This is a genomic window from Mycobacterium angelicum (assembly GCF_002086155.1).
Lineage (GTDB): Bacteria > Actinomycetota > Actinomycetes > Mycobacteriales > Mycobacteriaceae > Mycobacterium > Mycobacterium angelicum.
The window spans coordinates 1-230,686 of record NZ_MVHE01000002.1 but is presented as its reverse complement, the minus strand read 5'-3'; the positions used below and the strand labels follow the sequence as shown (position 1 = coordinate 230,686).

The 230,686-nt window shown below is 66.1% G+C and carries 194 protein-coding genes, 5 pseudogenes and 4 riboswitches (1 of these 203 cut by a window edge); of the genes and pseudogenes, 86 read left to right on the top strand and 113 right to left on the bottom strand.

What is annotated here, in order from left to right:
• The 4 genes in view from BST12_RS02470 to BST12_RS02455 are tightly spaced (at most 43 nt apart) and all read left to right on the top strand, a layout consistent with a single transcriptional unit that may run on beyond the window.
• Positions 1-30 carry the 3' portion of a TfoX/Sxy family protein gene (locus BST12_RS02470; protein WP_083111409.1) on the top strand. It extends 303 nt beyond the left edge of the window, so only the last 30 of its 333 coding nucleotides appear in the window; its start codon lies beyond the left edge, outside the window; the stop codon is at positions 28-30.
• Positions 31-73: 43 nt separating this feature from the next.
• Complete coding sequence (locus BST12_RS02465) at positions 74-709, top strand: HhH-GDP family DNA glycosylase (RefSeq protein WP_083111408.1); 636 nt, start codon at positions 74-76, stop codon at positions 707-709.
• A gap of 6 nt (positions 710-715) precedes the next feature.
• A complete protein-coding gene (locus BST12_RS02460) occupies positions 716-1,441 on the top strand; it encodes a DUF72 domain-containing protein (protein ID WP_083111407.1) in 726 nt (241 codons plus the stop codon).
• Between the two features lie 13 nt (positions 1,442-1,454).
• Positions 1,455-2,687, top strand: a complete 1,233-nt coding sequence (locus BST12_RS02455) for an NAD(P)/FAD-dependent oxidoreductase (RefSeq protein WP_083111406.1) — start codon at positions 1,455-1,457, stop codon at positions 2,685-2,687.
• Between the two features lie 3 nt (positions 2,688-2,690).
• Here BST12_RS02455 and BST12_RS02450 read toward each other — a convergent pair whose 3' ends face one another.
• The 3 genes from BST12_RS02450 to BST12_RS02440 all read right to left on the bottom strand — a co-directional run bounded on the left by BST12_RS02450 (position 2,691) and on the right by BST12_RS02440 (position 8,835).
• Entirely contained in the window at positions 2,691-4,790 is a 2,100-nt protein-coding gene (locus tag BST12_RS02450; protein WP_083111468.1) for an NAD-dependent epimerase/dehydratase family protein, read from the bottom strand.
• A 121-nt stretch (positions 4,791-4,911) separates the two neighbouring features.
• Positions 4,912-6,402 (bottom strand): acetyl-CoA acetyltransferase, encoded by a 1,491-nt coding sequence (locus BST12_RS02445; RefSeq protein ID WP_083111405.1) that lies wholly within the window; start codon positions 6,400-6,402, stop codon positions 4,912-4,914.
• An 18-nt stretch (positions 6,403-6,420) separates the two neighbouring features.
• Positions 6,421-8,835 (bottom strand): CoA transferase, encoded by a 2,415-nt coding sequence (locus BST12_RS02440; protein WP_083111404.1) that lies wholly within the window; start codon positions 8,833-8,835, stop codon positions 6,421-6,423.
• 54 nt (positions 8,836-8,889) lie between these two features.
• Between BST12_RS02440 and BST12_RS34780 the strand changes: the two are divergent.
• Together BST12_RS34780 and BST12_RS34565 are read left to right on the top strand one after the other, a co-directional pair.
• Positions 8,890-9,081: pseudogene (locus BST12_RS34780) on the top strand (VOC family protein); the annotation flags it as partial.
• Positions 9,078-9,296, top strand: coding sequence for a VOC family protein (locus BST12_RS34565; RefSeq protein ID WP_425437384.1), 219 nt, complete (start codon positions 9,078-9,080; stop codon positions 9,294-9,296). The pseudogene BST12_RS34780 and the gene BST12_RS34565, both read left to right, overlap by 4 nt.
• On the opposite strand, the gene BST12_RS02430 is transcribed toward BST12_RS34565, so the two are convergent.
• Positions 9,293-9,799 (bottom strand): GNAT family N-acetyltransferase, encoded by a 507-nt coding sequence (locus tag BST12_RS02430; RefSeq protein WP_083111403.1) that lies wholly within the window; start codon positions 9,797-9,799, stop codon positions 9,293-9,295. The genes BST12_RS34565 and BST12_RS02430 overlap by 4 nt on opposite strands.
• A gap of 59 nt (positions 9,800-9,858) precedes the next feature.
• Between BST12_RS02430 and BST12_RS02425 the strand changes: the two genes are divergently transcribed.
• From BST12_RS02425 to BST12_RS02410, 4 genes are all read left to right on the top strand, one after another.
• Positions 9,859-10,710: an SDR family oxidoreductase gene (locus BST12_RS02425; protein ID WP_083111402.1), complete on the top strand. Its 852-nt coding sequence runs from the start codon at positions 9,859-9,861 to the stop codon at positions 10,708-10,710.
• A gap of 12 nt (positions 10,711-10,722) precedes the next feature.
• Positions 10,723-13,131 (top strand): phosphoketolase family protein, encoded by a 2,409-nt coding sequence (locus BST12_RS02420; RefSeq protein ID WP_083111401.1) that lies wholly within the window; start codon positions 10,723-10,725, stop codon positions 13,129-13,131.
• A gap of 209 nt (positions 13,132-13,340) precedes the next feature.
• The gene (locus BST12_RS02415) at positions 13,341-14,003 is read left to right on the top strand and encodes an MOSC domain-containing protein (RefSeq protein ID WP_083111400.1); all 663 of its coding nucleotides are present in this window, start codon (positions 13,341-13,343) and stop codon (positions 14,001-14,003) included.
• A 59-nt stretch (positions 14,004-14,062) separates the two neighbouring features.
• Complete coding sequence (locus BST12_RS02410; protein ID WP_083111399.1) at positions 14,063-14,824, top strand: CPBP family intramembrane glutamic endopeptidase; 762 nt, start codon at positions 14,063-14,065, stop codon at positions 14,822-14,824.
• A gap of 6 nt (positions 14,825-14,830) precedes the next feature.
• Here BST12_RS02410 and BST12_RS02405 read toward each other — a convergent pair whose 3' ends face one another.
• From BST12_RS02405 to modA, 6 genes are all read right to left on the bottom strand, one after another.
• Complete coding sequence (locus BST12_RS02405; RefSeq protein ID WP_083111467.1) at positions 14,831-15,859, bottom strand: zinc-binding alcohol dehydrogenase family protein; 1,029 nt, start codon at positions 15,857-15,859, stop codon at positions 14,831-14,833.
• A gap of 51 nt (positions 15,860-15,910) precedes the next feature.
• Complete coding sequence (locus tag BST12_RS02400) at positions 15,911-16,210, bottom strand: GlsB/YeaQ/YmgE family stress response membrane protein (RefSeq protein ID WP_083111398.1); 300 nt, start codon at positions 16,208-16,210, stop codon at positions 15,911-15,913.
• A 115-nt stretch (positions 16,211-16,325) separates the two neighbouring features.
• Positions 16,326-17,342, bottom strand: coding sequence for an alanine and proline-rich secreted protein Apa (locus BST12_RS02395; RefSeq protein WP_083111397.1), 1,017 nt, complete (start codon positions 17,340-17,342; stop codon positions 16,326-16,328).
• A 48-nt stretch (positions 17,343-17,390) separates the two neighbouring features.
• Complete coding sequence (locus tag BST12_RS02390) at positions 17,391-18,509, bottom strand: sulfate/molybdate ABC transporter ATP-binding protein (RefSeq protein WP_083111396.1); 1,119 nt, start codon at positions 18,507-18,509, stop codon at positions 17,391-17,393.
• Between the two features lie 7 nt (positions 18,510-18,516).
• Positions 18,517-19,305 carry an ABC transporter permease gene (locus BST12_RS02385; protein WP_083111395.1) on the bottom strand — a complete coding sequence of 263 codons (789 nt, stop codon included), beginning with the start codon at positions 19,303-19,305 and terminating at the stop codon, positions 18,517-18,519.
• Positions 19,306-19,310: 5 nt separating this feature from the next.
• A complete protein-coding gene (gene modA, locus BST12_RS02380) occupies positions 19,311-20,066 on the bottom strand; it encodes a molybdate ABC transporter substrate-binding protein (RefSeq protein WP_083111394.1) in 756 nt (251 codons plus the stop codon).
• A gap of 253 nt (positions 20,067-20,319) precedes the next feature.
• On the opposite strand from modA, the gene BST12_RS02375 reads away from it, so the two are divergent.
• The 3 genes from BST12_RS02375 to BST12_RS02365 all read left to right on the top strand — a co-directional run bounded on the left by BST12_RS02375 (position 20,320) and on the right by BST12_RS02365 (position 23,516).
• Positions 20,320-20,997, top strand: coding sequence for an SDR family oxidoreductase (locus tag BST12_RS02375; protein WP_083111393.1), 678 nt, complete (start codon positions 20,320-20,322; stop codon positions 20,995-20,997).
• 40 nt (positions 20,998-21,037) lie between these two features.
• Positions 21,038-21,961 carry an LLM class F420-dependent oxidoreductase gene (locus BST12_RS02370; RefSeq protein WP_083111392.1) on the top strand — a complete coding sequence of 308 codons (924 nt, stop codon included), beginning with the start codon at positions 21,038-21,040 and terminating at the stop codon, positions 21,959-21,961.
• A 163-nt stretch (positions 21,962-22,124) separates the two neighbouring features.
• On the top strand, positions 22,125-23,516 hold the full coding sequence (locus BST12_RS02365; RefSeq protein WP_083111391.1) for an NAD(P)/FAD-dependent oxidoreductase: 1,392 nt from the start codon (positions 22,125-22,127) through the stop codon (positions 23,514-23,516).
• Here BST12_RS02365 and BST12_RS02360 read toward each other — a convergent pair.
• Genes BST12_RS02360 through BST12_RS02335 form a run of 6 tightly spaced genes read right to left on the bottom strand, consistent with a single transcriptional unit; the run spans position 23,513 to position 27,799 of the window.
• Positions 23,513-24,157, bottom strand: a complete 645-nt coding sequence (locus BST12_RS02360) for an urease accessory protein UreD (RefSeq protein WP_083111390.1) — start codon at positions 24,155-24,157, stop codon at positions 23,513-23,515. The two genes, BST12_RS02365 and BST12_RS02360, sit on opposite strands and share 4 nt — an antisense overlap.
• A complete protein-coding gene (ureG, locus tag BST12_RS02355; RefSeq protein WP_083111389.1) occupies positions 24,157-24,822 on the bottom strand; it encodes an urease accessory protein UreG in 666 nt (221 codons plus the stop codon). The genes BST12_RS02360 and ureG overlap by 1 nt, the downstream gene beginning before the upstream one ends.
• Before the next feature lie 10 nt (positions 24,823-24,832).
• Entirely contained in the window at positions 24,833-25,468 is a 636-nt protein-coding gene (locus BST12_RS02350; RefSeq protein ID WP_083111388.1) for an urease accessory protein UreF, read from the bottom strand.
• Positions 25,468-27,189, bottom strand: a complete 1,722-nt coding sequence (locus BST12_RS02345; protein ID WP_083111387.1) for an urease subunit alpha — start codon at positions 27,187-27,189, stop codon at positions 25,468-25,470. The genes BST12_RS02350 and BST12_RS02345 overlap by 1 nt, the downstream gene beginning before the upstream one ends.
• Positions 27,189-27,500, bottom strand: a complete 312-nt coding sequence (locus tag BST12_RS02340; RefSeq protein ID WP_083111386.1) for an urease subunit beta — start codon at positions 27,498-27,500, stop codon at positions 27,189-27,191. The genes BST12_RS02345 and BST12_RS02340 overlap by 1 nt, the downstream gene beginning before the upstream one ends.
• Positions 27,497-27,799: an urease subunit gamma gene (locus BST12_RS02335; RefSeq protein ID WP_083111466.1), complete on the bottom strand. Its 303-nt coding sequence runs from the start codon at positions 27,797-27,799 to the stop codon at positions 27,497-27,499. The genes BST12_RS02340 and BST12_RS02335 overlap by 4 nt, the downstream gene beginning before the upstream one ends.
• Before the next feature lie 161 nt (positions 27,800-27,960).
• Positions 27,961-28,023: riboswitch (guanidine-III (ykkC-III) riboswitch) on the top strand.
• Positions 28,024-28,138: 115 nt separating this feature from the next.
• Between BST12_RS02335 and BST12_RS02330 the strand changes: the two genes are divergently transcribed.
• From BST12_RS02330 to BST12_RS02315, 4 genes are all read left to right on the top strand, one after another.
• Positions 28,139-29,302, top strand: a complete 1,164-nt coding sequence (locus BST12_RS02330) for an agmatinase family protein (protein WP_083111385.1) — start codon at positions 28,139-28,141, stop codon at positions 29,300-29,302.
• 749 nt (positions 29,303-30,051) lie between these two features.
• The gene (locus BST12_RS34170; protein ID WP_083111384.1) at positions 30,052-31,401 is read left to right on the top strand and encodes a PPE family protein; all 1,350 of its coding nucleotides are present in this window, start codon (positions 30,052-30,054) and stop codon (positions 31,399-31,401) included.
• The gene (locus BST12_RS02320) at positions 31,398-32,768 is read left to right on the top strand and encodes a PPE family protein (RefSeq protein WP_245850014.1); all 1,371 of its coding nucleotides are present in this window, start codon (positions 31,398-31,400) and stop codon (positions 32,766-32,768) included. Before BST12_RS34170 ends, BST12_RS02320 begins: the two co-directional genes overlap by 4 nt.
• An 88-nt stretch (positions 32,769-32,856) precedes the next feature.
• Complete coding sequence (locus tag BST12_RS02315; RefSeq protein WP_245850013.1) at positions 32,857-34,440, top strand: APC family permease; 1,584 nt, start codon at positions 32,857-32,859, stop codon at positions 34,438-34,440.
• A 13-nt stretch (positions 34,441-34,453) separates the two neighbouring features.
• Here the strand turns inward: BST12_RS02315 and BST12_RS02310 are convergent, their stop codons facing one another.
• The gene (locus tag BST12_RS02310; protein WP_083111383.1) at positions 34,454-34,915 is read right to left on the bottom strand and encodes a PaaI family thioesterase; all 462 of its coding nucleotides are present in this window, start codon (positions 34,913-34,915) and stop codon (positions 34,454-34,456) included.
• Positions 34,916-35,180: 265 nt separating this feature from the next.
• Here BST12_RS02310 and BST12_RS02305 point away from each other — a divergent pair, with 265 nt between their 5' ends.
• From BST12_RS02305 to BST12_RS02260, 10 genes are all read left to right on the top strand, one after another.
• Positions 35,181-35,597, top strand: coding sequence for a BlaI/MecI/CopY family transcriptional regulator (locus BST12_RS02305; RefSeq protein WP_083111382.1), 417 nt, complete (start codon positions 35,181-35,183; stop codon positions 35,595-35,597).
• Positions 35,598-35,611: 14 nt separating this feature from the next.
• Positions 35,612-36,562, top strand: coding sequence for a M56 family metallopeptidase (locus BST12_RS02300; RefSeq protein WP_083111381.1), 951 nt, complete (start codon positions 35,612-35,614; stop codon positions 36,560-36,562).
• A 106-nt stretch (positions 36,563-36,668) separates the two neighbouring features.
• Complete coding sequence (gndA, locus tag BST12_RS02295) at positions 36,669-38,135, top strand: NADP-dependent phosphogluconate dehydrogenase (protein ID WP_083111380.1); 1,467 nt, start codon at positions 36,669-36,671, stop codon at positions 38,133-38,135.
• 8 nt (positions 38,136-38,143) lie between these two features.
• Positions 38,144-39,580 (top strand): GuaB1 family IMP dehydrogenase-related protein, encoded by a 1,437-nt coding sequence (locus BST12_RS02290; protein WP_083111379.1) that lies wholly within the window; start codon positions 38,144-38,146, stop codon positions 39,578-39,580.
• A 172-nt stretch (positions 39,581-39,752) separates the two neighbouring features.
• Positions 39,753-41,117, top strand: coding sequence for a hemolysin family protein (locus BST12_RS02285; RefSeq protein ID WP_083111378.1), 1,365 nt, complete (start codon positions 39,753-39,755; stop codon positions 41,115-41,117).
• Positions 41,114-42,175 (top strand): hemolysin family protein, encoded by a 1,062-nt coding sequence (locus tag BST12_RS02280; protein ID WP_083111377.1) that lies wholly within the window; start codon positions 41,114-41,116, stop codon positions 42,173-42,175. Before BST12_RS02285 ends, BST12_RS02280 begins: the two co-directional genes overlap by 4 nt.
• A gap of 221 nt (positions 42,176-42,396) precedes the next feature.
• Positions 42,397-44,580, top strand: coding sequence for a malate synthase G (locus BST12_RS02275; protein ID WP_083111376.1), 2,184 nt, complete (start codon positions 42,397-42,399; stop codon positions 44,578-44,580).
• 59 nt (positions 44,581-44,639) lie between these two features.
• Complete coding sequence (locus BST12_RS02270) at positions 44,640-46,778, top strand: substrate-binding domain-containing protein (RefSeq protein WP_083111375.1); 2,139 nt, start codon at positions 44,640-44,642, stop codon at positions 46,776-46,778.
• Between the two features lie 16 nt (positions 46,779-46,794).
• On the top strand, positions 46,795-48,672 hold the full coding sequence (locus BST12_RS02265; protein WP_083111374.1) for a CocE/NonD family hydrolase: 1,878 nt from the start codon (positions 46,795-46,797) through the stop codon (positions 48,670-48,672).
• Between the two features lie 2 nt (positions 48,673-48,674).
• Positions 48,675-49,535, top strand: coding sequence for a haloalkane dehalogenase (locus BST12_RS02260; RefSeq protein WP_083111373.1), 861 nt, complete (start codon positions 48,675-48,677; stop codon positions 49,533-49,535).
• A 13-nt stretch (positions 49,536-49,548) separates the two neighbouring features.
• Here the strand turns inward: BST12_RS02260 and gcvP are convergent, their stop codons facing one another.
• The 13 genes from gcvP to BST12_RS02195 form a co-directional block, all read right to left on the bottom strand.
• Positions 49,549-52,374, bottom strand: a complete 2,826-nt coding sequence (gene gcvP, locus BST12_RS02255; protein ID WP_083111372.1) for an aminomethyl-transferring glycine dehydrogenase — start codon at positions 52,372-52,374, stop codon at positions 49,549-49,551.
• Between the two features lie 44 nt (positions 52,375-52,418).
• Positions 52,419-52,533: riboswitch (glycine riboswitch) on the bottom strand.
• A 2-nt stretch (positions 52,534-52,535) separates the two neighbouring features.
• Positions 52,536-52,633, bottom strand: a riboswitch (glycine riboswitch).
• Positions 52,634-52,673: 40 nt separating this feature from the next.
• Positions 52,674-53,291, bottom strand: coding sequence for a MerR family transcriptional regulator (locus tag BST12_RS02250; RefSeq protein ID WP_083111371.1), 618 nt, complete (start codon positions 53,289-53,291; stop codon positions 52,674-52,676).
• A 297-nt stretch (positions 53,292-53,588) separates the two neighbouring features.
• Positions 53,589-54,083 (bottom strand): bifunctional nuclease family protein, encoded by a 495-nt coding sequence (locus tag BST12_RS02245; protein WP_083111370.1) that lies wholly within the window; start codon positions 54,081-54,083, stop codon positions 53,589-53,591.
• Positions 54,084-54,180: 97 nt separating this feature from the next.
• On the bottom strand, positions 54,181-54,930 hold the full coding sequence (gene ftsR, locus BST12_RS02240) for a transcriptional regulator FtsR (RefSeq protein WP_083111369.1): 750 nt from the start codon (positions 54,928-54,930) through the stop codon (positions 54,181-54,183).
• Positions 54,927-55,394 carry a glycogen accumulation regulator GarA gene (gene garA / locus BST12_RS02235; RefSeq protein WP_276028748.1) on the bottom strand — a complete coding sequence of 156 codons (468 nt, stop codon included), beginning with the start codon at positions 55,392-55,394 and terminating at the stop codon, positions 54,927-54,929. Before garA ends, ftsR begins: the two co-directional genes overlap by 4 nt.
• Positions 55,395-55,645: 251 nt before the next feature.
• The gene (gcvH, locus tag BST12_RS02230) at positions 55,646-56,050 is read right to left on the bottom strand and encodes a glycine cleavage system protein GcvH (RefSeq protein ID WP_083111367.1); all 405 of its coding nucleotides are present in this window, start codon (positions 56,048-56,050) and stop codon (positions 55,646-55,648) included.
• 37 nt (positions 56,051-56,087) lie between these two features.
• Positions 56,088-57,011: a DUF881 domain-containing protein gene (locus BST12_RS02225; protein ID WP_083111366.1), complete on the bottom strand. Its 924-nt coding sequence runs from the start codon at positions 57,009-57,011 to the stop codon at positions 56,088-56,090.
• Entirely contained in the window at positions 57,008-57,340 is a 333-nt protein-coding gene (locus BST12_RS02220; RefSeq protein ID WP_083111365.1) for a small basic family protein, read from the bottom strand. Before BST12_RS02220 ends, BST12_RS02225 begins: the two co-directional genes overlap by 4 nt.
• Before the next feature lie 25 nt (positions 57,341-57,365).
• A complete protein-coding gene (locus BST12_RS02215) occupies positions 57,366-58,289 on the bottom strand; it encodes a DUF881 domain-containing protein (RefSeq protein WP_083111364.1) in 924 nt (307 codons plus the stop codon).
• Entirely contained in the window at positions 58,282-58,911 is a 630-nt protein-coding gene (locus BST12_RS02210) for a CDP-alcohol phosphatidyltransferase family protein (RefSeq protein WP_083111363.1), read from the bottom strand. Before BST12_RS02210 ends, BST12_RS02215 begins: the two co-directional genes overlap by 8 nt.
• A gap of 53 nt (positions 58,912-58,964) precedes the next feature.
• Complete coding sequence (gene secA2, locus BST12_RS02205; protein ID WP_083111362.1) at positions 58,965-61,301, bottom strand: accessory Sec system translocase SecA2; 2,337 nt, start codon at positions 61,299-61,301, stop codon at positions 58,965-58,967.
• Between the two features lie 57 nt (positions 61,302-61,358).
• Positions 61,359-62,111, bottom strand: a complete 753-nt coding sequence (locus BST12_RS02200; RefSeq protein ID WP_308207325.1) for an ANTAR domain-containing protein — start codon at positions 62,109-62,111, stop codon at positions 61,359-61,361.
• A gap of 62 nt (positions 62,112-62,173) precedes the next feature.
• Positions 62,174-63,829 carry an acetolactate synthase gene (locus tag BST12_RS02195; protein WP_083111360.1) on the bottom strand — a complete coding sequence of 552 codons (1,656 nt, stop codon included), beginning with the start codon at positions 63,827-63,829 and terminating at the stop codon, positions 62,174-62,176.
• Positions 63,830-63,925: 96 nt separating this feature from the next.
• Between BST12_RS02195 and bacA the strand changes: the two genes are divergently transcribed.
• Positions 63,926-65,845 (top strand): vitamin B12 ABC transporter pemease/ATP-binding protein BacA, encoded by a 1,920-nt coding sequence (gene bacA, locus BST12_RS02190; protein ID WP_083111359.1) that lies wholly within the window; start codon positions 63,926-63,928, stop codon positions 65,843-65,845.
• Here the strand turns inward: bacA and BST12_RS02185 are convergent.
• From BST12_RS02185 to BST12_RS02175, 3 genes are all read right to left on the bottom strand, one after another.
• A complete protein-coding gene (locus BST12_RS02185) occupies positions 65,842-67,311 on the bottom strand; it encodes an FAD-binding protein (protein ID WP_083111358.1) in 1,470 nt (489 codons plus the stop codon). The genes bacA and BST12_RS02185 overlap by 4 nt on opposite strands.
• Before the next feature lie 49 nt (positions 67,312-67,360).
• Complete coding sequence (locus BST12_RS02180; protein ID WP_083111357.1) at positions 67,361-67,861, bottom strand: VOC family protein; 501 nt, start codon at positions 67,859-67,861, stop codon at positions 67,361-67,363.
• 93 nt (positions 67,862-67,954) lie between these two features.
• Positions 67,955-68,641 carry a TetR/AcrR family transcriptional regulator gene (locus BST12_RS02175; RefSeq protein ID WP_083111356.1) on the bottom strand — a complete coding sequence of 229 codons (687 nt, stop codon included), beginning with the start codon at positions 68,639-68,641 and terminating at the stop codon, positions 67,955-67,957.
• A 112-nt stretch (positions 68,642-68,753) separates the two neighbouring features.
• Between BST12_RS02175 and BST12_RS02170 the strand changes: the two genes are divergently transcribed.
• Positions 68,754-69,194: a nitroreductase/quinone reductase family protein gene (locus tag BST12_RS02170; RefSeq protein WP_083111355.1), complete on the top strand. Its 441-nt coding sequence runs from the start codon at positions 68,754-68,756 to the stop codon at positions 69,192-69,194.
• A 3-nt stretch (positions 69,195-69,197) separates the two neighbouring features.
• On the opposite strand, the gene BST12_RS02165 is transcribed toward BST12_RS02170, so the two are convergent.
• Entirely contained in the window at positions 69,198-69,869 is a 672-nt protein-coding gene (locus tag BST12_RS02165) for an Rv1815 family serine proteinase (RefSeq protein ID WP_083111463.1), read from the bottom strand.
• Between the two features lie 73 nt (positions 69,870-69,942).
• Positions 69,943-70,890, bottom strand: coding sequence for a sterol desaturase family protein (locus BST12_RS02160; RefSeq protein ID WP_211281190.1), 948 nt, complete (start codon positions 70,888-70,890; stop codon positions 69,943-69,945).
• A 95-nt stretch (positions 70,891-70,985) separates the two neighbouring features.
• Here BST12_RS02160 and BST12_RS02155 point away from each other — a divergent pair, with 95 nt between their 5' ends.
• Positions 70,986-71,882, top strand: coding sequence for an alpha/beta hydrolase fold domain-containing protein (locus tag BST12_RS02155; protein ID WP_170062036.1), 897 nt, complete (start codon positions 70,986-70,988; stop codon positions 71,880-71,882).
• Positions 71,879-73,066, top strand: a complete 1,188-nt coding sequence (locus tag BST12_RS02150) for an NAD(P)/FAD-dependent oxidoreductase (RefSeq protein WP_083111353.1) — start codon at positions 71,879-71,881, stop codon at positions 73,064-73,066. The genes BST12_RS02155 and BST12_RS02150 overlap by 4 nt, the downstream gene beginning before the upstream one ends.
• Positions 73,067-73,073: 7 nt before the next feature.
• Here BST12_RS02150 and BST12_RS02145 read toward each other — a convergent pair whose 3' ends face one another.
• The 19 genes from BST12_RS02145 to BST12_RS02050 form a co-directional block, all read right to left on the bottom strand.
• The gene (locus BST12_RS02145; protein WP_083111352.1) at positions 73,074-73,784 is read right to left on the bottom strand and encodes an MgtC/SapB family protein; all 711 of its coding nucleotides are present in this window, start codon (positions 73,782-73,784) and stop codon (positions 73,074-73,076) included.
• Between the two features lie 116 nt (positions 73,785-73,900).
• On the bottom strand, positions 73,901-74,224 hold the full coding sequence (locus BST12_RS02140) for a DUF732 domain-containing protein (protein WP_083111351.1): 324 nt from the start codon (positions 74,222-74,224) through the stop codon (positions 73,901-73,903).
• 36 nt (positions 74,225-74,260) lie between these two features.
• A complete protein-coding gene (locus tag BST12_RS02135; RefSeq protein ID WP_083111350.1) occupies positions 74,261-75,670 on the bottom strand; it encodes a PPE family protein in 1,410 nt (469 codons plus the stop codon).
• Positions 75,671-75,683: 13 nt separating this feature from the next.
• Entirely contained in the window at positions 75,684-76,958 is a 1,275-nt protein-coding gene (locus BST12_RS02130) for a PPE family protein (protein WP_083111349.1), read from the bottom strand.
• Positions 76,959-77,884: 926 nt separating this feature from the next.
• Positions 77,885-79,075: a PPE family protein gene (locus BST12_RS02125; protein ID WP_083111348.1), complete on the bottom strand. Its 1,191-nt coding sequence runs from the start codon at positions 79,073-79,075 to the stop codon at positions 77,885-77,887.
• Positions 79,076-79,384: 309 nt separating this feature from the next.
• Positions 79,385-79,558: riboswitch (M-box (ykoK) riboswitch) on the bottom strand.
• Positions 79,559-79,717: 159 nt separating this feature from the next.
• Positions 79,718-80,923 (bottom strand): PPE family protein, encoded by a 1,206-nt coding sequence (locus tag BST12_RS02115; protein ID WP_083111347.1) that lies wholly within the window; start codon positions 80,921-80,923, stop codon positions 79,718-79,720.
• Between the two features lie 99 nt (positions 80,924-81,022).
• Positions 81,023-82,294, bottom strand: a complete 1,272-nt coding sequence (locus BST12_RS02110; protein WP_083111346.1) for a PPE family protein — start codon at positions 82,292-82,294, stop codon at positions 81,023-81,025.
• Positions 82,295-83,081: 787 nt separating this feature from the next.
• Positions 83,082-84,914 carry a type VII secretion AAA-ATPase EccA gene (eccA, locus tag BST12_RS02105; RefSeq protein WP_083111345.1) on the bottom strand — a complete coding sequence of 611 codons (1,833 nt, stop codon included), beginning with the start codon at positions 84,912-84,914 and terminating at the stop codon, positions 83,082-83,084.
• Positions 84,911-86,125: a type VII secretion protein EccE gene (gene eccE / locus BST12_RS02100; RefSeq protein ID WP_083111344.1), complete on the bottom strand. Its 1,215-nt coding sequence runs from the start codon at positions 86,123-86,125 to the stop codon at positions 84,911-84,913. Before eccE ends, eccA begins: the two co-directional genes overlap by 4 nt.
• A complete protein-coding gene (locus tag BST12_RS02095; protein ID WP_083111343.1) occupies positions 86,122-87,900 on the bottom strand; it encodes a type VII secretion-associated serine protease mycosin in 1,779 nt (592 codons plus the stop codon). The genes eccE and BST12_RS02095 overlap by 4 nt, the downstream gene beginning before the upstream one ends.
• Positions 87,878-89,389 (bottom strand): type VII secretion integral membrane protein EccD, encoded by a 1,512-nt coding sequence (eccD, locus tag BST12_RS02090; RefSeq protein WP_083111342.1) that lies wholly within the window; start codon positions 89,387-89,389, stop codon positions 87,878-87,880. Before eccD ends, BST12_RS02095 begins: the two co-directional genes overlap by 23 nt.
• 281 nt (positions 89,390-89,670) lie before the next feature.
• Positions 89,671-90,573: an ESX secretion-associated protein EspG gene (locus BST12_RS02085; protein ID WP_083111341.1), complete on the bottom strand. Its 903-nt coding sequence runs from the start codon at positions 90,571-90,573 to the stop codon at positions 89,671-89,673.
• Positions 90,574-90,670: 97 nt separating this feature from the next.
• The gene (locus BST12_RS02080; RefSeq protein WP_083111340.1) at positions 90,671-90,955 is read right to left on the bottom strand and encodes a WXG100 family type VII secretion target; all 285 of its coding nucleotides are present in this window, start codon (positions 90,953-90,955) and stop codon (positions 90,671-90,673) included.
• Positions 90,956-91,005: 50 nt separating this feature from the next.
• Entirely contained in the window at positions 91,006-91,302 is a 297-nt protein-coding gene (locus BST12_RS02075; RefSeq protein WP_083111339.1) for a WXG100 family type VII secretion target, read from the bottom strand.
• A 280-nt stretch (positions 91,303-91,582) separates the two neighbouring features.
• Positions 91,583-91,882 (bottom strand): PE family protein, encoded by a 300-nt coding sequence (locus BST12_RS02070; RefSeq protein ID WP_083111338.1) that lies wholly within the window; start codon positions 91,880-91,882, stop codon positions 91,583-91,585.
• Between the two features lie 301 nt (positions 91,883-92,183).
• Positions 92,184-93,416, bottom strand: a complete 1,233-nt coding sequence (locus BST12_RS02065) for a PPE family protein (RefSeq protein ID WP_083111337.1) — start codon at positions 93,414-93,416, stop codon at positions 92,184-92,186.
• A gap of 12 nt (positions 93,417-93,428) precedes the next feature.
• Positions 93,429-93,728, bottom strand: coding sequence for a PE family protein (locus tag BST12_RS02060; protein ID WP_083111336.1), 300 nt, complete (start codon positions 93,726-93,728; stop codon positions 93,429-93,431).
• A 193-nt stretch (positions 93,729-93,921) separates the two neighbouring features.
• Positions 93,922-95,136, bottom strand: a complete 1,215-nt coding sequence (locus BST12_RS02055) for a PPE family protein (protein WP_139801456.1) — start codon at positions 95,134-95,136, stop codon at positions 93,922-93,924.
• A 563-nt stretch (positions 95,137-95,699) separates the two neighbouring features.
• Positions 95,700-95,894: a ferredoxin gene (locus tag BST12_RS02050; protein ID WP_083111335.1), complete on the bottom strand. Its 195-nt coding sequence runs from the start codon at positions 95,892-95,894 to the stop codon at positions 95,700-95,702.
• A 229-nt stretch (positions 95,895-96,123) separates the two neighbouring features.
• Between BST12_RS02050 and BST12_RS02045 the strand changes: the two genes are divergently transcribed.
• Positions 96,124-97,305 carry a cytochrome P450 gene (locus BST12_RS02045; protein WP_083111334.1) on the top strand — a complete coding sequence of 394 codons (1,182 nt, stop codon included), beginning with the start codon at positions 96,124-96,126 and terminating at the stop codon, positions 97,303-97,305.
• Between the two features lie 42 nt (positions 97,306-97,347).
• Here BST12_RS02045 and eccCa read toward each other — a convergent pair whose 3' ends face one another.
• A complete protein-coding gene (gene eccCa, locus BST12_RS02040; RefSeq protein ID WP_083111333.1) occupies positions 97,348-101,511 on the bottom strand; it encodes a type VII secretion protein EccCa in 4,164 nt (1,387 codons plus the stop codon).
• The gene (gene eccB, locus BST12_RS02035; protein WP_083111332.1) at positions 101,508-103,028 is read right to left on the bottom strand and encodes a type VII secretion protein EccB; all 1,521 of its coding nucleotides are present in this window, start codon (positions 103,026-103,028) and stop codon (positions 101,508-101,510) included. Before eccB ends, eccCa begins: the two co-directional genes overlap by 4 nt.
• Before the next feature lie 313 nt (positions 103,029-103,341).
• Here eccB and malQ point away from each other — a divergent pair, with 313 nt between their 5' ends.
• The 5 genes from malQ (at position 103,342) to BST12_RS02010 (ending at position 109,216) form a co-directional block, all read left to right on the top strand.
• On the top strand, positions 103,342-105,492 hold the full coding sequence (malQ, locus tag BST12_RS02030) for a 4-alpha-glucanotransferase (protein WP_083111460.1): 2,151 nt from the start codon (positions 103,342-103,344) through the stop codon (positions 105,490-105,492).
• 154 nt (positions 105,493-105,646) lie between these two features.
• Positions 105,647-107,383 carry a molybdopterin-dependent oxidoreductase gene (locus tag BST12_RS02025; protein ID WP_083111459.1) on the top strand — a complete coding sequence of 579 codons (1,737 nt, stop codon included), beginning with the start codon at positions 105,647-105,649 and terminating at the stop codon, positions 107,381-107,383.
• A 66-nt stretch (positions 107,384-107,449) separates the two neighbouring features.
• A complete protein-coding gene (locus tag BST12_RS02020; protein WP_083111458.1) occupies positions 107,450-108,325 on the top strand; it encodes an LLM class F420-dependent oxidoreductase in 876 nt (291 codons plus the stop codon).
• Positions 108,325-108,789 carry a nuclear transport factor 2 family protein gene (locus BST12_RS02015; protein WP_083111331.1) on the top strand — a complete coding sequence of 155 codons (465 nt, stop codon included), beginning with the start codon at positions 108,325-108,327 and terminating at the stop codon, positions 108,787-108,789. Before BST12_RS02020 ends, BST12_RS02015 begins: the two co-directional genes overlap by 1 nt.
• Before the next feature lie 130 nt (positions 108,790-108,919).
• Positions 108,920-109,216, top strand: a complete 297-nt coding sequence (locus tag BST12_RS02010; protein ID WP_245850009.1) for a LapA family protein — start codon at positions 108,920-108,922, stop codon at positions 109,214-109,216.
• Positions 109,217-109,240: 24 nt separating this feature from the next.
• Here BST12_RS02010 and BST12_RS02005 read toward each other — a convergent pair whose 3' ends face one another.
• Positions 109,241-109,669: a type II toxin-antitoxin system Rv0910 family toxin gene (locus BST12_RS02005; protein WP_083111330.1), complete on the bottom strand. Its 429-nt coding sequence runs from the start codon at positions 109,667-109,669 to the stop codon at positions 109,241-109,243.
• Between the two features lie 214 nt (positions 109,670-109,883).
• Positions 109,884-110,447, bottom strand: a complete 564-nt coding sequence (locus BST12_RS02000; RefSeq protein WP_083111329.1) for a hypothetical protein — start codon at positions 110,445-110,447, stop codon at positions 109,884-109,886.
• 255 nt (positions 110,448-110,702) lie between these two features.
• On the opposite strand from BST12_RS02000, the gene BST12_RS01995 reads away from it, so the two are divergent.
• The 3 genes and pseudogenes from BST12_RS01995 to BST12_RS01985 all read left to right on the top strand — a co-directional run bounded on the left by BST12_RS01995 (position 110,703) and on the right by BST12_RS01985 (position 113,907).
• Positions 110,703-112,559, top strand: a complete 1,857-nt coding sequence (locus BST12_RS01995; RefSeq protein ID WP_083111328.1) for a DUF4407 domain-containing protein — start codon at positions 110,703-110,705, stop codon at positions 112,557-112,559.
• A gap of 175 nt (positions 112,560-112,734) precedes the next feature.
• Positions 112,735-113,190, top strand: coding sequence for a DUF6941 family protein (locus tag BST12_RS01990; RefSeq protein ID WP_083111327.1), 456 nt, complete (start codon positions 112,735-112,737; stop codon positions 113,188-113,190).
• Between the two features lie 64 nt (positions 113,191-113,254).
• Positions 113,255-113,907 (top strand): annotated as a pseudogene (locus BST12_RS01985) (cysteine hydrolase family protein).
• A gap of 32 nt (positions 113,908-113,939) precedes the next feature.
• Here BST12_RS01985 and BST12_RS01980 read toward each other — a convergent pair.
• The gene (locus tag BST12_RS01980; RefSeq protein WP_083111326.1) at positions 113,940-115,157 is read right to left on the bottom strand and encodes a cytochrome P450; all 1,218 of its coding nucleotides are present in this window, start codon (positions 115,155-115,157) and stop codon (positions 113,940-113,942) included.
• Positions 115,158-115,344: 187 nt separating this feature from the next.
• Between BST12_RS01980 and BST12_RS01975 the strand changes: the two genes are divergently transcribed.
• Positions 115,345-115,899: a TetR/AcrR family transcriptional regulator gene (locus tag BST12_RS01975; RefSeq protein WP_083111325.1), complete on the top strand. Its 555-nt coding sequence runs from the start codon at positions 115,345-115,347 to the stop codon at positions 115,897-115,899.
• Here BST12_RS01975 and BST12_RS01970 read toward each other — a convergent pair whose 3' ends face one another.
• Complete coding sequence (locus BST12_RS01970) at positions 115,900-116,712, bottom strand: DAPG hydrolase family protein (RefSeq protein ID WP_083111324.1); 813 nt, start codon at positions 116,710-116,712, stop codon at positions 115,900-115,902. It abuts the gene before it with no gap.
• Entirely contained in the window at positions 116,712-118,052 is a 1,341-nt protein-coding gene (locus BST12_RS01965) for an FAD-binding oxidoreductase (protein WP_083111323.1), read from the bottom strand. The genes BST12_RS01970 and BST12_RS01965 overlap by 1 nt, the downstream gene beginning before the upstream one ends.
• A 67-nt stretch (positions 118,053-118,119) precedes the next feature.
• Here BST12_RS01965 and BST12_RS01960 point away from each other — a divergent pair, with 67 nt between their 5' ends.
• Positions 118,120-118,866 (top strand): IclR family transcriptional regulator, encoded by a 747-nt coding sequence (locus tag BST12_RS01960; protein ID WP_083111322.1) that lies wholly within the window; start codon positions 118,120-118,122, stop codon positions 118,864-118,866.
• 20 nt (positions 118,867-118,886) lie between these two features.
• Here BST12_RS01960 and BST12_RS01955 read toward each other — a convergent pair whose 3' ends face one another.
• Positions 118,887-119,180: an ANTAR domain-containing protein gene (locus BST12_RS01955; protein ID WP_083111321.1), complete on the bottom strand. Its 294-nt coding sequence runs from the start codon at positions 119,178-119,180 to the stop codon at positions 118,887-118,889.
• Between the two features lie 156 nt (positions 119,181-119,336).
• Between BST12_RS01955 and BST12_RS01950 the strand changes: the two genes are divergently transcribed.
• On the top strand, positions 119,337-119,978 hold the full coding sequence (locus BST12_RS01950; protein ID WP_083111320.1) for a class I SAM-dependent methyltransferase: 642 nt from the start codon (positions 119,337-119,339) through the stop codon (positions 119,976-119,978).
• On the opposite strand, the gene BST12_RS01945 is transcribed toward BST12_RS01950, so the two are convergent.
• From BST12_RS01945 to BST12_RS01920, 6 genes are all read right to left on the bottom strand, one after another.
• On the bottom strand, positions 119,961-121,322 hold the full coding sequence (locus BST12_RS01945; protein ID WP_083111319.1) for a wax ester/triacylglycerol synthase domain-containing protein: 1,362 nt from the start codon (positions 121,320-121,322) through the stop codon (positions 119,961-119,963). The two genes, BST12_RS01950 and BST12_RS01945, sit on opposite strands and share 18 nt — an antisense overlap.
• A gap of 106 nt (positions 121,323-121,428) precedes the next feature.
• Positions 121,429-122,715, bottom strand: a complete 1,287-nt coding sequence (locus BST12_RS01940) for a D-arabinono-1,4-lactone oxidase (protein WP_083111318.1) — start codon at positions 122,713-122,715, stop codon at positions 121,429-121,431.
• Entirely contained in the window at positions 122,712-123,917 is a 1,206-nt protein-coding gene (locus BST12_RS01935; protein ID WP_083111317.1) for a M28 family metallopeptidase, read from the bottom strand. Before BST12_RS01935 ends, BST12_RS01940 begins: the two co-directional genes overlap by 4 nt.
• Before the next feature lie 18 nt (positions 123,918-123,935).
• Positions 123,936-125,135, bottom strand: a complete 1,200-nt coding sequence (locus BST12_RS01930) for an amino acid deaminase/aldolase (protein WP_083111316.1) — start codon at positions 125,133-125,135, stop codon at positions 123,936-123,938.
• 63 nt (positions 125,136-125,198) lie between these two features.
• Positions 125,199-127,109 (bottom strand): PE family protein, encoded by a 1,911-nt coding sequence (locus BST12_RS01925; protein ID WP_083111315.1) that lies wholly within the window; start codon positions 127,107-127,109, stop codon positions 125,199-125,201.
• Positions 127,110-127,336: 227 nt separating this feature from the next.
• Complete coding sequence (locus BST12_RS01920) at positions 127,337-128,563, bottom strand: CaiB/BaiF CoA transferase family protein (RefSeq protein ID WP_083111314.1); 1,227 nt, start codon at positions 128,561-128,563, stop codon at positions 127,337-127,339.
• Positions 128,564-128,745: 182 nt separating this feature from the next.
• Between BST12_RS01920 and BST12_RS01915 the strand changes: the two genes are divergently transcribed.
• Genes BST12_RS01915 through BST12_RS01880 form a run of 8 tightly spaced genes read left to right on the top strand, consistent with a single transcriptional unit; the run spans position 128,746 to position 137,374 of the window.
• Entirely contained in the window at positions 128,746-129,630 is an 885-nt protein-coding gene (locus BST12_RS01915) for a mycofactocin-coupled SDR family oxidoreductase (protein ID WP_083111313.1), read from the top strand.
• Positions 129,631-129,666: 36 nt separating this feature from the next.
• Entirely contained in the window at positions 129,667-130,656 is a 990-nt protein-coding gene (locus BST12_RS01910; RefSeq protein WP_083111312.1) for a thiamine pyrophosphate-dependent dehydrogenase E1 component subunit alpha, read from the top strand.
• Positions 130,657-130,660: 4 nt separating this feature from the next.
• The gene (locus tag BST12_RS01905) at positions 130,661-131,659 is read left to right on the top strand and encodes an alpha-ketoacid dehydrogenase subunit beta (protein WP_083111311.1); all 999 of its coding nucleotides are present in this window, start codon (positions 130,661-130,663) and stop codon (positions 131,657-131,659) included.
• Positions 131,652-131,888 carry a biotin/lipoyl-containing protein gene (locus BST12_RS01900; protein ID WP_083111310.1) on the top strand — a complete coding sequence of 79 codons (237 nt, stop codon included), beginning with the start codon at positions 131,652-131,654 and terminating at the stop codon, positions 131,886-131,888. The genes BST12_RS01905 and BST12_RS01900 overlap by 8 nt, the downstream gene beginning before the upstream one ends.
• Before the next feature lie 14 nt (positions 131,889-131,902).
• Positions 131,903-132,772 carry an enoyl-CoA hydratase-related protein gene (locus BST12_RS01895; protein ID WP_083111309.1) on the top strand — a complete coding sequence of 290 codons (870 nt, stop codon included), beginning with the start codon at positions 131,903-131,905 and terminating at the stop codon, positions 132,770-132,772.
• A 9-nt stretch (positions 132,773-132,781) separates the two neighbouring features.
• A complete protein-coding gene (locus tag BST12_RS01890; RefSeq protein WP_083111308.1) occupies positions 132,782-134,314 on the top strand; it encodes an acyl-CoA synthetase in 1,533 nt (510 codons plus the stop codon).
• Positions 134,315-134,339: 25 nt separating this feature from the next.
• A complete protein-coding gene (locus BST12_RS01885; protein ID WP_083111307.1) occupies positions 134,340-135,689 on the top strand; it encodes an aromatic ring-hydroxylating oxygenase subunit alpha in 1,350 nt (449 codons plus the stop codon).
• On the top strand, positions 135,686-137,374 hold the full coding sequence (locus BST12_RS01880; RefSeq protein WP_083111306.1) for an FAD-binding protein: 1,689 nt from the start codon (positions 135,686-135,688) through the stop codon (positions 137,372-137,374). The genes BST12_RS01885 and BST12_RS01880 overlap by 4 nt, the downstream gene beginning before the upstream one ends.
• A 38-nt stretch (positions 137,375-137,412) precedes the next feature.
• Here the strand turns inward: BST12_RS01880 and BST12_RS01875 are convergent, their stop codons facing one another.
• From BST12_RS01875 to BST12_RS01865, 3 genes are read right to left on the bottom strand one after another with little or no spacing between them, the layout of a single operon-like run.
• Positions 137,413-138,264, bottom strand: a complete 852-nt coding sequence (locus BST12_RS01875; protein ID WP_083111305.1) for an enoyl-CoA hydratase-related protein — start codon at positions 138,262-138,264, stop codon at positions 137,413-137,415.
• Positions 138,265-138,274: 10 nt separating this feature from the next.
• A complete protein-coding gene (locus tag BST12_RS01870) occupies positions 138,275-139,438 on the bottom strand; it encodes an acyl-CoA dehydrogenase family protein (RefSeq protein ID WP_083111304.1) in 1,164 nt (387 codons plus the stop codon).
• A 2-nt stretch (positions 139,439-139,440) separates the two neighbouring features.
• Positions 139,441-140,259, bottom strand: coding sequence for a CoA transferase (locus BST12_RS01865; RefSeq protein WP_083111303.1), 819 nt, complete (start codon positions 140,257-140,259; stop codon positions 139,441-139,443).
• A 115-nt stretch (positions 140,260-140,374) separates the two neighbouring features.
• On the opposite strand from BST12_RS01865, the gene BST12_RS01860 reads away from it, so the two are divergent.
• Positions 140,375-140,965, top strand: coding sequence for a TetR/AcrR family transcriptional regulator (locus BST12_RS01860; RefSeq protein WP_083111456.1), 591 nt, complete (start codon positions 140,375-140,377; stop codon positions 140,963-140,965).
• 4 nt (positions 140,966-140,969) lie between these two features.
• Here BST12_RS01860 and BST12_RS01855 read toward each other — a convergent pair whose 3' ends face one another.
• Positions 140,970-141,515: a class I SAM-dependent methyltransferase gene (locus BST12_RS01855; protein ID WP_083111302.1), complete on the bottom strand. Its 546-nt coding sequence runs from the start codon at positions 141,513-141,515 to the stop codon at positions 140,970-140,972.
• 117 nt (positions 141,516-141,632) lie between these two features.
• Between BST12_RS01855 and BST12_RS01850 the strand changes: the two genes are divergently transcribed.
• Positions 141,633-142,079, top strand: a complete 447-nt coding sequence (locus tag BST12_RS01850) for a hypothetical protein (RefSeq protein WP_083111301.1) — start codon at positions 141,633-141,635, stop codon at positions 142,077-142,079.
• A 5-nt stretch (positions 142,080-142,084) separates the two neighbouring features.
• On the opposite strand, the gene BST12_RS01845 is transcribed toward BST12_RS01850, so the two are convergent.
• The 3 genes from BST12_RS01845 to BST12_RS01835 form a co-directional block, all read right to left on the bottom strand.
• Positions 142,085-142,468 (bottom strand): DUF5073 family protein, encoded by a 384-nt coding sequence (locus BST12_RS01845; protein WP_083111300.1) that lies wholly within the window; start codon positions 142,466-142,468, stop codon positions 142,085-142,087.
• Complete coding sequence (locus BST12_RS01840) at positions 142,468-143,253, bottom strand: heavy metal-binding domain-containing protein (protein WP_083111299.1); 786 nt, start codon at positions 143,251-143,253, stop codon at positions 142,468-142,470. Before BST12_RS01840 ends, BST12_RS01845 begins: the two co-directional genes overlap by 1 nt.
• Positions 143,254-143,338: 85 nt before the next feature.
• Positions 143,339-144,742 carry a WS/DGAT/MGAT family O-acyltransferase gene (locus BST12_RS01835; protein ID WP_083111298.1) on the bottom strand — a complete coding sequence of 468 codons (1,404 nt, stop codon included), beginning with the start codon at positions 144,740-144,742 and terminating at the stop codon, positions 143,339-143,341.
• Between the two features lie 282 nt (positions 144,743-145,024).
• Here BST12_RS01835 and BST12_RS01830 point away from each other — a divergent pair, with 282 nt between their 5' ends.
• The gene (locus BST12_RS01830) at positions 145,025-147,793 is read left to right on the top strand and encodes an ATP-binding protein (RefSeq protein WP_083111297.1); all 2,769 of its coding nucleotides are present in this window, start codon (positions 145,025-145,027) and stop codon (positions 147,791-147,793) included.
• A gap of 6 nt (positions 147,794-147,799) precedes the next feature.
• Here the strand turns inward: BST12_RS01830 and BST12_RS01825 are convergent, their stop codons facing one another.
• Positions 147,800-148,426 carry a cutinase family protein gene (locus tag BST12_RS01825; protein ID WP_083111296.1) on the bottom strand — a complete coding sequence of 209 codons (627 nt, stop codon included), beginning with the start codon at positions 148,424-148,426 and terminating at the stop codon, positions 147,800-147,802.
• Positions 148,427-148,695: 269 nt separating this feature from the next.
• Between BST12_RS01825 and BST12_RS01820 the strand changes: the two genes are divergently transcribed.
• Positions 148,696-149,394 carry an ABC transporter ATP-binding protein gene (locus BST12_RS01820; RefSeq protein WP_083111455.1) on the top strand — a complete coding sequence of 233 codons (699 nt, stop codon included), beginning with the start codon at positions 148,696-148,698 and terminating at the stop codon, positions 149,392-149,394.
• 14 nt (positions 149,395-149,408) lie between these two features.
• Complete coding sequence (locus BST12_RS01815; RefSeq protein WP_139801455.1) at positions 149,409-151,907, top strand: ABC transporter permease; 2,499 nt, start codon at positions 149,409-149,411, stop codon at positions 151,905-151,907.
• A 342-nt stretch (positions 151,908-152,249) separates the two neighbouring features.
• Here the strand turns inward: BST12_RS01815 and BST12_RS33185 are convergent.
• The 4 genes and pseudogenes from BST12_RS33185 to BST12_RS01795 form a co-directional block, all read right to left on the bottom strand.
• Positions 152,250-152,787 (bottom strand): annotated as a pseudogene (locus BST12_RS33185) (PPE family protein); the annotation flags it as partial.
• Between the two features lie 98 nt (positions 152,788-152,885).
• Positions 152,886-153,512 carry a class I SAM-dependent methyltransferase gene (locus tag BST12_RS01805; protein WP_083111293.1) on the bottom strand — a complete coding sequence of 209 codons (627 nt, stop codon included), beginning with the start codon at positions 153,510-153,512 and terminating at the stop codon, positions 152,886-152,888.
• Entirely contained in the window at positions 153,509-154,078 is a 570-nt protein-coding gene (locus BST12_RS01800) for a DUF4389 domain-containing protein (RefSeq protein ID WP_083111454.1), read from the bottom strand. Before BST12_RS01800 ends, BST12_RS01805 begins: the two co-directional genes overlap by 4 nt.
• A gap of 23 nt (positions 154,079-154,101) precedes the next feature.
• Complete coding sequence (locus BST12_RS01795) at positions 154,102-155,319, bottom strand: FAD-dependent oxidoreductase (RefSeq protein WP_083111292.1); 1,218 nt, start codon at positions 155,317-155,319, stop codon at positions 154,102-154,104.
• A gap of 87 nt (positions 155,320-155,406) precedes the next feature.
• Between BST12_RS01795 and BST12_RS01790 the strand changes: the two genes are divergently transcribed.
• Positions 155,407-156,333: an antibiotic biosynthesis monooxygenase gene (locus tag BST12_RS01790; RefSeq protein ID WP_083111291.1), complete on the top strand. Its 927-nt coding sequence runs from the start codon at positions 155,407-155,409 to the stop codon at positions 156,331-156,333.
• 10 nt (positions 156,334-156,343) lie between these two features.
• On the opposite strand, the gene BST12_RS01785 is transcribed toward BST12_RS01790, so the two are convergent.
• The gene (locus BST12_RS01785) at positions 156,344-159,172 is read right to left on the bottom strand and encodes an MMPL/RND family transporter (protein WP_083111290.1); all 2,829 of its coding nucleotides are present in this window, start codon (positions 159,170-159,172) and stop codon (positions 156,344-156,346) included.
• 204 nt (positions 159,173-159,376) lie between these two features.
• On the opposite strand from BST12_RS01785, the gene BST12_RS01780 reads away from it, so the two are divergent.
• Together BST12_RS01780 and BST12_RS01775 are read left to right on the top strand one after the other, a co-directional pair.
• Entirely contained in the window at positions 159,377-160,453 is a 1,077-nt protein-coding gene (locus tag BST12_RS01780) for a hypothetical protein (RefSeq protein ID WP_083111289.1), read from the top strand.
• A 47-nt stretch (positions 160,454-160,500) separates the two neighbouring features.
• Positions 160,501-161,088: a hypothetical protein gene (locus BST12_RS01775; protein WP_211281192.1), complete on the top strand. Its 588-nt coding sequence runs from the start codon at positions 160,501-160,503 to the stop codon at positions 161,086-161,088.
• Between the two features lie 6 nt (positions 161,089-161,094).
• Here the strand turns inward: BST12_RS01775 and BST12_RS01770 are convergent, their stop codons facing one another.
• The gene (locus BST12_RS01770) at positions 161,095-162,198 is read right to left on the bottom strand and encodes a sulfite oxidase (protein WP_083111287.1); all 1,104 of its coding nucleotides are present in this window, start codon (positions 162,196-162,198) and stop codon (positions 161,095-161,097) included.
• 170 nt (positions 162,199-162,368) lie between these two features.
• Here BST12_RS01770 and BST12_RS01765 point away from each other — a divergent pair.
• The 4 genes and pseudogenes from BST12_RS01765 to BST12_RS01750 all read left to right on the top strand — a co-directional run.
• Positions 162,369-163,301: pseudogene (locus tag BST12_RS01765) on the top strand (LysR family transcriptional regulator); the annotation flags it as partial.
• 177 nt (positions 163,302-163,478) lie between these two features.
• Positions 163,479-164,348, top strand: a complete 870-nt coding sequence (locus BST12_RS01760; protein WP_083111285.1) for a DUF4344 domain-containing metallopeptidase — start codon at positions 163,479-163,481, stop codon at positions 164,346-164,348.
• Between the two features lie 78 nt (positions 164,349-164,426).
• Positions 164,427-165,560 carry a glycosyltransferase gene (locus BST12_RS01755; RefSeq protein ID WP_083111284.1) on the top strand — a complete coding sequence of 378 codons (1,134 nt, stop codon included), beginning with the start codon at positions 164,427-164,429 and terminating at the stop codon, positions 165,558-165,560.
• Between the two features lie 121 nt (positions 165,561-165,681).
• Entirely contained in the window at positions 165,682-167,232 is a 1,551-nt protein-coding gene (locus tag BST12_RS01750; RefSeq protein ID WP_083111283.1) for a phospholipase C, read from the top strand.
• Positions 167,233-167,260: 28 nt separating this feature from the next.
• Here the strand turns inward: BST12_RS01750 and BST12_RS01745 are convergent, their stop codons facing one another.
• Positions 167,261-167,506 (bottom strand): hypothetical protein, encoded by a 246-nt coding sequence (locus BST12_RS01745; RefSeq protein WP_083111282.1) that lies wholly within the window; start codon positions 167,504-167,506, stop codon positions 167,261-167,263.
• Positions 167,507-167,614: 108 nt separating this feature from the next.
• Here BST12_RS01745 and BST12_RS01740 point away from each other — a divergent pair, with 108 nt between their 5' ends.
• The gene (locus BST12_RS01740; RefSeq protein ID WP_083111281.1) at positions 167,615-168,433 is read left to right on the top strand and encodes a sugar phosphate isomerase/epimerase family protein; all 819 of its coding nucleotides are present in this window, start codon (positions 167,615-167,617) and stop codon (positions 168,431-168,433) included.
• Positions 168,434-168,436: 3 nt separating this feature from the next.
• Here BST12_RS01740 and BST12_RS01735 read toward each other — a convergent pair whose 3' ends face one another.
• The 7 genes from BST12_RS01735 to BST12_RS01710 all read right to left on the bottom strand — a co-directional run bounded on the left by BST12_RS01735 (position 168,437) and on the right by BST12_RS01710 (position 177,130).
• Complete coding sequence (locus BST12_RS01735) at positions 168,437-169,435, bottom strand: Gfo/Idh/MocA family protein (protein WP_083111280.1); 999 nt, start codon at positions 169,433-169,435, stop codon at positions 168,437-168,439.
• The gene (locus BST12_RS01730) at positions 169,428-170,663 is read right to left on the bottom strand and encodes an FAD-dependent oxidoreductase (protein WP_083111279.1); all 1,236 of its coding nucleotides are present in this window, start codon (positions 170,661-170,663) and stop codon (positions 169,428-169,430) included. The genes BST12_RS01735 and BST12_RS01730 overlap by 8 nt, the downstream gene beginning before the upstream one ends.
• Before the next feature lie 39 nt (positions 170,664-170,702).
• The gene (locus BST12_RS01725; protein WP_083111278.1) at positions 170,703-172,130 is read right to left on the bottom strand and encodes a fatty acid desaturase family protein; all 1,428 of its coding nucleotides are present in this window, start codon (positions 172,128-172,130) and stop codon (positions 170,703-170,705) included.
• Between the two features lie 15 nt (positions 172,131-172,145).
• The gene (locus BST12_RS01720; protein ID WP_083111277.1) at positions 172,146-173,255 is read right to left on the bottom strand and encodes a ferredoxin reductase; all 1,110 of its coding nucleotides are present in this window, start codon (positions 173,253-173,255) and stop codon (positions 172,146-172,148) included.
• 231 nt (positions 173,256-173,486) lie between these two features.
• Positions 173,487-175,424 carry a PPE family protein gene (locus tag BST12_RS01715; protein ID WP_083111276.1) on the bottom strand — a complete coding sequence of 646 codons (1,938 nt, stop codon included), beginning with the start codon at positions 175,422-175,424 and terminating at the stop codon, positions 173,487-173,489.
• A gap of 16 nt (positions 175,425-175,440) precedes the next feature.
• A complete protein-coding gene (locus BST12_RS31850) occupies positions 175,441-175,581 on the bottom strand; it encodes a hypothetical protein (RefSeq protein ID WP_170062034.1) in 141 nt (46 codons plus the stop codon).
• 295 nt (positions 175,582-175,876) lie between these two features.
• Complete coding sequence (locus tag BST12_RS01710) at positions 175,877-177,130, bottom strand: hypothetical protein (RefSeq protein WP_083111453.1); 1,254 nt, start codon at positions 177,128-177,130, stop codon at positions 175,877-175,879.
• Between the two features lie 111 nt (positions 177,131-177,241).
• Between BST12_RS01710 and BST12_RS01705 the strand changes: the two genes are divergently transcribed.
• The gene (locus BST12_RS01705) at positions 177,242-177,883 is read left to right on the top strand and encodes a TetR/AcrR family transcriptional regulator (protein ID WP_083111275.1); all 642 of its coding nucleotides are present in this window, start codon (positions 177,242-177,244) and stop codon (positions 177,881-177,883) included.
• On the top strand, positions 177,880-179,472 hold the full coding sequence (gene fadD1 / locus BST12_RS01700) for a fatty-acid--CoA ligase FadD1 (RefSeq protein ID WP_083111274.1): 1,593 nt from the start codon (positions 177,880-177,882) through the stop codon (positions 179,470-179,472). Before BST12_RS01705 ends, fadD1 begins: the two co-directional genes overlap by 4 nt.
• On the opposite strand, the gene BST12_RS01695 is transcribed toward fadD1, so the two are convergent.
• Positions 179,469-179,879: a Zn-ribbon domain-containing OB-fold protein gene (locus tag BST12_RS01695; protein WP_083111273.1), complete on the bottom strand. Its 411-nt coding sequence runs from the start codon at positions 179,877-179,879 to the stop codon at positions 179,469-179,471. The genes fadD1 and BST12_RS01695 overlap by 4 nt on opposite strands.
• Entirely contained in the window at positions 179,876-181,036 is a 1,161-nt protein-coding gene (locus tag BST12_RS01690) for a thiolase family protein (protein WP_083111272.1), read from the bottom strand. The genes BST12_RS01695 and BST12_RS01690 overlap by 4 nt, the downstream gene beginning before the upstream one ends.
• Before the next feature lie 59 nt (positions 181,037-181,095).
• Between BST12_RS01690 and BST12_RS01685 the strand changes: the two genes are divergently transcribed.
• A complete protein-coding gene (locus BST12_RS01685; RefSeq protein ID WP_083111452.1) occupies positions 181,096-181,965 on the top strand; it encodes an NYN domain-containing protein in 870 nt (289 codons plus the stop codon).
• 12 nt (positions 181,966-181,977) lie between these two features.
• On the opposite strand, the gene dacB is transcribed toward BST12_RS01685, so the two are convergent.
• The 7 genes from dacB to BST12_RS01650 form a co-directional block, all read right to left on the bottom strand.
• Entirely contained in the window at positions 181,978-183,483 is a 1,506-nt protein-coding gene (dacB, locus tag BST12_RS01680; protein WP_170062033.1) for a D-alanyl-D-alanine carboxypeptidase/D-alanyl-D-alanine endopeptidase, read from the bottom strand.
• Between the two features lie 14 nt (positions 183,484-183,497).
• Positions 183,498-184,160: a hypothetical protein gene (locus tag BST12_RS01675; protein WP_083111270.1), complete on the bottom strand. Its 663-nt coding sequence runs from the start codon at positions 184,158-184,160 to the stop codon at positions 183,498-183,500.
• 81 nt (positions 184,161-184,241) lie between these two features.
• On the bottom strand, positions 184,242-185,039 hold the full coding sequence (locus BST12_RS01670) for an SDR family NAD(P)-dependent oxidoreductase (RefSeq protein WP_083111269.1): 798 nt from the start codon (positions 185,037-185,039) through the stop codon (positions 184,242-184,244).
• Between the two features lie 32 nt (positions 185,040-185,071).
• Entirely contained in the window at positions 185,072-185,893 is an 822-nt protein-coding gene (locus tag BST12_RS01665; RefSeq protein WP_083111451.1) for a class I SAM-dependent methyltransferase, read from the bottom strand.
• 89 nt (positions 185,894-185,982) lie between these two features.
• Positions 185,983-186,189, bottom strand: coding sequence for a hypothetical protein (locus BST12_RS01660; RefSeq protein ID WP_083111268.1), 207 nt, complete (start codon positions 186,187-186,189; stop codon positions 185,983-185,985).
• Between the two features lie 26 nt (positions 186,190-186,215).
• Complete coding sequence (locus tag BST12_RS01655; protein WP_083111267.1) at positions 186,216-186,479, bottom strand: hypothetical protein; 264 nt, start codon at positions 186,477-186,479, stop codon at positions 186,216-186,218.
• 80 nt (positions 186,480-186,559) lie between these two features.
• Complete coding sequence (locus tag BST12_RS01650) at positions 186,560-187,975, bottom strand: hypothetical protein (RefSeq protein ID WP_139801449.1); 1,416 nt, start codon at positions 187,973-187,975, stop codon at positions 186,560-186,562.
• 89 nt (positions 187,976-188,064) lie between these two features.
• On the opposite strand from BST12_RS01650, the gene BST12_RS01645 reads away from it, so the two are divergent.
• The 3 genes from BST12_RS01645 to BST12_RS01635 all read left to right on the top strand — a co-directional run bounded on the left by BST12_RS01645 (position 188,065) and on the right by BST12_RS01635 (position 189,746).
• Positions 188,065-188,424, top strand: a complete 360-nt coding sequence (locus BST12_RS01645) for a hypothetical protein (protein WP_139801448.1) — start codon at positions 188,065-188,067, stop codon at positions 188,422-188,424.
• Between the two features lie 87 nt (positions 188,425-188,511).
• Complete coding sequence (locus BST12_RS01640; protein ID WP_083111264.1) at positions 188,512-188,979, top strand: MerR family DNA-binding protein; 468 nt, start codon at positions 188,512-188,514, stop codon at positions 188,977-188,979.
• Complete coding sequence (locus tag BST12_RS01635) at positions 188,964-189,746, top strand: SDR family oxidoreductase (protein WP_083111263.1); 783 nt, start codon at positions 188,964-188,966, stop codon at positions 189,744-189,746. The genes BST12_RS01640 and BST12_RS01635 overlap by 16 nt, the downstream gene beginning before the upstream one ends.
• Here BST12_RS01635 and BST12_RS01630 read toward each other — a convergent pair.
• The 3 genes from BST12_RS01630 to BST12_RS01620 all read right to left on the bottom strand — a co-directional run bounded on the left by BST12_RS01630 (position 189,743) and on the right by BST12_RS01620 (position 193,508).
• Positions 189,743-191,011 carry an amidohydrolase family protein gene (locus tag BST12_RS01630; protein WP_083111262.1) on the bottom strand — a complete coding sequence of 423 codons (1,269 nt, stop codon included), beginning with the start codon at positions 191,009-191,011 and terminating at the stop codon, positions 189,743-189,745. The genes BST12_RS01635 and BST12_RS01630 overlap by 4 nt on opposite strands.
• A 120-nt stretch (positions 191,012-191,131) precedes the next feature.
• Positions 191,132-191,905, bottom strand: coding sequence for a class II aldolase/adducin family protein (locus BST12_RS01625; protein ID WP_083111261.1), 774 nt, complete (start codon positions 191,903-191,905; stop codon positions 191,132-191,134).
• Complete coding sequence (locus BST12_RS01620; protein WP_083111260.1) at positions 191,892-193,508, bottom strand: class I adenylate-forming enzyme family protein; 1,617 nt, start codon at positions 193,506-193,508, stop codon at positions 191,892-191,894. The genes BST12_RS01625 and BST12_RS01620 overlap by 14 nt, the downstream gene beginning before the upstream one ends.
• A 265-nt stretch (positions 193,509-193,773) precedes the next feature.
• Between BST12_RS01620 and BST12_RS01615 the strand changes: the two genes are divergently transcribed.
• The 3 genes from BST12_RS01615 (at position 193,774) to BST12_RS01605 (ending at position 195,669) form a co-directional block, all read left to right on the top strand.
• Positions 193,774-194,040, top strand: coding sequence for a hypothetical protein (locus BST12_RS01615; RefSeq protein ID WP_083111259.1), 267 nt, complete (start codon positions 193,774-193,776; stop codon positions 194,038-194,040).
• Between the two features lie 104 nt (positions 194,041-194,144).
• Entirely contained in the window at positions 194,145-195,083 is a 939-nt protein-coding gene (locus tag BST12_RS01610; protein WP_083111258.1) for a M48 family metallopeptidase, read from the top strand.
• Between the two features lie 91 nt (positions 195,084-195,174).
• Entirely contained in the window at positions 195,175-195,669 is a 495-nt protein-coding gene (locus BST12_RS01605) for a hypothetical protein (protein WP_245850008.1), read from the top strand.
• Between the two features lie 7 nt (positions 195,670-195,676).
• Here BST12_RS01605 and BST12_RS01600 read toward each other — a convergent pair whose 3' ends face one another.
• Together BST12_RS01600 and BST12_RS01595 are read right to left on the bottom strand one after the other, a co-directional pair.
• Entirely contained in the window at positions 195,677-196,588 is a 912-nt protein-coding gene (locus BST12_RS01600; protein WP_083111256.1) for a decaprenyl-phosphate phosphoribosyltransferase, read from the bottom strand.
• Positions 196,589-196,643: 55 nt separating this feature from the next.
• Positions 196,644-199,280: an FHA domain-containing protein gene (locus BST12_RS01595; RefSeq protein ID WP_083111450.1), complete on the bottom strand. Its 2,637-nt coding sequence runs from the start codon at positions 199,278-199,280 to the stop codon at positions 196,644-196,646.
• A 91-nt stretch (positions 199,281-199,371) separates the two neighbouring features.
• Between BST12_RS01595 and BST12_RS01590 the strand changes: the two genes are divergently transcribed.
• The gene (locus tag BST12_RS01590; protein WP_083111255.1) at positions 199,372-200,679 is read left to right on the top strand and encodes a DUF1254 domain-containing protein; all 1,308 of its coding nucleotides are present in this window, start codon (positions 199,372-199,374) and stop codon (positions 200,677-200,679) included.
• Between the two features lie 62 nt (positions 200,680-200,741).
• Complete coding sequence (locus tag BST12_RS01585) at positions 200,742-201,044, top strand: hypothetical protein (RefSeq protein WP_211281187.1); 303 nt, start codon at positions 200,742-200,744, stop codon at positions 201,042-201,044.
• A 30-nt stretch (positions 201,045-201,074) separates the two neighbouring features.
• Here the strand turns inward: BST12_RS01585 and BST12_RS01580 are convergent, their stop codons facing one another.
• Positions 201,075-202,505 carry a serine/threonine-protein kinase gene (locus tag BST12_RS01580; protein WP_083111253.1) on the bottom strand — a complete coding sequence of 477 codons (1,431 nt, stop codon included), beginning with the start codon at positions 202,503-202,505 and terminating at the stop codon, positions 201,075-201,077.
• Between the two features lie 106 nt (positions 202,506-202,611).
• On the opposite strand from BST12_RS01580, the gene BST12_RS01575 reads away from it, so the two are divergent.
• A complete protein-coding gene (locus BST12_RS01575; RefSeq protein WP_083111252.1) occupies positions 202,612-202,830 on the top strand; it encodes a hypothetical protein in 219 nt (72 codons plus the stop codon).
• 7 nt (positions 202,831-202,837) lie between these two features.
• Here the strand turns inward: BST12_RS01575 and BST12_RS01570 are convergent, their stop codons facing one another.
• Together BST12_RS01570 and BST12_RS01565 are read right to left on the bottom strand one after the other, a co-directional pair.
• Positions 202,838-203,851, bottom strand: a complete 1,014-nt coding sequence (locus BST12_RS01570; RefSeq protein ID WP_139801446.1) for an alpha/beta hydrolase — start codon at positions 203,849-203,851, stop codon at positions 202,838-202,840.
• A gap of 209 nt (positions 203,852-204,060) precedes the next feature.
• Entirely contained in the window at positions 204,061-206,283 is a 2,223-nt protein-coding gene (locus BST12_RS01565) for a molybdopterin-dependent oxidoreductase (RefSeq protein ID WP_083111250.1), read from the bottom strand.
• 83 nt (positions 206,284-206,366) lie between these two features.
• Here BST12_RS01565 and BST12_RS01560 point away from each other — a divergent pair, with 83 nt between their 5' ends.
• Positions 206,367-206,639, top strand: coding sequence for a DUF4235 domain-containing protein (locus tag BST12_RS01560; RefSeq protein ID WP_083111249.1), 273 nt, complete (start codon positions 206,367-206,369; stop codon positions 206,637-206,639).
• 28 nt (positions 206,640-206,667) lie between these two features.
• Here BST12_RS01560 and BST12_RS01555 read toward each other — a convergent pair whose 3' ends face one another.
• Complete coding sequence (locus BST12_RS01555; RefSeq protein ID WP_083111248.1) at positions 206,668-211,119, bottom strand: PPE domain-containing protein; 4,452 nt, start codon at positions 211,117-211,119, stop codon at positions 206,668-206,670.
• A gap of 359 nt (positions 211,120-211,478) precedes the next feature.
• Here BST12_RS01555 and BST12_RS01550 point away from each other — a divergent pair.
• Positions 211,479-212,082: pseudogene (locus BST12_RS01550) on the top strand (SDR family NAD(P)-dependent oxidoreductase).
• 40 nt (positions 212,083-212,122) lie between these two features.
• Here the strand turns inward: BST12_RS01550 and BST12_RS01545 are convergent.
• Entirely contained in the window at positions 212,123-212,548 is a 426-nt protein-coding gene (locus BST12_RS01545; protein ID WP_083111247.1) for a PPOX class F420-dependent oxidoreductase, read from the bottom strand.
• Between the two features lie 50 nt (positions 212,549-212,598).
• On the opposite strand from BST12_RS01545, the gene BST12_RS01540 reads away from it, so the two are divergent.
• Positions 212,599-213,453 carry a DMT family transporter gene (locus tag BST12_RS01540; protein WP_245850007.1) on the top strand — a complete coding sequence of 285 codons (855 nt, stop codon included), beginning with the start codon at positions 212,599-212,601 and terminating at the stop codon, positions 213,451-213,453.
• A gap of 8 nt (positions 213,454-213,461) precedes the next feature.
• Here BST12_RS01540 and BST12_RS01535 read toward each other — a convergent pair whose 3' ends face one another.
• Entirely contained in the window at positions 213,462-213,947 is a 486-nt protein-coding gene (locus BST12_RS01535; RefSeq protein WP_083111246.1) for an SRPBCC family protein, read from the bottom strand.
• A 153-nt stretch (positions 213,948-214,100) separates the two neighbouring features.
• On the opposite strand from BST12_RS01535, the gene BST12_RS01530 reads away from it, so the two are divergent.
• The 7 genes from BST12_RS01530 (at position 214,101) to BST12_RS01500 (ending at position 221,189) form a co-directional block, all read left to right on the top strand.
• Complete coding sequence (locus tag BST12_RS01530) at positions 214,101-214,985, top strand: DUF1295 domain-containing protein (RefSeq protein ID WP_083111245.1); 885 nt, start codon at positions 214,101-214,103, stop codon at positions 214,983-214,985.
• 5 nt (positions 214,986-214,990) lie between these two features.
• Complete coding sequence (locus BST12_RS01525; RefSeq protein WP_083111244.1) at positions 214,991-216,127, top strand: FAD-dependent oxidoreductase; 1,137 nt, start codon at positions 214,991-214,993, stop codon at positions 216,125-216,127.
• A gap of 12 nt (positions 216,128-216,139) precedes the next feature.
• A complete protein-coding gene (locus tag BST12_RS01520) occupies positions 216,140-216,589 on the top strand; it encodes a nuclear transport factor 2 family protein (protein WP_083111243.1) in 450 nt (149 codons plus the stop codon).
• Between the two features lie 173 nt (positions 216,590-216,762).
• Positions 216,763-217,395 (top strand): hypothetical protein, encoded by a 633-nt coding sequence (locus BST12_RS01515; RefSeq protein WP_245850005.1) that lies wholly within the window; start codon positions 216,763-216,765, stop codon positions 217,393-217,395.
• A gap of 28 nt (positions 217,396-217,423) precedes the next feature.
• The gene (locus BST12_RS01510; RefSeq protein ID WP_211281186.1) at positions 217,424-218,026 is read left to right on the top strand and encodes a (2Fe-2S)-binding protein; all 603 of its coding nucleotides are present in this window, start codon (positions 217,424-217,426) and stop codon (positions 218,024-218,026) included.
• A 3-nt stretch (positions 218,027-218,029) separates the two neighbouring features.
• Positions 218,030-219,007: an FAD binding domain-containing protein gene (locus tag BST12_RS01505; protein ID WP_083111242.1), complete on the top strand. Its 978-nt coding sequence runs from the start codon at positions 218,030-218,032 to the stop codon at positions 219,005-219,007.
• Positions 219,008-219,014: 7 nt separating this feature from the next.
• Positions 219,015-221,189, top strand: coding sequence for a xanthine dehydrogenase family protein molybdopterin-binding subunit (locus BST12_RS01500; RefSeq protein WP_083111241.1), 2,175 nt, complete (start codon positions 219,015-219,017; stop codon positions 221,187-221,189).
• A 32-nt stretch (positions 221,190-221,221) separates the two neighbouring features.
• Here the strand turns inward: BST12_RS01500 and BST12_RS01495 are convergent, their stop codons facing one another.
• The 3 genes from BST12_RS01495 to BST12_RS01485 form a co-directional block, all read right to left on the bottom strand.
• Complete coding sequence (locus tag BST12_RS01495; protein ID WP_083111446.1) at positions 221,222-223,546, bottom strand: Tex family protein; 2,325 nt, start codon at positions 223,544-223,546, stop codon at positions 221,222-221,224.
• Positions 223,547-223,618: 72 nt separating this feature from the next.
• Positions 223,619-230,131 (bottom strand): type I polyketide synthase, encoded by a 6,513-nt coding sequence (locus BST12_RS01490; protein ID WP_083111445.1) that lies wholly within the window; start codon positions 230,129-230,131, stop codon positions 223,619-223,621.
• Positions 230,132-230,136: 5 nt separating this feature from the next.
• On the bottom strand, positions 230,137-230,686 hold a 550-nt coding region (locus BST12_RS01485), incomplete at its 5' end, for a phosphopantetheine-binding protein (protein ID WP_245850003.1).

Here is a 230,686-nt window from a genome sequence, read left to right as displayed (position 1 = left end):
AAGTACGTCGTCAGCCTGCCCGCCAAATGAGGTCGTCCGGTTTGTGACCGGGCGCTGCGGGTACGCGGCGCTCATGGACAAGCCCGAGCGACAAGTGCGACGACTGCTCGATATCGCCGGTACTACATATGCCGTTGAGGCGGGGATCCGGCTGAAAGACACGCCCATGCCGTTGTTTCAGCTGTTGGCGCTGTGCATGCTGGCCAGCAAACCCATCGACGCCGCGATCGCCACGCGTGCGGCACGAGAGCTGTTCCAGGCGGGGCTGAGCACACCCAAAGCCGTGCTGGAATCCGACCGCCGCACCATGATCGATGCATTTGGCCGCGCTCACTACGTGCGCTACGACGAAAGCTCGGCCACCCGGCTCACTGACATCGCCGCTTCGGTGCGCGACGAGTTCGGCGCAGACCTGCGCGAAGTCGCTCGGCGTAGCGACCGCGATCCGAAGCAGGCCGTTCGAATCCTCAAGCAGTTCAAGGGAATTGGCGACACCGGTGCCGATATATTTCTGCGCGAGGTGCAGGACGTGTGGCCGTGGGTGCGCCCGCATTTCGACGGCCGGGCCACCGCTGCGGCGAAGCAGTTGGGCCTGCCGACCGACCCGGCCAAGCTTTCTGCCCTGGCGCCGCGGACCAATGCTCGCCTGGCCGCCGCGCTGGTGCGTGCGTCGCTGGACGACGACGTGCGCCGGCAGCTGACCGGTTGAGCGACGATGGCAGTTCGGATTGGAACGTCGGGATGGTCCTACAACCACTGGGCCGACGTGCTCTACCCGCCGGGGCTGCCGGCCGCACGCCGGCTACTGCGCTACATCGAGGTGTTCGACACCGTCGAGTTGAACGCCAGCTTCTATCGCTGGCCCCGGGATTCGACGTTCGTCGGTTGGCGCAACCAGTTGCCAGACGGGTTCACCATGTCGGTCAAGGCGCATCGCGGACTCACCCACTATCGAAGGCTGGCATCACCCGAACCGTGGATCGAACGATTCGCACAGTGCTGGCAGCTGTTGGGTGATCGGCACGGGATGTTGCTGGTGCAGCTGCATCCCGAGCAGCAGCGCGATGACGCCCGGTTGGATTCCTTCCTGCGCGGCGTACCGGCTGCCATCCGGGTAGCCGTGGAGCTTCGGCACCCGTCCTGGAACGCCCCTGCGGTATACACGCTGCTGGAAAATCACCGGGCCGCGTACGTCGTGATGAGCGGCGCAGGTCTGGTATGTGTGCCGTGCGCCACCACCGACCAGGTGTATGTGCGCATGCACGGACCCGAGCCGGCGACGATGTACACCGGTTCGTACACGTCTGATGACCTGCGGTGGTGGGCCGAACGCATCACCGGGTGGGACGGCGAAGGCCGCGATGTGTGGGTGTACTTCAACAACGACCTGGGCGGCCACGCTGTGCGTAATGCGTTGTCATTGCGCGAACTTGTGAGGTAAGTAGGGTGGGATTATGAGTAGCTCCACAACATTCGTCATCGTCGGCGGCGGACTTGCCGGGGCCAAAGCCGTAGAAGCGCTGCGGGACAACAACTTCGACGGTCAGGTTGTTCTCGTCGCCGACGAGGAATACCTGCCTTACGAACGCCCGCCGCTGTCCAAGGAATATCTGGCCGGTAAGAAGACCCTGGCCGATTTCACCGTGCGTGACTCCGACTGGTACCGCGTCCACGATGTCGACCTGAGATTGAGCACGCGTGCGACGTCGGTGGATCCCGCGGCGCACACCGTCGGGCTGGCCGACGACAGCACGCTGCGCTACGACAAGCTACTGCTGGCCACCGGGTCGGCCTCGCGCCGCCCGTCGATCCCCGGATCCGACGCGTCAGGTGTCCACTACCTGCGCCACTATGACGACGCGGCGGCACTGAATTCCGTTCTGGCCGAAGGCTCTTCGCTGGCGGTGGTAGGCGCCGGCTGGATCGGCCTGGAGGTGGCCGCCGGTGCCCGTCAGCGGGGCGTGAATGTGACCGTCGTGGAGGCCGCCCCACAACCGCTGCTGGCCGCGCTCGGTGAGCAGGTCGGCGAAATCTTCGCCACTCTGCATCGCGAGCACGGTGTGGACTTGCGGCTGGGGGCCCAGGTCGAGGAGATCTCTACCCAGAGCGGCAAGGCGACCGGGCTGCGGCTAGCCGACGGCTCGCAGATCGGTGCCGATGCGGTGCTGGTGGCCGTCGGCGCCAAGCCGAATGTCGAACTGGCCGAACGCGCCGGCCTGTCGTTGGGCGAAGGCGGTGTACTCGTCGACGCGTCGTTGCGTACCAGCGACCCCGATATCTATGCGGTCGGCGACATCGCTGCCGCGCGGCATCCGCTGTTCGGCACCCGGATCCGTACCGAACACTGGGCCAATGCGCTCAAGCAACCAGCGGTGGCGGTGGCCGGGATGCTGGGCACGCCAGGGGAATACGGCGAACTGCCGTACTTCTTCACCGACCAGTACGACCTCGGGATGGAATATGCCGGGTATGCGCCCAGCTTCGACCGGGTGGTATTCCGCGGTGATGTCGCCAAGCGCGAGTTCGTTGCCTTCTGGCTCGACGGCGATAGCCGGGTGCTGGCCGGGATGAACGTGAACATCTGGGATGTGCTCGACGACGTCAAAGCCCTGATCCGGACGAGGGCATCCGTCGACGCCGAGCGGTTGGCCGATCCGCAGGCGCCGCTTTCGGAATTGATGGATTGACCGCTAGGCGGAGGGATCCCAGGTGTGGTCGATGATGTCGGGCGGGTGCTGCGCCTGCAGGCGCTCCCGCTCGGTGCGGCGGCGCTTGATTCGCAGCCGGGCGTCGGCCGGTACCGTGACGAGTTCATCGCAGGTCAGGTAGTACACATCGTCGACCGCGTCGATCAGGTCTGCCGCAACATGTCGAGACCCCAACTCGCGCAATGTCTTTCGGAGCTCATGAGTGAACCGGATGGTGGTGTCGTGGGCAAGTTCCCGGGAATTTCGGGCGTTGGTCGCCATTCGCTGGGACAACTTTGCCGGCGGCGCCGGCGCCGGCGGTGCGGCGGCGGCTTCGGCGGCCGTGATCAGTAGCAGCGCCGGGTCGTCGCCGAAAGTCGGATTCGCCAGCTCGGCTTCGCCGCGGCCACGGTGTCCGAGCTGAGCGACGGCGGCATCGAGTGCCGCGGCGGCGGCCGGTGACAACGCCCGGATGCTGGCGACATTGCCTTCTCCGCCCAACGTGCACAACAGCGGGTCGGCGCGCAATGCCGCTGCCAGCGCCGCGGTCTGGTCCGCGATGCGACCGCTTTCCATGATCACACCGACTCCGGATACGCCGGCTGCGGCGCGGGTGTGCTCCAGCGTTGCCGCGGTGACGCCGGTGTCGATCACCCACAGCGCCGTCAGGATCCAGCCCTGGTGAATTCGGTCCCGTAGCAGTCGTATTCGTACTTCGAGGCCGGCGTTGGGTAGCGAGGTGAGCTGTTCGGCACCCAGCTGCTCGGCCGTGGCCGCGGCAACGTAATCCTGGGTATCGGAGCGCAGATGGCGCAGCAGCGCCAGCGACCGGGCTGTCACGACGACCTTGGCCACCGATCCGAGCGCCCCGTCCGCCAGGTGCGGTCGACCCAGCGGCAGCAGATCCGTGGTTTGCGGTTGCGCGCCCAGGGAGCGCTGCGTGACAGCCTGCTCGTCCCAGCCGGGCAGTTGGGCCGCCGCGACGATGTTGGCCGACACCCCGACGTAGGGGCGGTGACCGAACACCGCGATGGCTCTGCTGGCCCACTCGTCGGCAACCACGTCGCCAAGGGCAAGCACCTGACCCATGGCCCGGCCGGCCGCACGCAGCCCGCCCAATTGGACGTCCAGTGTGATCGGAGTGAGCGGTCCCGGTAGCGCTTCGGCAAGGCTGGCCGCGCTGAAGACCGGGAACCGCGGATCGATCCGGTCGTCGAATTCACCCTCGAGGCCGTCGGGTGCCGCACTGCTCAGCGGCGCACCGTCGGACGGCGCGAAGCGCGGAACGGCCTCCACTGGAAGCGCCAGCTGGCCTGACCCGGCGATCGCGCCCGCCGGTTCGAGCTTGCGCCCGACCAGGCCCCGGCCGGTGTCGATAATCGCGTCCAACGCCTGCCAGCCGTACTCAAAGCCCCAAACCTCTTGGGCAGCAGTGATATCCAGCTGAGGAATCAGCTTCGTCCAGCCGCGGGCGCCGTGCAGCCGCAGGCGCGGGTCCACCGATCGCAGCAACCGCCACGCGGTGACCACATTTGTAGTGTCCGGGGTGGCCAGATCCACTACTCCGGTGCGGTCGGTGCTCACCGCCAAAACCAGGAAGCGCACCAGGTCATCGAGGTGCAACACGCGCATGGGCTGTGCTGAGACTTTGTTGCGCATCAGCGTGGCCACCGTGCGGCACACCATCCAGTCGAGCTGGCGGCCGACCGGCGGGGCGATGCGCACGATCAATCCGGGCGCCCATCCGGTGGACACCAGCGTCTCGGCCTGCCGGTACAGATCCGGCCGGCCCGCGGCCTGGGATACGAACAGCAGACGGGCGCCGGCCCGGGCGGCGGCGTTGGCCACATGGGCCACGCCGTTGATGCCGGCGCCGCCCGGTGCGTTGCCGTCGAGTGGCGCCAGATGGATCACCGCATCGGCCTCGGCGGCTAACTCGAGCAGCACCGGGTCGCGCAGCGACGCGCAAACAAAATCAACCCCTGCGTCCAGGTTGTCGTGCCTGCGCTGGGCTATCCCGCTGACCGTATGACCGGCCGCGATCAATTGGCGTGTGACCAACCGCCCGACAGTGCCGGTGGCGTCGGTAACCAGGACCTGCAGTTGGCTCACCTCCCCCAACGTCTTCTTACGACAATAGGCACGTAGGTGTTGCTCCGCGACTGTTGACGCTTGAACGTGACCTTAACCGTGATCTTGCCGCAGGGTTTCCCCGCGGCCGTGGTTACGGCAGCACCGCGGTGCCGTCGGCGGCGACGGCAACCTTTGTACCGGCGATGTCGTCGGTGACCGTAGCCGCGGCCGAGGCGGGGTCGGTGATCACCGCCAGCGCGCGGGAACCGTCCGGCGTGCGGACGGCCAGGAACGCCTTCTCGGGCTGGCCGTCCCGATTGAACGGCGTAGTCCACGCTTCGACGGTGCCCATGCCGTCCCAATCGAGAACGCTCTGCGTCGTGGGCTCACGGTCGACCGCCGGTTGGACATCTTCCCAGCGGAATTCGCAGTCTCTGGCCGGTTCGGTGCTGTAGACGCCGAAGCTGTGTTTGGTCAGGTAGCCGCCGTTAGCGGTGATCAGGCCCCGCCGCCCGGGGTTGGCGGCCAGCAGTTCGGCCATGGTGGCGATGGAGTGCGTGACGTAGTTGCTCCACGGCCCGCCGGCGAAGGTCAGCCCGCCGGTGACGGTCAAGGGGCGGTGGGGATCGTCGGTGGCCAGGCCGAGCTCGCCCGCGGCGACCTGGACCGCAGACGGGAAGCACGAGTACAGGTCGACGTAGTCGACGTCGTCGATACCCAGGCCGGCCAATGCCAGCGCGCGAGCACCGCCGATGCGAATGGCCGCGGAGCGATGCAGCTCGGCGCGCTCGGCGATGGCAGGGGTGTCGTGTGCGTCGGTGCCGGCCAGTGGGTACACCCACCGCTCGGCGGGGACCTTCAAACGGGTGGCCTGCTCGACGGAAGTCAGGACCAGCGCGGCACCCTGGTCGACCATGTTGTTGGAGTTCATCAGCTTGGTGTACGGCCAGCTGATCATCCGGTTCTGCGGCCCGGGTTGCCAGATCTCCGCGGCGGTCAGCGGCTTACGGATCCACGCGTTCGGATTGTTGACCGCCACGGCGTTGAAGCGTGCCCACAGCTCACCCACGCGCTTGCCGTGGTCCTCGATCGCCTCGCCGTTGGCGATTCGCAGCGCCTGCTCGAACAGCGGATACACGTAGGCGGGGCGGTCCAGTTTTATCTTGAGTTCGGCGTCACCGGCCATCGGCACGTCGTCACCGGCAACCTCGGGCAGCGGCACGGAATCGTCCTGCTCGGTCCACACCAGCCGGGCGCCCATCTTCTTCAGCCCGGTCCGGGTGCGCCAGGTTTCAGCGCCCGAGATCAGCACCACACCGGCTCGCCCCTGCTGGATGTCCAAGCACGCCTGGTTGACCAGCGACTGTGGGGTGTTGCCGCCGACACTGCTGTAGCTGGCGATGAAACTCTTGACGTTGAGGCGCTGGCCGAGCAGGTATCCGGGGTTTCGGTAGTGCGCCGAGAGCATGTGCACCACGCGGATGGAGTCCACCGCCTCCAGCACCTGCGGCCCAGCGGCTTGCTGAGCTGCGGCGACCATGAGGTCGACCGGTTCGACGGACGCAGTTGCGGGTTTGATCTCGTCGCGATGGTTGACCTGGCCGTAGCCGATCAGCACCGGTGTCCTGGGGTCTACGGGCATGGCTTTAACATAGCGTGCCTATGGATTGGGCCGGGTGCTGCCCGTGGAGGGTGAGCTGAACAGCACGCGGCTGCTGATCAGCCGCTCGATTTGTTCGGCGCTCATCCCCAGCAGCGTGCGGCAGATATCGCGGGTGTCCTGACCGGGCAGCGGCGCCGGACGTACCGGTGCCGGCGGGATATGGCGAAACGGGGCCGGCCTCGTCTCGGCCGGCAGTGCGTGGTCGATGAGCGGATGTGTCATGTCGCGCAACACTTTTCGTGTGGTCAGCTGCGGGTCGGCGAGGATGTCTGGCGGACGGTTCATTGGTCCGGCGGGTACTCCGGGCGCCTGCATAGCCTCGGCGACCTGGACCGGGGTGCGGGTGCGGGTCCACGCCGAGAGCAGCGCAACCAACTCTCCGCGGTTGGCCATCCGCGCTGCACCATTGCTGAAACGCGGGTCGTCGGCCAGCGTGGGGCGATTGAGAACCGTTGTCGCGCAACGCCAGTCGCCGTCGGACCGGATGGAGATGACGCACCATTCGTCATCGCCGGCGCACGGGTAGACGGCGTGCACGCTGGTGTCGTCGCGAACTTCGGCGACCCCGGCCGCCATCGCGGCCTCGGTGACGAACAGGGTGTCCAGCTGATTGACGACGACCTCGGCCTGTGACACGTGCACGTTGGCCCCGGCGCCGGTTCGGTCGCGGTGGATCAGTGCCGCCAGCGCGCCGATAGCGGTGATCCGCCCGACGACGTGGTCGGGAAAGATCGTCGTGGCGTCGTAGAAGGCGTGCCTGGCGTTCTCCGGCGGCGCTTCCTCGGAGGTCCACCGCCGGGTGACGCCGGTGGTGGCGCGGACCAACGGACCGTAGCCCAGTCGGTTGGTCCACGGACCGCGGTGTCCGAACGCGCTGCTGCCCGCCAGTACGATGCGCGGATTGAGGGCATGCAGCGCGTCGTAGGAAAACCCAAGTTTGGCAAGGGTTCCCGGCTTGAAATTGATCAAGACCGCGTCGGCCTCGGCGACCAGCCGGCCGAAGATCTCCTTGCCCCGATCGCTGCGCAGATCCAAACCCAAGCCGAGGTGATTGCGGTGGGTACGGGCGAATGAGTCGCTCATCGCATCGCCGATGCGGGCCTGGCGCAATCCGTCGGGATACTCGGCGCTTTCGATCTTGATGATCTCGGCGCCCATGTCGCCGAACAATCGGCCCACCTCGCCTCCGGCGATGATGATGCCCAGGTCCAGGATTCGCAGCCCGGCAAACGGATAGCCGTCGACCCTGCCCGAGGGTGGGGGCACCGGCGCCGGCCCGGCACGCCACTGCGGGTCGTCATGGCCGGCCGCGGGGGCTGGCGTGCGCAAGCCCGAGTGCCGTCCGTCGACGACGAAATATCCTGTCGGCACGGTGGTGTGCACGCCGGGGGCCAGTTCGGCATCGGTAGTGGCGCCCACCGCCTGGAAGTGCTCGGAAGCCAGAATCCGGGCCGGCGTCAGTACCGCGGCGATCGGGACTCCATGGGCCTGCCCGGCAGCCACCAACTCCTTCATCGTCTGGCCGGCAAACAACGCCTCGACCAGCACACTGATCTGCGGCCATGCGGCCAGCCGGGCGCCGATCAGATCGTAATCGGGGTCCTGGAACTGTTCTGGCTCCCCCAGCCAGCGGCGCAGGCCGCGCCACTGGCGCGGTGCCATCACGCATAACCGGACGTAGCCGTCCCGGCAGGCGTATATGGGGTACGCGTCCTGATTCTGCGGACGTCCACGCCACGGCGTGGTGCTCGTGACGCCGGCCGCGACCTGTCCGTGCGACCCGAACGGTGGATCAAGTGCCATCACCACCGCGTCGAAACGCGAAAAGTCAATGTAATCGCCTGTGCCGCAACGTAATCTGTTGTAGTAGGCGACCAACACGGCCCAGGTGGCCTGGGCGGCCGCGGTTGCCGACGCGATGCCGTCGGGCGGCAGCACCGGGGTGCCGTGGGTGGGACCGGAGCGCGCCAGCGAGCCGGACATCGCGTACAGGACGGCATCGGTGGCTCGCCAAGTGGACCGCGGACCGGTTGTGCCGAAGTCGGTCACCGACAGCACCACGAGGTGGTCATAGCGATCGGCCAGCGCGGCACACGATGTTCCAAATGTCGCGGCTTGTCCCGGAAGTCCGCTGTCGACAACGATATCCGCGGTTTGGGCCAGGCTGAGGAACCGGCGGCGGTCCTCTTCGTCGTGCGGGTCGAGCACCGCGCTGCGCTTGTTGGCGTTGTGCACGGCGAACGAGACGCTGGCGCCGGCCAACGTCGGCGCCGCCGCACGTGTGGCGCTACCCCCGGGAGGTTCCACCTTGAGGACGTCAGCCCCCAGGTCGGCAAGCACGCGGGTTACCGCTGCGGCATCGCCGTCGGCCAAGTCCAGCACGCGCACCGCGTCCAGCAACCTGTCCGTCACCTTGCATACCGTAGGCTGCGACGAGCAGGTTTTGGCAGGCACCCGGGGGTCCTATTGGCAACGCTGCAGAAAATCACGACCTTTTTGATGTTCGAGGGCAAAGCCGAAGCGGCGATGCGGTTTTACACATCGCTGTTCGCCGATTCCGGGATTCAGACGATGACGCGGTATGGCCCGGGTGAGGCAGGGCGGGAGGGGACGGTCCAACACGCCACGTTCGCACTGGCGGGCCAGCAGTTCATGTGCATCGACAGCCCTGCCTCCCACCCTTCACGTTCACACCGTCGATGTCGCTGTACGTGCAGTGCGATTCAGACGATGAGATCGAGCGGCTGTATCGCGCTTTGGCTGAGGGTGGGCAAGTCTTGATGCCATTGAGTGCGTATGACTTCAGTCCCAAATTCGGTTGGGTTAACGACACTTTCGGCGTCTCGTGGCAGTTGACGTTGGCCGAAGGTTAGACAGGCGTAACCCGATAACGCACTTCGGACACCGTGGAACTTCCGTACGTCGCCGTGCGGTGCGTCCCGTCGAACGTCCAGCCGTCGCGTTCGTAGAACCGCCGAGCGCGCACATTTCCCTGCAGCACCCATAGCGACGCGTGCGTGACCACACGGCGCAGCCGGTCGCGCGCCGCTGCCATGAGCAGCCGGCCAACTCCGGTGCGCACATGTTCGGGATCGACGTAAAAGGCAAACAGCTCACCGAAATTCGCCAGGTCCTCGTCTCGGCAAAGGCCGGTGGTCGCCAAACCGCAGATCGCCGATCCGTCGACGGCGACCAGGGTGGAGGGTAGGCCAATCCCAATGCGGCCGAACGTGTATCGGCGCGCCCAGCCTTCGGGCGTGAGGCCGTCGAGGTAGTTCTGATCGATGAGCCCGCGGTAGGCCGACTGCCACGATCGGACCTGCACCCGGGCCACGCCAAGCCCGTCCTGTTCGACGGCCATGCGCACCTGCACCACCCACGCAGTATCCCCGGTCGTTGTTGCGCGGGCTCGAGGTTGGATGGTGTGCTTGCGCAATGGCAGACACGGCATCCATCGGCGTCAAAGTTCGGGGCAAGGTAATCGTCATCACCGGCGGTGCCCGGGGTATCGGATTGGCCACTGCGACCGCACTGCACAACCTGGGCGCCAAGGTGGCCATCGGCGACATCGACGAGGCTAAGGTCAAGGAGTCGGGCGCCGACCTCGGCCTGGATGTGTACGGCAAACTCGATGTCACCGATAAGAATTCGTTTTCCGATTTCCTCGATCAAGTAGAGCGCCAACTCGGACCAATCGACGTCCTGGTCAACAACGCGGGCATCATGCCGGTCGGCCGGATCATCGACGAACCGGACAGCGTCACGCGGCGCATCCTGGACATCAATGTCTACGGCGTGATCCTGGGCAGCAAACTGGCCGTAGCCCGCATGGTCCCCCGCGGCAAGGGCCAGGTCATCAACGTCGCCTCGCTTGCCGGCGAACTCCACCTCGTCGGCCTGGCGACCTACTGTGCGAGCAAACACGCGGTGATCGCGTTCACTGATTCGGCCCGGCTTGAATACCGCGGGGCCGGCGTGAAGTTCTCGATGGTGTTGCCGACGTTCGTCAACACCGAACTGACCTCCGGCACCGTAGGAGCCAAGGGGTTCAAGAACGCCGAACCCACCGACATTGCGGATGCGATCGTCGGGCTGGTGGCTCGTCCCAGGCCGCGGGTGCGGGTGACCAAGGCGGCTGGAGCCATGGTGGTTTCCCAGAAGTTCATGCCCCGCCCGTTTGCCGAGGGCCTGAACCGGATACTCGGCGGCGAACATGTTTTCACCGATGACGTCGATGTCGCCAAGCGCAGTGCGTATGAGGCGCGGGCGCGCGGCGAAGAGGAGTAGGCGCCGTACCTGATGAGCTCAGAAACTACGACATCGACTGTAAATCAAGGCATTTCGAAGATTTTGTCCGACGAGGAGCTGGGCCTTGTCGACGCCTACTGGCGCGCGGCCAACTACCTTTCGGTCGGCCAGATCTACCTACTGGATAATCCGCTGCTGGCCCAGCCGCTGGCGGCCGAACACGTCAAGCCCAGGCTGCTCGGGCACTGGGGCACCACGCCGGGTCTCAACCTCATCTATGTCCACCTCAACCGCATCATTCGGCAGCGCGACGCCAACGTCATCTACGTCACCGGGCCCGGGCACGGCGGCCCCGGGCTGGTCGCCAACGCCTACCTCGAGGGGACCTACAGCGAGGTGTACACCGGCATCGAGGAGAACACCGAAGGGTTGCGCAAGCTGTTCCGGCAGTTTTCCTTCCCGGGCGGCATACCCAGCCACGTCGCCGCTCAGACGCCCGGCTCGATCCATGAGGGCGGCGAACTCGGCTACGCGCTGGTGCATGCCTTCGGCGCCGCGTTCGACAACCCCGATCTTGTGGTGGCCTGCGTCGTCGGCGACGGCGAAGCCGAGACCGGACCCCTGTCCGCCAGCTGGCATTCGAACAAGTTCCTCAACCCGGTGACCGACGGAGCGGTACTGCCGATCCTGCACCTCAACGGCTATAAGATCGCCAACCCGACGGTGCTGGCCCGCATCCCGGACACCGAACTCGAATCGTTGTTGCGCGGTTATGGGTACCGGCCGATCGTCGTGACCGGCGACGAGCCGACCGACGTACACCAACAGTTGGCGGCCGCCCTTGACGACGCGTTCGACGACATTGCGGCAATTCAGCGGGCCGCACGCAGCGGCGAGCAGACGCAGCGGCCGGTGTGGCCGATGATCGTGCTGCGTACGCCCAAGGGCTGGACGGGGCCGAAGGTCGTGGACGGCAATCGCGTGGAAGGTACCTGGCGCTCCCATCAGGTGCCGCTGGCCGCGACACACGAGAACCCGGAGCATCGCGCGCAGCTGGAGACGTGGCTACGCAGTTATCGGCCTGAGGAGTTGTTCGACGAGCAGGGCGCGCTGCGCTCGGATTTGAAGGCGGCCGCGCCGAGAGGTGATCGGCGGATGAGCGCCAATCCGCACGCCAACGGCGGCACGCTGCTGCATGACCTCGACCTTCCAGACTTCCGCGACTACGCGGTTCGGGTCGAACGCCCAGCTGCCGAGACGCACGAGGCCACTCGGGTGCTGGGCACTTTCCTGCGGGATGTGATTGTCCGCAACCCCGACCGCTTCCGGCTGATGGGACCCGACGAGACCGCCTCCAACCGGTTGAGCCCCGTTTTCGAGTCGACGGACAAGGTGTGGCTGTCGCGGACCGAGCCCGATGACGACCACCTGGCCCCGGACGGCCGGGTAATGGAAGTGTTGTCCGAGCATTTGTGCCAGGGCTGGCTGGAGGGGTACCTACTGACCGGGCGCCATGGTCTGTTCAACTGCTACGAGGCCTTCGTCCACATTGTCGACTCAATGCTCAACCAGCACGCGAAATGGCTGGCTACCAGCCGCGACTTGCCCTGGCGGCGGCCGATCGCGTCGTTGACCTACCTGCTGAGCTCCCACGTGTGGCGCCAGGACCACAATGGCGCATCGCATCAGGACCCGGGGTTCATTGATCTGGTTGCCAACAAGCGCGCCGAGATCGTGCGGGTTTACCTGCCGCCGGATGGGAACACACTGTTGTCGGTGGCCGATCACTGCCTGCGCAGCCGCGACTGCATCAACGTCATCGTCGCCGGCAAGCAGCCCGCACTGGCCTATCTCGGGATCGAGGACGCGATCGCGCACTGCACTCGCGGGCTGGGGATTTGGCCCTGGGCGAGCACCGCTACCGGTGAGCCGGACGTGGTGCTCGCATGTGCCGGAGACATCCCCACCCAAGAGACGTTGGCCGCCGCCGACATCCTGCGCCGTGAACTGCCCGATTTGGCCGTCCGGGTGATCAATGTGGTGGACCTGATGCGCCTGCAGCCGCCCTCGGAGCATCCGCATGGCTTGCCGGACAACGAGTTTGACGCTTTGTTCACCCGCGACAAGCCGGTCATCTTCGCCTACCACGGATACCCGTGGCTGATTCACCGGCTCAGCTACCGTCGCACCTGCCATGCGGGGATGCATGTGCGCGGGTTCAAGGAGCGCGGCACCACCACAACGCCGTTCGACATGGTGATGCTCAATGACCTCGACCGGTTCCATCTGGTGATGGACGTGATCGACCGGGTCGAGGGGCTGGCGTCGCGGGCTGCCGTGCTACGTCAGCGGATGGCCGACGCTCGCCTCGAGGCGCGTCGCTATACCCGGGAGTACGGCGAGGACGACCCGAAGATCAGCGGGTGGGCCTGGGAGGCGAACGAGCGGAGCGAGCGTTAGTGAGTGACGGGAGTGAGCCGACCCGTTGGGCCTGGGAGGCGAACGCGCAGAGCGAGCGTTAGTGAGTGACGGGAGTGAGCCGACCCGTTGGGCTTGGGAGGCGAACGAGCGGAGCGAGCGTTAGTGAGTGACGGGAGTGAGCCGACCTGTTGGGCTTGGGAGGCGAACGAGCGGAGCGAGCACCCGTGATTCACCGCTAACCTGTGCGGATGGCGAAAGTCTTGTCGGTCAACTTGGCACGCCCTCGGACAAACCCCGATCCGCGCGCGATGTCGTCGCTGACGGGCATCGACAAGATCGCCGCGACCGGCGCGGTCACGGTGCGCGCGCCCGGCCCGATGCACGGCGGCCTGGGCAGTGGACTCGTCGGCGACACCATCGGCAATCGGCAGTTCCATGGCGGTGACGATCAGGCTGTCTACGCCTATGCGCGAGAAGACCTCGATGGATGGGAAGCCGAATTGCAGCGCCCGCTGTCCAACGGAATGTTCGGCGAAAACCTGACCACCCTCGGCGTCGAGGTGACGCGAGCCCGCATCGGCGAACGCTGGCGCGTCGGTACCGATGGCCTGTTGCTCGAAGTCTCGGCGCCCAGAACACCGTGCCGGACCTTTGTGGAATTCCTGAACGTGCGGCACTGGATCAAAACCTTTACCCAGGCCGGCATACCCGGTGCGTATTTTCGGGTGGTTACACCCGGAAAAGTCAGCGCCGGCGATGCGATCACCGTCGAGCACCGCCCCGATCATGATGTGACGATCGCGCTTGTCTTTCGCGCCAGGATGTCCGAACCCGAGTTGCTTCCGCGGCTGTTGGCGGCCGACGCGCTGTCGGACGAACTCAAGGATTACGCACGCCGCCGGCTCGCATAGCGCACTGGTTGAGCATCGAATTCAGCGGGCCATTCGGTCGGCGCGGGTAAACTTGCCGAGTGCCCGACGCGACCGCTGCCGCTGACACCCCCCTACGGGTATCGCCGCTTTCCGTGCTGGATCGTTTCCGGCTCCACATCGACATTGCCGTGGTTGTCGTCGTGCTGGTAGCGACAAACCTGATTGCGCACTTCACCACGCCGTGGGCGAGCGTTGCGACCGTCCCCGCCGCCGCCGTCGGACTGGTGATCCTGCTCCGATACCGGGGCCTGGGCTGGGCGGAATTAGGTCTGGGCCGGCAACACTGGCGATCCGGAATGGGCTACGCGCTGGCCGCCGTCGCCGTCGTGGTTTCGGTGATCGGGATCGGCGTGCTGCTGCCGATGACCAGGCCGATGTTCCTGAACAATCACTACGCCACAATCTCGGGCGCACTTATCGCGTCGATGATCATCATTCCGCTGCAAACGGTCATTCCCGAGGAATTGGCGTTTCGCGGAGTACTGCACGGTGCGCTGGACCGGGCCTGGGGCTTCCGCGGTGTGGCATTGGCCGGTTCGCTGCTGTTCGGGCTTTGGCATGTGTCCACGTCGTTGGGTTTGACCAGTGGCAACGTCGGCTTCACCCGGCTGTTCGGCGGCGGGTTGCTCGGCATGCTGGCCGGGGTGACGCTAGCCGTGCTGGCCACCGGGGCAGCCGGATTCGTGTTCAGTTGGCTGCGCCGTCGCAGCGGCAGCTTGATTGCGCCGATCGCGCTGCATTGGTCGCTCAACGGCGTCGGTGCCCTGGCCGCGGCTCTCGTCTGGCACCTGTCGACCTGAGGGCGGCTACACCAGCAGCACGGCGGCGCCGGCAATCCGGCCGGCGCTGAGGTCGCTGAGCGCGCGATCGGCATGTCCAAGGGGATATTCCGGCGTGGTGACCTCGATGTGGTGCTGAGCAGCGAAATCCAAGAATGCACGCGCATCGGCACGGGTGTTCGAGGTGACCGAGCGAATCTGGCGTTCTTGGAACAAGTGCCGTTGGTAGTTCAGCGCCGGTATATCGGTCAGGTGGATTCCCGCTACCGCCAAGGTGCCACCCCGGTCGAGTGCTTCCAATGCGGGCAGCACCAAATCACCTACCGGGGCGAACAGGATCGCGGCGTCCAGTGGCACCGGCGGCGGGTCGGCGGCGCCCTGTGCTGACGCGGCGCCCAATTCCAGCGCGAGCTCGCGTGCGCGGTCTCCGCGGGTCATCACGTGCAGCTCGGCGCCCTGGGCCAGGGCGACCTGGGCGGTGATGTGAGCGCTGCCGCCGAAACCGTACAAACCCAGCCGGCCACCCGGCGGCAACTCAGCGCGCAGCAAAGAGCGGTATCCGATGATGCCGGCGCACAACAACGGGGCAAGTTCGCTGTCGCTGTAACCGCTCGGCAGGTGGTGCGCGAACGCCGCGGGGACTGTTGCGAATTCAGCGTATCCACCGTCGGCGTCCCACCCGGTGTAACGCGATTGGCGGCACAGGTTTTCGTCACCACGGACGCAATACGCACACAGCCCGCAGGTATGGCGCAGCCATGCGATGCCTACCCGGTCCCCCGCCTTGAAGTCGTCGCCGGCGTCGGCCCCGACTTCGACCACCTCGCCCACCACCTCGTGACCGGGCGTCACCCGGTCGCGGTGCACGGGGAGGTCGCCCTCGGTGACGTGCAGGTCGGTGCGGCATACCCCGCACGCGCGCACCGCAACCAACAGTTCAGCCGGCTCTGGCGTGGGCACCTTGGTGGTAACCCGTTGCAGCGGGCCACTTTCCATCGGGCCAGGTTGAGCGACCTGCCACGCGGTCATCGTTGTGGTGGTCGACACCGACGCCATCACCCCATCATGCCGCTCGCCCTGCCCCCGGGGGCGCACCGGTCGCCGGGGTCAGGTCCGTCGCACCATACCGACGATCCAGAGCAGGATCACCGACCCGAGCACCGCGGTGAACAACGTGAACCACCAGCCACCTGCCGCGGTGTTCACGAAGAAGCTCAACAAGAAGCCCCCGATCAACGCACCGACGATCCCGATGACGATATTCATCAGGATGCCGGCGCCGCCACCCCTGACGATCTTGCCGGCGATCCAGCCGGCGATGGCGCCGATGATGATGTATCCGATCCAGCCGACGCTGGTCAGTGTGCTCGAGCGGGCTAGGTATTCGGTAGCTGCCAAGACGTCCATGGGGTCTCCTTGCAATCACTGGCAAAGCCCGGGTCACATACTGGGCCGTGACTTCGGTATACCCCGTTTACGTAACGAATTGGGTGCTGATTTCGGCGCGCCTGGGCGCGCGGAATCAGGCGGGTACGGTCCGCTGCGGTGTCGGGGCCGGGCTTGGCGCGACCTCTGCGGCCGGGGCCTGTCCCGGGGCCGGAGCCGGTGCGACGGGCGCGGGGGCCGGGGCCGGAGCACCCGGAGCACCTTCGGGAGCCGGCGCCGGCGGCGGCGTCCAGGGTCGGATCGACTCGGCCAGAATCTTGGCCGCGTTCTTGTCCACCGGGTTGTTCGAGGTCCCCAGCCACACCACGAACCAGCGCTGTGGGGGGCCGGCGTTGGGTGTGGTCGCAGCGGGTGCGCCGACTACGCCCGTCCAGATCTGGCCGTTGGGCTTGGACGGATCGCTGAACTTGACTTCGTAGTACGACGCGCTGCCGGAAATCCCGTTGGCGTTGAGCGGAACGGTTTCCTGGTTGATCCGGGTGCCGGGGTAGGGCATGAAGAATTCACCCATGTCCGAGCCCAGCCGGACCGCCGCCTTGGGGTTGGTGGTTTCGGCGCTGGCGTAGAGCTTTGCGTCCAGGCGGCCCAGCACGATGCGAGTGTCATTGGCAACCGCCGGCGCCTGGCCCGGCATCGGCGGATCGCCGGCCACCTTGCTCAGCAGCGCCGATCCGTAGTCGAGGTGCGACGCGTCCGATTCCACCCAACCGGGCGGTACCACGAAGCTGAATCCGCCGACGACGTTGGTAACCCGGCCGGGTTCGGGTGCGTTCGGGTCAGGCGGGGGCGCGTTCGGGTCGACGGGCGGCGGCGGCGGTACCGCGTTGGGGTCGCCCGGCTGGGCCGCCGGCGTGCTCGGCGGCGGGGTGGCTGCCGTGCTCGGCTGGGGTGCCGGTGCCGGTGCCGCCGTCGTGGTGGCCGGAGCCGGCGCCGGCGCCGCCGTCGTGCTCGGCGGAGGGGGCTCGGGCTCGGGATCTGCGCTGGCGATTGCCGGCAGCGCGATGGTGACGACGCTGGCACTGGTCACCGCGGCGGTCGCCAGTGCGGCCCACAGTCCTTTGCGACGTGTCGAATTCGGGTCCACCTGATGCATGGCGACGAACCTACCGTGTTACCGCCGCGAAGCAAGGATGGCCTGCCCTCATGTCTCGGCTCGAGTCTGCGGCTCTTGGTGTGGCGCCGGGTGCAGCGCCACTTCCTGAGCCTTGACGCTGAACCACACCCGCTCACCCGGCATCAGCCGCAACTCCGCGGCGGCGTCGACGGTGATGCTTGCGGCGGGTCCCGCTGCGCCGCCGGGGGGGTCTTCTCCGCGGACCAGGACGACGGGCCCGCGGGTGTCCAGTTCGGCCACAGTCACCTCGATCGTGTTACGCGGGCTGCCGTGCGGTGCCTCTTGATAAACGGCGACGGCCGACGGTGCGAAAACCGCGACCGCCGCGAGCCCTTGGGTGAGCTCTTCGGCCGCAGCGCCATACCAGTGCTGCCCAGACGACGTGACCAAGGAGCCGTCGGCAGCGATGGTCCCGCTGATCAGGTTGATCCCCGCGATGCGGGCGCCGAACGGACTACGGGGTGCGGTGAGGACATCGCTCACCGGGCCGCTCTCGGCGATCCTGCCGTCCTCGAGCACCACTACCCGATCGGCGAGGGTGAATACGTCCAGCAGGTCATGGGTGATCAGGATGACCGCGCGGCCGGTGCTACTCACGACGCTGCGCAGCACGGCGCGAATGGAGGCGGCCGCGTTGACATCCAGCCCCGTCAGCGGCTCGTCCAGGAGTAATACGTCTGGTTCGGCGGCCAGAGCTCGCGCGATGGCCACGCGCTGGGCCTGGCCGCCCGAGAGTTGGCGCGGCTTGCGGTTGGCGAGATGTTCGGCGTCCACCTCGCGCAGCCAGCGCAGCGCCGTGTCCGTGGCGCGCCCGGACCGAAACATCGCGCGGCGACGGCTGCGCGGCCCGAACGCGACGTTGGCGGCCACGCTCAGGTGCGGAAACAGCAATGGGTTCTGCAGCAGCAGCCCAACGCGGCGTTCGTGCGTCGGCATATGCAGCCCGGTCGCGGTGTCGGTCAGCACCCGCTCCCCCAACCGCACCAGACCTTCGTCGGGGCGGACCAGCCCCGCGATCACGTGCAGTGCAGTGGACTTGCCTGCGCCGTTGGGTCCCAGCACCGCCAGCACCTCGCCGGCCGCCACTGTGAATTCCACGTCCAGCCGTCGTGACTCGACGACGGCACGCACCAGCAACTCGCTCATCGGCCGGCTACCTCGTGCCCGCCAGCCGGCGCGCGCCCAGACCAAGCACCACCAGCGCGGCCACCGCCACCAGTAGCAGCGACAGTGCGATCGCCGCGTCGGGATCGTCCACCCGCTGCACATAGATCTCCAGGGGCAGGGTGCGGGTGACTCCCTGCCGGGAACCGGCAAACGTCAGGGTCGCGCCGAACTCCCCCAGCGAACGGGCGAAGGCCAGCACCGCCCCGGAGGCCATGCCGGGCAGCAGCAGCCGCATCGTGACGCGCCACCAGATCGTGCTCGGGCGAGCTCCCAGTGTTGCGGCAACCAGCTCGTAGTCGGCTCCGGCGGTGCGGGCGGCACCTTCGAGGGAGATCACCAGAAAGGGCAACGAGACGAAGGTCTGCGCCAGCACCACCGCGGTTGTGCTGAAGGCAATGTGCAGACCTGCGGCCTCCAAATATTGGCCGAGCAATCCGAACCGGCCGAACGCGTACAGCAGCGCGATACCGCCCACGACCGGCGGCAGCACCAACGGCAGCAGGATCAACGGCCGCAGCACCCGCACAATCCGCGCCCGGCTGCGTGCCAGCACCAGCGCCATCGGCACACCGAACAGGACACACAGTGCCGTGCTCGCGGATGCGGTTTGCAGGCTGAGCCACAGCGCCGTCCGCGAGTCGCGGCTGGCGATCAATGACCAGAAATGCCGCCAGTCGACCTTGATCGCGATCGCAAGCAGCGGCAGCGCGACGAAAAGCACTCCCGCCGCGGCGGGGAGATACACCCAGCGGGGTACATCGGTCGGCCGGTGCACCGGGCTCAGGGCTTTGCGAAGCCGGACTGGGCCAAAATCTGCTGGCCGGTCTCGCCCGTCACCGTCGCCACAAACCGCTGCGCCAGCGATACGTGGCTCGAATTCTTCAGCGCCCCAATGGGATACACGTTGGCCACACTCGCGGCCTGGGGGAACTTGATTGCCGTCACCTTGTTTCCGGCGCTGAGCGCGTCGGTGACGTAGACCAAACCCGCGTCGGCTTGCCCGGTGGTCACTTTGTTGAGCACATCGGTCACGCTGAGCTCTTCGCTGACCGGTTTGAGGTGTACCCCGGTGGCGTCCTCAATGCGCTCGGTCGCAGACCCGCAGGGCACCGGTTGCTGACAGGTGACCACACTCAGCCCCGGCCGGGTGAGGTCGGCGAACGAGTTGATATTTTTCGGGTTGCCCGGTGCGGCGACAATGACCAGCGTGTTGGACGCGAAGTTCGTCGGGCTTCCGGCCAGCAAACCAGCTTTGGCGACCTTTTCCATTTGCGCGTTATCCGCCGACGCGAAGACGTCAGCGGCGGCGCCCTGAGTCAGCTGCGTCGCCAATTCCGATGAACCGGCGAAATCGAAGGTGACGTCCACACCGGGGTTATCCGTCTTGAACCGGTCACCGATTTGGATGAACACGGATTTGAGCGAGGCAGCCGCGAACACCACCAGCTGATTGTGCTGCGGCGACGTCTGTGTGCTGCAGCTGAGCAGGCTCGCTATCAGGATGCTTGATACCAAACCGGCCAGGAACCGAGGCATTGAACAAACCTAGCGGCGACGTCGTGGGCTGTCGCTCGGGAGGTATGCAGCTGTGGCCAGCGCGACGAAATAGTTACGGAAATCGTCTGCGCTTTGTGTTGGTGCGGCAGTTTCGCCAAATAGCTACTGTCCAGTAACATAGACCGCGATTGACGCCATAACGCGCTGAGATCCCAGGCAACTGCCCTGTGGTATGCGACCATCGAGACGATATTTGCCAGGGTCTGGGTTCAACGTTGAACACGAGGAGGTCATGGCAGTGGAGGTGCTGGTTACCGGCGGCGATACCGATCTGGGTCGCACAGTGGCCGAAGGTTTTCGCGACGACGGTCACAAGGTGACGCTGGTGGGTGCCCGTCGCGGCGACCTGGAGGTCGTCGCCAAGGAACTCGACGTCGACGCGATCGTCTGCGACACCACCGATCCGGCCGGCCTGGCCGAAGTCCGCGGGCTGTTCCCCCACCACCTCGACACCATCGTCAACGTGCCGGCGCCCACCTGGGATGCCGGCGACCCCCGCACCTATTCGCTGTCCGACACCGCCGCTGCATGGCGTAAGTCGCTGGACGCGACGCTGCTTTCGGCGGTGCTCACGGTGCAGTGCGTCGGCGATCATCTGCGGTCCGGTGGCTCGATCATCAGCGTCGTGGCGGAAAACCCGGCTCCGGGCAGCGTCGACGCCGGCATCAAGGCCGCACTGTCCAATTGGATCGCCGGCCAGGCCGAGTTCTACGGCACCCGCGGCATTACCGTCAATGCCGTTGCCTGCGGCCGCAGTGTCCAGGCCGGTTACGAAGGCCTCAGCCGCACGCCGGCACCTGTCGCGGCGGAGATCGCACGGCTGGCGCTGTTCCTCACCACGCCCGCGGCCCGCCACATCACCGGCCAGACGCTGCACGTCAGCCACGGGGCGCTGGCTCAGTTCGCCTGAGCCTCTTTCGTTTTCACGACCGGTCGCTACGGTTGATACCGTGGCAATCAGGCTGGGATTCCAGATCCCAAAGTTTTCTTACGACACCGGCGTGGAGGAGCTTTTCCCGTCAGTCATCGCCCAGGCGCGCGAGGCCGAAGCGGCGGGCTATGACTCGCTGTTCGTGATGGACCACTTCTATCAATTGCCCATGCTGGGTCCGCCAGAAGATCCGATGCTGGAGGCTTATACCGCGCTGGCAGCGCTGGCTACCGCAACCGAGCGGCTGCAGCTGGGCACGCTGGTCACCGGCAACACTTATCGCAACCCGACCCTGCTCGCCAAGATCATCACCACCCTGGACGTGGTGAGCGCGGGCCGGGCGATCCTGGGTATCGGCGCCGGCTGGTACGAGCTCGAACACCGTCAGCTCGGCTTCGAGTTCGGCACCTTCACCGACCGGTTCCGCCGGCTCGGGGAGGCGCTGCAGATCCTCGACCCGATGATCAAGGGCGAGCGTTCGACATTCGACGGCGAGTGGTACAAAACCGAATCCGCGGTGGCCGAGCCGCGTTATCGCGACCGCATTCCAATCCTGATCGGTGGCGGCGGCGAGAAGAAGACCTTCGCGCTGGCCGCCCGCTACGCCGACCATCTGAACATCATCACCTCGTTCGGCGAGCTGCCCCGCAAAGTGAAGGCACTGCAGGCGCGCTGTGACGAGATCGGGCGCGACCCGTCGACGCTGGAGACCAGTCTGATGCTGACGGTGATAATCGACGAGAACATCAAGCCGGATCAGCTTCCCGAGCAGGTGAGCGGCCATTCGGTGGTGGGCAGCCCGGCGCAGATCGCCGACCAGGTCCAGGCCAAAGTGCTCGATGCCGGCGTCGACGGGGTGATCATCAATCTGTCCCCGCACCGCCACACTCCCGGACTCATCACCACCGCAGCCGAGGCGCTCCGTCCCCTGCTCGGCGTCTGATCGGTGTCCCGACGCCAGCGTGGATTCTTAGGTGTGGCTAATTACACATGCTCGCGCCTGGGCTTGTCGGCGCTCGGTTGGATAACCTCAAAAGGAGTCTGTAGCTAACTGCAGCCGCCCGTCTCGCCCATCCCCAAGGAGACCCCGTCAGGAGCAGCGGAACATGAGCCCCCAGACAGAACCCACAGTTGAACCACGCCGTCGGCATCGCGTCGTCATCATCGGATCTGGGTTCGGTGGGCTCAATGCGGCAAAGAAGCTCAAGCGGGCCGACGTCGACATCAAGCTCATCGCCCGTACCACCCATCACCTTTTTCAGCCGCTGCTCTACCAGGTAGCCACCGGAATCATCTCCGAAGGCGAGATCGCCCCGGCCACCCGCGTCATCCTGCGCAAGCAGCGCAACGTTCAGGTGCTGCTGGGCAACGTCACCCACATCGACCTGGCCAAGCAGACGGTCGTTTCGCAATTGCTCGGCCACACCTACGAAACCCCCTACGACAGCCTGATCGTCGCCGCCGGCGCCGGCCAGTCCTACTTCGGCAACGACCATTTCGCCGAGTTTGCGCCGGGCATGAAGTCCATCGACGATGCGCTGGAACTGCGTGGACGCATCCTGAGCGCCTTCGAACAGGCCGAGCGGTCCAGTGATCCGGAACGCCGGGCCAAACTCTTGACGTTCACCGTCGTCGGGGCCGGTCCCACCGGCGTCGAAATGGCCGGGCAGATCGCCGAATTGGCCGAGCACACGCTAAAGGGCGCCTTCCGGCACATCGACTCGACTAAAGCGCGGGTGATCCTGCTCGACGCCGCCCCAGCGGTGTTGCCACCGATGGGCGAAAAGCTGGGCGAGCGCGCGGCTGCCCGGCTGGAAAAGCTGGGTGTGGAGATTCAGCTGGGCGCGATGGTCACCGACGTCGACCGCAACGGGATCACGGTCAGGGACGCCGACGGCACCGAGCGGCGCATCGAATCCGCCTGCAAGGTCTGGTCCGCCGGGGTGCAGGCCAGCCGCCTGGGTCGCGACCTGGCCGAGCAGTCCGACGTCGAACTCGACCGCGCCGGCCGTGTCCAGGTGTTGCCGGATCTGTCCATCCCCGGGCACCCGAACGTCTTCGTGGTCGGCGACATGGCCGCCGTCGAGGGCGTGCCCGGAGTGGCTCAGGGCGCCATCCAGGGCGCCAAGTACGTGGCCGGAACCATCAAGGCCGAACTGGCCGGGGCCGACCCCAGCGAACGAGAGCCGTTCCAGTACTTCGACAAGGGGTCGATGGCGACGGTGTCGCGCTTTTCCGCGGTTGCCAAGATCGGCCCGCTGGAATTCAGCGGCTTCATCGCTTGGCTGATGTGGCTGGTACTGCACCTGGTGTACCTGGTCGGGTTCAAGACGAAGATCAGCACGCTGCTGTCCTGGACCGTGACGTTCCTGAGCACCCGGCGCGGTCAGCTGGCCATTACCGATCAGCAGGCGTTCGCGCGAACCCGGCTGGAACAGTTGGCCGAGCTCGCCGCCGAAGCGCAGGGCGTTACGGTAGGCACCAAGGTGGCCAGTTAACCGGTCAGCCGGTCGGCCTGCCAGGTGCTCAGCGTTCCCCCGTCGGCCAACGTCAGCACCGTCGAACCCGCATCGATGGCTGCGTCGAATGCCGTTGCGGGATAACGTAACTCGTTGATCGTCGCGCGTGGCGCCGATATCGCGTCGTCGGCAAGCGAGCCCGCTCCCAGCTCGACGCGATGGCGCAACATCGGGCGATCGCAACGGTCGGCTCGCAGCGAACCCGACCAGAACCCGTCCCGCTCGTCATACCGGCCGATCTGCACCCGCTCGCGGAACCGGACCTGCCCATTGCCATGCAGCTGCAGAAGCACCCGGGACAGGTGCCGGGCGGTGGCAGCGACGACGGTGGGCTCGAGATCGACATCCAGCGTTCCGCCTACGTCGATCTGCCAGCGGGAGTGCGACGTCAGGGTCTGCGCGCCCGGGAGGGCCACCGTGGCCGCAGCGCTGCGCAGCTTCAGCCGTGCGCCCTCCTCGACGATCACCCGGATGTCGATGGTGTCGCCGCCCAATGGCGTGGCCGCCGCCGACACCAGGTGCACGGTGTCGGGCGCGGTGCGCCGCGCCTGGACTCCGCCACGGCAGTCGATGTGCGGCAGGCGGTTTCGTGAAGCCACCAACAGCACACTGGAATCCATCAGGCGGCCAATTGGGTGCGAACCCAGGCCAGCACCTCGCTGGCGGCAGGGTCCTGCGTCAACGATTGCAGGACCGTCGGGCGGCCGTCGCGCACGGCGGCGGCGTCACGGGCCATGACCTTGAGATCGGCGCCCACCAACGGTGCCAGGTCAGTCTTGTTGACTACCAATAGATCCGAGTACGTCACGCCCGGTCCGCCTTTGCGCGGCACCTTGTCTCCGCCGGCCACATCGACGACGAAGATCTGCACATCCACCAGACCTGAGGAGAAGGTGGCCGTGAGGTTGTCGCCGCCGGACTCGACCAATATCAGGTCCAGCCGATCGTGGGCGGCGATCAAGTCGTCGATCGCATCCAGGTTCGCGGTGATGTCGTCCCGGATCGCGGTATGCGGGCAACCGCCGGTCTGCACCGCCGCGATCCGATCGTCGGGCAGCACCGCATGCTTGCGCAGGAAGTCGGCGTCTTCGGTGGTGTAGATGTCGTTGGTGAGCACCGCCAGCGACAGCTCGTCGCGCAACTCCCGGCACAGCGCGGCGACCAACGCCGTCTTGCCCGAGCCGACGGGACCCCCGACACCGATGCGCAGCGGCTCCCCCGGCTGGCGGACCCGCCTGGGCCGCTCGGTGTGGTCGTGTGTGTGCGGGTGGGAATGCGTTGGCATTTCATACCTTTCAGGAGGCGAACAGGGGCCGTTCGCGTTCGGCGTGCCGCTGTGCCAGCGTGTCGAGCAGCGGGTCGGACAGGTCGGCGAGATCCTTGGCGGCTTCGGCGGCGGTGGATTCGCAGAGTTCGGATAGCCGGAACGTCACGGCGGCCACCTCAGCGGGGTCCAGCGCCAGCAGTCGCTGCGCGGCGGTGGCCGAGCCGGTCATCGTCGTGTACACGATGTGCAGCGCGGTGTGTTCTGGTGCCAGGCCGCTCAGCGTACCGACGCGACCGGCGACGACCGGCAGGTGTGGCCGCCGGCCCAGCACATCCCATTCGGCCTCGGGCCAGATCACTCGCGCCAGGCGCAGCAATCCCCGGCCCTGGCTGCGCGATGCTTGCCGCGCCGCCGGCGCCGGAGTCCGGGCGTCGGTTTCGCGGTCGGCGTCAGCGACGCCGAGATCGCCGCGATGCACCGCGGCGGCGATCGAGGCGGCCACCAGCCCCTGGGTGCGGATGCGCCGTTTCAGGAACGCTTCCAGGCTGGCCAGATTGGTCACCATGCCGCTGCTGACGGCCTCTTCGACGCCACCGGAATGCACATGCGCACCGGTGGGCAGCCGCGAGTCGGCCAGCGCGAGAAGCATTGCAAGAGAGCGCATTAGAACAAGAAATACCGCTGCGCCAGAGGAAGTTCGGCGGCCGGCTGCTGTTCCCAGACCTGCCCGTCGATGCGCACGGTGAAGGTGTCGGGGTCGACTTCGATGCGCGGCAACGCGTCGTTGAGGGGCAGATCGGCCTTGCTGACGGCACGCACGTCATTCACCGGAACCAGCGGCCGGTTGACCGCGAGCCGCTCGGGCAGCCGGTCCTCGATCGCTTGCGGCGCCACGAAATGCATCGAAGTGGCCGCCGCGGTTGCCGGGGCGGCGCCGAACATCGGGCGCGGCAGCACCGGTTGCGGGGTTGGGATGGAAGCGTTCGCGTCGCCCATCGCGGCCCACGCGATTGCTCCACCCTTGACCACGACGTGCGGTCGCACCCCGAAAAACGCCGGCTCCCACACCACCAGGTCGGCCAACTTCCCCACTTCGACCGATCCGACCTGATGGTCCAGACCGTGCGCGATGGCCGGGCAGATCGTGTATTTCGCGATGTAGCGCCGGACCCGGTTGTTGTCGGCGGCTCCGTCGCCTTCCAACGCGCCCCGCCGTGCCTTCATCACGTGCGCCGTCTGCCAGGTGCGCAGCACCACCTCGCCGACACGGCCCATGGCCTGCGAATCGCTGCCGATCATCGAGATTGCGCCCATGTCGTGCAGCAGGTCCTCGGCTGCGATGGTCGAGGGCCGAATCCGGCTCTCGGCGAACGCCAGATCCTCCGGTATCCGGGGGTTGAGGTGATGACACACCATCAACATGTCGAGGTGCTCGTCGAGGGTGTTGACCGTGTGCGGGCGAGTCGGATTGGTCGAGCTGGGCAGCACATTCTGGTGCGCCGCCACGGTGATGATGTCCGGGGCATGGCCGCCGCCGGCGCCCTCGGTGTGGTAGGCGTGAATCGAGCGACCGGCGATCGCGCGCAGGGTGTCCTCGACGAATCCCATCTCGTTGAGGGTGTCGGAGTGCAGCGCCACCTGCACCCCGGCGGCCTCGGCCACGGTGAGGCAACTGTTGATGGCAGCCGGTGTCGAGCCCCAATCCTCGTGCAGTTTGAAACCCGCTGCGCCGCCACGCAATTGCTCCCACAACGCGGCGGCGTTCACGGTGTTGCCCTTGCCGAGCAACGCGAAGTTCACCGGCCAGCTGTCCAGCGACTCCAGCATCCTGGCCAGATGCCACTCGCCAGGGCTGACGGTGGTCGCCTTGGTTCCCTCGGCGGGCCCGGTGCCGCCGCCGAGAATCGTGGTGGTTCCCGCGCCGAGGGCTTCGGTGATGATCTGCGGACAGATCAGATGCACGTGACAGTCGATGGTGCCCGCCGTGACGATGCGGCCGTTGCCGCTGATGATTTCGGTGGACGGTCCGACAACCAGGTCCCGATGCACGCCCGGCATGATGTCGGGGTTGCCGGCCTTCCCGATGCCCACGACGCGCCCATCGCGAATCCCGATGTCGGCCTTGATGATTCCCCAGTAGTCGATGATCACCGCGCCAGTGATAACGGTGTCGGGGGCCCCCTCGGCCCGCGTTGCCCTGCCCTGGCCCATCGATTCGCGCAGCACCTTGCCGCCGCCGAACACCGCCTCGTTGCCGGCCAATCCCGGTCCCCCGCTGCGGTCTTCGGTGACTTCCACCAGCAGGTTGGTATCAGCCAGCCTGATTCGGTCCCCGGTGGTGGGCCCGAACAGTTGCGCGTAACGCTCCCTGGACAGGCCGGCCATCAGGGCGCCACCGGCCCTGGCGGATTGAGGCTCAATCCGTGTACCTCGCGGCGTCCGCCCAGCGGTACCACCGAGACGGTCTGTGCAACGCCCGGCTCGAAGCGAACCGCGGTGGCGGCGGGAATGTCGAGTCGGTAGCCGCGCGCCGCCTCCCGGTCGAACGACAGCGCCGCATTGGCCTGCGGCAGGTGTACGTGACTGCCCACCTGCACCGGACGGTCTCCGGTGTTCACGATGCGCATCTGCAATCGGTGCGTGGCCGCGTTGATTTCGATATCCCCACTGCCGTAGAGGATTTCACCGGGGATCATGGCACCGGATGATGGACGGTGACCAGCTTGGTGCCGTCCGGAAACGTCGCCTCCGCCTGCACCTCGGTGAGCATTTCCGGCACTCCCTCCATCACGTCGTCGCGGCCGAGCACTTGGCAACCGCTGACCATCAGCTCGGCGACGCTGCGTCCGTCGCGCGCGCCTTCCAGGATGTGGTCGGTGATGATCGCGACAGCCTCTGGATAGTTGAGCCGCAGGCCGCGGGCCCGACGCCGGCGGGCCAGCTCGGCGGCATAGGACAGCAGCAATCGCTCCTGTTCGTGCGGCGTCAGGCGCATGGTTTGGGATCCTGCCACGCCCACTGCACTGTCGGCACGCCGGACGGGCCGACGTCACTGCGCAGCATGACGAACGTCCTAAGGATATTCACAGCTGTCTTTAACCTTCCGAGAGGCTGAACCAGGGTTGCAGTCGCGGCGCGACAGGTACGTTGAACGTTGGCGAGCCACGGGGGCCGCCCGGACGAGTTCGCCGTACCCGGCCAGCGACAAGACGGTGAGTGCGGATGCGTGGCGCGCCGGTTCACCCGAAAACGGTTCCTCAAACCTCTACTGCTTCGATCCCGGTCGCCGGGGCATCCTCCGCCGTGAATTGATACTCCACGAGAGGAAGCATCGATGACAAACCCCTTCGCTGGGCAGGCCGACATTCCGAACCGGGAAGGTAGCTGGGCCCAGCAGGCCGAGGCGGAACTGCCAACCCGCCGTCATCGTGAGGAAATCGAGCGTTGCATTTCGCACGGGCTCGAAGCCGCACCCACGATCAATGACCGCACGCTGTCCACCTTTTCCCGTGGTGAGCTGCCACACTTCGCCGGTGAACGCGGCACGTTCCTGAAATGCCCGTTCCTGGAAGACGTGAACGAGGTCGGTGACGCCGAGGTGGCGGTGTTCGGTGCACCACTGGACGCAGGCACCACCTACCGGCCCGGTACCCGATTCGGCCCGATGGGCATCCGCCGCTCGACCAACCTGTTCGGCACCTACTGCTACGAACTTGGAGTCGACCTGCGCGAACAGCTCAACATCGTCGATATCGGCGACGTGGTGACCATCCCCGCGAACATCGAGAAGTCTTTCGACCAGATCAGCCAAGCCATGTCGCACGTGGTCTCGAATGGCGTATTCCCGGTGATCCTGGGCGGTGACCACTCGATCGGGTTCCCCACCATCCGCGGCCTGGCGCCGCACATGGACGGCAATGTGGGCATCATCCACTTCGACCGTCACGTCGACACCCAGGAGACCGATCTCGACGAGCGGATGCACACCACCCCGTGGTTCCACGCGACCAACATCAAGAACGCACCTGCCACCAACCTTGTGCAGATCGGCATCGGTGGCTGGCAAGCCCCCCGTGCGGGGGTGCAAGTCGGCCGCCAACGCGGCAGCACCGTCATCACGGTGGGGGACGTGGAACGGGTCGGGATAGAGAAGGTTGCCGAGATCGCTCTGGAAACGGCGTGGAAAGACGCCAAGGCGGTCTACCTGTCGTTCGACATCGATGTGATCGACGCCGGATTCGTGCCCGGCACCGGCTGGCCCGAGCCCGGTGGACTGTTGCCCCGCGAGGCGCTCAACCTCATCAGGCTGATCTCTGAGCCAGGCTTGAACGGTATCGAGGTGGTGGAATGCTCGCCGCCCTACGACTGGGCAGAGCAGACGGCGCTGATGAGCAGCCGGGTCATCCTGGACAGTCTGGCGGTAATGGTGCGGGCCGGGAAACTCGGGAAAAAACCAGCCTCGCTCAAACGGCATGCATGGGGCCCCTTCAACGACTGATCAATGCATCAGCCCTGGATCAACGGTGAACAGGCGATGAAGTTTTCATTCGGTGGCGTCGACCCGCTCAGCCCGCTCAATCCGCTCAGACGGCAGATGAGCTGGGTCGGCGCCAAAACGCGCGCACCACCGGGTCCTTCGGCGTCGACCAACTCGGATATCACTCGTTTCCGCACTCTATCGAAGAGTGTGGTTTAAGCTTGCTTACTATTGTCCTAGCAAATTAGTCAATGCCGCGGCGGGCCTAGCTCCTGCGGCTCGCCGAAATTGGTTCGGTTGCACTTCGCTGCGGCCGCTGACTGCGTCCCGGCCCGCGTGCCGGGCGAGATCATCTGCCGTCATAGTCGCGTCCCTATCGGGTGAATTGCGCTGTATTACAATATTTCTCAGCTCATCACCAGTCGCCGGACCGCTGCCTTACGGAGGCGCCGGATTGCGACGGTTGTCCCTGGCCGACACTTCGCAACGCCTGCCCAACGATCACCCCGCAGGGGCCGCCCGGCAAGCCCGATAACTCATTGCCAGCAAATTCTCAGCAGTTAACCAGTGCTGTTACAGCCAGACGGTTGATTATCACTACGGTCCGGCGATTAATACGTCGGTTGGGCGATCGGGACGCCCGCAGGGGCCATGATGCGCGCGAAGCGCGATGACGCTCGGGGACAGAGCGCACCGCGTCACGCATCAAACCTGTTGGCGCCGTGGAACGTTCGCGGAGGCGCCGGGCCGCCTGTTAGGGGGCTGCAGCGGTGGATTTTGCGGTATTGCCGCCGGAGATCAACTCCGGCCGGATGTATCTGGGCCCGGGATCGGGGCCCCTGGTGGCGGCGGCTGCTGCCTGGGAGGCGCTGGCGGCGGAGCTCAGCTCCACCGCGAACTCCTATCGCGGGGTGATCGCCGAGCTGACCGGCGGACCGTGGGTGGGTCCGTCGTCGACGTCGATGACGGCGGCAGCGATTCCCTATATGTCGTGGATGGATTCCACCGCGGCGCAGGCCGAACAGACCGCTGGTCAGCTCGGGTCGGCCGCGGCGGCCTACGAAGCGGCGTTTGCGGCGACCGTGCCCCCCAGCGAGATCGAGGTCAATCGGGCACTGCTGGTGGCGTTGGTGGCCACCAACATCTTCGGCCAGAACACGCCGGCCATCACGGCCACCGAGGCACAGTACGCCGAGATGTGGGCCCAGGATGCCGCGGCGATGTACGGCTACGCCGGTGCCTCGGCCGCGGCGACGACGTTGACGCCGTTCACCTCACCCCCGCAGAGCACCAACCAGACCGGAAGCGCCACTCAAGCCGCCGCGGTCAGCCAGGCCGCCGCCCAGGGCGGCACCGCGCAGTCCACGCTGGCCCAGCTGGCCGCGGTGCCCAATCTGCTGCAAGGTCTGGCCTCGGGCGGGTCGTTCGACCCCATTGCCTGGCTGCACAACTTTGCGACCAGCCCGTTGGGCATGGCCATCAACAAATTCGGCTCTGACGCGGGAAACGTGGCCACCGAATTCAGTGGATTCGCCTTCGTGGCGTCGGGCATCACTCCCTTCTTCGTCTCGCTCTACCCACTCGCGCTGCCGCCGTCGGCCGCGGCCGTGGTTTCCGACGTGACGGGCGACGGGCTGGGCTCCGCCCTCGTCGGCTATGGCTCAGACGGCAGCGCCGGAGTCGCCGCCGGTGTCGGTGAGGCGGCGACGGTCGGCAAGTTGTCGGTGCCGCAGTCTTGGGTGTCGTCTCCGGCGATCCGGCTTGCCGCCACGGCTTTGCCGTCCGCCGGTGCCGAGGCACTTCCGCAGACCGAAGCGGGCGGACCGGGCGGCTTTTACGGCATACCGCCGATGGGCAGCCTGATCAACGCGCCGCGAGGCGGCGAAACTCCGGCCCGCTCGCGCCCGCGCAGCAAGGTGCTTCCGCCGTGGGCCGCCGGGACGGAAATCGACGAGCCGACCCAGGGCCGGTCGCCGCAGCCGCAACGGGCCACCCAACATGTGGCCAGCGCGCTGAGCGAACGCGAACGCGATGAGTTGGCGGCGCTGCGCAAGGAGATCGCCGAGCTGGCCACCGAGCGGGACGCGGCAGCCCGATTGATCAAGGAAGCGATGCTGTGAGCCTGGTCCTGGATTTTGCCGCGCTACCACCGGAGATCAACTCCGCCCGGATGTATGTCGGTGCGGGGCCGGAGCCGATGGTCACGGCCGCCGCGGCCTGGGCCGGTTTGGCGGCGGAGCTGAAATCAACGGCGGCCTCGTACTCGGCGGTGGTGGACGAGCTCACCGGCGGACCGTGGTTCGGCCCGTCGTCGATGTCGATGGCCGCGGCGGCGATTCCCTATGTGTCATGGATGACCACCACCGCCGGGCAGGCCGAGCTGACCGCGAACCAGCTGGGCGCGGCGGTGGCTGCCTACGAAGCGGCGTTCGCGGCGACCGTGCCACCCGCCGAGATCGAGGTGAACCGGGCGCTGCTGGCATCCTTGGTGGCCACCAACCTGGTGGGCCAGAACACTCCCGCGATCGCGTCCGCCGAGGCGCAGTACGCCCAGATGTGGGCGCAGGATGCCGCGGCGATGTATTCCTACGCGGGCGCCTCGTCAGCGGCAACCACGCTGCAGGCCTTCACCTCTCCGCCGCACACCACGGATCCGGCCGGGCCGGCCGCGCAAGCTGCTGCCGTTGGCAGTCAAGCCGCCTCGACCGGCACGACGCAGTCGGCCTTGTCCCAACTGGCAGCGGTCCCGAATTTGCTGAACCAATTATCCACGGGCACCTTTCCCGGATCGGATGCGCTGCTTGCTTTCTTCAACAGCTACCCGGTCCAAGCGTTTGAACAAGTCAGCGAGGACACCCTTGGTCTCGGCATTTTGTCTTATGGAGTCAACTTCGCCATTTCCGGTGTCTTGCTGACGGCCGCGCCGGCGATAGCGGTGGCATTCAATCCGCTGGCAGCTGCGCTCAGCGCGCCCGCGGCCGCGGCGGTCTCCGACGTGTCCGGTGACGGTCTGGGGTCCACCTTCGTGGGCAGCCCCGAAGGCGTATCCGCGGGCCTGGGGTCGGCGACGACGGTAGGCAAGCTGTCGGTACCGCCGTCCTGGGGCACCACCGGCACCGCACCGGCCATCCGGCTTGCCGCGACGGCATTACCGACTCCTGGACTGGACGGCTCGCCTCAGGCGGGACCGGCCGGAATGGCCGGTTACTACGGCGGTGCGCCGCCACTGGGTGGTCCGCTGGCAAGTGTGGTCAACGCGCCCCGGGGCGACCAGACGCGCTCCCGCAACGGCTGGCGGCAGCGGGTGATCCCCGCGATCGCCCGCGAGCCCGAGGTTCAGCGGGACGACTGGGTGGACGGCGACGGCGCGGTCAGCGAACGCGATGAGCTCAACCAATTGCGCAAAGCGGCCGCCGATATAGCCCGTCAGCGCGATGTGCTCAAACGCACCGCGGCGACCCTGATTCAGGAGGCGGCCCATAAATAACAGCTCCCGCTGCAAATCGCTCTCCCCTATCGGTGAACGACAAGCAGCGCAACAGCTTTCGGATTTTCGTTGATTGGAGGTTCATTTCGTGGTGTTTGCTGGGTCCAAGAAGAGCTGGGAAAGCAATGTGGCCGTCGACTCGATACCGATCGCGCCGGACATCCTCGATGACCGCCCCCACCCACCGGCGGATTTGAGCAGCGGCATACCCGCCGAGGACGACGATCAGGCTCAGCTCGAGGCGTTGGGATTCCAGTCCGAATTCCGGCGGGACATGAGCCCGTGGGCCAATTTCTCGCTGGGCTTCACCTACCTCTCGCCGGTGGTGGGCATCTACACCGTGTTCGCGTTCGCGCTGGCCGCCGCCGGTCCGCCGATGATCTGGAGCCTGCTGATCGCGGGAGCCGGGCAGATGCTGGTCGCGCTGGTATTCAGCGAAGTGGTGGCGCAATTCCCGGTGGCCGGCGGCGTCTATCCCTGGGCGCGACGACTGTGGGGCCGCAAATGGGCGTGGATGACCGGGTGGGTTTACATGTTCTGTCTGTTGGCGCTCATCGCGGACGCGGCTTTCGGCGCCGGGCCGTACATGGCCGCCATGTTCGGCTTCGCGCCGTCGGTGCCGGCGAAAATCTACTGCGGTCTCGCGGTACTGGCGCTGGCGACCGTCATCAATCTGACCGGTACCAAGATGCTGGGCTACTTCGCCATCTTCGGCTTTACCGCCGAACTCGTCGGCGCCCTGGTCGTGGGCACCTGGTTGCTGCTCACGCAGCGGCATCACGGGCTCGGTGTGCTCTTCCACAGCTTCGGCGCCCAAGGCGAACACAGCTTCCTGTACGCGTTCCTGGCCGCCAGCCTGATCGCGCTTTACCAATTCTTCGGCTTCGAGGCCTGCGGCGACGTCGCCGAGGAAGTCCCCAACCCGGGCAAGCAGATACCCAAAGCCATGCGCCGCACCATCTACATCGGCGGAGCCGCCGCGACCTTCGTCTGCCTGAGCCTGATCCTGTCGGTCGCCGACTTCGGCGCGGTGATCCGCGGCGAGGACACCAATCCCATCTCGACCGTTTTGACCAGAACCTTCGGCGACGTCGGATCCAGAATCGTGCTCGCCATCGTGCTGATTTCGTTCGTGTCGTGTGCCCTGAGCCTGCAAGCCGCCGCCAGCCGGCTCATCTACTCCTACGGCCGTGACGACATGATCGTGGGCTCGCGGCTGCTGGCGAAATTCGACCACAAACGACATGTGCCGCCCTACGCCCTGCTGGCGGCGGTAATCGTGCCGGCGGCTTTGATCATCGGATCGATCGTCTCCACCCACCCGCTGACCAAACTCATCAGCTTCGGCACGGTCGGGGTGTACATCGGCTTCCAGATGGTCGTACTGGCCGCGCTGCGCGCCAGGGTGAAGGGCTGGACACCGTCGGGCAAGTATCGGCTGGGCCGCTGGGGCATGCTCGTCAACATCGGCGCGCTGATCTATGGCGTCGCGGCGATCGTCAACATTTGCTGGCCGCGGACGCCCGAGGCGCCCTGGTATGACAACTACGTCGTCCTACTGATGTCGGGCCTCGTGGTAGGTCTGGGTCTGGTCTACCTGGTCACGACCCGCGCCCACACCAAAAGCGATGCGCCGCACGCTGATGCGATCCCGGCGGCCGATGCGGCTTAGCGCCCTACCGTCCTTATAGGTTCTGTAGCCGCACCTGACCGCGGGCCACCACCCGGTCGTCGTCGTCGGTGATCGTGACCAGCCAGAGTTGCTGGCGCCGACCACGGTGCACCGGTTCGGCCCGGCCGTACACCGTCCCGGAGCTGATGGATCGCAGAAAGTCGGTGTTGTTGTTGACGCCGACCACTTCCCCGCCGCCGTTGGAGGCGAGCCAGGTGAAGGCGGCCACACTGGCCATGCTCTCGATCATCGAGCAGTAGACGCCGCCGTGCACAAGGCCCATCGGCTGCAACAGGTTCGGCTTGACCTCGAGCTGGGCGCGGGCACCGTCGGGGCTGAGTTCGGTGAACTGCAGGCCGAGCTGCGTGTCGAACGGCGCGGTGAAATCCGGCGGGATGGGGGGCGTGAGCGCATCTGCTGAGTCCGGCGCGTCCGGCGTGGAGGCCACGTTCTCGTGTCTACACGATCGATGCATGTACAGAAACGGGCGAGCCCCGTGACGTGTCACGGGGCTCGCCGATCGAGTAGACCGGGGGTCGCTGCAGCCCTCAGGACTCTGCCGCGGTCATTGTTTCGCTCGACCGGATTCAGCATAGGCAAGGCTGCCCTAATTTCGCAAGCGCTGAGCGCGTAGTGTTCGTTCGTGTCGGGCCGCGCGTTTCGTTTCGGCGGCTGGGGATACGACGGTCGGTAGTAAGCCGGAGTACGCTTGTTTCAACCTTGATGGAGATGAACGAACTATGGCCAAGCTGACGCGGCTGGGGGATCTGGAACGCGCCGTGATGGATCACCTGTGGTCTACGGCGGAACCGCAGACCGTTCGCCAGGTCCACGAAGCGTTGTCGGCTCGGCGCGACCTCGCTTACACGACGGTGATGACTGTGTTGCAACGGTTGGCCAAGAAGAATCTGGTCTCCCAGCTTCGCGACGATAGGGCCCACCGCTACGCGCCGGTGCACGGCCGCGACGAGCTCGTTGCCGGGCTCATGGTCGATGCGTTGGACCAGGCCGAGGACTCCGGCAGCCGGCAGGCTGCGCTGGTGCATTTCGTCGAGCGGGTCGGGGCCGATGAGGCGGACGCTCTTCGGCGGGCGCTCGCCGAATTGGAAATCAGCCATCGCGATTCGCCATCTGCTGGCGCTCCAGCGGAGGACTGAGGGAGACTGGCAGCGTGTCCGCGCTGGCCTTCACCTTCCTCGCGGTGCTGCTGGCTGGTCCGACACCGGCCTTGTTGGCACGAGCGACGTGGCCGTTGCGCGCCCCGCGCGCCGCGATGGTGCTCTGGCAAGCCATAGCCCTGGCCGCCGCGCTCTCGGCATTCAGCGCGGGGATCGCGATAGCCAGCCGGCTGCTCATGCCCGGGCCCGACGGGCGCCCCACCGCCAGCATTCTGGGTGCCGAGGGCCGGCTGGGTTGGCCGCTGTGGACGGCATACCTCGCCGTGTTCGCCCTCACCGTGCTGGTCGGAGTGCGACTGGTGGCCGCCGTGGTGCGGGGCGCCATCGCCACCCGTCGGCGACGGGCTCACCACCGCATGGTGGTTGATCTGGTCGACGTCGGATGTGACGGTGCGCTGGCCCAGCCCTGCACGCGGGCTCGCGACCTGCGCGTTTTGGACGTCCCGCAGCCACTTGCCTACTGTCTGCCGGGAGTGCGCAGCCGGGTCGTCGTCAGCGAAGGCGCGCTGAACACGCTCGGCGACGCGGAGGTCGCCGCGATCCTCACCCACGAGCGTGCTCACCTGCGGGCCCGGCACGACCTGGTGCTCGAAGCGTTCACCGCGGTGCATGCGGCATTTCCCCGGGTGGTGCGCAGCGCCAACGCGCTGGGCGCGGTACAGCTGCTCGTCGAGCTGTTGGCCGACGACGCAGCGGTTCGCGCGGCCGGTCGCACTCCCCTGGCCCGCGCATTGGTGGCCTGCGCCTCGGGCCGGGCACCCAGGGGCGCGTTGGCGGCCAGCGGTTCCAGCACGGTGCTGCGGGTGCGACGGCTATCCGGGCGCGGCAACAGCCTGCGGCTGTCGGTGGCTGCGTATCTGGCCGCGGCGGCCGTGCTGGTGGTGCCGACGATCGCGCTGGCCGTACCTTGGCTCACTGAACTGCACCGGCTGATCGCTTTCTAGCGCCTGGCGAAACACCTTGGAGGGCCACAAGTCCGGTGTGCCACAGTGTGTCCGAAGCTTTTGCCGCAGATTCCCGACTTAACAGGCCCAACGGAGAGGCGAAGACATGAGTGCCCCGGCTGCATCGGAATCGACCACCGCCACCGCGCAGATCGGCGTCACCGGCCTGGCCGTGATGGGCTCGAACATCGCCCGCAACTTCGCCCGCCACGGCTACACCGTCGCGCTGCACAACCGGTCCATCGCCAAGACCGATGCGCTTCTCAAAGACCACGGTGACGAGGGCAAGTTCGTCCGGTCGGAGACCATCGCCGAATTTCTCGACGCGCTGGAAAAGCCGCGGCGCGTGCTGATCATGGTCAAAGCCGGAGATCCCACCGACGCCGTCATCAACGACCTCGCCGACGCCATGGAAGAGGGCGACATCATCATCGACGGCGGCAACGCGCTCTACACCGACACCATTCGCCGGGAGAAGGCGATGCGCGAGCGCGGGCTGCACTTCGTCGGCGCCGGGATTTCCGGCGGTGAGGAGGGCGCGCTGAACGGACCGTCGATCATGCCCGGCGGCCCCGCTGCGTCGTACAAGTCGCTGGGTCCGCTGCTCGAGGAGATCTCCGCGCATGTCGACGGGGTGCCGTGCTGCACCCACATCGGACCCGACGGCGCCGGGCATTTCGTCAAGATGGTGCACAACGGCATCGAGTACTCCGACATGCAGCTCATCGGCGAGGCCTACCAGTTGTTGCGCGACGCCCTGGGCAAGACCGCTGACCAGATCGCCGACGTGTTCGAGGAGTGGAACAAGGGCGACCTGGACAGCTTCCTGGTCGAGATCACCGCACAGGTGCTGCGCCAAACCGACGCCAGAACCGGTAAGCCGCTCGTCGACGTCATCCTGGATGAGGCCGAGCAGAAGGGCACCGGCCGCTGGACGGTGAAGTCCGCGCTGGACCTTGGCGTGCCGGTCACCGGGATCGCCGAGGCGGTGTTCGCCCGCGCGCTGTCGGGTTCGGTGGCCCAGCGCAAGGCAACCACCGGGTTGGCTTCCGGTGCGCTGGGTGAAAACCCCAGTGACGCAACTCAATTCGTCGAGGACGTCCGTCAGGCCCTGTACGCGTCGAAGATCATCGCCTACGCCCAGGGCTTCAACCAGATTCAGGCGGGCAGCGCCGAGTACGACTGGAGTATCAAACCGGGCGACTTGGCGACGATCTGGCGCGGCGGGTGCATCATCCGGGCGAAGTTCCTCAACCGGATCAAGGACGCATTCGACGAGGACCCCGATTTGCCGACGCTGATCGTCGCGTCGTACTTCCGCAGCGCGATCGAGGCCGCGATCGACGGCTGGCGTCGCGTGGTGGTGACTGCGACGCAACTGGGTATCCCGATTCCGGGGTTCTCCTCGGCCCTGTCCTACTACGACGCTTTGCGCACCGAGCGGCTGCCCGCCGCGCTCACGCAAGGATTGCGCGATCTGTTCGGCGCGCACACCTACGGGCGCATCGACGACGAGCCGGACAAGCGCTTCCACACGCTGTGGAGCGGCGACCGCAGCGAAGTGCCGATCTAAGGATTGCGATGAGGTTTCTGGATGGGCACCGACCCGGGTACGACCTGACCTACAGCGACGTGTTCATCGTGCCGAACCGTTCGGATGTCGCGTCCCGCTTCGACGTCGACTTGTCCACCGGCGACGGCTCGGGCACCACCATTCCGGTGGTTGTCGCCAACATGACCGCGGTAGCCGGGCGGCGGATGGCCGAAACGATCGCCCGCCGCGGCGGCATCGTCATCCTGCCCCAGGACCTGCCGACTCCGGCCGTGCAGCAGACGGTCGAGTTCGTCAAGAGCCGGGACCTCGTGCTCGATACGCCGGTCACGCTGGCGCCCGACGATTCGGTGTCCGACGCGATGGCCCTGATCCACAAGCGCGCGCACGGGGCCGCCGTGGTGCTCTTCGAGGGACGCCCGATCGGTTTGGTGCGGGAATCGTCGTACGTGGGAGTCGACCGCTTCACCCGAGTCCGCGACATCGCGGTGACCGACTTCGTGACCGCCCCGGTGGGCACCGATCCGCGCAAGATCTTCGATCTGCTCGAGCACACCCCCGTCGACGTCGCGGTGCTGACCACCGCGGACGGAACCCTGGCCGGAGTGCTGACCCGCACCGGTGCCGTCCGCGCCGGCATTTACACCCCGGCCATCGACAGCGCCGGCCAGCTGCGGGTCGGCGCGGCCGTCGGCATCAACGGCGACGTGGGCGCCAAGGCCCGCGGCCTCGTTGAAGCCGGCGTGGACCTTCTGGTTATCGACACCGCACACGGGCACCAGGTCAAGACGCTCGACGCGATCGGTGCGGTCGCGGCCCTGGACCTGGGTGTGCCGCTGGTGGCCGGAAATGTGGTGTCGGCGGAGGGAACTCGGGATCTGCTGGAGGCCGGTGCGAGCATCGTCAAGGTCGGTGTCGGGCCCGGCGCGATGTGCACCACCCGGATGATGACCGGTGTCGGCCGACCGCAATTCTCCGCAGTGCTGGAATGCGCCGCCGCCGCACGAGAACTCGGCGGTCATGTCTGGGCCGACGGCGGCATCCGGCATCCGCGGGACGTGGCGCTGGCGCTGACCGCGGGCGCGTCGAACGTGATGATCGGATCCTGGTTCGCCGGCACCTACGAGTCTCCCGGCGACCTGATGCGCGACCGCGACGATCAGCCGTTCAAGGAGAGCTACGGCATGGCCTCCAAGCGCGCGGTGGTCGCCAGAAGCGGTGCGGACAGCCCCTTCGACCGGGCACGCAAGGCGTTGTTCGAGGAGGGCATCTCGACGTCGAGGATGGGCCTCGACCCCGATCGGGGCGGCGTGGAGGACCTGCTCGACCACATCACCTCTGGCGTTCGCAGCACCTGCACCTATGTCGGCGCCTCGAACCTGGAAGAGCTGCATGAGCGCGCCGTGATCGGTGTGCAGTCGGCGGCCGGCTTCGCCGAGGGGCATCCCCTGCCCACCGGCTGGTGACTCCGTCCCGGCCCGCGGGGCCAGCGGTTGGCTACCATGTGAACTTCAAACCCGCAGCAACGAGCTGCGCGGCCGTGAGGGAAAGGGATGACGTGCCGCAGGCACCCGTCGAGGCCCCCGGCCGGGCGGGCTTCCGGGATGAGCGGCCCGCACCACGACAGCCGGCTCACCGATGAACTCCCTCGTCAGCGTTCTGGCCATTCTCGTGCTCACGGCGGGCACCGCGGTGTTCGTCGCGGCCGAATTCTCGCTGACTGCGCTCGACCGCAGCACGGTTGAGGCCAACGCCCGCAGCGGCTCGGGCCGCGACCGGTTCATCCGCCGCGCCCACCACAGGTTGTCGTTTCATCTCTCCGGTGCCCAGCTGGGTATCTCGATCACGACTCTGGCGACCGGCTATCTGACCGAACCGCTGGTGGCCAACCTGCCGCATCCCTGGTTGGACGCCATGGGGATATCGGACAAGATGGCCGACACCATTACGGCCTTGCTTGCGCTGGTCGTCGTCACGTCGGTGTCGATGGTGTTCGGTGAACTCGTTCCCAAATACCTGGCGGTGGCACGCCCGCTGACGACCGCCCGCGCGGTCGTGCTCCCGCAGTGGTTGTTTTCGGTGCTGTTGACCCCGGCCATCCGGCTGACCAACGGCGCGGCGAACTGGATCGTCCGCCAATTCGGCATCGAGCCGGCCGAGGAACTACGGTCGGCCCGTACGCCGCAGGAACTGGTTTCCCTGGTGCGCAGCTCGGCGCGCAGTGGGTCGCTCGACGACGCCACGGCGTCGCTGATGCACCGCTCACTGCAGTTCGGCACGTTGACTGCCGAGGAACTGATGACACCACGGTCCAAGATCGTGGCGCTGCAGACCGACGACACCATCGCAGACCTGGTTGCCGCCGTCGCCGCGTCCGGGTTCTCCCGGTTCCCCGTGGTCCGGGGCGACCTCGACGAAACCGTCGGCATCGTGCACGTCAAGCAGGTATTCGAAGTCCCGCCCGCGGCTCGTGCGCATACCTTGTTGACCACCGTCGCCACACCCGTAGCGGTGGTGCCCTCGACTCTGGACGGCGACGCGGTGCTGGCGCAGATCCGCGCCAATGCGCTGCACACCGCGATGGTGGTCGACGAGTACGGGGGCACGGCGGGCATGGTGACCGTCGAGGACCTGATCGAGGAAATCGTGGGTGACGTCCGCGACGAACACGACGACGCGACGCCGGACGTGGTGGCCGGCGAAACCGGATGGCGGGTATCGGGTCTGCTGCGCATCGACGAGGTGGCGTCGGCCACCGGCTACCGAGCCCCGGAGGGACCCTACGAGACCATCGGCGGCCTGGTGCTGCGCGAACTCGGCCATATCCCGGTGGCCGGCGAAACCGTCAAGGTGACGGCGTTGGATCACGCCGGCCTGCCGGACGACGCGCTGCACTGGCTGGCCACGGTGGTTCAGATGGACGGCCGCCGGATCGACCTGCTGGAGCTGACCGACCTGACCGGTCAACCCAGACGTGCCGGCATAGAACGGGACACCGAATGAATCCCATCTGGGCAGTGGTGCTGGCGATCCTGCTGATCGCCGTCAACGCGTTCTTCGTCGGAGCGGAATTCGCGCTGATCTCGGCCCGCCGGGACCGCCTGGAAGCGCTGGCCGAGCAAGGCCGCGCCAGCGCGGTCACGGTGATTCGGGCCGGTGAGCAACTCCCGGCGATGCTGGCGGGCGCTCAGCTGGGCGTCACGGTGTCGTCGCTGCTGCTCGGGCGCATCGGCGAACCCGCCGTCGCCGAGCTGCTGCATTCATCGCTGGGATTCACCGGCATCCATCCGGCGTTGCTGCACACGCTGTCGTTCGTCATCGCGCTGGCCATTGTCGTAACGCTGCATGTGCTGCTCGGCGAGATGGTGCCCAAGAACATCGCACTGGCCGGCCCGGAGCGCACCGCGATGCTGCTGGTGCCGCCCTACCTGCTGTATGTGCGCGCCGCGCGCCCCTTCATCGTGCTGTACAACAAGTGCGCCAACGCGATCCTGCGGGGGCTGGGCGTCGAACCCAAAGACGAACTCGACATCACCGTCTCCACCGTGGAGCTCAGCGAGATGATCGCGGAATCGCTGTCCGAAGGTCTGCTGGACCGCGAGGAGCACACCAGGCTCACTCGCGCTTTGCGGGTCCGCACCCGGGTGGTCGGCGATGTCGCGGTGCCGCTGTCCGATATCCGCGCGATCCCGGTGGCCGCGGCGGGCTCCGGTCCCACCGTCGGCGCGGTGGAAGAGGCCCTGGCTCAGACGGGTTATTCCCGGTTTCCGGTGCTCGACCGCAACGGCAAGTACATCGGATATGTGCACATCAAAGACATGCTGACGCTGGCCGACGATCCCAAGACCGTCGTCGATCTGGCTCTGGTGCGTCCGCTGCCGCTGGTGCCGAGATCGCTCGGGCTGCCCGAGGCCATGTCGCATCTGCGCCGCAGCAACAGCCATCTGGCATTGGTGACGGCCGACAGTGCCGAAGGCGGTGCCGTGGTTGCCATGGTTGCGCTGGAGGATCTGGTGGAAGACTTGGTGGGAACCATGCGGGACGGGCCACCGCGCGATTGACCGGCGCGGTGCCCGGCACGGCTGTACGCAACCCGTATGATCTGAGCGCGACCCGCGTTGCCAGGAAGCAATTCGCGGGACCATCAGGAAGCCACGGACCAAGCTGTCAGCGCGGCGTGACCTGCTGTTGCGGTCGGCCGGGATACGCTCGTGCGGCTGCAGGTCGGTAGGCTGACGCAGTAGCCAGTGCAGGGCCGGTGTGGCCATTACGGAGGAGAACCATGACTGATCGCGTGTCGGCGGGCAACTTGCGCGTCGCTCGGGTGCTCTACGATTTCGTGACCAAAGAGGCCCTTCCTGGCACTGACATCGACCCGGACAGCTTCTGGGCGGGCGTCGACAAGGTCGTCACCGACCTGACACCGCAAAACCAGGCCCTGCTGAACACCCGCGACGAACTGCAGGCCCAGATCGACAAATGGCACCGGCACCGGGTCCTCGAGCCGCTCGACATCGACGCATACCGTCAGTTCCTCACCGAGATCGGCTACCTGCAGCCCGAACCGGACGACTTCACCATCACCACCTCCGGGGTCGACGACGAGATCACCACCACGGCCGGCCCGCAGCTCGTGGTGCCCGTTCTCAACGCCCGGTTCGCACTCAACGCCGCCAACGCCCGCTGGGGCTCCCTCTACGACGCCCTGTACGGGACCGATGTCATCCCAGAAGACGACGGCGCGGAAAAGGGCAGCGGCTACAACAAGGTTCGCGGCGACAAGGTCATCGCCTACGCGCGCAAGTTCCTCGACGACAGCGCGCCGCTGGCGTCGGGCTCCTACACCGACGCCACCGGATTCCAGGTGGCCGACGGCCAGCTGGTGGTCACCCTTGCGGAGGGATCCACCGGCTTGGCCGACGCGGGCCAGCTCGCCGGCTACACCGGCGAGGCCGAGTCGCCGGCGTCGGTGTTGCTGGTCAACCACGGTCTGCACATCGAGATCCTGATCGACCCGGAATCACCGATCGGTAAGACCGATGCCGCCGGCGTCAAGGACGTGATCCTGGAATCGGCGATCACCACGATCATGGACTTCGAGGACTCCGTCACCGCCGTCGACGCTTACGACAAGGTGCTCGGCTACCGCAACTGGCTTGGCCTGAACAAGGGCGACCTGTCCGAGGAAGTCCTCAAGGACGGCAAGACGTTCACCCGGGTACTCAACCAGGACCGCACCTACACGAAGCCGGATGGCGGCGAACTCACCCTGCCGGGCCGCAGCCTGCTGTTCGTGCGCAACGTCGGGCACCTGATGACCAACGACGCGATCGTCGATTCAGACGGCAACGAGGTGTTCGAGGGCATCATGGACGCCCTGTTCACCGGCGTGACAGCCATCCACGGAATCAAGACCGGCGAAGCCAACGGGTCCCTGACCAACAGCCGCACCGGGTCCATCTACATCGTCAAGCCCAAGATGCACGGCCCGGCCGAGGTCGCCTTCACCTGCGAGCTGTTCAGCCGCGTCGAAGACGTGCTCGGCCTGCCGCAGGGCACGCTCAAAGTCGGCATCATGGACGAGGAGCGGCGTACGACGGTCAATTTGAAGGCGTGCATCAAGGCCGCCGCGGACCGGGTGGTGTTCATCAACACCGGCTTCCTGGACCGAACCGGTGACGAGATCCACACCTCGATGGAAGCCGGCCCGATGATCCGCAAGGGTGCGATGAAAAACACCACCTGGATCAAGGCCTACGAGGACGCCAACGTCGACACCGGTCTGGCCGCCGGGTTCAAAGGCAAGGCGCAGATCGGCAAGGGCATGTGGGCGATGACCGAGCTGATGGCCGACATGGTCGAGCAGAAGATCGGCCAGCCCAAGGCCGGCGCCACCACCGCCTGGGTGCCCTCGCCGACGGCGGCCACCCTGCACGCTATGCACTACCACCAGGTTGATGTGGGCGCTGTCCAGGAGGAGCTGGCCGGCAAGAAGCGCACCACCATCGAGGAGCTGCTGACGATTCCGCTGGCCAAGGAGCTGGCCTGGGCACCCGAGGAGATCCGCGAAGAGGTCGACAACAACTGTCAGTCCATCCTCGGCTACGTGGTGCGCTGGGTGGAGCAGGGCGTCGGCTGCTCGAAGGTGCCCGACATCCACAACACCGCGCTCATGGAGGACCGCGCCACCCTGCGCATCTCCAGTCAGTTGCTGGCCAACTGGTTGCGTCACGGCGTGATCACCAGCGAGGACGTCCGGGCCAGCCTGGAGCGGATGGCGCCGTTGGTGGACAAGCAGAACGCCGGGGATGCGGCCTACCGTCCGATGGCGCCCAACTTCGACGACAGCATCGCGTTCCTGGCCGCCCAGGAGCTGATTTTGTCCGGCGGCCAGCAGCCCAACGGTTACACCGAGCCGATCCTGCATCGCCGCCGGCGCGAATTCAAGGCTCGCGGCGGTGCGTGATTTCAGTTCGACATGCGCCAACCTGCAGCGGATGTCTAAGAGAGGACGCATAAGCCGGTATGGGTAGGCACAGCAAGCCCGACCCCGAAGATTCAGGCCCCGATTCAGGCCCCGAGCCGTCTGACGCGCACTCGGCCGAACATCAGGACCCGGGCGACGAGATAGCTGACCATCCCGACGGGGGCGATCCGGACGGTTTCGACTATCCCGAAAGCTTCGACGAGCCGTCGGCCGCGGATTTTCCGGGCAGCTTCGCCTACTCGGCGGGCGACGAAGGCCGGTGCCCGGATCACGAGCATTACGCCGACGAGGACCACTACCCCACCGCCGGCGCCTATTCGGCGGCCGCTGACGAGGAATATCCCGACTTCGGCCCGCGCCCGGAAGGTGCGGATCCGGCGGGCCCGGAGCCGCTGGCGGCCACACCACCGCCGCTGTTCCGCGCCGGCCACCGCGGACTTGGCGCGTGGCAAGGCGGGCACCGCAGCACCGGCAAGCGGCGTGGAGTCAGCATCGGCGTGATCGTGGCGCTCGTCGCGGTCGTCGTGGTGGTGGCCGGGGTGATCCTGTGGGGCTTCTTCAGCGACGCACTGTCGCACCGCTCACAGACGGCAGCCGCGCGCTGTGTGGGCGGCAAGGACAACGTCGCGGTCATCGCCGACCCGACCATCGCCGACCAGGTGAAGACTCTTGCCGACGGCTACAACGCCTCCGCCGGGCCGATCGGTGACCGCTGTGTGACGGTCACCGTCAAACCGTCCGGCCCCGACGCCGTCATCGCGGGCTTCATCGGCAAGTGGCCCGCCGAACTGGGTGGTCAACCGGGCCTGTGGGTTCCGGGCAGCTCCATCTCGGCGGCGCGGCTGGCCGGGGCGGCCGGCCAGAAGACCATCAGCGACAGCCGTTCGCTGGTGACGTCACCGGTGCTGGTCGCCATCCGCCCCGAACTCCAGCAGGCCCTGTCCAAGCAGAACTGGGCGGCACTGCCCGGCCTGCAGACCAACCCCAATTCGCTGGCGGCATTGAACCTGCCCAGCTGGGGATCATTGCGGATGGCACTGCCGATTGCCGGCAACGGCGACGCCACCTTCCTGGCCGGTGAGGCGATCGCGGCGGCCTCGGCTCCGTCCGGCGCGCCACCGACCGCCGGCAGTGCCGCGGTGCGCACGTTGATGGGCGGACAACCCAAGCTGACCGACGAGTCACTGGCCGAGGCGATGAACGCCCTGGTCAAGCCCAGCGATCCGGCCGCCGCACCCGTGCACGCGGTGGTCACCACCGAACAGCAGCTGTTCCAGCGCGGCCAATCGATGCCGGACGCCAAGAGCAAGCTGGCATCCTGGTTGCCGCCCGGACCGGTCGCGCTGGCCGACTATCCGACCGTGCTGCTCAGCGGTTCCTGGCTATCGCAGGAACAGACCACAGCTGCCAGCGCTTTCGCCAGATACATGCACAAGCCCGAGCAATTGGCCAAGCTGGCCAAAGCGGGCTTCCGCGTCAACGACGTCAAGCCGCCGAGCAGCCCCGTGACCAGCTTTCCGGCGCTGCCTGCCACGTTGTCCGTCGGTGACGACGCGATGCGCGCCACCCTGGCCGACACCATGTCCACTCCGTCGACCGGTGTCGCCGCGACGATCATGCTCGACCAATCGTTGCCCATGGACGACGGCGGCAAGACCCGGCTGGCCAATGTCGTTGCAGCACTTAACAATCGGATCAAGGCCTTACCGTCAACCGCGGTCATTGGGCTGTGGACGTTCGACGGCCACGAGGGCCGGTCCGAGGTGGCGACCGGGCCGCTGGCCGACCAGGTCAACGGTCAGCCCCGCACCGCGGCGCTGACCGCCGCACTCGACAAGCAGTATTCGTCGGGCGGCGGTGCGGTGTCGTTCACCACGCTGCGCATGATCTACCAGGAGACGCAGGCCAATTACCGTTCTGGTCAAGCGAATTCGATTCTGGTGATCACCGGAGGGCCGCACACCGATCAGAGCCTGGACGGCAACGGGCTGCAGGATTTCATTCGCACCAGCGCAGACCCGGCCAAGCCGGTCGCGGTCAACGTGATCGACTTCGGTGACGACCCGGACCGGGCCACCTGGGAAGCCGTCGCCCGGCTCAGCGGCGGCGGTTACCAGAACCTGCCGACGTCGGCCACCCCGGACCTGGCGACGGCGGTCAACACCTTCTTGAGCTAATCAGCCTGGTTACCCCATGAGCAGACACAGCGGCTCGGATGCGGCCTGGTACACCACCCAGGACACACCGCCCGCTTACCGGGGCATGCGCTACTCATCCTGCTACGTGACGATGCGCGACGGGGTGCGGCTCGCCGTCGACGTCTACCTGCCCGCGGGGCTGACCAGTGGGGTACGGCTGCCCGTGATTCTGCACCAAACCCGCTACTACCGGTCCATGGAGTTGCGCCGGCCGTTGCGAATGTTGCTGCGGGGCATGCCGTTTCAGCACATCGGGGCCGATAAGCAGCGTCGCAGACGGTTCGTGGCCGCCGGCTACGCCTGGATCGACGTAGACGTGCGCGGAGCGGGCGCGTCGTATGGTTCGCGCGCCTGTGAATGGTCGCCCGACGAAATCCGCGACGGTGCCGAAATAGTCGACTGGATCGTGCGCCAGCCGTGGTGCAACGGAAAAGTCGCGGCCCTGGGAAATTCGTACGACGGCACCTCAGCTGAGTTTCTGCTGGTCAACCGCCACCCCGCGGTCCGGGTGATCGCGCCGTGCTTCTCGCTCTTCGACATCTACACCGACATCGCGTTTCCGGGTGGCATTCACGCCGCGTGGTTCACCGAAACCTGGGGGCGCTACAACGACGCACTCGACCGCAACGCCCTCTACGAAATGCTTTGGTGGGCAAGGCTTCCGCTGATAGGCCCGCAACCGGTGCAAGACGACCACGACCGCGCCCTGCGCGACGGGGCCATTGCCGCCCATCGCGCCAATTACGACGTCCATGAGTTCGCGGCGTCGCTGACGTTCCGTGACGACGTCGCGCCGTCGGACCCGTTTCACGGCCCGGCCGACCTCCGTGCCCAGCCGATCGGTACACCCATCGACCCGGTCGGCAGCATCGATCTGATCAGCCCGCACAACTACTGGCATGACGTCGAGGCGTCCGGGGCGGCCATCTACAGCTACAGCGGCTGGTTCGACGGCGGCTACGGACATTCGGCGATCAAACGCTTCCTCACCGTATCCACTCCGGGCAGCCGCTTGGTCCTGGGACCGTGGAACCACACCGCCGGCTGGCGCGTCGATCCGTGGCATGGGCTGAGCAGGCCCGAGTTCGATCACGACCGTGAGCTGTTGCGGTTTGTCGACCAGCACCTCAAGGGCGCCGAGACAGGCATCGACACCGAGCCGCCGGTGCATTACTTCACCATGGGCGAAGACCGCTGGAAGACGGCCGAGACGTGGCCCCCGCCCGCGGACACGCGCAGCTACTACCTCGCCGCCCAGCGGCAGCTCAGCCTGAACCCGCCCGAGTCCGACAGCGACGCAGACGGATACGTGGTGGACCAGACGGCTGGAACCGGCGAACACTCCCGCTGGCATGCCCAGGTGGGCATCGGTGGACATGTGCGTTACCCCGACCGCAAGGTCCAGGACGCCAAGCTGCTCAGCTACACCTCGGCTGCGCTGGACCGTCCGCTTGAGGTGACCGGGCATCCGGTGGTCACGCTGTACGTCACGTCCAGCGCCAGCGACGGCACGTTCTTCGTCTATCTGGAGGATGTCGATCCGCAGGGCCGGGTTAGCTACCTCACCGAGGGTCAGTTGCGCGCCGTCCACCGCCGGCTCAGCGACTCGCCGTCGCCGTACCGCCAGGCCGTCCCCTACCGCACCTTCAAGCGCACCGACGCGCAGCCTCTAGTCGCCGGCGAGATCGCCGAGCTGACTTTCGACCTGCTGCCGACGTCGTATCTCTTCCAGCCGGGCCACCGCATCCGTCTGGCCATTGCCGGCGCAGACGCGAGCCACTTCGCGGTCCTGCCCGGCGGGCCACCCACCGTGCACGTGCACCGCAGCCGGCTGCACGGGTCGCGGGTGGACCTGCCCGTCGTACAGTCCTAGTAATGACCGTCGACTTCACCCCTGATCCCCAGCTGTATCCGTTCCAGTCGCGCTGGTTCGACAGCACGGCCGGGCGTATCCACTACATCGACGAGGGCGCCGGCCCGCCCATCCTGTTCTGGCACGGCAATCCGACCTGGAGCTTCCTGTACCGCGACATCGTCAAGGTGCTGCGCGACCACTTCCGTTGTATCGCACCGGATTACCTCGGATTCGGGCTTTCCGATCGGCCCTCGGGCTTCGGCTACACCATCTCCGAACACGCGCGGGTACTCGGCGAGTTCGTCAACCATCTCGGCCTGGACGGATATCTGACGATGGGGCAGGACTGGGGCGGGCCCATCAGCATGGCCGTCGCCGTCGAGCGCGCCGAACAAGTGCGCGGAATTGTGCTGGGCAACACGTGGTTCTGGCCGACGGACACGCTCACCACGAAAATCTTCAGCAGGGTCATGTCCAGTCCCCCGATGCAACACGCGATCCTGCAACGCAACTTCTTCGTCGAGCGGCTGATTCCCGCCGGCACCGAACGCCGGCCGAGCGACGCCGTGATGGCGCATTACCGGGGTGTGCAGCCCAATCCGGCGGCGCGGGCGGGCGTCGCCCGCATGCCCAAGGAGATATTGGCCGCCCGGCCGTTGCTGGAGCGGCTGGCCCACGAAGTGCCGGCCAAGCTGGGCGCCAAGCCGGCCCTGTTCATCTGGGGCATGAAGGACGTCGCGTTCCGGCCGGGGCCCTCGCTGCCGCGGATGCGGGCCGCCTTTCCCGATCACGTCGTCGTGCAGCTGCCCACGGCCAAGCACTTCATCCAGGAGGACGCACCCGACCGGATCGCCGCGGCAATCGTGGAACGGTTCGGCTAAGAATCAGGCCGATTTACGCGAAAGCCTCCACCGGCGGGCACGAGCACACCAAGTTGCGGTCGCCGTAGGCGCCGTCGATGCGCCGCACCGGCGGCCAGACCTTAGGCCGGAAAGCCTTGCCCAGCGGGTAGGCCGCTTCTTCCCGCGTGTACGGGTGGTCCCAATCGGCGACGAGCAGACACTCTGCGGTGTGCGGCGCCCCGCGCAGCGGATTGTCGTCGGCCGGCCACTGCCCGGCACCGACTCGGTCGATCTCGGCGCGGATGCCGATCATCGCCTCGCAGAAGGCGTCCACCTCGGCCAGGCTCTCGCTTTCGGTGGGCTCCACCATAAGGGTGCCAGCAACCGGGAAGCTCATGGTGGGAGCGTGAAAGCCGTAGTCCGCCAGGCGCTTTGCCACGTCGTCGACGGTGACACCGGTCGCTTTGGTGATACCGCGCAAGTCCAGGATGCACTCGTGGGCCACCATGCCGTTCTCGCCGGTGTACAACACCGGGAAATACTCGTCGAGGCGACGGGCGATGTAGTTGGCCGACGTGATCGCGGTCAGCGACGCCGCACGCAGGCCTCCGCCGCCCATCATCCGGATGTAAGCCCAGGTGATGGGCAGGATCGAGGCCGACCCGTAGGGCGCCGACGACACCGGATGTCCGCCGGGTAATTCCGGGGCGAACCGGTGGCCCGGCAGGAACTGGGCCAGATGGGAGCGCACCGCCACCGGCCCGACGCCGGGGCCGCCGCCGCCGTGCGGAATGCAGAACGTCTTATGCAGGTTCAGGTGGCTGACGTCGCCGCCGAACTTGCCCGGCCGTGCCAGGCCGACCAGCGCGTTGAGGTTGGCGCCGTCGACGTAGACCTGGCCGCCGGCGTCGTGCACAGCCGCGCAGATGTCGGCGATGTCGTGCTCGTAGACGCCGTGCGTGGACGGGTAGGTGATCATCAGCGCCGACAGTCGGTCGGCATGGTCGCTGACCTTGGCGCGCAGATCGTCGAGGTCGACGTCGCCGTTGTCGTGGCAGCCGACCACCACCACCCGCATTCCGGCCAGCGCGGCCGAGGCGGCGTTGGTGCCGTGTGCGCTGGACGGGATGAGGCAGATGTCGCGGTGCGGCTCACCGCGGCTGGCGTGGTAGTCGTGGATCGCCAGCAGGCCGGCGTACTCCCCCTGCGAGCCGGCGTTGGGCTGCAACGAAACCGCGTCGTAGCCGGTGATCTGCACCAGCCAGTTCTCCAGGTCAGCGATGAGTCGGCGCAGCCCGGGAGTGTCTGCAGCCGGGGCGAACGGATGCTGACGCCCGAACTCCGGCCAGGTGATCGACTCCATCTCCGCGGCGGCGTTGAGCTTCATGGTGCACGACCCGAGCGGAATCATGCTGCGGTCCAACGCAATATCCTTGTCCGCCAGCGCCCGTAGGTGCCGCATCATCGACGTCTCGGTGCGATATTGGGTGAACGCCGGGTGCGTCAGGAATTCCGAAGTGCGCGTGGCGATTTCGGTGTTGGCCGGCGTGCCGGCCGCTACCCCGAAGGCGTCCAGGACCCCTGCCACGTGGGCGTCGGTCGTCGCTTCGTCGCAGGCCACCGACACGTGGTCAGCGTCGACGCGCCACACGTTGATGCCGTTGGCTTTCGCGGCGGCCACCACCTCGTCGGCGCGCCCGGGCACCCGGGCCAGCACTGTATCGAAGTAGCTGTCATGCACCAGCGCCTCACCCAGTGCTCCCGCGATCGTTTCGGCGTGCGCATGCACCCGCCGGGCGATGTTGGTCAGACCCTCGGCGCCGTGGTAGCTGGCGTACATGGCGGCCATCACCGCCAAAAGCACCTGCGCGGTACAGATATTGCTGGTCGCCTTGTCGCGGCGGATGTGCTGTTCGCGGGTCTGCAGCGCCAGCCGGTAGGCCGGTGCCCCGTCGGCGTCCAGTGACACCCCGACCAGCCGGCCGGGCAGCTGACGGGCATGCTTGGCGTGCACCGCCAGGTAGCCGGCGTGTGGACCGCCGAATCCCATTGGCACACCGAATCGTTGGGTGGTGCCGAACGCGACGTCGGCGCCGATCTCGCCGGGCGGGGTGATGAGCGTGCACGCCAGCAGGTCGGCGCCGATGGCCACTAGGGCGCCGCGCTCGTGAGCCTGCCGCACCAGCGCGCCCCAGTCGGTGATCCGGCCGCTGGCCCCCGGCAACTGGACGATGACACCGAAGAACTCGCCGTCGGGCAAGCCGTCACGCAAATCGGCGGTGACGATTTCGATCCCCAGCGGCTTGGCCCGAGTGGCCACCACGGCGGCCGTCTGGGCGAACAGGTCGACGTCGACGACCAATCGGTTCGCCGGGCCACGGCTGGCGCGGTGCATCAGCGTCATGGCCTCAGCGGCCGCTGTGCCCTCGTCGAGCATCGACGCATTGGCGATCTCGAGGCCGGTGAGATCCGTGACCATCGTCTGGAAATTCAGCAGGGCTTCCAGCCGGCCCTGGCTGATCTCGGGCTGATACGGAGTGTAGGCGGTGTACCAGGCGGGATTCTCCATGATGTTGCGCAGCAACACCGGCGGAGTGAGCGTGTCGTAGTAGCCCTGCCCGATCATCGACACGGCGACCGTGTTGGCATCGGCCAGCGCCCGCAGCTCGGCCAGTGCCTCGGCCTCGGTGGCGGCGGGAGGCAACCGGTCCAGGCCGGGGGCAACTCCGGTGTCGGTGAGCGCATCGAGGATGCCCGCCGGGACCGCCTTGGCGGCCAGCTCGTCGAGCGTCTCGACACCGATGACGGCGAGCATTGTTGCAATGGCCTGGCTGTCCAGGCCGATGTGCCGGTCGGCGAAGGTGGAATGGTCGGTCACTGGCGGAACTCCTGACACGCATCACAAAGGCAGAGGACTAATGGCCCTCTCCCTCTGTCTTCACCCGCTCGCCAGGCGCCTGAGAGATTCGGCGCCCGGTGGCGCCTTTCCCCATCGGCGGGTGACGCCGGTTAGGCCGTCACCGCTTTCCAGAGGCATCGTTGTCTAGCACGGTCCTGGTGCCTGAGAGGTTGACGGAGAGGTGTTGCTCCTTCGGCGTCCGTAGCTGGCAGCCACAGAACTCTCCCGCGCGAGGGCGATGCCTGCCCAGTCTACTCGGAGCGGCGATTTCCGCGCAGCTAGCCGATCTTGCGGTCGCGGTGCTTGCGGCGGGAGGCCAGCTCGTCTTCCGGAGCGGCGATGGACTCGCCGCCGTCGGCGCGCTCGCCGGGGAAGTCGGCGATGACGCCGGTCAGTTCCCGCATTGCACCCGAGACGGCGATGCCGAACACACCCTGGCCACCCTGCAGCAGGTCGACGACCTCCTCGGCCGAGGTGCATTCGTACACGCTGGTGCCGTCGGAGAACAGAGTGATGTTGGCCAGATCCTGGACACCACGCTGACGCAGATGGTCGACCGCAACCCGGATGTTGTGCAGCGAGATACCGGTGTCCAGCAATCGCTTGACGATCTTGAGCACCAGGATGTCCTTGAACGAATACAGCCGCTGGCTGCCAGACCCCGCCGCGCTGCGGATCGACGGGACGACCAGCGACGTACGCGCCCAGTAGTCCAGCTGACGGTAGGTGATCCCGGCGATCTGGCAGGCGCTGGGCCCGCGGTAGCCGACCAGTTCATCGGGCACCGAATCGTCCGGAAACAGCCCGGGCTGCACAGGTTCGCTCACGCCGTGGGGGCCGTCGGTGGCCGGGCGGTCGGCAAGGTCCAGCTGTTCTTGACGTGGCTGCTCGCTCACGGATGCTTCCTCTCGCCGATCGCGCTCTTGTCACTAGCTGCGTTACTGGCTGCCCCGACAGCCCACGTCTGCTCTGCCCGAGTGGTAGAGAGCTTACGCTGTTGGATTGCTGTCGTGCTCCCGGTTAAACATCAAATCGTCATCAAAGTATGGCTGGCGGCGCGCGTTGTCGGCGATATCCGTTAGGCGTGTCGACATCGCAGTGTGTGAGATGAGACTCATCCGTGACGTTTGCCGGAAAATATTCGCTGAAAGTGCTGCGCTTCGCTCAGCGGCTGCAGTGCTCGGCGTGAGCCTCTAGGTGGCCTTGAAGTCGTCGGGCGACACGCTGTCGAGAAACTCCTTGAACTTCTCCACTTCGTCTTCGCGGACAGCGGTGCTGGGCTCCTCGTCGCTCTCGTCGGGAATCAGCAGACCGGCCTGGGCCAGCACCGCCTCCTCGACGTAAATGGGTACCCCGACCCGCAATGCAATCGCCACCGAGTCCGACGGGCGCGCCGACACCGTGATGTTGCGATCGAAGATCAGGTCGGCGTAAAAGGTGCCTTCCTGCAGATCGACGATCCGGACCTCCTTGAGCGAATGCCCAAGCGCGGCAATGAGATCCCTGATCAGGTCATGAGTCAGCGGGCGCGGCGGCTCGACGCCCTGCTGCTCCAGCGCGATGGCTGCGGCCTCTGACTGGCCGATCCAGATCGGCAGATACCGATCACCGTTGGCTTCGCGCAATAAAAGCACCGGCTGGTTCTGCGGCTGCTCGACGCGAATGCCGACAACACGAACTTCACCCATCTGCGTCTGCCCTCCGCACATGCCGCCGCGACTGTCCCAAACTCAGCGCCACGACGTGGTGCCGTCGAACACCAAGCTGTCGAACGAAGTCTAGTCCTCAGCGGTGCAGAAGGTCGCGAACGGCCGACTTGATCAAAGAAGTGTGCAACGTAATGGCAAGCGCGGCGACCTCGCGAGCCAGATCGTCGGCCCGGTCACGTGCGCCGGCCTTGTCGGCCTTGACCAACGGCCCGGCGATCTGGGCGATCAAATCGGATTGCCGGTCGGCCGCCGAGCGGAACGCACGCAGATGCCGCGGCTCCACACCGTATTCGGACAACGCCCGCGCACATTGCAGGATCACCACGGCGTGCTCATCGAAGAAACCGCCCGGCCCGGTGGTGATCACTCCCGCTTTGAGCAAGGCGGTCAACAGCTCCCCGGGCACTCCCGCACGTTCCAGCAGGTCTTCGCGACTCAGCCGCACCCGCGACGGCGCGACGGCACCGGCGTCGGATGCCGCGGCCGATTCATCGGTGCCGTTGCCCGTCACCGAGACCAATCGCGGTACGCCGTAAGGAGATCCGAAGGGCGGAAGTTCGCCGTCGGGCTGGGCGTCCAGTTGCGCCCTGATCACCTTCAGCGGCAAGTAATGATCTCGCTGCGCGGTAAGGATGAAGCGCAGCCGTGCGCAGTCGTACGCCGTGAATCTGCGGTATCCCGATGCGGCCCGCTGCGGCGTCACCAGCCCCTCGGCCTCCAGAAAACGAATCTTGGAGATTGTGACATCCGGGAAGTCCGGTCGCAGCAGGTCCAAAACCGCCCCGATCGACATCCCGGTGAGCCCGGGGCTATCGGGTGCGCTCACTGGCCTCCGGTGCCCCCGTCGTCGTCACCTTGCTTGGGTCCGGTCAAGAACACCAGGCGGAACTTGCCGATCTGCACCTCGTCGCCGTTGGCCAGCACCGCGGAGTCCACCGGCTCGCGGTTGACGTAGGTGCCATTGAGGCTGCCGACGTCGACGACGTTGAACTCGTTGCCTTCCAACCGGAATTCGGCGTGGCGACGGCTCACAGTGACGTCGTCGAGAAAGATGTCGCTGTCGGGATGACGGCCGGCGGACGTGATGGGTTGGTCGAGCAGGAAGCGAGACCCCGCATTGGGCCCCCGTTTGACGACCAGCAACGCCGAGCCCGCCGGAAGTCCTTCCACTCCCGATACCGCGCTCTCGGCGCCCGCCTGTGCGGGCGCGTCCAGCTCATTGAGGAAGTCGGCGCGGAAGACGGAGGTCGTCTCCACCGTGACTTCATCAGAAGTCTGGTCGTTATCCATGTCCGTCACCCGCTGCTCCTCACTGGCCGCTGTGGCGTTGTCTGACCCGGCCGTTCGGCCGGCTTCCTCTACGATTCACCGCCTGGAGGCGGATTGGTGCTGATGTTCTCGACCGTACCGCCCACCGCTCGGCCACGGCTCGGCAGTGTGCCCTCCACTGCAGGATCGTAAGCCCGATACCCCGGCTTCTTCTAGGTCCATGCCGTGGCCGTCAGCGTCGCCGCGCGACGCTGACGGGACCTTAGCAACCGTCATTCGGTCAGTGTGCCGCGGTAGGCCTCAGCGTCCAGCAGCGCGGCCAGCGCGGATTCCAGGGCGGCCACCTGCGAGCCTTCCACCTGGATTTCCAGCAACCAGCCGCCGCCGTACGGGTCGGAGTTGACCAGTTGCGGATCGCCTTCCAGATCGCCGTTGACCGCCGACACCTTGCCAGAAACCGGGGCGTACAAATCCGAGACCGACTTCGTCGATTCAACTTCGCCAAAGGACTCGCCGGCGCTGACGTCGCTGCCCACCGCGGGCAATTGCACGAAAACCACGTCACCCAGGGCCGATTGCGCGAAGTCGGTGATGCCGACCCGGACGGTGTCCTCCCCGCTGCGGCGAACCCACTCGTGTTCGGCGGTGTAATGCAGGTCGGGCGGGATATCGCTCACTGGTGATCCTGTTCTGGTCGCTGCTGATCGGGGACGTTCACTTGACCGGCTGAGCGTATTGGTGCGGTTTTGGTTGTCGCAAGCTGGTGACATCGACTCGGTCGGCCTGTTGCACCGACATTCGCCCGCCGACGCGCTTGACACTGTCCTCGGCACCACCGGGAATGTTCATTGCGGCCGCAAGTGTCGGCGGATCACCAATCGCCAGAATCGAATACGGCGGCGACAGGGTCTTGGTGTCGATGGTCAGGGCGCCGGGGTTACCCACCACCCAGGTGTCGACCCCGACTCGCACGGACTGCCGGCCGTCGTTGATCTCGATTGCCTCGGCGCCGGCGGCGCGCAACTCGTTGATCACGTCGAGCATCGCTTCGGGCGCCACTCCCGGGCCCGGATCCTCGATCTTGATGGTGACGCCGGGGCCGGTGGCCGCCACCGCGCCGACGAGGATGGACAGCGCGGCCAGGCGGGCCTGGGCGCTTTCGATGGCCGCTTGATCGTTATTACCGGAGGCCTGCAGCGCGTTGAGGGTACTTTGCAGTTCGGTCACTTCGGTGTTCAGCGTGGCCTCGCGTTGCCGCAGCGAATCCAAAAGGACCAACAGATCCGCGGGCCGCGCGGTTTCCAGCGAGTCTCCGGACTCGGTCTGGCGGACCTGGGTGACGATGGCGACGCCCAGCACCAGGCACAGCACGATCGCCAGCATCCCGAACACCAGGCGGGATCGACCGCCGCGCCGCAGCGCCGATAATCCAGTGCGGCGCAGGGCGCCGATCTCGGGACGCGGGCGGTCGCCGGGCAGTTCATGACGGCCGCGCCGTACGGCTTCGTGAGCGCCGGCCTTGGCGTGGCCGTGTTGGCTTGCCGCACCACCAGTTTGGGCCGGTGCCGGTGCCTCGACCGCTTTCGGAGCCGGTTCGGGGGCGGCGTCCGAAGTCGGGTTCGGGGGATCTTGGGTCATGCGCCGAACAACCGGCGGCGCAACGCGGCGGCGTTGCCGAAGATCCGGATGCCCAACACGACGATGATCGCAGTGGACAACTGCGTGCCGACACCCAATTGATCACCGACGTAGACGATCAGGGCGGCCACCAAAACATTGAACACGAACGAGACCACAAAGACCTTCGGGTCAAAAATGCGTTCCAGGTAAGCGCGCAGCCCGCCGAAAACCGCGTCCAGCGCGGCCACCACCGCAATCGGCAGATAGGGCTGGATGACCTCGGGCACGCTGGGGTGGAAAACCAGACCCAGCACGATGCCGATGGCAAGTGCCGCGATACCGATCATGCTCGTCGGATTCCCGTCCGTGTCACTAAGACCCAATCTGTTTGGCGAACTTGACATCCCGGATCGACCCGGCGGGCAGGGTCAGCCCGTCGCCGGCGTTCACGGTCACCCCGACGCCGTAGGAGATCTCCAGCAGCTTAAGGCGGCGCATCCCGGGACTGCCCTCGAAGACGCCTTTCATCGCGCGCGGTGGCCCGATCGCCAGGATGGTGTAGGGGCTGCTGGTGGGGTTGTTGTCGACCAGAATCGCTTCACCGGCCTGCCGGATGGTCACATTCGGCCCGATCCGGGTGCCGTCGACCGAGATGGCCTCGGCGCCGCTGGCCCACAACGAGTTGACCACCAGTTGTAGGTCGCGGTCCAAAATGGTTTGCTGACTGCCTTTGACCCGCTGCTTGGAGACGTCGGAAAGATTCGGTCCGACACCGGGATCGGTGATAGTCAGCGTCAGCCCCGGGCCGATGACCGCTGTGCTGGCCGCCGCCAGGCTGAGGGCGTCCAGACGGGTCAGCAGCCGCTGCCCTTCGGCATCGTCGGCCAGTGCGGCCCGTTGCACCTCGTCGACCTTCGCCGAGAGGCCGCTGCGCTGTTGTGTCAACTTTGCGGCCGCGCCCTGCGTCGAACGCACGCTGGCCGCCAACATCTGCTGGGCGTTACGCACCCCGGGCGCGACGGAGCGGGCCTGGGCAACGGCGGCGGCAAACACCGTGGCGACCAGCGCCGCCGCCAGCGCCTGCCACATCCACCCGAACGCGCGGCTGCGCTGTCGCGGTGGCTGGTCGGCGCGGTCACGTTTGGCGGCGGCCGCCGCGTAACCGGGATCCAGGTGCTCGGAGAGCAGCGCGCGCAGCAGCGACGGGACGGGATAGCGCTTCGGCCGGGTCGCGGCATGCGCGCTATAGCCGGCATTGGGGTCGTAGCCGCCGAGCAGCCGGTCGGCGTCAGCCATGGCCGTCGGTTTTTTGGGTGACCGGTTGGTAGGCCCGGTGTTTGATCTTGGGCATCCGGCGCAGCACCAACAGCATGTGCATTACGTACAGGACGAGTGCCCACAGGTATGCGTACATGCCCCAGATCAAAAGCGCCCAGCCGCATGCCCGCAAGACTCGGCTCCACAAGCTGTCCCACTGTCCGGCCAGCAGTACCGGGAAGCCGCTCATCAGCGCGAAGGTCGCCGCCTTGCCGACATACGTCACCGGCAGCGCCGACACCCCGCGACTCCACAGCAATGGCAGCGTCACGCCGAGCGCCGCGTCGCGGGCCAGCAGCGTGACGATGAACCACCAGGGCACGATTCCGCTCAGTCCCAACACGATGGGAACGGTGATCATGTACAGCCGATCCACGGCCGGATCCAGGAACACACCCAACCGCGACGATTGGTTGAGCAGCCGGGCGATTTTGCCGTCCGCCCAGTCGGAAACGCCGCTGAACACCAGGATCGCTACCGCCCAGCCATGTGCGGGCGCGATCAGCATGACGTAAACGAACACCGGAATCAGCGCCAGGCGGATGAAGCTCAGCATATTGGGCACGGTGAAGACCCGACTGGGTACGGGCACCGGCTCCATGAGGCGTGACATTAGCTGGGAAATGTTGCGGGCGGTGTAACAGATTGCTGTGGCTAGCGGAAGACGCCGGGCAGGCTCAGGGTGGACAGCGTGTCATCCGACAGCGGATTGTCGTTGACCATGTAGGTCCACGTCGACGTCGGACGGGCCAGCTTGGAGAGGTCCAGCCCCTGCTCTTCTTCGAGGACATCTGCCGTTTCGAAGGTCTGCTGAGCCGCCTCGATGGCGTCCGCGGCCAGCGATGCGAACGCGTCGACCGCCATCCGGTGAAACTCGTCGAGTGGGTTCTGCCGGCCCAGTGCGCGCAAATGGATACTTTCCCGGATGTCGGCCAGATACGCCAAATGATCAGCCCAGCCGCGGTCGAGGTGGTACAGCATGATCAGCCGGCAGATTTTTTCCAGCCGTTCTTCGGAGATTTCTTCGGACAGCTCCTCGTACCGCTTGGGCGCCAGTTCGGCGAGTTCTTCGCGCGCGGTTGCCGTGCGCAGCAACGTGTTCCGCCGGTCGACGATGATCGCGCGCTGTTGAGCGATGAGCTGGTTGTAGCGCCAGGTGTTGGCATGCACGTCCAGCAGCCGGCCTTCGGCGACGCGTTGGGCATGGTCGAGCAGGCTGGTGGTCTTGGGGCTGACGATCCGCCCGTCCTCGTCGGTTTCGGTGGGCAGCTTGTTGCTGTCCAGGTTGGCCGCCACCACGTCGTCTTCCCAGCTCGAGAAGAACACCGACGAGCCGGGGTCACCCTGGCGTCCGGCGCGGCCGCGCAGCTGGTTGTCCAGCCGCTCGGTGTGGTGCCGGCCGGTGCCCACGACGTGCAGCCCACCCAGCTCGGCGACGCGGTCGTGATCGGATTCGTCGGACCCGCCCAAACGAATGTCGGTGCCGCGCCCGGCCATTTGAGTGGACACGGTGACCACGCCGTATTTGCCGGCCTCGGCGATCACCTGGGCCTCTTCGGCGTCGTTCTTCGCGTTGAGCACGACCGCGGGCACGTTGCGCCGCAACAGGCGTTCATGCAGTTCCTCGGATTCGGCGACGTCACGGGTGCCGACCAGCACCGGCTGGCCGGTCTCGTGCACGTCGACGATGTGGGCGACGATCGCGTCGTTCTTGGCCGCGGCGGTGATGTACACCCGGTCGGATTCGTCCTCGCGGATGTTGGGGGTGTTGGGCGGTATCGGCGAGACACCGAGCTTGTAAAACTGGCGCAGCTGCTCACCTGCAGCCAGCGCGGTGCCGGTCATGCCGCACACCGTGGTGTAGCGGTTGATCAGCGCCTGCACGGTGATGGTGTCGAGCACTTCGCCGGTCTCGGTGGTCTCGATGCCCTCCTTGGCCTCAACGGCGGCCTGCAGTCCATCGGGCCAGCGCTGCAATTGCGCGATGCGGCCGCGGGAGGCGTTGATCAGGTGTACCGCATCGTCGCGGACGATGTAGTGCACGTCGCGCTGCAGCAGCACGTGCGCGTGCAGCGCGACGTTGACCTCCGTCAGCGTGGTGCCGACGTGCTCCTCGGAGTACAGATCGATACCGCCGAGCGCCTTTTCGACCTTGCGGGCGCCGGCCTCGGTGAGGTGGACGTTGCGGCTGTCGGCGTCGGTGGCCAAGTACTCGTCGGCGTCCTTGTCGCCGACGAGCTCCCCGACCAGCTTGATGATCTCCAGCCGGGGCGTTTCCCGGTGGGTGGTGCCGGCCAGCACCAGCGGCACCAGCGCCTCGTCGACCAGCACCGAGTCGGCCTCGTCGATAAGCGCCACATCCGGGTTGGGCGAGACCAGGTCTTCCACATCGGTGACCAGCTGATCGCGCAGCACGTCGAAGCCGATCTCGTTGACCGAGGCGTAGGTGACGTCGCAGTCGTAGGCGGCCCGGCGCTCCGCGCTGGTGGATTCCCCGGTGATCCAGCCGACCGTCAACCCCATCGCCTCCAGCAGCGGACCCATCCATTCCGCATCCCGCCGGGCCAGGTAGTCGTTGATGGTGACGACGTGCACGTGCCGGCCGGCCAGGGCGTAGCCGGCGGCGGCAATCGCGCCGGCCAGCGTCTTGCCCTCACCGGTGGCCATCTCGATCACGTCGCCGGCAAGCATGCGCAGTGCCCCAAGCAGCTGCACATCAAACGGCCGCAGCCCGGTGGTCCGCTCGGCCGCTTCCCGGGCGATCGCGAGGAATTGCGGGATGTCGGCGGATTCGGCGAGATCTTCGAGTTCCAGCAGCCCAGCCGCCTTACGCAGCTTTTCGTCGCTGAGGTCGGCGGCGTCGGAGTCGAATTCTTCCGACGCGGTGACCGCGGTCATCGAACGGCTGCGGTTCTTTTCGGTACTGGCGCCCAGCAGCCGCCAGAATCGGCTGCTCAGCCGGCCTGGCTGAGCGCGGTTGGTCTTCGGCACAGGTCAACCGTACGCGCGGCGGCTCGGTTGCAGAGCCCCGCCCGCGGCGTTGCGGGTTCAGTTCGACTGCGGCGGACGCTGCGCCTCAACCACTTTGCGCGCGATCTGTTCGACCCGGATGTTCGTGTCCTGCGACAGCTTGACCAGCAAGTCGAATGCGCCGACAGAGTCGATGTTGAATCGCTCCATCAACATGCCCTTGGCCTGACCGATCATGTCCCGGGTATCGATGGCCACCCGAAGTTGCTCGTTCTCGACAACCAGGGCCCGCTCGCGCTGACTGTGCCGGTCATTCTCCACCTCGGTGACCGCCGCCAGCGTGTGCAGCAGCTCGGCGGACGACCAGGACCGCCCGGTTTCCAGGGCACGCGCCAGCACCGAAACCAGGTGTTCGAACCCCGCCACTTCCTTGACGCGGTGAACCACCCCGATCAGCTCGCCATGATCGACCAGCGGTGCGTTGGCGGGGCTCCAAACTTTGGGCAGAAACGTGTCCGGCGAATCCGGATCCCGAATGTCGTAGCGCTGGATCCACATGTTGTGCGGCCGGCCGCTGCGCATCGCTGTCTCCAACGATGCCGCCAGATTGGCGGTCCCGCTGGCCTGCGGATCGCCGGGGTTGTCGGGAAAGGCATCGAACAGAAGCTCTCCGCACAACTCGTCGCGCTCGCGCAGCGCGACACTTACGTAGGCGGTGCTGGCTGCCCGAATCCGCAAGTTGGGATCCAGCAGCAGAAACGGGAGGTCCGACGAGCGCCGGGCCAACACGTCGGCAATTGCATCGAACCGACTATGGGCGTCATCAGACATCATCACCAGGTCCCCAAATACACATCCCCGGCCTGCAAGCAGGTTAGCAACGACTCACACGGTCATGCCAGATTCGACCGGCGCGGATAGGCGATGCTCGGATCGGTGAGCACGTTGACAACGGCCGGCAGGCCGCTGGCGAAGGCACGGTCGAGCGCCGGGCGAAGCTGCGCGGGCGCCGACACCAGCTCGCCGTGCCCGCCCAGCGCCCGCACCACCTCGTCGTAGCGGGTTCCGGGCCGCAGCTCGGCCACCACCGAATAGCCGTACAACGCCTCCATGGGGTGCTTCTCCAAGCCCCAGATCCCGTTGTTGCCGATCACGGATACGACCTGCACGTCGTGCCGGACCAGCGTGTCCCATTCCATGCCGCTGAACCCGAACGCGCCGTCGCCCTGCAGCAGCACCACCTGGCGGTCGGGCCGCGCCAGTTTGGCGGCCAGGGCATAGCCGGGACCCGAGCCGAGGCAGCCGAAGGGGCCACTGTCCAGCCAGCAGCCCGGTTGATAGCTGTCGATCACCCGGCCGGCGTACGACCCGAAGTCTCCCGCGTCGATGACGACGACGGCATCGCGGTCCAGCAGCGAAGCCAACTCGGCGTAGACCCGCATCGGATGCAGCGGGGTCCGGTCGTCGGTGAGTTCTGCCTTCTCGACGGCGCGGGCCTCGGTTTCGGCTGCCCGCAGCTCGCCGATCCAATCCTCATGGTCACCGGACATAGTCAGCGCCGACAGGATCGCGGTGAGGTCGCCGTAGAGGCCGGCCGCGATGGGGCGCGGGTGTGGGCGGTCTGGTGCTGCCCGGTCTGCCACGACGAGTTGGGTGTCCGCCCCGAACACCCCTCCGAAGCCCAGGCGGAAGTCCATCGGCACCCCGACAATGAGCGCAACGTCGGCCTCCCGCAACGCCTTGCCCCGCGCGCGTGAAAAAGCCAACGGGTGGTCGGCGGGCACCACACCCCGGGCCATCCCGTTCATCAGCACCGGGATCCGCAGCTGCTCGGCAAGGCGCATCAACGCCGCTTCCGCATGTCCCCACCAGACGTTGGTTCCGGCCATGATCACCGGCCGTCGCGCCGACGAGAGCAGCCCAGCGGCCCGGTCCAGCGCGTCACCGTCGGGGCTGAGAGCCACCGGTAGATCCGTCAGGGCACCGGGACGCCCGTCGTCATCGGACATGGAAAACACGTGGTCCATCGGGAAATCGACGAAGGCCACGCCAGACGGGGCAGCCACGGCCGCCCGCAGTGCGTCGTCGATGAGCCGACCGGCGTCGTCGGCTGACTGAGCGGTCGCGGCTAAGCGCGCCAACGGCGCCACAAACGGCACATGGTCGATTTCCTGCAGCGAGCCCATGCCCCAGCGCAGCGCCGGCGCCCGACCGCCGAGCACCACCAGCGGCGACTGGTTTTGCTGCGCGGCGGCCATCGCGCTCATCCCGTTGGTGACCCCGGGACCCGCGGTCAGCGCCGCAACGCCGGGCACCCTGGTCACCTTCGACCAACCCTCGGCGGCAAAGGTCGCGGTCTGTTCGTGGCGCGTGTCGATCAGCCGGATGCCCTCATCGCGGCAGCCGTCGTAGATGGAGAACAGGTGACCGCCCGAGAGCGTGAAAATCGTGTCGATACCGCTGGCCTTGAGCCGGCGGGCGATGAGCCGGCCGGCATGAATCGGCTGGGTGACAGCGGCTGAGGCGGCGGGGATGCTCGTATCGCTCATGTCCGGCAAGCCTAGCCACGTCCTTCGGGTAACTTCGCCGAAGGATTTCTGTTGACGCGCCGCTGGCAACACCTCGCCTGTGAGGAGACACCGACCTTGGGCCCCAAACCGTTCAATCCCTCCATCGACTGGTCTAGGGCACTCCTGGATTCGCTGTACTGGGTCGGCAAGGCGTGGGCGATCAGCGCCGTATGTCTGATTGTCGTTCTGGTCCTGCTTCGCTACCTGACGCCGTGGGGCCGGCAGTACTGGCGGATCACCCGCGAGTACTTCGTCGGGCCGAAAAGCATCCGGGTATGGCTCATGCTCGGTGTGCTGTTGCTCTCGGTGGTCCTTGCGGTCCGGCTGAACGTGTTGTTCAGCTATCAGGGCAACGACATGTACACGGCCCTGCAGAAGGCCTTCGAAGGCATTGCGTCGGAGAACGATGCGATCAAACGCTCAGGGGTGCATGGGTTTTGGGTGTCGATCGGTATCTTTTGCATCATGGCCGTCATCCACGTGGCCCGGGTGATGGCCGACATCTACTTAACCCAGCGTTTTATCGTCGCCTGGCGGGTCTGGCTCACCGGACATCTGACCCAGGACTGGCTCGACGGCCGGGCCTACTACCGGGACCTGTTCATCGACGAAACCATCGACAACCCCGACCAGCGCATCCAGCAGGACGTCGACATCTTCACCGCCGGCACCGGCCCCAACCCGAATCAGCCCGCCAACGGGACGGGCAGCACGCTGCTGTTCGGGGCCGTCCAATCGGTTATTTCCGTCATTTCCTTCGCCGGTATTCTGTGGAATCTGTCCGGGCCCCTCACCCTGTTCGGGGTGTCAATTCCGCGCGCCATGTTCTGGACCGTCATCGTTTATGTGCTCGTTGCCACGATCATCTCGTTCATCATCGGGCGTCCGTTGATCTGGCTGAGCTTCCGCAACGAAAAGCTCAATGCCGCTTTCCGGTACGCGTTGGTGCGGTTGCGCGACGCCGCCGAAGCCGTGGGTTTCTACCGCGGCGAGCGGATGGAACGGACCCAATTGCAGCGGCGGTTCACCCCGATCATCGACAACTACCTCCGCTTCGTTAATCGAAGCATCGGATTCAATGGCTGGAACCTGGTGGTCAGCCAGGCCATCGTGCCGCTGCCGTGGGTGATCCAGGCGCCGCGGCTGTTCGCCGGGCAGATCGACTTCGGTGACGTCAGCCAGACGGCGTCGTCGTTCGGCAATATCTCTGACTCGCTGTCGTTCTTCCGCAACAGCTATGACGCGTTCGCGGGATTTCGCGCCGCGATCATCCGGTTGCACGGCCTGGTTGAGGCCAACGAACAGGGCCGGGCGCTGCCGTCGGTGCTGGCGCGCCCGAGCGAGGACGGCGCCGTCGAACTCGGTAGCGTCGAAGTGCGCACCCCAGCCGGTGACCGGTTGATCGACCCGGTCGATCTGCGGCTGGAACCCGGTGAGTCGCTGGTGATTACCGGAAGGTCCGGGGTCGGCAAGACCACGCTGTTGCGCAGCCTGGCCGAATTGTGGCCGTTCGCCAGTGGCACGCTGCGCTGCCCCGGCGGCGACAACGCAACGATGTTCTTGTCGCAGTTGCCCTATGTGCCGTTGGGCAGTCTGCGCGCCGTGGTGTGCTACCCGAATTCCCCGGACGATGTGCCCGACGATTTGGTGCGAGACACGCTGGCAAAGGTCGCGCTGGCGCCGCTGGCAGGCCGGCTGGACGAAGAGCAGGACTGGGCGAAGGTGCTTTCCCCCGGCGAGCAGCAACGCGTGGCCTTCGCTCGCATCATGCTCACCAAGCCCAAAGCCGTCTTCCTCGACGAAAGCACGTCGGCGCTGGATGAAGGGCTGGAATACGCGCTCTACCAGATGCTGCGCAGCGAACTTCCGGACTGCATCGTGGTCAGTGTCAGCCACCGTCTCGCCGTCGAGCTGCTGCACGAGCAACAACTCAAATTGCTCGGCGGCGGGGAATGGCAACTGGGCCCGGTGGAGAAGGAGCCGGCGAAGGTCTAGCGGCCCGCCCTGGCCGCCGCGTGCACTCCGGCGCGGCGGCCGAAGAACGAACCCTCACCCAGCTGGGTGCCGCTGGCATAGCCCTTTCCGTCCTGGGCGATGTTGGAGGCGCATGCCCCGGCCGCGTACAGGCCAGCGACCACCGACCCGTCTTCGCGCAGCACCTCACCGTCCACCGAGGTGGCCAGCCCGCCGACGGTGAATCCCGCGTACATCGCTTTGCCCAGCGACATGTCGAAGGCGCCCCATGGCCCTTTGTCTTGCGCCGCAAGGAATTCCGGTTGCTTGTGAAAGTCCGGATCCTCGCCGCGCGCGGCGTAGGTGTTGTAGCGGTCTAGGGTGGCCGCCAGGTTGCCCTGCGGAATGCCAAGCGCGGCTTCCATTTCGGTGACGGTCTCCCACCCGTCGATCAACGGCACCAGAGGCATTTTCGGGTGCTCGAGGTGGGCCTCGTCGACGATCAAGTAGGCCGCGCTGTCGGGCTGGTCCATGATGAAGCCGGCGGTCCTGGAGTGGTATGAGTCCTCGGCGACGAACCGCTGCCCCAGCTTGTTGACGATGATGCCGGTGAGCAGGATCGAGGGCGGGTACGGCGGCGCGGTGATGAAGATCTGATCCATGTGTTGCGTTGCGCCGCCAGCGGATTCGCCCAGCCGGATGCCGAGCCCGTCATCGTAGGTATTGCCGAGCACGAACGGCTTCTCGGCGAGCTTCGGCGTGTACTTGGCGACCATGTCCGGGTTCATCACAAACCCGCCGGCGGCGATGATCACCGACTTGGCTTTGATCGCACCGGTTTCGGAGAACCGCTTCCACATGACGCCGGTCACGCTGCTCTGCGGGCCCGAGCCCTCGACGATGAGCTCGGTGGCGCCCGTTTCGTAGCGGACCTCCACGCCTAAGCTGGCCGCCCGCTTGACGAGCAGGTCGATCACCATGCTGGCCCCGCCGGTGTCACCTGGGATCGGCACTTTGTGTCCGCGGGGCGCGGGCACCGCCTGCTCGAGGAAGGGCCAAACCTTCTCGTTGCCGGTGTACATCAGCCCTTCGGTGTTGGGCTGGATTACCGCCTTGCCCGGGAAGAAGCTGCGCTCGAACTGAAAACCCAGATCCTCCAGCCAGTTGAAGTGCTCCACACTGCCATAGCAGTACGCGCGGATCTTCTGGTGATCGGGTTGGCGGGACACCGCGACCAGGTACTTGTACATCTCGTCGGGCGAGTCCGGATTATTGGTCGCCTGCTGTACCGCGGTTCCGCCGCCCAGGTAGAAGTGCCCGCCGGCAAGCGAAGTGGTGCCACCGGCCGCGGCGGCGCGTTCGAGCAGCAGCACCCGCGCTCCGGCGGCCGCGGCGGCCACCGCCGCGCAGCCACCACCGATTCCGAAGCCGATGACCACCACGTCGACGTCATCCGACCAGGACGACACCGTGTTCGCGTCCACAGTCGCTGGTACCTGGGTACTCATGGGCGCCACTCCTCTCCCCCGCTACACACTGCATCGTCGTTGGTGCGGCTCACCGCTGCTCCTGTTTGACGTAGTCGTAGAACGCCCTGATTTGTGGCGACAGATGCGCGATCTCGATGAACGGCACCCCGGCCTGCGGCGCGGACACATAGGCGAAATGGATCCCGCCGGGCATCATGCCCTGCTGCACCACCTCGGCGCCATGATGAGTCGTCTCCAGGATCGCGGCGTCGAATAGCTCCTGGGTTTCGGCCTCGATGCAGATGTGGTGCAGGCCCGGCCCGTGATCGCGCAGAAAGTCACTATAGATGTTCTCCCCGCGGACCGGTGAGATCAGCTCCAGCTGCATGTCCGCGAGATAGCTCAGCGAGATGCTGGCGACGAAATCGGCAGGCTTGCCGCGATAGGTGCAGCTGTCCGGCGCGAAATGCACATTGGGGATCCGGACCCACTTTTTGGCGCCTAACAGGCCGGTGAGGGTCGTTTCGGTGGCGTCCAGGTCCGTGGTAACCCATGCGATCTGTGTCGGAGACTGAACGGGAAAGCTCATCGTTTCGCAGAATAGCCCACTTTGCCGCGATCGGCGATGGCCGTCTCCAAATGACCGGATGAACGTGTTCTAATTCCATGCGATGCGCCCCGTTTAGTGCTGTCCCAGCACATCCACCAGCAGCCGCAACTGAGCATCGAATACCGATTCAGGATCGGTCAGCGTATCGGCGCCGTACTGCCCGAACACCTCGAGGCTGACCGCACCAACCACGCCGGCCCATAACAGGACGCATTTGGCGACCACGCGGTCATCACCGGGGAATCCGAACTCATGCCGGATCCGTTCGAAGTCCGACGCCATCGGTCGGGGCGCCGGGCTATTCGTCAACATGATGTCGCCGGTGGCGATCCCGGCGGCGATCGCGTCGAAGAACGCCCCGACCACCCGGGTACCCACTCCGACCGTGCGCTCAGGGGGTGCGTGATACCCGGGCACCGGGCTGCCGTACAGGAGCGCCCACCGCGCCGGGTGGGCGACGGCCCACCGGCGCACCGCCCGAGCAATGGCGATCACGTCGTCGCTCCACAGCTCGGCGAGGGTGGCGTCGCGTGCTCGGTCCACGCTGTCGGCCAGGTCGGTATAGGCGTCGACGAGCAGCAACGTCAGCAGCTCGTCACGGCTGGACACATATCGGTAGACCGCCGACGACACCATGCCCAGCTCGCGGGCGATGGCGCGCAGCGATAAACCGGCAGCACCGTGATCCACCAGGTGGCGCCGGCCGAGTTCGACGATTCTCGCCTCGATCTGTTCCCGCGACTCCTGGCGCTTGCCCACGCGGCCCAGTCTGACACAACCGAGATCACTGCTCTTGTTTTTCCGATAAGACTGTGTCACGGTAACCAAAGAGAGCGGTGCTCTCAATTGCCGTCAATCGAGAGGCTGCGCTATGTCCACGCGATACGAGGAACCGAATAGAGCCGTCCAGGCAGCGAACGCGCTGATCCGCTGGCTCGCCGAACTGGGCATCAGCATCGCCGGCACCCGCGCATTGCGGGTGCGGGGCCGCAAGAGCGGCAAGCAGCGTTCCGTGGTGATCAACCTGCTCACCGTCGACGGCGTCGATTATGTCGTCTCACCGCGCGGCAACACCCAGTGGGCGCGCAATGTCAGGGCGGCCGGTGTGGTGGAGCTGGGACCCAGCTGGCGCAAGGAGCGCGCCGAAATCCGCGAACTCGCCGATGATGCCAAGCCCGAAGTACTCAGGCGCTATCTGCAGCGCTGGTACTGGCAGGTCAAGGACTACGTCGTTGGCTTGACCCCGCAGTCCAGCGATGACGAGCTGCGCGCCGCAGCACCGCAGATCCCGGTGTTCGAGCTCGCAAACTAACCGCTACGCCCTGGGCGGCGTACCGAGGTCCTGCCGGGCCTGCCCCAGGACTGACTGCCAGGACACCGCCGCGGGAAACTGCCCCCAGACGCTGTTGAAGATTCCGACGATCTGCGCGGGGCCCCCGGCCGGCGCCACGTAGATCGGTCCGCCCGAGTCGCCCTTTTGGCTGGCCACCCCATTGGACATGGTGAACCAACCGTTGTTGACGGCATCGACGGTTCCACACGTTTCACCGGTGCTGATACCGAAATGGCAGACCGCTTGGCCGGGTGCGACCATGACGCTTGGATTCGATACCAAAGGACGCCCACCCGGCAGGACGTCGTTCACCGTGACGTTGTCGGCCAGCGCGATCGCCTCGTAGTCGTCGATCGACTCGTCGGTGGCTACCGTCGTGCCGCTGGGTGTGCTGTCGCGAAACGCCGCAAGATGGCCGATGACGTTGTTGTTGACATCGGTAACCGGTCCCGCGCCCCGGCAGTGACCGGCGGTGTAGGCGATGCGCTGACTGCGGTCGATATAGGCCAGCGTGCAGACGCGGTTGTCCTGGTGGATCTCCATGCCGGGAAATACGAGGGTCGGGTCGGCCTTGGCGGTCGCCGGCGAATAGACCGAGGCGAGCGCCGCGAGGGCAACCGATGCGGTCAATACACGCTGTGCCAGGCGCCGCAATGTGGACTCCGATCCGTCGAGGCCGGCCAGTGCCGGACGCACATTGAGTTGTTCGCGTCGGAGGTGCCCGGCGTTACCGCGACGTGACCAAACGAGTCGTCGCGGTCGTCTTTGCGCTGACCCGCGGTTCCCAGCCCGGCGGCCCGAAGACGTAACCCAGCCGGTCCCGCAGCCGCGTTGCGGAACGCCAGTCCCGGACAATCGCCACGTATTCGTGGATCTGCAGCTTCCAGATGTTGAACGTGTCGACCTGCTTGGTCAGGCCGTAATGCGGCCGGAACAGCTCGGCCTGAAAGCTTCCGAACAGCCGGTCCCACACGATGAAGATACCGCCGTAGTTCTTGTCCAGGTACAGCTGATCCATCCCGTGATGCACGCGGTGATGTGAGGGTGTATTGAAGACGAACTCGAACCACCGCGGCATCTTGCCGATCCGCTCGGTGTGCACCCAGAACTGGTAGATCAAGTTCAGCGACCAGCTGAAGAACACCATCCAGGGCGGCAGCCCAAGCAGCGGCAGCGGTGCCCAGAGGAGCACTTCGCCGCTGTTGTTCCACTTCTGGCGCAGCGCGGTGGCGAAGTTGAAATATTCGCTGGAGTGGTGGGCCTGATGCGTCGCCCAGATCAGCCGGACCCGATGAGCCGCCCGGTGATAGACGTAATAGAGCAGATCGACGCCCAGGATCGCGACCACCCAGGTGTACCACTGGCCCGGCGAGAGATGCCACGGCGCCAGATAGGCATACAGAGCGGCATAGCCAAGCAGGGCCAGCGTCTTCCAACCCGCGGTGGTGGCTATCGAAACCAATCCCATCGAGATGCTCGCCATGGAATCGCGGCTGAGGTAGGCACCCGAAGCCGGCCGCCGCCTTCCGGTATCGGCGTTGGTCTCGATACTTTCCAGCTTGCGGGCGGCAAATCCTTCGAGGGCCAGCAGCAACAAGAAGAAGGGGATGGCGAACAGCACCGGGTCCCGCAAGGGCGGCGGCAGCAGTGACCAGAACCCGGGGTAGACATCCACACCAGACAGATTACGACCACGACTGCCCAGGCGGTGACCATCGGTCGCATGGGTTGTCCGGGCAGTACACACTGATGACTGCCATGGACCGCAGAATGCTCAGACTCAACATCAGCCACCGGCTGCTTCGCTCGACCGGCATGCGCAAGCGGCTCTTTCCGGCCGCCAAGCTGGACCGCTGGGCCGCCCATCCGCGGCTGCCCTACACCGGCCGGCCGTCCAAGCGGGTGCTGAAGAAGGTCGAGGTCACCAGGGCCGACGTGGCCGGGCGCCCGGTTTACCAGGTCAAGCCGCTGGTGGGCTCGCCGGCGCCCAATGGCGGGCAGTTGTTGTACCTGCACGGCGGGGCATACGTGCTGGACCTGATGCCGCACTTCCACTGGCCGGCCATCGCAAAGCTGGCCAATCTCACCGGCCGGACGCTGACCGTGCCGATTTACCCCATCGCTCCAGAGCACAGCTACCGCGAGGTGTTTCCCTTTCTACTGCAGGTGTACCGCCGCATGCTGGACGACCACGATCCGAGTTCGATTGCGTTCATGGGCGATTCGGCCGGGGGCGGCATGGCCTTTGCGCTGTGTCACGCGGTGCGCGACGCCGGTCTGCCACAGCCGACTGACGCCGTCCTGCTATCCCCCTGGATGCACGTCGGGCTGCCGGATCCGGACGTCCCGGCCGTCGCCAAGATCGATCCGTTCCTCAACCTCGACGACCTGCGGGCGGCGGGACTGCGCTATGCCGGCGGCGACCCACTCGACACACCCCTGGTCAGTCCGGGCCAGGGGCCACTGGACGGCCTGCCGCGGCTCACGGTGTTCACCGGAACGCACGATGTGCTCAACCCCGACACCCGGGCTTTCCGCAACCGCGCGCTCGCCGAGGGCCTGGACATCGGATGGTACGAGCGGGAAGGAGCTTTGCACGTGTGGATGTACTTGCCCAATCGCAGCGCCATGGAAGCCCTGGTGCAGATCCGCGAGGTGTTGCAGTGACCCAAGTGCTGGTAATCGGATCTGGGTTCGCCGGTCTGTGGGCGGCCCTCGGCGCCGCACGACGGCTCGACGAGCTCGCGGTGCCGGCGGGCAGTGTCGAGATCACCGTTGTGAGCGCAGAACCGTTTCACGACATCCGGGTTCGCAATTACGAGGCTGACCTGAGTGCCTGCCGCATTCCGCTCGCCGACGTGCTCGACCCCGCCGGCGTCGCACATGTCACCGACGAGGTAACCGGGATCGACGCCGACGCCCGGCGCGTCACCTCGGCAAGTGGCCAGACCTACCCCTACGACCGCCTGGTGCTCGCGTCGGGAAGTCGGGTGGCCAGGCCGGACCTGCCGGGCCTGCCGGAGTTCGGTTTCGACGTCGACACCTATGACGGCGCGGTCAAGCTGCAACATCACCTGCAGAAGCTGGCCGACGGTCCCGCGACGCCCGCGGCGGCCACTGTCGTTGTCGTCGGCGCCGGCCTCACCGGCATCGAGACCGCTTGCGAACTGCCGGCCCGGCTGCGCGCCATGGGCATGACCCCTCGGATCGTGCTGGTCGACCACAACCCCTTCGTCGGCTCCGACATGGGGGTATCGGCGCGGCCAGTGATCGAAAAAGCCTTGGCGGACAACGGGGTTGAAGCCAAGACCGGTGTCGGCGTTGCCGCGGTCGGCCCGGACAACGTATCGCTCTCCTCGGGTGAGCAACTCGCCACGGCAACGGTGGTGTGGTGTGCGGGGATGCGGGCCAACTCGCTGACCGAACAACTGCCGGTGGCCCGCGACCGGCTGGGCAGGGTCGCAGTCGATGACTACCTTCGAGTCGTTGGGGTGCCCGCGATGTTCGCCGCGGGCGACGTAGCCGCGGCCCGCATGGACGACGAACACCTGTCGGTGATGTCGTGTCAGCATGGGCGCCCGATGGGCCGTTATGCCGGTTACAACGTCATCAGCGACTTGTTTGGTCAGCCGATGCTGGCACTTCGAATTCCTTGGTACGTAACGGTTCTCGATCTAGGGCCGGCCGGGGCGGTGTACACCGAGGGGTGGGATCGGATGGTCGTGTCACGTGGAGCGCAGGCTAAGGCCACTAAGCAGACGATCAATACCCAGCGGATCTACCCACCCTTGACCAGAAGCCGCGCCGACCTGCTGGCGGCCGCCGCACCGGACCTGCAGGCCCGCCCTTAGCGCAGGATCAATCCGCGGTCGCTTGTTCACCGGCATACCAGTGCACGGCGTAAATGCCTGGCTGTAGCGACAATTCGGCCACCATGCGCTCCAGCTTGGCCGGTGCGTGGCCGCCTATGAGCAGGTGCGCGGCCAGGGTGACCTTGTCGTCGTCATCGGATGGACTCGTGTGAATGCCCCAGAGCGTGATGTCGTTGTTACTGGTGTGCTGGACGATCTGGGCGCGCGCGTACTTTGCGGATTTGCGCCGACCAACCACCTCCACCTGATAAGGCTGCAGGCTTTCGTCCTCTTCGACACTGTTGTCGTGGTCGATCAGGCGGCCCAGCGGGCGCCCCAGCAGATGGATGGCCACGACCGTACCGGTGGCGATCACCGTGAATACCAAATGCCCCGAAGCGGCCAGCACACCCACGGCCGCCGAGCACCACAGGGTAGCGGCCGTATTGAGACCACGGACATTGAAGCCCTCGCGCAGAATCACTCCGCCGCCTAGAAACCCGATCCCGGACACCACATATGACGCGACCCGGGTGGGGCTGCTGTCCTCGGTTGCGGCCGCGTACAAGACGAACAACGTTGCGCCAGTTGCCACCAGAGCATTGGTGCGCAGGCCGGCCATGCGTGCCCGCCATTGCCGCTCGAAGCCGATCAGGGAACCGCAGCCCACTCCAACGCCAAGCCGGAGCGCGAAATCGGCGATGCTGAGGGTCTGCATGACGGCGCACTCCTTTCCAACCCGTCGGCGCGGCGGCAGCTAACCACGTTCAGGTGAACGGCAAGTGGCCCCGAGTCGACGCTAACGACCCGGTGCGAGAGCAAAGACGACTTGGGTCAGGCGTGGCTAAGGTGGTGAGGGCAGTAATATTTCGACGCGAGCAGCGCGAATTGCGACGCGGCTTCCATGTCCAATCCGGGGTTTCGAGTCTTGACGTCGTGGAGTAGCTCCAGCCCCGATTCGCCGTTATCCAGGCATCCACACACCGCTTTCGCCGAGCCAATCGCCGAAGCTGGGTTGCTGTAAGTAATGCCGGCTTGCTGCAGCGCCGCCAGGAACGCCGCGTCGTCGCCGTCGTGGGTGTCGTCCGGATCGGCATACGCGGGTGCGGCAAGACCGATCATGGCCGCGACGCCAAGTAGCGCCAATAGCCGTCTCATAGCTCTAACACTCTCCTATGTCTGGTGGTATGCCCGTCAGCCCAACGAGGCATCCGACGGCAAGACTTTCGGCTTGTCGCCTTTGGTGAGGTGGACCGCGTGAATACCGGGCTTCTTCGACAGTTGCTCGAGCAGACTGTCCAGCCCTTCTTGATCGACGTTGTGATGCTGGACGCTCTCTGGTTTCTCCGAAATCTGTGCGACCAGGCGCTTTAACTGCTCAGGCGAGTGTTTGTCTTTGAGGTCCTTGATCTTTGTGAGGCGCCCTTTCACGCCGACACGCGCGTAGGCGTCGGGAGCTCCAGCGCCAAAGGCGCTGCCGAGCATCCCCGCGGTGGACATCGCACTGAACAGGCTCCCCTCGCTGAGCGCAGCGGCCGGCACCGCGTCTGGCCCAGCGGCCGACAGGGCGGCGGCCACCATCCGGATTCCCGGAGTGGCCGGTGCCCAGCTCGGCGGCACCGTCAACTTGCCGACCAGCGTGCCGCGTCCCAAGTCCGCCGCCACCGGGTTCACCGAGCTGGCCAACCAGCCCCGGCCCCAGTGCGGACCAGCGACTCCAAGTCCGCCACCCAGCGCGTCCTTGGGTAACTCGCCGAGTACCCCGGGCTTGGTGGCGAATTTCAAGAACTGCGATGCCGGGAAGTTGATGATCAGCCCGATGTCGTTGAACTGCGTAGTGAAGCCGAGCGGAACCTTGATGGCCTGATACAAGCTCGTGTACGTCGCCGCGGTGGTGGGGCCGAAGATGGCGTCGATGAGTTGCGGGACGGCGGTGTTGTACGCCGTGGCAAGGTCTGCGCCCCACTGCAGCAGCGTCGAAATCGGATCGGCCGCCCCCAAGAGGGACTGCAAGTCGGTGGCCGCCGCCCCGCCGGCGGCCTGGCCTACCGCGGCTCCCTGGCTGGCCAGACCCGCCGCATTGGTCGTCTGGGGCGGCTCGGTAAAGGCCGAGACCTGGGTGGCGGCCGCCGACGAACTCACGTAGCTGTTCATCGCCGAAGCGTCCTGGGCCCAGAATTCCGCGTACTGGGCCTCGGCGGCCGCGATTGCCGACGTGTTCTGTCCGAAGAGGTTTGTTGCCACGAGCGAGGCAAGTTGGCTGCGATTGGCGGCGATCACCGGCGGCGGCACATGCGCGGCGAACGCGGTCTCGTAGGCGCTTGCTGCCGCGTTGGCCTGCGTGGCCGTCTCTTTGGCCTGCGCGGCGGTCGTGCTCAGCCAGGTCAGGTACGGAGCGACGGCGGCGGTCATGGCTATCCATGACGGGCCGACCCAGGGTCCGCTGGCCAGCGCCGAAATCGCCGACGTGTAGAGGGATACCGTGGACTGCAGCTCGGCGGCCAGCGAGTCCCAGGCCGCCGCGGCGGCCAGCATGGGTTCTGCGCCTGGTCCGGTGTACATCCTGCCCGAGTTGATCTCCGGCGGTAGCGCCGCGTAAAACATGCTTGCCCCTTACCTAGTCCTCGATCGCCGGTATCACGATGATGGTGGCCGCGGCCGGGTCAGCCTCGGCGACGACACCACCCACCGCGTGCGCTGCAGCGCCGCCACTGGAACCAAACGCAGTTGTCCCCAGGGCTCGTCCCGCCAGGCTTGATAGCGCCATCTGGCTGAACACCCCGCCCTCGCCGGCCAGCGAGGCGGCCGGCGCGGCCGTCAACCCAGTGGGAAATATCGAGGCAAGCGCTCGCATCGCGGGAGCTTCGGTGGTCCAGCCCTGCGGCACCGACAAACTGCCCACCAGCGCCGCACGGCCCATGGCACCCGATGCCACGGGGGCGCCACCGGCACCACCGGCAGAGGTTAGGTTCGCTCCCAGCTGCGGGGCGATGGGTGCCAATGCTCCACTGATGGGTTTGGCGGGAGTGAGGAAGGCTTGTAGGCCTTGACCGTTCTGTGCGTAGGCGTATATCTGCCCGAACGACAGGAATGGCCCACCGGGGATGGAGGTCAGTCCCTGAATGGAATACGGCCCGGTGAGGGTGGCCATGATGATGTTCCAATTCGCGATGTCGGTCGCGAGCCAAGGAGGCAGCGGCGGCAAGGTGAGCCCGGGTACTGCTGCCGCCGACGGATTTGTCGCCAGGCCTTGCAGCGCGTTCGGCATCGCCGAGATCAGCTGGGTGAGCTGGGAAGTCACCTCCGAGCCGGTAGAGCTGGCGGCGGCCTGGGCCACCGTTGCCGATTGTGCGGCCGCCGCCGACGGGTTCGTGGTTTGCGGGGGTTCGTTGAACGGCGTCAACGCCGACGCCGTCGCCGACGAGGCCGCGTAGGCGTACATGGCGGCGGCATCCTGGGCCCACATTTCTGCGTAATGGGCTTCGGCGGCCGCGATCGCCGGGGTGTTCTGGCCGAAGATATTGGTGGCGAGCAACGTCATCAACAAGGCGCGGTTGGCCTCGATGACCGGCGGAGGAACCGTCGCGGCGAACGCCGTCTCGTAGGCCGCCGCGGCGATCTTGGCCTGGGTGCCGGCCTGCTCAGCCAGCGCGGCCGTCGCACTGACCCACGACACGTAAGGAGCCGCCGCCGCCGCCATCAGGATCGACGACGGGCCCGTCCACGGCCCGACCGTCAGCCCCTCAATGGCGGAGCTGTATGAGGCGGCGGCAGCGTGCAGTTGCGCCGCTACCTCGTCCCAGGCCGCGGCCGCGGCCAGCATCGGCGCTGAGCCCGCACCCACGTACATCCGACCGGAGTTGATTTCCGGCGGCAACGCCCCGAAGTCCATATGTGTTACCTCCGGTCCCCTATATTGCCGTCATGGTAATCACGGCCTGGTAGTTCTGCACACGAATCAGTCCGGCTCTCATCAGGCTCACCAGACATACAAATGATTCGGGAGTGAGTGAGCCGCTCATTTAACCACGGCGAAGCCGCGTGGCCCCCCATTCGTCGACCGTGTCACGGTTGGATTTTCCTCCCCTGTTTCATGCCCTGCCTCAGGCTCCCCGGCCCGATATAATGACATACTGCGCAAAATTTATTTGCATTGGGTTCCGCTCACGTAAGCGCAACGTAAACAATGCGTTTCACCCACCGTTGGCCGCCGGTGAGGCTCGTTTACAGCTACCGAGGTGCAAAGGCAAAGATGCAGTTGAGAGACACCTACACGCCAACTTCGCAAACGACCCCAAAGGATTCAAGAGCGCGTCGATTGGAGCGCTGACACGCGTTGTCGGCGACCGTGAATTTTGCGCATTTTATTGCCTGAATCGCCAATAATGCTTCCCTGTACGTCGCTGACGCAACGATCAGTATTCAAGGAATGCATCGGCACAGTGCTTTTTCGAATTTATCAGCGGCCGCCATTCTTGCCATGGTTCATGCTATGAATTTCGTATGCGGTCGTAACATCATCGAAGGCCGCCACATCAACAGCTCCAGGCGAGTCGACGGAGGCTGTTGCCGGATGGCATTTGAGACCTAAGTCTCCCTGGATTCGACGCCACTGGTCGCCCGGCCCCGCACTTCCATCGCCTGAACCTGCCCTCCATCCGTGGCGCCCGCTGAACCTCCTACGATCCGCCGCTACCGCCAGCCGTTGTCTTCCGTGCTGCCAACGCTAGGCGAGCGTACGCAACGCGTTAAGCCAGCGTTGTTACACGCGCCTGTCAGCTAGTTGCTCACTTTCTGTAAATTTTCTGGACGTCCGGGCTACCCCGCGGCGGGTGGGCGAGTCACGAAGGTGGGACGGAACCCGTATTGGGGCACCGCACGCCCGAAGGGCTGACCGGACATGTTGCCCATGGGCACCGCAGGCATACCGGCGGCCACGGCCGGCGGTGGGGCGACCATCGGAGTGCCCCCGAGTGCTGCCCCGACGGGACTTGTCGATGGTGCGGCCGCGAGCCAGCTCGGTGGCACCGACAGCTTGCCGATGATGCCGGCGTCGCCCGCAGCGGCCGATACCGCGCCACCCAATCCGCCCGCGGACGCCAGTGGGCCTGCGGCAGCATCGCCAACCCCGGTCGCGGCAGCGGCGACGCCCTCCGCAGCCGCATCCGCGGCACTGTTACCAGCCAGCACGCTGGCCATGAAGGGAGCAAACGCGCTGCCCGGCACGAAGAGCCCAGTCGAAGTTATGGTGTTCCAGACATTCGCGTTGGGCCCCCAGGCGTTCCAAAAGGCCTGCCACCAGGCAGGTCCGGACCCAGTCAGCAGGTCCCAGATGATCTGCCACAAGGTGGTGCCGTTGGATCCCGAAAGTCCTTGTAGTGCACCAGGTATCGCGGCGACCAGTTCCGATAGCGCGCTCTGCTGAGTGCCGGCAGAGGCGACGGCTGCTGCCTGGGCGGCCAGCCCGTTGGGGTTGGTCGTCGGCTGGGGTTCGACGAAAGGGGTCAGCCGGGCGGCCGCGGCCGAGGTGCCGGCGTACGCGTACATGGCGGCGGCGTCCTGCGCCCACATTTCGAAGTAATGCGCCTCGGTCGCGGCGATCGCGGGGGTGTTCTGGCCGAGGATGTTGGTGGCGATCAACGTCCTCAACAACGTGCGGTTTGCTGCGATCACCGCCGGGGGCACCGTCGCGGCGTACGCGGCTTCGTAGGCACCCGCCGCGGCCTCGGCTTGGGCGGCGGACTGCTCGGCCTGGACGGCGGTAGTGCTCATCCACGTCACGTAGGGTGCGACGGCGGCTGCCATCGATGCGGCGGCCGGGCCGTACCATTCCTCGCCGGTCAGCGCGGCCAGCACCGAGTGGTAGGACAACGCGGTGGCGCGCAGTTCGGCGGCCACCCCGTTCCAGGCCGACGCGGCTGCCAGCATTGGTCCGGAGCCCGCGCCGGTGTACATGCGTGCGGAGTTGATTTCGGGCGGCAGAGCCGCAAAGTCCAGTGGGGCGGTCATGGTGGGGTTCTCCTAGCTGGAAGATCCGAAGCCGGCGCCCCGATATTTCAATTTCTGTGTTCTATGGCTAATTTCCGCGCACGCCAATCAGGCGCACTCACGAAACTTGAGTGCGCGGTTGAGGATTTAGCGGTAATGCCGAATCAGATTGCGAAAAATTGGGCCGGGCCGGATCGAAACGAAATGGTCGTCGATCTCGGATACGGACTATCGCCGGGACTCACTTCGCTCTCACCTCCTCAGGGCCGGGGCACACGGGGATGCCGGGCAAGGGCACGCAGGGATGAGGGCCAGCACAAATCGAGCTGAGCGGCACCCCTCTCGACAGAGCTTTGGCACCACACGGCGTATCCCGCTGACTAGCCGGAAGCCACTTGGGCTCAACCCTTAAGCCGGGAAGAGCTGTCCTGACCCTGGGCGTCTTTCGACGTTCGAGGTCAGTGGCCTATGTCCGTGCAGACGCCTCACCTAGCGAGGTGCATGCAGAGGCCATCGTGTCACTCGAGGCGGGAGTAGTCAACTCAACGCGCTCAGCGATTTGCAATGCTCAATTCGCAAGAGCTGAACAATCATTTCGCGTCAGCAAACAATCTAGATTAGCGCCGGCTAGCGGAGAATTGCCCTTACCTGGCTGAAGTTCGGCTATCCGCCGGACGGCGGGCGCGTCATTATCGTCGGCTGGAATCCGTAACGAGGGCCACTACCGAAGCTGCGCGCGTAGACACCAGCGCCCGGCATACCGGGTAGGCCGGGCACGGTTGAGGCCTCCGGGACAGCGGCAGTACCGGTCAAGCCGGCGCTGGTGACCGGGTTGCCGGCATTGGTGGCTGCCTCGACGGCGGCGGTCCAGCTGGGCGGCACCGATAGCCGGCCGACCAGGGCGGCCTGATTGGTGCCGGCCGTGACTCCCCCGACGCCCGGTTGGGTCACCATAGCCCCGGCGTTGAGTGCAGCGGTGGAGCCGGCGCTCGTCGACGAGGCCGCCGGCCCATCGCCGAGAGCCACCGAATTGATGTCGGCGATTGCACCCGTGATGGCCGGCAGGATCGCTCCGGGAGCGGTGTATCCGGCAGACGTGAAGCCATTCACCAGGTTGGAATTGAAGAAGATCCCGTAAGGGTTGCCGTCGTTGCCGTCCAGGAAGTTCAGGATGTCGGCGAGCAGACCCGTCTGGGGTAAGGCGTCGAAAGGCGATGCCGCGGCCGGTGACGAGATTTCTTGCAAGGTCGCCGGCACCGCGGACATGAGTTGGGGCAGCTCGGTTTGGGTGATGCTGCCGGTTGCCTGGGCGACGGCTGCGGTTTGCAGGGATGGTCCGGATGGCTTGGCGGTCTGTGGGGGTTCGGAAAAGGCTTCCAGCGCAACGGCTTCCGCCGCGCTTGCGGCATATCCGTACATCGCTGTCGCATCCTGGGCCCACATTTCTGCGTATTCGGCCTCGGTAGCCGCGATCGCAGGTGTGTTTATGCCCAGAAAATTGGTGGCTACCAGCGCCAGTAGTCGGGCACGGTTGGCGGCGACCACCACCGGCGGCACCGTCATGGCAAACGCGGCCTCGAACGCCGCCGCAGCCGCCGCGGCCTGACTGGCAGTCTGGGCCGCCAGCAGTCCCGTGTCGCTCATCCATGTCACATAGGGGGCGACCGCCGACACCATAGCCGCCGACGCCGGCCCCAGCCAGCCCTCACTGATCAACGCGGAGATCACTGACTCGTATGCCGTTGCGGTCAAATGCATTTCGGCGGCAAGGCCATCCCAGGCCGTCACGGCAGCCAGCATTGGCGCCGAGCCGGGCCCGGAATACATGCGCAGGGAGTTGACTTCAGGCGGGAGCGCCCCGAAATCCATTGCCTGCACCTCCTTTGAATGGCCGAACGCAAGGCGGCAGCGATCGCCGATGCCCGCTAATGCCCTGTGATGCCCTCTGATGCCGTCGTGGCTTGGCCGTCATCCAGCGGCTGGCGGGCGTCCCATGACGGTCGGGCGGAACCCGTATCGCGGGGCATTGCCGAAGCTGTGGCCGTAAATGCCCGCTGCGGGCATACCTGGCACGCCGGGCATACCTGCGGCCGCTTGTGGGACGGCGGCGGTGCTGGTCCAGCCGCCGCCGGGCGCTGCGGCGCCGGCATGGTTGGCCACCGCGGTAGCTTCCGTCCAGCTCTGCGGAACAGACAAACGCCCGACTAACGCCGCCTGATTCGTACCGGCCGTCACCCCACCGCTATTCCACGAAATAGCGCTTGCATCCGATAGCGGAGGCAGGTTGGTGGGGTTAGCCGGAGAGTTTGCCGGTATCCACGACGGGTTACCCTCGCCCGAGCCCATCGGCGGGACGGACGCCCCTTCTTCTGCGCCGAGTGCTACGGCATTGATGTCGGCCATTGCGGCCCAAATGGCTGGGCCGACGATGGCGGGGCTGACGTATCCGGCTGAGACGAACCCGTTCACCAGCGAGGAGTTGAAGAAGATCCCGTAGGGATTCCCGTCGTTGCCGTCCAGGAAATTCAGGAGGTCGGCGAGCAACCCCGCTCCGGGAAAGGCGTCCAGCGGCGACGCCGCAGCGGGGGAAGCGAGTCCTTGCAGGCTCCCCGGCACTTGCGACATGAGCTGCGGCAATTCCGTCTGGGTAAGGTTGCCCACCGCGTTGCCCGCGGCTTGAATGACCGCCTCGGCCTGCTGGAGCTGACCGCTGGGGTCTGTCACCTGTGCTGGTTGGGTGAACGGTGCCAGCGTCGATGCAACGGCAGAACCCGTGGCATAGCCGTACATCGCCGCCGCATCCTGGGCCCACATTTCGCCGTAAGCAGCTTCGGTAGCCGCGATCGCGGGCGTGTTCTGGCCGATCAGATTGGTCGCGACCAACGCCTGTAACTGCGTGCGGTTGGCCGCCACAGCGGCCGGGGGCACTGTCATGGCGAACGCGGATTCGTATGCGCCCGCTGCGGCTGCTGCCTGACGGGCGGTCTGCTCGGCCTGCATGCCGGTGATGGTCATCCACGACAGATACGGGGTAACCGCAGCCACCATCGATTCCGACGCCGGCCCCACCCAGCCATCGCTGGTCAGCACCGAAATCACCGTTTGGTATTGAGCGGCCGTCGAACGCAGCTCCGCGGCAAGCCCATCCCAGGCCGTCACGGCCGCCAGCATCGATGCCGAGCCCGGCCCCGAATACATCCGCAGCGAGTTGACTTCTGGTGGTAATGCTCCGAAATCCATTGCTACACCTTCCTTAACCGGCTACTGCTTCGATGGCCGCGTCGACCACGCAGCGCGAATTGTCTTGCGGCAGGACGACATTGCACGCTGTGCAGTTCACCGGCCGCTGGTTCCAGCGATTCGAGTCGGGTGCCCACAGAAGACATCGGACTCCTCCTTTTGAGACAGTCCGACCCGGATCGGGGTCTCGGCCGCTGCGGCGGTGTCGGGGATTGCCGATGGCACGTGCGCATCTGGCTGCGCAGCGTTTCGGATACTCGGCGCCAGTCGATTTCAGACGGCGGAGAACGCGCCGTGACCGGATCGGGAAGAAACGATCATCAACTCCGTACGACCACTGTCAATAGATCAGTCCCGCCCCACCTCCCGTCAGGATTCGGTCACCCGGGAGTGCCGTTGAGTTGCACATAGTGGGATGGGGTAGTCCAGCAGAATTTGCCAGATACGGCGTCCCGCTCGTCCGAGCTTCGGCACAAACAGCGTATCCGGCTGTCGCGCCGTCCGAAGCGAGTTGGACGCAACCCACAGAATGGCCATGTCGCGCCGCATTCGGGCGGCCTTCGCCATGTGACGTCAATTGCTAATTCCGAGCCTGTTTTCGTGCAGAAACTTCATCTGACGGGCCAGTCAGCGACATCGTGACATCGCTGCGGATGCGGGGTCAAAGCGACTCGCGGCGGTTACGTCGAGTTAATTGCGACGCATCAATGCCGGCCGCGAATGGAGGCCGGAACGCTCGTGGTTTGAGCCGATGCTGGTTAGCTGCTGGCGCCAGGAAGAAGGGCGCTCAGCTTGTTTTCTTCTCCGCCACGGCGGCGCCGAGGCCTTCGGCCAGATCCTCGCGCGTCAACTCTTTGAAGCGGCGCAGTTGCACTTCGCTGAAATCGGTGAGATCGCTGGCCAGCACTTCGTCGAGGATCGCGTCATCGAGCCGGAAACTGCGATGGTCGCGCGCTTTCTCCACCACATTGCGCACGAATCCGGCATTACCGAGGGTATCGATGCCGCGGATCAAATCGCCGTCTTCGGAATAGGTCTCATCCAGATAGAACTTGGTGTAGGACGGCAACAACACCTGGACCGCGTCGTCGGTGATGACGTCCTCGTTTTCCTGGCCCATCAATCGGGTCAGCGCGAGCAACTCGTCCGGGGTATAGCTGAAGAACTCGATTACCGTCGAAAAGCGCCGTCGCAGACCCTGATTCACCTCGAGCATCTTCTCCATTGCCTTGGCATAGCCCGCACCGAAGACCACCAGTTCATCTCGATGGTTCTCCATGTAGAGCAGCAGGGTATTGATGATCGCGTTGCCGTAGGGGTCGCCTTGGGAATAGCCCTTCTCGTGCAGGGTGTGCATCTCATCGAAGAACACTGCGCCGCCGAGTGCGCCCTCGAGCATCTCTTCGGTGTTCTTTTCCGCGTCGGCCATGTAGCGGCCCAACAGCTTGGTGCGGCTGGTCTCCACTACCACTGGTTTGCGAAGTACCGTCAGCCCGCACAGCTGTTTGCTGAATGCACGTGCCACGGACGTCTTACCGGTACCCGGCGGCCCCAGCAGCAACGTATGCCGCGACGTCACCGGTACCGGAAGGCCCATCTTGGCGCGCGCCAGGTTCACCTTCGTGGTGGACTTGATGAGCTTGATCTCCCGCTTGGCCCGTTCCATGCCGAGCATCGCGTTCAGCTCGGCATCGCCCTCGGCGAGGTACTTCGCGGCCATCTCGGCGTGCCGGGCGGCCTCGGTCTGCGCCCGGGTCGGTGCACTCTCCGGATCCCACGGATCGGTGCGCGCCTCAATGGTCTCGGGGTCGGTCAGGACCAGCCGGAAGTTCGGGTTGTCCAGCGCCTCGCGGGCCGGAGTGAACTTCGCGTCGCGTGAATACACGCGACGCAACAGCTCGACCGCTTCCTCTTCGCGGCCGACGTGCCGCAGACACATGCCTTGGGTGTAAAGGGCGATGTTGGCCGCGCCCGGCACACGGTCACCTTCGATGGCTTCCTGCGCCCGCCGGTAGGCCTCCTCGAAGACGCCGAGGGAGGCCAGCGCGGTAGTGGCCATGGCCGCGCCGGCGGCTTTGAGTTCGGGGTGACGCCAGGGCGTGGCCTCGGGAAACTGGGCCAGCACGTCCGGCCAGCGTTTGGTGCGGAAAAACAACACGCCCCGCACGTAGCTCACCAACTCGGTGTCGAAGGGGTGCTTGGGGTCGGTGGCGTCCAGGAGTTCGGCCGCCTCCTTGTAGCGCTTGGCCTCGGCGAGGACGGCAGCGTACGCGCAGGCCAGTGAGTCCACGCTGGTCACCGCTAGGCGCAGGAACAGGCCATCGGATACTTCGGGGCGAAACTGCAGATCCGTGACGCCGAGTCGGCGGGTTTCCCAGCCGAAAGTCCTTACCGCCGCCCAGGCACCGGCGAGCACTTCGATGCTCTGGTCACCGGCCAGCACCCGAGCCAGCCAGGCGTCACACATCATGGGGTCGCGGGTGGTAGCCGTGGTGAACATCTGCGCGGCGACCTGCGGATTGTGGCTGGGTTGCAGCCCGTTTACCGAAATTCCCGACGCCAGCAGACCGGCGACCATGGCATTACGGGCGTCTTCGGCGGCGGACTGCGCGCGGGTCATTGCCCTGCGGACGAGCTTGTTGCGTGCTCCGTCTCTTGGCTGACTATGAGCTCGAGCTCCTCGTGATCCCGCAGCTCACGACTGGGGATGACCAGTTGGGGCCGAGTGGTGGGCGCGGGCAGGCTGGCGCGCACTGCGGCAAGCTGGCGGCCGGTGAGCCGGTTGAGCCCGCTCGAGAGTTCTCGGGGCAGCCGGGCGGCGCTGTGGTAGCGCACCCATGCCGACAGCGCCGGCCGTCCGACCCGCGTGGTCAACCGCACGGTGATCACGCTCGCGCCCACTTCGGGGGCATCAGCCAACCACAGCTGCTCCAGCGTCTCGGATTCGATGTCGGCCGGCGTCACCCAGAAACTGGTCACGAACCCGTTGAAGTGCTTGAGGTGACGCCAACCGGGACGACTCCACGTCGGCTCCAAATCAGCTAAGACCGCGCTGTCGACCTCAGCCAACTCGTCGGCGGTCAACGGGCGCGCGGCGCAACTTTGTCCATCCAGATCCTGAACCAGCCGCTCGGTGGCCGCCACCAACGTCGAGGCCAACGAATCGCGAGCCACCACCGCGGCAACATTGCGCAGCGGATTCATCCGCAGCACCAGCCAGGTACGACGCCGATCGGGTGCGGGGCCATCGCCCACCATTCCCCACTCTTCGGGTCCCCACTCCTCTAGTGAGGCCGAGGCTTTGGCCGCCTCCGCTCCACCACGCACCTGCACCGACACAATGTCGATGCCGTCCAAGTGAATGTCGAACTGGCGCAACCCGTCAGCGACCGCGGCCACCGACACAACGGGCGCCGACGAACTCGACCGATGGCGGTGCCGACCCGTCGGGTCGCCTTGGCCGCCGTCAACGGCGATGACCGTGACCAACCGGCCCCGGTACTCGCGCACGCCCACGGTGTCACGGCCGAACCGGCGCTGATAGTCCAGCGCCGGCGTGCATCCGGCGGCCAGCGCCGTGCCCGGGTCAGCAGACCAATCCCACAGCCATGCCGCCACGCCGGACGTCACCGTGAGTCCGTGGTAGGTGACCACTGACAGCAGTGTCACCAGCACCGCGAAGCCCACACCTACCCACCAGGCCACATGGTTTTGGCCCTGCCACGACTCCGGGCAATGGCTTGCCACCACCAGAATCAGGACGTCGAGCAAGAACACCGCGGTCAGCCGCGGCCACGATAACGACAACCCGAACCTGCGCTGAGCCTTCATCGCTGCTTCCTTGATCGCCGCATCAACGTCGCCGTACCAAACACCGCGCCGCCTATCAGTAGTGCTCCGGTCAGTCCCCCGGCTGCCACCCAGACTGGCACCATATTCCGATCTGCGGGTGGCTTTGGTAGCACCAGTGGCGCCGACAGCTGTTTCGGTGGCTTGGCGGGGCCTTCCGGCACGTCCCAAGTCAGCGCCGCGACCGGGTCGACCACACCGTAACCGACCTGATTGTCGACACCGCGAGCAGGCGGCCTGGCGGTGTGAATCAGCCGATTCATGACCTGGTAAGCCGACAGCTCGGGGAATTTGGCCCGCACCAGCGCCGCCACACCGGACACGATCGCGGCCGAGAAGCTCGTGCCCGCCGGAACCAGCAACGTGTTGTCCGGGCCGTCGACCGCGTTGATCAGACCGTCATCGCGGGGCGAAAGCCCGACGACATCGGTGCCCGGCGCCGCTATCGACACCCACGGTCCGGCGATGCTCATTTGACTCAGTGGCTGCCCATTTGAGTCCACTCCACCGACGGTCAAAACGAAGTCGCTGAACCAGGACGGAGTCACGACGGTGGTGACGGCATTCCAGTCGCGAGGATCGTTGGGCTGCAGCGGATCGAAGATCGGATTCTGCTTGCAGTCCTTCTTGCTGCTGTCGCCGGCAGCGGCGACGATGAGCGCGTTCTTGTCGACGGCCGCGTAATGCACCGCGGCGCCAAGCACCCGCTGGTCGATCACGTTGCGCGCGCTCATACAGGTGACGTCCGAGATGTTGATGATCGAGGCGCCCATGTTGGCCGCATGCACGATCGCGCGCGCCATGGTCTGGACGTTGTCGATCTTTGCTGCCGTCTGCGGATCTTCGTCACCGGTGTAGGCGTCCTTGAGGCCAAAGGCCTGGCTGGACTGCCGGATCGAGATCACGTCGACATCCGGTGCGATCCCCACGAACGCGTCGGGCGCCGGCGCCGCACCCGGAGCGGGCGGTGGAGGTGGTGGCGCGGGCGGCGCAGGAGTAGTCGTGGTCGACGGGGCGAGCGGGTGCGGGTGGTCGACGGGCGCCACCTTCGCGCCGCCGGCGTAGCCGGGGATGGTGACCGTGCCACCGCCGCGGTTGCCGGACGGCGCCTGTCCAGGCCCGGGTGCCGGCCCCGGCGGGGCTCCCTCCTGCGACGACGGCGGCGGAGCCGGGATCACCGTAACGGTTGGACCCGGTACCGGTGACAGCGTCACCGTCTGCGGCGGCGGAGGCTTTTCCGTGGTGGGAATGGTGACCGGCCGGCGCGGTGCAGCCGGCGGCGGTACCGCCCCGTTGGCCGGCGCCGCGGCGATCATCGACGCCACGATGGTGCCGTGGGCGTCGCAGTCCGCCAATCCGTCTCCGCCCGCCATTACGTAGTCACCGCCGGGGATCAGGTGCGGCAACCTGGGGTGTGGCGTCACGCCCGTGTCGATGACGGCGACCTTCACTCCCCCGCCACGCCCGAACTGCCACGCCTCGTTGAGGTTCAGCATTTCCATGTACTTCGGCTGCAACCGAAAGTCGGTGCCCGGCAGCACCCCTACCTCGGTGCAGTAGGAGTTCTGCTTCATCGGCGCCACCGGCCCCGGTGGACCGTCGGGCGGCACTGCGGCGGGATCAATCGTGGGCGGCGATATTGCAGAAGCGGGCGGCAAGCCGGCTAACGCACCGGAGGCAAGCAGCATCGCGGCGACGGTCGCGGTGGTTGCGCGACCACGCCACGATCTGCTGCTACCGGTACCTGATCGCTGCATAGACATTCATCAACCACAATGCCAGCGGGAAGATCGGCATCAGGCAGAGGTATTCGATCCACTCCACAAACTTGCGGAACAGCGGGCTGTAGATGGTATTAGGCACCACCGCGGCCGCCGTCAGACCCGCGGTCGGCAGGAGCACCAGAATCGCAGAGGTGATCGACACCGACAACGGCGAGTGCAATCCCACCGCGTACCGCACGCACACCGCGGCCACGATGATCACCGCAGTAGCGGCAAGGGTGATCGCCTGCCAGCGGTCGACATACGAGCGGCCGCGCAACAGCAGGAAGCCCGCCGTGAACCCGGCCAGGATCAGTGGCAGCCAGCGCTCGTGGGTGTGCGGGTTGGACAACGCCGTCGCGGATATCACGACCATGACGCCGAGTCCGACCAGTAGGCCGCTCAAGAACGACCGAGCGCGTTCCGCCTGCAGCAGCACGTCTCGCACCGACGCCGGACCTTCCAAGGTCGGCAGTCCGCCACCGGACCTCACCACGGTTGTCGGCAGATCGGGCCGGGCCTCGAAAACCCACCGGCTGGTGGCCGACGGGAAGACGGGCAGCCGGATGCCGGCCAGCCGGCGAGAGAGCGCCGGCGCGGCATGGTAGAGGAACACGCAGGCCAGCAGCAGGCTGCTGAACAGGGTCACCGCACTGCTCGCCGCGACCATCCGCCACAGGCTCGCGATCGTCGTCAGCGTGCTGATCGTGATCACGGCGGTGTAGATCGCGAGTCGGCGACCGGTGAAGCGCAGGGCCAGCGTCGCTGCGACCGCCAGGACTCCGAAGCCCAGCACGGCTTGGGGTGAACCCACCGGGCCCGGCGGTGCGGCCGCTGCGGCAATCGTCACCGGCACGATGCCACTCATCAGCATGATGTCGGCAACGCGGCGATCCGCGTCCGTCTTGGCCCGCATCAGGAGCAGCATGGCAACGGTCAGCACCAGCACTCCGACCACCGCGGTGAAGATGGTGGTCAGCCAGGAGTTGTGGTGCCAGCGCCACCAGCCGAGCACTCCGGACGCCAGAACGACGCCGCTCGCCACCATGGTGGCACCGACCTGTACGGCGACCACCGGGTCGATCGCGGCGAATCGCTTGCTGAGGTTGGACGACACCGCGGTGGAGATGTGCTCGATGACTTGCGACCGATGCTCGGTGTCGGTGATGAACCGAATCCACAGCCGGTCGCCGTCGTAGACGTCTTGTTCGGTGAGCGACTGGGTGGCACGCAACGGGGTGCCATCGACCAGGCACAGCGCCCACCTGCCGCGTCCGGCGGCTTCCAGCGGATTCTCACCGAGCTCCCGGAGGCGACTGTTGACCACCTTCAGCAAGGGGTCGGTCATCACCGAAACCGGCGCGTTGGCGTCCAGGAGCACGCCGATCTGCACGCCCTCGCCGGCCATGATGCCGACGACGACGGCCCGGGGCGACGAGACGCCCTCTACCTCTGCCTGTGGTGCATCAGCTACTGCGGTCATCGTCCCGTACCCCCTGACGTGGCGAACGTGTTACCCCGTGATTCAAGCCGCGCGGGGAGCGCTTTCGGTGTACTCACCGAAGCGCCCGAGGGGTGATGCCCCCCCGGCAGCTGCGGCTCGACTGACTCCCAATCCATTTGCCTCGCCTCGCGACTAATAGTTGTGGCTAACGTACATTTTCAGTTTTTGCAGCCGATTCTAGAGCAGTATGCCTCGTCCGCATCCAGCTCGCACTTTATGTTTAAAACTGTTGCTGCACTGCGTTTTTCGTAACAGTGTTGTTAAACTCTGCTGTGCGTTTTCCACTCCCCATAGGGCAGTGTGTCCAAAACCGTCTTAATTCCCACTTGCACCAACTGCGGGGTAGCCGGACAAATTGCTAGCCAGGCTTCGCCGGACCCCGCCGTCCGCGCCTGCTGGTACAGGGCGATGCGCCCGCCCGATCCGTCTTTGAGCGACAGCACCGAGGCGCTGGGGCCCTTGGCGTCGTCGCGGTACTGGCGCGCATAGACGGCGACCTCGGCTGCCGGATCCGACAGCGCCTGCCCCAGCGCGGCCACGGTGGATGCGCTGATGCCCATGCGGCGCAGATCGCCGCCGGAGAACACGTTGAAGCCGGATTCCTGCCATGACTTGGTGGCCTCGAGCATCTCTTCCAGCGGGACGTTGACCGCGTTGATGGCCGCCGGGTCGGCGTGGTGGATCGACTCCAAACCGTCGATCACCAGTGCGGCGATCGAAGCGCTGTCGGCGACCGATACGTCGTCGACGGTGATGTCGTTGCCAACCCGGACCGCCGACACCCAGTGCTGGCCGCGGCGGGCCAGCACCACGCGGAACTCGTTGTCCGGGATGTCGCGCGAGCCCGGCGGCTGGTTCTCGTCCTCGACGACCCCGTAGAGCAATTTGCCGCGCGAGAGCAACGCGACGACCTCCAGGTCCGGCGCCGCGAGCACCTTCATCCGGGCGGCCACCTGCTCATTGACCGAGTCGCCGACGACGATGCCCTGCTCGCGCATGACCGCCATGCCCGGGTGCTCGTTGAGCCAGTCGTTGTTGTCGGTGGATACGTACGGCCGGCACCGCAACTCGGGCGCGACGTGCCGGATATCCAGCAGCGCCTGCAGCATCCAGAAGCCGTCGACGTTGACGGTGATGTCGGTGCGGGTACTTTGTTGATCCATCCCTACCTCAGAGGTCCTCGGTCATTCCAGTGCCAGTTGACTGCAGGACACGGCAGCACACCGGCTGGTGGTGTGCTGCCGCGCCTGAAGTTCGGTTTTAGGCCCAGCTGGAGCCGACGGCGCTGTCTGTTTGCGCCATGTTGCTGCCGGCGGACTGAACCTTTTGCCCGTGAGCGTTGGCCTGCTCGTAGATCACCTGGAAATTGCGACCCAACTGGGTGATGAACTCCTGGCAAGCCACCGAACCGGCGCCACCCCAGAAGTCACCGGCAGCCAGCACATCGCGAACGATGGCCTGGTGCTCGGCCTCCAGGTTTGCGGCCTGCGCGCGGATGAGAGCGCCGTGCGCGTCAACATCCCCGAACTGGTAATTAATGGTCATATCGATGTTCTCCTATCGTGAGAAAGCGTACGCAGCTGAGGCTTTGGTGGCTAGCTGCTGAGGGTCTGCTGTGCAGCCTGCTCTTGCTGCTCGTAGTTGTTGGCGTCGCGGACGAGGCCGTCGCGCACTCCGTGCAGCATGTTCACGATGTTGCGGAAAGCGGTGTTCATCTGGCCCATCGTGTCCAGCGAGGTCGCCTCGGCCAGACCGCTCCAGCCGGCGCCGGAGATGTTCTGCGAGGACGCCCACATGCGGCGAGCCTCGTCCTCGACGGTCTGGGCGTGCATCTCAAAGCGGCCGGCCATGTCGCGCATCGCGTGCGGGTCGGTCATAAAACGCGTGGTCACTTGCTTGTCTCCTTAATTCTGGTACTTGCTGGTTAGATCATCTGTCGCTATTACGACGATGGCCGGGCCGGCCGCGCGCTGGCGCAACTGCCGATCCGAACTACGGATGACCCCCCCTCCCCTATCAACCGGCGGTAACCGGCTTGTGCATCACGGTGTGATGGACGTGCAACCTCGACCCCGGTGTCGGGGTTGACGAAGGATCGACCGGCCGGCGGGCGGTTGCCGCGGAACTCATGTCCGAGCCGATCCGTCCCGAGCCCTGGATCCGTCCGCCCGATCAGCCCGCAGCGGCCGCGTTGGCGGCCTCGGTGGCCTCGTACGAGCCGGAGCTCGTTGCCAGCGTGTTAACGAACATCTCGTGAATCGCCGCGGCCTGAGCGCTGACGGCCTGGTACATCTGAGCGTGTGCGGCGAACTGAGCCGCAGTCAGCGCTGAAACCTCGTCGGCTGCTGCCGGCACTACCCCCGTGGTCGGCGCTGCCGCAGCAGCATTCTGGGCGTTCATCGCCGAGCCGATACCTTGCAGATTTCCGGCCGCCGCAGCCAAGGCTTCCGGCTGTGTGGTCACGAACGACATGCGGTTTTCCTCTCTTGAATAATCCCCAGCTACCGCTCTTTGCATGAGAGTAGATGACTAGGTCGCACCAGGTCGCCTTCGACGCCCCCTGTTCGCATTTGTTCACTGGATGCCACGACGAATTCACCTGCTGTAACGACACAGTAACAGCGTGTGACCTGGTTGGTGGCCCATTGAGCGGGGCTGGTTTCGGGTGTTCCGCGTCATCGGAGCGCCGCCGTGGAAAAAATCTCGCGTCGGAAAATCCATGCCAGAACCACCTCTCGAGGACACTCGTGCACCGCTCGCAGGCCCACGCGGGCTAACCAGCAAACGGTGGACGGGCCATCACGGTGGGCCGGAACCCGTAGCGAGGGCCGGAACCGGCTGCGCCCGCTCCGGCGCCCGCGAGCGGCATGCCGCCGAGCAGGTTTCCCACACCGGCGTCCGGGGCGGCGCTGACCGTGCTCACCGGCAGCGGTGCCGCGTGGCCGATCGACGGCCCCAAGCCGGCGATTGCCGCCGGCACGGACAACTTCCCGATGGAGGCCGCCTGGCCCATGCCCGCCGCGACTCCCCCGACGCCGCCACCGCCGAACAGTCCGCCCAAGCCGGCCAGGCCTTTGGCGGCGGCCGCACCCCCGGCCGACGCGGCGGCCGGTGCCAGTCCTTTGCTGAGGGACAGCAGCGTGTTTGCCATGCCGGTGGAGAAGTACGGCAGACCCTCAATGTTGTAAATAGGGCCGGCAAAGTTCCTGAAGGCGGTGATCAGCCAGGCCGGGTTCACCGTGCTGTTACCGCCGATTCCGGTGAGGATCGAACCCATGACGGAGTTCGGGGCGAAAACCGCTCCGGTCAGCGTCTCGCTCGTCGGCGTAAGCCCCAAAAGGGCTATGTTGCCGGGCGACGTGAGGCCCGCCAGCTGGGCTTGCAACCCGTTGACCAGGCTTAATAGCGACTGCTGCGCCGAGCCGGCCGCATTGCCTACCGCGCTGGTCACCGCTCCGGACTGCACTGCCGCGGCGGCGGGACTAGTGGTCTGCGGTGGTGCGGCGAACGGCGTTATCTTCGTGGCCGTCGTCGACGACGCCGCGTACTGATACATGACTGCGGCGTCCTGGGCCCACATTTCCCCGTATTGCGCCTCGAGGGCCGCGATCGCGTTCGTGTTTTGACCGAAGACGTTGGTGGTCAGTAGTTGTGCCAGCTCCGCACGGTTCAACGCGACCAGCTCGGGTGGCACTATCGCCGCGTACGCGGCCTCGTATGCCGCCGCCGCGTTGGTGGCCTGGGCGGCCGCCTGTTCGGCCTGGCCGGCTGTGGCGCTCATCCACCCCACATACGGCGACACTGCCTCAGCCATCGATGCCGACGCGGGCCCAATCCATTCTTCGCTGCTCAGCCCGGTGATCACCGTGTCGTAGGCCATGGCCGTGGAATTCAGCTCCGCGGCCAACCCGTTCCAGGCGGAGGCAGCGGCTGTCATCGGCCCTGACCCAGGGCCGGCATACATCAGCGCGGAGTTTATCTCCGGCGGTAACGCCCCGAAATCCATTGCCTGACCCCCTTATCTGCTTGCGGCTGCGTTCGCGGCCTCGGTAGCCGCATAGGACCCAGCGCTGACGCCCAAGGTCTTGACGAACATGTCGTGGATGGCCGCGGCCTGGGCGCTGACGGCCTGGTACATCTCGGCATGGACGGCGAACTGTGCCGCCGTCAGAGCCGACACCTCGTCGGCTGCAGCTGGAACAACCCCGGTGGTCGGTGCTGCAGAGGCTGCGTTCTGCGCGCTCAGAGCCGAGCCGATGCCTTGTAGCGTGGCGGCGGCCGCCGACAATGCTTCTGGGTGTGTGGTTACGAACGACATTTGATTTCCCTCCTCAAAAGGCTTTGTGGCTTTTCCCCTTCAAGAAAATTCACGCCACAGTCGCCGGATGTAGTTTTATCGGCATCGAGCTTTTACTTGCCGTTGCCCGCGGCAACGGGCCAGCAGTTGCACCTCCACATGCATCACGTCGCTCCAACCATTGGTCGCGGTTTTCATGTGCCTCCCTGTCGCCTCATCCCGCCGACGGCGGACGGGCCAGAACGTTGTAACGAAACCCGTATTTGTTGACGTATCCCGCGGTGCGCCGACCCGCGCCGGTCAGCGGCAGCCCCCGCAACAAGCCCGAGGTTCCGGCGTTGCTCGCGGCGCTGTTGAAACCGTCGATGCCTCCGGTTCCGGGCGATAGTGGGGTGATGTTGGAGACCGTGGTGGCGGCCCAGGTCGGTGGCACCGACAGCCGGCCGATGGTGGTGGCCTTGCCCAAACTGGCAGCCGGCGCGCCCCAGGAGCCGCCCACCGCGCCCGGTGGCGCCAGCGCTCCGCCCAGCGCAGGGTTGGGCGCTGGGGCGCCGGGCAATAAACCCCCGCCCCACGCGATCAGCGAATTGACCGATCCCAATGCGAAATACGGATAGTTGGTAACCGAATTCCAAATATTGGTCGAATCGCCAAATGCGGTGGCAATCAACCCCGTCGGTCCCAGGAACCAAGATGGCAGCGCTAAGGACGACGGATTAAGCGAAAAACCTAATTGCGTCAATATCGAGTTGACCTCGGCTACCGGCGTAGTGGTCGATATCGACGATCCCAGCGTGCTCAATAGCGAAGCCATTGTGGTGGTGGGAAGGACCGTGGCCGCGGAGTTGGCGGCTGCGGATGCCGCCTCGCCGACGGCGGCGGCCTGCCCGGCGACCCCGTCAGCATCGGCGGTAGCCGGTGGCGGCAGGAACGGACTCAACTCCGAAGCGGCCGCCGAGGACGCCGCGTAGCCGTACATGGCTACGGCGTCTTGAGCCCACATCTCGGCGTACTGGGCTTCGGTGGCCGCGATCGCCGGTGTGTTCTGCCCGAAGAAGTTCGTCGCAATCAGGGTCAGCAACAGCGTGCGGTTGGCGGCCACCACGGCAGGTGGAACCGTCATCACAAACGCCGTCTCATAAGCCGCCGCCGCGGCCCGGGCCTGCATGCCCGCCTGCTCGGCCTGCTCAGTGGCGCCGTTCAGCCACGCCACATAGGGCGTGGCCGCGGCCACCATCGCGGTAGCGGCCGGTCCCACCCACGGTGCGCTGGTGAGCTCGGTAATCACCGCACCGTAACCCGCGGCGGCCGTGCCCAATTCTGCGGCGAGCCCGTCCCAGCCCGCCGCGGCAGCCATCATCGGCCCTGATCCCGGACCGGCATACATCCGCCCCGAGTTGATCTCCGGCGGTAATGCCCCGAAGTCCAACACCACCCCTCCTCAGCCGACCGTGCCCGCGTGAGCGAACCCGGTCGACGCCCTCGTCATGTCCTACTTCTTGACTGCCTGCCTCGATTGCGCGCCGCAGTTGCGTTGTCGCCGACGCTCATCCCCCGCTGGCTCAGCCTGGACGCCCTGGATATCCGCCGGACTACGCGCGAGCGTCCGCAAGCGGATAAGGGGTCATCGACGGTCACCACCACGACTACGTGCGGGTGTACGGTGACCAACGAAATACGCCCTCAGCCTCGAAAAATCCGACATCTTAACATCGTTAGACAACAGTTCTTTCGTTGCAGAACCGTTGCATATCGAACACATTAGATTGCCAAACCGGCGTCGTGACCTTGGCTCGCCAACTATTCATCGCCTGGGAACCAGAGTTCAGCTTCCGTTAAATTACTATTCGATAACCATTCAGTTTCAGCCAGCTGACCTGCGGAATCCGCGCGGCGCTCGGTTGCAATGGGCCGGAAACGGACTCTAGTCAGCTGCACATGAAATTTGAATTCAGCATGCGAAGGGCCCAGAGGCTGCGGGCCGCGCTGTCGTCAGTCGGCTTCGAGAATGAGCGCCATTTCGGGGCAGGCGCCGACGCCGTCGCGCGTTACCTGCTCGTCTTCGGGCCGCACATGGCGTTCCTGAAGGGTCGAATAGCCCGAATCGTCGATGGGGAACAACTCTGGATCGACGGCGTAGCACTGCGCGTGTCCGACGCACCTTGACTGCTCGAGACGAACCTTCACGGGTTTCCTTCCTCGAGTAGGCCTCGACCGGGTGTCGATCGCGTCAGGTATCTGCACGAGATGGACCGCGACAGAGGGTATCCGAGCGGCGACGGCTCCGCCAGGGAGGCGACGAGGCGGCTCCGGTGGTGGCCACGGGTCGCGCATGCGATATTTGCCCTGCCACGTGGTAGGACCGAACTCGCGGTCTCGGCTCCACTGCGGCGAGAACGGAGATCTGAAGAAGCACATGAGCACTGTCGACAGCGGGCAGCCCAACGCGTTCTATTTGCCGCGCCTGGAGTACTCGACGTTGCCGATGACTGCCGACCGAGGTGTCGGGTGGAAGATCCTCCGCGACGCCGGGCCGGTGGTGTTCATGAACGGCTGGTACTACCTGACGCGTCGCGAGGATGTGCTCGCGGCACTGCGGGACACCAAGTCGTTTTCGTCCAGGGAAGCGCTGCAGCCGCCGGACAACCCATTGCCCGTGGTGCCACTGGGATTCGACCCTCCGGAGCACACGCGGTACCGCAAAATCCTGCAGCCCTTCTTCAGCCCGTCGGCCCTGGCCAAGAAACGGCCGGCGCTGCTGGAGCAGACCGTCGCGATGATCGAGGCCATCGCGGTGCGAGGTGAATGCGAGGCGATGGCAGATCTGGCGAATCTGTTTCCGTTTCAGCTGTTTCTGGTCCTCTACGGTTTGCCGCTGGAGGATCGTGACCGATTGATCGGCTGGAAAGACGCTGTCATCGGTATGTCGGACAAGCACTATCCCGCCGAGGCCGACGTCGCTGCTTCGCGGGCACTGTTCGAATACCTGGCGCAAGCGATTGCCGATCGCAAGCAGAATCCGGGCCCCGACGTCTTGTCGCAGGTGCTCATCGGTGCCGATCCGTTGAGCGAGATAGAGGTGTTGGGCCTCAGCCACCTCTTGATCCTGGCGGGGCTGGATACGGTGACCGCTGCGGTGGGTTTCTGCCTGCTCGAACTCGCACGGCGACCCCAGCTTCGGGACCTGCTTCGCGACGATCCCAAGCAGGTCAGGGTCTTTATCGAGGAGATCGTCCGTCTCGAGCCGTCCGCGCCGGTGGCGCCTCGGATCACCACGCGGATCGTCAATGTCGGCGGCATGATGCTGCCCGCGGGCTCGAGGGTGCGGTTGTGCATGGCCGCGATCAACCGGGACGGCTCCGACGAAATATCCACCGATGAACTCGTGATGGATGGAAAGGTGCACCGGCACTGGGGTTTTGGCGGCGGACCGCACCGCTGTCTGGGTTCACACCTGGCGCGGGTTGAACTCACGCTGCTGGTCGGCGAGTGGCTGAAGAGAATCCCAGACTTCGAGCTGGCTCCGGACTACACGCCCGAAATCAAATTTCCCTCAAAGTCTTTCGCGCTAAAAGCGTTGCCGCTGCGCTGGGGCTGAATCGGTCGATCCCGGTCCAGCCCCAGCGAAGACAGCAGTTGTCTACTTGCGCACCTCGGTGGCTGCCACCTGGACGAACACGCCGGTGTCCTCGGCCATCAGCAGGCCACGGCCGCGGGGCAGCGGACCGCCCTTCATCTTGCCTCGGATGAAGCCCTCGTCCGGGTCGGCGTCCATCACCAGCAACGGCGCATTGGCCTGATGCAGGGCCCGCAGCATCGGGTCGCTGCCGGCCGACGACCAGCCACCGAAGGAACGGGTGACGATCACATGCAACCCCAGATCGGCGGCCCGGTTTACGAACGGAACCACCTTGTGTAGCGGCGAATCGAAACCTGGCGGCAGCTGCTGAATGTCGTCGACGATCAGGAAGATCTCCGGGCCGCTCCACCATGACCGGGACAGCAGCTGCTCGGCGGACAGACCGGGCGGCGGCTCACGGCCGGCCAAGGCCGCCGCCAGGTCACCGACCATTTGCACGACGCCGTCGAGGTTGTAGGCGAACTTCTCGACATAGTCCGAACCCAGTGCGGTCAGCAGCTGACGGCGCGGGTCGACCAGCCATACCTGCGCAGAAGGCCGTCCGGCGGGCGGCGGCGGTGCGCTGCTGGCGCCGGGCGCATACAACCGTCCGATCTCGGACATGATGGTGGCCAACGTCGTGGTACGCCCACACTCGCGGCGGCCCGTCACCATCAAGTGCGAGTTCTCGGCGAAGTTGAGATACACCGGCTGCAGATCCAATTCGGATATGGCCCAAGCGATTCCGCCGGCACCAACATTCTGGCGGGTGTCGCGCGCGGCCAGCTCCCGCACCTGCTCCACGCCGAACCGGGCAGGCAGCCTGCGCACCGGGGGTGCCTGGGCGCTGGTGAGCCTGCTGACCGCCGCAACGATGCTGTCGCATTCGAAGACGTTGTCGGCCGTACTGGCCAGCGCCGGACGGGCCACCAACGTGTGCAGGCCGGCCTGCGGGTCGCTGTCCAAGCGCACGTAGTTGACCGCGACCATGCCGCGACCCGGCTTGACCGGTACGTCCTTGGCGAAGCGGGACCGCACCAGCTTGGCGTCTTCCACTGCGGCCAAGCGCAATTCGACCCGGGAACCGAAGCCGCTTCGCACCGGCGGCCGAAGTTCGGATTCGCGATCGGCGGTGACGATCACGTGCACCCCGAACGAGGGGCCCTGGTTGATGATCAGGTTGACCTGCTCGATCAACACCTCGTTTTCCTCGGCAAGCGCCCGGTAATTGTCGATCACCAGGAAGACATCGCCGAAGCCGTCGTTGGGCACCGGTCCGGCCTCCCCGGCGAACTTGCGGCGCCGGAACATATCCATCGACGCGATGCCGCATTCCAGGAAGGTGCGCTTGCGGTCGCGGACCAGGGCCAACAGCTCGGCCACCGTCCGGCGCACACCGTACGGATCCGTCGGACCGGCCACCTCACCCACGTGCGGCAGCTGAGCCAACGTCGTCAATGCGGTGCTGCTGTAAGCCAGGCAGTAGAACTGCACCTGCTCGGGCGTGTGCGTCAGCGCCGCCGAACAGATCAGCGTCTGCAGCGCGGTCGTCTTGCCCGAACCGCCGGCACCCAGAATCAAGACGTTGGCACCGGGACCGGAGGTGTCGACCGTCCATGGCGGCTGGTCGTGCTTGAACGGGCGGTCGATGATCCCGATCGGGAACACCAGATCCCTCGCGGTGCCGTAATCCTTGTGCCACGGGCGGCCGAGGAACCGGTTGACCAACTCGTCGATGGGGACGGGTTTCGTCAACGGAGGCTGCCAGAGCCGGTACGGCTCGAAATTGATCCTGCGCAGCTGATCGATGATCACCGTGCCGACCTTCGGCGTGCGAATTCCGCCTTCTTCTTCCTCGGCTTCGCCGTCGGCGGCGTGCACCTCGCCGTTGGTGTAGGCGGCCACCGGTTCGACCTCCGGGCCGCCAACGCTCACCTCGAGTGGGGTGAAATCGTTGGTGAACAGTTGCGGGCGCACATAGTCGATGTTGTGCACCAGCACCGGCGCTTCCTCGCCGTCGATGCTGCTGAGGCGGAAATAGTCGCGCCACAGGAACTCGGCCTGGAACCTGATGATGTCCTCGAGGCTCTTACGGAAGTATCCCAGACCGGCCTGGGCAGGTAGGTTGACCGCGTTCGGCACGCCGGCCGCCTGCGCCGCACCGGCGGTACGCGCCTTCAGCACCAGGCGGTAACCCATGTTCTCCATGAGCTTTTCGGCTCGGCTCTCAATGGTCTGCGAAGCCATCATCAGGTGGATCCAGTAGGCGCGACCCTGCCGGCCGATCGAGTCGAGGACGTCGACGGCCGTCGGCATGATCCGGAACCACTCGTAGAACTCGTCGATGACCACCACCAGCATCGGCAGCGGCGCCATGTCCTGCCCGCGTGCGCGCATCCTGGCCCGTACCGAGTTGTACTCTTTGGCGTCGTCGACACCGGCGCTGTCGCAGATCGCCTTGCGGCGCGCGATCTCGCCCCACAGCGCGTCCAGGAAACGTTCCATCAGTGCCTGGTCTTCTTCCAGGTCGGTGATGATCCGAGACACGTGCGGTACGCCGGCGAACGGCTTAACGGCCGAACCACCCTTGAGGTCAGCCAGCACGAATTGCAGTTCCTCGGGCGGATGACCGAGCATCAGCGACTCGATAACGGTCCGCACCAGTGTCGACTTACCCGAACCGGTGGTGCCCGACATGACACCGTGCGGGCCGTCGCCGCCCTCGTCGAGCGACTTCATGTCCAAGAACAGCAACTCACCGTTGTCAGACCGGTTGCCGAATGGCGCCCGCAGTCTCGAACGGCCCATGCTGTCAGTGCGGCTCCCCCACAGCGCGTCGAAGTCGATATTCGATGGATCGTCAACGCCGTAGTAGGACAAGATGTCTCGCGCGCCGATGTGGGCAACCCGCTGGCCGATCTCTTCGTAGGCCTCGGCGAGCCGCCATTGGGCCAGCTTTTGAGCGAACTCCTCGGCCTCGGCGATGGTGAGCTGGTCGCTGAGCGCGAAGAACCACGCCTTGTCGTCGATCACCATCCAGGTGTCACGGTCGCGAGGCAGGGCTTCGATCACACCGACCTCGTCGAACTGCAACTTCCGCTCGGGGACCTCCGTCCACATCGAGGAGCCGGTCAAATCGAAGAACGTCACCCCGTCCACACCCTCGGCGCTGATCACGTACTCCCATTGCGGGTCATCGACGTCGGCGATGATCACGTGGTGCGGTGTCGGAGTTTGCGCCGATGAGCTCGCATGCCGGGGCGTGAACGACCCACGGCCGGCGAACAATTCGGCTTGTTCGGCGGCGAACTCGCGCACCGAGCTGTACACCATCCGGGCGTTGCCGGCCGCGTCGTGGCGCCGCGAATCACCGAAGTGTGGCAGCCATTTGACCCAGTCCCACTTGTCCAAATCGGAACTGACCACGATCATCTGGACATGGTCGGGTCCATGGGAGAACGCCAGCTGGCAGATGATCGCGCGCATCAACCCCAGCACCTGCTCGCGTTCGCCGACCAATGCGTACCACGGCTCAACCAGCACTGAAACCATCTTCGGCAGGTTGTAGACGACGCTTTGGTAGCGTCCGAACTCCTGAAGCGCCTTGCCCGTCACCGGCTCCAGCTCGATGTCGGTCGGCATGTTCTGTGGCTCACCCCAGGTCACCTCGGGACGCGTCATGCCAACACCGACGCGGACGACGCCGAAGTTGAGGTCCTTGCCGTCCGGTTTGCGCTCCCACATCCGGGACGAGCCCACGGCCGCGGTCAGCGTGGTGGGCGCCGGGTGAAACCACCGGTAGTTGGCGTCCATACTGTCGGCCGACTCCTGCGCCGTCTCGCGGAGCATGTCCAGCATCAGCATGAACTGGGCGCGCATGGCGTCCAATTTCGGCCGGCTCATCTGCTGCTGGCCGCCCATCCGGCCGCCGAACATCATCATCATCATGCCGCCGACCATGAAGATGGGGAATATCGAACCGACGCCGCCGAACACGTGTGACCCACTGGCAAAGGTCATGGCCACCATGCCGCCCAGCAGGCCGATCACGACGACGCCGATCACGATCATGTACCACGGCTTGCCCTCTGGCGGCGGAATGCTCAGGGGCGTTGGCAGGACGATGTTCTCCGGCTTGATTACCGGAGGCCTTTCGGCTGTCGGTCGCGCAAATCCACGTTTCACTTCGGTACCACCAACTCTGCAGGGGTCATGTCCATGGGCAGGGTGTCGTGCTCGACCAGGGCGTCAGCTCGAGACAGCGTCGGACCTTGAGGCAGCAGTCGCAGCGCCACCCACGGCGCCAAACTCGGCTGCAACGTCAGGCCCAGGGCGTCACGTGCTTCCTTACTGTCTTCCACTCCGAACCGGGCGCCGGCATTGGTGAGCCACCACAACGATTCCACTGTTTGAGCGGCCGGGTTGTTACCGGTGACGGCGACGAAGTTCGCGAAGTTGGGGCCGAAGTACACCTGGTCGGCTTCGCGTCCGGTCATATCGGCTTTCACCAGCGACACAACCCTTTTCATTTCGTGTTGTGAGATCGGAAGGGTTGGTCCGGCGATTACTTGCACCCGGGCCCGGTTCTCACCGGCGGTCCGTTCCCACCACCAGCAGGTCGACGGGTTCTCCCGGATGTCCAGCACGTTCAACGGGTTGTCCGGGTAAGCGGATAGATCCAGCCTGTTGACGACCGGCATCTTCGCCAGCGCCGACGGTTCTATCGTCACCGGCTTGGTGTTGCCGGGCCGCCCCGCGTTCTGCATGATCTGGGCCACCAGCGGCGGCAGCGTCTGCACACCGTCCACCAGCACCAGCGAATACTGTTGCGGCCCACTGATTTGCGGAGTCACCAGTACGGTGCCGACCGGGCCGGGCGCACCCGGGAAGGTCGCCGGTGCACCCACGTTGGGCACCTCGGGCACCAGCAATTCGGGTCCGACCGGCAACGCGTCGTAAAGCGCGTGACTCATCGGCTTGGCCTGGCTGACTTGTTCCGGTGTGAGACCCAGCGGCAACAGCACCGACCGGTCGGTCGCGTCGATCTTCGAGCGGCGTCCTTCCCGGATAACCCAGGTGTTGCCGCCGTAGTTGAGTACGACGGCGTCCGATCCGGTCAGGGTCCGCCGGTGGTTGGTCAGGTCGGGGGTGCCGTCGATGACGGTCACCGTCACTCCGCCGGGGGTCCCGACACCGGTTGAAGTGGCCACGGTGTCACACACCAGCCACGACGACGCGGTTGGACTCTTCGGCGCGAATTCCGATGGTGCACCGGGGATGCCGACCAGTGGCCCGTGCGGCAGGCTGGCGATCTGGCTGGCCTTGACCAGGTGCGGATTGTCGGCCCGCCCGGTGATCAGCCGCGCAGACGCCAAATTCAGGGCCGGGTAGAGCCGGTCGCCGACTCGGACGTAAAGCGCACCGGAGTCCCGGTCGGCAATGATCGGCGACTCGTTTATCTGGCCGGACGGGCTGATGAACGACCACAGCAGCGCACCTAGACAGATCACCAACGCTGCCGATATCGACGCGACCACCGCCAGCGTTTGGCGCCGGCCCGGCTCGATCTCCATCCGGACGCGCCACCGGGTCAACGCCATTGCGGTGCGGCGGGCCAGGAACTGGTAACCGGTCACCTGGGTTCGCGTCGATAGCCCGAGGCCGTACCCCGACCCCCGCTGCCCCCGGCTCTCTTCAGCCACGTTATTTCACCATCCGGTCTGTTAAAACGCCTGGTTAATGACCTGCATATTTATGCACTTCGATAACCGTAGGGCACCCACACACACGCCGTCACGCGACGCCGACCACGCTGGATCCCCCAAGATTTCGCCGTGTCTCCACTGGGCATGGTAGCGGCGATTTGCCGCGTCGGCCTGTTGAGCCGAAAACTTCCGTGTCTAGGCCGCATGCAAGGCCCTGACCTGCGAAGTAATCGGAGCGCCTTGGCGGCCGTTTCCGGCGAAAGCGCCCCTGTCGCCCCCGCACCCGGCGACGCCACGCAAGATGGGCGACATGACTGAGCTTGCGCCCTCGCTGGTCGAACTGGCCCGGCGATTCGGCATCGCCACCGGCTATGACGACTGGACCGGCCGGCAGGTGCTCGTTCCGGAGACCACGCTGGTCGCCGTACTGGCCGCCCTGGGTGTTGCGGCCGACACCGAGCAGCAGCGCAACGCCGCCTTGACTGCCCAGCTGCGCTCGTATTGGGCACGCCCGTTGCCGCCGACCATCGTGGGCCGCGCCGGCGCCCAAACGCGCTTTTGGGTGCATGTGACACACGGCGCTCCGGCCGAAGTCAGGTTGCAGCTCGAGGACGGCACCGTGCGGGGCGGGCTGATCCAGGTAGACAACTTCACTCCGCCGTTCGATCTGGACGGCCGCTGGATCGGCGAGGCCAGCTTCGTGTTGCCCGCCGACCTGCCGCTCGGCTACCACCGGGTGCAGCTGCGTTCCGGCGACCACCAGGCCAGCACCGCCCTCATCGTGACGCCGGATTGGCTCGGGCTGCCCGAGCGACTCGGTGCCCGCCGCGCCTGGGGCCTGGCCACCCAGCTCTACAGCGTGCGGTCCCGACGCTCGTGGGGCATCGGCGACCTCACCGACCTCGCAGATCTGGCGCTGTGGTCGGCCTCGGCGCACGGCGCCGACTATGTCCTGGTCAATCCCTTGCACGCGGCGGCGCCGTCGGGACCGGGCGCTCCGATGGAGCCGTCACCGTACTTGCCGACGTCACGGCGCTTCGTCAATCCCCTTTACCTACGGGTCGAGGCCATCCCCGAAATCGTCGACCTGCCCAAGCGCAGCAGGGTGCGCCAGCTGCGCGACCAGGTGCAAGACCGTGCGGATCGGCTCGACGCGATCGACCGTGACGCGGCCTGGACCGCCAAGCGCGCCGCGCTGCAGCTCATCCACCGGGTACCGCGCTCAGCCGGGCGCGAGTTGTCCTATGCCGCGTTCCGCGCCCGGGAAGGGCGCGCCTTGGACGACTTCGCCACCTGGTGTGCGCTGGCCGAGGAGTACGGCGGCGACTGGCATCGCTGGCCGAAATCGCTGCAGCATCCAGACGCTGCGGGGGTGGCCAAGTTCGTCAATAAACATAAGGAAGCGGTTGACTTCCACCGCTGGCTGCAATGGCAGCTCGACGAGCAGCTCGCCGCTGCTCAATCGCAGGCCGTCCGGGCCGGAATGGCGTTGGGCATCATGCACGACCTCGCCGTCGGCGTGCACCCTAACGGGGCTGACGCCTGGGCGCTGCAGGATGTACTGGCGCTGGGCGTGACCGCAGGCGCGCCGCCGGATGAGTTCAACCAGCTCGGCCAGGATTGGTCGCAACCTCCCTGGCGCCCAGACCGACTCGATGAGCAGGAATACCGTCCATTTCGGGCGTTGATCCAGAATGTGCTGCGCCACGCCGGCGGCGTACGCATCGACCACATCATCGGACTGTTTCGGCTGTGGTGGATTCCCGAGGGCGTGCCGCCGACCGAGGGCACCTACGTGCGCTACGACCATGAGGCGATGATCGGCATCGTTGCCCTGGAGGCGCATCGTGCCGGGGCGGTTGTCGTCGGCGAGGATCTGGGCACCGTGGAACCCTGGGTGCGCGACTACCTCTTACTACGCGGCCTGTTGGGCACCTCGATTCTCTGGTTCGAGCAGGATCGAGACGGAAATGGCGGGCCGCTGCCCGCCGAGCGCTGGCGGGAGTACTGCTTGTCGTCGGTGACCACCCACGACCTGCCACCGACCGCGGGTTATCTGGCCGGCGATCACGTGCGGCTGCGCGAATCACTGGGGTTGTTGACCCGGCCGGTGGCAGCCGAACTCGAATCGAGCCGGGCCGAGCTCGAGGCGTGGACGGCCGAGTTGCGCCGGGTCGGCCTGCTCGAAGCCGGCGAAGACGCTAATGACGACCCGGAAGAGACGATTCTTGCTCTGTACCGATATCTCGGGCGCACACCGTCGCGTTTGTTGGGTGTGGCGCTGACCGATGCGGTCGGTGACCGCCGGACCCAGAATCAGCCCGGCACCACCGACGAATATCCCAACTGGCGGGTTCCGCTGACCGGCCCCGACGGCCGGCAGATCCTGCTCGAGGACATCTTCACTGACCGCGGGGCCGCCACCCTCGCCGACGCTGTCCAGGCGGTGACCGGCCATTAACGGCGATATTGAGCGTTTTGCGTCCGATTTGTTTGCTCTAGCGCAACTAAAGTTGTAATTTCGGGCAGTGAGCATCACTGGTGAAGACGCTGATCGCGTGGCTGACTCTGCGGGGACGGCACTACCGCCCGCCACGGCAGCCGAAATCGCCCGGCTGGAACGACAACTTGGCGTCGATTACGCCAAGGAGGTCCATAGCGCCGAGGACGTCGTCGATGTCGAGACCTATGGAGGCGGCTTCGACCTCACTCGGCGGGCTACTGCGCCGCGGCTGCGGGTCGGGCGCGACAAATGGTTCAACCTGTTGTGGCTGATACCCATCGGCTTCGCTCTACTGGTGGCCGCCGTGGCGATAGGCAAAGGGCTGCACAACATGCCGGCGGTGCAGTCATTTATTCAGCGTTACCCCGGAACCGACGTCAAGCACGCCAGGCCCACGTTGCCGGCCTGGATTGGCTGGACGCACTTTTTCAACCTCTTCATGATGATGTTCATCATCCGGTCCGGCATCCAGATTTTGTGCGATCACCCGCGGCTGTACTTCAGCCGCAATGCCACTCCGGGCAAGGATGAGTGGCTGCGGGTCGGTCCGCCCGTTCCCGACGATCCGCTGTGGACCGCTAACTCCGACACCGTGGCGCTGCCCCCTCAGTTCGGATTGCCTGGATTTCGCCACTCCATTGGACTCGCGCGGTGGTGGCATCTCGGCATAGACGTCCTGTGGCTGGTCAACGGCGCGGTCTTCTATGTGCTGCTGTTCGCTACCGGGCAGTGGCGCCACATCGCGCCGACCAGCTGGGACGTCTTCCCCGACGCCGCGTCCGTAGCGATCCAGTACCTGTCTCTGGACTGGCCACATGACGACGGGTGGCTCGCCTATAACGGTCTACAGGTGCTGGCCTACTTCACCACAGTCTTCATCGCCGCCCCGGCCGCGCTGATCACCGGACTGGGCATGTCGCCGGCACTGTCGCAACGTGTCCACTGGCTGAGCAAGCGCCTGAGCATTCAGCACGCCCGTTCGCTGCACTTTCTGGTCCTGGTGTACTTCCTGTTCTTCATCCTCGTGCACGTCACGCTGGTCTTTGCGACGGAGGCGTTGCGCAACCTCAACCACATTTTCGCCGCGCGCGACGACGACGGCTGGACGGGTTTCGCGGTGTTTGTGGTCGCCATGGTGGTGGTGGCCGTCGCATGGGTAGCGGCCACTCCGTTCACCATTCGGCACCCGCGCGTAGTTCAGCGGGTGGGGTATGCGCTGGTCGGCCCATTCCAACGGGTGCTGGAAAACCTCAACCCGAAGCCGGGCGCCTTCACCGAAAAGGACATCTCACCGTTCCATTGGCGCAACGGCCGATTGCCCGAGAACGTCGAGTACAAAGAGCTGGAAGAAAACGACTTCGCGGACTGGCGGCTGCGGGTGTACGGCCTTGTCGAGAATCCGACGGCCTTCTCACTCGACGACTTGCGAGCCTTGCCCTATCACGACCAGATCACCCAGCACTTCTGCATTCAGGCGTGGTCGGGCGTGGCCAAGTGGGGCGGCGTGTCAATGCAGACCATCATCGACATCGTCAAGCCGCTGCCGGAGGCGAAATGGGTGGTCTTCTACTCAATGGGCGAGGGCGCGACCGGCGGCATCTACTACAACGCCCACCCCCTCGACCAAATGACTCACCACATGAGCATGCTGGCCTACAACATGAACGACCAGCCACTCCCCTACCTGCACGGGCGGCCGCTGCGGCTACGCAACGAGCTGCAGCACGGCTTCAAGCAGGTGAAGTGGATCAAAGGCATTGAGTTCGTCGCACACTACTCGGGGATCGGCAGTGGTTACGGCGGCTACAGCGAGGATCACAAGTATTTCGGCCGGCACCAGACGCTCTGAGGCGCAGCTAGCCGCGTAGGGTCGACGGACCGCCCACCTGTAGCTTCGGTTCTCATGAACGTCCCGCTGAAGGCCGGGGTCGTGGTCCCGGTGGCCGACGGTGTTACCGCCGACCCGGAGTGGATGACGGCCTTCGCCCAGCACCTCGAGGCATGCGGTTTCGAATCGATCATCGTCGTCGAGCACACCGTCTTAGTCACCCGCTACGACAGCGTCTATCCCTATGACCGTTCCGGACGGGTCGGGCTGACGCCGGACTGTCCGATTCCTGACCCGCTCGATCTGCTTGCGTTCTTGGCCGGCCGGACCACCCGGCTCACCCTGGCCACCGGAGTCCTGGTGCTGCCCAACCATCATCCGGTGGTGCTCGCCAAACGCGCGGCCACCGTGGACGCCCTTTCGGGCGGCAGATTGCGGCTGTGCGTGGGTGTGGGTTGGCTCAAGGAAGAACTCGAAGCCTGCGGGGCAGACTTCGACAACCGGGGCCGACGGGCCGACGAGCAGTTAACCGTGCTGCGGGCGCTGTGGGCCGACCAGCCGCAAGGTGCGTCTTTTCACGGCGAGTTCTTCAGCTTCGACAACGCCATGTGCTATCCCAAACCCGTTGCGCGACTTCCTATTCACATCGGTGGACACACCAGGGCGGCCGCCCGGCGCGCCGGACGGTTCGGCGACGGATTCCAACCGCTGGGCGTCAGCGGCGCGCAATTGGCTGCGCTGATCGAGCTGATGCACGCCGAAGCGTCGGCCGCGGGCCGCGATCCGGCGAGCCTTGAGATCTCTCTGGGCCACCTCGTCACCAAGATCGATGCCGAACGTGCCGCCGGTCTGATCGACCAAGGCGCCGACCGGATCGTGCTGGCCATGCCGCCCACCACCGGAATCGAGCAGGCCAAAGACATCCTTTCGGCTTGCGCGCAACGGCTGTCGTTGGCGTCTTGATGGCCGTTCCAGCAATCGAACGGGCTGCCCTCTCCGATCTGGTACACCGATACGCCGCTTACGTCGACGACCGTCAATTCGACACTGCTGCAGCACTTTTCACTGAATCTGCGGAACTTTCGGTGCCTGACCCGCCCGCCGCGCTGGAACCCGTCCACACTCATCTGGGGCAAGCGGCCATCGCCGGCGCGGTAGCCGCCGTCGCTCGGGTGTTACGCACGGAGCACGCGATCGTCGGTGAGGTGTACGACGAAGGCCCGCGAGCCGGCGTCGCCCGTGGCCGCATCGCCTGCGTCGCGCACCATTGGGACACGCGCTCAGGCGAAATCGTCGATGTGGTGTGGCATCTGCGCTACGACGACGAGTATCAGTTGACCGATGCCGGGTGGCGGATCAGCCGTCGGGCCTTGACGATCAACGCCCTCGAGACCCGGCCGGTGCGCCGGCTGCGGCCTCGGGCGTGATTCGAAGTCGTTTGTCCGCACGGCATTTCGGGTAGTTCATCAAAATGCCCTACGCAGGCCGGTCGGGGCCGGCCGGGTGCCGTTCGGGTCGGCGCCTCAGCTATTGCAGGCGATAGCAGAGGAGACGTTCATGGGGAACATCTCGCACCGCCGGGTCGACTCGGCTCCACAGATCGATGACGTAGAGCGGGTGCCGGGGCTGGTCGTGGTGGCGGGCGCCGCGCTGGTCTTAGTGGTCTGCGTGGCCAATTTCGCCTTTGGCCAAGTAACCATTGGAATCGCCGCGGCGATCGGTGGGATGTTGGTATTCGGCGCCGGTTTGGCATGGCTCTCCATGGAACGCCGGCGAGTCCGCCAAGCCGAGCGGGAATGGAGTTTGGATCATCCCGTCGCCAACGGGCCCCGCTCCAACCGGCCCGTGCGGTAGGTATGCCCGGTCATTGCAAGGCCGTTACTGCAAGGCCGCGAGATTATCGATCGAATTCCGCACATCCGAGCGCAGCACTCTGGCCACGAGTTTGCCGACCGGACCGCCGAGCAGACCACCCTTGAGGTCGGCGACGAGATGAAAAGTGGACCCCGGATTGTCGTCGGCTACCGCCATTTGCAGGTCGATCCGTATCCCACCCCGGCCGCGACCCTGCAGCTCAATGGATTTGGGTTCGTCGTAGCGAGTCACTTCCCAGTGGATGATATTGCGGAAACCTTTGACCTTGATGCACGACGAAATACAGGTGCCCTGTTCGATCTCTGCGGGCACCGCACTGCGCCAACCGCCGAAAATCGTCAGCCACTCATCGAATCGCTGCAGGTCGGACGCCAGCTTCCAGGCGGACGCCGGGTCCAGATCGGATGTCGTTGAAACGTCTACCTGCGCCATGCGTTAACCCGCTCCTCCTGCGCTGCGATGGTGGCCAGGCCGGGCCTGATCGTCCGAATTAGTTACCCAGGCGAGGCGACCCAGTAAACACGCGAGCGCTATTTCATTCGGCCCGGCCACCCGCAGCGTCAGCGCCGACGGGCGTCAACTCGGTGACGGAGTGTTCGATCGCGTCCTTTACCGATGCCGCCGAAGACCTTGCCGGACAACAGAATTAGATGCCGGTCCAGGCGGCGTCCAACCGGGTGGCGACATCGATGACCTGGGCGGCTTGCGATTGCGGTGTATCGATTTCCTCGGCGACGTATTGGGCTATGAAACGCCGAATCTCGCCGTCGACACCGGCCAGAATGCGCAAGACCTCACCGCGAATGGATTTCGACGATACGTTGACCGTGATATCGGACGGCCGTGGTTTGGAGACGTCGACGATCAGCAGCAGCGGATCGGCGGCGCGGGCGGTCGCTCGCAGCGCGATGTCTCCGGCGACCTTGAATCGCTGCTTGTCCAGGCGCAGGTCGAGAAGGAGATCGATCGACAGCGGAATGTGGATGACGAAGGTGATCAGGTCGCCCAGCTTCCGGGTCACCCGGGGCTCCTGAATCTTGACATTCGCACTGACCTTCGCAATTCCGCCGGGCCCCTGCGAGATCGGCTCCATGGCGAACTCGCTGCCGGCGATGTCGGCGAACGCGGCAGCGACCCGATCCGGTGTGACGGCGACTTCGAAGAATTTGCGGCCGAAGTCTTCGTAGGTGAGGAAGTCGTGATTTTGCATAGATTTATACCGTCTCACGTCGCCAGCCCCAACGGTCGCTGATCTGCTCGCGTCGCAGGAAATCGAGGCTCAAATGGTTTTCCAGCGAGCGCACTGGCCCGCTCGGAGCAGCCCGAGCGCCGCCACCCGGCGCCCAAGCGGTGTGATCTGCGTCACAGAGTGCCGAGTTGTGAACAACACCACAAGGGGCGCCTTCGATTCGGTGTGTCGGCCGGGGGCCTGCCACGCTGGAGCACTTGGAGGTATTTGAGTCCCATGTGCGCCCATGAAGTTCCTGAGCAGCGCTCGACCGTGGCACGGATCGAGGGGTTACTCACCTGGCTGGGTGGCGGCCACTCGCATGAACTGGCCGAGCGTCACGAGCGGTCCACGCACGCGGTCGCCGGAGCGGTTGTTGCGCTGGGCGCCGGGCTGGCGTGGCTGATCGCGAGCCTGGCCGTCAGCGAGTCGGTGCGCTGGCCGATCTGGGCCGTGCTCGCGTCGACGCTTGTCTTCGGTCTGCTGATCGGGTCGGTGATTCGCGGTACCGCCAGCGGCCCCGCCCGGGGCCGGGCCGGTATCGCGGGCCGTGCCGCGGTCGCGGTGGCGGTGGGTGTCGTGGTCGGCGAACTTGCTGCGCTGGTGGCATTTTCCGGCTCTATCGACCACCGGCTCGACGAGCAGGCCCTGAGCAACGCGGATACGGCGCCGGCCGTCGCGCAAACCTCACTCGCGCTGCAACAGGCGCGCACCGCGCGGGCTTCGCTCGACAACACCGTCGACCAGGCTCGCGGCCAGCTGGACCGGGCGCTGGTCATCGCGCGCTGTGAATACAACCCCAGCCCGGCCTGCCCGCAAACCCGCATCACCGGGGTTCCCGGTCAGGGACCCGAAACGCGCACGGCTAACCAGCTTCTCGCTGACGCGCAGCGCGAATTGGACACCGCGGTGGCCGCTCGTGACCGTCAGGCGCCTGAGCTGGACGCCAGGGTCGCCCGCGACGAGCAGGTTGTGGCCGCCGCGCGGCACGGTGTCGTTGCCGATGCGAGTCGCGGCTTGGGTACCAGGTGGGTCGCCATGAACGACCTGACGCTTGCCGCCGTTGGCCCACTGGTGCTGCGGGCGCTGATCGTCGCCTTCTTCGCGCTGCTGTACCTGCTGCCGCTGATCCTGCGCCTGTGGCGCGGCGAGACAACACACGATCGCCACGCAGCCGCCCGCGCGGAGCAGGAACGCGCCGAGTTGGAGGCCGACACCGCCATCGCGATCAAGCGGGCCGAAGTCCGCCGGGCCGCCGAAATCATGTGGGCTGAACATCAACTCACCCAGACCCGCCTCGCCATCGAGGCCCAGGCCGAAATCGATCGCGAACACCAACGCCGTCGAGTCATCGAAGCGCTCGACGGCCCAGTGCATGCGTCGTCGCAGCGTACCTTCGAGTCAGTGGAGGAAGACATGTATCTGCCGATCGCCGCCGAAGCCGAGGCCGCCAGCCGGGCCGTCGCCGAGTTGCCTGCTGCGCCACAGCCCGACCGGGGCGAGGTTCGGGACAACCTGCCTGCACAGATCGAATCCAGCGGCGCCGTCGAACCTCACGAAGAACACGAACCCCAACAGGAGCGCGGAAACCAATTGATTCCCTCGATTCCCGACGCCACCAAGGCCGCGGCGCGGTGGATCCGTCCGCTGGTACCGCCATTCGTCGCCAAGGTCATCGACAACACCACGCAGCCGCTGCGCAGCGCGCGCCAGGTGTTCGAAGAGGTCGAGGAGATCGCGTTCTCGTTCAAGCGCACCCGCAAGGTGACGGTCAACTCCGAGAGTTCCGACCCCGGCGAGCAGCAGCTCACCGCGGCGTCGTCGGCCCCGGCGGCCGAGAGCCGAGCGGAAACCAACCGGATCGAATCGTCGCGTGGGTATAGCGATTACGAGGGTACGGGCGCAGTTGGCGGCAACGAGGGCCGGCTGGACGCGTACCGTGACCGCCCGTCGCTCGAGCATGTGCCTGCCCGGGACATGGCTGGGCTGTCGGTCGGCTCGACCGGACGCGATGACCGGGCTCTGGTCGGCCGGGACGGACCGCCCGAGCTGAGCTCACCGGAAGGCCCCCGCCAACTGCCGCCAGGGAAGTAGCGCCGCGGCCGGGCCGCAAAACCGCATGATTGGGTGGCTGGCTGGCGGCGTATGATCCTGCCGAGTAATTGCATACGGATTGGGAGCAGGACGTGGATCTGATTGATCTCGTGACGGCAGCAATCGCAGGGCAGGATCTCGCAGTGATACATCCCAGCGCGGTGCCGGCAGCCAGATGAAGGTCAGCCTGTTTCTCGCAGACGCTGCCCAGGCTGACGCTCAATCGGGGAAGGTCCACGCTCTCGGGCTCGGCTGGCGACAGTGTCAAACACCAACGCCTCCTTTCGCTTTGGTGCTGTTTCTCGATATCGACTGGGATGAGACGAACAAGCAGCACAAGCTGACCTGCCAATTGCTGACCACCGACGGCGAAGCGGTGGTGGTGCCCGGGCCACAGGGGCCGCAGCGGATGCTGTTCGAGGCCGCGGCCGAGGCGGGTCGTCCGCCGGGAGCGATCCACGGTACGTCGGTTCGGATGCCGCTGACCCTCAACATTCCGGCCGGAATCCTGCTGGAGCCAGGCATATACGAATGGCGGGTGGAAGTCGAGGGCTACGAGCAGGCGACGGTGGTGGAAGCGTTTGTGGTCTCCGCAGGCAGCTTGCCGCCGAACGCACTGGGCCTCGAGTAGCCGGGAAGCGGCGCAATACCCACTGCGGCAACGACTTTCAATGCGCCAGAATGGCGGCATGACCATGGCTAGCATTGCCGTTGACGCCAATCCATATGTCTGGTCCTACGACGGCGATATCCCCCGAGATGCATCGGCCCTGATCAACATTGACTGGCAGGTGGACTTCGCGGGTGGGGGCGGCTACGTCGACGTCATGGGATACGACCTGTCGTTGACCCGCACTCCGCTGGGCCCGGCGCGCAAGGTGCTGCAGGCCGCGCGAGAGGTGGGCCTGTTCGTCGTGCACACCAGAAGTGGAGATCGGCGCAGACCGGTGCCGAGATCGGAACGCCGGGACCCTGCGGCCGCATCCTGACCCGCGGCGAACCGGGGTGGCAAATCGTACCGGAGATGGCGCCGCTGCCCGACGAGACGGTGGTGGACAAGCCGGGTAAGGGCAGCTTCTACGCCACGGATCTCGACTTGCTCCTCAAGAACCGCGGTATCACCCATCTGATCTTCACCGGTATCACCACCGACGTGTGCGTCCACACCACACGGCGCGAAGCCAACGACCGTGGGTATGAATGCCTGGTTCTGTCCGATTGCACGGGCGCCACTGACTACGGGAATCACTTGGCGGCGCTGAAGATGATCACCATGCAGGGCGGGGTTTTCGGCGCCCATGCCACCAGCGCTGCGGTTCTAGCGGCGTTCGACAAGATGCGCGGCTGATGGAGTGTGGTCGAATTTTGTTGTGTTGCAATTTAACTGATCGCTAGTTCGAGGCGTTCGAGGCGGCGCACCAGGATGCTGGGCAACCATGCGCCGAGATCCACGGCTTGGATTGTCGACGTACGATCAAGCAACAGTTTTAAGGCGACCCGCGCTTCCAGCCGGGCGAGTGCGGCGCCGACGCAGAAGTGTGCGCCTCTGCCGAAGCTGAGATGGCCTCTGGCGGCGTCGCGGTCGAGACGAAATTCATTGGGCGCGTGGAACTGCGCGGGATCGCGGTTGGCTGCGCCCCACAACAGCAGCAGACGCGAGCCGGCAGCCAACTCGACACCACCCAGCGTGGTGTCTGTCAGGACGTGCCGGTAATGGCCGCGAAAGGGAGGTTCGTAACGCAACGTCTCCTCGATGAATGCTCCAAGTAGGCATGGGTCGTCTCGGACTTGCTGCTGAATTTCGGGATGGGTCGCCAGTATCCATGCCGCACTACCCAGCAACGATGCCGTGGACTCCCCGCCGGCGGCAAATAGGATCACCATCATCGACTGAGCGGTGAGCGGGTCAACCTCGTCCATAGCGCAGGCGGCAGCGAGTTCGCCAAGCAGGTTGTCGAGCGGATCCGCTGCGGCGCGGTCGAATTGCTCGTTGATGTAGCCGAAGAGCTCCATGACTGCGACGCCCGCGGCGGCGAGTTGCTCGTCGCTGACCAGTCCTTCGAGTAGTTGGGTGGCCGCGTACCCCCACCTCACCAGCCGTTCGATGTCGGCGCCGCCGACGCCGATCAGCTCAGCCACCACCATCATCGGCAGTCGGTTCGCCATAGCCCCCATCCACTCGATGCGCCCGTCGCGCAGGCCTTCGGCCCACAACCGGTGGGCAGTATCGCTGGTGAACTGCTCGATGGCGCGAATTCGCTTGGCCGCCAAATGGCGTACTAACAACTTGCGATGCAGAGCATGGGCGGGATCATCAGCGGTGGCGAGCACCTGGGTCGGTCCGCCGAGCCGATCCATCTCGAATGGCTTGACGGTGCCCTCGGCTGTGTAGGTCATGGTGGAGGTCAGATTCGACGAGAAGTCCTCCGGTCGGTTGATCGCGTCGATGACCGCGTCCCAGGCGCATACGGCATAGAAGCCGGAGTTGCCAATCTGGTGAACCGGTCCCGCGGCGCGCATCCGCTCGTAGAGCGGATACGGATCCTGCAAGGATTCGGAGCCGAAAAAGATGCCGGCATCGGCAAGGACTGTCACCATTTCAGCGTGATGGGGAGATATCCGCACGTCAACGGCACTCTGCGAAGTTGAAATCGGCCAGTTCGCCGCACTGCGTCCGGCCGTCTCAATGCGCATTTCAGACCTGCGCGTATCGTGAGAAACCCAACTTGATTTGTCTCAGCATGAGATAGCAGTCCGTCCGCTTCTTAGGCCAGAGGACGCCGCAATGCCCCGTGATGATTGGTTGGTCGGGGGCGATCGCCGAGCGATCGCCGCCGAACGCATCTATGCCGCCGCCACGGACATGATCACGCGCGAAGGTTTGGAAGCCTTTGACATCGACAGGCTGGCCAAACGCATCCACTGCTCTCGGGCGACCGTCTACCGCTACGTCGGAGGCAAGGCCGAAATACGCGACGCGGTCGTCGGTCGAGCCGCGTCTCGCATCATCGAGTCAGTGCGTAATACCGTCGAGAACATGAGCGGGCCGGAGCGCGTGGTCACCGCGATTACAGTGGCGCTCAAGCTGATCCGAGCCGATCCCCTTAGTCCACTGATGTTCAGCTCGGCTCGGGCCAACGACATCGCCTGGCTTACCGGATCGCCACTGCTGGCCGACTTCGCCGCCGATCTCGCCGGGCTGTCCGGCGGTGATCTGGGCGCCGCGCAGTGGGTGGTGCGCGTCGTACTGTCGCTGATGTACTGGCCTGCCGACGATGAGCAAGAGGAATACCAGCTGGTGCAACGATTCGTCGCACCGGCGTTCGCCGATCAGCGCTGACTACTCGTGTCCGAAGGCTTCGTAGAGTTCGGGCAGGAACCCGGCCAAGTGATTCATCTCCTGCGCGCAGTGCACGAGCAGATTGCGGCCGCTGGCTGCCGGGTCACCCAGAATCCGGGATGCGATGGGACGCAACGCTTTTGACGCGACGCCCGGGGCCTTGCGCACCGCGATGTGCGAGCCGCCCATCCAGAACCGGGAACGCATCTCGGCCCCGCCCTGGGTTGAGCGGATGTGATGGATGAACCATCCGACGTCCACCGGGGCGTCACCGGCACCCAGCCGCGCGCACACCGCCACCGCGTCGTCGCTGTCGGGCGGACAGCCCAACTCCTCGGGCGCGACGAATTGGATTGCGCCGTTGAGCAGCGACGAGCCGATGTACTCACTGATCAGCGACCAACGGCCGACGTAGCGCTGGGCACCCGTTCGGTCCCCGTCCTGCTCGCCGTCTTTCCAAGCAGCGGAGAGATGTGCTCGCGGATGCCACAGCTTGTAGCGCCGGGTGTCGCAACCGTGCCAGCCGAACCACCACGACCACATCGCCGGAGTGACGCCGGGCATGTCGGTGCGCACCGATACCTGATAGCCGCCGTCGTCGAGAACCCCGTAACCGTTCTCGGTCTGCTGATAGCCCTCGTCGGCGACGCTCGCGGCGTCGCCGAACGTCACCAGCGCCATCTCCCCCTGCGGACCGTGCTGCAGCGCCTCGACGACATGGGTTGGCAGCGGGGCCATTTCGCGTTTGAAAAACTTGCCCCACGGTGTGTTCGCATCGTCGCCGCGGTAGCCGAGATACAGATCGCTAGCCATCAGATTCGTCCCATCCAACTGTTGAAGAGGCCGTCGGGGTCATAGTCGGCGCGCACCCGATCGAGTTTGGTCATGGCGTCGTCGCTGGCGAACCGCGCCGGACGCTGGCCGAGGTTCTCGTCGGCAAGCTGAATGCCGACGGCCAGATCCGACATCTCGGCCATGTGCGACCGCGCCCAGTCGGCGTACTTCGCCTCGTCGGCGGGATCTTTCCAGGAGCCGTAGAGCGCCAGGTAGATGTCGGCTTCGATGCTGTAGGCCATGTCTTGGCGGGGCGGCACCGGACCCCAGTTCAGCCACAGGAAGTGCGCCGGGTGCGGAGGCAGCGTATCGAGAATGTTCCGGATGCCCGGCAGCAGATCTGCCGCCGGCGCCGAGGTCCACATGTTGTCCACCGCGTAGTAGTGGTCGGCCAGGTAGTGACTCATCGCGACGTCGTACCAAGTGGGCAGATCCGTTGGCATGTAAGGGATCTTGACGAGCGCCTTGTCTGCGACCGGACAGGTGCCGAACAGTGCGAGCGCCTGTTCGGCCTCCGCTTCGGAGTCGGCGAAGGCGGGCGACGCGAACGTGATGACTGGGACGTCGATGCCCATGTTCGGTTCGCCGCGAGAGGCTACGGCCTGCAACTCGACGCGCGGGTCGACTTCGGCGCTGACGGCTCGGGCCCAGGTGAAGACTTCGTCGGCAAGGTCGAACGGGTAGACGTACACGCTGGTGCCGCACACCGGCGGCTTGGGGTACAGCTTCAGGTGAAACGACGTGACGACGCCGAAGAAACCGGGACCGGCGCCACGGGCGGCCCAGTAGAGGTCGGGGTGATTGTCTTCGTCGCAGTAGACCTGCTCACCGTCGGCCGTGATGACGTCCAAGCCGATCACGCTCTCGCAAGCCGGGCCGTAGATTCGGCTGTTCCAGCCGTAACCGCCCTGCAGCAGATAGCCGCCGAGGCAGACGCCCTTGCAGTGGCCGCCGGGGAAGAACAGGTTCTGTGCCTGCAGGTCGGCCATGAGCAGGCTGCCGCCCTTGCCCGGGCCGGCGACGGCCAGGCCCTTTGCGGCGTCGATGTCGGCGTGGTCGAGGCGGCTGAGGTCGAGCAGCAGGGAGCCGTCGCGAAGGTGACTTGCCGAGAAGCTGTGACCGCCCGAAACGATGCTGACCTTGTTTCCGTTGGCCTTGGCATAGCGCAGGGCCGCGATGATGTCGTCGGAATCGACGGCCTGCACGATCACCTCGGGATACCGTGCGGGCACGCGCTGGTGCCACACCGTTCCGCGGCGGGCCGCTTCGTACTCGTCATCACCGCGGAAGTAGTGTCGCCCGGCCGGTAGAGCGCTCATCCTGGAACTCCTTTGATCCACATTTCGGTTCTTTTAAATCCGCGATGCGGGCCACTATAGTGGAATAGTGGTTCAAACGGAACGGAATCCTGCAACCAATCGCGACGAGGGGATTCAGGTGCTGCGCCGTGCTGCCGCCGCACTCGATGAGATCGCCGCGGAGCCGGGCAGCCTGCGGCTCGTCGACCTCGGCGAGCGGTTGGGGCTGGCCAAGTCGACGACCCGGCGGCTGCTTGTCGGGCTGGTCGAAGTCGGGTTGGTCAGCGTCGATGCAAACGGCCGATTCTCGCTGGGCGAGCGGCTACTGGGATTCGGCAGTGCCACCGGCGCTCTGATTTCGGCGATCTTCCGGCCGACCATCGAACGGGTGGCCCGCGCCACCGACGGCGAGACGGTGGACCTGTCGATACTGCGTGGCCAGCGCATGCTGTTCATCGACCAGATCGAGTCCTCACACCGGCTGCGCGCGGTTTCGGCCATTGGTGTCCGGTTCCCGCTGCACGACACGGCCAATGGGAAGGCGGCACTGGCGGCGCTCGACGACGCCGACGTCGAGGCGGTCCTGTCGCGACTTGACGCCCCGGTCGCCGACGGGTTGCGCCGGGAGATTGCCGAAATCCGGCGCACCGGAGTCGCTTTCGACCGCGACGAGCACACATCGGGGATCTCCGCGGCGGCCATCGCGCGACGATCCGTCGGCGACAACATGATTGCGATCTCGGTGCCCACGCCCACCGAACGATTTCTGGAAAAAGAACAGCAGATCATCGCCGCGCTGCACACCGCCGCTGAATCGTCGGCCTGGGCGCGCTGAGGACGGTCAAACGCGAGCGCTCAGCAGGAAGCCATGACGGACTCAGCGAAAAGCTGACCCCACTCACGGCGCGCCGCCGACTGTGCCTCCATGAAGCTTGGCGTCGCCTTGCCGGAGTCATCGGCCAGATGCACCAGCGCCCAAGCCATCGCGAACACCGGTACCTTGTGGCGTTGTGCCGCATTGAACAACTCGTCGAATGCTGCCTCCGAAGGGCAGCGGCGAAGGCCGATCAGAATGCCCCGCGCGGTGTCGAGAATGCGACCCGAATTCGGGCCGCACGAAATCTGGGTGGACACGCAGTTCGCCGTCATGCAGTGGATACCTCCTGTCAAGCACTACCCATGATTTGGGCAGCGCCGCAGTTGTGCCAGAGCAACGCTCGTATCGAAATGCGCTTGTGACGGTGTTGATATCCATGCCGTCTGGCCCGTCGAAGCCGATCCGACGGTCTTGTAGGTTCGACTCGTATGGACGATTCATCGACCCGCCCGGTCAACCACCACGCCGACCATCGCGGATTCGCCGGGCCGATCGGCCTGGCGGCCGCGATCGGCATGCTCGTCGGCGGCCGGCGCCAGGCCCGCCTGGCCGTCGAGTTGACGGGTGTATCAAACGCCGACCATGTGGTCGATATCGGTTGCGGGCCAGGCAATGCGGTCAGAGCAGCCGCCGGTACGGGGGCACGCGTAACGGGGATCGATCCGTCACCGATGATGTTGCGGCTGGCACGAACGCTGACGCGCAACCACACCGCCGTCGCCTGGTCGCAGGGCACCGCGGAGAAGCTGCCACTGCCGGAGGGTTCCGCGACCGTCGCCTGGTCGGTGAAGACGGTCCATCACTGGAAGGACGTCACAGCCGGACTCGCCGAAGTGCACCGGGTGCTGGCCGACCAGGGACGGTTCCTGGTGATCGAACGCCAGGTCCGCCCGGACGCCACCGGTCTGGCCAGCCACGGATGGACCGAGCGGCAGGCGCGCGACTTCGCGGGACAGTGCCGTGCGGCCGGCTTCGACGCGGTCCACATCGACAAACACGTCCATGGCCGAAGCGCGGTGTGGGCCGTCCAGGCCGTTAGAACCAAACCGGCGTCAGTCCGCCAGGGCTAGCACCTCGTCGAAGCCGGCGACCAGCGAGTCGTGAAACACCTCGTAGTCGGGTATCGCTGCGGCATCGACGTCGATACCCAGAAAGCAGGTGTCGACGTAGCTGAGCAACGTGACGTTGACCGCCGAGCCGATCGTCGGACCGAAAGCGTATTGCGCACGTACCGCGGCGCCGCCCAAGTACACCGGCACGGGAACGCCCGGCACGTCGCTGGCCAGAAAATCGACGTGACGCAGAACCGAACCGATGTACCACCTCGGCACCATGTTGAGGGCTCCGGCGATCAGCTGGGTGTAGGGCAACGACCGTTCATCCCGTACTGCCTTGACTCGGGAATGTATCGCCTCGATCCGCTGGGCCGGATCGGCCTCGCCCACCGGCACGTCGAACCGCATCAGCGTAATGCGGTTTCCGCCCATGTGGTCGCTGTCGGTACGCAGACTGATCGGCATCGTCAGATGCAGGTCGCCGACGCTAACGCCGTGCTTTTCGTGGTACCGGCGGAGTCCACCGGCCACCCCGGCCACGAACGCGTCGTTCAGTGCCCCGCCGCATCGGTGTGCCGCATCGCGCAATTGCGCCCGCGGCACCTCGTGCACTCCGACCCTCCGGACCAGGCCCCGCTCCTTGGTCAGCGCAGAGCCGGGCCGGCGTATCGGCCGGACCGTGCGGTAAACCGAGGCGGCCGTGGCCATGGCCGATCGGGACGTCGTAATAGGTTGCCGCACAATGTCGTACACCAACCGCGGTGCCCATTTGGTCGCGCCCGTCAGCACGTTGCGCAACAGGCCGCGGTCATACCGCCAGGTATCGCGGTACCGGCTGAGCCGCGGTGGCTTGGACACCTCTGGCTGCGGCGGCGGCTCATGCGGATACAGCTGCGGTGACAGATCGAACAGCTCCATGGCTATCTGTATCCCGCCGACTCCGTCGGTGAGAGCGTGGTGGAATTTGCAAATCACCGCCGCGCCGCCCGACGCCAGGCCGTCGACCAGGGTTGTCTCCCACAGCGGGCGGGCGCGGTCGAAATCCTGCATTTCGGCCAATCGCGCCGTCTCGAGCACGTCGTCGAGCGTGCCTCCGGGCGGGACCGCAGCTCGCCGCATGTGGTAGTCGAGGTGAAATTCCGGGTCGTACTCCCAACGCGGAGGCGCCGGACGCGGCGACGGCACCACGCGCTGCCGAAACATCGGCAGCTTGCGGCTGATTACGTCGAATCGATTGCGTAAGTCATCCCAATCCGGAGACTTATCCAGTACCACCACGGTGACCACGGTCGATCGCAGCCGAGGGTCACTTTCCATCGCCCAGGTGAAGGCGTCGCTGTTGCGCATGAATTCTGTCATTGTCGGCTCCACGCACAAACGTACGACTAACCGCAGCGCAGGTCACTACCTTATTGGCAGCCAATGACTTTGGTCCCTAAAGATGGGGCTTTTCGGCATCACCGCGTCAATCGCCGAGCACGCGCCTGGTGTAGTCGTTGCTGAAGACGCGATTGGGATCCAGACGGTCACGCACGGCAAGGAAAAGGTCCCATTCTGGATAGCGCTCACGCAGCGTGGCCGCGCTCTGGTAATGGCGCTTGCCCCAATGTGGCCGTCCCGCATACTCATCCATGATCTGCTCGACCGCCCGGAAGTAGGTTTCGAACTCCATGCCGGTGTATTGGTGCACCGCGATGTAGCAGGTATCGCGCCGGTGTGCGGTCGAAAGCAAGGCGTCGTCAGGAGCGGCGAAACGCATCTCGAGCGGGAACATGATCGGCAGCTTGCGACGCCGCACCACGTCGATCACCCGCTGAATCGCTTCGGCTGCGTGCTCACGCGGGATCGCGTATTCCATTTCGGTGAACCTGACCTTGCGCTCGGTCGCGTACACCTTGTAGGCGCGGTCGGTCACCGTGGCATCCGACATCAAACTCGTCATCAGCCGGTTCAGGCCGGGCGCTGCAGCCGGAAAGCGCCGTCCGGTTCGGCAGATCAGGCTCAATCCCCCGTTTTCGAAGTCTTCGCTGAGCCTGCGCTTCCACGCCGGGGTCGGGGTCGGTTCCTGGTCGCTGCGGCGCGTGGTGCGCGTCAAAGCGGTTTCGGCGTAAGGGAATACGAAGAACTCGAAATGGTCGTTGCCGTCGACGTATTCGTCGAGTCGCTGCAGCGTCTGGGGCAACGGACGCAGCTCGTCAGTGCGATGCAACGTGTACAGCGGGACGGTCTGCACGGTGACCTGTGAGATCACGCCCAGCGCCCCCAGCGAGACGCGCGCCGCCAGGTAGTCGGAGCCCGCGGACAGTGTCATGATTTCGCCGCTCGCGGTGACCAGGCGCAGCGAGACGATACGTGCCGACAGATTCGGAAACCGTGCCCCGGTCCCGTGCGTCGCGGTCGCCGTGGCGCCGGTGATCGACTGCGCATCGATGTCGCCCTGGTTTTCCAGCCCGAGCCCGTGCGCGGCCAGTTGCGGACCCAGCGAATGCAGCTTGGCGCCGCCCTCGATGGTCACGAGCCCGCTCGACCGGTCGGCGTCAAGGACCCGCTGCAGCGCGGACATGTCGATCATCACACCGTCAGTGCACGCACAGTCGGTGAACGAGTGACCGGTGCCGACGGCGCGCACCTTTTCACCGCGGCGCGCGGCCGCGGTCACCGCGTCGACCAGCTCGGCCTCCGAGGCCGGCCGCACGATCGACGACGGCGCGCAGAACTGCTCACCGGCCCAGTTGCCCCACCTCTGGTTCACCGCACCAGCTCCCGCACAACGGATTCGGCGACGGTGACCGCGTGCATCACGGTCTCGTAAACCAGGTTCTCCGGCGTGTCCGACATGAGGTGATAGTTCGACAGCTCCTTATGGCGGTCAAACGACGAAAAGCAAGCGGTCGGGTAGCCCGCACGGCTCATCAGGACGGCGTCGGTGCTGTTGCGCGAGCGCAGGCCGCGGCGCAGCGGTGCGCCGGCCCGTTCGGCGGCGCGTGTCACCAGATCGCGGAACGGACGATGGTAATAGTCCTCCATGATCGTGGTGCCCTCACCCTCGAGCATGATCAACTCGGGCGAACCGACCGTGTCGAAATTCAGAAAGTAGCTCCGGTCGGGGTTCAGCTCGGGCCGGTGGCGTGCCAGGAAGCCGTAGATTCCGCCCTGCAGTATTTCCTCGGCGCCCAGCGACACCAGCAGCACCCGGACCCCTTTCACCGGGCGTTCGCGCAGGCGCTCGGCCAAAGCGACGAGTAATGCCACCGCCGACAGGTTGTCGTTGGCGCCGGGGACCACCGGACTACGGGCGATATCGCTGAATGCCGCTGTCGCAACAGCGCTCATCGCGGCGCCGGCGAGCATCATCTTGCGGCTGCCGCGCAGCGCGCCGACACCGGCAAGGACCGGAGCCAGGATCGGTGGCCACCAGATTGGCAGCGAGGTGTCCATGCGCTCGGCGATCCCGGGAAACCGCTCGACGAGATATCGCTGGGGGCCCTGGTTGAAGAACATCCCGGTGCGCGCGGCATCGTGATGAGCACACACCACCACCGTGTGGTCACCGGCCAGATCGCCGGCCTCGGCTACCACGTTCCAGGTGGTCCGGGGCTTTTGTAATGTCTTGCGCGCCAACCGCATTCCGTTGGAACAGTCATCGGCGATCGCCAGCCCCGCGCTCACCCCCGCCAGGGCGGCGGGTGCCCGTAACCACCGGCTGAGCAGTCCCGCGACCGCCGCGGCGATCCCGACCGCCGAAAGCTTGGCGTGCAGGCGCGGATAGCCGTCGTAGAACTGCTCTTCTTCGAGGTGCGGATTGTGGGCGCCCGCCTTGTGCAACCGCTCGACGATCCACTTCGCCGCTTCATGCTCGCCCGGTTCGCCGGCCGCGCGCTCGATCGGCGCGAGCGTCTCCACGACGTCGCGCATCGTGGCCAGCTCGGTGGGCAACGCGGCGATCGCTGTCATTGAGAATCTCCTTCGGCTTCACAGAAATGTCTGGCCCTCACCGCGGTACGTGGGGACGGTGTCGACGATGTGCCCGCCACGGATCAGATGCAGGCGGTCGAACCGCTCACACAATTCGCCGGCCTTGGTGTGGCGGAAGTAAACCCTATCCCCGACCTTCAGGCGCCTGGCCGGCTCGCCGTGCAACGGTGTCTGTACCTCGCCGGTGCCCTCCATCGGGTCCAGCTTCAGCCCGGTCGGCAGATAGGGAGTCGGCATGCGGTCCTTGGCCCCGACGCCACTGGCCAGGTAGCCGCCACCGAGTACGGTCACGGTTTTCGCGTCGGGCCGGCGCGACACCGGTAGCGCGAACATCGCCGCAGGCGCCAAGGTGAACGTCGAATAGGAGTCGAACAAGGTCGGCGCGTAGAAGCCCGACCCCGCGGTCGCCTCGGTTATAGCCGGCTCCTGGGCGACCAGCTGCAGGTCTCCGGTTCCACCGGCGTTGACGATCTTGAGGTCGGCGACCTCGCGAACCAACTCCACCGCGCGGGCGCGGCGCTCGCGCAACTCTGCGATCGACTGGCGCTGCATCCATCCGACCACGGCGTTTTGCGCGCGCTTGCCGGCGACCTGATCACCGAACCCGGCGATGTGGCCCTCATACGACATCAACGCGACCAGGGTGAGGGCCGGGCGCCGCCCAATCTCCTCGGCGAGCGCGCGTGCCTGTTCGGGCGTATGCAACGGCGAACGTTTGGGCCCGATCTTCACGCGGCCGCCGGCGCGCCAGTAGCCGGCGTCCAGATCGATGCACAACCGCACCGGCAGGTCGGTCGCGCTGCCGATGAGATCGAGGTGCTCGACGCTGTCCACCATGATGATGGGCGCCTGCTCGGGGGCCTCGGCGGTGAACTTGCCGAGATCGCGCAGCCCGGCCCGGTCGGTCGTCGGGTAGGCCAGCAACAGATTGTCGAAGCCGTGGCCGGCCAGCCACAGGGTCTCGGCCAGAGTGAAGGTCATCAGCCCGTCGAATCGGGCGTCGGCATCGAGGATTTCGCGTTGTAATGGTCTGCACCGCAAGGACTTTGACGCCACCCGGATCGGTTTGTCGCCGCCGCGCGCGAGCATCTGCCCGGCATTGGCCCACATCGCGTCGAGGTCTACGAAGGCAAACGGTGCGTCGTGGCCGGCAAACGCCTCTTCATAGCGCTGCAGTCGGCCCAGCGTGTCCAGCACGCCGTCACACTACTGAACAAGCTGGACTGTTGACAGCCGCTGTGCCGTGTCGCAACGCCGGACTCAGGTCCCCGGCGTCCCGTTCTGCCCGAACAGCAACCCGCCCCGGCCGCCGAGACCAGGCGTCCCGGTGCCGGTCGCATTGCCGCCGTTGCCGCCGTTGCCGATGAGCCGGGCCCAGCCGCCGTTGCCGCCGGTCCCATTTCCGCCCGGCGCACCGTTGCCCCCATTGCCGCCGTTGCCGATCAGAACGGCGCCCGAGCCACCGGACCCGCCCGCTCCTGCTCCCCCGGCGCCGCCGGTCCCGCCGGCGCCGCCATTGCCGAACAGGAAGGCGGCGTTACCGCCCATGCCGCCGTTGCCGACGCTGTTGGCCGAGCCGGCGCCGCCGCTACCGCCGTTGCCGCCGTTGCCCCAGCCCAATCCGCCGATACCGCCGTTTCCGCCGGTCGCGTAGAGAGTGCCGCCGGGGCTGGTGGCCCCGCCGTTGCCGCCGTTGCCGCCGTTACCGAATATCAACCCGCCGCGACCGCCCTCACCGCCGTTGCCGCCCACCGGCGCGACCTGTGGCGGCACCACGGCGGTAGCGCCGACGCCGATGCCGCCGCCGTTGCCGCCGACGCCGCCGGTGCCGATCAGTTGTGCCTGGCCGCCGTCACCGGCAAAGCCGCCGGAGCCGGCAAATCCGGTGGTGACCCCGGCGCCGCCGTTGCCGCCGACGCCGCCGTTACCGCCGGCCGCGCCATTGCCATAGAGGAAACCGCCCTGGCTGCCGGTGCCGCCCAGCCCGCCGACGCCACCGCCGCCGCCCTGGGCGGTGCCGGTGCCACCGGTTCCGCCGGCGCCGCCGTTGCCACCCGGCGCTCCGTTGCCGAACAGCCCGATCGCACCGCCGTCACCGCCGGAACCGCCGTGCCCGCCGAAGCTGGCCAGCGCCAGGGTCCCGGTTCCGTCACCGCCGTTTCCGCCTATCCCGCCGGCACCCGGGGTGCCGAACAGCAGGCCGCTCTGTCCGCCGTTACCGCCTTGCCCGCCGAACCCGCCGACGCCCTGAACGGTGGGATCGGTGACGCCGCCCAGGCCACCGGCTCCGCCGGCGCCTCCGAACCCGATCAGCGCCGCGCCGCCGCCGCCGGCCCCACCGGCCCCGCCGACGCCACCGGAAGGCAGGATCGGTGGCCCGCCGGGACTGACCGGGGGGGCTATCCCGCCGGTCCCGCCCGCGCCGCCGGTTCCGCCGAAGCCGTAGATCAGCCCAGCGCCACCGCCGTTTCCGCCGACACCGCCGGGCCCGGCCGGAATGGCGAAGGGAGGCTGAATGTTGGGTAGCGGCGCCCCGGCACCGCCGGTCCCGCCGGCGCCGCCGTTGCCGCCATTGCCCCACAACAACCCGCCGGTACCGCCCGCGCCGCCGTTGCCGCCCGCGGCGCCGACACCGGTCGCGTTGCCGCCCGCGCCGCCGTTGCCGCCGTTGCCCCACAGGCCGGCGCTGCCCCCGTTGCCGCCGCTCTGGTTGAGTCCACCGGAGCCGCCGTTGCCGCCGTTGCCGTACAGAAATCCACCGTCGCCGCCACTTCCTCCGGTGCCGTTGATGCCGTCGGCGCCGTTGCCGATCAAGGGACGGCCGAATAGGAAGTTGGTGGGCGCATTGATCAGGGCGAGCAGGTCCTGCTCGATGGATTGCGCCGAAGCATTGACCGCCTCGGCGACCGCATACGAATTCGATCCGGCGGTAAGTGCTTGCACGAACTGCTGATGAAACAGTCCGGCTTGGGCGCTCAGCGCTTGATAGGCCTGCGCGTGGGCGCCGAACAAGGCCGCGATGCCGGCCGAAATCTCATCCGCGCCGGCGGCCACCAGTGACAGAGTTGGCGCGGCCGCGGCTGCGTTTGCCGCGCTTATCGATGAACCCACAGTTGCCAAATCCGATGCCGCCGCCGCCAGAAACTCTGGCGTCGCGATCAGATACGACATGAGGACCTCCCGCGCCCGCTACCCCGGGCACCGCCCGGCCACCACCGAATCCTGGGCAAAGAGTATCGCGATCAAGCGATCAGACCGCGCATTTGACGTTCTTTGTTGTGCCGTTTTCGTACCGGTTCGGTCCGATACGGTAACGACGGAGATCGACGGAGATCAAAGTCGAACGCGGTAAACGATTTTGCTCGGCGGCTTGATGAAACCCGATGAATCGCACGAATTCACAGGATGGCGCCCAGATCTTTGGCCCGGGCGATGTCGTCCCAGTTCAGGTCCAGCTCGAGCAGTATCTCCTCGGTGTGCTGACCGTGCTCGGGCGCGCGGGACGGATCCGGTGGAGTTTCGTTGAATTGGACGGGCGCAGCAACGATCCGGTATTTCTCGCCGCGGTCGTCGACATTGGTCACCACATAGCCGTTGGGTTCAACTTGAGGATCGTTGAGCGTTTCGAGCGGCGTCGCCAGGGCGCCCCACACGCCCGGCTCGTCGTGCAGCACCTGCTGCCAATGCGCAAGGTCACGGCCGGCAAACGCATTCGCGAAGATCTCCGTTGCTTCGGCCGCGTTCGCGATGAGGTTCTTCGACGGCACGAACCGCTCGTCGTCGGCCAGCTGCGCAAGCCCCATACGTTTGCAGAAGCCGGCCCAGAATTTGTCGGGCTGCAGGAAGACCAGCTGAATCCACCTGCCGTCCTTCGTTTTATAGCGGTTCACAAGCGGATTGATGGCCAATCCCGGCGGCGCACCCGGAATGCCGTCGATGCCGAAGAAATCGGCCGCCGAGATGGACGGAGCGATCGCCCACATCGCCTGGGCCAGCAGCGAGGAGTCGACGATGCTCGGTTGGCCGGTGCGTTCCCGATGAAACAGTGCGGCGCACACGCCGCCGGCCAGCGTTGCGCCGCCCTGCAGGTCGCCGAAACCCGGGCCCTGGACGGCGGGTGTCTCGGTGCCGAACGGCGTGAGCGTGTACGCCACCCCGCCGCGCGCCAGATAGGTGGCGGCATCGAATCCGCCGCGATCGCGATCTGGACCGCGCACGCCTAGCCCGGTGCCCCTGGCGATGATGATGTCGGGGTTGAACGCGCGGATGTCGTCAACGGTCAGCCGGGCCCGCTCCAGGGCGCCGGGCAGCCAATTGGTCAGGAACACATCGGCAGAAGCCAACAGGCGGCCGAACAGATCTCGGCCGGTTTCGGATTTGATGTCGAGGGCGATGCTGCGCTTGCCGCGGTTGCCCAACTCGAGAATGAAATCGGCGTCAACCCGGGCCGCCGCGCGGGTGAAACCGCCAACCACCAACGCGCGGCCGGGATCACCGGACGCGACGCCTTCGACCTTGATGACGTCGGCTCCCCAGTCCGACAATGCGGCGCCGGCCGACGGGACATAGGTCCACGACGCCAGTTCAACCACCCGAACACCGTTCAGAACCTCTGACCCAAGCATCCCCTGCCAGCCCCTTCGGTCCGTCCCGGCATTTCTTGCTATTTTAGATATTCTAGCTACTGTAAGGGATATCGACAGCCCGGCTGCAGCCATGCGCAGTTAAATCGTGAAAGAGATGCGATGGAGCTGACCATTGGTCCGATCCCGAAACCCGGTGCGGTGCACGGGACCTGGGGGTCGCGATGGACCGACTAGCGGGCCGGGTAGCCGGGAAAGTCGCAGTGATCAGCGGAGCCGCGCGCGGCCAGGGCCGGTCGCATGCGCGCACACTGGCCGCCGAAGGCGCCGACATCATCGCCGTCGATTTGTGCGCCGACATCGAGACCAACGAGTACCCGCTGGCGCGGCCCGAGGACCTGGACGAGACGGCACGTCTGGTGGAGAAGGAGGGGCGGCGGGTCAGCACGGCGATCGCCGACGTCCGTGAGCGCAGCGCGCTCTCGACGGCAATCGACAACGGCGTCGCCGAGTTCGGTCGCCTGGACATCGTGGTCGCCAACGCCGGCATCTGCCCGCTCCCCGCGGGCCTGCCGCCGCAGGCGTTCGCCGATGCGGTCGACGTCGACCTGGTCGGTGTCCTCAACCTGGTGCATGCCAGCCTCAAGCATCTGAAGGCCGGCGCGTCGATCATCGTGATCGGATCAAACGCGGCATTCATGTCGTCTCTGAGCACCTCCGGCGCTGAGGGTGTGGCCGGCGGCCCGGGCGGCGCCGGCTACGCCTTCGCGAAACTCGCTGGCGCACATTATGTTAACGACTTCGCCCGGGCACTTGCGCCGTTCTCGATCCGGATGAACGCCGTGCACCCGACCAACGTCAACACCGACATGTTGCACAGTGCGCCGATGTACCGGGCGTTTCGTCCCGACCTGAAGAACCCCACCCGCGCGGACGCCGAACCGATCTTCCCGCTGGTCCAGTCGATGCCGATCCCCTACGTCGAACCGGAGGACATCAGCGAGGCGGTGCTGTTCCTGGCTTCCGACGCGGCGCGCTACATCACCGGTCAGCAACTGCGGGTGGACGGCGGCGGCTTCCTCAAAGTGAAACCGTGGTCGGGCGGCTAACCGGTTGGCGCCCAACATGACACGCGAAGGAGCACGATGAGCGACGGCAACGCCACGCCAGAGGTGCAACGCCGGCTCTACGCGTCGATGGTGTTGATGAAGGCCGCCGACGACCGGTTGTCCAAGGGCATCGGCACCGGGGAGTTCATGTGCGTGTATTGGCCCTCGCGCGGCCAGGAAGCCATTGCCGCGGCGATGGGCGTAGCGCTGCGCCCCGACGACCAACTGGTGACCACCTATCGCGGCCTGCACGATCTGATCGGCAAGGGCGTTCCGCTGGAAGAGATTTACGGCGAGATGATGGGCCGTACGGTCGGTGCCAGCCGCGGCAAGGGCGGCACCATGCACATCGCCAACCCCGATAAGGGGGTGATGCTTTCGACCGGGATCGTCGGCGCCGGACCTCCGGTCGCGGTCGGTCTGGCGATGGCCGCACGGCGCAAAGGCCTCGATCGCGTCACCGTGGTGAGCTTCGGCGACGGCGCCACCAACACCGGCTCGTTCCACGAGGCGGCCAACATGGCCGCGCTGTGGGATCTGCCGCTGGTCTTGTTGTGCCAGAACAACCTTTATGCGGAGATGACGCCCACCTCGGACACGATGAAGATCGAGCAGGTGGCCGAGCGCGCAGCGGGCTACGGCATGCCGGGCGTGCGGGTGGACGGCAATGATCCGCTCGCGGTGAAATCGGCACTGGACGAGGCACTGGACCGAGCCCGCGGCGGCGACGGTCCCACCTTCATCGAGTGCGTGACATTCCGCTTCCGCGGCCACTATTTCGGTGACCGAATGCCTTACCTGCCAAAGGACCAGCTGACCGCGGCGATGGCCGCCGACCCGGTGCCGCGATTCCGCAATCGGCTCGCCGCAGCCGGCATCTGCACCGAAGACGAGCTGGACCGCATCGACAACGAGGCGCTGCTTGCGGTGGAATCGGCCTTGCACACGGTCATGAACGCCGATGCCCCGTCGATCGAGGAACTCGAGCGCGACGTCTATGCCACCGCGATCAAGTTTCCGGTGTAAGCACATGGACGAGAAAGAGATGACGATGCGCGAGGCGCTCAACCTCGCGTTGGACCAGGCGCTGCAGGCCGACGACAGGGTCTTTCTGCTGGGCGAGGATATCGCCGATCCCGGCGCGTCGGGCCCCACCGCGGGGTTGTCGACGAAGTACGGCCACGACCGGGTGGTGGACACCCCGATTTCGGAAGCCGCCATTGTCGGCGCGGCGATCGGCGCCGCGATAGACGGCCTGCTGCCGGTTGCCGAAATCATGATCATGGACTTCATCGGGATCGCCGCCGACCAGCTGATCAATAACGGCGCCAAGCTACGTTTCATGACCGCCGGGCGCACCAGCGCGCCGATCACCATTCGCACCCAGGTGTATGCCGGTCTGGCCACCGGCGCAACGCATTCGCAGTCCCTGGAAGCGTGGTTCATGCACATCCCCGGAATGAAGGTGATCGTGCCGTCCACGCCGCGCGATGGCAAAGGGTTGCTCACCGCGGCGATCTTCGACGAAGATCCGTGCCTGTTCATCGAAACGATCCGCCTGCAGAGCAAGAAGGGGCCGGTCCCCGTCGATCCCGGCTTCGCAATCCCGTTGGGCCAGGCCGACATCAAGCGGGCCGGCACCGATGTGAGCCTCATCAGCTATGGGCGCGCCGTCCACGACGCCCTTGCCGCCGCGGCAACCCTGCAGGAGCAGGGGGTGAGCGCCGAGGTCGTCGACCTGCGTACGCTGGTGCCGCTTGACGTCGAAACCATCGTCGAATCCGCCCGCCGGACAAGGCGAGTGGTGATCGCCCACGACGCGGTCCAGTTCGGCGGGCCCGGGGCCGAGGTCGCCGCGATCCTGCACTCGGAGCTGTTCGGCGAGCTGGCCGCTCCGGTCGAGCGGGTGGGCGCCAGGTTCACCCCGATCCCCGCCGCGGCCACGCTGGAAGCTCAGATGTACCCGTCACCGCAACGAATCGCGGCGGCGGCACTGCGCACCCTGCAAAGGGCGGAACTGCATGGCTGACTTCATCATTCGCATTCCGCGCGTTTCGGTGGCGGTCTCGGAAGCCGAACTCACCGAGCTGCTCGTCGACACCGGCCAGCATGTCGAGGAGGGCACACCGATCTACGTGATCGCCACCGAGAAAGTGGAACAGGAAATCGAAGCGGGTGTGTCCGGAACCGTCCAGTGGACCGGCCGGATCGGAACCACCTACGACATCGGCGCTCAAATCGGCGTCATCACGCGATAACGAGAGGTAGCCATATGGATCTCAACGAGACCCGCGAGAGAATCATCTTCGAAAAAGAAGGGCCGATCGCGCGCGTCACGCTCAACTGGCCGGAGAAGGCCAACGCGCAGGACCAAAAGCTGGCCGAAGAAGTCGACGCCGCACTGCTGGACGCGGACCGCGATTACGACGTCAAGGTGCTGATCCTCAAGGCCAACGGCAAAGGCTTCTGCTCGGGGCACGCCATCGGCAACAACGCGGTCGACTACCCCGCGTTCGTCGAGGGCGCAAAGGTGATGGGCACGCCCTGGAAGCCGCAGACCGACCTGTTCGTCAAGCCGGTGCTGAACCTGTGGGAGTTCTCCAAGCCGACGATCGCCCAGGTCCACGGTTACTGCGTCGGCGGAGGCACGCACTACGGGCTGACCACCGACATCGTCATCGCATCCGAGGATGCATACTTCTCCTATCCGCCGCTGCAGGGCTTCGGGATGCCGTCAGGCGAATGTTCTATCGAGCCATGGGTTTTCATGAACTGGCGGCGTGCGGCTTATTACCTGTACCTGGCCGAGGTCATCGACGCCAAGAAGGCGCTGGAGGTCGGCCTGGTCAACGAGGTGGTGCCCCGCGACCAACTCGATGCGCGGGTCGAGGCGATCGCCCGGCACATCGCCCAGGCGCCGATGACGACGCTGCTGGCCACCAAGGCCAACCTCAAGCGGGCCTGGGAGCTGATGGGCATGCGGGTCCACTGGCAGAGCTCCAACGACCTGGTCGCGCTCGCGTCGATCAGCAAGGACGTGCAGCAACTGATCCAGACGGTGTTCAAGGACAAGGTGCTGCCCTCCGAGCAGGCCCGGCGGCAGGCAGCCGCGGCCGCCTCGAACGATGGCGCGACATCGTAGGGCCTGCCCGTGAACATCGCCGACCACGCGACAGCAGCCACGCAGGCGCCGGCATTGCTGCTAACCGACGGCGATAACCCGGCGAGCGCAATCTCCTACGGCGAGTTGTATGGCCGCAGCCAACGGGTCGCCGCGGTGCTGCACGAGGCGGGGCTGCGGCGCGGCGACGGCGTGGCCCTGGTCCTGCCGAACCGGCCCGAGTTCTTCGAAATCACCTGGGGCTGCCAGCTTTCCGGGCTCTACTACACCGCGGTCAACACCCACTTCACTTCCGACGAAATCGCCTACGTCGTCGACGACTCCGAGGCGAAAGCAGTCTTCGTCGACGCCGACATGGGCGCGTCGACGGCCGGGCCGGCCGCCGAGGTGCGCATCGCGGTCGGCGGTGCTGTGCCGGGCTGGCGCAACTATGAAGAGGCATTGGCGGCCGCCGGCGATGCGCCGCCGTTGTCGGACGGGTCGGAGATGCTCTACTCCTCGGGAACAACCGGGCGCCCCAAGGCCGTTCGCCGCGCCCTGCCGGTCGACGGCAACGGGTCGTGGGCGCAGGCGGTGCTGGAGATGGCACTCACCCACCGCTACGCAATGGACTCCTCGAGTGTCTACCTCTCCCCCGCGCCGCTCTATCACGCGGCCGGCGTCAACTGCACCATGGCAGTGCATCGCGTGGGCGCGGCAGCGATTCTGCTGCCCAAGTTCGATGCCGAGACCGTCTTGCGCCTGATCGAGACCCATCGCGTTACTCATGCGCAGTTCGTGCCGACGATGTTCGTGCGGATGCTGAAACTGCCCGAGTCGGTGCGCAACCGCTATGACGTTTCGAGTTTGCGGTGCGTCATCCACGCGGCGGCCCCCTGCCCGGTGGACGTCAAGCACCGGATGATGGACTGGTTCGGGCCCATAATCCACGAATATTACGGTGGCACAGAGGGATTCGCCGGAACGGCGATAGACCCACAGGAGTGGCTGGCGCACCCGGGCTCGGTCGGCAAGCCATTCAGCCCGGTGCATGTGGTCGGCGACGACGGCGCTGAACTGTCACCCGGGCAAACCGGCGAACTATTCTTCGAAGGCGGACCCGCCTTCGAATACTTCAAAGATCCGGTCAAAACGGCGTCGGTTTCCAATGAACGCGGCTGGCGGTCGCTGGGCGACATGGGTTATCTCGACGAAGACGGATACCTGTACCTCACCGACCGGTCGACGTTCATGATCGTCTCCGGTGGCGTCAACATCTACCCGCAGGAGGTCGAGAACCTTCTCGTCATGCATCCCGGCCTCGTTGACGCAGCGGTGTTCGGGGTGCCCAACGACGAGTTCGGCGAGGAGGTCAAGGCCGTCGTCCAGCCGGCTGCCGGCGTCAAGCCGGGGCCGGAACTGGAAGCCGAGCTGCTCGCCTACTGCCGCGCCCACCTGGCCGGCTACAAGTGCCCCCGCACAATGGAATTCGACGCCGCACTACCACGTGACCCGAACGGGAAGCTGTACAAACGACGCATCCGCGAACGCTACTGGCAGGGCCGGATGTCGCGGATCGTATGAACGAGGGTATGAACGAGGAAAAGCCATGGATGTGAACTGGTCGCCACTTCCGGTGCCATGGGCGGTTCAGTCCGCCGATCGCATTCCCAAGCAGCGGTACTACGACCCGCAGTTCTACGCGCTGGAGAACGAGGTGTTCTGGCCCCGCGTGTGGCAGATGGCGTGCCGACTCGAGGAGATCCCCAAGACCGGCGACTTCGTCGAGTACGAAATCCTCGACCAGTCGGTCATCGTCGTGCGCCTCGATGCCGAAACCGTGCGCGCCTACCACAACGCGTGCCGGCACCGCGGGGTGAAGTTGGTGGAGGGCAACGGGTCCCGGCGCACCTTCGTCTGTCCTTTCCACGGCTGGTGCTGGGGTATCGACGGCCGCAACACCTTCGTCCTGCGGCCCGACGTGTTCGACGAGCACAACCTGGATCCCGAAGACCTTGCGCTGGTTTCGGTGCGATGTGAGGTGTGGGGTGGTTGTGCGTGGATCAACCTCGAAGACGACGCCCCGCCGTTGCGCGAATGCCTCGAGCCGTTCGCCTCGACCTACGACGCCTGGAAGGTCGAATCGCTGCGCACCGAGTGGTGGCAGTCGTGTCGGCTGCCGGTGAACTGGAAGCTGGCGACGGCGGCATTCATGGAGGGCTATCACGTCCCGCAGACCCACCCCCAGCTCTTGCCGTCCGCGCAACCCGATGCCAAACCCGGACTGATCCAGACCAGCCTCTACTTCATGCGAACGCTCGGTGCGGGCATGGCCGGGATGACCCACGAGAATGACATCCGCATCGCCGAGGGCCTGCAAAACCTAGAGCTGCCGGACGATCCCGCTGCGGCGATGGCCGTCTGGAAGAGCACCCTGAACGACGCCGTGGTCGCCTGGCACCGGGCCCGCGGATGCGACATCCCCGACCTCAACGAGTTGCAGCGACGCGGCATCGTCGACTCGATCGGCTTTTGCTTCCCGCACTACTTTCTGCTGCCGCAGTACAGCAGCGCCTCGTCGTACCGGATCCGCCCGCTCGGCCCGGAGGAGACGCTGTTCGAAATCTGGTCGCTCACCCGCATTCCGCCGGAGCAGATCACCGGCAGACCGCAACCGCCCGAGCCGATGGCGCCGGATGATCCGCGCTGGCCACCGATCCCGGCCCAGGACTTCTCCAACCTCCCCAGACAACAGAAAGGGTTGCACTCCAAAGGCTTTGAGTACATGCGACTGTCCAGCAGAATCGAGGGGCTGATCTCGAATTTCGAGCGTGTCATCGACGGCTTCCTTGCCGGACTGCCCCATGACGCACTGGTTCCGGCAATTCAGCAGACCAACACCACCATCGACGTGCCGATCGTCGATCTGGGCTTCACCGCGCAGGCGCAAACACCATGAGCACCAACTGGGATCACTCGGTCGACCTGCTGATCGCGGGCAGCGGTGGTGGCGGTATGGTCGCCGGGCTTGCCGCGCTCGATTTCGGGATCGAGCCGCTGATAGTCGAAAAGCAAGCCCTGGTAGGCGGTTCCACCGGACTGTCCGGTGGCATGGTGTGGCTGCCCAACAACCCGCTGATGCGCGCCGACGGAATCCCGGACTCGCACGAGGACGGCCTGGCGTACTTCGATGCCGTCGTCGGCGATATCGGTGCCGCCTCAGCACCGGCCCGGCGGGCGATGTTTCTCACCGCCGGCTACGAGATGATCGCCTTCTTGATGCGCAAGGGTGTTCGCTTCGTGCGGTGTCCGGGCTGGAGTGACTACTACCCGAATCACCAGGGCGGCAACGAAGCCGGCCGCGCCATCGAGGGTGTCCCGTATGACGCGGCGGCGCTTGGGGATTGGCGTGCAAAGGTACAGCCATCGATGAGCAAGAACTACGGCGGCTTCGTAATGAGAACCAACGAGCTGCGCGCGGTGCAGTATTTCAATCGATCGCCGCAAGCATTCGGTGTGGCCGTACGCGTCTTCGCGCGCACCAGGGTGGCGCGGCTGCGCCACCGTGAGATGCTCACCAATGGCGCATCTTTGATCGGTCAGATGCTCGAGGCGCTGATCGATACCCGTCCCGATCCGCCGCTGTGGACCAACGCCGCGATGCAGGATTTGATCGTCGAGGACGGCCGGGTGGTCGGTGCGCGGGTCATCCGCGACGGGGTTTCGCTGAATGTCCAGGCGCGCCAGGGTGTGCTGCTCGCGGCGGGCGGCTTCAGCCGCAATGCGGACATGCGGCGCCGATACAGCGGCGACCAGCCGAACGAGGCCAGCTGGTCCATCGCCAACGCCGGCGACACCGGAGAGGTGTTGCAGACCGCGATGGCCTTGGGCGCCAAGACCGATCTCTTGGACGAAGCCTGGTGGTTGCCTTCGGTTTTCATCGCTGATGGCGGCGACGCGGCGAAGGCACTCGGAAGTGGCCGCCAGCGGCCGGGGGCCATCTATGTCGATGGCAGCGGCAACCGATTCTGCAACGAGTCGAATTCCTACGTCGAGGTGGGCAAGGCGATGTACGCCAATAAGGCGGTGCCCTGCTGGATGGTGTTCGACGAGGGCTATGTGCGCAGATACGTCTCGGGCGCGAATCCGTTCAAGAAACGCCGCCTTCCCGACAGCCTGATCCAGGCGGGCGCCGTCCTACGCGGCCACACCGTCGCCGAGTTGGCCGCCCAGATGGAGGTACCGGCCGGCGCGCTGGTGCAAACGGTGGAACGATTCAATCGTTTTGCGGCCGACGGCCTCGACCCTGATTTCGGCCGCGGCCAATCGGCCTACAACGACTGCCTGGGGGATCCCGGATATCGCCCCAATCACGCGGTAGGCCCGCTCAAGCAAGCGCCCTATTACGCGACGAAAGTCGTTCCCGCCGATGTCGGAACGTGTGGCGGAGTGGTCACCAACGAGTACGCCCAAGTGCTCGACAACGACGAGCGCGCGATCGATGGGCTGTACGCGACGGGCAACATCACCGCGACCGTGATGGGGCGAAATTATCTCGGAGCGGGCGGCAGCATCGCTTACACGATGGTGTTCGGCTATGTCGCCGCGCGCCACGCCGCGCGCCGCGCCGCGCGCCGAGCGTGACACTGCAGTCGCAATCGGCCTCGAACGCGACTGCAGCGTCACGCCGGCGGCGTGGATTCGCCGTCGTCACGGCCGACGAAATCGCGCGGCTTCATGCCCGACTGCATCAGCTCGGCCCGGCGCGCCTGAACATCGGAGGCCGCACCGACCATGTTGGTCAGGATGTGACTGACCTGCAGGTGCACCCGCATCCCCATCAGCTCCCAGGCGCGCTTGACGTTGTTCTTCACCGCCATCAGCGTGGTCAGCGGAATCTGCGCGATCTTGCGCGCCATCTCCTCCACGACGCCCTCGAGGTCCTCGCGCGGTACCACCCGATTGAGCAGACCCCACTCGAGGGCTTGCTGGGCGGTCAGCGTCGGCGCCAACAGCAGCCAGTCCATGGTGCGGTGCCAGTTCATCAGCAGCCACGGTTCGATCATCGTGTGTCCGCCGGGCTCGCCGAGGCTTTGGGCCAGCGGCATCTGAAAGTATGCGTCGTCGGAGGCCACGCAGAAGTCGGTCAGCAGACCGAGGTAGATGCCGCCCCCCATGCAATAGCCGTGAATCTGCGAAATCGTCGGCTTGGGGAATTCCCACAAATACAGCGTCGGCCACAAGAACAGGTCCGCGGTGCCCTTGTACAGCGACTCAAAGGTGTCGCCGAAATCGGGATAGGGGTTCTCGTCCGGACCCCAGCGCGCCACGTGCCCGCCACAGAAGCCTTTTCCGTTGGCCTTGAGGATGACGACCTTGATCTCGTTGTCCCGGTCGGCTTCGTGCAGGCAATCATCCACTTCGGTAACCAACACCGCATCCTTGGTGTTGGCCTTGTCCACCCGATTGAGGACTATTCGCGCAATCGGCGGTTCACGCTCATAAATGACCGCTTCCAGGACGCGCCGCTCCATTCCCGTGACATTACAGCGAGCGGCTGATGATTTCCTTCATGATTTCGCTTGTCCCGCCATAGATCTTGTTGACCCGGGCGGCTGCATACGCGCGAGCGATCGGGTATTCCATCATGTAGCCGTAACCACCGAAGAATTGGACGCACCGGTCGACGACGTCGACGGCCTTGTCCGCGGCCACCAGCTTCGCCATCGACGCCGTAGCCGGATCGTTGTTGCCATCGATGTAGTGCTGGATGCAGTAGTCGACGGTGGTCTTGATCGACAGCGTCTCGGCTTTGAGTTGGGCGAGCTCAAACCTGTTGTGCTGGAAGTTGATCAGTGGCCGGCCGAACGCCTCGCGCTGCTTGGTATAGCGGATGGCCTCCAGCACCGCGGCCTCAGCCATCCCGGCACAGGTGGCGGCGATGATGAGCCGCTCCCGTGCCAGCTGCTCCATCAGTTGATAGAAACCCAGCCCTTCCCTATCCCCCAGCAGATTCTCGGCGGGCACCCGCATGTCGGAGAAGAACAACTCGCGAGTGTCCTGACCATGCTGGCCCACCTTCTCCAGCACCCGGCCGCGCTCGAATCCGTCGAGGTTCTCATTGGTTTCGGCGACGATCAGCGAAGTTCCGGCCGCGCTCTTGGCGGGATCGGTCTTGGCAACTATGACGAGCAGGTCGCAGTGAGTGCCGTTGGAAATGAACGTCTTTGACCCGTTGATCAGATAGTGTGAGCCTTCGCGAACAGCGGTGGTGCGCACGGCTTGCAGGTCCGATCCGGTGCCCGGCTCGGTCATCGCGATAGCCAATACGGCGTCGCCGCTGATGATTCGCGGCAGCCACCGTTGCTTCTGCTGCTCGTTGGCATAGGTGTTGATGTAGTGCGCCACGATCGGCGAGTGCACTATCCAGCCCGACGAGCTGTCGTGGGCCAACGCCAGTTCTTCGGCCACCACCGCAGAATGGCCGAAATCGCCTCCGGCGCCGCCGAACTCTTCGGGCAGGTCCAGCCCGAGCAATCCCGCCTCGCCCAGCTTGTTCCAGAACTCGCGATCGACCTGATGCTGGCGAGCCCACCGTTCCTGATTGGGAGTCGCCTCCTTACGCAGGAACTCGGCCGCGTGTTTGCGAAGCTCCCGGTGCTGGTCGGTCTCCCAGCTGGCCCGGTAGTCGGGGAAGAGTTCGGACACTGCTACCTCACTTCATTCAATGGGATGTCGGCGCTGGCGGCCATCGTTTCCAACTGCTCAATCGTCAGCGTGGCAAAGGCCCGCTCGAAGCCACGGCGGGACCCGTCGACGCCGAACGTTGTCACGGTGCGGGCGAACATGTGCTGTTCTATCGCGCCCAGGGCGACGTATCCGTCGGCGCACCGGTAGATCCCGTAGCCGGGAAGCGCCCCGCCCAATACCGCGCCCTCCCCGGTGAGGCGGTACCGAACTGCGTTGGCGGCAAAGGCGGCTGAGTGTTCCAGCACAACGCGACGGCGCTGTCCCACACCGGAATTCGTGCGTGCGATGAGCGCAGCCATTGCCGCCGACACCGCGCGCTCGGCGCCCAGCAGGTCTGCGACGGGCACTTTGGGCATTGCAGGCGGGGTCAGGATGCCGTGCGCCGCTTGATAATTCAGATCGTGGCCGGGCACCTCGATGTGCTCGCCGTCGTACCCGACGATTTCCACTATCGAAAGCTGCGGGAAACTCAGCTGCAACTCGTCCAGGCCAAGCCGAACCAGCGCCGACGGCCGCATCGACGTGATGAGGAGATCCGCCTCGGCCAGCAGCTCGTCCAACTTGGCCCGATCGGCGCGATCCTTCAAATCCAGCGTCACCACCGTCTGCCGGCGGACCAGGTCGCCGTACCACTCGGGGGCCGCACCGGCCAGCGGATCACCGTCCGGGGGCTCCACCTTGGTCACGGCGGCACCGAACTCCGTCAACCGCGCGGCGGCCAACGGTCCGGGCAAATTGACTGCCAGCGAGACAACGCTGACGCCCACAAGCGATTGCAACCTGAAATCTCCTCCGCATCGACAGTACAATTGTACTTTCTGCCAGTCAACGGAACCGCTGGCTGTGTCATTTCGTAGGATGGCGGGAACAGAAAGGGGGTAGCAGAGCGTGGCTATGACCAACCCGCGGGCTACCAACGACGACCTGACCTCCAAAGCTCGTATCCGCAACACTGCGCTGGACTTGTACGCGCAGTACGGCGAGGACCGGATCTCGCTACGCGCCATCGCGGCCGAAGCCGGGGTGACCCTCGGCCTGGTCCAGCATCACTTCAAGACCAAGGCCGGCCTGCGCGACGCGGTCGATCAGCTTGTCGTGGACTATTTCGCGCAAGCCATCGCCGAAGTCCCCACCGAGGGCAGTCCGGCCGAACTGGCGGCCGCTCGCGACGAGGCGGTGCGACGCATGCTCGTCGACAACCCGCCGGTGGTGAACTACATCCGGCGCTCGGTCTTGGAAGCGTCCGACGATCGTCTGCATCTGCTCGATGTGCTGGTCGAGCTCACTCGCAAAGAGGTCTCCGCCCTGCGCGACGCGGGAATCGCCTCCACCCAGCGTCGCGAATCAACGCAGGTCGTCTCCGTGCTGCTGCGGCAAATGGGCGAACTTCTGCTCCAGCCGTTCGTCGATGCGACGTGGGAGCGCGTCGCAGGACCCGGCGACGGTTCGAAACCCCGTTTGTCGGTGACGATCCGGGACGACTGAGCGATCAGGCCCGCGCCAGCAGCCAGGCCAGCCCGTCACCTTCGCCGGCGGCGACCAACTCGAGGTCGCCGAAGGCGGCGGTCAGCTCGCCCGGGGCTGCCCGGAATGGCCCCGGGGCAGCGCCGACTTCGCTGCGCGCCGCGATCGCCAGTAGGCCGCCCGGCCCCAGGCGCTCGATGAGCGCGTGGTCAAGCCGGCGGTCGCGGAACTTGTGACAGAGGATGACATCAACTGCGCTTGCGGCGGGCAGACCGTCGTCGAGATCGCACACTTCAAACCGGCAGCGGTCACTGATTCCATCGCGCTGGGCTAACTCTCGCGCCTGCCCGATGGCCACCGCAGAGACGTCCAGGCCCAGCACCGTGAGGCCGCGGCCGGCGAGCCAGATCGCCGCCAGTCCCTGGCCGCAGGCCAGATCCAGCGCCCGCCCAGCCACTGGGAAAACATCTTCATACGGGGCGAACACGCCCGGCGGCCCGATCGCGCCGAGCGGTGGTGGGGCCGCGCCGGCATACCGCTGGTCCCAGCGCCGGCGGTCCCCCTCGGTCATGTACGTCACCCTATGCAAAGGGCGAACACGCCCCGGCACGCCCGGTTGATCCTGTCCGCGAGTTCAGCGATTCTCAACGGGCCGACATTGACGATGAACCGAACAAGGAGTGGCGTGATGGGGCTGGGACAGCTCGCGCTGAACAGTGCACCGATATTTGGTGGCGCAATGCTGGCCGTGGCGGCCGGGCAATTCAAGGGGCCCGACTACCGCGGGACGATCAAGCAGGACATGGACCTGCTCGATCGGCTCCCGCCGGAAGCCGTTGAACGACGCGCCGCTCTGCAGCGCACGATCGACACTCGCATTGACGACCTCGTCGACGCCTCCGACCGCAGCCGCGCCATGCGCAAGGCCGCGGCCTCCTACCAGGGCAATTGGCGGGACATCGTGCTGATGCTCTGCGCGGTGCTGTTCACCATCGTCTGGTGGGATGTCAATCACCACCGCAGCAATTGGTTACCGACGTTCATCCTGCTGATATTGCTGTCGATCGTGAGTGCGGTCTACGCATTCCGCGGGGTATTGCGTGCTACTTCGTCGCTGTTGCGCCGCAGGCAGTGACGGGCTCAGTATCCTTGTCCGCCAACGGTTTCGAGCATCTCGAGGGCCGCATCGATGCCGGGCAGGATGGTGGGCCCGTAGCTGGCGACCACCTTGCCCAGCGCGTGCGCGATGTGGGGGCCGACGGCGCCGGCCGCCAACACGGTCTCGGCGAGCACGATGTCGTTGACCACGTGGGCGGCGCTGAGGCGACCGTCGCGGGTGACCTCATAGCGCCAGTCACCGATCTGGATCCGCTCCGGTTCTGATCGGAAGAAACCGCGCCGTGCCGGGATCAGCACGACGCCGGGAACACCGCAGAAAACCTTGACCACCAACCCGACTCCCCCGGGTCCGGCCAAGGCCGTCCCGACCGCGCGGCTCACCCGCTCCTGGTCGAATCCGGTCATCAGCCACTCATCGGGAGTACGAACGACGGCATGATGCTCTGTGGCTCGCCGCTGCGGCGTACCGCCGTTCCCGCGACGTAGAACTCGACCGTGTGGTGGCCCCAGGCATAGTTCGAGATGGCGAAATGCACACCGACGACGCCGGTTCCGCCGTCTCGTTCGGCCTCGCTCTGCATCCGTGACATGGCCAGTTCACGCGCCTGGTAGCTGCCCTGGGTCCACTGCGGCATCTCGGCGTTGCGGCCCACCTGACTCAGCGTCTTCAAGAACCCCTGTACCGCGATGTGAAAGACGCAGTTGCCCATCACGAACGCGACCGGGGTGAATCCGGACCGCAGCAGCGTCGTCATGTCCTGGCCGGACAGGTGGCTGGTGAATGCTTGGCCGTTGGCGCGGCGGAAAGCGCCCGGTTTGGCGGTGTAGCGCACCGCGGTGCCGACGGCGATGAACTCAAGGTGTTCGCCCTCGCCCTGATGACGCCATTCCAGCCGAACCCCGACTACGCCGTCGGCGCCCAGTGAATCGGCCTCGGCCTGCATTCGCGACATCGCATTCCAGCGGGCCCGGTATGTCGCGTCGGTGAGCACCGGCAGTTCGGATTGCTGCCGTATACCGGTGAATTGATAGCCCACGTGGTACACCGACACGCCCATCACCAGTTCGATCGGCTCGAATCCGGCTCCGTGCAGCAGCGCGAACTCATTGATCGACAGGTCGGAGGTGAACACCTTCCCGGCGTGCGACAGGCGTTCGCTGGCGACGGGATCGAGTTGACTCGGTTGCATCGTTTCTGCCCTCCTGCGGTTCGGGACAGCCTAAGGCCGCAGGGCAGTTTCGCACACGCATAACGTGCGACTCAGCCGATGTCGATCAGGACTCCAGCTCGTCGTGGTCGGGGCGCTGGTGGTCGCTGCATTCCAGCAGCTCTTTGAGTGCGTCGGAGAACCCGTCCGCGATGCCCCACAGGTCGGGTACCAGGTCTGGGCAGGCGATGATGCCGATGCCCAGCTCGCCGTTCAGCGACATCACGGTGATGTTGAGTCCCGCACTCAGCAGAGGGCCAAGGGGATACATGGTGTCGATCCCGCATCCCAGAAAATACAGCTGCCCCTGCGGGCCGGGCACGTTCGACAGGATCAGGTTGTAGACGGGGCTGTGGCTTATCGGAATGTGCGGCAGGATCTTCATGGCCGTGCCGAACATCGTCGAGCCACCGAACTCGGTCAAGTCATGCAGCAGGGTCGGTCCGATCGCAGCGGTGTGATCTTTGGCCACGGTGTTTCCCGCCGCGATGGCCCGGATACGTTCGGCGGGGTCACTGATCTGGCTTTCCACCCGGCAGAACATCCACGTGGTGTGGTTGCGCCCGGGCCGGGCGGACTTCTCGTGCACCGAGACCGGCACCGTGGCCACCAGCGGGGCGTCGGGCAATTCGCCGCGCTCGAGCAGGAACCGCCGTAACACCCCGGCACACAACGACACCACCACGTCGTTGACGGTCACCCCGAACCGGTCCTTGACCCTCTTGACGTCGCGCATGTCGAGCTGGGTGAAAGCGATGTTGCGGTGCCGGCTCAACCGGCCGTTGAACGGTGTCGCCGGGGCTGAGAACGGCGCGGCCATGGTGCGGCCCTCTCGCGCGCGCAGCGCGGTCTGCACCAATGTCAGCATCGTGGCCGGCACCAAACTGGCCAACCGCAACGGCCGCTTGGCCACACCCAGCAGCCCACTCAGCGCGATCTGCAGCGAACTGCCGCTGCCCGCGCCGCGCACCGGCTGCGGTGCCGGGCCATCCGGTTGCCCGCTGCAAAGCTGAGCGAGCAGGTTCGCCCCGGCGACGCCGTCGACCACGGCGTGGTGCACCTTGAGCAGCACCGCCACCGAGTCACTGCGCGCGCCGCCCTCGAGCACCCACATCTCCCACAACGGGCGATCCCGATCCAGCGGCAATCCCGCTATATATCCACAGATTTCGGCCAATTCGCGGCGTCCGCCGGGCGAGGGCACACCGGCACGGTGTAAGTGGTGCCGCAATTGGAAGTTGTCGTCGTCCACCCACACCGGGTGATCCGGGTTCAACTGGGTGTCGGCCAGCTTCATCCGGAATTCCGGCACGGCCTTGACATGTTTGGCCAGGGTGGCGCGCATCCGGCCGTACGAGTAGCCGCCCGGCATCGTCGCGGTGTCCAGTTCGAGAACGCAGCACACATTCAGTGGCTGCGTCGGTGTCTCCATATACAGGAAAAATGCGTCAAGTCCGCTTAGTCGCTGCATAGCCCCCGCCGATCGACTACTGATTTCTGAATTCGTGCGCCCCGATCCCAAAGTCTAGATAGGGAAAATCACCAGATCCAGTACCCGGCAAGCCTTTTCCGCGTTAAATATTGGTGACATGGGCGGTGAAAATCGGGCTTTGTCCGCGAATTGCCGACAGCAAAATACCCGTTGTGGTGACACCCGGGTGGTGTAGGGCTTCCCCCCCAGCGTCAAACCCAAACATCTTTTTTCCGGCCTTTTGTCCGGCCCCGGCGCGGGTCCCGATCATAAGATCGTCCTGTGCTGCACGGCCGGGACCGGGAATGCGCGCAGATCGACCGCCTGCTGGCGGCCGCGCGTGATCGGCACAGTGCTGCCCTGGTGGTTCGCGGCGACGCCGGCATCGGCAAATCGACGCTGCTGGACTATGCGGTTGCGCGGGCGACGGGACTGCAGATTCTGCGCACCTCCGGTATTCAGACCGAATCTGAGCTGCCGTTTGCCGGGGTGCACAATTTGTTGCTGCCCGTTCTGGAGCGCAGTGCTGCGATTCCGGAACGGCAAAAAGCGGCGCTATTGGGCGCTTTCGGTTTAGGTCCGGCGACTGAGGAAGACCGATTTTTGATCTCACTGGCCGTGCTGAGCATGCTGGCCGAGGCCGCCGAAACGACTCCGCTGCTGTGCCTTGTCGACGATGCGCAGTGGCTGGACGGCCCCTCAGCCGACGCGCTGACCTTTGCCGCCCGGCGGGTGCAGGCCGAAGGCATCGTCATCCTGTTCGCCGCCAGGGACGACCCGATCAAGCACTTCATCGCGCACGGCGTGGCGGAGTTGAACCTGGCCGGCATCGACGTGGGCTCGGCGGTCGCATTGCTGGCCGAGCGAACCAGCGAGCCCGTCGCCGCTGGAGTTCGCGACCGCCTGGTGACCGACACCCTGGGCAATCCTCTGGCGCTGGGCGAGTTGGTCAAATCGCTGTCGGGGGATCAAATCGCCGGGCGCGCACCACTTCCCGAGGAGCTTCCGGTCAGCACCGACCTGGAGCGCCTGTACCTCGCCCGGGCCGCCGACCTGCCTGCCGACACCCAGACCATGCTCCTGGTGGCCGCCGCACACGACGACGGCCAGCTGGACGGCGTATTGCGCGCCGCGCAAGTCCTGGGCGTCGAGGCCGCGGCCCTTGACGAGGCGGAGAAGTCGGGGTTGCTTCGCGTCCAGGCCGCGGTCGTGTCATTCGTCCATCCGTTGATGCGCTCGGCAATTTATCGGGGCGCCCCGACGCGGCGGCGGCGTGAGGTCGAACGGGCGCTGGCCGCGGTTCTCGACGCCGTCGGCGATGCGGACCGCCGGGCATGGCACCTGGCCAACGCCGCCGCCGGACCGGACGTCTGCGTGGCCGACGAACTGCACGCCGCGGCCGAACGAGCGCGAGCACGCGGCGGCCACGGCGCCGCGGCGGCGGCGTTCGAGCGAGCGGCCGCTCTCACCGCGGCGCCCGAGCAACGCGCCGACCGGCTGATCGATGCTGCCGGCGCCGCCTGGTCTGCGGGGCAGCCCGATCGCGCCAAAACCCTGCTCGATCAGGCTGTCCCGCTGGGCGGCAGCGCGGAGTCGGCGGCCCGGATCGGGCATCTGCGCGGCTCGATCGAAGCCAACTGCGGAAACCCGGCGGCCGCCTACGCCATACTCGTCGGCGCATCCGAGCGAATCACCGCGCTCGACCCCGCCCGGGCGGTCTCGATGCTCGACCAGGCGGGCCAGCTCGCCTGGTTCAACGGCGATCTGGCGCGTTTGAGTGAGATAAGCCGCCGTATCGCCGAGGTGCCTGAATACGGTGAGCCCAAAACTGCTGGCGCACAGGTGATTATCGGACTTTCCGGGGTGCTGCGCGGCGACACCACCGACACTGCGGCCAGGCTGCGCCGAGCAGCCGAGCTGGCCGAAAACAGTGCCGAGACAAGGGAATTGATGGCCGCGGCCTCGGGCGCGATGTTCCTGGGAGAGGATGCCCGGGCCATCGACCTGTTCAGCATTGCCGTCGCCCGGGCCCGCGCCGCCGGCGAAGCGGGTGGTCTGCCGCTACTGCTGGCGCTGTTGGCCCAGGTGGAGACGTTGAGCAGCCGTTATCCCGCCGCGCTGGCCGACGCCACCGAGGGACTGCGCCTGGCCGAAGAGACCGGGCAACACAATCCAACCGCGAATCTGCGTGGCGTGCTGGCGCTGAATGCGGCTATCCGGGGTAACTCCGAGGAATGCCGCGAGCACGCGGCGATGGCGCTGGCCCAGGCAATCGGACATCGTCTGGGGCCACCGGCCGCGCTCGCCTCATGGGCGGTCTCCCTACTCGACCTTGGCGCCGGGCGTCCCCTAGACGCGTTCCACCGGCTCAAGGCTTTGGCCAGCGCCGGACCGGGTGAAGGCAACCGGATGTTCATGTTGCTGGCCACCGCGGACCTCGTCGAAACAGCGATGCGCGCCGAGCAGCCGGCCGCCGCGGCCGCGGGTCTGGACCAGCTGCGAGTGTGGGCGACCGATACCGGTGCGCCATGGGCAAACGCCATGGTGGCGCGTTGTCAGGGTTTGTTGACAACCGACGGCGAACAGGACCGCCAATTCGCCGAAGCGCTGCGACTGCACTCCGCGGTCGGCCGGCCCTTCGAAACCGCGCGCACGCAGTTGTTGTACGGCGAAAGCCTGCGCCGGCGCCGGCGCCGGGCGGACGCACGCCAGTACCTGCGTTCGGCGCACGAAACGTTTGAGCGGCTGGGGGCCAGACCGTGGGCCGAGCAAGCCGCCACCGAACTAAAGGCCACCGGTGAGACCGCACGCAAACGCGACGTCAGCACGGTCGATCAGCTGACTCCGCAGGAGCTGCAGATCGCCCGATTCGTCGCGCAGGGTGAAACCAACCGCGCCATCGCCACCTCGTTGTTCCTCAGCCCCCGCACCGTCGATTACCACCTGCGCAAGATCTTCGCCAAGCTCGGTCTCACCTCACGCGCCGAGCTGATCCGCATCTTCCTCAGCGACACCGTGCTGGCCGGCCAGCCGAAGAGCAAGCCGGGTTGACACGCTTTAGAGACGGCTCGCGGCGAAGGCGGCCGCCTCGTTGACCTCTCCGTTGTCGGTGTAAGCGTTGTGCGCGGCCCAGTCCCCGCCGTTCGCGCACACCGGATCACCGGCAGAGCACAGCTGGACCGTCTTGGCGGCATACAGCGGACCGATGACCAGCGGTGGGGCTCCGACCGTATTGATGAACTGTGCCGAGGGCGTTCCGAAAAGGGCGATCGCGGCGACGTGTTCGGCGACGTCAGCCGGCATCGGCCTGGGTGCGCCCTCGGGGGCGCCGTCGGGTATCGCCGCCGACGTGACGTAACCCATCACCGCCGCGCCCTGGGAGAATCCCCCGAGCACCATCTTGGTCTTGGGGCAGTTCGCCGCCGTCTGCTCGATGTGCATGCCCGCGTCGTTCACCCCGTCGATCGCCGTGGGGAAATCCGTGGTGGCCGGGTAGTTGACCCCGTAGACGGTCACCGACTTCGCGCCGATTTTCGAACGCAGCGAATCGACGAATGCCTGACCGGTGCCGCCCACGCCGGCTGGCTCGCCGGTGCCGCGGGCGAACACCACCTCGACATCGGGGCACGACGGGTTGGCCGGCGAGGGAACCGCCGCCGCCCAAGGGGCCGGTGCTGACAACATTGCCGAGGTCACGACCGCCGCGACAGCACCGGATCGACCAACAACGGATGGGATCACGCGTCAATAATGCCCGTTGCACATTTTTAGCTTGCAAAAGGGTTTGCGGTTCGGCCCATGGCGAGGCCGAACCGCGTCGAACCGACCGGGCGCCGCGCTCGTGATACCTGATACCGGCGCCTTGGGCCCGGCGTCCGGGTGGCATGGCCGCGCGGTCCGGCGGGAGAGTCATGATCAGAACAGCTGACACTGCTGGTGCAGTCGGCCGAGAACTGACCATCGAACTGCGCGATGTGGTGCGCGAATACCGAATCGGTGGCCAACCGGTCCGCGCGCTCGACAGCATCAGCCTGCGCCTGGACGGCGGGCATTTCGTATCGATCGTGGGACCCTCGGGTGCGGGCAAGAGCACCCTGCTGCATCTGCTAGGCGCCCTGGACACGCCCGACTCCGGCTCGATCATGTTCGCCGGCAAAGAGATCGGCAGTCTCGGTGACGAGCACCAGTCGCGATTTCGCCATCAGCGGGTGGGCTTCGTGTTTCAGTTCTTCAACCTGCTGCCGACGCTGTCGGCCTGGGAGAACGTAGCGGTGCCCAAGCTGCTCGACGGCGTCCGGTTGGGTGCCGCCAAAGCTGTCGCGATCGGATTGCTAGACCGGGTTGGGCTGGGCAACCGGACCGAGCACCGGCCCGCGGAGCTGTCCGGAGGGCAACTGCAGCGGGTGGCCGTGGCCCGGGCTTTGATGATGGATCCGCCGTTGATCCTCGCCGACGAACCAACCGGGAACCTCGATTCGGCAACGGGCGCCGCGATTCTGGCCCTTCTTGCCGAAGTCGCCCATGAACCCGGCCGCCGCCGATTGGTGGTGATGGTCACCCACAACAGCGAGGCCGCGGCCAATAGCGACCGGGTGATCACGTTGCACGACGGTCGGGTCGGTGCCGATGAGTCCTCGGTGGTGTCGCGGTGAAGCCGGGACCGACGATGGCCGCCGCCGCGAGCCGATGGCGGCTCTTCAGCCTGCGTGAACTCACCGTGCATCGGCGGCGTACCGTCGCCTCGACCGGCGTAATGGCCGTGTCGGCAATGTATTTGGTCGCGATACTAGGCATCTTCGGTTCGGTCACCGGTTCGGTCAATCGGCTGGCCGACGGGATCGCCGGCGTTGCGGCGCTCGAGGTTTCCGGCATCACCGACGCCGGGTTTCCGGACACGATAACCGCGGACGTGGCCGCTGTTGCGGGCGTGGCGGCCGCGGTACCGATGATCCGGACCTCGGCCCCGACGCCGTCGGGTCCGGTGCTGCTGCTGGGAGCCGACGCCAACATCGCCGCTTTGCGCGGAGCTCTGCGCGATGCCGTGAAAGATCCCGTGGCAGAACAATTGACGACGGCTCCGCCGGTGCCCAACGGCGTTCGGGTGGGTCCAGGTGCCGGTCGCGCCAAAGGCGAAACGTTTCAGCTGGGTTCGGTGACGGTCATTGTCACCGAGGTGCTGTCGGGCAAACACCTCGCCGATCTCAACGGCGGGCACTATGTTCTGGCCCCAGTTGTGTTGGCGCAGAACGCGTCCGGACGACAAGGTCAACTCGACTCGATACTGCTCACCACCAAGCCGGGAGCCGATCTTGGCGCCGTGCGCGCCGCGGTTACCGCGGCGGTGAACAACCGGGCGCTGGTGGCCGAGCCGAGTATGCGTGCGACCCGGGCCGGCGACGGCGTCAAGATGATGAACTACATGGCGCTGATGGGGGCGATGGTAGCGCTGGCGGTGGGCGCATTCCTCATCTACACCACCATGACCATGGCCATCACCCAGCGCCGGCCGGTCATCTCGATGCTGCGCGCCATAGGTGCACGACGGGCCACGATCGTTCGCGACATGCTGGCCGAGGCGGCGATCCTCGGGCTGATCGGCGGAGCCGTCGGGTCCGGTCTCGGAATACTGATGGGCCGCATGGCCATTGGCCGCTTGCCGCCGGCCATCACCCAGGGTCTGGAGGCCCGCATCGAGTACGGCCTGCCGGACTATGCGATCCCCGTGGCCGTCGCGGTCACGGCGGTGACCAGTGTGGCGGCCGCTGCGATGGCCGCGCGACAGGTGTACAAGGTTTCACCGATCGAGGCGCTGGCGCCGGTCGGGGTTTCGGCCGCCGATCGGGTACCGAGATGGCTGCGCGTGGCTTGCGGGCTGACGGCCGTGGCGGTGTTTGCGGTGTCGCTGTGGGCCGTCGTCAGCCAACGAGGAGCGTGGGCTTTCATCGCCATGGCGGCGGTGTTCTGCGCCGAAATCGCGCTGGGCTTCGCGGTTGCCGTACCCATCGTCGACGCCACCGCCGCAACGGCGCGACTCTTCGGGCCCGCCGGCGCGCTCGGGGCGGCGACCATAGCGCGCGCACCCCGCCGGGTGTGGGCCACGGTAATGACGGTGCTCATCGCGGTCGTCACCACCGTCGCGATCAGCGGCACCAACAACGACATGATCCGGTCGGCGCGCGACATTTTCGCCCCAGTCGGCGACGTTGCGGTGTGGGTCAGCGCGAATCGTCCCGATAGCTACGCCACCGACGTTCTGCCGCAGGGACTTTCGGAGAAGGTCGCCGCGCTGCCCGGGGTGGCGCGGGTGACCGAGGGCGCGGTCGCCTTCGCAGTGGTAGGCGGGACTCGGGTGCTGCTGGACGGCTTCTCCCCCGGTACCGCCGACGCGCTTTACCGTGCGCTCGACGAACGGGTGCGCGGCGAGGTGCTTGCCGGCCGTGGCGTAGTGCTTTCGCAAAACCTCGGCAAGACACTCAACGTTCGGGTGGGCGATCAACTGCAACTGCAAACGCCACACGGCTTGCAACCCACCGTGGTGCTGGCCCTGGTGCCGTACTTCTCGACCGTGATCGGCACGCTCGGGATGAGCCTGGAACAGCTGCGAACGTGGTTCGACCGGCCCGCATCAACCACCCTGCAGATCACCGCGGCTCCCGGAATGGATCCCAACCGCCTGCTCGCCGAAGTGCGCAAGGCGGTGCCGGCCCCCGACTACGTCTATGACGGTCGCGCGGCGCTCGCGGGCCGCGAGGCGCCGATGCAGCAGAGCATGTTCATCGCCAACGCGGTGTGGATCATCGTCGTTTTCGTCGCGGCGGTAGCCCTTTTGAACACCTTGACGCTGTCGGTGCTGGAACGGCGCCGCGAAATCGGCGTGCTGCGCGCGATGGGCTCCAGCCGCAGGTTCACCCTGCAGATGGTGTTGGCCGAGGCGGCCGGGATCGGCGTGGTCGGTGCTGTCCTGGGGGTGGCGGTCGGGCTGGTCGACCAGAAGCTGTTCAGTCTGGTCAGTGCCGACATGATGAATTTTCAGATTGGCTTCCGGCCCAGCCCGATGGCGTTTGCCTTCGCCATCGGCGCGCTGGCCATCAGCCTGCTGGGCTCGTTAGCGCCGGCCGTGCGTGCCGCGCGACTCAACATCATCGCGGCCGTCAGCGTCGAGTAGGACCGCCCCGGCCGTATCAGAACCCGAGTGGGAGCAATGCGATAAACAACGGCGCCAAGGGATCGGTTACCGGAAGGGCGAAAGAATTATTCAGGAAGGGCAGCACCGGACTTTCGAACCTGTTAATTGTCTGCCCCGGCGCACCCAAGCCTGTCGCGGGCTCATTTCCTGACGTCAAAGTATCGGTGAAGAATGGCGTCGAGAAAATGGTAGCGACGAAATTATTGTCGGCTGCGTCGGCAAGAGCCGTGATTTTCACCGGACCCAAAGTGGTGGTTTGGCTCTGTAGATCCGGATCGCCGGGTACCGGGTTGGTCACCGGGCGCAGGCCCAGCGTTGACGCGAGCTGGCCGGCCAGGCCGTGCAGTGATTGCTGCCACGGCGCCAACTGCGCGGCGGCCGTCGAGGCGCCGGCGTGATAGCCCACCATCGCGGTCACATCCTGGGCCCACATCTGCTCGTAGTCGGCCTCGGCCGCGGCGATCGCCGGGGCGTTCTGCCCGAAGAAATTCGACAACACCAACTGCACCAAGCCATTTCGATTTGCCGCAACCAGCAGCGGATGTATCGTTGCCGCCCGTGCGGCATCGAAGGCGTCGGCGACCGCCTGCGCCTGCCCGGCCGCGCCGGTCGCCTGAGCCGCCGCCGCGCTCAGCCACGACGTGTACGGAGCAGCCGCGGCGGCCATGGCCGCAGCCGCAGGGCCCTGCCACGCCTGCCCTGCCAGGTTCGACGTCACCGACGTGAATGACGACGCCGCCGAGGCCAACTCATCGGCCAATCCATTCCACGCCGTCGCGGCCGCCAGCATCGGAGCGGAACCCACACCGGAGAACAGCCGTGCCGAATTGACTTCCGGCGGCAATATCGAGAAATTCATCCTGATAACCCCCAGTTACTTATTCACCGATCCCCCTAATAATCGAGTTTAGACCTCCGCCGAGGGAATGCAATAGAAATGTCTACAATTTCGGACTATTAATTGTCTACCAAGGTGGCGAACCCTTGCAGATGCGGTGTGCACGGGGGCGGCACCAGGGTTCGCGGGATGCTGCGCAGCTCCGAGATATCGAATCCGGCCGCGGCGATCGCGTCGACGGTCCGGCGGTTGGGATGACACCCCGAGGAAAGCCACGCCCACGGACTCGAGATCAGGTCCTGGAACCGGCCCATGGCGCCCCGCCCTCGGACGTGTTCGAGCACGACCAATCTGCCGCCGGGAACCAGCACGCGGCGGATCTCACCAAGGGTCGCGGGGACGTCGTCGACCGAGCACAGCACCAGCCCGATGTGCACCGAGTCGAAACTGTTGTCCGGGAAGGGAATCGACTCGCCGGTCCCCTCGACGACGTCGACGGCGATGCCGTGGCGACCGGCAAGGCGAGATGCCATTCTGCGGAATGTCGCCACCGGTTCCACCGCGGCCACCGAGGTCACCGTGGGCGGCAGAAATTTCAAGTCGGTTCCCGGGCCGAGGCCGACCATCAGCAGCCGGCCGGTCGCGTGCGCGATCGCCGCTTTGCGGTAGCGGTTATAGAACAGCCGGTCGAAGGCCGGCTGCCCGAATCGATACACGTAGGGAAACAAGGGATTACGGCGCGTTATGGGCTACCTAGATCGAGTCGGAACGGCGGATACTCGTCACGCATCAAAGATACATACACAGCCACCCGGTAGCGCCATCGGACAATGCCCATCAACAGGTCGAACATGCCGGGGTGGATCGTCCCGGCGCACAGCAACCACACCGCGTTGATCACGCAAAGCACTTGCAGCAGCGGCTCCATCGCCCAGCACAGCAGGATCTGCGGAAGGCCCAGCAGCCACCACTTCACCAGCACCGGCCAGTTCGCCAGCCGCTGCGGATAGTCGACCTCGAGATCGCCCGGATAGTCCGGCCGAGAAGCCAGGGTGAAGGGCGGATAGCGGTCGGTGGTGTTCATCGGAAAGCGGTAGTTCATGACCCGCCAGGACCAGCGCAGCACGCCGACGTTGAAGTCGAAGATGCGGCGCGGATAGCGTCCGGTGCACAAGATCGCAACCCCCGCAACGATTGTCAGCAGCGGGTAGACCAGATACAGCCCGATCAAAATCGGGTAGTGCGGCACTGCCAGCACACACCACTTGACCAGCCACAGCCAGCGCGACGGAGCGCCGCGTTCGCCGCGCACTCGTACCAGGTCGGTGGGGTGACTCATGGCGTTACGCCCAGGGCCGGCCGCGATGTACCGGACGGTAGCACCGCCACCGCGAGCTTTCGGCTGATCTCTGTTGCCAACCGGTGATGGCTGGTGCAGTGCAGGAAGGTGGTCAGCGCCCAGGTGTGCAGGCGATCGGAGAGCAAGGACGCCGGTCGCAGCACCGACTCGCCGTGACACACCTGTAGTGAGGCCACGCGGGAGACGGCGGCAACCTTGCGCCGCCTGGTCTTCTCATACCAGCGCAGCGCGCCGGGAACGTCGACTCGGCCGGCCGGCAGTTCGGACAGCGCCCGGCACAACACCATGGTGTCCAGCAGCGCCTGATTGGTCCCCTGCGCCAGGGTGGGCGGCATCGTGTGCGCGGCGTCGCCCAGCAATGTCAGCGCGCCCCGGCCCGGCCGCGGAAGGCGATGCCGGAAGTGCGGGTAGGGCGAATGCGCCAGATGGTCGTCGGTCAATGCGGCCAGCACGCGGTCGACACCGGCAGACCACCCGGCGAAGCCGGAGCGGATCTCGTCGATCGGGTGCTCGGGTCTGACGAAGTCCCGCGACCAGGGCAGGTCGAACCACCATTGCAGGTCGGCGCCGCCGGCCGGCCAGAGCCCGAGGTTTCCGTGCTCACCGATGATGACCTGGGCGACGTGCGGATCGTCGACGGCGTCGGCGAGGGTGACCAGTCCCTGCCAACTGCACCAGCCCGTCGGTTGCGCGTCGGGTTCGCCTACGGCATGGCGAACCATCGAATGCAGGCCGTCGGCACCGATCAGCAGATCTCCCTGCGCGTGGCTGCCGTCGGCGAATTCGACCTGCGCCCCCGTCGGGGTACGGGACACATTGACGGCTCTGGCCTCGCACCGGATGCGCTCGACTGGGAAGCCGGACAGGAGGCGCTCCAGTAGGACCCGGCGCGCGACCATCCGGACCGGTGCGCCCAGCCGGTTCACCATGGCGGCCACGTCCAGGGTCGCCAGCCGGCGTCGGTGCGATGTCGACACCCGCACGCTGGACAGCAACTGACCGGCGCCGTCCATATCGACTCCCAGCTGGCGCAGTACGGTGGCGCCGTTGGACCAGATGGTCACGGCGCCGCCGCCCGCCTGCACCTGCGGGCGCTGGTCGAAGACGGTGACGTCGTGGCCGTCGCGCAGCAATCCGCGCGCAACGGAGATGCCGCTCACTCCGGCGCCGACGACAAGGATCCGCAGCGGCATAGCTGGAAATCAGCTCCTCGGCAGTTCCGGCAGGGCTTTCAAAAGGGGTTTCCAGTGGGCTTCGAACAGGGCTGGTAGACAACTGACATGACTGTTGGCGCCACGGCGATCACGCTCTTTCATCCGCCCTCCGATCCACAGCGATTCGGCCAGTGGGCGGCCACCTACATCGCTTCGGCCCGTCATACTTCTGGATACGTCAGCGCCCGCGAATCGGTTCAAGGCAGCCGGCAATTGGATTGGGCTATCGAGGTTTCCTTCGACAGCGCGGCACACCTCGACGACTGGCTCGACGGTGCCCAACGCCGCGCCGCGCTCTCCGAAGGGGAAGCACGGGGATTTTGGCGGTCCGCGTCCGACCTAGTCCTCGCCGACGGCGAGTTGCCGCCGGCCAACCTCGGTGTCTTCCTGCACAGCGTGGCGCCCGGCAAAGAAGCGGAATTCATTGCGGCACAAGGCGATGTGACGCTGGCCAGTTCCAGGTATCCCGGCTACCAGGGCACCATCCTGTTTCCGGCGGATGGGTCCGGGCAGTGGATGTCGGTGCTTCGGTTTCGCACCGCCGGCCAGCTGAACGAGTGGATCCGTTCGCGGGAACGCCAGGCGGCGCTGCCCCGGCTGCGTGGTGGACTGACTCGCGACTTCGCCGAACTGCCCCGCAGTGCGCCGTTCGGGTCGACCGTGCGGGTTGCCGACGGGCAGACGAAGATCACCCCGGGCTGGAAGTCAGCCATGCTGGTGGTGCTCTGCCTGTATCCGACGGTGATCCTGTTGTCCAAGTCGCTGGCGCCCGCCCTGGCGCAGCTCGGAGTCGGGCCATCGCTTTCGGTATTCGTGGGCAATGTGGTCAGCGTCGGCCTGTTGCAATGGGTTCTGGTGCCGGCGGCTTCGGTGCCGTTTCGGCGCTGGCTGGATCCCATTGACGGGGCCCCGACCCGGATCAGCCTGGGCGGGGCGGTGGTGTTGGTGCTTGCCTATGGCGTGCTGTTGCTGATTTTCACCGTCGCCGGCTAACCGGCGCCGGTCACACGGTCAAGGGCTCGGGCACCGGCTCGTCGCTGACCAGTTGGCGTGGCCACCACAGCCGGCGGCTCAGCACCACCATCACGGCCGGCAACACGAACGCGCGCACCACCAGCGCGTCCAGCAACAGTCCGATGCCGACGGTCACACCGATCTGCGCCACACTCAGTACCCGGCTGGATGCCAGCGCCAATATCGTTGTGCCGATGACGATTCCGGCGACGGTAGCCACCCCACCGGTCGCGCTGTAGGCGCGGATGATGCTGGTGCGCGGACCGGCCCAGCGTTCTTCGCGGATGCGCAGCGCGAAAAGCAGATTGCAGGCCGAACCCACGGCCACCAACAACACGAACGCGATGGGCAGCACCGACCAATGCAAGGAGTGGCCGAGCAGGCGCTGCCAGATCAACACGCTGGCGCCCAGGGCACACAGGTAGGACGTCGCGATGGTGCCCACCACGATCAGCCCGGCGAGCGGGCTGCGGAGCAGCAGCGCGGCGATCACAAAGATGACGGCCAACGTGGTGCCGACCACTCGCAGCAGGTCACTGCCCATCAGATCCTGCAGGTCTCGGGTAGCGGGGCCGACGCCGGTGAGCTCGACCGCAGTGGGTTTGAAGTTGCCGTCCTTGATCGCGTCGGCGATGGCGGCCGTTATCGCGCGCGCTCGCTGGGCACCGTCATTGCCCCATTCGTGGCCGTCGCCGTAGACGATCAGGCGCGTCGCGCGTCCGTTGGTTGAGAAGAAGTCGTCCAGCACAACCCGCATACTCGGGTCGGTCAGAATCCTGCGCGAGGCGTAGAGGTCAACGCCGGGGGAACCCTGGGAAACCGCCGCCAGCCGCTGCAGGTAATCGGGCAGCGCTGACACCGGAACCGGGCGGGCGTTGTTGAGCACGTCCTTGACGCCGGTCGCTGATCCGCGCAGCTGTTCGAGCTGGCCGGTGATGTTGGCCAGGGCCACCGGCAGACCGGAGGGGCCGGCCTTGGCCGCCGCGTCCGCGATCCCCTGCCCGAGTTGTTCTGCCGCATTGGCCAGCTTCACCGAACCGTCGACGACGCCGTTGGACCACTGCACCGACTCGTTGGCGGCAGAACACACGGGCATGGTGCGGCACTCCGGCAAGGCCGCGACGAAATTGCGCAGCGGGTCGAAGATGTCGGAGATATCGCCGGCCCGGCTGCGTACCTTGGTTATCGCTTCCTGCATGAGATGGACCGCCAGACCCGCACCGCCGATGCCGTACGCGCCCAGTTGCATGGCGTTCTCGGTCAGGTCGATCGAGTTCACCATGTCGCCGATTGCGTTGTCGAGACCGGAGAACGCCGCCCCACGGGCCGCAAGCAGATCGGAGAACTCGTCGAGGCGGTCGCCGATATTTCCCGCCGAGGTGGTCAGTGCGGCTTGTTTGGACACCATTCCGGCGGGGTGGCTGGCCGACTGCACCATGCGGACACCGGGAACCGCCATGATCGCCGCGGTGATTCGTTCCAGCGCGGTAAGACCGGCGGGACTGCGCATGTCGTGATCGGACTGAATGGTGACCACGTCGGGCAGCAGTTGGTTGTCGGCGAAGTGGCGGTCGACCGCTCGATAGCCGCGGTTGGATTCCGCACTGCCCGGTGTTGCCGCGGCCTCGTCCCAGCCGATCGGAACCGCGGGCAGCCCGATCATCAGGATGAACACCAGCACACCGCTGCTCACCAATATCGGTGCCGGCCAGCGCGCCACGTAGATGCCGATACGCCGCAGCCGGCGTCGCACGCGGTTGCGCGGCGGCGGTCTGAGCAGGTCGGCGCGGCCGGCCAGCGAGATGAGGGCCGGCGTCAGGGTCAGCGCGCATACGGCGACGACGAGGACCCCGATGGTGCACAGCGCTCCGGTCGGCCCGAACACACTGATCCGGGAGAAGTTCAGAAATCCCACCGCGGCCAGCGGCGCGACCACGATCAGCGTCGAGCCGATGATCGTCGGCGCCACGGCGCGGTACGCGTCGGCAAACGCCTCGGCCGGGGTGAACTCTTGTCTTCGCCGTTCCTGATAACGCCCGATCAAAAAAATTGCGAAGCCGGTGCCGACCCCGACAACCACGGCAATGCTCAGGCCGATGGAGAACACCGAGACGCCGATGACGGCGTGCTCGACGAGGATCGCGACGATCGGTTTGGCCACGGCCAGGGCCGCGATGACCGAAACCAGCGGCACCATGGCGGTGATCAGGGACCGGTCGAGGAGCAACAACAACAGCAGCAGCGCGGCGAAGGTCGTCAGCGTGATGAACTTCATCTGCTTGTAGATCGCCTCGAACTCATCCATCACCGTGGCGCCCGGACCGGTGACGTAGACCTGCAGGCCGTCGGGCGGGTGCAGATTCGCCACGGCATTGCGTACCGCGATGACGGATTCACTGGCTTGGGTGGTGCCCACCAGACCCGACAACCGGACGAAGATGGTCGCCACCCGATGATCGCTACTGATCCCCCGGGCCGCCAGAGCCGGCACCGCCCACCAGTCCACCACGGCACTGACGTGCCGGGTGTCCTCGTGCAGCGCCCTGATCAGCTGATCGCAGAAGGCCCGGTCGCGAGCGGTAAGCGGACCGTTGCGTTCCAGGACCACATATCCCATGTTGTCGGTGGGCGACTGGGAGAAAGCCGCCGCCGAATGTTGCACCGCATACCAACTGGGGGTGCCGGTCGGGGCGAACGGTTGATCACGCGCGGCGGTCAGCGCCTCGAGTTGCGGCGCAAGGCTATTGCCGACGACTGCGCCGACGAACCACAAAGCCACGACCCACAGCGCGTAACGATCGATGAATCGGGCAATCACCGCACAAGCCCTGGGCGCCGGTCAGACATCACGTCGCTGGCTGATTCTGTTCAACAGGTGCAACACCTTCGCCTCGGATGACGATCTCGACCATTCAATCACCTCAGCCACTCCGATCACAGTGGTTTTCCAGTGGCCGGTCAGCGTGACAGCGTACGTCGAATTCGGCTCAGCTGCACCGCTTACTCGATAAGGTGCCCGGTCATGGGCGTTTTGCGATTCATCTGGCGACGCGTACTCGCCTTCGACCGGATCGGCTCGCGCATCCCGCAACTCATCCAGGTGTGGTTGCTGGAGCTGTTCTTCGTGATGCCCCTGACCTTCTTCATCGGCAAGCTCATCGACATCCGCGGCGCGTTCGGGGTGCCCGGCACGGGCGAGCGGCTCGACTCGGTGTTCTGGGGAGCGCTGGTGGTCTCGCTGATCTTCGGGTTCTTCTTCGTGCGCTCGCTGGTCAAGCCGCGAGTGGTGCAGGGTTCGTGGACTCCGGTCGTGCACGCAAATGTCGGACCGGTCACCGCCTACGGCGGCAATCGCGCCTGGACGGTGACGTATCCCTACCTGACCAGCCACCCCTCCTACGCATTGCTGTTGCTGCTGACGGCGCCCATCCCGGCCGTGATGTGGGCCGCGACGATCAACCAGGGCGACAGCACGTTCTACTTCCGGATGTGTGGCATCGTCGGTTTGATCATCGTGGGCTGCATGGCGCTTGCGCGCGTATTGGCTTGGTATGTCTTTCGATTCGGCCGCCGCCGGCTGAACGAGCAGCTGGACGGACTGCCGATTTCGCAACGTCGCCTCGGCTGGGAGCTCGCGTGGAAGCCGGTTCTGGTCCTGATGGTGTTGATGTATGCGATCGTCGGCCTCCCGCTCGGCGTGATGTGGCTGAAGGAGAAGCGCACCATCGCCGCCCTGCCGGTGGTCACCGTCGCCGATGCGCAGCGGCCGGGCAACTATCGGCGGGTGGAGGGCACGGTGGCATCCGGGCCGATCTACTGGGCGCCGCGCGGCACCGGCCGCGGCGGCAACAACTATGCGGGCGCGGGCGTACTGGTAGTACTGCGGTCCGGCGGTGAGGCCCTGCTGCTCGCCGAGGCGCTGTCGGTGCCGGATTTCAAGGGGATGATGACCGGTGTCCGGCACGGCGCGCTGCGGGCCACCGGGAAAGTGATCGGGGCCTTCACCGCAGACGAGCGCAAGTACTACGGCTTCGATGAGACTGCATTTCCCGAGCCGGCTGCCGGTGGCCGGGTCATGCTGCTGCTGTCCAACCCATGACCCAGGCACGGTACAGAAAGGCACTTGACATGAACTTGTTGCGCGGGATGGTTGCAGTCGCTATCGCGGCCGTGGCTCTCGGGCCATCGGTGGCCGGCTGCCACTCGCCGAACCAGACCGCCGGTTCGGGCACCACCTCCTCAGCAGCCGCCCACAGCTCGACGGCCTCCTCGCCGACCGCCCAGCCGACCGACTACACCGCGTTGTTGATCCAAGCGTCCGATATCAACGCGCCCGAAGTCTTCACCGCCGGTGCGCCGGTGCTCAACCCGAATGGTCAAGCCGGGGTGGCCGCCACGTTCAGCAACTCCGACCGCTCCCACGTCATCTACGACACCATTCAAATACTGGCCGATCCCGCCGCCGCGACCAGCGCGCTCAATAAGAGGAAGGGCGCATTGGACGGGACCGTGCATGGCGTCCCCGGGCCCATCGAGGTGGGAACCGGCGGCACCACTGTCTCCGGGCCGTCGCCGGACGGCGCCAAAGGCGTGACGGTGTTGCTGTTCACCGAGGGACGAGCTTTCGTGGAGCTGGAATTCGACGGGCCACCCAGCGGACCGGCACCGGCGGACTTCGTCACCGACGTCGGACAAAAGCAAGACGCGGCAATCAAGAAGGGGCTCGCCGGCTGAGCCGCTTCAGTGGGCACACAATTCGACACGGGCCCAGGCGTTGTTGCCGTATCCCCGCGGATTCCACAGTGACGCGGGTGATTGCGGTTGTAGGGCGCCGGTGTCGTCCCAGACCCGTGCGGTGATGTGCAACGGTCCGGGCCGGACATCGACGGTCAGCGACCACGGCCGCCATGTCCACTTGCCCAGTGAAGGGGCCAGATCGGCTTGCTGCCAGGTGATCCCGCGGTCGACGGACACGTCAACACGCTCGACTTCGCGCCCATCGGCGGCGATGCCGTAGCCGCGGATGGTCAGTGGGCCCGCCGGGACGCGCTGACCGTCGCTGGGATCGAGGATGTCGCAGTTGAGCGCGAGCGACGAGAGCGAGATCCCATCCCCCGCCGCGGCGCGGTCCGCGTCGGCTTCGGGCGGCAGGATGCGGTAGTCGAAGGCCTGAAAGTAGTTGTCGGACGGGCCTTTCCGCACGGTTATCGCAGTGACCCATTTGACGCTGCGGGCACCGATGTATCCGGGAACCACTACCCGAACCGGGCCGCCGTGCGCAGCCGGAAGCGGTTCGGAGTTCATCTCCCAGGCCAGCAGCACCTCGCCAGACAGCGCCTTGCTGAGCGGGACCGAGCTGCCATAGGGCTGGGCTGGCCGAGCTTCCTCGGCAACGTCGGGTGCCTCGAAGGCGACGTGCAGGCCCTCGTCGAGGTGCGTGCCGGCGGCTGCCAAAACGTCGGCCAGCCGGACTCCCCGCCACTGGGCGGTCGATATCGCTCCATGCTCCCAGGGGTCCTTGCCCGGGATGGGCCGCACCCGCAACAGTTCGGCACGCCGGTTACCGGCGCACGCCAGCGTCGCCACCACGCTGTGCTGGTCGAATCTGGTGGTCAACTCGTCGAAACTCAAGGTGAGCGGTCTATCCACGTATCCGTCGACGGTCAATTGCCACTGTTGCGCCGTGATGTCGGGAACGGCACCGTGATTGCGGGCGTAGAACGCATCGATCGGCGTGACGTCGCTTTCCGCCAGTACGGCCGGGGGCGGCTCAGCGTTATACGGCAACTCACTGTGCACGATCATGTCGTCGCACTTGCCCCACATCGCTGCGGTCTGTGCCATGACGATGGTTCGCCGCCTTCCTAGGTTCGCGTTTGCCTCGGATACCGGAAATGATCCACCAATTTCGGCGGACCGGGTAGAGCGCGCGGGATTGTGAGCTCACAAGGAGACTTTGTGAGTATTCCACGCCTCACAAGACAGACTTGTATGCTTGCCGGCGGAGGATCACCATGGCGCCACTGAGCACTCACATGCCCCAACTCGGCGCGTTCGAAGTGTTTCTGGCCATCGCCCGCACGGGCAGTCTGGGCGCCGCCGGCCGCGAATTCGGGCTGACGCAGCAGGCGGTGTCGGCGCGATTGGCGTCGATCGAGGTCCAGACCGGCGTCACCCTGGTGGTCCGGACGCCACGCGGTTCGCAACTGACACCGGCCGGAATCGTCGTCGCCGAGTGGGCGGATCGCCTGCTCGACGTCGCCCGCTACGTGGATGCCGGGCTGGCCACGCTGCGATCGGAAAAGCGCAAACGCGTCAAAGTGGCGGCCAGCCTCACGGTCGCCGAGCAGCTCATGCCACGCTGGCTGGTCTCGCTGCAGGTTTCGACAAGCCGGTTCGGCGCCACCGCTCCGGAAGTCATCATGACCGCGACCAACAGCGACCAGGCGATCGCCGCTGTGCGAGGCGGGGCAGTCGATCTCGGTTTCATCGAAACCCCTTATGTGCCAACTGGTTTACGCAGCCGTGTGGTTGGCCGCGACGAGCTGGTCGTGGTCGTTCCGGCGGGCCACAAGTGGGCGCGGCGGCAGCGATCGCTGACCGCCGCGGAGCTGAGCAAGACCCCGCTCGTCTCCCGCGAAACCGGTTCGGGAACCCGCGATTCGCTGGCCGCGGCACTCTCCCGGGCCCTGGGCGACGCGGAACCGCAGGCACCGCCGGTCCTCGAATTGTCTTCTGCGGCCGCCGTACGCGCGGCCGTGGTCGCCGGCGCGGGCCCTGCGGTGATGAGCCGCCTGGCAGTCGCTGACGATCTCGCCATCGGCCGAATGCACGAGGTGGCGGTGCCTGAACTCGACCTGCGCAGACAACTTCGGGCCATTTGGGTGGGTGGCCGGTTGCCGCCCGCCGGGGCAGTGCGAGATCTGCTCAGTTACATCACGAGTCGCTGCGAAGCCGACCGCGCAGATGTGCAACGGCGCTATGACGCGCTCGTCGCGACATTCGATGGCCGCAAGGTCCGGTAGCGGGCCAGAACGGAGTACGCCAGGTGCGTGCTCGCCGGATAACCGCTCACAGATTGGCCGGGGTGTCGTACCGTTTTCCCAAGGAGGGGAATCGGCACGATGAAAAGACCTGTCGCCGTCGGCGCGGTAATGGCCGCGCTGCTGACTTCCGCGGCATGTGGCGCGTCCAGTGGCCAGCAGGCCGAGAGCAGGCCGTCGGGGAGCCAACCCGGGCCATCCCCGAAGCCGGGCGCTTCGGCTGAACCCGCTGCGGCCGGAAAGATGACCATCCGCTACGAGGACGCTGAGACGGCCGACGCGCAGGGCGGGCGTCAGCTCATGCAGAACGCCAAGCTGTTGGAGCAAGTTGCTCAGCAGGTCAACGACACCCTGAACCTGCCCTACGACGTGGGAGCCGTCGGCAAGCAATGCGGTGAGGCCAACGACTACTGGGATCCCAACGTCAACGAGATACAGCTCTGCTACGAAGACATCCAGCAGAGCCAGCAACGGTTCGCCGGCAACGGCAATCCCGACCCGGCGACGGCCGCGGTCGACGCCACGATCTCCGGCTTCTATCACGAACTGGGCCACGCCACGCTGGCGATCTACCAGCTGGCGTTCACCGGGCGCGAGGAGGACGTGGCCGATCAGCTCTCCGCATTCATGCTGCTCACTCCTGGCGCCGACGGGAAGCCCTATCCCAACGGGGTGCGTATCGCCACCGACACCGCCCAGGACTGGAAGCTGAGCGCCAAAGAGGCCGGCGACGCCAACGATCTGCCGTTCTGGGACGGCCATTCCATGGACATCACCCGGATGTACAACTGGGAATGCTGGATCTACGGCTCGGATCCGACCGCCAACGCCAACATCGTCACATCCGGGGACCTGCCGGAAGACCGCGCCGGCAATTGTGAAGACGAGTTCCAGAACATGTCCAGGGCGTGGCATCAGATGCTGGGCCCACACTTGAAAAAGCCCAGCTAGGCGGGAGTTCACGGACTGTTCAGGCGACCGTCGGTCCCAGCTCGTTGACCGCACACGAGCGCCGGTTTCTCTCACGGTATGCGTGTCGTTCAGGTCGCCAACTTCTACGGACCCCGCTCCGGTGGCCTGCGGACCGCGGTTGACCGGCTTGGTGCCGAATACTGCGGAAGTGGCCACGAGGTATTTCTGATCGTCCCCGGTGCGCAGGCCGGGCACACCCGGCTGCCCACCGGCGTGGTTCGAATCACCTTGCCCGCCAGGCTGATTCCGCTTACCGGCGGGTATCGCGCGATCATGCCGGGCGCGGTGCGATCGGTATTGCGGGCATTGCGGCCCGACGCCCTGGAGGTCTCCGACCGGCTCACGCTGAGGTCGCTGGGCCGGTGGGGGCGCGACCACGGCGCGACGACGGTGATGATCTCCCATGAGCGGCTGGATCGTCTGGCCGGGCAAGTGCTTCCGCAGCGGGCCGCGCAGCGATTCGCAGATTTGGCCAACCGGCGCACGGCCGCCAACTACGACACCGTCGTATGCACCACGGGCTTCGCGCGCGAGGAGTTCGACCGGATCGGTGCGCGCAATACCGTCACCGTGCCGTTGGGCGTCGACCTGCACACCTTCCACCCGCGGCAGCGCTCCGCCCTCGTGCGACAACGCTGGGCCACGCCCCGCCAGATTTTGCTGGTCCATTGCGGCCGGCTGTCGATGGAGAAGCGGGTGGACCGCAGCATCGGTGCGGTGGCCGCATTGTGCGACGACGGTGTTGACGCGCGGCTGGTCGTCGTCGGCGAAGGCCCGCTGCGGTCCAGGCTGCAGCGGCAGGCCGCCGGGCTGCCGATCAACTTCACCGGCTTCATCTCTAACCGCCACACCGTGGCCGGGCTATTGGCTACCGCCGACGTCACACTGGCGCCGGGACCGCACGAAACGTTTGGCCTTGCCGCTTTGGAATCGCTGGCCTGCGGCACACCGGCCGTGGTCTCACGCACCTCGGCGCTGGCCGAAATCATCACCGCCGACAGCGGCGCGTGCGCCGACAACCGTCCTGAGGCCATCGCCCGGGCGGTGTGCTCGATCGTCAGCCGGCCCGAACCACACCGGCGCAGCGGCGCCAGGCGTCGCGCCGAGTCGTTCACCTGGCAACAGGCCGCGGCCGGCATGCTGGCAACACTCGGCGTCGAGCGATACGGCCCAGCCGTCGATACCGCGTAGCCGGTTCCACGAATCAGCAAAGATTTGCCGACGACACGCCGGGTCAGCGCGTCGCATCCCGTTGGGTCGGGCCTTACCTTGACTGCAATTGCACAACGGGGCCCACTAGGAGGCCAGAGCCGTGAGCCGGAGCCCGATCGACGGGTTTTCGCGTCGGGAATTCTTCGCCAGGGCCACGGCCGGGAGTGCGGGCGCGTTGTTGTCGCTAGCCGGTCCGGTAATCGAAAAGGCTTACGGTGCGGGGCCCTGCTCCGGCCACCTGTCCGACATCGAACACATCGTGTTGTTCATGCAAGAGAACCGGTCGTTCGATCACTACTTCGGCACGCTCTCGAGCACTAACGGGTTCGGTACGCCGTCGCCCTCATACGCCCAAAAGGGCTGGAACCCGATGACGCAGGCGCTCGACCCCGCCGGAGTCACGCTGCCCTACCGTCTCGACACCACGCGCGGACCAATCCTCGATGGCGAATGCCTCAATGACCCGGACCACGGCTGGGTGGCGATGCACCAGTCATGGAACGGCGGCGCCAACGACCAGTGGTTGCCTGCGCAGACCACCGTCGACGCGGGAGCACATACGCCGACGGTGATGGGCTACTACACCCGCCGCGACATCCCCGTGCACTTTCTGCTGGCCGACGCGTTCACGCTCTGCGATCAATACTTCTGCTCGGTGATGGGGCCGACGCTGCCCAATCGGCTGTACTGGCTGAGCGCCACCCTCGATCCCGACGGCAGCAATGGCGGCCCCCAGTTGGAGAGCCCCTACACCAGCCCCAGCCAAAGGTTCAGCTGGCGCATCATGCCGGAGAACCTCAGCGACGCCGGCATCAGTTGGAAGGTATATCGCAACAAGACCAAGGCCCTCGGGCCGCTGGCCTCCGAACTCAGCTTCGGCAACTTCATCGAGTACTTCAAACAGACCGCCGATCCTCGGTCCGAACTCACCCGTCTCGGCCTGGGGCCGCAATACCCGCAAAATTTCTTTGCCGACGTCAAGGCCAACAGATTGCCGCAGGTCTCCTGGGTGGTGCCCAACGTCCTGCAGTCCGAACACCCCGCATTCCCGGTGGCTGCCGGCGCCGTGGCGCTGGTGATGGTGCTCAAGATTCTGCTGTCCAACCCTGCGGTCTGGGAGAAAACCGCGTTGATCGTCAGCTACGACGAAAACGGCGGCTTCTTCGACCACGTGGTACCACCCACCGCCCCGGCAGGCACGCCCGGCGAATACGTCACCGTCGCCGATATCAATGCGGTAGCCGGATCCGGTGGTATCCGCGGCCCGATCGGACTGGGTTTTCGCGTCCCGTGTTTCGTCATCTCCCCGTACAGCCGCGGGCCGCTGATGGTGCGTGACACTTTTGACCACACTTCACAGCTGCGGTTGCTGGAAAAGCGCTTCGGGGTACCGGTTCCCAACCTCACCTCGTGGCGCAGGAGTGCGGTCGGCGATATGACCTCGGCGTTCAACTTCGCCGTGCCGCCCAACCCAGCGCCACCTGCCCTGAATAATCCTGTGGTGGGGGAACTTTCGAAACTACCGCAGTGCATTCCCAATGTGATTCTGGGCGCAGATCACTACGGGATCCCCTATCGGGTGCCCTACCCCCAAACCATGCCCGCTCAGGAAACCGCGCCGGTGCGCGGCATTCCCAGCGGCATGTGTTGAGGCTTGCCGGCGAAAGCCGTTGTGCGAGCTACGTGCACGGAAGGCCGTGCGGCCCGCCCACCCAATGTCCGGGCGGTGAGTGCCAGGGGCACACCTGCTGGATCTGCCCGGGCGGCACCGGGTGCCAGCCGGTCGAATCGTCGATGTGCGGAACGGGCGGTCGCGGTATCCGCGGCCCGGGATCGGCCTGACCGGTACCCGCGCCCACTCCTAACGCCGCAGCGCCCAGCGCACCGGCGATGGTGAGTGTGCCCGCAATTCCTTTGAGATTCATTTCCGTCCCTCCCTTCGGCCGGTTTCTCCAATGACCATAGGTAATCAATACGAATACCCACCACGTACCGCATCGAAACCCCTGGGTTTGTAGGCTGAGCGGGCGAAAATGAACCAGCTTGGTATTGGATTCCTGAGCGTATTCGGACTTCCGCCGGTGAAGTTCGTCGATTTGGCCGCCGATCTCGAATGCCGCTGCATCTCGATGTGGGTGCGGGGCAGCGCGCTGGTACCGCTGGGCTATCCGCCCTTCTCACTGCGCGACGACGCCGCCCTGAGGAAGGACCTGGTGGCCGCACTGCACCACCGCGGCGTGACGATCTCGCTGGGCGACGGATTCCTGGTACTGCCCAACGCCGAGGCCGCGGACCTGTGCCCGGACCTTGATGTGCTGGCCGAACTCGGCGCTGCCCGGATCAACGTCGTCAGCCTGGACCCCGATACTTCCCGAACCTTCGACCAATTCGGCGCGCTGGCCGGGCTTGCCGCCGAGCGCGGACTCGCGACGGTCGTCGAACCGGTGCCGGGCCTGACGGTCGGCGACCTGCCCACCGCACTTGCCGCGGTCGCACATGTCGGCCGGCCTGACTTCCAGCTACTGATCGATACCATGCATCTGGTTCGGTCAGGAGCCAGCGTCTGCGACCTCGCGGCCGTCGACGCCGGCTTGATCGGCTATGCCCAACTCAACGACACGACACTGCAGCCGCGCGCCGACAACTACATGGAAGAAGCGATGTTCGAACGCATGGTCCCCGGGCAGGGCGAATTGCCGCTGCGCGACATACTGTCGGTGCTTCCGGCCGGTATCGTGCTGGAACTCGAAGTGCCGCAACGGTTGTCGGCGCTGGCGGGCGTCGGCCCCGCTGATCGGCTCCGGCCGTGCGTTGAGGCGGCACGGCGTTTGCTGGCGCAGCTCCCGCGGTGATGTTCAGCAGGGTTGTCGCAGCGGCAGGCCGGCGGCACGGTAGATCGCATCGATGACGGTCATGTTCTGCACCGCGTCTTCGGGCGTCGTCTGCACCGCCGCACCGCGCAGCACCGCGGCCCCGAACGCGTCCAGCTGATAGGCGTACGACGGGCGACGCCCGAACCGCTCCACCCGTTTGCCGGCTTCCGACGCGACGGTGAGCCGGTGAAAGAGCTGCGGCACGACGGGGTTCAGCACCCGCAACCGCCCGCGATCGCCGATCACCGTGGCGCCCATCGCCAGTAGATCCGTTGACCACATCGAACAACGGATCCGGCCGGTATGCCCATCGGCAAACCGCAACTCGGCCGTCATCGCCCGGTCGACTTCGGCGTCACGCAGTTTGGCTTGCGCCGAAACGACTTCCGGAGTCCCACCGCCGAAGGTGCGCGCCATGTGTACCGCGTAACAACCCGCGTCCATCAGCGCGCCGCCGGCCAGTGAGAAGTTGTAGCGGATGTCAGAGAACTTCGGCAGCGGGAAACACATGGCCGTCTCCACCCGCTGCAGCGTGCCCAGTTCACCCGAGGCGATGATCTCTTCGATCCGCAACGTCAGCGGGTGGTAGCGATAGTGGAACGCCTCCATGACAACCCGATCCGACGCCGCGGCCACGGCCGCGATATCGCGGGCCTCGGCGGCGTTGGCGGTGAACGGTTTTTCACACAGCACATGCTTGCCGGCGGACAGCGCCGCTCGGGTCCAGTGGCCGTGTAAGCCGTTGGGCAGCGGGTTGTATACGGCGTCGAGGTCTGGGTCGGCGATCAGCGCCTCGTAGCTGCCGTGCACCCGGGCGATGCGGTGTTTGGTGGCGAAGTCTCGAGCCCGCGCCACATCGCGTGCGGCCACCGCGGTTACCACTACGTCGGGACTTTCCCTGGCCGGGTGAACCAGGGCCATCGGTGCGATGCGCGCCGCACCCAGGATGCCGATCCGCACCGGCGCCGTGTCGTCAGCCATTGCCGTCACCGGGTCCGCGGCGTGCGAACGCGGGAGCATGTTCGGGCCGCACGCCGACACCGATGAAATATGCGGGCACCGCCGCCAGCCACGGCAGCCGCGCAACGATACCGAGCAGCGCCGCCGGAGGCGTGGGATCCGCACCGTCGAGCAGTGGGCCAACGAGTCGGCGCTGCAAAATCCGTTGCACCGTTTGGGTTACCGCGGTGGGGAACGCGCGCCGACGGCGCACGGCGGCCAGGTCGCGATCGGTGACCCGATGCCGGCGCAGGGGTTCGGCCAGAATGGTCGCGGCCGCGACGGCATCCTGGACCGCGAGATTGATGCCGACACCACCCAGCGGTGACATCGCGTGCGCCGCGTCACCAATGCACAGCAAGCCGTCAATGTGCCAGCGCCGCAACCGATTCACCCGAACATCAAGGTGCTTGACATCGTCCATGGACTCCAGCGTCGCCACCGCGTCGGCCGCTTCCGGGACCAGCGCAGCGACCTCGCGGCGAAATTCGGCGATGCCTCGCGCGCGCAGCGCGGCGTCGCCGCCCTTGGGTCCTATGTAAGCGATCTGAAAATAACCCTCACGCGGAATTACCCCGAGGGCCTTGCCGGGTGCGATCCGGGGCAGGAAGGAGAATTCCACATCGCCTTCATGCGGCAGCCGGAACCACCAGACATCGAAATTGACCGGGTATTCGCGGGTCCGCAAGCCGGCCTGGTGGCGGGCGATCGACCAGCGGCCGTCGCATGCCACGGTCAATTCGGCCCGCAGTTCGCCGGGGCCGTCGGGTCCCTGGTAGCGGATGCCGGTGACCTTGCCGGCCTCGCGCAGCAGGCCGGTGACCTCGGTATTCATCCGCAACGTGAAGCTGGGCTCGGATTGGGCGGCGTCGGCGAGCAGGTTCAGCAGGTCCCACTGCGGCACCATCGCGATATAGGGATATGGCTGCCTGAGCCGCTCGAAGTCGACGTAGGTCACCGAGCGGCCGTCCAAGTCCAACTTCGCCTTGCGTACCTCGGTGTAGGGCAAGTCCGCGAACCGCTGCCACAGCCCCAGCTCGTCGAGCAACCGCATCGTGGTCGGATGTACGGTGTCGCCGCGGAAATCGCGCAAGAAGTCGCCGTGCTTCTCCAGCAAGGTGACCTCGACGCCCGCTCGGGCCAGCAACAGCCCGAGCACCATGCCAGCCGGGCCGCCGCCGATGATCGCGCACGTGGTTGTCTCGACCATTAGCGCTCAAGCATAGGGGGCGGCCAAGGGGCCGCTGCGTCAGTCCTTACCTCGCGGCGGCGGTTGCACCTGCACGCCGCTTGACTCGTGCTCGGGTCCGGCCGCCGGATGTTCGGCCGGAACGCGGTCGCGGAAGCGCGCCGCTTCGCCCTTATCGGCCGGCCCGGGACGTCTTTCCTCGCTCCGGTACGGTCCCGGCTTCGGTCGTGGCTCACCGCCGGGGAACGCCAGCCGGAAGATGGTGCGGTGGACGGTGTACCACTGTTTCGAGAAACGCCCCGAGTTGTACGGCAGTTCGTAGCGCGCACAGATGTCTTTGATCTTCGGTGCGATCTCGGAGTATCGGCTGCTGGGCATGTCCGGATACAGATGGTGCTCTACTTGATAACCCAGATTGCCGCTGATGATGTGGAACAACGGGCTGCCCTCGATGTTCGCCGCGCCGACCATCTGACGCACATACCAGCCACCGCGCGTCTCGTCTTCGACCTCTTGCTGGCTGAAAGTGTATGTCTGATCGGGGAAATGGCCGCAGAAGATGATTGCGTGGGCCCACACGTTGCGGACGACGTTGGCCAGCGCGTCGGCGGCCAGGGTGCGCAGGTAAGTGCTTTCCACGCCGGGCGCTACCCGGTCGAGAAAGCTGGCTGACGCGCCAAGACGTCCCTGCCCCGGAACCCGGCCCGAAACCAGCCTCGAGACCCTGCGCAGCGTTCTGCCGGCCCGGGAGACCGGCGGCTGTTCGAGGCGGCCGCCGAGGGCCAGCTGGGTCAGCGCATAGGCGCCCGCACTGATCAGCGGCCAGCCGAGGTAGTCCTTGATGATCTGCGAACGCGCCTTTCCCGCAATCCCTTTCAGATCTTTACGCACCTCCGGCCACGGCTTCTCCCGAGCGCGAATGGCGTCGATATCCATATCGTGCACCGCCACGCCCCACTCGAACAGCGCCATCAGCAGCAGGTTGTACAGCGGTTGCAGCAGATAAGCCCGGCGCCACTTCTGATTCGCGTCGATGCGCATGATCTCGTAGCCGAGATCCTTGTCCTTGCCGCGAATGTTCGTATACGTGTGATGGATGTAGTTGTGCGAGTGCTTCCAGGCTTCCGCGGTCGAGGCGGTGTCCCAGTCCCATACCGAGGAATGGATATCCGGATCGTTCATCCAATCCCATTGCCCGTGCATGACATTGTGGCCGATCTCCATGTTCTCCAAGATCTTCGCCATGGCTAGGCACGCCGTGCCGAGCACCCAGCAGGTTCGCGATCGCGACGCCAGCAGCAGTACTCGTCCGGCCACGACGATCTGGCGCTGCGCCGAGATCACCGTCTTGATATAGCGGCGATCACGGTCGCCCAGATCGGCGAACACCTCGTCGTGGATCGCGTCGAGCTCCTTGGCGAGTTTCTCCCGCTCCTGTTCGGTCAAGCGAGCGAGGGGGCTTTGCGAGGTTTCCACAGTTGCAGTCACCGGGACTCCTTCCGGTCAAAGTTCTAGTTCGACATCACCTTCGGCGGTGTTGATACAGATCCGCACGTCCTGCCCGCTGGGCGCGATGACGTCACCCGAGCGCAGATCACGCAGCTTGCCCGATTTCAGCGTGCCGACGCAGGTGTGGCAGATTCCAATTCGGCAGCCATAGGCGAGGTTCAGGCCGGCCTGTTCGCCGGCCTCCAAAATCGATGTGCCGCCGTCACATTCGACCTTTTTGTCGCTGTCGAGAAAACAGACATCGCCGCCTTCACCGGCGGCGGCGTCGCCGCCGATTTTCGGCTGGAACCGCTCGAAATGCAGCCGACCGGGGTCGCCATTGGCCCCCCAGTGCTCGATCAGCGCGTCGAGCATTTCGCCGGGGCCGGAGCAGAACGCTTCGCGTTCGCGCCAGTCGGGGCACACCTCGTCCAAATCGCCCGGCGACAAGCGGCCACGCTCTGAGGTGAGGCGCAAGTCCAGCCGCATTCGGTCGTGGCGGCTATCGAGGTCCTCGAGAACGGACAAGAACATCACCTGGTCGCGGGTCCGGGCGGAATGCATGACCATCGCATCGCACCCTTGCGGGCCCAACCCGTCGCGATGATCGAGACTGCGCAGCATGCTGATGATCGGCGTGATGCCGCTGCCCGCGCTGATGAACAGCATTTTGGGCGGGAGCGGGTCCGGCAGCGTGAACACTCCCTCGATTTCGCCCAGCCGGACCAGATCGCCGGGCTGGATCTTCTGCACCAGATAGGGCGAGACCACACCGGCGTCCACCTTCTTCGGCGTCACGCTGATCAAGCCGTCCTCCGGTACCGGATCCGAGGTCAGCGAATAGGCGCGCCAGTGGTAGACGCCATCGACAACCACACCCAGGCGGACGTACTGGCCGGGCTCGTGACCAGGCCATTCGTAGCCCGGCCGAATCAGAATGCTGGCCGCTTCCGAGCCCTGTTGCTCGACGCGTTCGACCTTTCCGCGCAGTTCCTTAGTGGTCCACAGTGGATTGATCATCTCGAGGTAGTCGTCGGGCTGCAGCGGACTGAACAACCGCCGAACCGCTCGCAGAAACAACCGACGTCCCCGTGGGACGTGTGGCCGGGCACCCCGTTCCGCCATAGTTTTAAATAGTACACACTTGTATACTGAAAACAATCTAATAGCTTACTTCGGTTGTGGGGCAGCCTATTTCGCAATCCAGACATGCGTATGCCAGTGGTCATTCGTTTACTAAACCGAATTTGGCATCGGCTCACCCAATGACTCACGTCTGCATATATTGACGTGCCCGAATCCGGGCTGCGCGAAACCCGGCGCCACCTGCCGATACGCCGGTCGGGTCGAGGCGGGTCAAATACTCGCGGAGATCGCTTGGGAGGCGTTGATGAAGATGAGCAGTTCCAGAGCGCCTGCCACCGAAAGCAGGGCGGTGTCCGCGGCGAGCGGGTATCCGACGGCATTGACGAGTCCCATCGGATCGCCGTGGGCGGCCTGTCTGATGCCCTCCAGGAAGAGATTGAGGTTGTAGGAGGGCGCGGTGGTCAGCAGCGCATTGAGCAGATCCGCGGTGGGAAGCATGGTCGCATAGCCCGTCTCGGCGATCTTGCTCAGACTGTCGGCGGCGTGGGTGCTGGCCGCCTGCAGATCGTCGATCACGCCGTCGATCACGAACGGCGGGGGCGCCCCGGAGCTGGGCGTCGGGCTTGGGTTCGGCGATAGCAGAGTCGCGATGTCCGGCAGCGACGGCGGCTCCGGCAGCTCGAGATGTGTTATGTCGTAAACGAAATCGCCGATCCCCTGTTGTGTGCCCGCGGCCAGCAGGTGGGCGACGGCAAGCGGGTTGACCTCGGGGAACAATCCGAACGGCGTAGGCACATTCGGAGGTGAGGTTGAATAGCCGTAAGCCGGATCGCCGTAGCCGAGATTGACGAGCACTCGCAGGTCCGGCTGGATCAGGTCGGCGATCGGATCTCCGATGACGGGCAGCGAGCGCAACGGCTGCAACAGCGGCAGATCCTTGGTGGGGATGACGTAGTAGTGAGTCATGGTGGGGCCCACGGTGTTTGTCAACGGAATCGCCGAATCGATCTGGGCAGGTGTCAGCAGGAAATAGTTGCTGTGCACGTAGTAGGCCCCGGCGACGGCGTTGAGGGTCGACAGGACGTTGAGCGGGTAGCGCGGGAAGTCGGCGACGCCGTCGTATTCGAGTGTGTAGATGTTGGTCGGATAGAGATTGCTGGGGGTCGCGGCGGTGGCCGTCACTCCGATACTCGGAATGGAAATTCCGGGGAAGCGCACGGCCACCCCACCGTTGGGGTTGTTGGGGTTGCCGATCAGCGTGAAGGACAGCTGATCGGGTCGCGGCGGATTGGGGGAAGCCGCCAGCTTTGCCATTTCCAGCGATGCCATCGAGGCGCTTTGGGAATAGCCGAACACGGTGACGTTGTTGCCGGCGGCGATCTGCTGGCGGATCGCGGTATCAAGGATGGTCAGCCCCTGGACTACCGAGTTGTCGAAGGTCAGATTCTTGATCGCGATCACCGGATACAGACCCTGCGGGGTGAAGAGTGCCTGTGCGATGGCCCCCGGGACCATGCGCTCGATGTAGAGGCTGGCAGCGCGATACAGATACGCGCTCGACGGTATCGGAGTACCGCTGCCGCCCATGACCTGCGCAACCGTCTGTGCCGCAGCGGCATTCGCGGCGGTTGAGCCGTTGCCCGAACCGGCCGTATTCGCCAGCTGCGCAACGGAGAACAATCCCTGCAGCCGCTGCTGCCACCCCGACAACTCGCCGGCAACCAGTGCGGCGCCGGCGTGGTAGGCCGCCATCGCCGAGACGTCCTGGGCCCACATCTGCTCATACACCGACTCGATGGCCGCGATCGCCGGCGCGTTCTGTCCGAAGAAGTTCGATGCCACCAGCGACACCGCCTGAATGCGGTTGGCCGCCACGACCGCCGGAGGCACCGTCGCCGCCAGGGCGGCCTCGAACTCGGTCGCGGCCACCTGGGCCAACGCGGCAGCCCCCTGCGCGTGGGCCGCGGACGTAGCCAGCCACGACACATACGGTTCGGTTGCGGCCGCCATTGCCAGCGACGCCGGTCCCTGCCACGACCCGGCGACAAGGCCTTGCGTCACGGACCCGAAAGCGAGTGCCGCGCTGTCCAATTCGGCGGCCAGGTCACTCCAGGCCGCAGCTGCCGACAGCATCGGCGCGGGGCCCGAGCCGGCGTAGACCCGAGCTGAGTTCACTTCCGGCGGCAACACGGCGAAATTCGACAGCATCGCGCTCGTCCGCCCGCTAACGGCTGAGCGCCACCACGTGATCCGGCGCTACGGTGCGGCCGTTGCACCCCGTCAGTGTGGTCGCGGCGATGACGGCGCCGGTGACGCCGGCAAGAACCCGGACGGTGAACTTTCTTTTACTGCGAACAGTGCCCATTGAGGTTATTGCCTTTCCGGCGAAGGTCTGGATGTTTAGTGGGCGATGTTAATGCTGGCTTCGGCGCAATGAAACCAATTCCAGAAAATCGTCAATCAGAATTTCTCAACAGCGCTACCCATGGTTGCATATAGGTCTGTAACACGGTGCGCTACAGGCTAATACGCACGTCGGACGCCTGCGTACGCATTGTTTATCCGTAGTCCAATCCGTGGACATCGCCGCGTCAATTGATTAGACATTTAATGCACAAGGAATTCGTCAAGATCGACTTGTCGGTTTTATTGACAGCGCTTTAGTGCCGGATCGGCGTCAGCGGCAACGGGATGCCGCGGTCCGCGAAGTCGAAGGCGGCACCCTTGGAGAACTCGGTCATCGCGACCTCACCGCGCGGCTGCACGGTGTGCTGCGACCAAGCGATCTCGACGATCAGGTCGGTACCGTCGCGGCGGGCCCTCAGCTGGTTCCAGTGCGGGTCGACACCTACCGCAATGGCCTCCAGCGGTTCGCAGTGCTCGGTGTCGATCGTCCACACCCAGCCCCGGTCCCGCATGGCGGGTGCGTTTCCGGGCAGCCGGACCTGCACGGTCTCCCCCTGAACCGTCACGTCGATTTCGGTGTACTGCAGAGGATTGAGCGCCGGATGCAGACGCACGATGCGAGCCAGATCCGCCGCACTCACTCCGGTGTCCAGACAACGGCGCACTCGTGCCGCCGTCACGCCGGCAACACCGGTGAACTGCTTGCGCAGCAGATCGGTGGCGCGGTCGGCGTCGCAACGGCCGCGCAACGCCAGATCGAACGACAAGGAAAGCAGATGATGTTGCAGCGCAACCTCTTCGGCCATCCGCACCAGCGCCGAACGGGACCACTGGTGGAACTGGACGTCGTCGGTGAGCGCCCCCCGGTAGTCGGCTATCCCCTCGTCGGACGGATCGATGGGTGACAACTTGACGACGGCGGCCTCCGTGGCGCCGATGACGCCCGCCTCCTCGGGTATCGGCAGTGCCTCGTTCTCCGGGTCGATGCTGACTTGCCACGCGCAGTGCGGGTGGCGGTCGGCCGGAACCCTGGGCGGCCGATGAATCGGGGTGAAGCGGGCACGAGGATTGGTTGCGATCGCGGTCGCTTCGAAGGTGGGGTCCTCGATGTCGTGGCACATGTGCTGCACCGCGACGTCGCCCAGCGGTTCGACGTCGAGGAGCGCGCCGCAGTGATCGAGCTGAAATTCGCCGTGGTGATCGTCGATCACCGAGTAGCGGAAGTCCATGAACTGGGGCGGTGCACCGACGTCGAGCTGCATCATCTTGAAGATGTCGGCCACGGTGTCCCCGGTCAGCCCGAAAGCCGCCCGCATGCGCCGCGTGTAGACGGGGCTGGCGCCCATCCACTCCTCGATGGCGACTTGGGTCATGCCGTCCTGGCCGAATGCGGCCAGGACGTGCCCCATGCCGCTGCGATCGATGAGGTGACCGCTGAGCAACAGCTCGGGCATCAACTCGGCAAGCTCGGGCTGTGTCAGTTCCTGGTACGACAGCTGGTACGACATTGAGCCCCCTTTGGCGTTCTGCATAACATAACAACCGCAATGTTTTATGGTCAAACCTCTTGGCACCGGGCCAGTGGCCCCCGATTGAACAGGTGTGGTGATCTTGTGGTCATGTCGCGTCGAGTTGCTCCCACCCGGCCGGCCCATGGCAACCAGGCTCGGGCCGAACGCACCCGCGGACACGCCATCGACGTCACCGTCGACATCGTGCTGAGTGAGGGCATCGCGGCGGCGACCGGCCGGCACATCGCCGAGGCGGCGGGCGTCACCTGGGGGGTGATCCAGTATCACTTCGGGGACCGCGAAGGCCTGCTCATGGCCGTGGTCGATCAGGGGTTCGGCGAACTGCAGGACGCGCTGAGGTCCCTGCCCCCGGCGACCCGGGAGACCAAGACGAAGGACCGGGTGGCGGCGGTGGTTGCGGCGGCCTGGCAGGCGATGTCGAGCCCGACGGCGCGCGCTGCCACCGAGATCCTGATCGGCACCCGCGCGACGCGGGGCACGGCGGCCAACGAGCACCTCAAGCAGCTGGCCAAGACGTTCAGCATCCTCGGCCGGGCGGTCGACCGGGATCTGAGCCCCACGCAGGGGGCAGCCATCGGCGAGCACCTGCTGACGACGTTGCGCGGCATGATCGCCAACCAGCTGGTCATGTCCAGTCCGGTCGACACCGCCAAGGCCCGTCACGTCCTCGTCGAAATCCTGAGCGGCTACATCGATGGGCACCATGCAACCGATGAAGGTGGATCATGACTGAAACGGTTCAGGCGCTGCTGCGCGCGAGGTTCGCCGACGATACCGAGGCGGTGAAATACCGTGACGTGCAATGGACTTGGCGCGAGTATCTGACGGAGGCGGCGGCGCGGGCGGCAGCCCTTATCGCCGCTGCCGATCCCGGCCGTCCGATGCACATCGCCAGCCTGCTGGGTAACACGCCCGAGATGCTGGCCCAGATGGCGGCCGCCGGGCTGGGCGGCTACGTGTTGTGCGGTCTGAACACCACGCGGCGCGGGGAGGCGCTGGCCGCCGACATCCGACGGGCCGACTGCCAGATCATCGTGACCGATGCCGAGCACCGAGCGTTGCTGGACGGACTGGATCTGGGCGACACGCGGGTGCTTGACGCCTCGACACCGCAGTGGAACGAATTCGTCTCTGGTGCCGGCACTTTCGCCCCATACCGTCAGGCCGAGATGATGGATCCGTTCATGATGATCTTCACCTCCGGGACAAGCGGAAATCCCAAGGCGGTGCTGGTGTCACACCTGATGCCGACGTTCGCCGGGCGCAGCCTGACCCAACGTTTCGCGCTGACCGAGCAGGACACCTGCTATGTGTCCATGCCGCTGTTTCACTCCAACGCCGTGGTGGCCGGATGGGCTCCCGCGCTGGTTTCCGGGGCGGCGCTGGTGCCGGCGAGGTTCTCGGCCAGTGGTTTCCTCGACGAGGTCCGCCGCTACGGCGTCACCTACATGAACTATGTCGGCAAACCGCTGGCCTACATCCTGGCCACCCCGGAACGCCACGACGACGCCGACAACCCGCTGCGGGTGGCCTTCGGCAACGAGGCCAATGAGAAGGACATCGACGAGTTCGCGCGCCGGTTCGGCGTCCAGGTCGAAGACGGCTTCGGCTCGACGGAGAACGCCGTCATAGTGATACGTGAGCCCGGCACCCCGCCCGGCTCGATCGGCAAAGGGGTGGATGGTGTTGCGGTCTACCACAGCGACACCGTAACCGAGTGTGCCACAGCGTGTTTCGACGAACACGGCGCGCTCGCCAATCCCGCCGAGGCCATCGGCGAGTTGGTCAACACGATGGGTTCGGGCTTTTTCACCGGCTACTACAACGACCCCGACGCCAACGCGGAACGGATGCGCCACGGCATGTACTGGTCCGGTGATCTCGCCTATCGCGACGCTGCCGGCTGGATCTATCTGGCCGGGCGCACCGCCGACTGGATGCGGGTGGACGGTGAGAATCTGGCGGCCGCGCCAATCGAGCGAATCCTGTTGCGCCACAATGCCGTGAACCGGGTCGCGGTGTATGCGATCCCCGACGAACGCGTCGGTGACCAGGTCATGGCGTCCGTGGTGTTGCACCCCGGGCGCAGCTTCGATCCGGATTCGTTCGAGGCCTTCCTGGACTCGCAGCCCGACCTGTCACCCAAGGCCCGGCCCCGATATGTGCGCATCGCAGCCGACCTGCCCAGCACCGCGACACACAAGGTGCTCAAACGCCAGTTGATCGCGCAGGGCACCACCATCGGCGCCGGCGAAACCCTTTGGGAGCGGCCCGAACGCGCAACCTCCTACCGCATCGCTGCGCGCGAAACCTCTTAGGACGGCGTGAAGTACGGCAGCACCAGGCCGTTCCCGACAGCGTGGAACTCCACGCGCACTCGCATTCGGATGGCTAGGTCCGCCGCCGCGACACCCACGATGTTGGTCAGCAGTTGATAGCCCTCGTCAAGGGTGACGATCGCGGGCGCGTAGGGCGCGTCGAACTCCGGTGTCACCGGCCGGTAAACCACTGTCCAGCTGTATATTTCGCCGGCACCGGCGCTGAGCTTCCACGACAGATCCGCCGACAGACATGCGCGGCAGTGCTCAGTCGGGGGAAAATTCGCCATGCCGCACGCCTGGCAGCCCTGGTAGCGCAACTCCCCGCACGCGCAGCCCCGCCAGAACGGCGCGCTGAGGTCGGTACTGGCGTGCGGCACGGGTCCGGGCTGTGGTCGTAAAGTCATGGCTTTTCGTCCCCCAGAATCAGCACGGTGGTGAACAACGCTCCCGCTCCCCCGTTGCTGCACAACGCGATATGCGCATCGGGCACCTGCAGACCGCCGGCCTCGCCGCGCAACTGCTGAACGGCCCGGATCGCGCGCTGCATCATTTGCGGATTCACGCCGGCATGGCTGAAGGACATGGTTCCCCCGTCGGTGGTGATCGGATGGCTGCCGTCGATGGCGATATGGCCGTCGGCGACGAACGGTCCGCCTTCGCCGTCGCCGCAGAATCCGAAGGCCTCGAGCTGACGAATGATCTCGAAGGAGAACGGGTCGTAGAGTTCCAGCACGTCCACTTCGTCGCGTCGCAGGCCGGCGTGGCTGAACGCACGATCGGCCGCGCGCCGGCCGACGACTCCGTTGCGGTGATCGCCGTGCCGGCCGGCCAGATCCCAGGCCGGTGGATGCTGGTAGGACGGGCCGTGGAAGTCGGCGCCGCTGCCCAATACGTAGATCGGTTGCCGCGCAACCTCGATTGCGTCGGTGTTCGCCACTACCAGAGCGCACCCACCTTCGGAAGTGGTAGCGCAGTCGAGCAGATGAAACGGGTCGGCGACGGGGCGCGAGGCGGTGATGTCGTCGGGGGTGAACGGCCCGCGCTGGAAGTAGACGGCTTCCGGATTGCGCGACCCATTGTTGCGAATGGTGGCTGCGACCATCGAAAGTTGTTCGCGCGTAGTGCCATACACGTGCATATGGCGGCGCGCGATGAGCGCGAACTCGGCCGCGGTGAACATTCCCCAGGGTGCGACGAACTCGTTTTCCGGCCGGGTCCAGGGTGCGGTGGCCTGGTGATCGCGGTATTGGCCGGCCTGCGCGGCAACGAGCACCACCACGTCGGCCATGCCGTGTTCGATGGCGGCGGCCGCCTCGGTGATCATGCCGAGGCCGAAACTCGAGCCCTGCCACGCCGGGCCGAGGCGCAGGTCGTAAATCAGCGCCGCAGAGAGAGGTCCCGCACTGAGGCCGTCCACGTCATTCAGGCTCAAACCGGCATCGGCCAGCGCGCCCCGAACGGCCTTGAGCGCCAAGGTGCGCGAGGTTTCGCCGTCCAGGCGGCGTGCCTGCCGGGTGTTGTGCACCCCGACGATGGCCGCGGTGCGCTTCGACGCGCTCACTGTCACTCCGTTCTGATCCCATTTGGTGGCACACCAGTAGGTGGCGCACGATGACGATCATGACCGATTCCAGCGCGACCCGGGTGGCCGTCTACTTCGACTTCGACAACATCGTGATCTCGCGCTACGACCAGGTCCACGGGCGGGGCACCTTTCAGAAGGACAAGGCAAAGGGTCTGGACACGCAACGGCTGGGGCTGGCAACCGTCGACCTGGGCGCGATCATGGATTTCGCGTCGTCGTTCGGCACCCTGGTGCTCACCCGGGCCTATGCGGATTGGTCGGCCGAGGTCAATGCCCGCTACCACCGCCAGTTGGTCGGGCGCGCGGTCGATCTCGTGCAGCTGTTCCCGGCGGCGGCGTACGGCAAGAACGGCGCCGACATTCGGCTGGCCGTCGACGCGGTCGAGGATATGTTCCGGCTGCCCGACTTGACCCATGTGGTGATCGTCGGCGGCGACTCGGACTACATCGCACTCGCGCAACGCTGCAAGCGGCTGGGCCGCTATGTCGTCGGCATCGGTGTGGCCGGGGCCAGCAGCCAGTCGCTGTCGGCGGCCTGCGACGAGTTCGTCACCTATGACACGCTGCCCGGGATATCCACCACCGTCGCCGCGGCACAGCCCAAGAAACGCGGACGGCATGCCAGCAGCGCGGAGGCAGACGACGAGCCGGCGCCGCCCGACCCGCAGGCCGCCGCCACCAGCTTGCTCGAGCGCGCGCTGCGCATCGGCGAGGAGAAGGACGACGCGGACTGGCAGCACAACTCGATGGTGAAGGCCCAGATGAAACGGATGGATCCGTCGTTCAGCGAGAAATCGCTGGGTTTCAAGTCATTCAGCGACTTCCTGCGTTCGCGTAGCGATCTGGTCGATCTCGACGAGAGCAGCACCACGCGGATGGTGCGCCTGCACAGCGATGCGGGTTGAACCGGGCACCGGTCAGCCGGCGCGCTGGAATTGGTTGAGCACCTTCTCGGTATTGGGGAGGTCTTGGTCAAGCCCCTCGGCGACAGTGGAATACGTTGCGTTGAGCGCGTAGACGGCCACCACCGCATCCTTTCCGCTTGCGGTGGTCAGGTACCCGGCCTGGCCGGCGGCCACGAACATCGCGGGCATCGAACCCATTTGGGGCCGCGCCGACAGTCCGCTTTTCACCATGATCTTTCCGTTGTGGTCGATGTCGGGCAGACCCGCTTTGAAGAGCGCCGCGAACGGCTGGCCGTGGATGTAGGTGAGCCAGCGCGTCATCGCCGCCGGGGTTGCCGACGCCGGATCCGAGCCTTCGCCGTCGTAGATGTTCACCGTGCCGGGATCGATTTTCGCCTTGGCGAACTTCGAGATGATCACCGGCATGCCGCCGGAGTCGCAGTCTCTCGACCCGGCCCTCTTGGCCAGCAGACACAGCAGTGTTTCGGCGCCGCGGTTGTCGCTGATCTTGGTGACGAGCTTGGTCAGGACGCTGGTGGGCGGTGAGGTGAGCGAGGCGACCTTCTCCGCGGCCGGGTAATCACTGTCTGGCGGAAGCGCTCCCGCCGGTGCCTGCAGCGGCGCATCCACCGTGACGCCGGCGCGGCGCAGGGCCTCGATGAACAGTGCCCGTGCGTAGGCGGCCGGGCTGGGCGCGAACTGGGCAAGGTCCTGCTGCTGGGCACCGAGGGGCAGCTGACCGGTGATGACCACCCGGTTGTCGGTCCCCAAGCTCGCGGACAGCGTCGACTGGCCGCCACCGGGCGCGGTGCTCGCCTGGTTGTCGATGGTGAAGAAGTCCGTCTTGGGAATGGTGTCCACGGCGACCGGGTCGCCGGCATTGGCTCCGGGGTTGACCAGCACATCGAGCAGATTGTCGTTGACCATGATCGAGGTGACGACGCCCTCCTTGGTCATGAACGGATCCCACAGCCTGTCGTCCACCAGCACGTCGCCGTCGATCTTGGCGATGCCGGCGGCCTTCACCTGTGCGGCGAGCTTGTCGAGACCGGCTAACGGGTTGGCGGCGACGGGTTTCACGGTCGGCATGGCATACGCGTAGACGTGATCGGGCTCGGTGTATTGCAGCTGCCCGTCGAGCACGCCCCGGCCGCCGAGGATGAAGTCACCCGACCCCACCAGCACCAGGTCGCCGGTCAAGGCGTCACCGGAGCGGGTCCCGGTCGCATACACCGGAGTTTCGAGGGTGGAATCGGGCCCAAACTCTTCGTAGTAGGTGCCGACGGTGAATAGCTTGGTGGTCGAACCCAGGAAGTTGAGCTTGTTCTCGTCGCGCGCATACAGGGTTTTGCCGGAGCCGAGCTCGACGGCATCCCAGCTCCACGACCCGTGCGCGTACTGCGGCAGGCCGACGATCGACTGCACGCCGCCGGGCAGCGCCGTCGTCGCCGGCTTGGACGCGCACGCCCCGATCAACAGACAACACAATAGGAACGCGCCAGCTCGAAAACGATTCACGCGTTGATGATGACTTATCCGTCGATCTCGCCGGCGATTCCGCGCTCGATGCTGGCTCGCGTGTTGCCCGGGAACACGATCAGGCCATCGAGTTCGCTGCGGGCCAAACCGTATGCCCGCTGACGTTCCTGCTGGGTTGCCGACGTGTCGGCCGCGACCCGCAGCAGGCTCTGGGCGCGCGCCAGTCGTTGGCGTTCTTCCCGGGAAAAGTCGCTCCTGCCTTTGCGCGTGGCCTCTGCTTCGGCGGCGTTGAACGCGGTCACATAGCTTTCGACGGCGTCGAGGTACAGCCGCGCACCTTCCCGGTCGTCGAGCAGTTCTTCGGCGCGGGCCGGCCGATGGAAGTCGGCCGCCAGCTTGGCCTTGTGGAACGCCGTCGTCAACGGATCGCGCATGTCGGTCATGGCCGGGAAGTCGAGCAGCTTGGCGGCATCGAGCTCGTATTCCAGCCAGCGTGCGTTGGTGTGGTCGTGCGCGTCGATCGCGCGCCGGATTGCTCGCCAGTTTGATGCTGGATTGCTGGGTTCCGGGGAGCCGGCCGGCGCAATCTCAGCCGGATCAGTCGCCGCCTCTCGCTGTCTTTGGAGCGAGGCGAACGTTCGGATGCCGGCATAGATCACGCCGATCACCGGCGCGGCCAGCAGCAGCAACTCCAGCAGCCGGAACAGCACTCCCACCAGGCCAGGATGCCATCACCGGGGCGCTTGCTGAACCAGCTGAGCGAGGGCCCGGCCGACAACCCTTCCCGTCGAGTTCGATCAGCGCTTGTCGGTTTGACCCGCGGCGATCTCATCGGCGGCCTTGGCCGCGATATCGCCGGCCAGTCGGGATGAGATCTCCTGCGCGTTCGTCGCGAACCTGGTCAGCACCCGCTGGCGTAGCGGGGCAACGGTGACTTCGGCCCGATTGCGTTGGATCGCGGTCACCACGGCTGCTCCCACCTGCTGTGGTGTACCGGTACCTATCAGCGGTGGGGCGGCGGCCCCGGAGTCGGCGAACATTCCGGCGCCGCCGATCGCGCCCGGGCTGACCACCGAGACGCCGACGCCGGTGGGTCGCAGGTCGTCGCGCAGACACAGGGCGAACCCGCGCAACCCGAATTTCGTTGCGGCATAGAGCGAAGCGCGCGCTGTCGCGACCTTGCCGGAGATCGAGGAGATGTAAACGAAATGCCCGGAGCCGCGTTTGGTGAACGCCGGAATCAATTCTCGGGTCAGCTGAACCGGTACTTCGAGGTTGACCCGCAGCGCCCGTTCGACCTGCTCGGCGGTGAAGCTGTCGAGTTTGCCCGACGCCGGCAGTGCCGCATTGGCAACCAGAATGTCGATCTCGCCCGCTTCGGTGAGCAGCGCTGGAGCGGCACCGACGTCGGCTAGGTCACTCACGATGGTGCGGTGCCCGCTGCCGGACAGCGACTCCGCGAGCTCGTCGAGCTCTTGTTGCTTGCGCGAACTCAGGATCAGGTGCGCCCCACGGTCGGCAAGGGCCGTTGCGATTGCGCGTCCCAGACCGCCGGTTGCGCCGGTGAGCAGAACGATTTTGCCGGTCAGTTCCATCTGGACGACGTTAGTCCATCCAGCCCGACCGCTCAGTATTCGAAGCGGTTCACTACGTCGTAGGAACTAATGGGCAAAGCCTGCACCAGTTTGTAGATCAGCCGGACCGGGGTGGACGGGATCTGCTGGTAGCCGGCCAGTGCCGACTTCCGTTCCAGCAGATGCAGCTTCGGATTCCACTTCTCCAGGTCGCGCGCGTTACCGATGCCCCACTTGACAATTCCCTTGGTGAACATCCTGGACGCGAGCGGACCCAGCGGCGAAATCGTGTCGAATATCATTTCGCCGCAACTGAATTGGTCTGTCAACCGCTGCAAAAGCCGCCGCACTTCGGTTTCCGGCACGTACATGAGCAGGCCCTCGGCAATCACCAAGGTGGGTCGACCGGCCGGAATGTCGGCCAGCCAGCCCGGGTCCGTCACCGACGATCCGATCATTTTGTAATGCTCGGTTTCGTCGTACAGTCGGCGACGCAACTCGATGACGCCGGGCTGATCGAGGTCGAACCACGAGACGGACTCCGGTACGGCCAGCCGGAACACGCGGCCGTCGAGACCACAACCCAGGTGCAGGACAACCGCGTCCGGGTGGCGCCGCAGGAAATCGGCGCACCAGTCGTCGAGTTCTTTGGCACGCAACGCGACCAGGTACTGGTTCGATGCCGGCATCGAACTGCGATGTATGCGTTTGAAGTCGTAGTCGATGCGCTCGACCGCGGCGGCGGCCGCCTTGTCGCCCAAAATGGGCCGCTGCGAGCGGCTTTCGTAGGCCCGCAGATACAACGTCACCAGGTTTGTCCACTCCACTGAGCCCCACTGGACCGAACTGAAGTCAACCTTGCCCGTCGCCACCATGAATTCCACACTACAAAACAGATGGCCGACGGGTGCTTCAGTGCAGTCGGGGCACACCGGCACCGATTGTGTGCGCGTGTGCGCCCGAATCAGATGAGGAACAACACCGCGAGCGTGATGAGAAACGCCAGCACACCGCATGCGGCGGCCCAGGCGCCAAGCGCAAATCCGTTGGCTTTGGCAAACGGCATGGCGGCGATGCCGACGATGAATGGCAGCACCGGAGCGCATGGCCAGAAAACGACCGCGCCAAGGTAGGCACTGGCTAAGCCGGCGGCCAGACCGCCCAAAACCATTGCGGGAGAACGACGGTTGTCCACGTCTATGGCCTCGTCAGCATGCCGGGAAGCCCAATCACGAACAGCGACAAGAGCAGCAGCAGGCCGGTGCAGGGAGCGATGAGCAGCGCCACGGCGTAGGTGCGAACGGCCGGTCGTCGCACCAGCCGATAGATCACCAGCCCGGATATCAGCACCGGAAGGCACACTCCCCCGGCCGCATAGAGGAGCCGAATGTCCATGGAGAGCGTCTTGTCGAGGATCGACAGCACCTTCACGACGATGCCCCACAGCACGCCGCCGGCCACCGATCCTGCGAAAGCAGCACTTACCCAGTCGATTTGGTGCTCAGGCGGTTGTGCTTGGGGTATGGATGGCATCGTTGGCCTCAGCGCGGCAGGAATACCGGAGGGATATTGAGCGGATCACGCAGGACGACCTGCGGTGGGGCGCTGACCGGTCCCAGCGGCGTCAGGTTCGACGGGGGCAGCACCGTCATCGGGGGCATCGCCGGCACCGGCACCGGCCCGTGCGGAGGATGCGGCGGAGCCGGCGGCGCGATCTGCGGGAAAACGTCGTTGAAGCCGGTCACAATCGAGTAATCCCCCACTGTCTTATGAAATGGAAGCCCCACCAGCGGGCCGGACGCGTCGTCGGTGAACGACGGCCACGACTGCAACAACGGCACGCCCATGGCCCCGGGGCGGTCGCTGTAGATCTCCATGGCCGGGAAGGTGGTGATGTTTCCGCCCACGTGCGGGCCCGACGGCGAGGGTGCGATGGCCAAGGTTCCGTTGACGCTGATGGGAATGGCCTTGGCCGGGCCCTCGCCGCCCGGCGAAAAGGGGTCGGCGGCGTTGTAGTTGATCAGCACCGAACCATTGCTTTGCTGGGTCGCCGAGATGCTGGGCGTGCCGACGCGGACCTGTCCGGTATCGGCGTTGACCGACGGGTTCTGCCGGGCGACGATGATGCCGTTTTCGTAGTCGACCAGGACCGACACCCGAGATCCCTCGGGGTCGACGGTGGGCGAGAAACCCCGGTTGTCGCCCAGATTGTTGTCGTACGGCGGCCAGCCGAGCTTGGGATCCCAGACGTCTCGGCCGGGAATGAACATGTTGGTGCGCACAACCCCCTGCCCGGGAACGGGTTTGATCCGGCCCACCACGATGTTCGGTGGTGCACCCAGATTCTTGGGGTCGTAGCTGTGCGGGTCCAGGGCGGCGGCGGTGTCCCAGTCGCTGACGCTGACCGGCTCGCGACCGAACACCTTCTTGAATGCCTCGATCTGATTGCGCCGGCGTTGATCGTCGGCGGGCGATTGGGGCACCCCGGGTGCCGGGGCGAGCGGCAGATCCAGGCCAACCGCCTGCAACCGGTCCGCGGCGCCGTTGAACCGCCCCATCGCGTCGCGGATCACCCCGCTGGCTTCCTGCAGGCGTCGATGGCCCGCGGTCAGCACCGCCGCGCGGCCCTTGGGGGTGTTGACGATCGGCCACAGCGCTTTCTTGTCGCTTTCCCACCCGGCCTGAACGCCGGCCATCCGGGTGCGGACATCGGCGGTGATGGTCGCCGCGTCGTCGATGATTCCGGTCGCCGAAACCCGAATCGCGTGCACGCGGTTGCGGTCGGCGTCCAGGTGAGTCGACACACCCCGGGCGGCATCGCCGGCATCGCCGGACCACTCCGGCCAGGCCTGGGGTGGGCTCGGTGGGGCGGGTACAGCTGGTCTTGCCGGCTCCCCCGTCCCCAACAGCTGGCGAAGCCCGGACAACGCGGCGTCGATGGACCCAACATCGCTCACCGACGAAACCTAACCCGAGACAGACCCCGCATTCCAGCGGGCGGTGGCTCAGTGGTCTTGACCTTGCCCTTGGGGCAAGCTCATATTTTGTGACTACGGACGACTGCACCGACTCCGGCGAGGACACCATGACGCAATCACCCGATTCCCGTTCCACCACCTCGGAAGTGGGTCCCGAGCAGCCCAGATCAGCGGGTCCAAACCGTCCCATGCAGATCCTGACTTGGGTCGGAATCGCAAGCGGTGTTGTCTTTGTCGCGGCGGTCATCTACCTGGCCGGCGCCGCGACGGGCTGGTTCCCCGGCTGGCCCTATCACGGCACCGCAGCGGCCTGCATGATGGAAAAGGCCGATCACCCGATGGGCCCGATGGCTCCTGGCAAAGACTGCTGCGCCGGCATGAAGGCTCCACCAGCGGCCGCCGACTGCTGCCAAGCGGAAAAAAAGTAACCCGCTCCGACACGGACTCACTACGCTGGGTGCTGCGATGGCGAAGTCTTCACGGACACGCCCGGCAACAGCGGGAAGGGAGTCGCGGTGGCGCGCACTGTCGGCGGGGCCGCTCGGGCCGTCGGTGTCTCCTCCAAAGCCATCCGGATCTGGGAAGCCAAGGGATTGCTGCGGCCCGCTGAGCGCTCCAAAGCCGGTTACCGGCTATTCACCGAAGACGATATCGAGGTCCTGCGGTTCATTGGGCGCGCCAAGGCGCTTGGGTTGACGCTAGCCGAGATCAAAGACATCCTCGACCTGCACCGCCAGGGAACCGCGCCGTGCGATCAGGTCACGACCATGCTGGACGAGCACATCCGCGGCATCGACCGCACGATCGCAGATCTGCAGGCGCTGCGCGCTGCACTCAGCGCAGCACGGCGGACCGCCCGCACCCAGCAACGCCGGGGACAGCGCGCCACGATATGTCGCATCATCGAAACCCCCACCGACGACGCCGAACCAACCCGAAGCGACGTCGATTCGATCAGGAGCCACACATGCCGAACCGACTGACCGGCAAGGTCGCACTCGTCAGCGGCGGGGCCCGCGGTATGGGCGCGTCGCATGTGCGGGCACTGGTGGCCGAGGGCGCCAAAGTCGTATCCGGCGACATCCTTGACGACGAGGGCACGGCCGTGGTCGCCGAGTTCGGCGATGCGGCCCACTACGTTCACCTCGACGTCACCGATCCCGAGCAGTGGGAGGCCGCGGTCGAGGCCGCGGTGAGCAGGTTCGGAGGCCTGCACGTGCTGGTCAACAACGCCGGCATCATCAACCTGGGAACCATCGAGGACTACGCGCTGTCGGAATGGCAACGGATCCTCGACATCAACCTGACCGGTGTATTTCTGGGCATCCGCGCGGCGGTCAAACCGATGAAGGCCGCCGGTCGGGGCTCCATCATCAACATCTCCTCCATCGAGGGAATGGCCGGAACCATTGCCTGCCACGGCTATACGGCCACCAAGTTCGCGGTCCGGGGCCTGACCAAGTCGACCGCACTCGAGCTGGGGCCCAGCGGGATTCGGGTCAACTCCATTCACCCCGGGCTGATCAGGACACCGATGACCGAATGGGTGCCCGAAGACATTTTCCAGACTGCCCTGGGCCGCATCGCCGAACCTCAGGAAGTCTCCAACCTCGTCGTCTATCTGGCCAGCGACGAGTCGAGCTACTCCACCGGCTCGGAGTTCGTGGTCGACGGCGGCTGCGTCGCCGGCCTGGGACACAAAGACTTCTCCAACGTCGACGCGTCCCAGCAACCCGAGTGGATCACCTAGAAGGCCTCCGGATCGCGCTGTATCTCCACCGGCACCGGGTGCTGATATAAGCGTGCGGCGTTCTCCCAGGTGATCTTTCGGATCACTTCGTCGGGCAATCCGCCGATCTCTTCGTGGATGACCCGCTGGGTGTGCGGCCAGGTGGAATCGCAATGCGGATAATCGGCCTCGAGCATGATGTTGTCCGCACCGATGCGCTCGTACTGGACGAACGAAGACTTGTCCTCCACCGCACAGAACCAGAAGTTGCGAGTGAAAACCTCTGCAGGAGTCAGCTTTTCACCCAACGCCTGCCAGGTTCCGTACATGGCGTGGTAGTTGAGCATGTGATCGAGACGATCGAGTAGCCCGGCGACCCAACCGATTCCGCCTTCGGATAGACAGATCTTGAGGTCCGGAAACCTGCTGGGCAACCCGGAGTACAACCAGTCCACCGCCGCGGAGATGGCGTAGGCGAAGAACAGCACCCCCGGCACGTCCGGCGGGGCGTCCTCGGTGGTGGACGGTGACGAACCCGACGATCCGATATGCAGATTCACCACCGTTCCGGTCTCGGCGCAGGCGGCCATCATCGGATCCCAATGACCCGAGTGGATGCTCGGCAAGCCCAGCATCGCCGGGTTCTCGCTGAATGTGACGGCGTGAAAGCCGCGTTCGGCGTTCTCCCGGATCATCGTTGCGCCGAGATCGGGATCCAGCAGCCACGGCAGTTGGCAGGCAATGATGCGGTCGGGGTACGGGCCCGCCCATGCCTCGAGGTGCCAGTCGTTCCAGGCCCGTACCGAAGCCAGCGCCAAGTCGCGATCCCTGGTGACCTGCTGCAACCGCTGCCCGGCGAATCCGGGCAAGAAGGACGGGAAATTGAGCGAGGCGTAGATGCCGTTCAGATCCATATCCTTGATACGCGCATGAATATCCCAAGCGCCACTGCGCATTTCGTCGAAGCGGACGGGCTCGAAACCGTACTCCGCCACCGGACGCCCGACCACGGCGTTGAATCCGACATTGGGCAATACCTGTCCGTCGTAGACCCAGGTCTGGCCGCCGTCGTCGGTGTCGACCACTTTGGGCGCGCGGTCGGCGAACCTGCGCGGGATACGTCCCGCGAACGTGTCCGGTGGTTCGACGATGTGGTCGTCGACCGAGATCACGGTGTAGTGCCGGGGCGCCCGCGGCGGATCGGGCAGAAGCGTCACCGAACGTTCCGCGCCCGTCTTGGCGGTGGTGAAGCTCAGATCGCCGGCCAGCTCGTCGATCGATTTCATTTCCGGCGGGATCTCCTTGTGGGGCTGGACAGTTGACTGTGTGGTGACGGCTCTCGGTGTGCGGTGAAGGCGAAGTCGCTTGGCGTGTCGTCTCCCTGGACGCACATGCGACGACGTTGTTCAAGTGAGCACATCGGGATCGGCCTTGATGGTCATCCGCGCCGCGCCTGCCCAGTACACGTCGGCGGCCCGCTCGATCAGCGACTTCTGCATCCCGGCCATGTCGGACCAGTTCATGCTCACCGGCTCCCTGCCGGTGAGCATGACGTCATAGGCCAGCTTGCATACCCGCTCGATCGAAGCCGCCCGGTATACGGCCTCGGCCAGAGTCCGGCCGGTCGCGATGACACCGTGGTTAGCCAGAATCGTCAGATTGGCAGGCCCGATATGTGCCGCGAGATCGGCTGCGCGCGAAGGGTTGTCGACTTCACCGTCATACGAATCGACCAAGCACAGGTCGTCGAGGAACAGCGACCCGGTCTGATGCACCAATTCGGGCAGCCGGCCCAGCGCGGCCAGCACACACGCGTAGTACGGGTGGTTGTGGATGACCACCCGGGCGTCGTCGCGGACCCGGTGCAGTTCGGTGTGGATGTGTATGGCCGGGGTGGCATCCCAGCGTCCGCGCACCACCCGCGCATCCGCGTCGACCACACAGATATCCGAGGCGGTGAGTTCGGACCACCACAGCCCCCACGGATTGACCAGCATGTCGGTTTGTCCGTCGAGTTGCCAGGTGATGTGTCCGGCCATGTTCTCGGCGAACCCGGTGCCGGCGAGGTGGCGGAAAGCCACCGCCAGCGCCTGCTCGTCGGACAGTTCGACGCCGATCGGGGGCACCACCGACGGCGCCCACACCTCCAGGCCGCCCCGGCGCGCGTTAGGAGCGTTCATCATCGGCCTCCATTCTGGCTCGAATATCCTCGCGGAGTCGTCCTTTGGCAATCTTGCCGCCGGACGAGCGGGGTAGTTCGTCGACCACGATGAGTCGCTCCGGCAGCAGCTCTTTGGAAACACCCAGCGCCAGCAGATGATTCACGAGATCGGGCAGCTCGAGGGTTTGCGAGTCAGCGAGTTCGGTGTACAGGCAGACCTTTTCACCGAACACCGGATCGGGCATCGCGATCGCTGCCGCGACGGCGACCGCGGGGTGGGTGGTCACGGCGTCCTCGACCTGCGCCGCGCTGATGTTCTTGCCGCCGCGCAGGATGAAGTCCGAGGTTCGGCCCGTCACCGTCAGGTAACCGTCCGCGTCGATCTGGCAGACGTCGCCCATGCGCATCCACCCGTCCGGGGTGAACAGCTTGTCGTGGTCGGCCCCGCCCAGGTACCCCAGGCTGATCGCCGGGCCGCGGCAGGCGGGCTGACCCCGGCCGGTGTGCGTGACGTCGCGGTCGCCGTCGAAGAGCCGCACCGCCATCTCCGGCACAATCCGGCCACCGGTGCGAAGCCGTCGTTCGCGCGGGTCCGCGACGGTGGTGGCGCTGAGTAGCCCCGTCTCATTCGATCCGTAGAACTGCAGGATCTTGGCGCCGGTGAGTTCCTCGAACTCGGCGGCTGGGCGATACGGCAGCGCCTCGCCACCGGTGAAAACGATCCGCACCGAGCTCAGGTCGTGGTCGCGGCAACCGCCGTCGGCCATCAACATCGTCAATTGCGTGCTGACACAGCATAATACGGTGATCTTGTGCCGCGCGATGGCCTCGCACGCCGCCCTGGGGCTGAACCGCTGCAGGATCACCGCGCCGGCGCCGAGGTAGATCGGTGTCGTATGGCTGGTCCAGATCCCGAAGCCGAACGGCATCGGAATGACGGGCAGGAACCGGTCCTGCTCGGTGAGCAGTCCGTTCGCCACCGCCTTCTGGTGGAAATAGTGCCAACGGTTCTGGGTGTGCACGACACACTTGGGCAACCCGGTGGTGCCCGATGTCGAGTTGATCAGAAAGACCTCGTCGGCATCGAGCCCGGACTGCGGCGTCGGCGCGGTGGACTGCGCCTCGACGTCCAGGCGCAGCGTGTCCGCAGAGAGCACCAGCAGTGCCAGCCCCGCCTCGGCGGCCACGCCCGATGCCGTAGCACGGCGTTGGACATCGCTGATCAGAATCTTCGGCGGCGCGGTGCGCAGTATCTGGGCCGCCTCGCGGCTGCCGGCGCGCGCGCCGAGGCCGACGACGACGGCGCCGCAGCGTTCGACCGCGACGAACAGCACATGGATGGCTACGCAGTCACCCAGCCACACCGCTACCCGGTCGCCCCGGGACACGCCGAGGCCGGCCAGCTGCTGTGCCAAAGCCGTTGCCGCCGAGTCGAATTCACGCCACGTCAGCGAGACGCCGGCATCGTCGACATAGGCTATGCGGTCGGGCGAGCGTCCGGCGTTGCGACGGACCGCGTCCGACAGCGTCGAATCCGACCACCAGCCGGCCGCCCGGTACCTGGCAGTCTCCACGGCGGTGAATGCAGGCGACAGCGCCCTGCTGGGCGCGCCGGCGTGCATTACCAAATGATAGGAAAACGACCGGCTGCTCCGCTTTCGGCCCGTTCCCCGACCGTAAAGACCCCCTGACCAGGCTTCCAAGAATCCTTTTAGAATCCGCCAAGCCTCGCCGCGGAGCCTGTAGCCGCTCGAAAACAAACCGGCCGGCCCTGGTAACCGGGTCTGTAACCGGGCCGGATATCTGGGATTGGTAGCGGCACCCGCGGAGTTTCCTTGCCACGTGGCCGCATCCGAATCGGCGAAGACTGCACCAAGGAGCGTGGCAATGAAGACCAAGGCCGTCGTGGTGTCCATCGGCGGCGTCGTCGCCCTCTTGCTGCTGCTGCACTATCTGGCGCTGAGCCGCTCCGGCTTGCCGTGGGAGTGGATCCTTTACCTCGGGCTGCCGATCACCGCGGTTGGCGTGCTGTTTGCGCTGCGTCTTATCCAGCTCGGTGAGGGGTGGGGTCATGGCGCCGACATCCCGCTTACACCGCCCGACGACTGCACATCATCTCCGACAGCTGATCGGTCCCGAGCGCCGCACGACTGAAGTGCGGGCCGCCAAGGATCTGTGCAGAATCCTCCAAGGCGGGCACCGGACTCTCAAAACCGCACCGGAACAAGCCCACTCACTACAGGAGTCCGAGAACAGTCATGGCCATTGTGGAATCGCCGGCGAACCATCATCAGCACCCCCACGCTCCGTCGTCGTACTACGGCGCCCCGGCCGCGGGTCCGTCGGGCTACCTGGAATATCCCAAGCGCCACCCCTGGGAGATAGGACTCCTTGTCCTGGTCATCTTTTCCAGCGTGGTGCTCTATTTGCTTGCCTTCGCCGTGGTGCTCTCGGGTAAGGCCAGCTTCCTGTGGCTGTCGATCCTGGCCACCCCCGCGGTGCTCTACCTGATGCGCGGGTTGAACTACGGCCAGCAACGGACCAACGGCGTCAAGATGTCGCCCACCCAATTTCCGGACGGCTACTGGCTCGTTGTCGAGGCGGCCCAGCGGTTCGGCCTCAGCGAGGTGCCCGACGCCTACGTCGTGCTAGGCAACGGGCTCATCAATGCCTTTGCCAGCGGGCATGGATTCCGCCGCTACGTCGTGGTGTACAGCGACCTCTTCGAGATCGGCGGCCAGGCCCGCGATCCCGAAGCGCTGGCCTTCGTCATCGGGCACGAGGTTGGCCACATCGCGGCCGGCCACGCGTCTTACTGGCGTCAACTCAGCCAGCTGGCCATGAAGATCCCCTTCCTTGGCGCGACGCTGTCAAGGTCCATGGAGTACACCGCCGACAACTACGGCTACGCGTTCCGCCCGTCGGGCGCCGCCCGGACCATCGGCGTGCTCAGCGCCGGGAAATACCTGCTGCGATCGGTGAGCTTCGACGGCATGGCCGATCGGGCCGGGTCGGAAACCGGATTCTTCGTGTGGCTGGCCAACATGCTGGCCTCCCACCCGGTGAACACCTGGCGCGCGGCCGCGCTGCGCAACCGCGCCGTGGCCGGCTCGCTGTTCTTCCGCCCCCGGCAGGCGGCGCCGATCGCGCCCCCGGCTCCATGGCCGCCGGCCCAGAACGCCGGCTGGATGCGCTAATCCCTCGCCTACGCTCGCGCAGCCGGGTTTTGGACTAGCGTTGGGTCGCCTGATCCGGTCGCGCGAGAGGCAGGGCATGAGAATCCCACCGATGGCCGAGCTCTGGCCGGGCCTGCTCAGCGGCGCGGTCGCCGGCGCCGCGGGCACCACCACGCTCAACGTGATCACTTACCTGGATATCGCGGTGCGCGGCCGGTCGACGAGCACGACGCCGCAACGGACCGTCGAGACCCTGGCGCGGCTGTTTCACCTCACCGTCCCGGGCAGCGGCGACGTGCTGGCCAACCGGCTTTCCGGGCTGGGTGCGCTCACCGGTTTTGCCGCCGGTATCGGGATGGGGCTGCTGCTGGGTCTGGCCTATTCGCTGGGCTGGCGGCCGGGACTGCTGATGGCCACGCTGGTTGCGACGGCCCTGGCGCTGCTGGGGACCAACGGGCCGATGACCGTGCTCGGCGTGACCGATCCGCGGACCTGGACTCTCGTCGACTGGATCAGCGATCTCGTCCCGCACCTGGGGTACGGGGTCGTTACCGCGTTCGTGCTGCTCTACCTAACCCGCACCGAAGCGCCGAGCCATCGGGCCTAAGCCCGGCTCACGCGAAAACCGTTGCGAGACAGACCATGACGATCCACGCGACCACCAGCAGCTGCACCACGTGGTCGTGGAGCACTATTTCGTGGGGTTCGCCGGCGACGCCCGCGTCGACGTCGACGGCATAGCGCAACACCGTCATGCCCAGCGGGACCGTCGATGCCGCGAACCAGGACGCGCCGTGCTTATCTTGCCCGAACGCCCACAAGCCGTAGAGCACCACGACCGCGGTGGCCGACACGGTCCACACGAATCGCAGATAGGCGCCGCTGTAGCCGTCCAGCGCTTTGCGGATCTTGGCGCCGGTTCGCTCGGCGAGCAGCAGTTCGGCGTAGCGCTTGCCTGCCGCCATGAACAGGAACAAAAAGGCCATCACCACCAGAAACCGCGGCGAGAGGCCGACACCGGCGGCCACGCCACAGGCGATCGCCCGGATCACATACGCCGACGCGACGATGCAAATATCAAGCACCGCAATGTGTTTGAGGCCAAAGCAGTAGGCCAGCTGCATCGCCAGGTAGGTCGCGACGACGAGCCCCAGCCCCGGAGCCGTCAATACGCCGACCACCAGCGCGGCCGCGGCCAGCACGATGGCCAGGCTGCTGGCAAGTGTGGGCGAGACCACGCCTGCGGCTATCGGGCGCAGGCGCTTGGTCGGGTGTTGCCGGTCGGCCTGCACGTCAAGGACGTCGTTGATCAGATAGATCGAGGACGCCGCCAGACAGAACACCACGATCGCAATGCCCACCTTGCCGACGGCGACACGGAAGTCCTGGATGTCGCCGGCGATGGTGGCCAGCGGCGCGCCGACGACCAACACGTTCTTGACCCACTGCCGGGGCCGCAGCGCCGACAGGATGCCGGTGGCCAAGCTGGCGGGCGGCCCGGCCCGGGGCGACACGACACTGGCCACAAGGGCTGATTATGACGAGATCAGGCCCTGTGGCGTGGCGAAACGACGCGACTGATCAGCCGCCCTGCAGGCGGATCTTCCAGCGCACGAAACCCAGATAGAAGATGCTGATCACCGCGAGCATGCCCATGTCCAACCACCACGCGCTGGCTTCGTGTTTCCAGTGCGAGTCCTTGGGGGTCAGCGGACCGGGCACCAGCTTGATCAAGTCGACGGTGGAGGCCGAGGCGGCGAAACCCCATCTGGCCGGGGTGGCCCACGACATCTGATCCAGCCCCATGCGGCCGGTCACCGGAATCATGCCGCCGGAGAACACCAACTGCGACATGACCGCCACCACGAGCAACGGCATGATCTGTTCGTTGGATTTGGCGACCGCCGACAATGCCAGCCCGAGCATCGCCGAAGCGACGCAGGTTGCCGCGACATCGGCGAACAATTCCAGACCGGGCTTGCCCAGCGCCACCGCGCCCTGCGTCGGGCCGCCCTTGCCGAGCAGCACGATGATGGTCACGATCGCCGATTGAACGACTGCGAACACCGTGTAGACGCAGACCTTGGCGAACAGATATGCCGAGGTCGACAGGCCGACCGCCTGTTCTCGCCGGAAGATGGGCCGCTCACCGATCAGGTCGCGGATGGTGAGCGCGGTACCCATGAAGACCGCACCCACGTTGAGCAGCACCAGGATCTGTCCCGGCTCGTTGGGTGCGTTGCCCATCGGATTCGGGAAGCCGAAGCCGACATCACCGGGCACCGACATCGACAACGAGCCCATGATGAACGGCAAGATCGCAAGGAAGATGAAGTAGCCGCGGTCGGAGATGATCAGCCGGAGCTGTCGCCGGCCGATCGTGGAGAACTGCCGGAACAAGCTGGTGTGCGACGGGTCGCCCAGCTCGGCGGGTTGTTCCACCGGCGGCGCCGGCGGGGGTGGGCCCGTCTGCGCCAGATAGCGGGCCTTGGCGCCGTCCGGATCGTCGGCGACGGTGCTGAAAATATCGGCCCAGTTCGTCGTGCCCATGGACGGTCCGATTTGGCTGGGTGGCCCGCAGAATGCGGTCTTGCCGCCGGGGGCCAGCAGCAGCACCTGGTCGCAGACGTCCAGATAGGTCAGCGAGTGGGTGACCACGAGGACCACCCGGCCCGCGTCGGCCAGCTGCCGCAACATGGTCATGACCTGCCGGTCCAGGGCCGGGTCCAGACCCGAGGTCGGCTCGTCCAGGATCAGCAGCGACGGTCCGGTCAGCAGCTCAAGGGCCACCGAGGCGCGCTTGCGCTGACCGCCGGAGAGCTTGTCGACCCGGGTTTCGAGATGCTTGGTCATCTCGAGTTCTTCCAGCACCCGGGCGACGACCTGTTCGCGGTCTTCCTTGGTGGTGTCGGGGGGCAGCCGCAGCTCGGCGGCATACATCAGCGCCTGTTTCACGGTCAGCTGGCCATGCACCACGTCGTCCTGCGGCACCATGCCGATCCTGCTGCGCAGCGAGGCGTACTCGGCGTGGACGTTGTGGCCTTCGAAGGCCACCGTGCCGGTGGTCGGGTGGGTGTATCCGGCCACCAACTTCGCGAACGTCGACTTACCGGCGCCCGAGGGGCCGATGACGGCGGTGAGCATGCCGGGACGCGCGGTCAGCGAAATGTTGTCCAGCAGCGTCTTGTTGCCCTCGATCGTCCACGTCACACCCCGCACATCGAGTCCGCCGGTGCGCGTCTCCAACAGGCTCTCTTCGCGACGGGCCAGCGCGCCGTTGGCGAAGACGAGGTCGATGTTGCCGATCGTGACCACATCGCCGTCACGCAGCACCGCCGACTCGACCCGGGTGCCGTTGACGAAGGTGCCGTTGATGCTCCGGTTGTCGCGGATCTCGGTGCCGCCCGGCGTCGGTATCAGCGTCGCGTGATGGCGCGAGGCCAGTACCTCGGGAATGACGATGTCGTTGTCGTCGGCCCGGCCGATCTTGACGGCTCCCGGCGGCAAATCCCCCGCGGCCTTGCCCGGCCGAAGGATCTTCATCATCGACGTCGCGACGTTTCCGGCGGCCGTGCCACCCGGGCGGGGTGCCACGACCTGCGGCTGCGCTGCGCTGGGCGGCCGGTAGATCTGCGGTGCCGGCTGCGGTCCGCTGTGCGGGCGGGCCGGCTGGCCGCCGGATGGGTACGGCGGCTGCTGGCCGGCCGGCTGCGGCCCGGAGGGGTGCAGCTGATGCGGACCGCTGGGCTGCTGACTGGGCATCCGCGCGGTGGACGGATGCTGTGGTGGCTGGGCGGGCGGGTGCGCGCCGGTCTGCGGCGCGCCATGAGCCGGCATCTGACCGCTGAACCGGGGCGGTATCGGCATCGCCGTGGTTGGCGGGGGCCGCCCGACCGAACCCTGGTCTTTGCGGCCGACTTCGAAGTCCAGCGCCGGACCGTCGGGGTTACCGATGTTGACCCGCTGGCCGTCCTGTATGTCTACGACGGGAACGCGGCGATTGTTGACGTAGAGACCGTTGAGGCTGCCGTTGTCGATGGCGATCCATCGGCCCTGGTCGAATCGCAGGAGCAGGTGCACCCGGGAGATCAGCGGATCCGCGACGCGGACATCCGCGCGTAGGTCGCGTCCAATGACTACATCGTGGCCTGCTGCGAAGGTGCGCTCGGCTCCGGCATACCGCACGGTCAAAGCGGGCGGGGCGGCTGTTTGGGTCATCAGGACCAACTGTATCGGCACCGGCAGGCGTACACGCCGAGAGTCAAGATGTATTTACGTGCCGGACGCACGTGCCGACCGAAGGAGAAACGTGAGCACCTTGTCGGATGATCTGCACACGCTGAGCTACGAGGCTTACCTCTACTTCTATCCCTTGGTGACGATGGAGGTGACGCGGCTTCAGTCGCTCAATTCGGCACCAGGCGCCAAACCCGGGTTCGGCCCACCGAATCGTTTCTCGCATCTGCGGGCCTTCCCATCCGCCGACTTCCGGGCCGTCGTGCGGCCCAACTTCGACACGCTGTACTCCATCGCGTGGCTGGATCTGACCAACGGCCCAATACGCCTGCAGGCTGCCGACACCGGCAACCGCTATTACATGCTGCCGATGCTGGACATGTGGACCGACGTCTTTGCCAATCCGGGTACGCGAACCACCGGATCGGGCCCGCTGGATCTCGTGATCGCCGGGCCGGGCCAGGCTGGGAAAGCACCGCCAGGAGCCACCGTCGTAGTCGCCCCGACCCCTTATGCCTGGCTGATCGGCCGGACCCAGACCAACGGACCAGCCGACTATCCGGCCGTCCACGAGGTCCAAGACGGATATCTGATCACCGACCTGGGTAGTGGTTCCGAGTTCGTCGCCGACCCCGATCACGACGTGGCGACCGAGCCGTCGAAAATCGTGAACGGGATGGCCGCTTTGGACTTCTTCGCCTATGCGGCCGATTTGCTGCGCGTCAATCCACCACATCCAACCGACTTCTCCATCCTCGCCCGGTTGGCCGGCCTTGGCATCGAGCCGGGCAAACCGTTTCAGGTAGACCGATTCAATGCGGGTCAGATCGCCGAAATCAAGCAGGGCAGACAGCGGGCGATCGCCGACATGTCAGCAGGGGCGCTCAGACTGGGATCCAGCGTCAACGGCTGGATGACCCTCACCGAAAGCATGGGTGTATACGGCAACAACTACTTCCGGCGCGCGGTGACGGCGCTGATCGGCCTGGGCGCCAACCCGGCCGAAGACGCCGTTTATCCCATGCTGACGGCCGACGCCGACGGTGCGCCGGTGGTGGGCGAGCACGACTACGTCCTGCACTTCGGCGCGGGCGGGCTGCCGCCCGTCAACGCGTTCTGGTCGGTGACGATGTATGACGCGGCGGGCTTTCCCGTGGCCAACGAGCTGAACCGGTTCGCGATCGGTGACCGCGACGCCTTGCGCCGCAACCCGGACGGCTCTCTCGACATCTACATCCAGCACCGCAATCCGGGCCCGGAACGCGAGTCGAATTGGCTTCCCGCTCCCTTGGGCCCGCTGGGCATCACCATGCGCCTGTATGCACCCAAACCTGAGGTCGTGGCCGGCGCCTGGGCTCCGCCGGGGGTTCGCAGGGTTTAATCGAATCCTCGCCGCAAACCGCTGCCGATATGCTGCGCAGACACCAAGCAAGGAGAAACTCGATGAGTCCCTGGAAACGGCCATCAATAGCGATAGTTGTTGCGGCAGTGGCGGTTACGGCTTTCCCCGAGGCGTTCGCGGTCGTGCAGCCGGCCGGGGCGGCCCGCGCCGATGTGTGCGTCAGCGGCGGCCGGCGGATTTCGGTCAGCGGGTGCACCGACATCGCCGACGCGGTGGCTCCCTACGCTCCGCCGCCGTCCGAGTACGCGCCGTTGCCAGAGGATTATCCGCCTCCCCCGCCGCCGCCGAACGTCAACGTGTGCGCCAACGTGGGCCGGCGGGTCACCGTCAGCGGTTGCGTATAGGAATTCTGCGTATAGGAATCCGCCCGCCCGTCAGGGCAAACCGTTGCTGCGGCGGATTTCTTCGCGGCACACCCGCCGGCTCTGGCCGGTCTGCTGCATGCAGATGCGGATCGGGGATTCCTGCTCTGTCGGTAGCGGCGTCTCGGTCGGCTCGGCGGTAGCCGTGACGGTCGGGCTGGCGATCATTCCTTCGGTCAGCGACCAGATGGTGGAGTTGGTGCCCTGCAGCGTCGAACAGTAGGCGGTTGCCCCGGTCTTCGTGGTTCCGATACTGCCCTGCGGGGAACAGGCGGCACCGATGGCGACCACCGGCAGCGGCTCCGACGTGGTCGTCGCCGGGGCGGCGGCCGCAGACGTGGTCGGGGTCGTCGACGGCGGTGTGGTGGTGGCCGGGGTGGTTGCCGCCGGGTGTGTGCTGCTGGTCGTGGTCCTGGCCGGCGGGGCCGGCGCGGCACGCTCGTCGTCGGCCCGCTGAAGCTCCCGCAAGGCCAGCGCTACGGCGATGACCAGCAGAATCGCGAGCACCGTCGGCACCAGAACGGCGGGCCGCGCCAGGGAACGCTTGGCGGGCGGCCGGACCGCGGCAGGCATGGACGCACTGGTGTCGTCGGCACTGCGGCTGCCGCCGAGATGATGTCCGAGCGCCCGGGCGAAGTCGATGCAACGCAGATAGCGGTCCTTGGGATTCTTGGCCAGCGCCTTGGCGAAGACGGGGTCGAGGTTCTGCAGTCCCGGTCGCCGGTCGCCGATCGCCGGCGGCGAGGCGCTGAGGTGCTGACTGATCACCACGGCGGGATTCGAGTGGTGGAACGGCGGGGTGCCGCTGAGCAGTTGGAACGCGGTCGCGGCCAGCGCGTACTGGTCGGCGCGGCCATCCAGGTCGGCGCCCATCAGCTGCTCGGGAGCCGCGTAGGACACGGTGCCCACCGTCATATTCGTGGCGGTCAACCCGCTGGCTTCGCCCACCCAGCCGGCAATCCCGAAGTCGGCCAACAGGATCCGGCGATCGGGCGAATCGGGGCGGGCGATCAGGATGTTGGCGGGTTTGACGTCGCGGTGCAGCAGCTTTTGCTCATGGGCGTAGTCCAGCGCCTCGGCCACCGCGGTGATGATTTCGGTGACCTCGGGGCCGGGCATGCCGTTGGGATAGCGCTCCTCCAGCAACCGCACGGCGTCGGTGCCGTCGACGTAGTCCATGTCGATCCACAGCTGACCGTCGAGCTCACCGCGGTCGTGCACGGCGACGATGTGCGGGTGCCACAGCGAGGCGGCGGCGTCGGCTTCACGGTTGAACCGCTCGCGGTACTCGCGATCGGCCGAGACCTCGGACCGCAGCACTTTCAGCGCGTCTTGCCGGGGCAGTCTCGGGTGCTGGGCTAGGTAGACTTCGCCCATCCCGCCCGATCCCAGCTGACGGATGATGGTGAAGCCTGCGAACGTCGAACCTTCGGCGAGCGGCATGGCGGCATCGTAGCCCGCTGAGCGGACGCACCGCGCAGAAACTGGGCCTCGCCGAGGCCGCTAGCGGGCCGTTTGTCCCGTTTTGATTGCGGGTAACCCGCAGTCCATGCCTGACACCGACGGCGTTTTCCCTGACGACGTGCCCATTGCCGATGCCATCGAGCAACAGCGCGCGACGGCCGACTCCGCGGCAGACGACGAGCGCGCGGCGTCCTCGTGGGAGGACGGTCAAGTGCCGCTGGAAGCCAGCGCTTCGGATTGGCAGGAGCAGCGGGAATCCGTTCTGCTCGATCCGGATCTAGAGGAATTCGACGCCGACCGGTGACCGGCTGTCAGCCTGCTGCCGCGGTGATGCCGGCATCGCATTCGCTGGTGACTTCCTTGACGAACTCACCGATGTAGCGAATGGCGCGCCTGCCCTCGGGCAAGATGTCGGCCGCCAGCGGGAAATCGTGAATCTGCCCGTCCCAAAGATGCAAATCACATCGAATCTTACTGGCGCGCAGGCGTTTCGCCATCAGCTCGGCATCCGGGAGCAACAACTCGTCGGAACTCGCGTGAATCGTCACCGGTGGCAACTCGGACAAATCGGCGTCCACCGGTGAGACCACTTGCACCGGCGAACTCTCCCGCTCTTCGTGCAGCTGCGCCTCGCGCAGGTACCGCGCAAACCGGGACAATGCGCCGCAGGTGAACATCGAACACCGTCGCGCATTGCGGTGCTTGAGTTTCCGGTCGGGATCGGGATCGGTGAAGGGCGACACGGTGGCCACGCCGGCCGGTCTGGCGATCCCGCTCTTGATGGCGGACAGGGTGGCCATGAACGCGAGATATCCGCCGGCCGAATCGCCGGCGATGACGATGCTCTCGTCGTCATAGCCGCGATCTTGCAGCCAGGCCAGTCCACACATCGCATCCTCGATCGCGTCGGCGATGCGGTACGACGGCAGCATTCGGTATCCGACGTTGAGCACGCTGGCATCGGCAGCCTTCGACAACCGGGTCACCAGCGAGCGGTGCGTGTTGAGTCCGCAGGTGAGAAACGCACCGCCATGCAGGTAGAGAATCGCCCGGGAGGCGGTTACACCGGGTGCGCGAACCCATTCGGCAGGGCAATTCTCCAGCCGGACCGGTTCTATCTGCGCGCCGGACAGGAAACGCGGCAGCAAACCCGCGAAACCATCGATGTATTCGAATGGCCAATGCAGATCGGGTTGGATGGTCCAGGCGCGCACCGCGTTCTTCACGAATAACCGGCTCGCCAGCGAAACCGCAACAGATCGTGCGCTGTGGCGGTGGTGAACTCGCCGCTCAATCGCCTTGCGCGGCACTGATGCTGGGGACATCTTCCTTGCGACCATTGCGATCAACTCCTAATCTGTGCGGCGAATACCCCGCGCAGGATGCGGCAAACGGTGGCGCAGGCGCCGCGGAGTTGTCGCAAATCTCACGTTTGCGGGAGCGGTTTGCGGGTATTTACAGCGCAAAGTGTCGTGTGCGTTTGGGGTAGCAATCCCCGAATGGCGCCCGAATAGCACCTGAATGGCGCTGGCTGTCAGCTAACGGTTACCGGGATGCCGTTGAGGACACCGTTTCCCGATGGCTCGTCGATGAATGTCGGTGGCGACAGCGCATTGGTGTTGGCACCCGGCGATCCATTGGCCACCGACATACGGGTGCCCGGCCGGCCATGTCCCCAGCCGTGCGGCATCGACACCACACCCGGCGTTATCGCGTCGGTGACTTCCACGGGCACCTTGATTTCGCCGGCCGAGGACTTCACCGTGACGATGTCGTCCTGGGCGACACCGCAGCGGGCTGCATCGGTGGGATTCATCAGCAACGTGCACCGATCCTTTCCCTTCATCAGCGCCGGCACGTTGTGCAGCCACGAATTGTTCGATCGCAGGTGTCTGCGGTTCACCAGGACCAGCGGCTCAGCTGGGCGTTCCAGGCGCGCGGCCAGCCGGGGCAGGTCGTCGAGCAGATATTGCGGGGCGAGTCGGATTTTCTGCTCCGGGGTGCCCAGCACAGCGGGCAACCGCGGCACCATCGGCCCGAAGTCGATGCCGTTGGGGTGGGCCTTGAGCTGGTCCAATGTCAGTCCACCGGGCTTCTCGCCGTATTGGTCGCCGAACGGCCCGGTGCGCAGTGTGAGGTCCAGCATCCGCTCCGGGCCGCCTGTCAAACCGGCACCGTCGTAGAGCTTGCGTAGCTGGGCGCCGTCCAGCCCCCGGGTGAAAGCCAGATAGTCGAAGAAGCCGTCGTCGATGGCGCTGACGTCGACGTCCTCGGCGGGTGTGCCGGTACATAGGCCGGTCAGCCGGATCAGGATCTCCCACTCGTGCGGGCGATCGCCCGGGTCGAACACCGGAGCCGAGTAGTTCGCGAAACTGCGGATGGCGAACTGCAGGATCAGGTCGTCATGGTGCGGCTGTTCCAGCGGCGAGAGTCCCGGCAGGATCACGTCGGCGTGCCGAGTCGTTTCGTTGAGCCACAGGTCGACCGAGATCATCGCCTCCAGCATCGGCAGCACCTCGTCGAGCTTGTCACCGCCGGGCGTGGAAAGCACCGGGTTGCCGGCGACGGTGATCAGCGCCTTGAGCTGGCCGTCGCCGGGTGTGGCGATCTCTTCGGCCATGCAGGACACCGGCGCCTGCCCGAGTACCTCTTTGGCGCCGCGCACCCGGGTATGCCAGCGGCCGAATTCCGGTGCACCGCCCTCCAGCCCCGGCAGCGGCTGGGTGGTGATGGACCAGGCCGCCGGCAGCGGGAACATGGCGCCGCCGGGTGTGTCGAAGTGCCCGGTCAAGATGTTGATCACATCGACCAGCCAACTGGCCAGGCTGCCAAACTCCTGATTGCACAGGCCAATTCGCCCGTAGACCACCGATTTCTCGGTCGCGGCCAGCTCGCGGGCCAGTCGCCGGATACGGTCGGCGGCGATACCGGTTGCCGCGCTGACGCGTTCCGGCGGCCATTGCTCGGCGACACCACGCATCGTTTCCACACCGTCGACGTGCGGTCCCGCATGCACCAGGTTTTCGGCGAACAGGGTGTGCGCGATGGCCAGCAGCAGAGCCGCGTCGGTGCCCGGGACGATGGGCAGCCACTCGTCGGCATGCGCGGCGGTCTGGGTGCGTACCGGGTCGATCACGATCACCTTGCCGCGTTTGCGGATTCCGTTGATCAGGCCCATCACGTCGGGTGCGGCCAGCAGCGACCCCTGCGACGCGGCCGGATTGGCGCCCATGATGACCAGCAGGTCGGTGCGTTCGATGTCGGGTACCGGGAACGTCCACCAGCCGCCGTACATCAGATGCGACGAGAGATTCTTCGGCCATTGGTCGACCGTCCCGGGCGAATAGGTGATCGGCATCCCCGACATGCCCAGCAGCACACCCGCGTAACGGGCCAATGAGAACGAGTGCGCCAGTGGATTACCGGTGTAGGCGGTGACCGCGCCCATCCCGTACTTGGCGATCACCGGTGTCAGCAATTCGGTGCAGCGCCGAAACGCGGTGTCCCAGTCGACTTCCCGCCAGCGGCCGTTCACCTTGATCAGCGGCCGGCGGATGCGGTCGGCGTCCTCGTGAATCGCGCCCAGCGATACGCCCTTCGGGCAGATGTGTCCGTGGCTCCACACGTCGTCGCGGTTGCCGCGGATGCTTGCGACGCGGGGGCCTTGCGGGCCGCTCTCGACGCGAATCTCCAAGCCACACATGGCTTCACACAGTGGACACGTGCGCAGGTGCCTGCCGTCAACAGCGGTCGTCATCCCCTCACCTTATTCCGCTACTCGCAGTATCGGAAGTGGCATTGGCGGGTTGAGCGTTGCCGGAGCTGGGTACGACAAGCGTCATGAGCGCGACGTCCAAGACGCTGTACCTGCCGCTGTCCATAGCCACCAGCGTGACCGGCGGGCTGCTCGCCGGCGCGATCTTCAACCAGGTCTGGAAGCGATTCAGTGACCACGACGAGGGGCCGCCGGATCCCAAAGACCTCAGCAAATCCACCCGTGTCGCCTTGGTCGGTGCGGGACTGCAAGGCCTGATCTTCGGTGTGGTAAAGGCGGCCGTCGACCGCGCGGGTGCGCGCGGCTACCAGGCCGTCACCCACGACTCCCCTACTTGAGCATCGCCAAAGTCGCTGTGCGAGAAGATCACTGACCCGGCGCGAAAGCCACCGGCCGAATCGCGAAGTTGAAGCTACCGGGGCCTGCGAGCGCCGACACGTGATCGGCCCAGGCGACCGCGAGGTTGATGCTGCCGCTGAACGCCCGCCCCTCGGAGTTGTTGGCAACGACGATGGCGATATTGCCGTTGCCGCCGGCGGCCAGCCCGTTGTTGCCGCCGCCGGCCACGGTGGCGATGTTGATGATGTTGAGCGGGCCGCTGGCGCTGGCGGCGACTCCGTTGTTGCCGCTGCCGACCACGGTTGCGACGTTGGCGATGTCCAGCCCGCCGTTGGCGGTGGCCGCGACCCCCGTGTTGGCGTCGCCGACCGCGGTTGCCACGGTGCCGATATTGCCGCCGACACCGAGGGCTTTGGTGACCACGCTGTTGCCGTTGCCGACGGCCGTGGCCGCGGTGGCGATATTGAGGCCCGCGCCGCCGGCCTCGGTGCTCACCTCGGTATTGCCGTCGCCGACAGCGGTGGCGAGGGTGCCGATGTTGCCGCCCGCGCCGACGGCGCTGGCCGCTACGTCGTTGCCGCTGCCGATGGCGGTGGCGGCGGTCGCGATGTTGCCCACACCGTTGGCGGTGGCCACCGCGGAATTGTTGTCGCTGTAGACGATGGCCTGGGTGGCGATGTTGCCCGCGCCGTTCGCCACGGCCGTGGCCGCGTTGTGGTCGCTGAACAACACCGTCGCGTCGGTGGCGATATTGCCGCCGACACCGATTGCCCGGGCCGCGGTCGCGGTGTTGTTATTGCCGAACACCGTGGCCAACGTGGCGATATTGCCGCCGGCACCGCCGGCCTGAGCCACCACTCCGGTGTTGCCGTCGCCGATCGCGGTGCCCAGCGTGGCGATGTTCTCCACCCCGAACACGTCGACGGTGATCTGATTGCCGGCGCCGATCGCGGTGGCGGCGGTGGGCACGTTGCCCGCCCCGGTCGCGGTGGCCGAAACCGCGTTGCCGTCACCGAACGCGCTGCCCAATGTCGCGATGTTGCCGCCGACACCCACCGCCCTGGCCACCGCCGCGGTGTTGTCGTTGCCGAAGACCGTGGCCAACGTGGCGATATTGCCGCCCGCTCCGCCCGACTCGACCAGGCCGCCCTTGTTTCCGTCGCCGTACACGGTGCCCAGCGTGGCGATGTTCTCCACGCCGAACGAGCTGACCCTCATCTCGTTGCCGTTACCGATCACCGTCGACAAGGTCGGAATGTTGCCCAGGCCGGTCGCGCTGGCCGTGGCGATGTTGTTGTCGCCGAACGCATTTGCCAGGGTGACGAGGTTGCCGCCGGCGCCGCCGGCCCCGGCGTGGACCTGGCTGTTGCCGTCGCCGATCGCGGTGGCGATGGTGGCGATATTGCCTCCCACACCGGTCGCGCCGGCCGCCAGGCCATTGTTGTTGCCGCCGGCGGTGGCGAAGGTGGCGATGTTCTCCACGCCGAACACATTGACTTCGGCCGAGTTCTTGTCGCCGATGGCGGTTGCGACGCTGGCGATATTGCCCGAGCCGGTGGCACTGGTCGTGACGGTGGTGTTGTTGTCGCCGATCACGGTGCCCAGGGTGGCGATATTGCCGCCGATTCCGATCGCGTGGGCCCCGGTTGAGGCGTTGCCGCTGCCGAACACCGTCGCCAGGGTGGCGATATTGCCGCCGGCACCACCGGATTCGGCCGCGACCGCGCCGTTGCCGTCGCCGAACGAGGTGGCCAGCGTCGCGATGTTGTCCAGGCCGAAGGAGCTGGCCGCCAGCCCACTGTTGTTGCCGAACTGGGTGGCGGCGGTGGCGATGTTGTTGCCGCCGATCGCGCTGACAACCGCGGTGTTGTTGTCGCCGAACACGCTGGCCAGCGTGGCGATGTTGGCGCCCGCTCCCCCGGCCTCGGCGCTGACCTGGCTGTTGCCGCTGCCGATCGCGGTGGCGAAGGTCGCGATGTTGGCGCCGACGCCGGGCGCGCTGGCTGCGAGGCCATTGTTGTCGCCGTATGCGGTTGCGACGGTGGCGATGTTCTCCACGCCGAACACGTCGACTTTGGCGGTGTTGCCGTTTCCGATGACGGTGCCGAGGTTGGCTGTGTTGCCCAGGCCGGTGGAGCTGACCGAGACCACGTTCTTGTCGCCTAGCGCGGTGGCCAGCGTCGCGGTGTTGCCTCCCCCGCCACCGGCTTCGGCATGTACCTGGGTGTTGCCCTGCCCGATGGCCGTGGCGAAGGTCGCGATATTGGCACCGACGCCGGGCGTACTGGCGGAGACATTGTTGTCGTGGCCGTAGGAGGTGGCCACGGTGGCGATATTCTCCACGCCCAGCGCGCTGGCGTTGGAAACGTTGTTGTTGCTGAACAACACGGTGGCGACGGTGGCGGTATTGCCCGCACCCAGCGCACTGGCCTGGGCGGTGTTGTTGTCGCCGAACACGGTGGCGACCGTGGCGATATTGCCGCCCGCGATGCCGGAGTCGGCGTCGACCTTGGTGTTGCCCTGGCCGATCGCCGTGGCGACAGTCGCGATGTTGCCGCCGACACCCTTGGCTTCGGCCGAGACGTTGTTGTCGTGGCCGTATGAGGTGGCCACCGTTGCCCAGTTCTCGACCCCGATCGTCTCGGCCGCCGAGGTGTTGTTGTTACTGAACAACACCGACGACACCGTGGCGACGTTCCCGGCGCCGAAGGCACTGGCTTTTGCGGAGTTGTTGTCACCGAACGACGTGGCGACGGTGGCGATATTGCCGCCCGCGCCTCCGGCGTCCGCGCTGACCTGCGTGTTGCCGTTACCGAAAGCCGTTGCCACCTGGGCGATATTGGCACCGACGCCCACCGCGCTGGCACCGACGCCATTGTTGCTGCCACCCGAGGTCGCCACCGTCGCGATGTTTCCGGCGCCGATCACCTTGGCGGTGACGCTGTTGCTGTTACCCAACGACGTGGCCACCGCGGCGATATTGCCCGCACCGAGTGCGCTGGCCCCGACCACCGGGCTGTTGTTGCCGAACGCCGTCGCCACGGTGGCGATGTTCTCCGAGCCGCTGGCCTCGGCGAAGACCCCGCCGCTGCCGCCATTGCCGCTGCCGCCGACCGTCGCGACGGTGGCGATGTTGTCGATTCCGATCGAGGTCGCCTTGACGACGTTGTTGTCGCCGAACAATGCGGTGGCGACGGTGCCGATGTGTCCCGCGCCCAGCGCGTTGGCGGTGATGTTGTTGTTGTTGCCGACGAACGACATGGCAACCGTGCCCAGATTGCCACCACCATCCGTGGCCACCGCTCCGACGGTGGTGTTGTTGTTGCCGAACGCCGCTGCGATAACGCCCTCGTTGGCGCCGGTGCCGCCGGCGTCGGCCAGGACGTTGTTGTTTCCGCTGCCCGCGGCCGTCGCGACAATGATGTTGTTTTCCACGCCGAACGCGTTGGCGGAGACCCCGGTGTTGTTGCTGCCGAATACTGCCGAGACGACGCCGGTGTTCTCCACGCCGTTGACCGCGGCTTGAACCCCGGTGTTGTTGTTGCCGAAGGCGGCGGCCACCGTCGCGTTGTTCTCCACGCCGTTGGCGATGGCGGTAACCGTGTTGTTGTTTCCGAACGCGGCGGCCACCGTGCCGATATTGGCAACGCCGATGGAACTGGCGCTGACCGTGTTGTTGTCGCCGAATGCCAGAGCGCCGGTGCCGATGTTGACCGCGCCGGTGGCACTGGCCTTACTGTTGCTGCCACCGACCCCGGCGATGTTGAGGATGCCGCCGGTGGCCGCGGCGCTGCTGCCGCCACCGAAAGCGAAAGCGATATCGGCCAAGTCGGCGCTGGCCGAACTATTGGCCCCCGAGGCGACCGCCAAACCGCCGAAGGTGGTGTTGGCGTGCGCGGTACCCGTCTGCACCAGTTGGAGACCGAAGATCGAAATGCTGAAGTCGACCCCGTCGATGCCGGGCAGCGCCGCCGCCCACGGCGCCAGTTGCCCGATCACCGTCGAGGCCCCGGAGTAGTAGCCCACCATGGCGGACACATCGGCGGCCCACATCTCTTCGTAGAGCCCTTCGGCGGCCGCGATCGCCGGGGCGTTTTGACCGAACAGGTTCGAGATCACCAGCGAGACCAGCGCATTGCGGTTGGCCGCCACCACCGCCGGGTGCACCATCGCCGACAGTGCCTCTTCGAACACGGTTGCCGCCGCCTGAGCCTGACCGGCCGTCCCCTCGGCCTGGGCCGCCGCCGCGGTCAACCATCCGGCATAGGGTGCTGCGGCGTTCGCCATCGCCACCGCCGACGGACCCTGCCACGCCCCGCCCGCCAAGCCCGAGATCACCGAGCCGAACGAGGACGCCGCGGTCTTCAACTCAGCGGCCAAGCCGTTCCAGGCGGTGGCCGCGGCGAACAGGGGCTCCGAGCCAGCGCCGGCCAGGATCCGAGCGGAATTGATTTCCGGCGGTAGCACCAAGAAGCTCATCAGGATCGAGCGCCTCCTATCGATTACACCTGGGGACAGTCCGGGTCATATCTGGCAAGTGGCAGCAAAAACATATTTAGCAATAAGGGGACCGTATCTCTTTTCGGTCAGCGTGTTCATCAACTCGACGGAATTTTGGGTGGAGCCATTGTTCCGGACGAAATAAAAGACACCAACGGCGCCGGCCGGCAGTATTGCGGCGAAATCGCATTTACCGGTGGTATTCCAAACACCTTGGGCGCCAACGAATTACGGCGTGGCGCAACCCCAGGGCTGAACCATTTCGGGGTCCACGCAGGCGGTCCTGCGACGGCCCGCACCGGCGGGGCCGCTGCTAGTTTCGGTGCGTGTCCATGACAATGCTGGCCGGCCGAGTCGCGGCGGTGACCGGCGGGGCCGGCGGTATCGGCGCGGCGACCGCGCGGTTGTTCGCCCAACACGGGGCCCAGGTGGTGATCGCCGACATCGATACCGCGCGCGCCGAGCAGACCGCCGCCGAGATCAACGACCCACGCCTTCCTGCCGGCGATGATCGACCGGGGCGCCGGCTCGATCGTCAACGTTTCATCGGTCGAAGGGCTGCGCGGCTACCCCGAGGACCCGGTCTATGCCGCCTACAAGGCGGCCGTCATCCACTTCACCCGCAGCCTCGCGGTGCAAGTAGGCCGCCACGGCGTGCGGGTCAACGCGATAGCCCCGGACGTCACCGAGTCGCTGCAGGTGCCCTACTCGCAGTGGCTATCGGCTGACGAGCAACGGCAATGGCCGCAGTGGGTTCCGGTCGGACGCATGGGACTGCCCGAGGATCAGGCCGGAGTGATCCTCTTCTTGGCCTCTGACCTGTCGTCGTTCGTCACCGGCCACACCATCCCGGTCGATGGCGGCACCGGTGCCGCCGGAGGCTGGTTTCGCTCGTCGCGCCGACCCGGCCGGGAATGGACGAATCGGCCGCTGGCGCCATGAGGCTTGAAGTCGTTGTGCTGCTGGGTGTTTCGTACGACCGCTAGGCCACCCAGGGCCCGACGCCGCCGATCTTGTCGATCCGGATACGGGTGAGGAATCCCGGCGGTGAACCCTCCGGGGGAAACGTCACGTCCGGACTGGACAGTGTTTGGGCAAGTTCCTTCAGCAGCTCGGGTGCGCCGCCCGCGGTGACGCGCGCCGTGCCGGTGATCGACAGGTAAGGCAGCATCGCCTGGCCGGGGCCCGCGGGCGCCAGGATGGTGAGGGCAACGCGAGAGTCGTTGCGGATGTTGCGAACCTTCTTGCGCTCAGCGAGGTGCGCGGTGACCAGTTCGTCGCCGTCCGGCGTGGACTGCTGCGCAACCCAGACCAAACTGACCTGCGGACTTCCGTCCGGATTGACGGTGACCAGGGTGGCATTGGCGCCTTTGCCGATGAGGTCACGCGCAGCGTCGTTGAGTTTCATGAGTTCTCCAACGCCGTGCCCGGCGATTCATTCCCCGTATTGTCTGCGGAGTGCTGATCGGCTTGCTGCTGGCTCTGGGCTGCTCGGTGTGTTTCGGCACGGCGTCGGCGTTTCAGGCCGCGGCAACGCGATCGGTGGAGGCCGGCAGCGGCTCAGGTGTTGACGCCGTACTGCTGATGCGCGCCGTCCGGCAATGGCGGTATCTGGCCGGTGTCGGCCTGGACGGGCTGGGCTTTGCGTTACAAGTGGTGGCGCTTCGCCTGGTGCCCATCTACGTAGTCGCGGCGGCATTGGCCGCCTCCATCGCGGTCACCGCGCTGGTGGCCGCGTGGTTGCTGTCGGCGCACTTGTCGACACGAGAGTGGACAGCCGTCGGCGTGGTGTGCGCGAGCCTGGCGATGCTGGGGGTGGCCGCCGGACCGGAGGGTTCCCAGCGCGGGCCGGCTGGACTCGGCTGGGCCCTACTGGGTGTGGTCGCGGTGATCTTCCTGGCCGGCGCCGCGGCAGGAAGATTGAGCGACCGTCCACGCGCACTCGCGCTGGGGCTCGGCGCGGGCAGCGGCTTTGGCGTCGTCGAGGTGGGCGTGCGCCTGATCGACGTTATCGATCCCACCAAGGCGTACTTCTATCTCAACCCGGCCCTGTACGCCGCGGCCGCGGGCGGGGCCGCGGGTTTTTTGCTGCTGACTTCGGCACTGCATCGCGGATCGGTAACGACCGCGGTGGCCGGCATGGTGGTCGGTGAGACGATTGCCCCCGCGCTCGTCGGCGTGGTCTGGCTCGGTGACCGCAGCCGCGAGGGCCTTGGCTGGATGGTTGTCGTGGGATTCGCCGTAGCCGTGACCGGCACCCTGGTCCTGGCCCGATTCGGCGAGGCGCCGAGTCCCGCCGAACCCGCTGGGTAGGCCCCCGGCTATACCCGTGGATAGCCGCGCCGCACGGTGCGATCGAGAATCCCCAGCGTCGCGCGTAACGCCCCCTCCGACAGCACCGGGAAAATACCGGCTTCGCGCCACTTCGGGTCGATGTCCGACCAGTCGTAGAACGAGGTGACGACGGTGGCCGCGCCGTCGTCGGCCGGCTCCAGCCGGTAGCCGTAGACGTGACCGATCTGCGGGCGGATCTGGCCCAGAATCCGCCAGGCGATCAACCGATCCGATTCGAATTCGCTGATTTCGACGGTCACGTCGTATTTGCCCAGCTGCGGAAAGTCGTTGAGCGATTCCCGGTCCATGTGGACCACGAAGGTGTCGCCGACGGCACCCACCGGATCGCCCTCGGCATCTTGGAGCATTCCGGATGAATCGATGGCCACGTGGCCCTGAGGGTCGCACAGCACCGCGAAGATCGCGGCTGCCGGTGCCGCGATGGTGCGCTGGGTTTCGATGCGGTCGGTCATGAGTCCTCGCTGCCGCCGGAGGGTGCAATCGTGATCACTCTACGTCGGAGGGAAAGTAGAACGTGTTACCGTTTGCTTTTGCGGCCCGGACATTTCGCGCTCGAGGAGGCCCGCATTCGGCGAAACACGCAGCGCCCGAAGCGAACTGCGACCATGACCAAGTCGCGGTCACTGGCGCTCGTCGGGGTCGCCTACGTGGTTGCTGTCGGTGCCGGCGCCGCCTGGCTGTGGTGGGGTCCGGCCACCGGACTGCTGTGGCTCAATACCTTGATCGCCGATGTGCTGGCCACCCTGGTGGTGTTCGTCTTCAGCCGGGCATACCGCAATTCGAGTTTCTACGACGCGTATTGGAGCGTCATTCCGCCGCTGCTGACCTTCTATTGGTGGAGTCAGGCGGGGCCCGGGGTCGATACGTTGCGCTGCTGGCTGGTGTCGGCGGTGGTGGTGTTGTGGGCGGTGCGGTTAACCGCCAACTGGGTATACGGGTTTGCCGGGCTGCACCATGAGGACTGGCGTTATCCGATGTTTCGCGAGCGCGCCGGGCGCTGGGAGTTCGCGGTCGACCTGGTCGCCATACATCTCATCCCCACCGTCGAGGTGTTCGCGGGCATGCTGCCGGTGTACGTCTGCATCACGCATCCGGGCCGCGACATCAGGTGGCTCACCGCGGTTGCCTTCGTCGTCGGTGTGGCGGCGGTGGCGCTGGAGCTCGTGGCCGACGTGCAATTGCACCGGTTCGTCCGCAGCCGGCGGCCCGGTGAGGTGATGGATCGCGGGTTGTGGAGTTGGTCGCGGCATCCAAACTACTTCGGGGAGTTCAGTTTCTGGTTCGCCCTGGCGTTGTTCGGTGTCGCGACATGGCCCGCCGACGCCTGGTGGCTGTTTGCCGGCGCGGCGGCAATGCTGGCCATGTTCCTCGGCGCCAGCATTCCGATGATGGAGACCCGCAGCCTGCAACGCCGGCCCGGCTATCAGGACGTCATCGAGCGGGTTCCCCGGTTCGTGCCCCGGCCACCGGCCAAACTGCGGACCGGGTAGCCGCGATGAGCCGCAAGCGGGTGGTCGTCGCCGGGCTCGGCGACGTCGGCATCCTGGCTGCGATCCGGTTGTCCCGCCACTTCGACGTCGTCGGCATCTCGGTCAAGCCCGCGTTGCTCAGTGGCCAGGAACTCGGCGTGCGGCTGTCCCGGCCTGAGGATTGGGCCCGCGACTACTGGATCCCGTTCGACAGGTTCCGCGGGCTGGATCGAGTGCGCACGGTCCAGGGCACGCTGACCGGGGTGGACCTGGCGGCCCGAACCGTCGTCGGCCGGCGCGATGACGGCACAACGTTCGTCGAAGCCTATGACGCGCTGGTCATTTCGACGGGCGTCAGCAACGGCTTCTGGCGCCGGCCGACCATGCAGTCGGCCGCTGAGATCGGCGCCGACCTGCAGGCCGCGCACGAACGGGTGGCCGCCGCCGCTTCGGTCATCGTCGTGGGTGGCGGCGCGGCAGCGGTCACCAGCGCCGCGAACATGGCAACCAGCTGGCCGGACAAGAGGATCGACCTGTACTTTCCCGGACAGCACGCGCTGGGGGCATATCACCCGCGGATCTGGAAACGCATCGAACGCCGGCTGACCGACCTCGGCGTTGGTGTGCACCCGGGCCACCGCGCCGCGGTTCCGAATGACTTTGCCGGCGAGGAGATCACGCCCGGCCCGGTCCGCTGGAGCACCGGCCAGCCGCCGGCCTGCGCCGAAGCCGTGGTGTGGGCGATCGGCGCCGTGCGGCCCAATTCCGGCTGGCTGCCGGCCGAACTGCTCGATGAGCGCGGGTTCGTCCGGGTGACGTCCGAGCTGCGGGTGCCTGGCCAGCGTGGTGTGTTCGCGGTGGGAGACATCGCGGCCACCGATCCGCTGCGCAGCTCGGCGCGTAACCGCGGAGATGCACTGGTAAGCCACAACATCCGTGCCGAGCTGACCGGGCGGCGGCTGCGCACATTCCGGACGCCGGGCCGGCGCTGGGGTTCTCTGCTGGGCATCCAGCCCGACGGGCTGGAGGTCTTCTTGCCCACCGGCCAGGCGTTTCGCTTGCCGTCATGGTCGGTTGAGCGGGTGGTGATGCCGTGGGTCGTCCGGTGGGGCATGTACCGCGGGGTGCGCGAAAACCAACCGTTCCATAACGCCCCGGGGTAAGGAGTCGCGACGGTGGATATGTGGGAACTCGTTGCCCGCGAGCAGATCCGGGACACCCTGACGCGATACAACTGGTCGGGCGACGCTGGCCAGCTCGACGACCTGGCGGCCACCTTCTGCGCAGACGGTGTTCTTGAAATAGGGGGTTCGCTAGGGCATCTTGCGCCGCTGCATGGCCGCTCGGCGATCGCGGCGTTCCTGGGCGGGATCTCGCGAGCCGTCACCGTCAGCACCGACCGCAGGCCCGTCGTGCGGCACAACGTCACCAACGTGCTGTTCACCGAGCTGACTCCGCAGCAGGCGCACGTCTGGTCCTACTTCACCGTCCTCACCCACATCGGGCTCGACCACTTCGGCCGCTACCGCGACACATTGGTGCCCGAGGATGGCACGTGGCTGATCAAACATCGCCGGGTCGCCACCGATTGGGCGGCCCCCGAGTCCGCGATGGCACGCGCTTGAAAGTGGCTCGCCGCCAGAGTGTTTCGACTCCACGGGCAGCACCGCGGGGGCTCGGCCGGCTTCGGGGAACTGTACTCACGACCACCCGGCGGCGTTAGACTTTCCGCCAGGCGGTAAATCTGTTCATCGTGAGCGTCAGGAATACATGGAGTCACGCGGGCCGGCGAGGCGGCATGGCCGCTGACACGGCCGACGGCGCCGGCCCATCGCGCCGGTGTCGGTCCCTCCGCCTCCCGGCGGGGGCGCTCCTGGTCGTTGTGCTGGCCGGCGGGCTCGCGTTCATCGCGGTGCAGTCGACACGCCACCACGACGGCGCCGCTACGCCCACCCCCGCTTCGCCGTCAGGCGCGGCGCCACCCGCATCGATCGGTGTGGCGATCCCGGGCTGCTATAACCGGACGGTTCCGCCGGCCGACCGTCCGATGAAGCTCAACATCGTAGGCTGCGGCAGCGCGGCCGTTGCGCTACAAGACATGTCGTGGCGTTCGTGGGGGCCGCAGGGCGCCGAGGGGACCGGCACCGCTGTCTTCAAGGTCTGCCAGCCGAACTGCGCCAACGGCTCCAAAGTCACCGACCGGGTCGTGATCCACGCCTGGAATCCGCAGCCACCGCGCAACAACTCCGGCTGCCCCGCCGGCCTCAAGGTTTTCGCCGACCTGATTTTGGCGTTCCCCGATGGCGTCCCGCCGGCCGCCGCGCAAGAAATGAATACCGATTACGCCGGAATGCCCGCGGTGCATTACACCAATTACTCCGTTACCGGTCCGCGGGACGGCCAATTCATCGGTTATACCTTTTGCAGCTGAAACGGCTCGGCCGCCCTAAAGTAGATCCGTGGACGATCGACCCGGGTTGCAACTGAACCGAAGGACATTCGTGGGCGCCTCTGTCGCCCTGAGCGGCACTGTCGCCGCCGTCACCACCATTGCCGGATCCGAGCGCGTGGATCAGGAACAAAGCCACACCGCTGTGGTGCGAATGACGATCAATGGCGAAAATCGTGAAATCGCCGTCGACAATCGCACCTCGCTGCTGGACATGCTGCGCGAGCGAGCCGGCCTGACCGGAACGAAGAAAGGCTGCGATCAAGGTGCATGCGGCGCGTGCACCGTGCTGCTCGACGGTCGCCGGATCAACTCCTGCCTGACCCTGGCGGTCATGCACGACGGCGCGCAGATCACCACCATCGAGGGTGTGGCCGACTCCGCTGGTCTTGATGGCAGACTCCATCCGCTGCAGCAGGCGTTCATTGACGAGGACGCCTTGCAGTGTGGCTACTGCACGCCGGGCCAGATCATGTCCGGGCTCGCGTGTATCGCGGAAGGACATGCGGGTTCTGCCGCCGAGATACGAGAGTGGATGAGCGGCAACCTCTGCCGGTGCGGTGCGTACACCAACATCGTCAACGCCGTCGCGGCCGTGGCGCGAGCCCGTTAGCCCGTGTTCGGATTCCGGTACACCAAGGCCGCCGACGAGGAGTCGGCGTTACGGGCCGCGGCCGCCGGCGCTCGTTACATCGCCGGCGGTACCACGCTTGTCGATCTGATGCGTGAAACCGTCGAGCGTCCCGAGGCTTTGGTCGACATCAACGCGCTCCCCTACACCTCGATCGAAGTGCGACCGGGCAGGATCTCGATTGGATCCCTGGTCCGGATGTCCGATCTGGCCGCGCATCCTGTTGTCCGCCAACAAGTCCCGGTGATCAGCCAAGCCCTCGAGCTCAGTGCCTCCGCGCAACTGCGCAATATGGCATCGATCGGGGGCAACCTTCTGCAACGCCCGAGGTGCTTGTACTTCCGTGACGTGTCCGCGGCGTGCAACCGGCGTGTTCCCGGCGCAGGCTGCGCCGCGGCCGAGGGTCTCAACCGCACCCACGCGATCCTCGGCACCAGCCCGCAGTGTGTTGCCACTCATCCATCCGACCTCGCGGTTGCGCTGGTGGCCCTGGATGCAGTCGTGGTCGCTCGGGATACATTCGGGCAACGGCGAATTCCGGTTTCGGACCTCTTTCGTCAGCCGGGCGACACCCCGCACCAGGAGCACAATCTGCGCGCGGGTGAGCTGATCACCGCCATCGAAGTGCCGGTCGGGCCGGAGGCCGCCCGGTCCGGCTATCTCAAGGTACGCGACCGTGCATCCTACGAATTCGCGCTTGCCTCAGCGGCTGTGGCACTCGACATCACCGCCGGCGTGGTACGCAGCGCGCGGGTCGCCGTCGGCGGGGTGGCGACCGTGCCGTGGCGGTTGCCGGCCGTCGAGGCCGCGCTTCGCGGCCAGCCGCCGTCCGTCAAGGTCTTCCGCCGCGCCGCCGCGCTGGCCGCTGAGGGAGCGAAGCCGTTGGCTGACAACGCTTTCAAAGTCGAACTGGTTAAGCGTGCCGTCGAAAAGCAGCTGTCCGCAGTCGCGGCGATGCCATGAGGCGGCCATGACACACGCCTTTCCGACCGCGCAGGCCGTCTCCGGTCAGCCCATCACCAGGATCGAGGGTCCGCTGAAGGTGACCGGCAAGGCCCGCTATGCCGCCGACAACCAGATTGCCGACTTGGTCTATGCCTCATTGGTTTGCAGTACGGTGGCCTGCGGTGGGATCGACCGCATCGACAGCGCTGCCGCACTGCGTCACCCCGGCGTACTCCGCGTGCTCACCGACTTCACCGGCGTCCACCTGCCTTTCGACCCCCGTCGGGTTTTCTTCTTCGGCCAGCCGGTCGCGGTGGTGGTCGCCACCACACCCGAAGCCGCGGCCCACGGGGCGTCGCTGGTCGACGTTCGTTATTCACCTCGTCCGCAAGTGACGGATATCGATGCCCCGCAAGCCGTTCCGCAGCCACCGGCCCACACTCTCGACTACGCCCGCGGCGATGCCGACGAGGGCATTCGCCGCGCTCCGGTGGTGGTCGACCTGGAATTCACCATCGCCCGTGACAATCACAACCCCATGGAACTGCCTGCGACCGTTGCCAAGTGGGATGGCGACCGGCTGACGGTGTGGGACAAGGTTCAGGGCATCAATTCGTCGCAACATGACTACGCCGCGGCGCTGGAAATGCCGGAGGATCACGTCCGCGTCATCTCCCCGTTTGTCGGCGGTGCATTCGGCAGCGCCGGGGAGCTCTGGCCACATCAGATGATGACCGCGTTCACGGCCCGCCGGGTGCAGCGACCCGTCAAGTTGGTGCTGACCCGGAGGCAGATGTACAGCGGCATCGGCTACCGCCCGACGAGCCGGCAACGAATGGTGCTCGGGGCCGACCAATCCGGCCGTTTGGGTGCGATGATCCACGAGGGGCGCACCGAGACCGCCAGATATGAGCTGTATGAGGACATCCTCGCCCGCAACCCCCGCTTCGTCTACCGCGTCCCCAATGTGCGATCGAGCTATCGCATTGTCCCGCTTGATGTTCATGTGCCGACCTACATGCGGGGACCCGGTACGGTCAGTTCCACGTTTGCTCTGGAATCGGCCATGGACGAGCTGGCTCATCGGCTGGGCATGGACCCGATCGACTTGCGGCTACGCAACGAGCCGGATTTCGACCAGGCCGAAGGCAGGCGCTTTTCCACCAGGCGACTTGTCGAGTGCCTCACTCAGGGTGCAGCCGCCTTCGGCTGGAACCGGCGGAACCCGGCGCCGGGTGCGACCCGTGACGGCGATCAACTGCTCGGTATCGGGATGGCGGCAGCGGCCTATCACACCAACCGAAGTCAATGCACCGCCGTTGCAATGGTTTTGGCCGACGGAACCGCCGAAGTGAGGTGCGGAACCAGCGACATGGGGCCCGGCACCTACACCTCGATGACCCAGGTCGCCGCGGACGCACTGGCGATGCCGATGAGCCGGATCCGGTTTCTGTTGGGCGATAGCAGGTTTCCGCCGGCCCCGTCGCACACCGCCTCGCGAACCATGGCGAGCGTGGGTTCGGCGGTGTTCGGTGCCGCGAATATGTTGCGCGACAGGTTCGTTCGGACCGCGGTAACCGATCCGGGTTCGCCGCTTTCGGGGCTGCATCCAGAGGACGTTGCGGTGGTCGACGGCCGCATGTTCGCCCTCGTAGCTGGGGCCGGGCCAGAACGCGGCGAGTCGTACCAGGACTTGTTGCGCCGGCGCGGCTGGCCCAGTCTGGAGTCCGAGCAAACATGGACACCCGAGGGTGAGGATCGGTTCGCGACGTACGCCTACGGGGCCGTGTTCGCCGAAGTCGTCGTCGACGAATTGCTTGGCACAGTGCGGATCCGCCGCGTGTATGCCTGCTATGACGTCGGCCGGGTGATCAATCCCAAACTCGCGCACAGTCAGGCGATCGGCGGCATGGTTGGGGGCATCGGGATGGCCTTGTTGGAGGGCACCCGCATCGATCACCGCGACGGCCGCATTGTCAACGCGAACATGTCGGACTACCTGGTCCCGGTCAACGCCGACATTTCCGGACTCGACGCCAGCTTCTTGCCTGGCGAGGATCTGATCGCCGGCCCGATCGGTGTGAAGGGGCTCGGCGAGTTGGTGATCGTCGGAGTCCCCGCCGCGATCGCCAATGCCGTGTTCAACGCCACCGGTAGGCGAGTTACCGATTTGCCGATCACTTTGGAAAAGCTGCTGTGAGCCGTTAGCCGCCCGCCGTCAGCCGCCCGCCGTCACCGGCCAAAGCCGGCGTCGCGCAACGCCTGCGCCATGGAGCCTTTGGGCGGCGCGGAGGCCTGATTGCCGGAGTTCTTGTCGCGGTGTGGGATTCGCTTCTCGGTCCGGGCGGGACGCCTGCCCCGGTCGGGTTGGGGTTTGTCGTTGAGGCGCAAGGTCAGTCCGATCCGCTGGCGTTCGACGTCGACGTCGACGACTTTGACGCGCACCACCTGCCCGGACCGTACGACTTCGTGCGGGTCGGAGACAAAGCGTTCGGCCATTGCCGATACATGCACGAGGCCGTCCTGGTGCACGCCGACGTCAACGAAAGCTCCGAAGGCCGCGACGTTGGTCACCACGCCCTCGAGCACCATGCCCACCTTGAGATCTGCGATCTTCTCGACGCCGGCGGCGAATGAGGCGGTGGTGAAGGCCGGCCGCGGATCTCGTCCCGGCTTTTCCAGTTCGGCGATGATGTCGGTTACCGTGGGGATACCGAAGCGGTCGTCGGCGAAATCAGCGGGACGAAGTGACCGCAATGCCCTTGCGTCCCCGATGATTTCGGCCAGGGCTACACCCGAGCGGTCCAGAATGCGCCGGACCACCGGATAGGCCTCGGGGTGCACGCCGGAGGCGTCCAGTGGGTCGTCGCCGTCGGTGATCCGGAGGAAACCCGCACATTGCTCGAATGCTTTGGGACCCAGGCGAGGCACGTCGAGGAGGCCGCGTCGGTTATTGAATGGCCCCGTCTTGTCGCGGTGGGCGACGATCGACTCGGCGAGAAACTCCGAGATGCCGGACACCCGCGCCAGCAGTGGCACCGACGCGGTGTTGAGGTCGACCCCCACCGCATTCACCGCGTCCTCGACCACGGCATCCAGGCTGCGGGCCAGGATCCCCGGGGTGATGTCGTGTTGGTACTGCCCGACCCCGATGGACTTCGGCTCGATCTTCACCAATTCGGCCAGCGGATCCTGCAGGCGCCGGGCGATCGACACCGCCCCGCGCAAGGTGACATCGAGTCCGGGCAACTCATGCGCCGCGTAGGCCGAGGCCGAATACACCGATGCGCCGGCCTCGCTCACCATCGCTTTCGTGGGCGCCGCGGCGCCGGCGGCCCGGATGTCGGCGATGAGTTCGGCGGCCAGGGCGTCGGTTTCCCGCGAGGCGGTGCCGTTGCCGACGGCGATCAGTTCGACGCCGTGCCGGGCGACCAGGGCGGCCAGAATCGCCTTGGCCGAATCCCATTGGCGCTGCGGCTGATGCGGGTAGACGGCACACGTCTCCACGACCTTGCCGGTGCTGTCCACTACCGCGACCTTCACACCGGTGCGAAAGCCCGGATCAAGCCCGAGGGTGGTGCGCGCGCCCGCCGGAGCCGCGAGCAGCAGGTCCTTGAGGTTCTTGGCGAACACCGCCACGGCCTCTTCCTCCGCACGCCGGCGCAGCCGGATCCGGGTATCGACCGCGGCCGCCGACATCAGCCTGGCCCGCCATGCGAGGCTCACCGTGGCTGCCAGCCACGGTGTCGCCGCCCCCGGCGATGACCGATCGATCCCCAGGGTTGCCGCGATCATGGCTTCGTACGGGTCGTCGTCGCCGCAGTCGAACGTGAGGCCGAGGACCTTCTCTTTCTCCCCGCGCAGCACGGCGAGAACGCGGTGGGACGGCATTGTCTGCAAAGATTCGCCGAATTCGAAATAGTCGCGAAACTTTTGCGCGTCGGCGCTTTTCGCGGCCTCCGGTGACCAGGCCACGCTGCGCAGCGCTGCCCCGGCCCAGAATTTCTCCCGCACTGCGCCGACAAGCTCGGCGTCCTCGGCGGCCCGCTCGATGAGAATGTGCCGGGCCCCGTCCAGCGCCGCGGCGGCGTCGGCAACGCCGTCACCGACGAATTCCGCGGCCACCGCATCGGGGGCCAATTTGGGATCCGACAGTAGGCGGTCGGCCAGCGGCTCGAGACCCGCTTCGCGGGCGATTTGCGCTTTGGTCCGGCGCTTGGGTTTGTAGGGCAGGTAGAGGTCCTCAACGCGGGCCTTGGTGTCGGCTGCCAGCAGTGCCGTCCTGAGCTCGTCGGTGAGCTTGCCCTGTTCCTGAATCGAGGCCAGCACCGCCGCCCGCCGCTCGTCGAGTTCGCGCAGGTAGCCCAGCCGCTCTTCCAGAGTGCGAAGCTGCGCGTCATCGAGGCTCCCGGTGACCTCCTTGCGGTACCGGGCGATGAACGGGACGGTTGCGCCTTCGTCGAGCAAGCGGACGGCGGCGACGACCTGGGCCTGGCCTACCTCCAGTTCCTCAGCGAGACGGGCGGTTACGGGTTTGACGGTGGCGCCTGGATTCACGAGCAAGACCTTACCCAACGGTCCCGACACGTCTCGTCCACCGGACACCAGCGGGCGTCCCGACCGATCAGATCACGCCAGGTGTGAACCATTCGTTTCGATCGGCTCGCCGGCGGGCATCCCGAGCGCGATCGCGATCAATTCCTCGGGGCTTGATGAATCGATGATTCGCTCGAGCTCCTTTTGATCCGATTCCTGGTTCTTTTCCTCGCGATCCTTTCGATCCGATTTAGCTTTGGTTTTTTCGGCCAGCAGCAACAACTTGTCGAGCAGGTCTGCGTCGCGGAGATCACTGATCGCAATGGTGTTGAGAATGGCGCGCACCGATTCGTCGTCGGGATCGGGTATTCCCGCACCGCTTTCGTCGGCTTTGGCGCCATCGCTGAGGCCCAGTTCCTGGTTGAGATACGCCCCCAGCGCGGCGGGGGTCGTATGGTCGAATATCAGCGTCGGTGAAAAGCTCAGTCCGGTAGCGGTTTTCAGCCGGTTACGCAGCTCCACCGCGGTCAGCGAGTCGAACCCGAGGTCTTGGAAGGCGGCATCGGGGTGGATGTCGTGCGGGCCGGACTGACCCAGCACCAACGCGGTCTGGGTGCACACGATGTCGACCAGTAATTCTTGCTGCTGAGCAGGGCCGAGCTCACGCAAGCGTTGAGCCAGTGCGGATTCCGACGGGACTTCGTCATTGGCGACGGTTCGTCGCAGCGGTCGCCGGACCAGATCGTTGAACAGCGGCGGCAAGTGCGCTCCGACACCGGGATCGGCCAGCGCCTTGTGGTCGAGGCGAGCAGCCACCGCCGACGGGTGGTCCAGAACTATTGCCGCATCGAACAATTCGACGGCTTGTTCAGCGGTCAGCGGTGTCAGCCCGCCGCGGCTCATGCGGGCGACGTCACTGCTGCGCAAGTGCCCGGTCATCGCGCTGGCCTGCTCCCACAGTCCCCACTGCAGCGACACCCCGGCCAGTCCGCTGGCCCGCCGTGCGGCCGCCAGCGCATCCAGGAATGCGTTCGCCGCCGCGTAGTTGCCCTGACCCCGGGCTCCCACCACGCCGGCAAGCGACGAACACAGCACGAACATCGCCAGCCCCAACTCACGAGTGGCCTGATGCAGATTCCAGGCACCATCAACCTTGGACCGCAACACCGTATCCACCCGGTCCGGGGTCAGCGATGCGATGGCGGCGTCGTCGAGCGTTCCCGCGGCATGGATCACTCCGGTCAACGGTGGGTACTTGTCCTGCACTTGCCGGAGCAACTGCACTACCGCGTCCGCATCGGCGACATCGCAAGCGGCCACCCAAGACTTAGCACCGAGTTCGGCCAACTCGGCCACCAGTTGCCGCACTCCCGGCGCATCCTCGCCCTGGCGGCTGACCAGCACCAGCTGCCGTACCCCGTAGCGGGTCACGACATGACGGGCCAGCACCGCACCCACCATCCCGGTACCTCCGGTGATCAACACCGTGCCGGCCGCCAAACTCTCGGGTAACACCTGTGGCGTTGTCAACACCACCTTGCCGGTATGACGGGCCTGGCTGAGAAACCGGTACGCCTCGCGCACACAACGGATGTCCCAACTGCGCACCGGCGGCGCATGCAACTGCTCGGTCTCGAACAGTGTCTTGAGTTCGGCCAGCATCTCCCCGATGCGTTGCGGTCCGGCGTCGAGCACGTGAAACGCCCGATACCTGATGCCGGGATAGTGTTCGGCGATCTCTTCGGGGCTGCGGATGTCGTTCTTGCCCATCTCGAGAAAGCGACCCCCCTGTGCCGTCAGCCGCAGCGAGGCGTCGGTGAACTCGCCGGCCAGGGAATGCAGCACCACGTCGAACCCGCGACCACCGGTGGCGGCCAGGAACTTGTCCTCGAAGTCCAGAGTGCGCGAATCGGCGATATGGTCGTCGTCAAACCCCATCGCGCGCAGCGTATTCCATTTGCCGCGGCTGGCGGTGACGAACACCTCCGCGCCCCATAGCCGGGCCAGCTGGACCGCGGCCATCCCCACCCCGCCGGTGGCGGTATGCACCAACACCGACTCGCCCGGACGAAGCCCGGCCAAGTCGACAAAGCCATACCAGGACGTCAGAAAGACCACCGGCACCGCCGCGGCTTGGGCATGTGACCAACCCTTCGGGATCTTGACCAACAACCGATGATCGACCGCGGCCTGCGAACCCGTCCCGAGCAACCCCATCACCGCATCGCCGACGGCCAGGGTGCTGACCCCCGGGCCGACCTCGACGACCACGCCGGCGCCCTCACCGCCGAGGGCCGCCTCGCCGGGATACATCCCCAACGCTATGAACACATCCCGGAAGTTGACCCCCGAGACTGTCACCGCCACGCGCACGTGGCCGTCCGGTAGCGGCGCGTCCAGCGACGGGCATGGTTCCAGCACCACATCCTCGAACGTCCCACCGCCGATAGCATGCAACCGCCACCCTTCGTCGGGTAGCTCTAATGGTCTTTCGGGCCGGCCCAGCCTTGCCGCATAAGCCTTTCCAGCTCGCAGCGCCACCTGGGGTTCGCCCGAAGTGCCCAATAGCGCGACATCCGCCGTCGCGTCGGCATCGACAAGCACCACCTGGCCGGGATATTCGGCCTGGGCCGAACGCACCAACCCCCACACCGCCGCTGCGGCCAGATCGGTGGTGTTCTCGTCCGCTACCGCCACTGCGCCGCAGGTGTGCACGACCAACACACCTCCCCGGTCAGCGGATAGCCAGGACTGCAACACCGCCAGCACCGCATGTGTGGCCGCATACACAGAGTCCACTACCCCGGCATCACCAGATGCCCACCGCCACACCACGACCGCGTCGCCGGGCACAGCCTCGCCGGCGCGGGCGAAGTCGTCCCACTTGACGACCGGCCGCTCAACGGCGCTGGGATCCAACGTGATTGGCGACCATCCGAGCTCCAGCAGGCCCTGGCTGGTTGGATCTGCAGCCGCAGCAATCCCGGCCCGCAACTGCGCCGCACCGACCGGACGGGCCAGCACCGAATTCACCGACAACACCGGCAATCCCGCCGAGTCGGCGAGCTCGACCGACAGGGCGCCCTCCCGGGTAGGGGTGATCCGTGCCCGCAGCCGGGCGGCGCCCGCACCGTACAAAGACACCTGCTGCCAGCAGAACGGCAACATCACCGTCGTGCTGTCGGTGGCCGCGTCGTCGACGGCAACCCACGCCTGCATCGCCGCGTCCAGCACCACCGGATGAATGCCCATTCCGGCCACATCCAGGCCCTCGGGCGCCGCCAGCTCGGCGAACACCTCCCGGCCGCGGCGCCACAACGACTGCACCCCCTGGAACGAGTGCCCATACTCGTACCCGCGGCAGGCCAACTGCCGGTAAACCCCGTCGACATCGATCTGTTGAGCATCGGCCGGCGGCCACTCCGACAAATCCGCCCCCGGTTGGGCGGACCGCTCGGCCAGTGCGCCCTGGGCATGGAGCACCCATGAGCCGGTCGACCCTTCCGGGCGCGAATACACCGCCAGCGCACGTCTTCCCGACTCGTCGGCAGCGCCCACCACGACCTGTACCGCCACCGCGGCCCCGCGGGGCAACACCAGCGGCGCCGTCAGCAGCAACTCCTCCACCAAGCCGCAGCCCACCTCGTCGCCGGCCCGGATCGCCAGTTCGACGAATCCCGCCCCGGCGAACAACACGGCCCCAGCTACCACGTGATCGGCCAGCCACGGCTGGGTCGACATCGACAACCGCCCGGTCAGCACCACCCCGCCCGAGTCGGGCTGCTCGATGATCGCGCCCAGCAGCCCATGACCCGTCTCGCGCAATCCAAGGTTGCCCGCGTTGGCGGCGCCTGCCGTCGGCGCCAGCCAAAACCGTTGCCGGGCAAAGGCATACGTCGGCAACTCCACCCGCCGGCCTGCGTCACCGGCAAACACATTGGGCCAGTCGATGTCCACGCCGGCCACAAAGGCCGCGCTCACCGACAACCAGAACCGCCCGAGACCGCCCTCGTCGCGCCCCAGGGTGGGCACCACGACCGCCTCGTCACCGACGGTCTCCTCGATCCCGGCTCCCAACGCCGGGTGCGGACTCACCTCGACGAACGCTCCGTACCCCTGCTCGGCGCACCAGCGCACCGCCTGATCCAACAGCACCGGCTCGCGCAGATTGCGATACCAATAGCGGCCGTCCAGCCCGGTTCCCTCGATCGCGGCACCGGTCACCGTGGAAACAAAGGTGATATCGGTCGAACGGGGCGAGATTCCCGACAACCCTGCCACCAACGACTCGCCCACCAACTCCACCTGCGCGGAATGCGACGCGTAATCCACCTCAATCCGGCGAGCCCGAATACCTGCGGCCTCGCAGCCCAGCATCAACTCCGCTATCGCATCCAGCGCACCGGCGACCACCACCGCCGAAACACCGTTCACCGCAGCAATACTGAGCCGATCCCCGAATCCGGCAATCAACTCCTGTGCGCGCTGCTCGCCGCAGGCCAGCGACACCATTGCACCCGAACCGGCCAGTTTCACCAGCAGTTGACTACGTAGCGCCACCACCGCTGCGGCATCTCGCAACGACAGCACTCCGGCCACGCAAGCGGCGGCGATCTCACCCTGCGAATGCCCCACCACCGCAGCGGGTTTGACTCCCACCGACTCCCAGAGCCGCGCCAGCGACACCATCACCGCCCACAAGGTGGGCTGTACCACATCAACCCGATCCAGCCCGGGCGCGCCCGGAATCTGGCGGATCACATCCAGCAGTGACCAGTCCACGAATTCGGCCAGCGCCTCTTGGCACAACCGCATCTGCTCGGCGAATACCGGTGCAGACGCGAGCAATTCCGCGCCCATACCGATCCATTGCGCGCCCTGGCCGGGGAACACCATCACGGTTTTACCCAACGCCCGGGCCCTTCCGGCTACCACGCCGATGCCGGGGTCACCGGTAGCCAGCCCGGTCAGCCCCGCCATGAGCTCGACCCGGTTCTTGCCCAGCACTACCGCACGATGCGCAAACGACGATCGCGCCGCCAACGACACCGCCACGTCCATCGGCTCGAGCGCGTCATCGGCCGTGACGAAGTCAGCCAGCCGCTGTGCCTGCGCTGTGAGAGCCTCGGCGGACTTGGCCGACACGACCCACGGCACGACGGACCAGTCCGTCTTCGAAACATGCTGGGGCGCGTGGGGGTTCGGCTCCGGCGCCTGCTCGACGATGAGATGGGCGTTGGTGCCGCTGATGCCGAACGACGAAACACCGGCCCGGCGCGGCCGTCCCGCCGCCTGTGGCCAGTCGCGGGTTGTCGTCAACACCTGCACCGCACCCGCCGACCAATCCACATGGGGCGACGGCACATCCACATGCAGGGTCTTCGGCATCACCCCGTGCCGCATCGCCTGCACCATCTTGATCACGCCCGCCACTCCCGCGGCGGCTTGGGTGTGGCCCATGTTCGATTTCACCGATCCCACCCACACCGGCTGCTCGCCCCCCCGGTCCTGCCCGTAGGTCGCCAGCAACGCCTGAGCCTCAATCGGATCCCCCAACACCGTTCCGGTGCCGTGCGCCTCCACCACATCCACATCGCGTGGTGTCAAGCCCGCCGACGCCAGCGCCGTCCTGATCACCCGCTGCTGCGACGGCCCGTTCGGCGCGGTCATTCCATTCGATGCCCCATCCTGATTCACCGCACTACCCCGGATCACCCCCAGCACCTGGTGACCCGACCGATGCGCATCCGACAAGCGCTCCAGCACCACCACCCCCGCGCCCTCGCCCCAGCCCACTCCGTCAGCCGCAGCCGAAAAGGCTTTGCAGCGGCCGTCGCGCGACAACCCGCGCTGCCGGGAGAATCCCACGAAGGTGGCCGGAGTGGCCATTACCGTGACGCCGCCCGCCAGCGCCAAGTCGCACTCACCGGAGCGCAACGACACGCACGCCTGATGCATCGCGACCAGCGACGAAGAGCAGGCCGTATCCACCGATACGGCCGGGCCTTCCAAGCCCAGCACATACGCCACCCGACCCGAGGTCACGCTGGTGGCGATGCCGGTCAATCCGTATTCGCCCAGCTCCTCCAGGGGTTGCCCAATTCCGTAGTCGGGATCCATGATTCCGGCGAACACTCCGGTGGCCGTGCCGCGCAGCGAGAGCGGGTCGATTCCGGCGTGTTCCAGCGCTTCCCAGGAGCACTCCAGCAACAAGCGTTGCTGAGGATCCATCATCAGCGCTTCTCGCGGCGTGATTCCGAAGAACGCCGGGTCGAAATCGGCTGCGTTTTGCAGGAATCCGCCCGAGCGGGTGTAGGTCTTGCCCGCGGCGTCTGGATCCGGATCGAACAATCCCTCTACATCCCAGCCGCGGTCGCCCGGAAACTCCGACACCACATCAGCGCCGCTGTGCACCATTTCCCACAGTGCCCGTGGCGATTCCACACCACCCGGAAAGCGGCAGCCCATCCCCACGATCGCGATGGGCTCGCTGGTGCGTTGCTCAGAGTCGCGCAGCCGAGCACGCGTCTCGTCCAGCTCGATGGCAACCTTCTTCAGATAACGGACCAGCTTCTCACGTTCCAGATCCGTGTGCTCAATGCTCATGATCACTACTCTCCGTCAAAACCGGCATCGATCAGCCGGAAGACCTCGTCGATGGTCTCCGCGGCTTGAATGCGTTCGCCGATGCGATGTTCGCTATTTGTAATGAGGCTCAAAAGATTTCGCAGACGAGTGGCGACGCGTTGCTTGTCGCCGTCGTCGATCACCGGCAACATCTCTTCCAGTCGGGTCAGCTCCGCATCGAGCGGCGGGGAACCGGCCGTACGGCCTTCGCTTAGTTGTTGGTTGAGGTGTTGGGCGAGGGTGGTGGGGGTGGGGTAGTCGAAGATGAGGGTGGCGGGCAGGGTGAGTCCGGTGGTGGTTTTGAGTCGGTTGCGTAGTTCGAGTGCGGTGAGGGAGTCGAAGCCGAGGTCTTGGAAGCTGGTGTGGGGGTTGATGTCGTGGGGGTTGTGGCCGAGGACTTGGGCGAGTTGGGTGGTGATGGTTTGGGTGAGTAGTTCGTGTTGTTGGGTGGGGGTGAGGTTGGTGAGGCGTTGGGCCAGTGCTGTTTTGGGTGTGGTGGTGGTGTGGGTGTGGGGGCGTGGTGGTGTTGGAGCG

Bases quoted from the DNA above. Each gene is read 5' to 3' on its own strand.
- BST12_RS02015 (WP_083111331.1), top strand. From the start codon at position 108,325: ATGGCCGTTCCAGCAATCGAACGGGCTGCCCTCTCCGATCTGGTACAC.
- BST12_RS01565 (WP_083111250.1), bottom strand. From the start codon at position 206,283: ATGACGACCGCTGTTGACGGCAGGCACCTGCGCACGTGTCCACTGTGT.
- BST12_RS01855 (WP_083111302.1), bottom strand. From the start codon at position 141,515: ATGACCGAGGGGGACCGCCGGCGCTGGGACCAGCGGTATGCCGGCGCG.
- BST12_RS01710 (WP_083111453.1), bottom strand. From the start codon at position 177,130: ATGTCGTACCAGCTGTCGTACCAGGAACTGACACAGCCCGAGCTTGCC.
- BST12_RS01875 (WP_083111305.1), bottom strand. From the start codon at position 138,264: ATGGAGCGGCGCGTCCTGGAAGCGGTCATTTATGAGCGTGAACCGCCG.
- BST12_RS02360 (WP_083111390.1), bottom strand. From the start codon at position 24,157: ATGGATTCCAGTGTGCTGTTGGTGGCTTCACGAAACCGCCTGCCGCAC.
- BST12_RS01580 (WP_083111253.1), bottom strand. From the start codon at position 202,505: ATGCCGCTCGCCGAAGGTTCGACGTTCGCAGGCTTCACCATCATCCGT.
- BST12_RS01920 (WP_083111314.1), bottom strand. From the start codon at position 128,563: ATGCTTGGGTCAGAGGTTCTGAACGGTGTTCGGGTGGTTGAACTGGCG.
- BST12_RS02000 (WP_083111329.1), bottom strand. From the start codon at position 110,447: ATGCAAAATCACGACTTCCTCACCTACGAAGACTTCGGCCGCAAATTC.
- BST12_RS02425 (WP_083111402.1), top strand. From the start codon at position 9,859: ATGGCAGACACGGCATCCATCGGCGTCAAAGTTCGGGGCAAGGTAATC.
- BST12_RS02135 (WP_083111350.1), bottom strand. From the start codon at position 75,670: ATGTTTTACGCGGCGCTACCGCCGGAGATCAACTCGGGCAGGATGTAC.
- BST12_RS01605 (WP_245850008.1), top strand. From the start codon at position 195,175: ATGGCCGAGCTCTGGCCGGGCCTGCTCAGCGGCGCGGTCGCCGGCGCC.
- BST12_RS02275 (WP_083111376.1), top strand. From the start codon at position 42,397: ATGACTGATCGCGTGTCGGCGGGCAACTTGCGCGTCGCTCGGGTGCTC.
- BST12_RS01965 (WP_083111323.1), bottom strand. From the start codon at position 118,052: ATGAGCGCTCTACCGGCCGGGCGACACTACTTCCGCGGTGATGACGAG.
- BST12_RS01935 (WP_083111317.1), bottom strand. From the start codon at position 123,917: ATGACAGCGATCGCCGCGTTGCCCACCGAGCTGGCCACGATGCGCGAC.
- BST12_RS01525 (WP_083111244.1), top strand. From the start codon at position 214,991: ATGAGCCGCAAGCGGGTGGTCGTCGCCGGGCTCGGCGACGTCGGCATC.
- BST12_RS02350 (WP_083111388.1), bottom strand. From the start codon at position 25,468: ATGCGCTCTCTTGCAATGCTTCTCGCGCTGGCCGACTCGCGGCTGCCC.
- BST12_RS01790 (WP_083111291.1), top strand. From the start codon at position 155,407: ATGACTGTTGGCGCCACGGCGATCACGCTCTTTCATCCGCCCTCCGAT.
- BST12_RS01780 (WP_083111289.1), top strand. From the start codon at position 159,377: ATGGGCGTTTTGCGATTCATCTGGCGACGCGTACTCGCCTTCGACCGG.
- BST12_RS01530 (WP_083111245.1), top strand. From the start codon at position 214,101: ATGACCAAGTCGCGGTCACTGGCGCTCGTCGGGGTCGCCTACGTGGTT.
- BST12_RS01695 (WP_083111273.1), bottom strand. From the start codon at position 179,879: ATGACTTTACGACCACAGCCCGGACCCGTGCCGCACGCCAGTACCGAC.
- BST12_RS02225 (WP_083111366.1), bottom strand. From the start codon at position 57,011: ATGACCCAAGATCCCCCGAACCCGACTTCGGACGCCGCCCCCGAACCG.
- BST12_RS01745 (WP_083111282.1), bottom strand. From the start codon at position 167,506: ATGAATCTCAAAGGAATTGCGGGCACACTCACCATCGCCGGTGCGCTG.
- BST12_RS02455 (WP_083111406.1), top strand. From the start codon at position 1,455: ATGAGTAGCTCCACAACATTCGTCATCGTCGGCGGCGGACTTGCCGGG.
- BST12_RS01880 (WP_083111306.1), top strand. From the start codon at position 135,686: ATGAGCACCAACTGGGATCACTCGGTCGACCTGCTGATCGCGGGCAGC.
- BST12_RS02335 (WP_083111466.1), bottom strand. From the start codon at position 27,799: ATGCGCCTGACGCCGCACGAACAGGAGCGATTGCTGCTGTCCTATGCC.
- BST12_RS01795 (WP_083111292.1), bottom strand. From the start codon at position 155,319: ATGCCGCTGCGGATCCTTGTCGTCGGCGCCGGAGTGAGCGGCATCTCC.
- BST12_RS01705 (WP_083111275.1), top strand. From the start codon at position 177,242: ATGTCGCGTCGAGTTGCTCCCACCCGGCCGGCCCATGGCAACCAGGCT.
- BST12_RS01885 (WP_083111307.1), top strand. From the start codon at position 134,340: ATGGATGTGAACTGGTCGCCACTTCCGGTGCCATGGGCGGTTCAGTCC.
- BST12_RS01610 (WP_083111258.1), top strand. From the start codon at position 194,145: ATGGCCATTGTGGAATCGCCGGCGAACCATCATCAGCACCCCCACGCT.
- BST12_RS02415 (WP_083111400.1), top strand. From the start codon at position 13,341: ATGGCGAAAGTCTTGTCGGTCAACTTGGCACGCCCTCGGACAAACCCC.
- BST12_RS01660 (WP_083111268.1), bottom strand. From the start codon at position 186,189: ATGGTTTTGGGCGGTCTGGCCGCCGGCTTAGCCAGTGCCTACCTTGGC.
- BST12_RS01570 (WP_139801446.1), bottom strand. From the start codon at position 203,851: ATGTCCCCAGCATCAGTGCCGCGCAAGGCGATTGAGCGGCGAGTTCAC.
- BST12_RS02125 (WP_083111348.1), bottom strand. From the start codon at position 79,075: ATGACCGCCCCACTGGACTTTGCGGCTCTGCCGCCCGAAATCAACTCC.
- BST12_RS01685 (WP_083111452.1), top strand. From the start codon at position 181,096: ATGACCGATTCCAGCGCGACCCGGGTGGCCGTCTACTTCGACTTCGAC.
- BST12_RS02420 (WP_083111401.1), top strand. From the start codon at position 10,723: ATGAGCTCAGAAACTACGACATCGACTGTAAATCAAGGCATTTCGAAG.
- BST12_RS02060 (WP_083111336.1), bottom strand. From the start codon at position 93,728: ATGTCGTTCGTAACCACACACCCAGAAGCATTGTCGGCGGCCGCCGCC.
- BST12_RS02290 (WP_083111379.1), top strand. From the start codon at position 38,144: ATGAGGTTTCTGGATGGGCACCGACCCGGGTACGACCTGACCTACAGC.
- BST12_RS01575 (WP_083111252.1), top strand. From the start codon at position 202,612: ATGCCTGACACCGACGGCGTTTTCCCTGACGACGTGCCCATTGCCGAT.
- BST12_RS02110 (WP_083111346.1), bottom strand. From the start codon at position 82,294: ATGGATTTCGGAGCATTACCACCAGAAGTCAACTCGCTGCGGATGTAT.
- BST12_RS01970 (WP_083111324.1), bottom strand. From the start codon at position 116,712: ATGGCTAGCGATCTGTATCTCGGCTACCGCGGCGACGATGCGAACACA.
- BST12_RS01825 (WP_083111296.1), bottom strand. From the start codon at position 148,426: ATGTTGTCAGCACCGGCCCCTTGGGCGGCGGCGGTTCCCTCGCCGGCC.
- BST12_RS01980 (WP_083111326.1), bottom strand. From the start codon at position 115,157: ATGGTGACAGTCCTTGCCGATGCCGGCATCTTTTTCGGCTCCGAATCC.
- BST12_RS02330 (WP_083111385.1), top strand. From the start codon at position 28,139: ATGACAAACCCCTTCGCTGGGCAGGCCGACATTCCGAACCGGGAAGGT.
- BST12_RS01945 (WP_083111319.1), bottom strand. From the start codon at position 121,322: ATGACAGAATTCATGCGCAACAGCGACGCCTTCACCTGGGCGATGGAA.
- fadD1 (WP_083111274.1), top strand. From the start codon at position 177,880: ATGACTGAAACGGTTCAGGCGCTGCTGCGCGCGAGGTTCGCCGACGAT.
- BST12_RS02365 (WP_083111391.1), top strand. From the start codon at position 22,125: ATGAGCCCCCAGACAGAACCCACAGTTGAACCACGCCGTCGGCATCGC.
- BST12_RS02220 (WP_083111365.1), bottom strand. From the start codon at position 57,340: ATGATCGGTATCGCGGCACTTGCCATCGGCATCGTGCTGGGTCTGGTT.
- BST12_RS02140 (WP_083111351.1), bottom strand. From the start codon at position 74,224: ATGAGACGGCTATTGGCGCTACTTGGCGTCGCGGCCATGATCGGTCTT.
- BST12_RS01925 (WP_083111315.1), bottom strand. From the start codon at position 127,109: ATGTCGTATCTGATCGCGACGCCAGAGTTTCTGGCGGCGGCGGCATCG.
- BST12_RS02005 (WP_083111330.1), bottom strand. From the start codon at position 109,669: ATGGCGCAGGTAGACGTTTCAACGACATCCGATCTGGACCCGGCGTCC.
- garA (WP_276028748.1), bottom strand. From the start codon at position 55,394: ATGGATAACGACCAGACTTCTGATGAAGTCACGGTGGAGACGACCTCC.
- BST12_RS02115 (WP_083111347.1), bottom strand. From the start codon at position 80,923: ATGGATTTCGGGGCGCTCCCGCCTGAAGTCAACTCCCTGCGCATGTAT.
- BST12_RS01585 (WP_211281187.1), top strand. From the start codon at position 200,742: ATGAGTCCCTGGAAACGGCCATCAATAGCGATAGTTGTTGCGGCAGTG.
- BST12_RS01770 (WP_083111287.1), bottom strand. From the start codon at position 162,198: ATGGCACAGACCGCAGCGATGTGGGGCAAGTGCGACGACATGATCGTG.
- BST12_RS01775 (WP_211281192.1), top strand. From the start codon at position 160,501: ATGGTTGCAGTCGCTATCGCGGCCGTGGCTCTCGGGCCATCGGTGGCC.
- BST12_RS02265 (WP_083111374.1), top strand. From the start codon at position 46,795: ATGAGCAGACACAGCGGCTCGGATGCGGCCTGGTACACCACCCAGGAC.
- BST12_RS01760 (WP_083111285.1), top strand. From the start codon at position 163,479: ATGAAAAGACCTGTCGCCGTCGGCGCGGTAATGGCCGCGCTGCTGACT.
- eccE (WP_083111344.1), bottom strand. From the start codon at position 86,125: ATGAAGGCTCAGCGCAGGTTCGGGTTGTCGTTATCGTGGCCGCGGCTG.
- BST12_RS01595 (WP_083111450.1), bottom strand. From the start codon at position 199,280: ATGACCCAAACAGCCGCCCCGCCCGCTTTGACCGTGCGGTATGCCGGA.
- BST12_RS01635 (WP_083111263.1), top strand. From the start codon at position 188,964: ATGCCGAACCGACTGACCGGCAAGGTCGCACTCGTCAGCGGCGGGGCC.
- BST12_RS02200 (WP_308207325.1), bottom strand. From the start codon at position 62,111: ATGTCTGATGACGCCCATAGTCGGTTCGATGCAATTGCCGACGTGTTG.
- BST12_RS01895 (WP_083111309.1), top strand. From the start codon at position 131,903: ATGGATCTCAACGAGACCCGCGAGAGAATCATCTTCGAAAAAGAAGGG.
- BST12_RS02145 (WP_083111352.1), bottom strand. From the start codon at position 73,784: ATGCAGACCCTCAGCATCGCCGATTTCGCGCTCCGGCTTGGCGTTGGA.
- BST12_RS31850 (WP_170062034.1), bottom strand. From the start codon at position 175,581: ATGGGCACTGTTCGCAGTAAAAGAAAGTTCACCGTCCGGGTTCTTGCC.
- BST12_RS02010 (WP_245850009.1), top strand. From the start codon at position 108,920: ATGGGGAACATCTCGCACCGCCGGGTCGACTCGGCTCCACAGATCGAT.
- BST12_RS02085 (WP_083111341.1), bottom strand. From the start codon at position 90,573: ATGGATCAACAAAGTACCCGCACCGACATCACCGTCAACGTCGACGGC.
- BST12_RS01860 (WP_083111456.1), top strand. From the start codon at position 140,375: ATGACCAACCCGCGGGCTACCAACGACGACCTGACCTCCAAAGCTCGT.
- BST12_RS01545 (WP_083111247.1), bottom strand. From the start codon at position 212,548: ATGAAACTCAACGACGCTGCGCGTGACCTCATCGGCAAAGGCGCCAAT.
- BST12_RS01905 (WP_083111311.1), top strand. From the start codon at position 130,661: ATGGACGAGAAAGAGATGACGATGCGCGAGGCGCTCAACCTCGCGTTG.
- BST12_RS02465 (WP_083111408.1), top strand. From the start codon at position 74: ATGGACAAGCCCGAGCGACAAGTGCGACGACTGCTCGATATCGCCGGT.
- BST12_RS02340 (WP_083111386.1), bottom strand. From the start codon at position 27,500: ATGATCCCCGGTGAAATCCTCTACGGCAGTGGGGATATCGAAATCAAC.
- BST12_RS01500 (WP_083111241.1), top strand. From the start codon at position 219,015: ATGACACACGCCTTTCCGACCGCGCAGGCCGTCTCCGGTCAGCCCATC.
- BST12_RS02445 (WP_083111405.1), bottom strand. From the start codon at position 6,402: ATGCCCGTAGACCCCAGGACACCGGTGCTGATCGGCTACGGCCAGGTC.
- BST12_RS02065 (WP_083111337.1), bottom strand. From the start codon at position 93,416: ATGGATTTCGGGGCGTTACCGCCGGAGATAAACTCCGCGCTGATGTAT.
- BST12_RS01840 (WP_083111299.1), bottom strand. From the start codon at position 143,253: ATGCAACCGAGTCAACTCGATCCCGTCGCCAGCGAACGCCTGTCGCAC.
- BST12_RS02130 (WP_083111349.1), bottom strand. From the start codon at position 76,958: ATGGACTTCGGGGCGTTGCCGCCGGAAATCAACTCCGGTCGGATGTAC.
- BST12_RS02310 (WP_083111383.1), bottom strand. From the start codon at position 34,915: ATGCATCGATCGTGTAGACACGAGAACGTGGCCTCCACGCCGGACGCG.
- BST12_RS02375 (WP_083111393.1), top strand. From the start codon at position 20,320: ATGGCAGTGGAGGTGCTGGTTACCGGCGGCGATACCGATCTGGGTCGC.
- BST12_RS01630 (WP_083111262.1), bottom strand. From the start codon at position 191,011: ATGAAATCGATCGACGAGCTGGCCGGCGATCTGAGCTTCACCACCGCC.
- gndA (WP_083111380.1), top strand. From the start codon at position 36,669: ATGAGTGCCCCGGCTGCATCGGAATCGACCACCGCCACCGCGCAGATC.
- BST12_RS02390 (WP_083111396.1), bottom strand. From the start codon at position 18,509: ATGAGCGAGTTGCTGGTGCGTGCCGTCGTCGAGTCACGACGGCTGGAC.
- BST12_RS01845 (WP_083111300.1), bottom strand. From the start codon at position 142,468: ATGACCGGATTCGACCAGGAGCGGGTGAGCCGCGCGGTCGGGACGGCC.
- modA (WP_083111394.1), bottom strand. From the start codon at position 20,066: ATGCCTCGGTTCCTGGCCGGTTTGGTATCAAGCATCCTGATAGCGAGC.
- BST12_RS01990 (WP_083111327.1), top strand. From the start codon at position 112,735: ATGAAGGTCAGCCTGTTTCTCGCAGACGCTGCCCAGGCTGACGCTCAA.
- BST12_RS02210 (WP_083111363.1), bottom strand. From the start codon at position 58,911: ATGGAGCCGGTGCCCGTACCCAGTCGGGTCTTCACCGTGCCCAATATG.
- BST12_RS01555 (WP_083111248.1), bottom strand. From the start codon at position 211,119: ATGAGCTTCTTGGTGCTACCGCCGGAAATCAATTCCGCTCGGATCCTG.
- BST12_RS02460 (WP_083111407.1), top strand. From the start codon at position 716: ATGGCAGTTCGGATTGGAACGTCGGGATGGTCCTACAACCACTGGGCC.
- BST12_RS01915 (WP_083111313.1), top strand. From the start codon at position 128,746: ATGGACCGACTAGCGGGCCGGGTAGCCGGGAAAGTCGCAGTGATCAGC.
- BST12_RS01665 (WP_083111451.1), bottom strand. From the start codon at position 185,893: ATGGTGGCGACGGGCAAGGTTGACTTCAGTTCGGTCCAGTGGGGCTCA.
- BST12_RS02170 (WP_083111355.1), top strand. From the start codon at position 68,754: ATGTCCACGCGATACGAGGAACCGAATAGAGCCGTCCAGGCAGCGAAC.
- BST12_RS02045 (WP_083111334.1), top strand. From the start codon at position 96,124: ATGAGCACTGTCGACAGCGGGCAGCCCAACGCGTTCTATTTGCCGCGC.
- BST12_RS02180 (WP_083111357.1), bottom strand. From the start codon at position 67,861: ATGAGCTTTCCCGTTCAGTCTCCGACACAGATCGCATGGGTTACCACG.
- BST12_RS02345 (WP_083111387.1), bottom strand. From the start codon at position 27,189: ATGGCCGGCCTGTCCAGGGAGCGTTACGCGCAACTGTTCGGGCCCACC.
- BST12_RS01850 (WP_083111301.1), top strand. From the start codon at position 141,633: ATGGGGCTGGGACAGCTCGCGCTGAACAGTGCACCGATATTTGGTGGC.
- BST12_RS01835 (WP_083111298.1), bottom strand. From the start codon at position 144,742: ATGCAGCGACTAAGCGGACTTGACGCATTTTTCCTGTATATGGAGACA.
- ureG (WP_083111389.1), bottom strand. From the start codon at position 24,822: ATGCCAACGCATTCCCACCCGCACACACACGACCACACCGAGCGGCCC.
- BST12_RS01735 (WP_083111280.1), bottom strand. From the start codon at position 169,435: ATGGCTGACGACACGGCGCCGGTGCGGATCGGCATCCTGGGTGCGGCG.
- BST12_RS02070 (WP_083111338.1), bottom strand. From the start codon at position 91,882: ATGTCGTTCGTGACCACACAGCCGGAAGCCTTGGCTGCGGCGGCCGGA.
- BST12_RS01615 (WP_083111259.1), top strand. From the start codon at position 193,774: ATGAAGACCAAGGCCGTCGTGGTGTCCATCGGCGGCGTCGTCGCCCTC.
- BST12_RS02245 (WP_083111370.1), bottom strand. From the start codon at position 54,083: ATGGGTGAAGTTCGTGTTGTCGGCATTCGCGTCGAGCAGCCGCAGAAC.
- BST12_RS01995 (WP_083111328.1), top strand. From the start codon at position 110,703: ATGTGCGCCCATGAAGTTCCTGAGCAGCGCTCGACCGTGGCACGGATC.
- BST12_RS01815 (WP_139801455.1), top strand. From the start codon at position 149,409: ATGGCCGCCGCCGCGAGCCGATGGCGGCTCTTCAGCCTGCGTGAACTC.
- BST12_RS01625 (WP_083111261.1), bottom strand. From the start codon at position 191,905: ATGAACGCTCCTAACGCGCGCCGGGGCGGCCTGGAGGTGTGGGCGCCG.
- BST12_RS01670 (WP_083111269.1), bottom strand. From the start codon at position 185,039: ATGGAACTGACCGGCAAAATCGTTCTGCTCACCGGCGCAACCGGCGGT.
- BST12_RS01730 (WP_083111279.1), bottom strand. From the start codon at position 170,663: ATGGTCGAGACAACCACGTGCGCGATCATCGGCGGCGGCCCGGCTGGC.
- BST12_RS01910 (WP_083111312.1), top strand. From the start codon at position 129,667: ATGAGCGACGGCAACGCCACGCCAGAGGTGCAACGCCGGCTCTACGCG.
- BST12_RS01755 (WP_083111284.1), top strand. From the start codon at position 164,427: ATGCGTGTCGTTCAGGTCGCCAACTTCTACGGACCCCGCTCCGGTGGC.
- BST12_RS01950 (WP_083111320.1), top strand. From the start codon at position 119,337: ATGGACGATTCATCGACCCGCCCGGTCAACCACCACGCCGACCATCGC.
- BST12_RS02270 (WP_083111375.1), top strand. From the start codon at position 44,640: ATGGGTAGGCACAGCAAGCCCGACCCCGAAGATTCAGGCCCCGATTCA.
- BST12_RS01515 (WP_245850005.1), top strand. From the start codon at position 216,763: ATGGCCGCTGACACGGCCGACGGCGCCGGCCCATCGCGCCGGTGTCGG.
- malQ (WP_083111460.1), top strand. From the start codon at position 103,342: ATGACTGAGCTTGCGCCCTCGCTGGTCGAACTGGCCCGGCGATTCGGC.
- BST12_RS02155 (WP_170062036.1), top strand. From the start codon at position 70,986: ATGCTCAGACTCAACATCAGCCACCGGCTGCTTCGCTCGACCGGCATG.
- BST12_RS01490 (WP_083111445.1), bottom strand. From the start codon at position 230,131: ATGAGCATTGAGCACACGGATCTGGAACGTGAGAAGCTGGTCCGTTAT.
- BST12_RS02185 (WP_083111358.1), bottom strand. From the start codon at position 67,311: ATGAGTACCCAGGTACCAGCGACTGTGGACGCGAACACGGTGTCGTCC.
- BST12_RS01975 (WP_083111325.1), top strand. From the start codon at position 115,345: ATGCCCCGTGATGATTGGTTGGTCGGGGGCGATCGCCGAGCGATCGCC.
- BST12_RS02095 (WP_083111343.1), bottom strand. From the start codon at position 87,900: ATGCAGCGATCAGGTACCGGTAGCAGCAGATCGTGGCGTGGTCGCGCA.
- BST12_RS02280 (WP_083111377.1), top strand. From the start codon at position 41,114: ATGAATCCCATCTGGGCAGTGGTGCTGGCGATCCTGCTGATCGCCGTC.
- BST12_RS01900 (WP_083111310.1), top strand. From the start codon at position 131,652: ATGGCTGACTTCATCATTCGCATTCCGCGCGTTTCGGTGGCGGTCTCG.
- BST12_RS01720 (WP_083111277.1), bottom strand. From the start codon at position 173,255: ATGGCGGAACGGGGTGCCCGGCCACACGTCCCACGGGGACGTCGGTTG.
- BST12_RS01620 (WP_083111260.1), bottom strand. From the start codon at position 193,508: ATGCACGCCGGCGCGCCCAGCAGGGCGCTGTCGCCTGCATTCACCGCC.
- BST12_RS02285 (WP_083111378.1), top strand. From the start codon at position 39,753: ATGAACTCCCTCGTCAGCGTTCTGGCCATTCTCGTGCTCACGGCGGGC.
- eccD (WP_083111342.1), bottom strand. From the start codon at position 89,389: ATGACCGCAGTAGCTGATGCACCACAGGCAGAGGTAGAGGGCGTCTCG.
- BST12_RS01560 (WP_083111249.1), top strand. From the start codon at position 206,367: ATGAGCGCGACGTCCAAGACGCTGTACCTGCCGCTGTCCATAGCCACC.
- BST12_RS02395 (WP_083111397.1), bottom strand. From the start codon at position 17,342: ATGCATCAGGTGGACCCGAATTCGACACGTCGCAAAGGACTGTGGGCC.
- BST12_RS01955 (WP_083111321.1), bottom strand. From the start codon at position 119,180: ATGACGGCGAACTGCGTGTCCACCCAGATTTCGTGCGGCCCGAATTCG.
- BST12_RS01535 (WP_083111246.1), bottom strand. From the start codon at position 213,947: ATGACCGACCGCATCGAAACCCAGCGCACCATCGCGGCACCGGCAGCC.
- BST12_RS02400 (WP_083111398.1), bottom strand. From the start codon at position 16,210: ATGGACGTCTTGGCAGCTACCGAATACCTAGCCCGCTCGAGCACACTG.
- BST12_RS02405 (WP_083111467.1), bottom strand. From the start codon at position 15,859: ATGGCGTCGGTGTCGACCACCACAACGATGACCGCGTGGCAGGTCGCT.
- BST12_RS02260 (WP_083111373.1), top strand. From the start codon at position 48,675: ATGACCGTCGACTTCACCCCTGATCCCCAGCTGTATCCGTTCCAGTCG.
- eccA (WP_083111345.1), bottom strand. From the start codon at position 84,914: ATGACCCGCGCGCAGTCCGCCGCCGAAGACGCCCGTAATGCCATGGTC.
- BST12_RS02215 (WP_083111364.1), bottom strand. From the start codon at position 58,289: ATGGCTGACGCCGACCGGCTGCTCGGCGGCTACGACCCCAATGCCGGC.
- BST12_RS01715 (WP_083111276.1), bottom strand. From the start codon at position 175,424: ATGCTGTCGAATTTCGCCGTGTTGCCGCCGGAAGTGAACTCAGCTCGG.
- BST12_RS01740 (WP_083111281.1), top strand. From the start codon at position 167,615: ATGAACCAGCTTGGTATTGGATTCCTGAGCGTATTCGGACTTCCGCCG.
- BST12_RS02305 (WP_083111382.1), top strand. From the start codon at position 35,181: ATGGCCAAGCTGACGCGGCTGGGGGATCTGGAACGCGCCGTGATGGAT.
- BST12_RS02195 (WP_083111360.1), bottom strand. From the start codon at position 63,829: ATGAGCGATACGAGCATCCCCGCCGCCTCAGCCGCTGTCACCCAGCCG.
- BST12_RS02080 (WP_083111340.1), bottom strand. From the start codon at position 90,955: ATGACCATTAATTACCAGTTCGGGGATGTTGACGCGCACGGCGCTCTC.